The sequence below is a fragment of the Vibrio nitrifigilis genome (assembly GCF_015686695.1).
Taxonomy (GTDB): domain Bacteria; phylum Pseudomonadota; class Gammaproteobacteria; order Enterobacterales; family Vibrionaceae; genus Vibrio; species Vibrio nitrifigilis.
Genome location: NZ_JADPMR010000001.1, coordinates 1,153,432 through 1,384,117 on the forward strand (window position 1 = coordinate 1,153,432; position 230,686 = coordinate 1,384,117).

The 230,686-nt window shown below is 42.4% G+C and carries 197 protein-coding genes, 8 tRNA genes, 1 pseudogene and 1 other annotated feature (2 of these 207 running past the window's edge); of the genes and pseudogenes, 108 read left to right on the forward strand and 98 right to left on the reverse strand.

Going from position 1 to position 230,686, the window contains the following annotated elements:
* The 7 genes from I1A42_RS05190 to pyrF form a co-directional block, all read left to right on the forward strand.
* A protein-coding gene (locus tag I1A42_RS05190) for a ComEA family DNA-binding protein (protein WP_196122837.1) crosses the window boundary here: on the forward strand, positions 1–6 show its 3' end. 291 nt of this gene lie to the left of the window's left edge; 6 of the gene's 297 nt are visible here — the last part of the coding sequence; its start codon lies beyond the left edge, outside the window; the stop codon is at positions 4–6.
* Between the two features lie 179 nt (positions 7–185).
* Positions 186–872, forward strand: a complete 687-nt coding sequence (gene cmk / locus I1A42_RS05195; protein ID WP_161154127.1) for a (d)CMP kinase — start codon at positions 186–188, stop codon at positions 870–872.
* A 106-nt stretch (positions 873–978) separates the two neighbouring features.
* Complete coding sequence (gene rpsA / locus I1A42_RS05200) at positions 979–2,649, forward strand: 30S ribosomal protein S1 (protein ID WP_161154126.1); 1,671 nt, start codon at positions 979–981, stop codon at positions 2,647–2,649.
* A 241-nt stretch (positions 2,650–2,890) separates the two neighbouring features.
* Entirely contained in the window at positions 2,891–3,175 is a 285-nt protein-coding gene (gene ihfB / locus I1A42_RS05205) for an integration host factor subunit beta (RefSeq protein WP_161154125.1), read from the forward strand.
* A gap of 138 nt (positions 3,176–3,313) precedes the next feature.
* Positions 3,314–3,586 carry a LapA family protein gene (locus I1A42_RS05210; protein ID WP_161154124.1) on the forward strand — a complete coding sequence of 91 codons (273 nt, stop codon included), beginning with the start codon at positions 3,314–3,316 and terminating at the stop codon, positions 3,584–3,586.
* 24 nt (positions 3,587–3,610) lie between these two features.
* On the forward strand, positions 3,611–4,780 hold the full coding sequence (gene lapB / locus I1A42_RS05215) for a lipopolysaccharide assembly protein LapB (RefSeq protein ID WP_196122838.1): 1,170 nt from the start codon (positions 3,611–3,613) through the stop codon (positions 4,778–4,780).
* A gap of 80 nt (positions 4,781–4,860) precedes the next feature.
* Positions 4,861–5,556: an orotidine-5'-phosphate decarboxylase gene (gene pyrF, locus I1A42_RS05220; protein ID WP_196122839.1), complete on the forward strand. Its 696-nt coding sequence runs from the start codon at positions 4,861–4,863 to the stop codon at positions 5,554–5,556.
* 84 nt (positions 5,557–5,640) lie between these two features.
* Here the strand turns inward: pyrF and miaE are convergent, their stop codons facing one another.
* Together miaE and I1A42_RS05230 are read right to left on the reverse strand one after the other, a co-directional pair.
* Complete coding sequence (miaE, locus tag I1A42_RS05225) at positions 5,641–6,411, reverse strand: tRNA isopentenyl-2-thiomethyl-A-37 hydroxylase MiaE (RefSeq protein ID WP_161154121.1); 771 nt, start codon at positions 6,409–6,411, stop codon at positions 5,641–5,643.
* A 97-nt stretch (positions 6,412–6,508) separates the two neighbouring features.
* Positions 6,509–7,273, reverse strand: a complete 765-nt coding sequence (locus I1A42_RS05230; protein WP_161154120.1) for a DNA repair protein — start codon at positions 7,271–7,273, stop codon at positions 6,509–6,511.
* Positions 7,274–7,575: 302 nt separating this feature from the next.
* Between I1A42_RS05230 and cysB the strand changes: the two genes are divergently transcribed.
* Complete coding sequence (cysB, locus tag I1A42_RS05235) at positions 7,576–8,550, forward strand: HTH-type transcriptional regulator CysB (protein WP_161154119.1); 975 nt, start codon at positions 7,576–7,578, stop codon at positions 8,548–8,550.
* Positions 8,551–8,624: 74 nt separating this feature from the next.
* Positions 8,625–9,839 (forward strand): methyltransferase, encoded by a 1,215-nt coding sequence (locus I1A42_RS05240; protein ID WP_196122840.1) that lies wholly within the window; start codon positions 8,625–8,627, stop codon positions 9,837–9,839.
* Positions 9,840–9,843: 4 nt separating this feature from the next.
* Here the strand turns inward: I1A42_RS05240 and ald are convergent, their stop codons facing one another.
* Positions 9,844–10,971 carry an alanine dehydrogenase gene (gene ald, locus I1A42_RS05245; RefSeq protein WP_196122841.1) on the reverse strand — a complete coding sequence of 376 codons (1,128 nt, stop codon included), beginning with the start codon at positions 10,969–10,971 and terminating at the stop codon, positions 9,844–9,846.
* Between the two features lie 156 nt (positions 10,972–11,127).
* Between ald and lrp the strand changes: the two genes are divergently transcribed.
* Together lrp and I1A42_RS05255 are read left to right on the forward strand one after the other, a co-directional pair.
* Positions 11,128–11,622 carry a leucine-responsive transcriptional regulator Lrp gene (lrp, locus tag I1A42_RS05250; protein WP_068714134.1) on the forward strand — a complete coding sequence of 165 codons (495 nt, stop codon included), beginning with the start codon at positions 11,128–11,130 and terminating at the stop codon, positions 11,620–11,622.
* A 183-nt stretch (positions 11,623–11,805) separates the two neighbouring features.
* Complete coding sequence (locus tag I1A42_RS05255; protein ID WP_161154116.1) at positions 11,806–14,655, forward strand: DNA translocase FtsK; 2,850 nt, start codon at positions 11,806–11,808, stop codon at positions 14,653–14,655.
* Between the two features lie 94 nt (positions 14,656–14,749).
* Here I1A42_RS05255 and dsbB read toward each other — a convergent pair whose 3' ends face one another.
* Positions 14,750–15,280, reverse strand: a complete 531-nt coding sequence (dsbB, locus tag I1A42_RS05260; RefSeq protein WP_196122842.1) for a disulfide bond formation protein DsbB — start codon at positions 15,278–15,280, stop codon at positions 14,750–14,752.
* Positions 15,281–15,358: 78 nt separating this feature from the next.
* Positions 15,359–16,951 carry a Na(+)/H(+) antiporter NhaB gene (nhaB, locus tag I1A42_RS05265; protein ID WP_196122843.1) on the reverse strand — a complete coding sequence of 531 codons (1,593 nt, stop codon included), beginning with the start codon at positions 16,949–16,951 and terminating at the stop codon, positions 15,359–15,361.
* 801 nt (positions 16,952–17,752) lie between these two features.
* Here nhaB and fadR point away from each other — a divergent pair.
* Complete coding sequence (fadR, locus tag I1A42_RS05270; RefSeq protein WP_161154113.1) at positions 17,753–18,592, forward strand: fatty acid metabolism transcriptional regulator FadR; 840 nt, start codon at positions 17,753–17,755, stop codon at positions 18,590–18,592.
* Positions 18,593–18,672: 80 nt separating this feature from the next.
* Here fadR and I1A42_RS05275 read toward each other — a convergent pair whose 3' ends face one another.
* Positions 18,673–19,833, reverse strand: a complete 1,161-nt coding sequence (locus I1A42_RS05275) for a DUF1887 family protein (protein ID WP_161154112.1) — start codon at positions 19,831–19,833, stop codon at positions 18,673–18,675.
* 378 nt (positions 19,834–20,211) lie between these two features.
* Between I1A42_RS05275 and hinT the strand changes: the two genes are divergently transcribed.
* The 7 genes from hinT (at position 20,212) to I1A42_RS05310 (ending at position 26,320) form a co-directional block, all read left to right on the forward strand.
* Positions 20,212–20,562, forward strand: coding sequence for a purine nucleoside phosphoramidase (gene hinT / locus I1A42_RS05280; RefSeq protein ID WP_161154111.1), 351 nt, complete (start codon positions 20,212–20,214; stop codon positions 20,560–20,562).
* A 58-nt stretch (positions 20,563–20,620) separates the two neighbouring features.
* Complete coding sequence (locus I1A42_RS05285; RefSeq protein ID WP_196122844.1) at positions 20,621–22,012, forward strand: COG3014 family protein; 1,392 nt, start codon at positions 20,621–20,623, stop codon at positions 22,010–22,012.
* Entirely contained in the window at positions 22,012–22,401 is a 390-nt protein-coding gene (locus I1A42_RS05290; protein WP_196123775.1) for a YcfL family protein, read from the forward strand. The genes I1A42_RS05285 and I1A42_RS05290 overlap by 1 nt, the downstream gene beginning before the upstream one ends.
* A 24-nt stretch (positions 22,402–22,425) precedes the next feature.
* Entirely contained in the window at positions 22,426–23,016 is a 591-nt protein-coding gene (gene lpoB, locus I1A42_RS05295; protein ID WP_161154109.1) for a penicillin-binding protein activator LpoB, read from the forward strand.
* A gap of 30 nt (positions 23,017–23,046) precedes the next feature.
* The gene (locus I1A42_RS05300) at positions 23,047–23,901 is read left to right on the forward strand and encodes a phosphotransferase (RefSeq protein ID WP_196122845.1); all 855 of its coding nucleotides are present in this window, start codon (positions 23,047–23,049) and stop codon (positions 23,899–23,901) included.
* Between the two features lie 97 nt (positions 23,902–23,998).
* Positions 23,999–24,541: an alpha/beta hydrolase YcfP gene (gene ycfP, locus I1A42_RS05305; RefSeq protein WP_161154107.1), complete on the forward strand. Its 543-nt coding sequence runs from the start codon at positions 23,999–24,001 to the stop codon at positions 24,539–24,541.
* A gap of 489 nt (positions 24,542–25,030) precedes the next feature.
* Positions 25,031–26,320, forward strand: a complete 1,290-nt coding sequence (locus tag I1A42_RS05310) for an NAD(P)/FAD-dependent oxidoreductase (RefSeq protein ID WP_196122846.1) — start codon at positions 25,031–25,033, stop codon at positions 26,318–26,320.
* Positions 26,321–26,385: 65 nt separating this feature from the next.
* On the opposite strand, the gene I1A42_RS05315 is transcribed toward I1A42_RS05310, so the two are convergent.
* The 4 genes from I1A42_RS05315 to I1A42_RS05330 all read right to left on the reverse strand — a co-directional run bounded on the left by I1A42_RS05315 (position 26,386) and on the right by I1A42_RS05330 (position 31,918).
* The gene (locus I1A42_RS05315; protein ID WP_196122847.1) at positions 26,386–26,925 is read right to left on the reverse strand and encodes a GNAT family N-acetyltransferase; all 540 of its coding nucleotides are present in this window, start codon (positions 26,923–26,925) and stop codon (positions 26,386–26,388) included.
* 66 nt (positions 26,926–26,991) lie between these two features.
* Positions 26,992–27,789 carry a peptidoglycan binding protein CsiV gene (locus I1A42_RS05320; RefSeq protein ID WP_161154104.1) on the reverse strand — a complete coding sequence of 266 codons (798 nt, stop codon included), beginning with the start codon at positions 27,787–27,789 and terminating at the stop codon, positions 26,992–26,994.
* A gap of 84 nt (positions 27,790–27,873) precedes the next feature.
* Positions 27,874–31,338, reverse strand: coding sequence for a transcription-repair coupling factor (mfd, locus tag I1A42_RS05325; protein ID WP_196122848.1), 3,465 nt, complete (start codon positions 31,336–31,338; stop codon positions 27,874–27,876).
* 10 nt (positions 31,339–31,348) lie between these two features.
* Positions 31,349–31,918, reverse strand: a complete 570-nt coding sequence (locus I1A42_RS05330) for a PilZ domain-containing protein (RefSeq protein ID WP_196122849.1) — start codon at positions 31,916–31,918, stop codon at positions 31,349–31,351.
* Between the two features lie 198 nt (positions 31,919–32,116).
* Between I1A42_RS05330 and lolC the strand changes: the two genes are divergently transcribed.
* The 3 genes from lolC to lolE are packed head-to-tail and all read left to right on the forward strand — an operon-like array spanning position 32,117 to position 35,249.
* Complete coding sequence (gene lolC, locus I1A42_RS05335) at positions 32,117–33,325, forward strand: lipoprotein-releasing ABC transporter permease subunit LolC (RefSeq protein ID WP_196122850.1); 1,209 nt, start codon at positions 32,117–32,119, stop codon at positions 33,323–33,325.
* Positions 33,318–34,004, forward strand: coding sequence for a lipoprotein-releasing ABC transporter ATP-binding protein LolD (gene lolD / locus I1A42_RS05340; RefSeq protein ID WP_161154100.1), 687 nt, complete (start codon positions 33,318–33,320; stop codon positions 34,002–34,004). Before lolC ends, lolD begins: the two co-directional genes overlap by 8 nt.
* Positions 34,005–35,249, forward strand: coding sequence for a lipoprotein-releasing ABC transporter permease subunit LolE (gene lolE, locus I1A42_RS05345; RefSeq protein WP_196122851.1), 1,245 nt, complete (start codon positions 34,005–34,007; stop codon positions 35,247–35,249). It abuts the gene before it with no gap.
* Between the two features lie 157 nt (positions 35,250–35,406).
* On the opposite strand, the gene I1A42_RS05350 is transcribed toward lolE, so the two are convergent.
* A complete protein-coding gene (locus tag I1A42_RS05350; protein ID WP_161154098.1) occupies positions 35,407–35,952 on the reverse strand; it encodes a DUF2062 domain-containing protein in 546 nt (181 codons plus the stop codon).
* A gap of 8 nt (positions 35,953–35,960) precedes the next feature.
* On the opposite strand from I1A42_RS05350, the gene I1A42_RS05355 reads away from it, so the two are divergent.
* From I1A42_RS05355 to kdsB, 5 genes are read left to right on the forward strand one after another with little or no spacing between them, the layout of a single operon-like run.
* Complete coding sequence (locus tag I1A42_RS05355; protein ID WP_196122852.1) at positions 35,961–38,201, forward strand: DNA internalization-related competence protein ComEC/Rec2; 2,241 nt, start codon at positions 35,961–35,963, stop codon at positions 38,199–38,201.
* A gap of 30 nt (positions 38,202–38,231) precedes the next feature.
* Positions 38,232–39,986, forward strand: a complete 1,755-nt coding sequence (msbA, locus tag I1A42_RS05360) for a lipid A ABC transporter ATP-binding protein/permease MsbA (protein WP_161154096.1) — start codon at positions 38,232–38,234, stop codon at positions 39,984–39,986.
* Complete coding sequence (gene lpxK, locus I1A42_RS05365) at positions 39,983–40,981, forward strand: tetraacyldisaccharide 4'-kinase (protein ID WP_196122853.1); 999 nt, start codon at positions 39,983–39,985, stop codon at positions 40,979–40,981. The genes msbA and lpxK overlap by 4 nt, the downstream gene beginning before the upstream one ends.
* On the forward strand, positions 40,971–41,150 hold the full coding sequence (locus tag I1A42_RS05370; RefSeq protein WP_161154094.1) for a Trm112 family protein: 180 nt from the start codon (positions 40,971–40,973) through the stop codon (positions 41,148–41,150). The genes lpxK and I1A42_RS05370 overlap by 11 nt, the downstream gene beginning before the upstream one ends.
* Before the next feature lies 1 nt (position 41,151).
* Positions 41,152–41,904, forward strand: coding sequence for a 3-deoxy-manno-octulosonate cytidylyltransferase (gene kdsB / locus I1A42_RS05375; RefSeq protein WP_196122854.1), 753 nt, complete (start codon positions 41,152–41,154; stop codon positions 41,902–41,904).
* Positions 41,905–42,005: 101 nt separating this feature from the next.
* Here kdsB and I1A42_RS05380 read toward each other — a convergent pair whose 3' ends face one another.
* The 3 genes from I1A42_RS05380 to I1A42_RS05390 form a co-directional block, all read right to left on the reverse strand.
* Positions 42,006–43,562 carry a SpoVR family protein gene (locus I1A42_RS05380; protein WP_161154092.1) on the reverse strand — a complete coding sequence of 519 codons (1,557 nt, stop codon included), beginning with the start codon at positions 43,560–43,562 and terminating at the stop codon, positions 42,006–42,008.
* Between the two features lie 12 nt (positions 43,563–43,574).
* The gene (locus I1A42_RS05385; protein WP_161154091.1) at positions 43,575–44,846 is read right to left on the reverse strand and encodes a YeaH/YhbH family protein; all 1,272 of its coding nucleotides are present in this window, start codon (positions 44,844–44,846) and stop codon (positions 43,575–43,577) included.
* A gap of 118 nt (positions 44,847–44,964) precedes the next feature.
* Positions 44,965–46,899 (reverse strand): PrkA family serine protein kinase, encoded by a 1,935-nt coding sequence (locus I1A42_RS05390; protein ID WP_161154090.1) that lies wholly within the window; start codon positions 46,897–46,899, stop codon positions 44,965–44,967.
* A 169-nt stretch (positions 46,900–47,068) separates the two neighbouring features.
* Here I1A42_RS05390 and I1A42_RS24995 point away from each other — a divergent pair, with 169 nt between their 5' ends.
* Both I1A42_RS24995 and I1A42_RS05395 read left to right on the forward strand, forming a co-directional pair.
* Positions 47,069–47,200 (forward strand): hypothetical protein, encoded by a 132-nt coding sequence (locus I1A42_RS24995; RefSeq protein ID WP_268982043.1) that lies wholly within the window; start codon positions 47,069–47,071, stop codon positions 47,198–47,200.
* Positions 47,201–47,211: 11 nt separating this feature from the next.
* Positions 47,212–47,976 (forward strand): MipA/OmpV family protein, encoded by a 765-nt coding sequence (locus tag I1A42_RS05395; protein WP_196122855.1) that lies wholly within the window; start codon positions 47,212–47,214, stop codon positions 47,974–47,976.
* Positions 47,977–48,059: 83 nt separating this feature from the next.
* Here I1A42_RS05395 and I1A42_RS05400 read toward each other — a convergent pair whose 3' ends face one another.
* Positions 48,060–48,560 (reverse strand): YfbU family protein, encoded by a 501-nt coding sequence (locus I1A42_RS05400; RefSeq protein ID WP_161154088.1) that lies wholly within the window; start codon positions 48,558–48,560, stop codon positions 48,060–48,062.
* 296 nt (positions 48,561–48,856) lie between these two features.
* Positions 48,857–49,597: a pyruvate formate lyase 1-activating protein gene (gene pflA / locus I1A42_RS05405; protein ID WP_161154087.1), complete on the reverse strand. Its 741-nt coding sequence runs from the start codon at positions 49,595–49,597 to the stop codon at positions 48,857–48,859.
* A gap of 226 nt (positions 49,598–49,823) precedes the next feature.
* Here pflA and I1A42_RS05410 point away from each other — a divergent pair, with 226 nt between their 5' ends.
* Positions 49,824–51,704, forward strand: coding sequence for a methyl-accepting chemotaxis protein (locus I1A42_RS05410; RefSeq protein WP_196122856.1), 1,881 nt, complete (start codon positions 49,824–49,826; stop codon positions 51,702–51,704).
* 355 nt (positions 51,705–52,059) lie between these two features.
* Here the strand turns inward: I1A42_RS05410 and pflB are convergent, their stop codons facing one another.
* Entirely contained in the window at positions 52,060–54,336 is a 2,277-nt protein-coding gene (pflB, locus tag I1A42_RS05415) for a formate C-acetyltransferase (protein ID WP_161154085.1), read from the reverse strand.
* 805 nt (positions 54,337–55,141) lie between these two features.
* Here pflB and I1A42_RS05420 point away from each other — a divergent pair.
* On the forward strand, positions 55,142–55,918 hold the full coding sequence (locus I1A42_RS05420; protein WP_196122857.1) for an ABC transporter substrate-binding protein: 777 nt from the start codon (positions 55,142–55,144) through the stop codon (positions 55,916–55,918).
* Between the two features lie 164 nt (positions 55,919–56,082).
* Here the strand turns inward: I1A42_RS05420 and xthA are convergent, their stop codons facing one another.
* The 4 genes from xthA to dinG form a co-directional block, all read right to left on the reverse strand.
* Positions 56,083–56,892, reverse strand: coding sequence for an exodeoxyribonuclease III (gene xthA, locus I1A42_RS05425; protein ID WP_161154083.1), 810 nt, complete (start codon positions 56,890–56,892; stop codon positions 56,083–56,085).
* 108 nt (positions 56,893–57,000) lie between these two features.
* Positions 57,001–57,168 carry a pleiotropic regulatory protein RsmS gene (gene rsmS, locus I1A42_RS05430; protein ID WP_161154082.1) on the reverse strand — a complete coding sequence of 56 codons (168 nt, stop codon included), beginning with the start codon at positions 57,166–57,168 and terminating at the stop codon, positions 57,001–57,003.
* A complete protein-coding gene (locus tag I1A42_RS05435; RefSeq protein ID WP_196122858.1) occupies positions 57,168–57,716 on the reverse strand; it encodes a primosomal replication protein in 549 nt (182 codons plus the stop codon). Before I1A42_RS05435 ends, rsmS begins: the two co-directional genes overlap by 1 nt.
* An 18-nt stretch (positions 57,717–57,734) precedes the next feature.
* Positions 57,735–59,810 carry an ATP-dependent DNA helicase DinG gene (gene dinG / locus I1A42_RS05440; RefSeq protein ID WP_196122859.1) on the reverse strand — a complete coding sequence of 692 codons (2,076 nt, stop codon included), beginning with the start codon at positions 59,808–59,810 and terminating at the stop codon, positions 57,735–57,737.
* 514 nt (positions 59,811–60,324) lie between these two features.
* On the opposite strand from dinG, the gene I1A42_RS05445 reads away from it, so the two are divergent.
* Entirely contained in the window at positions 60,325–61,377 is a 1,053-nt protein-coding gene (locus I1A42_RS05445; protein ID WP_196122860.1) for a porin, read from the forward strand.
* Positions 61,378–61,532: 155 nt separating this feature from the next.
* The gene (locus tag I1A42_RS05450; protein ID WP_196122861.1) at positions 61,533–62,204 is read left to right on the forward strand and encodes a DUF2057 family protein; all 672 of its coding nucleotides are present in this window, start codon (positions 61,533–61,535) and stop codon (positions 62,202–62,204) included.
* Positions 62,205–62,272: 68 nt separating this feature from the next.
* Here the strand turns inward: I1A42_RS05450 and I1A42_RS05455 are convergent, their stop codons facing one another.
* The 4 genes from I1A42_RS05455 to I1A42_RS05470 all read right to left on the reverse strand — a co-directional run bounded on the left by I1A42_RS05455 (position 62,273) and on the right by I1A42_RS05470 (position 65,401).
* Positions 62,273–62,743, reverse strand: coding sequence for a YchJ family metal-binding protein (locus I1A42_RS05455; protein WP_196122862.1), 471 nt, complete (start codon positions 62,741–62,743; stop codon positions 62,273–62,275).
* A gap of 59 nt (positions 62,744–62,802) precedes the next feature.
* On the reverse strand, positions 62,803–64,032 hold the full coding sequence (locus I1A42_RS05460) for an EAL and HDOD domain-containing protein (RefSeq protein WP_196123776.1): 1,230 nt from the start codon (positions 64,030–64,032) through the stop codon (positions 62,803–62,805).
* Between the two features lie 109 nt (positions 64,033–64,141).
* The gene (gene lpxH, locus I1A42_RS05465; RefSeq protein ID WP_196122863.1) at positions 64,142–64,867 is read right to left on the reverse strand and encodes a UDP-2,3-diacylglucosamine diphosphatase; all 726 of its coding nucleotides are present in this window, start codon (positions 64,865–64,867) and stop codon (positions 64,142–64,144) included.
* Positions 64,868–64,906: 39 nt separating this feature from the next.
* Positions 64,907–65,401 carry a peptidylprolyl isomerase gene (locus I1A42_RS05470; RefSeq protein WP_161154075.1) on the reverse strand — a complete coding sequence of 165 codons (495 nt, stop codon included), beginning with the start codon at positions 65,399–65,401 and terminating at the stop codon, positions 64,907–64,909.
* 146 nt (positions 65,402–65,547) lie between these two features.
* On the opposite strand from I1A42_RS05470, the gene cysS reads away from it, so the two are divergent.
* The 16 genes from cysS to nadA all read left to right on the forward strand — a co-directional run bounded on the left by cysS (position 65,548) and on the right by nadA (position 79,901).
* A complete protein-coding gene (cysS, locus tag I1A42_RS05475; RefSeq protein ID WP_196122864.1) occupies positions 65,548–66,930 on the forward strand; it encodes a cysteine--tRNA ligase in 1,383 nt (460 codons plus the stop codon).
* A 187-nt stretch (positions 66,931–67,117) separates the two neighbouring features.
* Positions 67,118–67,639 carry a crossover junction endodeoxyribonuclease RuvC gene (ruvC, locus tag I1A42_RS05480; RefSeq protein ID WP_161154073.1) on the forward strand — a complete coding sequence of 174 codons (522 nt, stop codon included), beginning with the start codon at positions 67,118–67,120 and terminating at the stop codon, positions 67,637–67,639.
* 133 nt (positions 67,640–67,772) lie between these two features.
* Positions 67,773–68,387 carry a Holliday junction branch migration protein RuvA gene (gene ruvA / locus I1A42_RS05485; protein WP_161154072.1) on the forward strand — a complete coding sequence of 205 codons (615 nt, stop codon included), beginning with the start codon at positions 67,773–67,775 and terminating at the stop codon, positions 68,385–68,387.
* A gap of 96 nt (positions 68,388–68,483) precedes the next feature.
* Positions 68,484–69,491: a Holliday junction branch migration DNA helicase RuvB gene (ruvB, locus tag I1A42_RS05490; protein ID WP_161154071.1), complete on the forward strand. Its 1,008-nt coding sequence runs from the start codon at positions 68,484–68,486 to the stop codon at positions 69,489–69,491.
* A 513-nt stretch (positions 69,492–70,004) separates the two neighbouring features.
* Positions 70,005–71,591 carry a cytochrome ubiquinol oxidase subunit I gene (locus I1A42_RS05495; protein ID WP_161154070.1) on the forward strand — a complete coding sequence of 529 codons (1,587 nt, stop codon included), beginning with the start codon at positions 70,005–70,007 and terminating at the stop codon, positions 71,589–71,591.
* A gap of 16 nt (positions 71,592–71,607) precedes the next feature.
* On the forward strand, positions 71,608–72,744 hold the full coding sequence (cydB, locus tag I1A42_RS05500) for a cytochrome d ubiquinol oxidase subunit II (RefSeq protein WP_161154069.1): 1,137 nt from the start codon (positions 71,608–71,610) through the stop codon (positions 72,742–72,744).
* A gap of 12 nt (positions 72,745–72,756) precedes the next feature.
* On the forward strand, positions 72,757–72,864 hold the full coding sequence (cydX, locus tag I1A42_RS05505) for a cytochrome bd-I oxidase subunit CydX (RefSeq protein WP_161154068.1): 108 nt from the start codon (positions 72,757–72,759) through the stop codon (positions 72,862–72,864).
* Entirely contained in the window at positions 72,857–73,162 is a 306-nt protein-coding gene (gene ybgE / locus I1A42_RS05510; protein ID WP_196122865.1) for a cyd operon protein YbgE, read from the forward strand. Before cydX ends, ybgE begins: the two co-directional genes overlap by 8 nt.
* A gap of 180 nt (positions 73,163–73,342) precedes the next feature.
* Positions 73,343–73,750 (forward strand): tol-pal system-associated acyl-CoA thioesterase, encoded by a 408-nt coding sequence (gene ybgC, locus I1A42_RS05515; RefSeq protein WP_196122866.1) that lies wholly within the window; start codon positions 73,343–73,345, stop codon positions 73,748–73,750.
* Entirely contained in the window at positions 73,740–74,423 is a 684-nt protein-coding gene (gene tolQ / locus I1A42_RS05520) for a protein TolQ (protein ID WP_196122867.1), read from the forward strand. The genes ybgC and tolQ overlap by 11 nt, the downstream gene beginning before the upstream one ends.
* A gap of 3 nt (positions 74,424–74,426) precedes the next feature.
* The gene (gene tolR / locus I1A42_RS05525; protein WP_161154064.1) at positions 74,427–74,873 is read left to right on the forward strand and encodes a protein TolR; all 447 of its coding nucleotides are present in this window, start codon (positions 74,427–74,429) and stop codon (positions 74,871–74,873) included.
* Positions 74,874–74,887: 14 nt separating this feature from the next.
* Positions 74,888–75,916, forward strand: coding sequence for a cell envelope integrity protein TolA (gene tolA / locus I1A42_RS05530; RefSeq protein ID WP_161154063.1), 1,029 nt, complete (start codon positions 74,888–74,890; stop codon positions 75,914–75,916).
* 13 nt (positions 75,917–75,929) lie between these two features.
* A complete protein-coding gene (gene tolB, locus I1A42_RS05535) occupies positions 75,930–77,282 on the forward strand; it encodes a Tol-Pal system beta propeller repeat protein TolB (RefSeq protein ID WP_161154062.1) in 1,353 nt (450 codons plus the stop codon).
* Positions 77,283–77,314: 32 nt separating this feature from the next.
* Positions 77,315–77,866 carry a peptidoglycan-associated lipoprotein Pal gene (pal, locus tag I1A42_RS05540; protein WP_161154061.1) on the forward strand — a complete coding sequence of 184 codons (552 nt, stop codon included), beginning with the start codon at positions 77,315–77,317 and terminating at the stop codon, positions 77,864–77,866.
* Positions 77,867–77,881: 15 nt separating this feature from the next.
* Positions 77,882–78,664 (forward strand): tol-pal system protein YbgF, encoded by a 783-nt coding sequence (ybgF, locus tag I1A42_RS05545; protein WP_196122868.1) that lies wholly within the window; start codon positions 77,882–77,884, stop codon positions 78,662–78,664.
* A 187-nt stretch (positions 78,665–78,851) separates the two neighbouring features.
* Complete coding sequence (gene nadA, locus I1A42_RS05550; protein WP_161154059.1) at positions 78,852–79,901, forward strand: quinolinate synthase NadA; 1,050 nt, start codon at positions 78,852–78,854, stop codon at positions 79,899–79,901.
* Positions 79,902–79,973: 72 nt separating this feature from the next.
* Here nadA and I1A42_RS25170 read toward each other — a convergent pair whose 3' ends face one another.
* Complete coding sequence (locus tag I1A42_RS25170) at positions 79,974–80,438, reverse strand: Lrp/AsnC family transcriptional regulator (RefSeq protein ID WP_196122869.1); 465 nt, start codon at positions 80,436–80,438, stop codon at positions 79,974–79,976.
* A 187-nt stretch (positions 80,439–80,625) separates the two neighbouring features.
* Between I1A42_RS25170 and I1A42_RS05560 the strand changes: the two genes are divergently transcribed.
* Positions 80,626–81,642 (forward strand): 1-aminocyclopropane-1-carboxylate deaminase, encoded by a 1,017-nt coding sequence (locus I1A42_RS05560; RefSeq protein ID WP_196122870.1) that lies wholly within the window; start codon positions 80,626–80,628, stop codon positions 81,640–81,642.
* Positions 81,643–81,805: 163 nt separating this feature from the next.
* On the opposite strand, the gene I1A42_RS05565 is transcribed toward I1A42_RS05560, so the two are convergent.
* A complete protein-coding gene (locus tag I1A42_RS05565; RefSeq protein WP_196122871.1) occupies positions 81,806–82,372 on the reverse strand; it encodes a UPF0149 family protein in 567 nt (188 codons plus the stop codon).
* Positions 82,373–82,714: 342 nt separating this feature from the next.
* Between I1A42_RS05565 and I1A42_RS05570 the strand changes: the two genes are divergently transcribed.
* The 5 genes from I1A42_RS05570 (at position 82,715) to I1A42_RS05590 (ending at position 87,313) form a co-directional block, all read left to right on the forward strand.
* Positions 82,715–83,161, forward strand: coding sequence for an L-alanine exporter AlaE (locus I1A42_RS05570; protein ID WP_196122872.1), 447 nt, complete (start codon positions 82,715–82,717; stop codon positions 83,159–83,161).
* A gap of 198 nt (positions 83,162–83,359) precedes the next feature.
* Positions 83,360–83,447, forward strand: a tRNA-Ser gene (locus I1A42_RS05575).
* A gap of 103 nt (positions 83,448–83,550) precedes the next feature.
* Positions 83,551–83,724 (forward strand): site-specific integrase, encoded by a 174-nt coding sequence (locus I1A42_RS05580; protein WP_196122873.1) that lies wholly within the window; start codon positions 83,551–83,553, stop codon positions 83,722–83,724.
* A 951-nt stretch (positions 83,725–84,675) separates the two neighbouring features.
* Positions 84,676–85,713: a hypothetical protein gene (locus I1A42_RS05585; protein WP_196122874.1), complete on the forward strand. Its 1,038-nt coding sequence runs from the start codon at positions 84,676–84,678 to the stop codon at positions 85,711–85,713.
* Positions 85,703–87,313 carry a hypothetical protein gene (locus I1A42_RS05590; protein ID WP_196122875.1) on the forward strand — a complete coding sequence of 537 codons (1,611 nt, stop codon included), beginning with the start codon at positions 85,703–85,705 and terminating at the stop codon, positions 87,311–87,313. The genes I1A42_RS05585 and I1A42_RS05590 overlap by 11 nt, the downstream gene beginning before the upstream one ends.
* A 706-nt stretch (positions 87,314–88,019) precedes the next feature.
* Here the strand turns inward: I1A42_RS05590 and I1A42_RS05595 are convergent.
* The 5 genes and pseudogenes from I1A42_RS05595 to I1A42_RS25180 form a co-directional block, all read right to left on the reverse strand.
* Positions 88,020–89,351: an MFS transporter gene (locus I1A42_RS05595; RefSeq protein ID WP_196122876.1), complete on the reverse strand. Its 1,332-nt coding sequence runs from the start codon at positions 89,349–89,351 to the stop codon at positions 88,020–88,022.
* 713 nt (positions 89,352–90,064) lie between these two features.
* Positions 90,065–91,969: pseudogene (locus I1A42_RS25175) on the reverse strand (methyl-accepting chemotaxis protein); the annotation flags it as partial.
* Positions 91,970–92,461: 492 nt separating this feature from the next.
* Positions 92,462–93,970 (reverse strand): diguanylate cyclase domain-containing protein, encoded by a 1,509-nt coding sequence (locus I1A42_RS05605; RefSeq protein WP_196122878.1) that lies wholly within the window; start codon positions 93,968–93,970, stop codon positions 92,462–92,464.
* A 473-nt stretch (positions 93,971–94,443) separates the two neighbouring features.
* Complete coding sequence (gene betA, locus I1A42_RS05610; RefSeq protein WP_196122879.1) at positions 94,444–96,162, reverse strand: choline dehydrogenase; 1,719 nt, start codon at positions 96,160–96,162, stop codon at positions 94,444–94,446.
* A 50-nt stretch (positions 96,163–96,212) separates the two neighbouring features.
* Entirely contained in the window at positions 96,213–96,938 is a 726-nt protein-coding gene (locus tag I1A42_RS25180; protein WP_202436359.1) for a GntR family transcriptional regulator, read from the reverse strand.
* An 814-nt stretch (positions 96,939–97,752) separates the two neighbouring features.
* Here I1A42_RS25180 and I1A42_RS05620 point away from each other — a divergent pair.
* Positions 97,753–99,918 carry a methyl-accepting chemotaxis protein gene (locus I1A42_RS05620; protein WP_196122880.1) on the forward strand — a complete coding sequence of 722 codons (2,166 nt, stop codon included), beginning with the start codon at positions 97,753–97,755 and terminating at the stop codon, positions 99,916–99,918.
* Between the two features lie 68 nt (positions 99,919–99,986).
* On the opposite strand, the gene fucO is transcribed toward I1A42_RS05620, so the two are convergent.
* Positions 99,987–101,135, reverse strand: coding sequence for a lactaldehyde reductase (gene fucO / locus I1A42_RS05625; protein ID WP_196122881.1), 1,149 nt, complete (start codon positions 101,133–101,135; stop codon positions 99,987–99,989).
* 537 nt (positions 101,136–101,672) lie between these two features.
* A complete protein-coding gene (locus I1A42_RS05630) occupies positions 101,673–102,569 on the reverse strand; it encodes a 1-aminocyclopropane-1-carboxylate deaminase/D-cysteine desulfhydrase (protein ID WP_196122882.1) in 897 nt (298 codons plus the stop codon).
* Between the two features lie 705 nt (positions 102,570–103,274).
* On the opposite strand from I1A42_RS05630, the gene I1A42_RS05635 reads away from it, so the two are divergent.
* Complete coding sequence (locus tag I1A42_RS05635) at positions 103,275–105,530, forward strand: acyl-CoA dehydrogenase (RefSeq protein ID WP_196122883.1); 2,256 nt, start codon at positions 103,275–103,277, stop codon at positions 105,528–105,530.
* Between the two features lie 378 nt (positions 105,531–105,908).
* Entirely contained in the window at positions 105,909–107,111 is a 1,203-nt protein-coding gene (fabV, locus tag I1A42_RS05640; protein ID WP_161158278.1) for an enoyl-ACP reductase FabV, read from the forward strand.
* Positions 107,112–107,225: 114 nt separating this feature from the next.
* On the opposite strand, the gene I1A42_RS05645 is transcribed toward fabV, so the two are convergent.
* Positions 107,226–108,908, reverse strand: a complete 1,683-nt coding sequence (locus I1A42_RS05645) for an aspartate:alanine antiporter (RefSeq protein WP_161158279.1) — start codon at positions 108,906–108,908, stop codon at positions 107,226–107,228.
* A 202-nt stretch (positions 108,909–109,110) separates the two neighbouring features.
* Entirely contained in the window at positions 109,111–109,374 is a 264-nt protein-coding gene (locus I1A42_RS05650) for a GrxA family glutaredoxin (protein ID WP_161158280.1), read from the reverse strand.
* A gap of 313 nt (positions 109,375–109,687) precedes the next feature.
* Here I1A42_RS05650 and I1A42_RS05655 point away from each other — a divergent pair, with 313 nt between their 5' ends.
* A complete protein-coding gene (locus tag I1A42_RS05655) occupies positions 109,688–110,935 on the forward strand; it encodes an iron-containing alcohol dehydrogenase (protein ID WP_161158281.1) in 1,248 nt (415 codons plus the stop codon).
* A 61-nt stretch (positions 110,936–110,996) separates the two neighbouring features.
* On the opposite strand, the gene I1A42_RS05660 is transcribed toward I1A42_RS05655, so the two are convergent.
* The 4 genes from I1A42_RS05660 to I1A42_RS05675 form a co-directional block, all read right to left on the reverse strand.
* Positions 110,997–111,854 (reverse strand): MurR/RpiR family transcriptional regulator, encoded by an 858-nt coding sequence (locus I1A42_RS05660; RefSeq protein WP_161158282.1) that lies wholly within the window; start codon positions 111,852–111,854, stop codon positions 110,997–110,999.
* A gap of 317 nt (positions 111,855–112,171) precedes the next feature.
* Positions 112,172–113,830: a pyridoxal-dependent aspartate 1-decarboxylase PanP gene (gene panP / locus I1A42_RS05665; RefSeq protein WP_196123777.1), complete on the reverse strand. Its 1,659-nt coding sequence runs from the start codon at positions 113,828–113,830 to the stop codon at positions 112,172–112,174.
* A gap of 143 nt (positions 113,831–113,973) precedes the next feature.
* Positions 113,974–114,867, reverse strand: coding sequence for a lysine exporter LysO family protein (locus I1A42_RS05670; RefSeq protein ID WP_161158291.1), 894 nt, complete (start codon positions 114,865–114,867; stop codon positions 113,974–113,976).
* Between the two features lie 189 nt (positions 114,868–115,056).
* Positions 115,057–115,977 (reverse strand): HDOD domain-containing protein, encoded by a 921-nt coding sequence (locus I1A42_RS05675; protein ID WP_161158283.1) that lies wholly within the window; start codon positions 115,975–115,977, stop codon positions 115,057–115,059.
* A gap of 320 nt (positions 115,978–116,297) precedes the next feature.
* Between I1A42_RS05675 and I1A42_RS05680 the strand changes: the two genes are divergently transcribed.
* Positions 116,298–116,900: a TfoX/Sxy family DNA transformation protein gene (locus I1A42_RS05680; protein WP_196122884.1), complete on the forward strand. Its 603-nt coding sequence runs from the start codon at positions 116,298–116,300 to the stop codon at positions 116,898–116,900.
* 89 nt (positions 116,901–116,989) lie between these two features.
* Here the strand turns inward: I1A42_RS05680 and I1A42_RS05685 are convergent, their stop codons facing one another.
* Complete coding sequence (locus I1A42_RS05685; RefSeq protein WP_161158285.1) at positions 116,990–117,538, reverse strand: autotransporter outer membrane beta-barrel domain-containing protein; 549 nt, start codon at positions 117,536–117,538, stop codon at positions 116,990–116,992.
* Between the two features lie 610 nt (positions 117,539–118,148).
* Here I1A42_RS05685 and I1A42_RS05690 point away from each other — a divergent pair.
* From I1A42_RS05690 to serC, 3 genes are all read left to right on the forward strand, one after another.
* On the forward strand, positions 118,149–119,477 hold the full coding sequence (locus I1A42_RS05690; protein WP_161158286.1) for a DUF945 family protein: 1,329 nt from the start codon (positions 118,149–118,151) through the stop codon (positions 119,475–119,477).
* A 66-nt stretch (positions 119,478–119,543) separates the two neighbouring features.
* Positions 119,544–120,422, forward strand: a complete 879-nt coding sequence (locus I1A42_RS05695) for a hypothetical protein (RefSeq protein WP_196122885.1) — start codon at positions 119,544–119,546, stop codon at positions 120,420–120,422.
* A gap of 134 nt (positions 120,423–120,556) precedes the next feature.
* A complete protein-coding gene (serC, locus tag I1A42_RS05700; protein WP_161158288.1) occupies positions 120,557–121,651 on the forward strand; it encodes a 3-phosphoserine/phosphohydroxythreonine transaminase in 1,095 nt (364 codons plus the stop codon).
* 57 nt (positions 121,652–121,708) lie between these two features.
* Here serC and I1A42_RS05705 read toward each other — a convergent pair whose 3' ends face one another.
* On the reverse strand, positions 121,709–123,988 hold the full coding sequence (locus tag I1A42_RS05705) for a YgiQ family radical SAM protein (protein WP_196122886.1): 2,280 nt from the start codon (positions 123,986–123,988) through the stop codon (positions 121,709–121,711).
* A gap of 808 nt (positions 123,989–124,796) precedes the next feature.
* A complete protein-coding gene (locus I1A42_RS05710; protein ID WP_196122887.1) occupies positions 124,797–127,550 on the reverse strand; it encodes a M16 family metallopeptidase in 2,754 nt (917 codons plus the stop codon).
* 563 nt (positions 127,551–128,113) lie between these two features.
* Between I1A42_RS05710 and I1A42_RS05715 the strand changes: the two genes are divergently transcribed.
* Both I1A42_RS05715 and I1A42_RS05720 read left to right on the forward strand, forming a co-directional pair.
* Positions 128,114–128,797, forward strand: coding sequence for a hypothetical protein (locus I1A42_RS05715; protein ID WP_161155323.1), 684 nt, complete (start codon positions 128,114–128,116; stop codon positions 128,795–128,797).
* A 174-nt stretch (positions 128,798–128,971) separates the two neighbouring features.
* Positions 128,972–129,160 carry a DUF4250 domain-containing protein gene (locus tag I1A42_RS05720; protein WP_161155325.1) on the forward strand — a complete coding sequence of 63 codons (189 nt, stop codon included), beginning with the start codon at positions 128,972–128,974 and terminating at the stop codon, positions 129,158–129,160.
* Positions 129,161–129,168: 8 nt separating this feature from the next.
* Here I1A42_RS05720 and metR read toward each other — a convergent pair whose 3' ends face one another.
* Positions 129,169–130,080, reverse strand: a complete 912-nt coding sequence (metR, locus tag I1A42_RS05725) for an HTH-type transcriptional regulator MetR (RefSeq protein ID WP_161155327.1) — start codon at positions 130,078–130,080, stop codon at positions 129,169–129,171.
* 275 nt (positions 130,081–130,355) lie between these two features.
* Here metR and metE point away from each other — a divergent pair, with 275 nt between their 5' ends.
* Positions 130,356–132,644, forward strand: a complete 2,289-nt coding sequence (gene metE, locus I1A42_RS05730; protein WP_196122888.1) for a 5-methyltetrahydropteroyltriglutamate--homocysteine S-methyltransferase — start codon at positions 130,356–130,358, stop codon at positions 132,642–132,644.
* A 125-nt stretch (positions 132,645–132,769) separates the two neighbouring features.
* Here the strand turns inward: metE and gspS2 are convergent, their stop codons facing one another.
* From gspS2 to I1A42_RS05790, 12 genes are all read right to left on the reverse strand, one after another.
* Positions 132,770–133,186 (reverse strand): GspS/AspS pilotin family protein, encoded by a 417-nt coding sequence (gspS2, locus tag I1A42_RS05735; RefSeq protein ID WP_161155331.1) that lies wholly within the window; start codon positions 133,184–133,186, stop codon positions 132,770–132,772.
* Between the two features lies 1 nt (position 133,187).
* Positions 133,188–133,484, reverse strand: coding sequence for a YciI family protein (locus tag I1A42_RS05740; protein ID WP_161155333.1), 297 nt, complete (start codon positions 133,482–133,484; stop codon positions 133,188–133,190).
* A gap of 141 nt (positions 133,485–133,625) precedes the next feature.
* Entirely contained in the window at positions 133,626–134,024 is a 399-nt protein-coding gene (gene yciA / locus I1A42_RS05745) for an acyl-CoA thioester hydrolase YciA (RefSeq protein WP_161155335.1), read from the reverse strand.
* Between the two features lie 124 nt (positions 134,025–134,148).
* A complete protein-coding gene (locus tag I1A42_RS05750; RefSeq protein WP_161155337.1) occupies positions 134,149–134,682 on the reverse strand; it encodes a septation protein A in 534 nt (177 codons plus the stop codon).
* 236 nt (positions 134,683–134,918) lie between these two features.
* Complete coding sequence (locus I1A42_RS05755; protein WP_161155449.1) at positions 134,919–136,163, reverse strand: dicarboxylate/amino acid:cation symporter; 1,245 nt, start codon at positions 136,161–136,163, stop codon at positions 134,919–134,921.
* Between the two features lie 747 nt (positions 136,164–136,910).
* A complete protein-coding gene (gene trpA, locus I1A42_RS05760) occupies positions 136,911–137,717 on the reverse strand; it encodes a tryptophan synthase subunit alpha (RefSeq protein ID WP_196122889.1) in 807 nt (268 codons plus the stop codon).
* A complete protein-coding gene (trpB, locus tag I1A42_RS05765) occupies positions 137,717–138,907 on the reverse strand; it encodes a tryptophan synthase subunit beta (RefSeq protein WP_196122890.1) in 1,191 nt (396 codons plus the stop codon). The genes trpA and trpB overlap by 1 nt, the downstream gene beginning before the upstream one ends.
* 137 nt (positions 138,908–139,044) lie before the next feature.
* Positions 139,045–140,454: a bifunctional indole-3-glycerol-phosphate synthase TrpC/phosphoribosylanthranilate isomerase TrpF gene (gene trpCF / locus I1A42_RS05770; protein ID WP_196122891.1), complete on the reverse strand. Its 1,410-nt coding sequence runs from the start codon at positions 140,452–140,454 to the stop codon at positions 139,045–139,047.
* 2 nt (positions 140,455–140,456) lie between these two features.
* On the reverse strand, positions 140,457–141,455 hold the full coding sequence (gene trpD, locus I1A42_RS05775; RefSeq protein WP_196122892.1) for an anthranilate phosphoribosyltransferase: 999 nt from the start codon (positions 141,453–141,455) through the stop codon (positions 140,457–140,459).
* A gap of 41 nt (positions 141,456–141,496) precedes the next feature.
* Positions 141,497–142,075 carry an aminodeoxychorismate/anthranilate synthase component II gene (locus I1A42_RS05780; protein WP_161155347.1) on the reverse strand — a complete coding sequence of 193 codons (579 nt, stop codon included), beginning with the start codon at positions 142,073–142,075 and terminating at the stop codon, positions 141,497–141,499.
* Positions 142,076–142,086: 11 nt separating this feature from the next.
* Positions 142,087–143,652 (reverse strand): anthranilate synthase component 1, encoded by a 1,566-nt coding sequence (locus I1A42_RS05785; RefSeq protein ID WP_196122893.1) that lies wholly within the window; start codon positions 143,650–143,652, stop codon positions 142,087–142,089.
* A 143-nt stretch (positions 143,653–143,795) separates the two neighbouring features.
* Positions 143,796–143,899: a sequence feature (Trp leader region), on the reverse strand.
* On the reverse strand, positions 143,846–143,956 hold the full coding sequence (locus I1A42_RS05790; protein WP_161155351.1) for a Trp operon leader peptide: 111 nt from the start codon (positions 143,954–143,956) through the stop codon (positions 143,846–143,848). (Overlaps the previous feature by 54 nt.)
* 95 nt (positions 143,957–144,051) lie before the next feature.
* Between I1A42_RS05790 and rnm the strand changes: the two genes are divergently transcribed.
* The 4 genes from rnm to I1A42_RS05810 all read left to right on the forward strand — a co-directional run bounded on the left by rnm (position 144,052) and on the right by I1A42_RS05810 (position 147,696).
* Positions 144,052–144,897, forward strand: coding sequence for an RNase RNM (gene rnm / locus I1A42_RS05795; protein ID WP_161155451.1), 846 nt, complete (start codon positions 144,052–144,054; stop codon positions 144,895–144,897).
* A gap of 28 nt (positions 144,898–144,925) precedes the next feature.
* Positions 144,926–145,549 (forward strand): L-threonylcarbamoyladenylate synthase, encoded by a 624-nt coding sequence (locus tag I1A42_RS05800; protein WP_161155353.1) that lies wholly within the window; start codon positions 144,926–144,928, stop codon positions 145,547–145,549.
* Between the two features lie 220 nt (positions 145,550–145,769).
* A complete protein-coding gene (gene rluB / locus I1A42_RS05805) occupies positions 145,770–146,759 on the forward strand; it encodes a 23S rRNA pseudouridine(2605) synthase RluB (RefSeq protein ID WP_196122894.1) in 990 nt (329 codons plus the stop codon).
* Positions 146,760–147,030: 271 nt separating this feature from the next.
* Positions 147,031–147,696 carry a phosphatidate cytidylyltransferase gene (locus I1A42_RS05810; RefSeq protein ID WP_196122895.1) on the forward strand — a complete coding sequence of 222 codons (666 nt, stop codon included), beginning with the start codon at positions 147,031–147,033 and terminating at the stop codon, positions 147,694–147,696.
* Positions 147,697–147,741: 45 nt separating this feature from the next.
* Here the strand turns inward: I1A42_RS05810 and I1A42_RS05815 are convergent, their stop codons facing one another.
* Entirely contained in the window at positions 147,742–149,451 is a 1,710-nt protein-coding gene (locus I1A42_RS05815; RefSeq protein WP_196122896.1) for a bifunctional alpha/beta hydrolase/class I SAM-dependent methyltransferase, read from the reverse strand.
* The gene (locus I1A42_RS05820; RefSeq protein ID WP_196122897.1) at positions 149,361–150,047 is read right to left on the reverse strand and encodes a CDP-alcohol phosphatidyltransferase family protein; all 687 of its coding nucleotides are present in this window, start codon (positions 150,045–150,047) and stop codon (positions 149,361–149,363) included. The genes I1A42_RS05815 and I1A42_RS05820 overlap by 91 nt, the downstream gene beginning before the upstream one ends.
* Before the next feature lie 518 nt (positions 150,048–150,565).
* Between I1A42_RS05820 and I1A42_RS05825 the strand changes: the two genes are divergently transcribed.
* The 9 genes from I1A42_RS05825 (at position 150,566) to I1A42_RS05865 (ending at position 155,384) form a co-directional block, all read left to right on the forward strand.
* Entirely contained in the window at positions 150,566–151,309 is a 744-nt protein-coding gene (locus I1A42_RS05825) for an energy-coupling factor ABC transporter ATP-binding protein (RefSeq protein ID WP_196122898.1), read from the forward strand.
* Entirely contained in the window at positions 151,284–151,892 is a 609-nt protein-coding gene (locus I1A42_RS05830) for an energy-coupling factor transporter transmembrane component T family protein (protein WP_196122899.1), read from the forward strand. The genes I1A42_RS05825 and I1A42_RS05830 overlap by 26 nt, the downstream gene beginning before the upstream one ends.
* Before the next feature lie 14 nt (positions 151,893–151,906).
* Complete coding sequence (locus I1A42_RS05835; RefSeq protein ID WP_161155362.1) at positions 151,907–152,467, forward strand: biotin transporter BioY; 561 nt, start codon at positions 151,907–151,909, stop codon at positions 152,465–152,467.
* Positions 152,468–152,499: 32 nt separating this feature from the next.
* Entirely contained in the window at positions 152,500–153,234 is a 735-nt protein-coding gene (locus tag I1A42_RS05840; RefSeq protein WP_196122900.1) for a BPL-N domain-containing protein, read from the forward strand.
* A 192-nt stretch (positions 153,235–153,426) separates the two neighbouring features.
* Positions 153,427–154,368: a sensor domain-containing diguanylate cyclase gene (locus I1A42_RS05845; RefSeq protein ID WP_196122901.1), complete on the forward strand. Its 942-nt coding sequence runs from the start codon at positions 153,427–153,429 to the stop codon at positions 154,366–154,368.
* Between the two features lie 161 nt (positions 154,369–154,529).
* Positions 154,530–154,605: transfer RNA gene (locus I1A42_RS05850), tRNA-Gly, on the forward strand.
* Between the two features lie 80 nt (positions 154,606–154,685).
* A tRNA-Leu gene (locus I1A42_RS05855) sits at positions 154,686–154,772 on the forward strand.
* Positions 154,773–154,791: 19 nt separating this feature from the next.
* A tRNA-Cys gene (locus tag I1A42_RS05860) sits at positions 154,792–154,865 on the forward strand.
* A gap of 246 nt (positions 154,866–155,111) precedes the next feature.
* Complete coding sequence (locus I1A42_RS05865; protein ID WP_196122902.1) at positions 155,112–155,384, forward strand: hypothetical protein; 273 nt, start codon at positions 155,112–155,114, stop codon at positions 155,382–155,384.
* 113 nt (positions 155,385–155,497) lie between these two features.
* Here I1A42_RS05865 and cydC read toward each other — a convergent pair whose 3' ends face one another.
* From cydC to trxB, 3 genes are all read right to left on the reverse strand, one after another.
* Positions 155,498–157,219: a heme ABC transporter ATP-binding protein/permease CydC gene (gene cydC, locus I1A42_RS05870; protein ID WP_196122903.1), complete on the reverse strand. Its 1,722-nt coding sequence runs from the start codon at positions 157,217–157,219 to the stop codon at positions 155,498–155,500.
* Complete coding sequence (gene cydD, locus I1A42_RS05875) at positions 157,212–158,999, reverse strand: heme ABC transporter permease/ATP-binding protein CydD (RefSeq protein ID WP_161155371.1); 1,788 nt, start codon at positions 158,997–158,999, stop codon at positions 157,212–157,214. Before cydD ends, cydC begins: the two co-directional genes overlap by 8 nt.
* A 138-nt stretch (positions 159,000–159,137) precedes the next feature.
* The gene (trxB, locus tag I1A42_RS05880; RefSeq protein WP_196122904.1) at positions 159,138–160,097 is read right to left on the reverse strand and encodes a thioredoxin-disulfide reductase; all 960 of its coding nucleotides are present in this window, start codon (positions 160,095–160,097) and stop codon (positions 159,138–159,140) included.
* Positions 160,098–160,514: 417 nt separating this feature from the next.
* On the opposite strand from trxB, the gene I1A42_RS05885 reads away from it, so the two are divergent.
* Both I1A42_RS05885 and I1A42_RS05890 read left to right on the forward strand, forming a co-directional pair.
* Positions 160,515–161,153, forward strand: coding sequence for a 2OG-Fe dioxygenase family protein (locus I1A42_RS05885; protein ID WP_161155375.1), 639 nt, complete (start codon positions 160,515–160,517; stop codon positions 161,151–161,153).
* The gene (locus I1A42_RS05890; RefSeq protein ID WP_196122905.1) at positions 161,153–162,385 is read left to right on the forward strand and encodes a cysteine desulfurase-like protein; all 1,233 of its coding nucleotides are present in this window, start codon (positions 161,153–161,155) and stop codon (positions 162,383–162,385) included. Before I1A42_RS05885 ends, I1A42_RS05890 begins: the two co-directional genes overlap by 1 nt.
* 43 nt (positions 162,386–162,428) lie before the next feature.
* On the opposite strand, the gene I1A42_RS05895 is transcribed toward I1A42_RS05890, so the two are convergent.
* The 4 genes from I1A42_RS05895 to I1A42_RS05910 form a co-directional block, all read right to left on the reverse strand.
* Positions 162,429–163,256, reverse strand: a complete 828-nt coding sequence (locus I1A42_RS05895; protein WP_196122906.1) for a DUF2797 domain-containing protein — start codon at positions 163,254–163,256, stop codon at positions 162,429–162,431.
* A 102-nt stretch (positions 163,257–163,358) separates the two neighbouring features.
* Positions 163,359–164,042, reverse strand: a complete 684-nt coding sequence (locus tag I1A42_RS05900) for a SanA/YdcF family protein (RefSeq protein ID WP_408063515.1) — start codon at positions 164,040–164,042, stop codon at positions 163,359–163,361.
* A 62-nt stretch (positions 164,043–164,104) separates the two neighbouring features.
* Positions 164,105–164,434 carry a DUF3392 domain-containing protein gene (locus tag I1A42_RS05905; protein WP_161155383.1) on the reverse strand — a complete coding sequence of 110 codons (330 nt, stop codon included), beginning with the start codon at positions 164,432–164,434 and terminating at the stop codon, positions 164,105–164,107.
* A gap of 46 nt (positions 164,435–164,480) precedes the next feature.
* Positions 164,481–166,169: an NAD-dependent malic enzyme gene (locus I1A42_RS05910; RefSeq protein ID WP_161155385.1), complete on the reverse strand. Its 1,689-nt coding sequence runs from the start codon at positions 166,167–166,169 to the stop codon at positions 164,481–164,483.
* A gap of 412 nt (positions 166,170–166,581) precedes the next feature.
* On the opposite strand from I1A42_RS05910, the gene galE reads away from it, so the two are divergent.
* The 3 genes from galE to galK all read left to right on the forward strand — a co-directional run bounded on the left by galE (position 166,582) and on the right by galK (position 169,945).
* Positions 166,582–167,595, forward strand: coding sequence for a UDP-glucose 4-epimerase GalE (galE, locus tag I1A42_RS05915; protein ID WP_196122908.1), 1,014 nt, complete (start codon positions 166,582–166,584; stop codon positions 167,593–167,595).
* Positions 167,596–167,646: 51 nt separating this feature from the next.
* Positions 167,647–168,699 carry a UDP-glucose--hexose-1-phosphate uridylyltransferase gene (locus I1A42_RS05920; protein WP_196122909.1) on the forward strand — a complete coding sequence of 351 codons (1,053 nt, stop codon included), beginning with the start codon at positions 167,647–167,649 and terminating at the stop codon, positions 168,697–168,699.
* A gap of 91 nt (positions 168,700–168,790) precedes the next feature.
* On the forward strand, positions 168,791–169,945 hold the full coding sequence (galK, locus tag I1A42_RS05925; RefSeq protein WP_196122910.1) for a galactokinase: 1,155 nt from the start codon (positions 168,791–168,793) through the stop codon (positions 169,943–169,945).
* A gap of 67 nt (positions 169,946–170,012) precedes the next feature.
* On the opposite strand, the gene I1A42_RS05930 is transcribed toward galK, so the two are convergent.
* Both I1A42_RS05930 and I1A42_RS05935 read right to left on the reverse strand, forming a co-directional pair.
* Entirely contained in the window at positions 170,013–171,377 is a 1,365-nt protein-coding gene (locus tag I1A42_RS05930; RefSeq protein WP_196122911.1) for a cellulase family glycosylhydrolase, read from the reverse strand.
* A gap of 237 nt (positions 171,378–171,614) precedes the next feature.
* On the reverse strand, positions 171,615–172,256 hold the full coding sequence (locus I1A42_RS05935; protein ID WP_196122912.1) for an epoxyqueuosine reductase QueH: 642 nt from the start codon (positions 172,254–172,256) through the stop codon (positions 171,615–171,617).
* A 191-nt stretch (positions 172,257–172,447) separates the two neighbouring features.
* Between I1A42_RS05935 and I1A42_RS05940 the strand changes: the two genes are divergently transcribed.
* Together I1A42_RS05940 and I1A42_RS05945 are read left to right on the forward strand one after the other, a co-directional pair.
* Positions 172,448–172,828 (forward strand): VOC family protein, encoded by a 381-nt coding sequence (locus tag I1A42_RS05940; RefSeq protein ID WP_196122913.1) that lies wholly within the window; start codon positions 172,448–172,450, stop codon positions 172,826–172,828.
* Between the two features lie 218 nt (positions 172,829–173,046).
* Positions 173,047–174,033: a DMT family transporter gene (locus I1A42_RS05945; RefSeq protein ID WP_196122914.1), complete on the forward strand. Its 987-nt coding sequence runs from the start codon at positions 173,047–173,049 to the stop codon at positions 174,031–174,033.
* On the opposite strand, the gene I1A42_RS05950 is transcribed toward I1A42_RS05945, so the two are convergent.
* Together I1A42_RS05950 and I1A42_RS05955 are read right to left on the reverse strand one after the other, a co-directional pair.
* Positions 174,030–174,416 (reverse strand): hypothetical protein, encoded by a 387-nt coding sequence (locus I1A42_RS05950; RefSeq protein WP_196122915.1) that lies wholly within the window; start codon positions 174,414–174,416, stop codon positions 174,030–174,032. The two genes, I1A42_RS05945 and I1A42_RS05950, sit on opposite strands and share 4 nt — an antisense overlap.
* A gap of 161 nt (positions 174,417–174,577) precedes the next feature.
* On the reverse strand, positions 174,578–175,888 hold the full coding sequence (locus I1A42_RS05955) for an L-cysteine desulfidase family protein (protein ID WP_196122916.1): 1,311 nt from the start codon (positions 175,886–175,888) through the stop codon (positions 174,578–174,580).
* A 393-nt stretch (positions 175,889–176,281) separates the two neighbouring features.
* Between I1A42_RS05955 and I1A42_RS05960 the strand changes: the two genes are divergently transcribed.
* Positions 176,282–176,581 (forward strand): PAAR domain-containing protein, encoded by a 300-nt coding sequence (locus I1A42_RS05960; RefSeq protein WP_161155404.1) that lies wholly within the window; start codon positions 176,282–176,284, stop codon positions 176,579–176,581.
* A 78-nt stretch (positions 176,582–176,659) separates the two neighbouring features.
* Here the strand turns inward: I1A42_RS05960 and I1A42_RS05965 are convergent, their stop codons facing one another.
* The gene (locus tag I1A42_RS05965) at positions 176,660–177,664 is read right to left on the reverse strand and encodes a substrate-binding domain-containing protein (protein WP_196122917.1); all 1,005 of its coding nucleotides are present in this window, start codon (positions 177,662–177,664) and stop codon (positions 176,660–176,662) included.
* 400 nt (positions 177,665–178,064) lie between these two features.
* Here I1A42_RS05965 and I1A42_RS05970 point away from each other — a divergent pair, with 400 nt between their 5' ends.
* Positions 178,065–178,466 carry a transporter gene (locus tag I1A42_RS05970; RefSeq protein WP_161155409.1) on the forward strand — a complete coding sequence of 134 codons (402 nt, stop codon included), beginning with the start codon at positions 178,065–178,067 and terminating at the stop codon, positions 178,464–178,466.
* Positions 178,467–178,624: 158 nt separating this feature from the next.
* On the opposite strand, the gene I1A42_RS05975 is transcribed toward I1A42_RS05970, so the two are convergent.
* The 6 genes from I1A42_RS05975 to I1A42_RS06000 all read right to left on the reverse strand — a co-directional run bounded on the left by I1A42_RS05975 (position 178,625) and on the right by I1A42_RS06000 (position 183,742).
* Positions 178,625–179,731, reverse strand: a complete 1,107-nt coding sequence (locus I1A42_RS05975) for a phosphoribosylaminoimidazolesuccinocarboxamide synthase (protein ID WP_196122918.1) — start codon at positions 179,729–179,731, stop codon at positions 178,625–178,627.
* Between the two features lie 223 nt (positions 179,732–179,954).
* The gene (locus tag I1A42_RS05980; protein WP_196122919.1) at positions 179,955–180,350 is read right to left on the reverse strand and encodes a hypothetical protein; all 396 of its coding nucleotides are present in this window, start codon (positions 180,348–180,350) and stop codon (positions 179,955–179,957) included.
* 305 nt (positions 180,351–180,655) lie between these two features.
* Positions 180,656–180,853: a hypothetical protein gene (locus tag I1A42_RS05985; protein WP_196122920.1), complete on the reverse strand. Its 198-nt coding sequence runs from the start codon at positions 180,851–180,853 to the stop codon at positions 180,656–180,658.
* Positions 180,854–180,954: 101 nt separating this feature from the next.
* Positions 180,955–182,037, reverse strand: a complete 1,083-nt coding sequence (locus I1A42_RS05990) for a J domain-containing protein (protein ID WP_196122921.1) — start codon at positions 182,035–182,037, stop codon at positions 180,955–180,957.
* 205 nt (positions 182,038–182,242) lie between these two features.
* Positions 182,243–182,926 (reverse strand): DUF2786 domain-containing protein, encoded by a 684-nt coding sequence (locus I1A42_RS05995; protein WP_161155419.1) that lies wholly within the window; start codon positions 182,924–182,926, stop codon positions 182,243–182,245.
* Positions 182,927–183,055: 129 nt separating this feature from the next.
* A complete protein-coding gene (locus I1A42_RS06000; RefSeq protein ID WP_196122922.1) occupies positions 183,056–183,742 on the reverse strand; it encodes a DUF3334 family protein in 687 nt (228 codons plus the stop codon).
* A gap of 210 nt (positions 183,743–183,952) precedes the next feature.
* On the opposite strand from I1A42_RS06000, the gene ydiJ reads away from it, so the two are divergent.
* Together ydiJ and I1A42_RS06010 are read left to right on the forward strand one after the other, a co-directional pair.
* Positions 183,953–186,988 carry a D-2-hydroxyglutarate dehydrogenase YdiJ gene (gene ydiJ / locus I1A42_RS06005; RefSeq protein WP_196122923.1) on the forward strand — a complete coding sequence of 1,012 codons (3,036 nt, stop codon included), beginning with the start codon at positions 183,953–183,955 and terminating at the stop codon, positions 186,986–186,988.
* A 233-nt stretch (positions 186,989–187,221) separates the two neighbouring features.
* Positions 187,222–187,689 (forward strand): methyltransferase family protein, encoded by a 468-nt coding sequence (locus tag I1A42_RS06010; protein ID WP_161155426.1) that lies wholly within the window; start codon positions 187,222–187,224, stop codon positions 187,687–187,689.
* A 134-nt stretch (positions 187,690–187,823) separates the two neighbouring features.
* Here the strand turns inward: I1A42_RS06010 and I1A42_RS06015 are convergent, their stop codons facing one another.
* The 3 genes from I1A42_RS06015 to yeiP form a co-directional block, all read right to left on the reverse strand.
* Entirely contained in the window at positions 187,824–188,546 is a 723-nt protein-coding gene (locus I1A42_RS06015; protein ID WP_161155428.1) for a DUF3581 domain-containing protein, read from the reverse strand.
* A 254-nt stretch (positions 188,547–188,800) separates the two neighbouring features.
* Positions 188,801–189,121, reverse strand: a complete 321-nt coding sequence (locus tag I1A42_RS06020) for an HI1450 family dsDNA-mimic protein (protein ID WP_161155430.1) — start codon at positions 189,119–189,121, stop codon at positions 188,801–188,803.
* A 7-nt stretch (positions 189,122–189,128) separates the two neighbouring features.
* The gene (gene yeiP / locus I1A42_RS06025) at positions 189,129–189,695 is read right to left on the reverse strand and encodes an elongation factor P-like protein YeiP (RefSeq protein WP_196122924.1); all 567 of its coding nucleotides are present in this window, start codon (positions 189,693–189,695) and stop codon (positions 189,129–189,131) included.
* Positions 189,696–189,894: 199 nt separating this feature from the next.
* On the opposite strand from yeiP, the gene I1A42_RS06030 reads away from it, so the two are divergent.
* Positions 189,895–190,662: a nucleotidyltransferase domain-containing protein gene (locus I1A42_RS06030; protein WP_196122925.1), complete on the forward strand. Its 768-nt coding sequence runs from the start codon at positions 189,895–189,897 to the stop codon at positions 190,660–190,662.
* 2 nt (positions 190,663–190,664) lie between these two features.
* Here I1A42_RS06030 and I1A42_RS06035 read toward each other — a convergent pair whose 3' ends face one another.
* Positions 190,665–193,028, reverse strand: coding sequence for a DNA polymerase II (locus I1A42_RS06035; RefSeq protein WP_196122926.1), 2,364 nt, complete (start codon positions 193,026–193,028; stop codon positions 190,665–190,667).
* Positions 193,029–193,395: 367 nt separating this feature from the next.
* Between I1A42_RS06035 and uvrY the strand changes: the two genes are divergently transcribed.
* The 7 genes from uvrY (at position 193,396) to I1A42_RS06070 (ending at position 197,204) form a co-directional block, all read left to right on the forward strand.
* On the forward strand, positions 193,396–194,040 hold the full coding sequence (uvrY, locus tag I1A42_RS06040) for a UvrY/SirA/GacA family response regulator transcription factor (protein ID WP_161155437.1): 645 nt from the start codon (positions 193,396–193,398) through the stop codon (positions 194,038–194,040).
* Entirely contained in the window at positions 194,040–195,869 is a 1,830-nt protein-coding gene (gene uvrC, locus I1A42_RS06045) for an excinuclease ABC subunit UvrC (protein ID WP_161155439.1), read from the forward strand. The genes uvrY and uvrC overlap by 1 nt, the downstream gene beginning before the upstream one ends.
* 46 nt (positions 195,870–195,915) lie before the next feature.
* Positions 195,916–196,473, forward strand: a complete 558-nt coding sequence (gene pgsA / locus I1A42_RS06050) for a CDP-diacylglycerol--glycerol-3-phosphate 3-phosphatidyltransferase (RefSeq protein WP_161155441.1) — start codon at positions 195,916–195,918, stop codon at positions 196,471–196,473.
* Positions 196,474–196,777: 304 nt separating this feature from the next.
* Positions 196,778–196,851: transfer RNA gene (locus I1A42_RS06055), tRNA-Cys, on the forward strand.
* Positions 196,852–196,854: 3 nt separating this feature from the next.
* Positions 196,855–196,930: transfer RNA gene (locus tag I1A42_RS06060), tRNA-Gly, on the forward strand.
* A gap of 79 nt (positions 196,931–197,009) precedes the next feature.
* Positions 197,010–197,096 (forward strand) — tRNA-Leu (locus I1A42_RS06065).
* A gap of 32 nt (positions 197,097–197,128) precedes the next feature.
* A tRNA-Gly gene (locus I1A42_RS06070) sits at positions 197,129–197,204 on the forward strand.
* A gap of 127 nt (positions 197,205–197,331) precedes the next feature.
* Here I1A42_RS06070 and I1A42_RS06075 read toward each other — a convergent pair.
* Positions 197,332–197,814: a GNAT family N-acetyltransferase gene (locus tag I1A42_RS06075; RefSeq protein WP_161155443.1), complete on the reverse strand. Its 483-nt coding sequence runs from the start codon at positions 197,812–197,814 to the stop codon at positions 197,332–197,334.
* Positions 197,815–198,154: 340 nt separating this feature from the next.
* Here I1A42_RS06075 and pheS point away from each other — a divergent pair, with 340 nt between their 5' ends.
* From pheS to ihfA, 3 genes are all read left to right on the forward strand, one after another.
* The gene (gene pheS / locus I1A42_RS06080) at positions 198,155–199,138 is read left to right on the forward strand and encodes a phenylalanine--tRNA ligase subunit alpha (protein WP_161155445.1); all 984 of its coding nucleotides are present in this window, start codon (positions 198,155–198,157) and stop codon (positions 199,136–199,138) included.
* A gap of 30 nt (positions 199,139–199,168) precedes the next feature.
* Positions 199,169–201,556 carry a phenylalanine--tRNA ligase subunit beta gene (gene pheT, locus I1A42_RS06085; RefSeq protein ID WP_161155447.1) on the forward strand — a complete coding sequence of 796 codons (2,388 nt, stop codon included), beginning with the start codon at positions 199,169–199,171 and terminating at the stop codon, positions 201,554–201,556.
* Positions 201,557–202,009: 453 nt separating this feature from the next.
* Positions 202,010–202,306: an integration host factor subunit alpha gene (gene ihfA, locus I1A42_RS06090; protein ID WP_161156725.1), complete on the forward strand. Its 297-nt coding sequence runs from the start codon at positions 202,010–202,012 to the stop codon at positions 202,304–202,306.
* Between the two features lie 67 nt (positions 202,307–202,373).
* Here ihfA and I1A42_RS06095 read toward each other — a convergent pair whose 3' ends face one another.
* Positions 202,374–203,147 (reverse strand): RelA/SpoT domain-containing protein, encoded by a 774-nt coding sequence (locus tag I1A42_RS06095; protein WP_161156728.1) that lies wholly within the window; start codon positions 203,145–203,147, stop codon positions 202,374–202,376.
* Between the two features lie 306 nt (positions 203,148–203,453).
* Between I1A42_RS06095 and I1A42_RS06100 the strand changes: the two genes are divergently transcribed.
* A complete protein-coding gene (locus I1A42_RS06100; RefSeq protein WP_161156730.1) occupies positions 203,454–204,104 on the forward strand; it encodes a thiopurine S-methyltransferase in 651 nt (216 codons plus the stop codon).
* Positions 204,105–204,189: 85 nt separating this feature from the next.
* Here the strand turns inward: I1A42_RS06100 and purT are convergent, their stop codons facing one another.
* From purT to I1A42_RS06155, 11 genes are all read right to left on the reverse strand, one after another.
* On the reverse strand, positions 204,190–205,368 hold the full coding sequence (gene purT, locus I1A42_RS06105; protein WP_161156732.1) for a formate-dependent phosphoribosylglycinamide formyltransferase: 1,179 nt from the start codon (positions 205,366–205,368) through the stop codon (positions 204,190–204,192).
* 141 nt (positions 205,369–205,509) lie between these two features.
* Entirely contained in the window at positions 205,510–206,394 is an 885-nt protein-coding gene (locus I1A42_RS06110; RefSeq protein ID WP_161156734.1) for an AEC family transporter, read from the reverse strand.
* Positions 206,395–206,569: 175 nt separating this feature from the next.
* The gene (cdd, locus tag I1A42_RS06115) at positions 206,570–207,460 is read right to left on the reverse strand and encodes a cytidine deaminase (RefSeq protein ID WP_161156735.1); all 891 of its coding nucleotides are present in this window, start codon (positions 207,458–207,460) and stop codon (positions 206,570–206,572) included.
* Positions 207,461–207,702: 242 nt separating this feature from the next.
* Complete coding sequence (locus tag I1A42_RS06120) at positions 207,703–208,392, reverse strand: LrgB family protein (RefSeq protein ID WP_161156737.1); 690 nt, start codon at positions 208,390–208,392, stop codon at positions 207,703–207,705.
* Complete coding sequence (locus tag I1A42_RS06125) at positions 208,392–208,814, reverse strand: CidA/LrgA family protein (RefSeq protein WP_161156739.1); 423 nt, start codon at positions 208,812–208,814, stop codon at positions 208,392–208,394. Before I1A42_RS06125 ends, I1A42_RS06120 begins: the two co-directional genes overlap by 1 nt.
* 31 nt (positions 208,815–208,845) lie before the next feature.
* Complete coding sequence (gene sbcB / locus I1A42_RS06130) at positions 208,846–210,270, reverse strand: exodeoxyribonuclease I (RefSeq protein ID WP_161156741.1); 1,425 nt, start codon at positions 210,268–210,270, stop codon at positions 208,846–208,848.
* A 323-nt stretch (positions 210,271–210,593) separates the two neighbouring features.
* On the reverse strand, positions 210,594–211,514 hold the full coding sequence (locus I1A42_RS06135; RefSeq protein ID WP_161156743.1) for a 3-hydroxyacyl-CoA dehydrogenase NAD-binding domain-containing protein: 921 nt from the start codon (positions 211,512–211,514) through the stop codon (positions 210,594–210,596).
* 147 nt (positions 211,515–211,661) lie between these two features.
* A complete protein-coding gene (locus I1A42_RS06140) occupies positions 211,662–212,582 on the reverse strand; it encodes a ParB/Srx family N-terminal domain-containing protein (protein ID WP_161156745.1) in 921 nt (306 codons plus the stop codon).
* Positions 212,583–212,739: 157 nt separating this feature from the next.
* A complete protein-coding gene (locus I1A42_RS06145; protein WP_161156747.1) occupies positions 212,740–214,242 on the reverse strand; it encodes a sensor histidine kinase in 1,503 nt (500 codons plus the stop codon).
* Positions 214,235–214,960: a response regulator gene (locus I1A42_RS06150; RefSeq protein WP_161156749.1), complete on the reverse strand. Its 726-nt coding sequence runs from the start codon at positions 214,958–214,960 to the stop codon at positions 214,235–214,237. The genes I1A42_RS06145 and I1A42_RS06150 overlap by 8 nt, the downstream gene beginning before the upstream one ends.
* Before the next feature lie 452 nt (positions 214,961–215,412).
* Positions 215,413–216,258: a helix-turn-helix domain-containing protein gene (locus I1A42_RS06155; protein WP_161156750.1), complete on the reverse strand. Its 846-nt coding sequence runs from the start codon at positions 216,256–216,258 to the stop codon at positions 215,413–215,415.
* A 139-nt stretch (positions 216,259–216,397) separates the two neighbouring features.
* On the opposite strand from I1A42_RS06155, the gene I1A42_RS06160 reads away from it, so the two are divergent.
* Positions 216,398–217,591 carry a multidrug effflux MFS transporter gene (locus I1A42_RS06160; protein ID WP_161156752.1) on the forward strand — a complete coding sequence of 398 codons (1,194 nt, stop codon included), beginning with the start codon at positions 216,398–216,400 and terminating at the stop codon, positions 217,589–217,591.
* Positions 217,592–217,824: 233 nt separating this feature from the next.
* On the opposite strand, the gene I1A42_RS24655 is transcribed toward I1A42_RS06160, so the two are convergent.
* The 3 genes from I1A42_RS24655 to I1A42_RS06170 are packed head-to-tail and all read right to left on the reverse strand — an operon-like array spanning position 217,825 to position 220,230.
* Positions 217,825–218,247 (reverse strand): TIM barrel protein, encoded by a 423-nt coding sequence (locus tag I1A42_RS24655; RefSeq protein WP_230389339.1) that lies wholly within the window; start codon positions 218,245–218,247, stop codon positions 217,825–217,827.
* Entirely contained in the window at positions 218,219–218,752 is a 534-nt protein-coding gene (locus I1A42_RS24660) for a sugar phosphate isomerase/epimerase family protein (protein WP_230389340.1), read from the reverse strand. The genes I1A42_RS24655 and I1A42_RS24660 overlap by 29 nt, the downstream gene beginning before the upstream one ends.
* Positions 218,753–218,775: 23 nt before the next feature.
* Complete coding sequence (locus tag I1A42_RS06170; protein WP_161156756.1) at positions 218,776–220,230, reverse strand: sugar porter family MFS transporter; 1,455 nt, start codon at positions 220,228–220,230, stop codon at positions 218,776–218,778.
* Between the two features lie 578 nt (positions 220,231–220,808).
* On the opposite strand from I1A42_RS06170, the gene I1A42_RS06175 reads away from it, so the two are divergent.
* From I1A42_RS06175 to I1A42_RS06195, 5 genes are all read left to right on the forward strand, one after another.
* The gene (locus tag I1A42_RS06175) at positions 220,809–221,633 is read left to right on the forward strand and encodes a sugar phosphate isomerase/epimerase family protein (RefSeq protein ID WP_196122927.1); all 825 of its coding nucleotides are present in this window, start codon (positions 220,809–220,811) and stop codon (positions 221,631–221,633) included.
* Between the two features lie 199 nt (positions 221,634–221,832).
* Positions 221,833–222,177, forward strand: coding sequence for a hypothetical protein (locus I1A42_RS06180; protein WP_196122928.1), 345 nt, complete (start codon positions 221,833–221,835; stop codon positions 222,175–222,177).
* Between the two features lie 252 nt (positions 222,178–222,429).
* On the forward strand, positions 222,430–223,326 hold the full coding sequence (locus tag I1A42_RS06185) for a hypothetical protein (RefSeq protein WP_196122929.1): 897 nt from the start codon (positions 222,430–222,432) through the stop codon (positions 223,324–223,326).
* Positions 223,327–223,660: 334 nt separating this feature from the next.
* On the forward strand, positions 223,661–224,827 hold the full coding sequence (locus tag I1A42_RS06190; RefSeq protein WP_202436471.1) for an ABC transporter substrate-binding protein: 1,167 nt from the start codon (positions 223,661–223,663) through the stop codon (positions 224,825–224,827).
* Between the two features lie 24 nt (positions 224,828–224,851).
* Positions 224,852–226,933 (forward strand): methyl-accepting chemotaxis protein, encoded by a 2,082-nt coding sequence (locus I1A42_RS06195; RefSeq protein ID WP_161156767.1) that lies wholly within the window; start codon positions 224,852–224,854, stop codon positions 226,931–226,933.
* Between the two features lie 105 nt (positions 226,934–227,038).
* Here the strand turns inward: I1A42_RS06195 and I1A42_RS06200 are convergent, their stop codons facing one another.
* Together I1A42_RS06200 and I1A42_RS06205 are read right to left on the reverse strand one after the other, a co-directional pair.
* Positions 227,039–228,973: a methyl-accepting chemotaxis protein gene (locus tag I1A42_RS06200; protein WP_196122930.1), complete on the reverse strand. Its 1,935-nt coding sequence runs from the start codon at positions 228,971–228,973 to the stop codon at positions 227,039–227,041.
* 378 nt (positions 228,974–229,351) lie between these two features.
* Positions 229,352–230,686: the 3' portion of an SEL1-like repeat protein gene (locus tag I1A42_RS06205; RefSeq protein ID WP_196122931.1), read on the reverse strand. Its footprint extends 783 nt past the window's final position; the window shows 1,335 of its 2,118 coding nt (coding positions 784–2,118); its start codon lies beyond the right edge, outside the window; the stop codon is at positions 229,352–229,354.

Here is a 230,686-nt window from a genome sequence, read left to right on the forward strand (position 1 = left end):
CTTTAATAACCAATTACTAAAATAAAAAACTCAGATCCCAGATCTGAGTTTTTTATTTTTAAAATCGTGTTAAATTTATGAGTTAGGCCATTCTAAACTAGCGTGAAATCAAGATTCTTATTATAATTTCTCGCCGGTAAAACGTAGTTAATCATGGCTACGTACAAAACAAAGTGGAGTAAAACATGTCCTCTCAAACACCGGTGGTAACTGTAGATGGGCCAAGCGGAGCAGGCAAAGGTACACTTTGCATGTTACTGGCTAAAAAACTCGGTTTTCACCTTCTCGATTCTGGCGCCATTTATCGTGTGTTGGCTTTGGCCGCTATTCATCATGGTGTTGATACAGAGTCTGAAGAAGCGCTCGTTCCATTAGCAACTCATCTAGACGTTCAGTTTATTGCTGAAGGTGATCTAGTGAAAGTGATTTTGGAAGGGGAAGACGTATCCGGTGAATTACGCAAAGAGCAAACGGGAATGGCAGCGTCAAAAGTTGCGGCATTACCTCGTGTTCGCGAAGCATTACTGCGTCGCCAAAGAGCCTTTGCTGATGGTGCAGGCTTAGTCGCTGATGGTCGTGACATGGGCACAGTTGTATTCCCTGCTGCAGAAGCTAAAATCTTTCTTGATGCAAGTGCTGAAGAACGCGCCCGTCGTCGCTTTAAGCAGTTGCAACTGAAGGGCTTAGATGTTAAATTTGACGCCCTTTTAAGCGAAATCCAAGAGCGTGACGATAGAGATCGTAATCGCCCTGTGGCGCCGTTGCGCCCAGCAGAGGATGCGCTGCTGCTAGATTCAACCACAATGTCTATCGATGAAGTGGTTGAGAAAGCAATAAAATATGTAGAATCTAAGCTGTCACGAACTGAGTAGTATCGGGGCAGATAGAGCGTTGGTCGCACGGATGATGACTGGCGAATTTAATAACCCCACGAGGTAGGATACCCGTGGAAGTTTACTCAAATTGAAGATTATTTAAATGACTGAATCTTTTGCTCAACTCTTTGAAGAGTTTCTAAACGAGACTGAATTCCAACAAGGTACTATCGTTAAAGGTACTGTAGTAGCGATCGAAAACGGCTACGTTCTTGTTGACGCAGGTCTGAAATCTGAATCTGCTATCCCAGCTGAACAGTTCAAAAACGCTGCTGGCGAACTAGAAGTAGAAGTAGGTTCTGAAGTAGATGTTGCTCTAGACGCTGTAGAAGACGGTTTCGGTGAAACTCAACTTTCTCGTGAGAAAGCGAAACGTCACGAAGCTTGGATCGTTCTTGAGAAAGCTTACGAAGAAGCTGAAACTGTTGTTGGTATCATCAACGGTAAAGTTAAAGGCGGTTTCACTGTTGAACTTAACGGTATCCGTGCATTCCTTCCAGGTTCTCTAGTAGACGTTCGTCCAATCCGTGACACTACTCACCTAGAAAACAAAGAGCTAGAGTTCAAAGTTATCAAGCTTGACCAGAAACGTAACAACGTTGTTGTTTCTCGTCGTGCTGTTATCGAATCTGAAAACAGTGTTGAGCGTGACGAACTTCTTGAAACTCTACAAGAAGGTACTGAAGTTAAAGGTATCGTTAAGAACCTTACTGATTACGGTGCATTCGTTGACCTTGGCGGTGTTGATGGTCTACTACACATCACTGACATGGCTTGGAAACGTGTTAAACACCCATCAGAGATCGTTAACGTTGGTGACGAAATCACAGTTAAAGTTCTTAAATTCGACCGTGAACGTACTCGCGTATCACTAGGTCTGAAACAGCTTGGTGAAGATCCATGGGTAGCAATCGCTGCTCGTTACCCAGAAGGTCACAAACTAACTGGTCGTGTAACTAACCTAACTGATTACGGCTGCTTCGTTGAAATCGAAGAAGGCGTTGAAGGTCTAGTACACGTTTCAGAAATGGATTGGACTAACAAGAACATCCACCCATCTAAAGTTGTTAATGTTGGCGACGAAGTTGAGGTTATGGTTCTTGATATCGACGAAGAACGTCGTCGTATCTCTCTAGGTCTTAAACAGTGTAAAACTAACCCTTGGCAAGACTTCGCTGAAGCTCAAGCTAAAGGCGACAAAGTTACTGGTAAGATCAAGTCTATCACTGACTTCGGTATCTTCATCGGTCTTGAAGGCGGCATCGACGGTCTAGTTCACCTATCTGACATCTCTTGGAACGTTCCTGGAGAAGAAGCAGTACGTGAATACAAGAAAGGCGACGAAATCTCTGCAGTTGTTCTAGCTGTAGATGCAGATCGTGAACGCATTTCTCTAGGCGTTAAGCAAATGGAAAATGACCCATTCAACGCTTACGTTGCTGACAACAAGAAAGGTGCACTAGTTAACGGTACTGTTACTGCAGTAGACGCTAAAGGTGCAACTATCGAACTTGAAGAAGGCGTAGAAGGTTACATCCGCGTTTCTGAAATCGCACGTGACCGTGTTGAAGATGCTTCTCTAATTCTTAACGCTGGCGACAAAGTTGAAGCGAAATTTACTGGTGTAGACCGCAAAAACCGCGTAATCAACCTGTCTATCAAAGCGAAAGACGAAGCTGAAGAGCAAGAAGCAATGGCTTCACTGAACAAGCAAGATGAAGGCGCGTTCGGTAATGCTATGGCTGACGCATTCAAAGCAGCTAAAGGCGAGTAATCGACTTTAGTAAAGGAGGAGCCAGTATGACTGGCTCCTTTTTTTTGTGTAGAATTTAGATGTAATTCCTATTCTTACAGTCTTTTTGCGTGTTTTTTTGCACAACAAGTTGTAAATTTTGTGTAAACTGGATCAAAGAACCATCAACTGAGCGCAAAGTTTTTCGACAATAGCTCTCAAGTGTTTGTTGGAATTGGTATTACTTACTATAATGAGTTTGAATAACTCGAAGAGGGAAACTATGACTAAGTCTGAATTGATCGAAAGACTCTGCGCTGAGCAAACCCATTTGTCTGCAAAAGAGATCGAAGATGCGGTGAAAGACATTCTTGAATACATGGCATCTACGTTGGAAGATGGAGAACGCATCGAAATTCGTGGTTTCGGTAGTTTCTCTTTGCATTATCGAGAGCCGCGCGTAGGCCGTAACCCAAAAACTGGTGAAAAAGTTGAATTAGAGGGTAAATATGTACCTCATTTCAAACCAGGCAAGGAATTACGTGAGCGTGTAAACGAAAGTCTCTGATTATCAAGACGCATTTATGAAAGCGGCATACTGTTACAGTGTGCCGCTTTTTTATAATATGAATGCCGATTAGACGTGGTTTGTAACGCCGTTTTCCTGCATAATCAGGGTGGCTAATTCCTGAATAGGTGTCGCGTAATGAAAATTATAAAAATTGTACTCATTTTGGCTCTGTTTCTTATCGCCTTGGCGTTAGGTTCACAAAACCAAGAAGTAGTGACCTTCAACTATTTGTTGGCTCAGGGACAGTTCCATCTTTCAACTTTATTGGGAAGCGTTTTTGTTGTTGGGTTTGTGTTGGCATGGATTCTCTTTGTAGGTGTTCATCTCAAGTCAAAATTTAGAATTCGTAAATTGAACAAGCAATTAAAAAAGCAGACCGCCAAAAACCAAGTCTCTGATGAGAACTGAAATATAGGATAAGGCTGTTTTTTAATGTTAGAAATACTGTTCTTGTTGCTGCCGATTGCCGCTGCCTACGGGTGGTATATGGGTAATCGTAGTGCTCAGCAAGATAAACAGAAACAATCTCACCAAATATCTCGCCAGTATGTGACGGGACTGAACTTGCTTTTGTCTGATCAATCAGATAAAGCGGTTGATCACTTTATTGAACTTTTACAAGTGGATAACGATACGATCGATACTCACCTTGCATTGGGTAATCTATTTCGTTCTCGAGGCGAAGTAGACCGCGCTATTCGTATTCATCAAAATCTAATTTCACGTACAGGTTTGACGATTGACCAGAAAAATTTAGCGCTGCAACAGCTTGCTAAAGATTACATGGTCTCCGGCTTCCTAGATCGAGCTGAGCGTATTTTTGAACAATTGGTCGACGAGCCTGAACATCGCGAATCTGCTCTGCAGCAATTAACCGCTATTTATCAGCAAACACGTGAATGGAATAAAGCGATTGAGTGTGCACAGGCATTAGTCAAAATGGGCAAGATTAAGATGAAGTCTAATATTGCTCATTTCTTGTGTGAGTTAGCCATGCAGGAAAAGTCAGACGGTCGCCATGATAAAGCGGTCCAGTTGTTCAAGCGTGCGTTGCAGATGGATTCTAAATGTGTTCGCGCAACCATTTCTCTTGGCAAACTGTACTTAGAAAACGAAGATTACAAGCGCACTGCTGAATATATGCGCCAAGTTTTGGAGCAGGATATCGATTTTGTTGGTGAAGTTCTGCCTATTGTAGCGGAGTGTTATCACCACCTAGGGCAAGAGCATGAGTTGGTTGTATTCTTACGTGAGTGCATAGCCGATAATGCGGGGGTATCCGCTGAATTGATGTTGGCACATTTAGTTGCCAAACATGAAGGTACGGCGTCAGCCCAAGATTTATTAACAAGACAGTTAGTAAAAAACCCAACCATGAAAGGGTTTTATCGTTTAATTGATTACCATATAGCAGAAGCTGAAGAAGGCCGAGCCAAAGAGAGCTTGATGACACTGCAGAAGCTCGTTGGTGAGCAGATGAAAACTAAACCGCATTACCGTTGTAGTCATTGCGGTTTTTCCACTCACTCTTTGTATTGGCATTGCCCATCTTGTAAAAGTTGGGGAAGCATCAAGCCTATTCGTGGCCTTGATGGTGAGTAAGTAATTTATTATCTCAGTCAGTCTGAGATTTATGCAGCCTCTGTGCTGCATTTTTTAAGTGCATTAAGTTAGGAGTGCAAATGAACGACCCAAAAGTAATCGTAGCCCTAGATTACGAAAATCAGAACGATGCTCTGGCATTTGTCGATAAAATTGATCCGGCAACATGTCGTCTAAAAGTGGGCAAAGAAATGTTCACGCTATTTGGGCCTGAATTTGTAAAAGAGCTTCACCGCCGTGGATTCTCTGTATTCTTGGATCTTAAATTTCATGACATCCCTAACACCTGTTCTAAAGCGGTTCGTGCAGCTGCAGAGCTAGGTGTTTGGATGGTAAATGTGCATGCAAGTGGTGGCGAACGTATGATGTCGGCATCTCGCGAAATACTAGAGCCTTATGGGAAAGATCGTCCGTTACTGATTGGTGTTACGGTATTAACGAGTATGGAGCAGTCAGATCTGCAAGGTATTGGTATTGACGTTGCGCCGCAAGAACAAGTGCTTAAATTAGCGACATTAACTCAAAACTCAGGTTTAGATGGGGTTGTATGTTCAGCTCAAGAAGCCTCTGTACTCAAGTCTAACTTAGGGCAAGAATTTAAATTGGTTACTCCAGGCATTCGACCTGCTGGTGCGGCGAAAGGTGACCAACGCCGAGTTATGACACCGTATGATGCGGTTCAAGCCGGGTCTGATTATCTTGTGATTGGTCGACCAATCACCCAAGCTGAAAATCCAGCTCAAGTGCTAATAGATATTAATGGCACGTTGGTCTAGGTAAATTACCCTTTATAGAAGCAGAAGTTTAAGTAAACAGCCAGTGTTGTCGTACACTGGCTTTTTTATGCGTAAAAAAGGAGGTTAAGCTGGAACACCACTATGGAATTTAAATTCACTATCTGGGGTAGTGATTAAATCTGCTTCAACACGGCCAAAGTAGGCGACCCTGTCGCTAATATCGTCAGGAGAAATCTGCTGAGCTAGGCTAAGATAATCCTGATAGTGGCGGGCTTCAGAGCGTAGTAATGAAACATAGAATTTAGCGATATCGTCGTCAAGGTGAGGGGCTAACTTGGCAAATCGCTCACAGGAGCGAGCTTCAATGTAGGCGCCAACGATGAGTTTATCGATTAAGGTAGCCGGCTCGTAGGTTTTCATGTGTGATAACATGCCCTTAGCGTAACGACTGGCAGGGATAGACTCATAAGCGATATTACGCGTATCCATAATCTCTAGCACTTGATAGAAATGATGTAATTCTTCTTTTATCAGCAGCACCATTTTATCAATCAAATCTTGGCTATACGGCGAGTTTGACTTTGCCATAATTGATTTTGAAATCTGGCTCTTTCCCTTTAATGTTTCTAACGAGCCAATACCGCGATAGGCGAAATCTTCATAGGGCTTAAACCAATCCAATAATGAATGCTGACTCGCTTGATCAACGGCATATTTACGAATTAAGTACATGGCAGATTGGCCGGCTTTTAATTCGCAAAGTAGGTGATCGAGTAGCAAGACTCGTAAGTTTTCTGGTTTTTTGGCTTGTGTAATCCAACTATCTGGCGTTTCACATTGTAAAAAGTGGCTGATAGGGGTTAGGAGCTGTTGGATATTATCTTGAGTAATCATAGTCGCGAATAATAAAAGAGGCCGTTAACGGCCTCTTTCTTGTGGGAATTTAAAATTTAAATCAATTGCTATCAAAGAATTGAGCAGGCGATGAATCCTACCACTTTTTCTTCTCACCAAACAGCGCTTCCATATCGCTGTCATGTTCATTTGCTTCAATCTGATGGAGCTCTTGCTCACTTTTTGATTGGCGACGCTGTTCTAACTCGTCATACATTCCCTGTAGCTTTTCACGTGCTTGGTTAGAATAGCTATCATTTTTTGAACTTAAAACATCAATACCTTTACGTAACAACTGTAAAGCTGTGCCAGGTTGACCGCGAACAATCGAATCATTAGCTCGTTTAATCACGTTTTCAATGTTGATACGAATCTGAATGTTCTCTAAGCGCGCATTTTCAGTCACAAAAGCCTGAGTATCGATACGGCCTTTGTTATGTTCACTGCGAATAGTATCACGTAGCCGCTTCACCAATTTAAGCATCAGTAGAGCTTGTTTATCACTACTTGGTACTTTAAATGAGGTACTTTCAGTTCCAGGGTGATTGTTTTTCAAGTTTTCCACTTGAGAACGCATATTTTCAATGCGACCCATTAAATTCTTATCTTTTGGATCAAGTTCATGCATTGCTTCAAGAGCATCGAGTATTCTCGTGTTTAAGCAAACTAACAAATCTTTGCTAAACGGCATATGATGAGCATTACCGATAAGATCTTCAGTGGCATCAATAATAGCAATATACTTTGCCGCTTCTTGCTTCTTTGTCGACTCTAAGCGAACCTTATACTGCAGCATGATGTTATACCCAAGCACTAAAATAAGTAAAACAGCGACAAGGGCGATAATTAAACCAATATTCATAAATTCCAAGTCTTCATCGTTTGAATGACCAACAACTAGTAAGGATACACTATCCCTGCCAGTCACTACACCCACAAATTTACAATTTTTATTATTACTGTTTTATCATAAGAAAACTGCTCTTGAATGTTGAGTTTGGGCGACACTTGGCAAATTTTCCATAAGAACAGTAAAAAGATTAGCATTTATCGTGACAAATTGTGCTTTACCCTTTGATTTATGCGCTTAACGCGTTATAACTCTTTAATATAAACAATGTGTCATAAGCGTTGTGTCCATTTTAGGGAAAAGCGGGATAGTTCATGAAGTTACAACAGTTAAAATACATTGTTGAAGTGGTCAATCATAACTTAAATGTATCAGCAACTGCTGAAAGTTTATATACCTCTCAACCGGGAATAAGTAAGCAAGTTAGGATGCTGGAAGATGAATTAGGGATTCAAATCTTCGAGCGTAGTGGTAAGCATCTAACGCAGGTCACGCAAGCAGGAGATGAAATCGTCAGAATAGCGACGGAAATATTATCGAGGGTCGATAGTATTAAGTCGGTCGCCGGCGAACATACACACCCTGAAATGGGGTCTCTCCATATCGCAACCACCCACACCCAAGCTCGTTACGCACTTCCTCATTCAATCAAGCAATTTACCTCACAATACCCTAAGGTGTCGTTACACATGCACCAAGGAACACCCAGCCAGATGTCAGATGCGATCTCCAAAGGCGATGCAAACCTAGCTATCGCGACAGAATCGATGCATCTCTATGAAGATGCTGTGATGCTGCCTTGCTATCATTGGAACCGTTCGATAGTGGTTCCTAAAGGCCATCCACTGACTCGAAAAGAGACGGTAAGCATTGCCGATTTGGCGGCTTATCCTTTGGTGACATATGTGTTTGGGTTTGTAGGGCGCTCTGAACTGGATAACGCTTTTCATCGCGAAGGGTTGACGCCAAAAGTGGTGTTTACCGCTACGGATGCGGATGTCATTAAAACCTATGTACGTATGGGCATCGGTGTCGGGGTCATTGCGAGTATGGCCGTGGATAAAACGTTAGACGACGATTTGGTCGCAATAGATGCACGACATATATTCGGCGCGAGTACTACCAGTATTGGTTTTCGGCGTGGAACATTTATGCGCTCTTATATGTACGACTTTATGGAACTGTTCGCTCCCCATTTGACAAGACCTGTTGTAGAACAAGCCATATCTTTGAAGTCCAACTCTGAAATTAATGAAATGTTTAAAGATATCGTATTACCGACACGCTAAATATTGAGCGTAAAATTTGATTGATCTTTTGTAGTAGGATTTTACAATGCCGCACCAACTTCGAAAGGTGCGGTATGAAGCAAAAACTTTCAGCATTAGATCAATTTCTTACCCAACACCAACTTTTTTGGCGTTTTGAGCCATTTTTTTGCCAAGATAAGACCACTTACCCTTGGGCACTAAGTCACCCTGAACTGAATGAATGGTTAGATGCTTTGACTTTTGCTGACCTTGAACAGTATCAGTCTAATTTCGTCAGTTTGCTGCAATCGTTAGAATGTTGGATTCCAGGCATATCAGAACACTACTTTGCTTTAGAAGACAGCATTTCGCATCATGATAATGAATCCCCCTTAGCGATTGATACCAAACCTCTTAGCGTGGGAATTCCAGGGCGTAAGCTAAAGCAAATTACGGCACTAACACAACAAATATCGACCGATGGTATCCGCGGGGTTCCTTGGTTAGAGTGGTGTGCTGGTAAGGGGTATCTAGGACGTTTCCTAGCGAATCAGCACCAAGGTGTGGTGACAAGCGTCGAACTACAGCAGGCTTTGTGTGATGATGGGCAGGATTTCGCTAATCAGCATCATTTAGATATGACCTTTTGCCAAGGTGATGCATTAAAGCCAGAGGCTAAACGTTGGTTTACCCATCATCAGCACGTCGTCGCACTTCATGCTTGCGGCGATTTACATTTGCGCATGCTAGAGCATGCAGTGGTGGCAAAGTCTGAAGGTATCTCATTTTCTCCCTGCTGTTATCATCTAACAAAAGACGAATTTTATCGTCCTTTATCACGTAGTGCTCGCCATTCTCAATTGAATTTTACGAGGCAAGAACTACGTATTCCACTGCAAGAAACGGTTACAGGAGGACAGCGTGTAAAGCGTCATCGTCAACAAGAAATGACATTTCGTTTAGGCCTTGACCTGTGGTTTAAGTCAGTATTGGAAAGTGAGGTTTATTGTTCGGTACCAAGTATTAAAAAGTCGATGTTGAGTGAAGGCTTCCATGCTTTTTGTCAGTGGGCTTGCGAGTTAAAAGGGTGGCCACAACCCAGCGCAGAACAGGCTGTTTTTTACGAGAAGTTAGGAGCCATTCGTTTTGAGCAAATGGAAAAAGCGAGCCTAGTTCAGCACGCTTTTCGCCGGATGATTGAGTGGTGGCTGATCTTCGACCGAGCACTATATCTTGAAGATGCTGGGTATCACGTTGTTATCACAGAATTTTGTTCACGCTTGCTTACTCCTCGTAATTTTCTCATTCAGGCGCGTTTAAAACGATAATGTGTCACTGGTTTGATTGCTGCAGTGCTGTTAAAGCATCAATGTAATCGAGACCGAAATTGTCGGCGACTTCTTTACAGGTTATTTGGCCAAAATACACGTTAAGGCCTTGTCTTAGTCCTTTATTGTCGAGTAACGCTTGGCGATAACCTTTACTGGCGATGTCCAAAATATAGGGCAAGGTTGCGTTATTAAGCGCGAATGTAGAGGTTTTGGCTACTGCCCCTGGCATATTTGCTACGCAATAATGCACGACATCGTTCACGATAAATGTTGGATCATCATGGGTGGTAGGGTATGACGTTGCAAAGCAACCTCCTTGGTCAATTGCCACATCAACCACGGCTGAACCAGGCTTCATTGCTTGAATATGATCCTTTGAAATTAATTTAGGGGCAGCCGCTCCTGGGATTAAAACCGCCCCAATAACTAAGTCCGAACAGAGTATTTGTTGCTCAATTGCCTCTTTTGTGGAATAAAGTAACTGAATTCGCCCCTGAAACTCTTGGTCTAACCTGCGTAATGTGTCAAGATTACGGTCAAGGACTGTAACATGGGCTCGCATACCTACTGCGATTCTCGCTGCGTTTGCTCCGACAACGCCACCGCCAAGTATAAGGATATTGGCAGGCGCTACACCGGGTACTCCTCCGAGTAACAAACCTTGTCCGCCTTGAGACTTTTCGAGTATCTGAGCTCCGGCTTGAATCGACATTCTCCCGGCAACTTCAGACATAGGCGCTAGTAGTGGTAAGTGTCCCATATTATCTGTTACAGTCTCATAGGCTATACAGATGGCTTTGCTTTTAATGAGTGCTTCGGTTTGTGGAAAATCCGGTGCAAGATGCAAATAAGTAAATAATATTTGCCCTTCTCTTAGCATTGTCCGTTCGTTAGTTTGAGGTTCTTTAACCTTTACAATCATCTCTGCTTGCGTGTAAACGTCAGCAGCAGTGGGAAGAATGGATGCACCTACAGCGATGTACTCATCGTCTGAAATGCCAATACCAATACCGGCATTTGTCTCCACAATGACTTGGTGACCTTGAGAGATGAGTTCTCTGACATTTGCAGGAATCATCCCGACTCGGTATTCGTGGTTCTTGATTTCCTTTGGTACGCCAATGATCATTCTGAACCCCCGCAATGGTTTGGTTGTATTAACTATTTATAGGGTGCTAGCGCAAATTTAACACTAGTATAGTTAGTGTATTGTTATATTTGATGCTAAATATTAATAAGTTGTAGCATATATGTTTGCAAGGAAGTTAAAAGGTGGAATAAAAAAATGGTAGACAACTATAAGAAGCCGTCCAAGGATCTAGACCGTATTGATCGCAATATACTTAATGAGTTGCAGAAAGATGGTCGTATATCAAACGTAGAGTTATCTAAACGAGTCGGTCTATCACCGACTCCATGTTTGGAACGTGTACGTCGTTTAGAGCGTCAAGGTTACATTACAGGTTATACAGCGTTACTTAATCCACAATACCTTGATGCTTCATTGTTAGTGTTTGTAGAAATTACTCTGAACCGCGGTGCTCCTGATGTGTTTGAGCAGTTTAACACTGCGGTACAAAAATTAGATGATATTCAAGAATGTCATCTTGTTTCCGGGGATTTTGACTATCTTTTAAAAACCCGCGTATCGGATATGGGTGCATACCGTAAACTATTAGGTGACACACTATTACGTTTACCTGGTGTAAACGACACTCGTACTTACGTTGTAATGGAAGAAGTAAAACAAACTAACCAGCTAGTGATTAAAACTCGTTAATTGAAGTTACACGCAATAGTGTAACTTCTTGCCACATTCTGACTTTGGCTAATTGGGTTTTTGACCTAGGTGTGGTTAAATCTTCTGACAAACCGAGCGGCTCCGGCCGCTCGAACTGTTTTAACGCCACGAATATGAGTATAGTGTTTACCATATTTGGCAAAGTCATGATCAAGTTGGTATATGTTCAGAGAGAACAAGAAAAAAGTACAAACCATTGTAAAAACGGGCGAACAATCGTCGTTTTTCCGTCTTAATGGTATTGAACGATTAAAAGAGTGTGGTCTGATACTAGCGGTTTTAGCATCAGTACTATTAGCCGTATCTTTATTTACTTTCAGTCCGGCAGATCCTTCCTGGTCGCAAACGGCTTGGGGAAGTAATATCCATAACGCTGGAGGGATGCTTGGTTCTTGGCTGGCGGATACGCTATTTTTCATATTTGGCTCTCTAGCGTATTGCATTCCTTTCCTATTCACGATTGGTTCATGGGTTGTTCTTCGTAAAAGAACGCCAGATGAGCCTGTCGACTTGATGCTGTGGGGCACACGCTTACTCGGCGTAGTAATCTTAATGATTACCAGTTGTGCTCTGGCTGATATCAATTTCGATGATCTATGGAATTTCTCATCAGGTGGTGTGATTGGTGATGTTATTACCAGCCTCTCCATACCCACACTCAACGTATTAGGTACAACCTTGGTTATGTTGTTTATGTGGGGAGCCGGTTTTACTTTGCTTACGGGTATTTCTTGGTTACGCATTGTGGAACGTTTGGGTGAAAAGTGTATTTCGGGTTTTCAGTGGGTGCTTAATCGCATGAGAGGGGAAGGAGAGCAAGTGATTACTCCTAACCTGACAGAGCCACAGTTTGACGTAGTACAAGACGACACCGAACTGCCCGAAGCCGTAAGTCAGGAATTGACGACTGCTAGTGAACAAGAACCGGATGAGCATGACGCTCTTTTGTCTCCATCTATGAGTTCTCAAGCGGCTGAGGACAATGATAAGCCAGCCGCTCAGCCTCTTGAGCGTCGTTTTAACATTCATGTCCCAGAACGCCGTAATGAAGCAGTTGCTCAACAAAGTGAGCCTCAATATAGCTATGATGAAGAAGAGGAATACGAGCCTCGCAGTAAGCAGTTAAATGCCACGATTGAACAGCTCGATATGGACGCTCGTGAGCATAATGATTATGCATCAGATGAAGAGCTACCATGGGATACTCATTCACCAAACGATGGGTCATTAGAAGATGCTCAAACATTGGGTAAGTTTGATGACATCGAAGATAATGCACCGCAGATATCGAATTTTGACATTATAGATGATGAGCCTACCTTCTCTGCTTCACCAGAGATTGAACAACAAACCGTTGTCGATGAAACTTTAGCGCCTGCTGCTGACGAAGTGGCTGAGCAACAGACTCAAGATGCGGATGTCACAGCATTCCAAACAATGGTGTCTGATGCCCAAGCGAACATGGCCGCTGAGCAGAATCCATTTTTGATGAAAAAAGAAGAAGTGTTGCCAAAGCCAACCGAGCCGATGCCAACACTAGAACTTCTCTACCATCCAGAAAAGCGTGAAGACTTTATTGATCGTGATGCGTTAGAAGATATTGCCCGTTTAGTCGAAGCGAAATTGGCTGATTTCAAAATTAAAGCAAAAGTGGTTGATATTTTCCCTGGTCCGGTCATTACTCGTTTTGAGCTCGATTTGGCCCCAGGTGTTAAAGTAAGTCGCATCTCTAGTTTATCGATGGATTTAGCTCGCTCATTGTCGGCGATGGCTGTTCGTGTCGTGGAAGTGATCCCAGGTAAGCCTTATGTTGGTTTGGAATTGCCGAATATGACTCGTCAAACGGTGTATTTATCTGATGTGATTAATAGCGAGAAGTTCACCAAATCTAAATCACCAACAACGGTGGTATTAGGGCAAGATATTGCAGGTGAGGCTGTTGTGGCCGATCTGCAAAAAATGCCACACGTATTGGTCGCAGGTACAACAGGTTCTGGTAAATCAGTTGGTGTGAACGTTATGATTTTGAGTATGTTGTATAAATCAACACCAGAAGACGTGCGTTTTATCATGATTGACCCGAAAATGTTGGAGCTTTCGGTTTACGAAGGTATACCGCATCTGTTAGCTGAAGTTGTGACCGATATGAAAGACGCGTCAAACGCATTACGTTGGTGTGTCGGTGAAATGGAACGTCGCTATAAGTTAATGTCGGCGCTTGGTGTGCGTAACGTGAAAGGCTTCAATGAGAAGTTGAAAGCAGCGGCAGCAGCAGGGCATCCGATTCATGACCCTTTATGGCGAGAAGGAGACAGCATGGATCCTGAACCTCCATTATTGGAAAAATTACCTTATATTGTCGTTATCGTTGATGAGTTCGCCGATTTGATGATGGTAGTCGGTAAAAAAGTCGAAGAATTGATTGCTCGCCTGGCCCAAAAAGCTCGTGCCGCGGGAATCCATTTGATTTTGGCAACACAGCGCCCATCAGTTGATGTAATTACTGGTTTGATTAAAGCTAACATACCAGCTCGTATTGCCTTTACAGTATCGACGAAAACAGACTCACGAACCATTCTTGACCAAGGTGGGGCTGAATCACTATTGGGAATGGGGGATATGCTTTATTTGCCTGCTGGGTCTAGCCATACAGAACGTGTCCACGGTGCGTTTGCATCTGATGAAGATGTGCATGCGGTAGTTAATAACTGGAAGGCACGAGGAAAACCGAATTACATCGATGAAATTACGTCGGGTGACCAAGGACCTGAAGCCTTATTACCTGGAGAAAAGATGGATTCTGATGAAGAAGTGGATCCTCTCTTTGATCAGGTTGTCGAGCATGTAGTTGAATCACGACGTGGTTCCGTATCCGGTGTTCAACGTCGTTTTAAAATCGGTTATAACCGAGCTGCTCGGATTATTGAACAGCTTGAAGCTCAAGGTATTGTGAGTGCACCTGGACATAATGGTAATCGCGAGGTGTTAGCCCCGGCTCCAATTCGTGACTAGATGTACATGAGTTAAACACAGATAACAAAAGAGGCGCTAATTCAATTAGCGCCTCTTTTGTATTTAAGAACTACTGCAACGTTTCTGATTGGGATTACCGCAACGTATTCGGCTTACGGCTAAATTGAGCGATAATTACGATGGCCAAAGCAACAAGGTTAGCGGCAAATACGACAACCAGCCATTGAGGCATTGAAAGGCTTAAAAACTGCCACACAATATCACTACAATCCCCGTAGGCTTTAAACATCCATGGCATCCATTTATTCAGGGGCATCCAGTTCGGCAAAGTGACAAAAATGTCACAGGTGTGAAATGGAGAGGGATGCAATTGAAATTCAACATGCTGTAGAGCCAGTGTGAGTCCTTTGATAGCTCCAATTCCCCAACCAGCAAGACCTACCCACCGGAAAAAGCCGTTTTGAGGGGCTATGGCGCCTATAATCGCAGCGATACCAATACTCAGCATGGCAATACGTTCATAGATACACATGACACAAGGTGCTAAGTTCATGACATGTTGGAAGAACAGCGCACAAGACTCGAAGAAAATGATACAAAATAAAAGTAGTATCCAAGCTTTGCGTTGAAGAGAAAAAGTACGTATAGGGTAAAGAGTGTTCACATTCCTATCCTTAAAAAATAAAAGCTCTGATATTTCAGAGCCTTTAATCTTGAATTAGTTTCATTGCTGAGGCAAATATTAATGCCCTGGCACACTACTTCCTATCGCATTGGATGCGTGATGGACAATCCAGCCCATGTCATAGAAGTAATTCGTTATTGGATCAACTAAGAATACAATGCCAAATAAACCCACAACAGCCAGTATAATCGTGTAAGGCAGAGCCATGATGACCATTCGTCCGTACGATAACCGAATGAGAGGAGCTAAAGCCGAAGTCAATAGGAACAAGAAAGCGGCTTGGCCATTAGGGGTAGCAACCGATGGTAAGTTGGTACCGGTATTGATAGCCACTGCGAGTAACGCAAATTGATCAGATGAAATAACACCGTGCATCAGGGCTGTTTTCACTTCATTAATGTATACGGTACCCACAAACACATTATCCGATACCATAGATAGCAAACCATTAGCGACATAAAACAGAGCTAACTGCGTGCCTTTATCTTCGATATGCAAGACCCAATCAATGATAGGGGTGAATAAGTTTTGATCAATGATGACCGCTACTACTGAGAAGAATACAGCCAATAGCGCAGTAAAAGGTAATGCTTCTTCAAAGGCTTTACCTAGTGAATGCTCTTCAACTACCCCTGTAAAGGCAGTTGCCAAGATAATCACAGATAACCCGATCAATCCGACCGCAGCTAAATGCATGGCTAACCCGACGATTAACCATACGGCAATGAGGCCTTGGATGATTAATTTTGCGACATCTTGATTAGTACGGGTTTTTTGTTCTTCGAGATTAAAGTCGACTAAAATTTGACGTACATTAGTTGGTAGCTGTGCTCCGTAGCCAAATAGGTGAAATTTTTCGACCAGAATACAAGTTAAAATACCGCAGACAAAAACAGGAACCGTTACTGGTGCCATACGTAGGATAAACTCACCAAATAGCCACCCAGCTTGATCCGCAATAATTAGGTTCTGTGGTTCACCCACCATCGTCGTCACACCGCCGAGCGCGGTACCAATGCCTGCATGCATTAATAGCGAGCGGAGAAAGCCACGATACTCTTCTAAATCGTCACGGGTGATTTCGGTAATTTGTTCGTCTTTTGTATGATCGTGTCCCGAAGCGTTGTATTGCTGACCGGACGCGACTTTGTGATAAATAGAATAGAACCCAACTGCAACACTGATGATGACAGCTATTACAGTCAATGCATCAAGAAAAGCTGATAAAAACGCAGCTGAGATACAAAAGGCGACAGACAAAGCGATTTTCGAACGTATTCCGAGCAGTATCTTAGTAAAGATAAACAGCAGTAACTGCTTCATAAAATAGATACCAGCAACCATAAAGACCAGTAGCAACAATACTTCAATATTGTTGACCAGCTCGTGTTTAACCTGCTCTGGGCTTGTCATTCCTATGATGATAGCTTCTATGGACAGTAGCCCCCCTGGTTGCAATGGGTAACATTTTAACGCCATTGCTAGGGTGAAAATAAATTCCACAACGAGTAACCAACCGGCTGCAAACGGGTTGATTAAAAAGAACACAATCGGGTTAATGATGAGGAATGCAATAATGGCAACTTTGTACCAATCAGGTGCTTTGCCAAGGAAATTTTTGATAAAAGCGTTTCCTAACGATATTGGCATGATGATTACTCTTATCTCTTGTAGTTATGTTTAGACATTGCGAATGACCAAGCCTTTATATGCTCAACGCATGGATACTGTAAGACTGTCAAACTGCGGCTAAAAGAAACTTGTCTATTCCATTGATCTTTCAATCGACAACATTTATCGCATCGATTTGATTTTGGCTTATGGAGAATTAAACGAAAAGTGAAGGAATGTGTGCAGTAACATTACGATTCGTTCCTTGATGTCCAGTTATTCCTCATTAAGCCACAAGATTCGTTAATAGTGTCATTTTTACAACTAGTAACTCAATCTATCACACTGACGGATCAATGATATCTTTTAAAAAATAGACTAGAACTGTGTTAGCAGCTAGATGTTGTATTAAAAATAAGCCTTATAATAATTAAGCTTATAGGTTACGGTTTGATTTATAACGTGCGCTAAATCTTTACGAGCATATCACAAACTTAGCAAAAGGTTCGAGAAGAACAGAATCTTCTAATTTACTATTTAGGCTTTGATGCATGTCACAAGAAAAATGTTCTTAAAGAGAGGCTTATCGCTTTTATTGTCTCGTTGTAATATTAAAACTGTCAATTGCGTGGTGATTGGTTCGCCGTTTTGTAATAATTTGATACATAAAAGCCTTTGTTTTTAATGGTATAGACTAACAAGTTAATAACAAAACACTCAAAAAAGATCCTTCCCAAGGACATTTTGATAACTTTATCGATGGTTGTTTCCGCTCTCGTTTAGATAGTGGTATGATGAGTAACACTAGACCCATAAATAGAAAAACTGGAAAAGTACTTAATGGTCATTAAGGCAAAAAGCCCAGCAGGTTTTGCTGAAAAATACATTATCGAAAGTATCTGGAACGGACGTTTCCCTCCTGGTTCCATTTTACCCGCCGAGCGTGAATTGTCTGAACTAATAGGCGTGACCAGAACAACGTTACGTGAAGTATTACAACGCCTTGCACGTGATGGTTGGCTGACGATCCAGCATGGTAAACCGACGAAAGTCAATCAGTTTATGGAAACGTCAGGTTTGCATATCCTAGATACTTTAATGACGTTAGATGCCGATAACGCAACCAGCATTGTTGAAGATTTACTCGCAGCGCGTACCAACATTAGCCCGATCTTTATGCGCTATGCTTTTAAGGTCAATCGTGATACTTCAAAGCGCACTATTCAAAACGTGATTGAGTCCTGCGAAGCGCTTCTCGGTGCTCAATCATGGGATGATTTCTTGGCGCAGTCCCCTTATGCGGACAAAATCGTTCAGGAAGTGAAAGTTGATGGTGAGTGTGATGAAGAAAAGCGTCAGGTTGATCTGAAAGCTCGCACGTTTAATTTCTACGACTACATGTTGTTCCAACGACTCGCATTTCATTCTGGCAATCAGATTTATGGTTTGATTTTTAATGGATTGAAAAAATTGTATGACCGTGTGGGGAGTTATTACTTCTCTAACCCGAAAGCGTGTGCATTAGCGCTGCAATTTTACAAAGAGCTCCTTTCTATTTGTGAGAGTGGATCAAGTGAAATGTTGCCTAACGTGATTCGTCAATACGGTATTGATAGTGCACATCTGTGGAATGAGATGAAAAAAACATTACCGTCTAATTTTACGGAAGACGATAGTTAATCGTTTTTGTAGCCGATGACCCAAAAATCCCGCCAAATGGCGGGATTTTTGGTATTAGTGAGGATAGCAAAAGTTAATGACTAAAGTTCTTCATGCCCACCTGCAGCATTAAACCACAGTGTTAAATGATGTTTTAAATCTTTTAATTCATCTGGACCAATCAAAGCAAGCCCCAAGTCCTCTGCACGAGTGATATCGTTATGTCTCAGAGGTCGAAAGCTAACTAACATTGCTCGGGCTTGCAGACCGCCAAGTAAATCGCGCAATGATTCCAATTTATATAAAGTGTCATCGCCGTCGTCACGCATCCCTTTTGTCTTACATTCTATAATATGCAGTTTGTTGTTAACGACTGTTGCTACATCAAGTTCATTACGTACTTCACGGTCGCCAAGTTGGCGATAAACCTGAACGTTAAGTGAACGGTCTTGAATAGTTGGTAAATCATCTTGAATCTGTTTCACGGTACTATGAACGAGAGTCTCTAGCCATTCTCCGTTGGAAAAACGACGCGCGTCTTCATTGGCAAACGTAAGGATACCGTTTTCATACGTAGCAATTTGGGTTTCTACGAGGTCATCTAACAGCATATTGAGTTCTCGATAGCCTTGCTGCTTTTCGGATAGCTCCACATCGAGCTTCTGCTCTTTGCGGCAGGTGGTGGCTAAATAGTTTAATGTTGCTAAACCTGGTCCTAATTCAAGCGCATTACTCGCCCACCGTTCTCCTAACTCATACAGTTTTAAATCCAGTTGGGGGGATACATTGTGTTCAGTAAATTCTCCGCGAGCACCAAAAATAGTTAAATAATCAGCAATAGTGATGTGGTCCTGAACTTGCGTATCTTCATTTTCATCTGGATAAAGCCAACAAAGTTGATCACTGCTCGGCTCAACAACAAAAATTGGCCAATGATAAGACCGGAATACTTCATAAACCGCGAGAAGTCGGTGGCGAAGCCCACAACTCGCATTCAGTTGAATTTCTTCTTTGCGGCTCAATAAATCTTTCGCTAACGTTTGAATGCTGGCTTTAATTTCGCTGATATTACTAACCGAAGGGATGGTGAAGAATTCAGATTGAATGCCTCTACCAGCAAGTACGTTGCTGAGGCGTTCAAACATAATTTGTTGTGAATCATCCCCAATAAAAATGATGTGGCGACACTCAATCCGGCTATCAAAAACCGGAGTAATCAGGCGAATGGGATCCTGATCGATAATGCCAACATGAATGCTCATGAATTCTTATCCTCATGTATGGCTTGCACAGTCTGAATTTATAAAAGGATAGGATGCAAGCACTTAGTAATCATATAACGACCAAGCGAGAAAAAAACAAGGTTCAATGACGAGAAAACCGAGAGATTGAATGATCTTTGACGCGAGCTTAACATGTATGTTCAATACTGGTAACAAACCCAACGAAGCGGGTAACTTCTTTTTCTACGCTAGTTATCGTTTAGACACTCGTATAGGAATTAGTTCATGATTTTATTCATCAAACTATTTGCGCTGCGGTCGATATCAAGAGTCTTTGTTTTTTGATTGAGCTTTAAATCCCCATAGCGCATACTCGTTAGTCATTATGTACCTACTTTATTCTCATGGAGTGAATTCATGGCTGAAGAAACTATTTTTAGCAAAATTATTCGTAAAGAAATCCCATCAGACATTTTGTATCAAGACGAGCTGGTCACTGCGTTTCGAGATATTAATCCACGCGCGCCTAGCCACATATTAATCATTCCTAATAAACTGATTCCAACCGTCAATGATGTGGAAGAAGAGGATGAACTTGCTCTTGGGCGTATGTTTACTGTCGCGCGTAAAATTGCCAAAGAAGAGGGGATTGCTGAAGATGGGTATCGTCTTATCGTGAACACCAATTCTTATGGTGGCCAAGAGGTGTATCACATTCACATGCACCTCTTAGGTGGACGTCCATTAGGACCATTGTTAATGAGTTAATTTTCAAGACGCCTGCCATTCGGCGGGTGTTTTTTCATGTAATGAGTTGGAGTAGTAGGTGGCGACACATAGCAGATATGTCTCGTTGGGGCTGGTCAGTTTACTATTAAGTGGTTGTGCTAACTTTAGTGCGGGTAACTTATTTAGTCATTACAGCGCTCAAAACAAAGATCTATACCAAGCGGTGCAATTAGGTGACTACGCACAAGCTTCTGATGAACTAGATGATGGTATCGCAGGCCCAATACTCGATAACATGGAGCATGGCCGAGTCTATTTTCTAGATCAGCAGTATCCTCAAAGTTTAGCAAGCTTAGATAAAGCAGACCAAGCGGTGAAAGAGCAGCAGGAGCAAGCGGTCATTTCTTTGTCTCAAAGTGCGACTAGTCTTGGTTCTCTGGCCATTAACGATAATTTAAATACTTATACTCCACCTGATTATGAGCTCGGTTTCTTGCATCTTTATCTGGGACTTAACTATCTCAAGCAAGGTCAACTAGAGGATGCTCTGGTCGAAATGCGCCGTGCCAATGCGGTACAAAAAGCGGCGCGGGAACGCAGAGAACAGGAATTACAACGCGCTCAAGATAAGATGAAATCTCAGGGGATCTCTCCTAATATTGGCGTGGTACTTGCTCGTTATCCCGATGCGGGAAACACATTGAAAGCCGTGCAAAATGGCTATCTTTTTCTCTTATCCGCTATTTTGTATGAAGCCGATGGGAGCTTAAATGATGCCTATGTGGATTATCGGCGTGCGCTCGCTGTTGCACCGAATAACCCTGCTGTGATTGATGGAACCTTACGCGTAGCGAAGGAACTTGGCATGCAGCAAGATTTGGTGATGTTGAAGAAGCAATATGGTCAGCCCAAGTCATTAAGCAAGTCTCAGGGGCGAGTCATCATTTTGGATGAACAAGGTGTTGTGGAACCATTATCTGGTTGGAAGTTATCCTTACCACTATTTGACAGAAGCAGTGGTACCTCGTTGTATTCTATTGCTTTACCTTATTACCGCCATCAAACGGATAGAGAGAGTGAATCCATCACATTAAACCAGGTAACGGTATCTAATCGATTGTTGGCAGATGTAAATACTATGGCAAGTCAGGACCTAAGTGAACGCTTACCAACAATTATTGTCAGACAGGTATTACGTGTGGTCGCTAAAGATGTATTACGTCGCAGTACCACCCAAGGCAATGATCTCGGTAACTTGGTGTTTAATGTTTGGAATGCACTGACTGAACAACCCGATACGCGAAGTTGGTTAACGCTGCCTGCAAGAGTTGATGCATCTAGCACTGTTGTTGATGCGGGAGAACAAACTCTGCAGGTTGGGTCGAAAACGTATACATTTAAAGTGACTCCGCAAGGAACAACCTTGGTATGGCTGTCTCGCCAGGGAGCAAATTCAACCCTTTGGTACAAAGAACTGGGACGATTATGATGAAAATGTGGCTTGTGGCGTTAGCCACCGTAATAGGATTAGCGGGATGTGCTAACAACACTGCTGGATTACAGGTTGATGGTGCAAATCAGCGCGTGCTGTTTGGTGATCATGTCCTTGGTAGTCGACTTCGGATAGATGATATCACGACCACGCAAACTAATGGTCACGCGCGAGGCGTGGTGAGGTTAATAAGCGAATACAATGGCGATCAATCTATTCAATACCGTTTCTATTGGTATGATGACGATGGTCTTGAAGTGAATATTAATCCTGCTCCATGGAAACAAGTCGTGATCCACGGCGGTGAAACAGTATCACTATCTGAAGTATCGGTTAAACCGAAGGGAACTCAATTTAGAGTGCAAATTCGACAGTATAATCAATAACCTTATAGAGTTTGAGGATCCAAAATGAAAAAAGGTATTTGGGCAGTCGTTGGCTTAGCCGTTTTATTAGGTGGGTGTGCGAATAAGGTCTCTTACGGAGACGCTCAAGGTGTAGAAACTGTGACTGCAGATTTTGGGTCGACTGACCTGCAAAAAATTGCCTCAGACATGGTTGATAGCATGATGATGTCTGGCTCTGTGGCGGCGATTACTCAAAATCAACGCCCGATCGTATTTGTAGAACGGATTAAAAATAAAACCAGTGAACATATCGATACGGAATCAATTACCGATACCATCAGTACCAAGATGCTTAATTCTGGTAAGTTCCGCTTTGTGGATATGGGACGAGTTGAGTCCGTTCGTAAACAGCTTAAATTCCAAAATAATGATGAGCTAGTCAATCAAAGTTCAGCGATTCAATTTGGTAAGATGGTTGGTGCTCAATATATGCTATACGGTAACCTGTCGAGTATTGTGAAAAACTCAGGCAGTGACAAAGACGTTTATTACAAGATGACAATGCGTCTTATGGACATTCGCACAGGCTTGATAGAGTGGGCGGATGAAACTGAAATCCGTAAAGACGAGAAACGTAGCCTATTTGGCTTATAAGTGCGCGAGCTAATATAAAGGAGACGGTCAATGGCAAGGATTGGCTGGGCAGAAGCATGTCAACTGGATCCCTCACTGCAGTCATTGACTCGTTTCTTTGATGTTGTCCCCGATTATGCACAAACCCTTACAGGAGGCCTAACTAACCGGTGCTGGAAGGTTGTCTGTCCCGTTAAAGGAGCGTTTGTATGGCGTCCTATCACTTCTATCACACAAGCATTTTCTATTTCACGTTTTCAGGAATATCAAATTCTTAAGGCTATTGAGAAGGAAAATATTGCTCCCCAAGCTGCATTTATTAATGACCAAGGTTTACTAGTCGCATGGCGAGATGGTCATTCTCTTGAACAAGAAGCGGATTTTGATACCGTGTTAAAATGTCTCTCTCGCATTCATTTACTCGACAAGCAACGTATTCCAATTGCGCCTTTTAACTATACCGCTCGTATCGATCATTACTGGCTTCAACTGCGTGATGAACTCAAAGATGAAGCGCTGGAGAGCTTGTATCAAACATGGCGTTTGCCTCCGGCAGTCGATTTAAATCGTACCTGCTTATGCCATTTTGATTTGGGAGGTTATAACTTAGTCAAAAATGACGACAGTATCCAAATTATTGACTGGGAATATGCCGGAATTGCAGACCCTTGTTTAGATTTGGCGTTAAGCATTGTTGCCGCTGACGAAAACCTCCCCGCATCTGTGGCCCGTTACTGTCAGTTAATGAATATCATGGAAGTTGATGAGTGGATCGATGGTGTAAAAAGTTGGTTACCGCGTACCGAAGTGATGGGGCTGTTGTGGTACTTGCTCGCTTATCAGTTACGTGGAGAAGAGTATTACTTAGAACAAGCGACACAGTTAAAACAGAGTTTATGTAATTAGGATCACTGTTTCATCATGAAGCTTGGGTAGAGTAAACAGATACTTATCTAGATAAAATGACTTTAACCAGTTTGCCAATGGAGCGGAGCAGGGACCTATGATTCTTTATTTACACGGTTTTGATTCAACTAGTCCGGGTAATCACGAAAAAATAATGCAGTTGCAGTTTATCGACGACGATGTTCGTTTTATTAGTTACAGTACGCTGCATCCCAAGCATGACATGCAACATTTGCTAAATGAAGTGCAAAAATCGATTGAAAGTAGTGATGATCCTAATCCTTTAATCTGTGGGGTAGGGTTAGGTGGCTACTGGTCTGAGCGCGTTGGATTTTTATGCGGAATTAAGCAGGTATTGTTTAATCCCAACTTACACCCTCAAGCGACAATGGAAGGCGTCATTGATCGGCCTGAAGAGTATGATGATATAGCAACAAAGTGTCGTTCAGATTACCGGGACATCAATCGTAATAGCTGTTTAGTCATTTTATCACGTGATGACGGCGTACTTGATAGCCGTAACTCTGCAGCAGAACTATCACCCTATTACTCTCTGATTTGGGATGAAGCACAACCGCATAAGTTCCCTAAGATTTCTCATCATCTTCAAACAATGAAAACATTTAAAAACGCTTTATAATAAAGTGTCGATGAAGTTTTATACCCAAGTGCGCCCATTTAGCCTTGGGTATAGGTTATTTCCCCGCCATTCAATCTAAGCAGTAAGCTCGCTGATTCAGTGACTTTTCCTTCCTACAAAATCAGTGTTATCCGGTTCTATTTATAAATATGAGTTTTGTCATTAACTTTACCTATTTAATTCCACGTTGTTAATGTGGTTTTGCTGGTTTATTCGGCAAAAGAGAGACATTCTTTGGTTGCGTGACAAAATTTGCCCTATATAATGACTCCCATCAAAATAAATTGATAGATATCAAAAAAAACGAAGAGTGAGTATGAAACTCACCTAAACTTTGATGTTAATTAAGTTCTTTTTATTGGCAGTTGTGGCTCAAACAAGATAACACCTCAAATTAGTGGATAATTTCTTTTCTATTACCCAATTTTTCAGTTCGGTTTGTGCCGGGCTGAACCACAATTATTAACGTTTATTTTGAGGATTTTTATAGTGACTCGCATTATCGTAGTAGGTGGTGGCGCTGGTGGCCTAGAATTGGTAACCAAACTTGGACGCACTTTAGGGCGTAAAAATCGCGCAACTATCACCTTGGTAGATCGTAAATCTAGCCACTTGTGGAAACCGCTATTACATGAAGTAGCTACTGGTTCATTAGATGAAGGTGTCGATGCATTGAGCTATCGTGCCCACGCTCGTAATCATAGCTTTGACTTCCAGTTAGGCAGTTTAGAGTCTATCGACCGAGACAAAAAAACCATTACGTTATCTGAATTAAGAGATGATTCCGGTGAGCTATTAATGCCTCAGCGTGAGCTGGAATACGATATTCTTGTGATGGCGATCGGTTCAACGTCCAATGACTTCAACACCGAAGGCGTTCGTGACCACTGTATTTTCCTTGATAGCCCTGAACAAGCTCACCGTTTCCGTAGCGAAATGAATAACGAATTCCTTAAATTGCATGCGCGCCATGGGCAAGGTAGTGTTGATATTGCCATTGTTGGTGGTGGGGCAACTGGGGTCGAACTCTCTGCTGAGCTTCATAACGCAGTCACTGAGTTACGTAACTACGGGTTTGGTGATTTAGATTCTAGTAAGCTCAACGTTAACCTTGTAGAAGCGGGTGAACGTATTCTTCCCGCTTTACCACCACGCATCTCTGCAGCCGCTCATCAAGAACTGACTAAACTGGGTGTCAATGTTCGTACCGCTACTATGGTGACTAAAGCGGAAGCGGATGGGTTAGTGACGAAAGATGGTGAAAAGATCCACGCAAAAATCATGGTATGGGCGGCTGGCATTAAAGCTCCTGATTTCATCAAGGATATTGCTGGATTAGAAACAAACCGTATCAATCAACTGGTGGTTAAAGAAACGCTACAAACGACTCGTGATGACGATATCTTTGTTATTGGTGATTTGGCGCAATGTACTCAACCGGATGGTAAATTTGTTCCGCCACGTGCGCAAGCTGCACATCAGATGTCATCTCTTGCGTTCAAAAACATCATTGCAAAACTGAATGGTCGAGAAATGAAACCTTATATCTATAAAGATCACGGTTCATTAGTCTCTCTTAGCCGTTTCTCTACCGTAGGAAGTCTGATGGGTAACCTAACGAAAGGCTCTATGATGGTTGAAGGGCGTATTGCTCGTATGGTGTACATTTCTCTGTACCGTATGCACCAGATGGCCTTGCACGGCATGATTAAAACAGGCTTGATGATGTTAGTCGGACGCATCAACCGAGTGTTAAGACCTAATTTAAAACTCCATTAAGATTTTTGGTATAAAAAAAGCAGCTTTCGAGCTGCTTTTTATTTATGCTTAATAATCAGTTTGAACTAGTCTGGAATAATAGAGTAAACCGCTCCGTCTTTCGGCTGATCATGGTACATGAAACGATTGCGCGCGATCGTTTCCAATTGAGCCCCACACTGTTTGGCTAACAGCTGGCTGGGCAGATTATCTGGATCACACACAATCTCAAGACGTGTCAGTTTAAGTTGGCTGAAACTAAACTCTACCAAAGCATCCAGTGCTTCCTTACCATACCCTAGCTGTTGATAAGCATCACGAATCCAATACCCTAAACTTGCCATATTAAATGTAGGGTAAAACTCGTTAATAGCGACCATACCAATTAATTCACCGGATTTTCTTAAGTAGACACCAAAGCCATAGGCTTCGGATTTTACCCAGTTTAGGCGTGTGGCTAATATGAATCCTTCTGCTTCATCATGACTGAATTTTGCATGGCACCAATCTACCCATTTGTGCAGTGAGGGCGACGAGCAGATACACTGGCAGAGTTGGTCATTATCCTCTAATACAATCAGTTTGAGCTGTAATCGCTGGGTAATAATGTGAAAGTCTGGAACCATAATAATCTTGCATCTGCTCGTTGAGATCAATAAAAGGCGCCTAGGGCGCCTTTATAAGCTAACTTATTACTGATTATCATCAGATTGTGGGGCTTTACGTACTTGGATGATCATACCCATCAGTGGATGATCGAGGTAGTGGGTTTCGCCACTACGCATACGCCGTTTTTGATCCATCCGATAGCTCTTCAAAAACGTCTCAACTTCTTTGTCTGGTGAGACATTTTCTAAATGACCAAGTTGAACATTTGTATCTTGTTCATCCGGGCTCATTTCAAGCTGTAATTGCTTGTCTTTCAATATGACTTCACGAGTACTTGGTGATTTCAAATCTAAGTCGGTTTTTACATACAGATAGTGTTGAACGTAGACTTGAATCGTACCATCTAATTCATACAAAGGGTTTGCGACGGTTTGTTCTACCACGCCATTAACGCCATTAACAGCTTCTGACGGCGTTTGTTGTTGCTTGCGTTCTGTGCCATCGGGATTAAATTGGCTTGAATAATCATCGCCGGCCTGAATATGAAAAACAGGAGCGCGGGCTTCACCTTCATCTCCTTGACGCCATGCAGTGTGCAGTAATACTTGAAAACCAGCATGCGCCTGTAACGTTTCGGCTTGCGCATCTAATTGATAGTCACTAGGCGGTAAGAGCGTTACCCCTTTTTTTTCTAAGTAACTGGCATCACTAAACGAACCCGCTTTAGAAAGGTTGATAGGTGGTAATACGTTTGGCCAAGATTCACTGACTTTTTCTGCATCCACAGCGCGTTTAAAAAGGATAACTTCTACATCAAATTGTCGTTGTGCCAAGCTTGGCATAGCAACGAGTAAAAGAAGCAAAGGGATCAGTTTTTTCATTATGACTCCGTCATGTTGTGCCAAGCACATGACCACTGAACAATATCTATCAGTGGTTTGGTTATATCATCGTATTATGCGGCGTTATGCCGCAGGTAGTAAATTCTGCTCAAATTCACCAAGCATATTGGTCACAAAAGCAATGCGCTCTCGGCGGTCGACTAAAGGCAAGGTAAATTTAAACTTAGTCGGTCCATCCATTGCAAACTGTTTGGGCTGAGCCTGCAACAGTTTAACCAAAAACATAGGGTCAATGTCAGCATTTGGATAGAACTCAATATAGCCGCCTTTGTCGTGCGCTTCTATCTTACGTATTTTCAGCGTCCCTGCGTCTAGTTTCAAGCGAGCGATGGCCAATAAATTATTGGTTGCGTCTGGCAGTGGACCAAAGCGGTCAATTAATTCAACCTTGAGCTCTGCAAGCGCGTCTTCTGAGTTGACACTTGCGATCTGTTTGTACATCGATAAGCGAGTATTGATATCAGGGATATAATCATCAGGCAATAAAGCAGGGATGCGCATTTCAACTTCAGTCTGCTCTTTTAACAGTTCATCAAGGGATGGTTCTTTCCCTGATTTTAATGCTTCCACCGCTTGTTCAAGCATTTCCATGTAAAGAGTGAAACCAACCGATTGAATTTGACCACTTTGTTCATCACCCAAGAGCTCGCCAGCGCCACGAATCTCTAAATCGTGAGTGGCGAGGGTAAACCCAGCACCTAAATCTTCTAAAGAGGCAATCGCTTCTAATCGCTTAACGGCGTCTTTGGTCATTGCTTTGGGATGCGGTGTCAGTAAGTAAGCGTACGCTTGGTGGTGAGAGCGCCCCACACGACCTCGCAATTGGTGCAATTGAGCAAGGCCTAATGTATCTGCCCGATCCATGATAATGGTATTGGCGGTAGGTACATCGATACCAGTCTCAATAATGGTGGTACAAACCAATAAATTATAACGTTGGTGATAAAAATCATTCATGATGCGTTCGAGCTCTCGTTCACGCATCTGACCATGGGCAACAGTAATGCGTGCCTCGGGAATGAGCTTTTCTAAATCTGCAGCGACTTTATCGATGGTCTCAACTTGGTTATGTAAGAAGTAAACTTGACCTCCACGCATGACCTCACGTAATACCGCTTCACGAATAACACTATCTTCGCCTTGACGTACGAACGTTTTCACTGCGCGTCGACGTGCTGGTGGGGTTGCGATTATCGAGAGATCGCGCATACCACTCATTGCCATATTGAGGGTTCGCGGAATTGGGGTTGCGGTCAACGTTAAAATATCAACATCAGCGCGCATAGCTTTGACTTTTTCTTTTTGTCGAACGCCAAAACGGTGCTCTTCATCGACAATTAATAAGCCCAAATCTTGGAACCGTAGATCACTCGATAGAAGTTTGTGTGTACCTACTAAGATGTCAACTTTACCGTCTTCAACATCTTGCATGATTTGCTTCTGTTCTTTTGCAGATTTGAAGCGCGACAAGACTTCAACGCGAATGGGTAAGTTAGCAAAGCGGTCTCGGAAATTTTCAAAATGCTGCTGAGCAAGCAGGGTTGTCGGAACCAATACTGCGACTTGTTTGCTGTTATCTGTTGCCACAAATGCAGCGCGCATAGCGACTTCTGTTTTACCAAAGCCAACATCACCACATACCAATCTATCCATTGCTTTGGCTTGGCACATGTCAGAGAGAACCGCATTAATCGCCATTGCTTGATCGTCGGTTTCTTCAAATGGGAAGGTCGCTTTAAAGTTGGCATACTGTTCCCGATCCAGAGTAAATTTGTGGCCCGGCTTTAGTTCTCGTTTTGCGTAAACATCCAGTAGTTCAGCCGCAACATCGCGAACTTTCTCAGCGGCTTTTCGGCGTGCTTTAGCCCAAGCTTCTCCGCCGAGTTTATGAATTGGCGCTGAATCCTCTGCGCCACCAGAATAGCGACTAATCAGGTTTAATGATGAGACGGGGACATACAGTTTCGCTTCATTTTGATATTCGAGTGTCACGTACTCGGTGGTCATTCCACCTGCTTCAAGCGTTTGCAGTCCAATATAACGGCCAATACCATGGTCGATATGCACCACAGGTTGGCCTGGTTTGAGTTCCGCCAGATTACGTATAACCGCATCACTGTTGGTGTTGACTTTACGGTCTTTGCGGCGTCGTTGTAATACTCGATCTCCGAGAAGGTCACTTTCGCAAATAAAGGCTATTTGGTCGTCACCGTATATAAATCCATGTTCAGCTGCGCCCATGACCATGGTATAGCGGCTATCATTTTGAATCGCTTCATGGAAACTATTGATTGAAGTTGGGCGCAATTTTAGCGGTTGTAGCAATTCCAATAACGCTTCACGTCGCCCTTGAGATTCTACTGAAAAAATGATTTTACCAGGAAACTGCTCAGTAAATTTACGTAGTGCTGATAATGGTTCTTTTTGCTGATGGTTCGCGGCTAAATTGGGTAGGGCATGAGTCGCGATATTAACGCGACCTGCTTTCTCGGTCAGTGCTTCACGCTCTAATTGTACGACAGGCAGTGTTTTTAGTGTCGCGTACAGTTCATCTTTTTTTAGCCAGAGTTCATGCGGTGGCAATAATGGACGCAGTGGGTCAATTTTACGTTGGTCGTAGCGATATGCGGTATCAGCTAAGAAATGATCAATGGCAGGCTCTAGGTTACCCACGGCGACAATTTGTGAATTCTCAGGCAGATAATCAAATAAGGTTTCAGTGTGATCAAAAAACAGAGGTTGCCAGTATTCTATACCAGCAGGCCATGTTCCTTTGCTGACTTGCATGTAAACCGATTCTGGTTCACGACGAGCATCAAAGCGTTGTCGCCAACGGCTACGAAATTCTTCAATTGCCGCTTCTGTTGTCGGAAATTCATGAGCCGGTAGCAATTGAACGTTATCGATTTCATCAACCGAGCGCTGAGTTTCAGGATCGAAGGTGCGAATAGTATCAATTTCATCGTCAAAGAAATCAAAGCGAAACGGTAGATTGCTGCCCATTGGGAACAGATCCAAAATCGAACCGCGACTGGCATACTCGCCAGGGCCAAAGACTTGATCAACATGGCGATAACCTGAGTTGTCTAGCTGCAAACGTAATTTGTCCAGCGAAAACTCATCCCCTCGTTTTACCATTAAAGTGTGTTGCAACAAATAGTCACGTGGAGATTGGCGTTGTAGCAACGTGCTAATTGGCACAATCGTTATGCCTTGTTTTAGATGTGGCAACTGATAAAGGCGCGAAATACGCTCAGAAATGATTTCCTGATGAGGGGAAAAATTATCGTAAGGTAATGTTTCCCAATCGGGGAATAGGGCAACTTCCGTGTGAGTAAATTGCTCTATCTCGCTTTGTAGGCGTAATGCTGTTTGTGGGTCAGCAACGGCTAATACGGTGTGACTAGGATGTTGGGTAGCCAGCTCAGCGATGGCAAGCGCAAGGCTTGAACCCGTTAAATTACCATTGAATTTTTTGTCTCCAGCACCGCTTGAGGTGGCTAGAGGAAGTAGTGTCTGTTTAGTCATGGGACGTTAATTATTTTTCTCGATCCAGTGAGCGTTGGCGTAGAAGCTTTTGTTGCTGATGCAGAGCGGCTTTGATGAGTAAGTCTTGGTCCGCATCTCGTAATAAATCATATTTTACCGTAATAAGGTGATGTTCATCATCATGTACTTCGCAAGCCACAACGCTACCGTAGCAGTATATGGCAGCAGAAGGGTGCTCAATAAACAATTTGGCACGCACCGGGGTATTAAGTGCAAGAGGTGTATCGGAATGATAGGCAAACTGACTGGCGCCGAACGTCGCAGTTTTGTAGCGGAACGCGGCACTATCTTCTTGAGATAACATGAACGTTAATAAAAGATTGAGTTTGGCGTTCTGGGTATCCAACAGTTGGAAGACATGGCGAAAATCATTGGATTTCATTTCCAACTTAGCTTGTTCGGTAAGCATGTCTAATTGACTGAATTCGCTAGCAACAATAAAAGGGGTCGGGATTTCACTAACAAACTCTTCGGCAGAAGGCAGTGTATAACCGACCTCAAGGGGTTCAACATTAATATTAAGTGCATGATGCACTGAAAAAAACTCTTGGTCAGTCATGGTCGGTTTTCCTTATTACGCCTGAGTTGATTATCGCTATACAGCCGCAGTAATCAAGTTATGTCCATGTTAGAAGCGTGAAATGGGTGGTAATAAACATCAAATAGTGCTTCTCTTACACAGTTTTAGCAAATAAAAGCTACAACCTTGCTCTGATTCCCGTTACAGTAGCGCCATCTTAGTCGTATGGTTTTTATTATGTTTCATCCGATTTCAACCTTTATAGGCCTGCGTTATTTACGTGGGCGTTCCGGTGATAGGTTCAGTCGATTCGTGTCTTACATGTCTACCGCCGGAATCACCATCGGGGTTATGTCCTTAGTAACGGTTTTGTCAGTGATGAATGGCTTCGAATCTGAGCTAAAGCACCGTATTTTAGGTGTGCTTCCTCAGGCAGTTATTTCACAAGATCACGATAAAACGCGCAAAACAGATTCCCCACCCCAATTTATACGTGACATGTCGACATTACGTTCACCTGAGCCAATTGTGCGCAGTGAAGCGGTGATCCAAAGTGCTTCCGAATTGACCGCCGGTCTTATGATTGGGATCGAGCCTGATCAGCATGATCCGATTTCTGATTACTTAATTGGTGGCAGGGTGAGTGATTTAACCGCTGGCAGTTATCGTGTTTTCTTGGGACAAATATTAGCGCGCCAACTTAATGTGAAAGTGGGTGATAAAGTACGCTTAATGGTCACAAGTGCGAGTCAGTATACGCCGTTTGGACGTATTCCTAGTCAACGTAATTTTCAAGTGGCTGGCATTTTTAATACCGGCTCAGACGTGGATGGGCAGTTAATGATCACCCACCTAGACGATGCTGGCCGTCTTTTGCATTACAGTGATAGCACCATCTCAGGTTGGCGTCTGTTTTTTGATGACCCATTTGTTGTTGGTGATCTTTCTCATAAAACCTTACCTAAAGGTTGGCATTGGAGCGATTGGCGCGATCAGCGCGGTGAACTTTTCCAAGCGGTTGGCATGGAGAAGAATATGATGGGGCTTATGCTGGGGCTAATTGTTGGTGTCGCTGCATTTAATATTATCTCTGCACTGATTATGGTCGTGATGGAGAAACAAGCTGAAGTCGCCATCCTTAAAACTCAAGGTATGACGGATCGCCAAATTCTGGCCATCTTCATGGTGCAAGGTGCGAGTAGCGGCGTGATTGGTGCACTGGTTGGTGGTGTGTTAGGTGTGCTGCTCGCTGATAACCTCAATTCTGTATTGAGTATGATGGGCGTTGCTCTATTTTCTTTAGGTAGTTCTTTACCTGTGGTCATTAATCCGATGCAAATAACGGTAGTGGTTATTCTTGCTGTGGCGCTTAGTTTGCTTGCCACATTATTCCCTTCTTATCGTGCATCTTCTGTAAAACCCGCTGAGGCGTTACGTTATGAATAATTTGTTGTCTTGTCAGAATGTATGCAAAACCTATCAGGAAGGCGAGTTTAAAACCCAGGTATTAAAAGGCGTCAGTTTCGATTTAAAAACAGGCGAACTAGTCTCGATTATTGGTTCTTCTGGTTCAGGTAAAAGTACGCTGCTTCATATATTAGGAGCACTAGATGATACCAGTGAAGGTAAGGTCGAATTTTTAGGCCATGATTTAATGGCATTGAGCTCTAATCGTCAGGCAAAAATTCGCAATACTCACCTAGGTTTTGTTTATCAATTCCACCATCTTTTGGCCGATTTTACTGCATTAGAGAATGTGGCTATGCCATTACTGATCGGTGGTAAAAAGGTCTCTATCGCTAAACAAGAAGCTAAGGCGTTACTTGAGCGTGTCGGTTTAGGGCATCGTATCGAACACCGGCCTGCAGAATTGTCTGGCGGTGAACGTCAACGCGTGGCTATCGCTCGAGCGTTAGTTAATAAACCTGATTTAGTACTGGCCGATGAGCCAACAGGAAACCTTGATCATCAAACCGCTCTTTCTATTTACGATCTAATGCGTGAATTAAATCAAGAATCCGGTACGGCTTTTTTAGTTGTGACTCATGATAGCCAACTGGCTGAAAAGATGGACCGTCAAATGTATATGCAAGATGGGCTTCTTATGGAAGCGAAGGGGGCATAAGTGTTTAGAGGTTTATCCTTATTAATCGGTGGCCGTTTTAGTCGTGCTAAGCAGCGTAATAAAATGGTGTCGTTTATTTCGCTCTCTTCTACCATCGGCATTGCCGTTGGGGTTGCAGTCATCATCATCGGTCTTTCTGCCATGAACGGTTTTGAGCGAGAGTTGAAAGAACGGGTGTTATCTGTTGTACCACATGGCGAGTTTGAAGGCGTTCGTGGTCCAATGGGGAATTGGCCGGCCTTAGTGAAAAAAGCAGAAAGTGATCCTAATGTTGTTGCTGCTGCGCCGTATGTCCGTTTTACCGCGTTGGCAGAACGGGGTAAACATCTTAAGGCACTAGAAATCCGGGGTGTGAATCCGCAGCTAGAAAGTCAAGTGTCTTTGATGTCCGAGTTTATTGATAAAACCGCTTGGCAACATTTTAAGCCTAATCAAAAGCAGGTTATTTTAGGCAAAGGGGTGGCGGATAAGCTGAATGTTAAGGTCGGAGACTACATCACGTTGATGATACCAAAGTCGAATAACATGAATCGTGTTGAAGCCCCTAAACGGGTGCGGGTTCAAGTGACGGGCTTATTGGTACTTAATGGTCAGATTGATCATAGCTTAGCCTTGTTACCGATGGCAGATGCGCAAAATTACGCATCCATGGGTGATAAAGTGACGGGCGTTTCAATTAAAGTAAATGATGTATTTATGGCAACTCAGATCGTACGGGAAGTGGGTAGTCAACTTGACCAATACGTTTATTTGCGTAGTTGGAAACAGAAATACGGTTATTTGTATCGAGATATCGAGATGGTGCGCACCATTATGTACTTAGTGATGGTATTGGTGATTGGGGTCGCAAGCTTTAATATTGTCTCGACATTAATGATGGCCGTGAAAGATCGCGCGGCTGAAATTGCCATTTTGCGTACCATGGGAGCCACCGATGGATTAGTCAAACGCATTTTTGTATGGCAAGGCGTGTTTTCTGGCGTATTTGGTAGTATTGCAGGTAGTGTTCTTGGAGTACTTGTGGCGATGAATTTAACTGGAATCGTCAATCAACTCGAGAAACTTACCGGTCACCATTTCCTGTCTGGTGATATCTATTTTGTTGATTTTCTGCCATCACAAGTTGAATCGTTTGATGTGCTGTTAGTCTCAGGTACCGCTATTATTTTGAGCTTACTCGCCACTTGGTATCCTGCTAAGCGAGCAAGTCGCTTAAATCCTGCGACAGTACTTAGTGGTAAATAAGTACTGTACTGGTATGAACAAAAAAGGACCTTCGGGTCCTTTTTTGTTGGAATTTCATTGCAGGTATTACACCAATAATTGCCCTTTGTCTCGCACGCTTATTGTTCTAAGCTCCCACTCTTTGTATTGAGTCCGTAAGCTTAGCGGCAGGCAATGTTTACCCTTGGTGTCCGTTTTTGGGGAGATTCTTCGCGAGTTTTGCTTGGCGTTTTTGCCAACTGCGCACGACAGAATAACGCCATAAGCCCAAGATACCAAAGTACCCAATAATAGAAGCAACGACAGCACAGATACCGCTGCCAACCACTAATGGTAAGCAAATAGTATCAAATTGTTCACGGAGAAATTCCCACGATAGCTCAAAGTGAAAATGTTGGGGTGGCATATTTAATACCACAGTACCTAGCTTATAAGCGAGGTAAAAGATGACAGGCATGGTTATCGGATTCGTGATCCATACTAACGCAATGGATAGAGGCAGGTTTACACCAAATAAAATGGCCAAACCGGCTGCCATAATCATCTGACTAGGCAGAGGTACAAATGCCATAAAAAGGCCGACAGCAAAAGCACCTGCAGCAGAACGTCGGTTAAGACACCATAAATTGGGGTTGTATAGAACATTGCCGAAAATTTTTAATGCCTTCTGACGTTTGATCAGATCGTGGTTAGGCATAAACCGCTTAATGAATTTTCTTGGCATAGGAAACCATGACTCTCTTATTCAATAATTGGGTGTTAATTTCGTTTTCATTAACAGCCATTTCATCAATTTATTGGCCTTTCATTCCCGGATGGGAGCCTCTTCTGGCTGCGATTGGCACTGGTGTGATTTGTGTGGTGATTCTGGGATGTCGAAGTGTCATCGGCATAGCCTTGGCAGTTGTGTTGATACTAACACATAGCCAGTTACTCAGTGCACAAAAACATACGCTTTTTCAATTTGGTTCGAATATTACCATAAATGCCCATGTCGATAGTTTTTTTAAACCGGTTGGCGATGCTTTTCAGGGTGATATCACAGTCACCGAGATTAATCATCAACCGATATTCTATCTATTTCAGCCCAAAATAAGGCTAACTTCGCCCATCATATTAACACCGAATCAAAGTGGAATATTTCATGTTTCGGTCAAGCCTATGTTTGGTCATTTGAATGACGTTGGGTTTGATAAAGAAACTTATGCAATAAGCGAAAAAATTGTGGCTAAAGCCAGTGTTTACAGGGATAGCGCTTGGTCTATTACCACAAAAACGACGTTGCGAAATTGGTGGTATCAAGAGGTGCTACATATAGCGCAAGGAAGTGATAAACAAGGCTTAATTCTCGCGCTTTTATTTGGTGAAAGGAGCCGATTAACACCAGATCAGTGGCAGCAATTACGCAATAGTGGTTTGTCACATTTAGTTGCAATTTCAGGGCTTCATATTGGTATTGCATTTGGTTTGGGATTTCTTATTGGTAGCGTTTTTAGCCGTCTTTCGCCGCTATGGTTGTGGGCTCCTTGGCTATTGGGCGCCGCTGTTGCCATCGGTTATGCATGGCTAGCTGGGTTTACCTTACCCACTCAACGCGCTGTTATCATGTGTATTACCAATGTGGTGTTGTTAATGACATCTGTGCGTGTTGGCACTTTGGGGCGACTCAATATCACGTTAGCCGTGGTGCTATTGGTTTACCCATTCGCAGCATATAGCAGTAGTTTATGGCTGTCATTTTTTGCTGTTAGTGCAGTCATTTATTTGGCTAGCTGGACCCAACATTATGCCCATACTTGGCAAAAATTATTCTTAATACAAATTGGTGTAACGTTGTTTATGGTGCCGATTACCGGCTACTTCTTCCATGGAGTGAGTGTCACCTCGGTCCTATTTAATTTGGTTTTTATCCCTTGGTTCTCTTACGTGATTGTACCGTTAGGTTTTCTGCTTTTACTGGCGTTAGTGTGCGGTGGGTGGGGCGCTAATTATGTATGGCAATGCTTAGATTGGGCTTTTGCTCCTTTGCTTCATGCGTTGCAATGGAGTGAAGGGAGTTGGATTAATTTTAGTCGTGAGTGGACACTGACCGTACTCTTTGTGTTAATCGCTTTCATAAGCACACTATTGATCAGGAAGCGTTGGGCTGCATGTATGACAGTGTTGGTGCTTTCTCATTTATGGTCTAGTCAGCCTCGTTTTGATTGGCGTGTCGAAGTATTAGATGTTGGACATGGTCTAGCTGTACTGATAAGGCAGAACGACAAAGTGCTTGTTTATGATACTGGCAGCGGATGGGATACGGGGAGCATGGCTAATTCAGTCATTAAACCGTTAGTCGCCTATTACGGTGAAACGCTGGACGCAATGATAGTAAGCCATACCGACAACGATCATGCAGGAGGACGATACGATATTGAGCCTATCATCTCTCACCGGCATCAATGGGCAAGTCAGCGTTTGTCGGGGTATCGGCCTTGTATACGCGGTGAAACCTGGTGGTGGGAATCGCTTTCTTTTGAAGTGTTATGGCCACCAAAACAAGTGCATCGCGCATATAATCAGCATTCATGTGTGATCATGGTGCGTGACATCTATCATCGCCATTCTATCTTGCTGACGGGAGACGTTAATGCAGTCGGTGAGTGGTTACTTGCACGAGGGCAAGACAATTTGAACGCGGAAGTGATGTTAGTGCCTCATCATGGCAGTGGTACATCGTCTACCGCACAGCTTATTGATAAAGTTAGCCCGATGTGGGCAATTGCCTCTCTCGCTAAAGGGAACCTTTGGCATTTGCCGTCATCTGCGGTGGTTAAACGCTATACTCAGCATGGGGCTCATTGGTTAGATACGGGTGATTCAGGTCAAATTAGTGTTATTTTTCATGGTAACGACACCCGAATCGAGCGGAAACGCTCGAATGATAACCAGCCATGGTATAGGCAGATGCTACGTAACGGGGTAGAATGAGCGCAATTTTATAACCGATGATGTATCTCTATGTCGATAAATACAGACGAAACCACTTGGCAGACTTTTAAACGCCTTTGGACTTACATTCGTAATTACAAGGCAGGACTCGTTGTTGCCTGTATTGCTTTAATTCTTAATGCCGCTTCAGATACGTATATGATGTCTCTACTCAAACCTTTGCTAGATGAAGGGTTTGGTAGTACGGATACCTCATTTCTGCGTACGTTGCCTTTTATCGTAATGGGGGTGATGTTATTACGCGGTTCGAGTGGGTTTGTGTCTTCTTATTGTTTGAGTTGGGTGTCGGGTAACGTCGTTATGCAAATGCGTCGTTCGATCTTCAAACAATTTATGCATATGCCGGTGAGTTTTTTCGATAAAGAATCCACTGGTAGTTTGTTATCTCGGATCACCTACGACACAGAACAAGTCGCTAATGCGACCAGTAAGGCGTTGGTGAGTATCGTTCGAGAAGGTGCAAGCATTATTGGCTTGTTAGTGCTGATGTTTTGGAACAGCTGGCAGCTCTCTTTAGTTTTGATTGTCGTTGCGCCAATTGTTGCTATTGCGATTAGTATCGTATCTAAACGTTTTAGAAAAATTTCCAAAAATATGCAGACCACAATGGGTCACGTGACCGAATCAGCTGAGCAGATGCTGAAAGGTCATAAGGTGGTGTTAAGTTATGGTGGTCAAAAGGTAGAACAAAAACGTTTTGATAAAGTCAGTAATCGCATGCGCCAACAAAGCATGAAATTAGTGTCTGCCCAGTCCATTGCTAACCCAGTGATTCAGGTTATTGCGTCATTTGCAGTCGTTACTGTTCTGTTTCTTGCGAGTTTCCCAGAAATTCGTGAAAGCTTGACGCCTGGTACATTTTCGGTGGTATTCACCGCTATGTTTGGTTTGATGCGTCCGCTTAAAGCATTGACCGGGGTAACTTCTCAGTTCCAAAAAGGGATGGCGGCGAGTCAAACCTTATTCGCTTTTATGGATATGGAGCGTGAAAAAGATGACGGTAAGTTTGAATCGGATGATATTAAGGGTGAAGTGAAAGTCAATGACATTACCTTTACCTATCAAGGCAGTGAGAAACCTGCGCTGAGAAATGTTAGCTTCGATATTCCAGCGGGTAAAACTGTCGCGTTAGTGGGGCGTTCTGGTTCAGGTAAATCGACCATCGCTAATCTATTTACGCGCTTCTATGATGTGGATTCAGGCTCTATCGAGCTTGATGGTCATGATATTCGTGACTTTAAGTTAAGTAATTTACGCCAGCATTTTGGTCTGGTTTCACAAAATGTTCACCTGTTTAACGATTCAATTGCTAATAACATTGCTTATGCCGCTGAGGGCGATTTCAGTCGCGAACAGATCGAAAATGCCGCTCGACTTGCGCATGCGATGGAATTTATCGATAACATGCCTCAAGGCTTGGATACAGTGATCGGTGAAAACGGAACGAGTTTGTCTGGTGGACAACGTCAGCGTATTGCCATTGCGCGCGCACTGCTGCGTGATGCACCTGTGTTGATTCTTGATGAAGCGACTTCGGCTCTAGATACAGAATCAGAGCGAGCCATTCAATCGGCGTTGGAAGAGTTACAGAAGAATAAAACTGTCCTTGTCATTGCACACCGATTATCGACCATTGAAAATGCAAGTGAGATTCTGGTTGTCGATGAGGGTGAAATCATCGAACGTGGTAGCCATAGTGAATTGCTTGGAAAAGGTGGTTCATACGCGCAACTGCACAGTATCCAGTTTGGTGAGCGGGCGTGATTGAAAAGATTTGGTTTCACAAAAGCGTTTGGTATTTTGTTTTATGGCCACTACTGTGGCCATTAAGCAAATTATTCACCCAAATCAGCATGTCACGACGCCATGCTTATCAGCAAGGTAATAAAGAGAGTTATCGTGCCCCAATTCCAGTGGTTGTCGTGGGTAATATTACCGCTGGTGGTAATGGAAAAACTCCGGTTGTGGTGTGGCTAGTGGAAACCTTACTTGAGCTAGGTTATCGCCCAGGAGTTGTTTCACGAGGTTATGGTGGCAAAGCGCCACAGTATCCCTTGGTGTTGACACCACAAACTCCTGCAGCGCATAGTGGTGATGAGCCTAAGCTGATTCAGCAAAGAACAGGTGTCCCTGTAGCTGTTGCTCCTATTCGTTCAGAGGCTGTCAAAGCTTTGCTTGAGCATGATGTGAATATCATCATTACCGATGATGGCCTGCAGCATTATGCATTACAAAGAGATATTGAGTTTGTTGTCGTCGATGGGGCAAGGCGTTTTGGCAACGAACAGATGATTCCTTTAGGGCCACTGCGAGAGCCTTTATCTCGTTTACCTGAAGTGGATTTTATCATCACTAATGGTGGGCACGCGGGCCAAGGTGAAATTGCGATGACATTGGCACCGCAAATGGCGATAAACTTAATCACTGGCGAACGATGTCCTGCCAACGAACTTCATGGCTTAGTTGCATTTGCCGGGATCGGCCATCCTCCGAGATTTTTTGCCACGCTTGAACAGTTAGGGGCAAAGCTTATACATACCGCAGCGTTTGCGGATCATCAGGATTTTTCTCAGTCAGAACTTTATGCGTTGAGTGAGCGCGGTGAAAACGTCATTATGACCGAAAAAGATGCGGTAAAATGCGCTCATTATGCCCAAGAAAATTGGTGGTATTTGCCGGTAACGGCCGCCATTGAGTCAGTCGAGACACAACGTATATTGGATAAAATAAAAGAGGTAACGGAACATTATGGATCATAGACTACTTGAAATTGTTGCATGTCCAGTATGCAAAGGTAAATTGGTATACGACAAAGAAAAACAAGAGCTTATTTGTAAAGCAGACCGTCTAGCTTATCCAATTAAAGATGGTATTCCTGTTTTGTTAGAATCAGAGGCTCGTACTATGTCTATGGACGAGGGGCGTTAAAATGTCTTTTACTGTGGTCATTCCGTCGCGCTATCAGTCGTCTCGTTTGCCAGGTAAACCTTTAGCTGACATTTGCGGCAAGCCTATGGTTCAGCATGTTTATGAACAAGCATGTCAAGCTGGCGCTGAGCAGGTGATCGTTGCTACTGACGATGAGCGTATTGCTGAAGTGGTGCGTGGATTTGGTGGTGAAGTTTGTATGACCTCTCCCGATCATCAATCAGGTACTGAACGCTTAGCTGAAGTAGTGAAGCTTAAACAGATTCCTGATGAGCAAATAGTAGTCAATGTGCAAGGTGATGAGCCTTTAATTCCGCCTAGTGTGATTCGACAAGTGGCTGATAATTTAGCTGGTTGTGATGCACCTATGGCGACATTAGCGATTGAGGTGACAGACGAAGATGAGGTGTTTAACCCAAATGCTGTCAAAGTGGTGACTGACAAAGATGGGTATGCACTGTACTTCACACGGGCTTCTGTACCTTGGGATCGTGATAACTTTGCCCAATCACCACGTCAGGTAGTAAGACCATTACTACGTCATATTGGTATTTATGCCTATAGAGCCGGGTTCATCAACACTTATGTAAACTGGCAACCAAGCCAACTAGAGCAGATTGAAAGCTTAGAGCAACTCCGTGTGCTTTGGTATGGTGAAAAAATTCATGTTGATGTTGCTAAAGAAGCGCCACCCGCTGGTGTGGATACAGCAGAAGATCTTGAAGTGGTGCGTGCAGTATTAGCGGCAAGATAATGAATTGGTATACCTATCAATATCACTGAATAACAAGGAAGGCTCCGCGAACGGAGCCTTTTTAGTGTTATGAGAATTGTGTACTACTTTAGTTGCCCTAATCAGATCCTTGTGTCGTAATCGTTACGCTTAGGGCAGGTTGTGAGGATTTCACGTCTTCCAGTTTCTTTTACCTCCTCTAATTTCACTTCAAATCCCCATAGCCGATGTAAGTGTTTCATCACTTCATCATAGCTAGGGTCCAACGGAATGCGATCTTGTGGCACATATTGAAGTGTCAACGAACGATCACCACGTATATCCACATTGTAGATTTGGATATTGGGCTCTATGTTGCTCAAATTATATTGGGCAGCGAGCTTTTCACGAATGGCACGGTAACCCATGTCATCATGAATGGCACTGACTTCGATGAAGTTTTTCCGATCATCATCATCGATAGCAAATAATTTGAAATCGCGAATCACCTTAGGTGATAAATATTGGCTTATGAAGCTTTCATCTTTAAAGTTATGCATTGCAAAATGCAGCGCGTCCAACCAATCGGTTCCAGCTAAGTTCGGGAACCATTCATAATCTTCTTCAGTTGGGTGCTCACAGATACGCTTAATATCTTGGAACATAGCAAACCCTAATGCATAAGGGTTTATACCACTGTAGTAAGGACTGTTATAGGGAGGCTGTGCCACCACACTCGTATGGCTATGTAGGAACTCTAGAATGAACTTATCAGAAACAAACCCCTCATCGTATAGATGGTTTAAGATAGTGTAGTGCCAGAACGTTGCCCACCCTTCGTTCATCACTTGAGTTTGCTTTTGTGGGTAAAAGTATTGGCTGACTTTACGCACAATACGTACTACTTCCCGTTGCCATGACTCGAGGAGCGGTGCATGTTTTTCGATGAAATAAAGAATATTTTCTTGTGGTTCACTCGGAAAACGATGCTCTACTTCTTCTTGTTTGTTTTCTTTCGGTACGGTACGCCACAGTGCATTCACTTGTGATTGTAAGTACGCTTCACGCTCTTCTTGACGAGCTTTTTCCTCAGCAATAGAAATCTTTTCCGGGCGTTTATACCGGTCGACCCCATAGTTCATTAATGCATGGCAAGAATCCAATAATTGCTCGACTTCATGCTCACCGTATTTTTCCTCACAGCGACGAATATAATTTTTCGCAAACAGTAAGTAATCAATAATCGATGAGGCGTCCGTCCATGTTTGAAATAAATAATTGCCTTTAAAGAAGGAATTATGGCCATAACAAGCATGCGCCATCACTAACGCTTGCATCGTGACGGTATTTTCTTCCATTAAGTAAGCAATACATGGGTCGGAGTTGATGACGATTTCATAAGCAAGCCCCATCTGTCCGTGCTTGTATCCTTGCTCAGTTTGGATGAATTTTTTACCAAATGACCAGTGGTTATAATTGATCGGCATACCAATACTTGAGTAGGCGTCCATCATCTGTTCAGATGTAATCACTTCTATTTGATTGGTATAAGTATCCAAGCGATAGTGTTCTGCTACACGCCTAATTTCTTTATGATATTTTTCAAGTAAATCAAAGGTCCAATCTGGTCCGTCCGGCAGCATTTTACTGTTCTTCTTTGGAGTCCGTTTAGACTCGGCCGATTTTGTTGTCGTCGCCATAGACACGCCTCCTTATGCTGTCTCTTTGTGGAACAGTTCTCTAAACACCGGATAGATATCATCGACTCCTCGGATGTTTTTAATCGCAAAGTTCCCAAAAGATTCCTGAAGTTTTTCATACTCATGCCACAACGTCTGATGTGAACGACGAGTAATTTCTATGTATGCATAGTAGCGACAGGACATCAGAATATTCTCACTCAACAATTCTTTACAACGTGGTGAGTCATCCGCCCAGTTATCCCCGTCAGATGCTTGTGCTGCATAAATATTCCATTCATTAACTGGATAGCGTTTTTCAATGATTTCTTGCATCAATTTCAAGGCGCTAGATACGATTGTCCCTCCAGTCTCTTGCGAATAGAAAAACTCATGTTCATCGACTTCTTTCGCTTGTGTATGGTGACGAATAAATACAACTTCGACGTTTTCGTATTTACGGGTAAGGAATAAATACAGTAATACATAGAAGCGTTTAGCAATGTCTTTTGTCGCTTGATCCATAGAACCAGACACATCCATCAAACAAAACATCACAGCTTGACTTGATGGGATAGGGCGACGTTCATAGTTTTTGAACCTTAAATCAAAGGTATCAATAAATGGCACACCTTGAATTTTTTTCCTAAGCTCGTCTATTTCCGCTTTTAAGCGTTTTTCTTCAAGGAGTTGCGCAGGTTCTGAATGCTTGATTCTTTCAAGCTCTTCTTCGAGTTCGTTCATCATGCGGCGTTTACCTGCCGTCATTGCTGTACGACGAGCGAGAGATTGTTGCAGCGAACGAACAATCGCAATATTCGATGGAACACCAGCAGTGTTATAGCCTGCGCGATGGGTCTTCCATTCGGTAATTTTGTTAACTTGGTTTTTCTCCAAATTAGGTAACTCTAAATCTTCAAATAGAAGATCTAGGTATTCATCTTTGGAAATTTGGAATACAAAATCATCTTCGCCTTCGCCGTCAGCACTCGCGTCGCCTTCACCGGAACCACCTCCGCCTTGACCGCCTTTAGGCCGTTCGATTTTGTCACCACGGATAAATTGGTCATTACCCGGATGGACGCGTTCGCGTTCACCACCTTTACCTTGATGGAAAACGGGTTCCTTGATATCTCGATTTGGAATAGAGACATCTTCGCCTGATTCTGTATTTGTGATTGAACGGCGGTTAACTGCATCAGCCACCGATTCTTTAATCTGTTCTTTGTAACGGCGTAAAAAGCGTTGTCTATTGACTGCGCTTTTGTTTTTACCGTTTAATCGTCTGTCGATAAATTGCGCCATGTATTCCCCCTTCTAACGTCGCGATACACTCCGTGTGTCGCTTCGGGCAACCTCAGCTTTGTATTTAAGTCGTGACACCTAGAGTGTCACGACCAAGTTGAGGTAAGTCTCTGGAGAGTTATGAGGATTTACGTACACGTAAATACCATTCAGAAAGCAAGCGAACTTGTTTTTCTGTGTATCCTTTCTCCATCATACGAGCGACAAAGTTGTCGTGTTTCTTCTGATCTTCGCTTGAAGTTTTGGTATTGAAAGAGATAACTGGCAGCAACTCTTCGGTGTTCGAGAACATTTTCTTCTCGATGACAGTCCGTAGTTTTTCGTAACTGGTCCAAAGCGGATTTTTGCCATTGTTATTAGCACGTGCACGCAAGACAAAGTTAACGATTTCGTTACGGAAGTCTTTTGGATTACTAATCCCGGCAGTTTTTTCGATTTTTTCCAGTTCGCTGTTTAGTGCTGAGCGGTCAAATAGTTGACCTGTTTCAGGATCACGATACTCTTGATCTTGAATCCAGAAATCAGCGTAAGTGACATACCGATCAAAGATGTTCTGACCATATTCAGAGTAGGACTCTAAGTAAGCGGTCTGAATTTCTTTACCGATAAATTCCACATAACGAGGAACCAAGTAACCTTTAACAAACTCAAGATAACGCTCAGCCGTATCTTGTGGGAACTGCTCACGTTCAATTTGTTGTTCAATAACATAGAACAGGTGAACAGGGTTGGCTGCAACTTCTGAGTAATCGAAGTTAAATACGCGTGACAAAATCTTAAAGGCAAAACGGGTTGATAACCCTGACATACCTTCATCGACGCCGGCGTAATCGCGATACTCTTGATAGCTTTTTGCTTTAGGATCGGTATCTTTCAACGTTTCACCATCATAGACCCGCATTTTCGAGAAAATGGAGGAGTTTTCAGGCGCTTTCAAACGTGAGAGAACACTGAATTGTGATAGCAACTCTAAGGTGCTTGGCGCACATGGTGCATGAGCCAATTCACTGTGATCCAACAGTTTTTGGTAAATTTTAACTTCTTCAGAAACGCGTAAACAGTAAGGCACTTTGACAATGTAAACACGGTCTAAGAACGCTTCGTTGTTCTTGTTGTTTCTAAATGCTTGCCATTCTGATTCGTTTGAGTGGGCCAGAATCATACCGTCGAAAGGCAATGCTGATAGACCTTCGGTCCCGTTGTAGTTACCTTCTTGGGTAGCCGTCAACAATGGGTGCAGCACTTTAATTGGCGCTTTAAACATTTCGACGAATTCCATCAAACCTTGGTTGGCTCGACACAAGGCACCAGAGTAACTATAAGCATCTGGGTCATCTTGTGAAAAGTGTTCAAGTTGGCGGATATCGACTTTACCAACCAATGCTGAAATATCTTGGTTGTTCTCGTCCCCTGGTTCGGTTTTAGCAATTGCAATTTGATCTAGGATTGATGGACGGACTTTGACCACTTTAAATTTGGTTATGTCACCGCCAAATTCGTGTAGTCGTTTCGCTGCCCATGGGGACATGATTGAGCGAAGATAACGTTTTTGAATACCGTATTCTTCGTGTAGAAGTTGGCCATCTTCATTCACATCAAATAGACAGAATGGATGGTCGTTAACTGGACTACGTTGTCCATTTGCTGACAATACGTAGATTGGGCATTGTTGCATCAAGGCTTTCAATTTTTCAGCCAATGATGATTTACCGCCCCCAACTGGGCCAAGTAAATATAAAATCTGTTTACGTTCTTCCAAGCCTTGAGCAGCATGTTTTAGATACGATACGATTTGTTCTATAGCTTCCTCCATACCATAGAATTCTTTGAAGGGTTCGTAACGTGAAATAACTCGGTTCGAAAATATTCGACTTAGACGAGGGTGCTTAGATGTGTCGACTTGCTCTGGTTCCCCAATAGCCAACAATAAACGCTCTGCAGCGTTTACATAAGCACTTTTGTCTTCTTTACATAGAGCTAGAAACTCTTGTATTGATAACTCTTCGTCCTTGGCTGCTTCATAGCGTGCCTGAAAGTGGTCAAAAATACTCATAGTGATTCCCCTCTAAAAATGTCTTATTGACATACAACCGCTTAAAAACACAAATCCCTAACACTTAAAGCCTAGTTCTTAAACCACGATTTTGCTTAACAATTATGCGTTTATTTCAATTCCGTGATGGTTGTATCGTGTTTACATCTTTGACATTATGAACATGAATATGAACGTTGATGATTATGCTTATGCCAAACTTAAGGAAGCGGCTGACCTACAAAACACGATTAACCCTATTTATTACTCGCACAAAGAATGTGAAACAAGTGTGACTCAAGTAGCATTTTTTGTGGAATAAGGATTAAAAAAATGAAAATAAACATTTCCAGTGTCGTGCCATTAGGGATAGTTTTCGCTGGTATTACGACGTTAAACCAAGCAATTGCAGCGCCTAGCCCTTGGTCTATCGGAGTTGGTGGTGGTGTTTCGTCTGAACTGTACAAAGATACTCATTCTGATTCGAATGCCACCTTGCTCGGTGGTTACGATGGAGAGCATATTTATCTTAAAGGTACTGAACTTGGCTACCGTCTCTTTGCCAAAGATGCTAAGCAGAATGTTATGTTACGAGTGTTGTATGACGGACGACATTTTGACCCCAGCGATTCAGATGATCAGCAGATGAAACAACTAGATAAGCGCCACGGTACGGGTCTTATCGGTCCTAAAATGCAAATTAAAACGGCTGCTGGGACGTTTGAAAGTGGCGTTGCGGTTGAGTTTACTGGTGAACATCAAGGTTATTTAGCAACGGTGGGTTGGAGTTATCCGCTCATTATGGGCAATATGGGGATTATTCCCAATTTGGGTTATGAACATAACTCAGAAAAAATGGCGAATTATTTATATGGTGTGTCTGATCATGAGGCGCGCCATAGCGGTATTCAACGTTATCATGTCAGCGGTGCTGGCCAATATTACATGGGCGTTAATGGTTTTTTCAAGCTCACAGAGCATATCCGCTTTGACAGTGGTTTACGTTTTACCCATTACGATTCTGAGATAAAAGATAGTCCGATCGTTGCGCATGGTAACAATGCAGCGCTGTTTGTTGCGGCGTCATATGTATTTTAGTGTTTAACATTCCGCTGCCATCTTGGCAGCGGAAATAAAGCAGTCGTTCATTAACAAACAGTGTGGATACTTGGAGATAGATACTATGCGTTAAGCAGTTGATGGAGCTCTGTTGCAGACAAATGGTATTGACGAGGGCACTGACTCCACACGGCTTGCATTTTACGATATTTGTCTAGCATCGGAACTTGACTGTTAAAGCCATGTTCACCTTTTTCAAATTGTGGGTACATGCCTTCACTGTCAACAAGGAAACGCACATATTGGACGAGTTGATTTTCTGTCACTGCATCAAAACCGAGGAATTGTAGACGACGTTGATCAACGTCAGCTTTAGCATCAGAGCTAAGTTGGTTATACGATTCTTGCATCGCGTGATACATTTCCATGATATTGATAACCTGACGACATTGCTCTTCAGGCAAACAGCCAAACTCTTTGTTTAGCTCACTCATCTGTAGGTCATAACCTCGTTCAACGATGGTTTTGAGACGTTGATACTTAGCACTATTTGATGGGTCTAACTGTGCCATTAATAGGTATTGGTTAGATAAGATAAGACGTTGAGCATTTGTCATTTCCATAGCGGGCCTCACCAGAGTATAAAATTTAAAATTTGTGTTTCTGGGCTCAGATTAAAATAACATGCAGTTAATAAATATGATCTGACCACGTATTTGGTGCATAAATTTACCCACGAATAGCGAAAAATTCGTGCTACGTCTATGTGATGGATTCAGCGAAATAGAAATGGTGAGTTTGGGGAATATTTTCTGAGAATAAAAGCCGATAAGGCAGTTCAATTTCGCGTCATTGGTAACGAAATAAGCCGATATGTCGGCTTATTTCGGTATCTGGGGAGAAATAAGCAGACAGCTATTTAGTACTTAACGTTATCATGGTATTCAGAAAGGATCCCTTTGATGAATTCCATCGTTTCTTTACTCGGAGGCTCAACGCCTTCGAGAGGGTAGACTTCACCCATTGCTTCCCACTTATGTGCGCCTAGCTTGTGGTAAGGTAGCATTTCAATCTTTTCGATATTACTCATATCTTTAATAAACTCACCAAGCAGACGGGCCGACTCTTCATCATCAGTATAACCAGGCACTACGACATACCGCAGCCATGTTGATTTGCCTATTTTTTGTAAGTAACGAGCAAAATCAAGTACACGTTTATTCGATACTCCCACCAAGTTTTGGTGAACATCATCTTTCATCTGTTTAATGTCCAGCATAACCAGATCGGTGACTTCCAGTACTTCATCAATCACTGGGGTGTATTTGCGAATATAACCGTTAGTATCGAGGCAGGTGTGAATGCCTTCTTCATGGGCTGCTTGAAACAGGTCACGAACAAACTCTGGCTGCAGCATTGACTCACCACCAGAACAAGTAATGCCACCACCTGATGCATTCATAAAATGGCGATAAGTTTTCGCTTCATTAATGATTTCTTCAACTGTGGTTTCTTTACCTTCGTGCACATCCCATGTGTCTCGGTTATGACAATACTTACAACGGAAGAGGCACCCTTGGAGAAAGATGATAAAACGAATGCCTGGACCATCGACAGTACCGCAGGTTTCATAGGAGTGTATACGACCAGTAGTAGACATGAGCAGCTCTCTATTTGGAGGTTTCTTTTGTTGCCCATTTTATTACAAATACCTGCGATTAAATAGTTTTTCCTTGGTAATGTTAGGGATAATTTACGGGAAATTAAAAACGCTTAGATATTCAAATTCAATGTGTTATAACAGTGTTATAGTTAGCCATAATAAAAAAGGTTTTTTTATAATATTATTAATAAAAATAAATTAACAAATTAACAGGGATAAATACATGGATGTAATGAAGTTGTCTCAAAAGCAGAAAATCACTGCTTTCATTGTTGTACTGTGTTTAGGATTTGTGGCTCTTGGCATTTTTGCTGGGCATAGCCTCAAGAGCATGAGCACACAATATCAAAATAGTAATGCCATTACCGAAGGGGTAGTGGGTATACACGCAACCCAAGCAAAATTACTCTCACTCGCCGCCGGGCGGGACGACCTTTCCTCAAAACAAATACCCGTGGTAAAAAAAGAGCTTGATGAACTTCTTAATGAAGTAAAACAAGATGTCGTTTTTTTAAAGGGTATTGGTTTATCTGCGCAAGCAAACGACTTATTAGCGGCAACCCAGTCTTTCGACAACTCTTTTCGCCCTTGGTTGAATATTAAATCTGAGCTTGGTTTTAGTGTCGATGAAGGTAAATTAGGTGAGCTTAAATCATTGGAAACGACAATTGAAAAGAAAATTAATGAAACGGGGATGGTAACCGTAATGTCAGATTTTCAAGCGATGATTAAAGCGCAGCAAAATTATTTACTTAAACAGAGTGAGAACAATCTGAAATTATTCAATCGTGCAATGTTTGGCTTCGTCAATACGTCAAACAGTTATGCGATGCTGAATTTGTACCAAAAAGAAGTAGAACAATTTAAAGCAACATTTAAGCGTGTTGCAGAGCTTAGCCAACAGGAAACCATTAAAGAGCAAAATCTGTTGGCTGGAGAAGCCAAAGCGAGTGACATTATTCATGCTATTTCTGGTGATATTGAAAAATTGAGTGCGAAGTATCAAGCTGAGGCAGCTCAATCTGGTGATGTTACTTTGTGGTCTGTTCTTATTGCTTGTGCGGTTTTAGCCTTGGTAACCATTTCAATTTTTGTGATGCAAAGTGTGTCACTAACGCGTTCTCTAAGTCAAACAAAGCGAGTGTTAGATAAATTATCGCAAGGGGATCTGACGCAGAAAATGCAGGTGTCGAATAACCCTAATGATGAGTTTAATCAGCTTGCCGTTGCGATTAACCAAAGCTGTGAACACCTAGCTGGTTTGGTGAGAAAAGTTCAGGAAAACAGCCAAGCCTTATCGGGAGATGCTGCTGCTTTGCATTCTGGTGTTGATAAACTCACACAAAGCCAAACTGACGTAATGAGTCAAAGCCAGCTACTTGCTTCAGCAACTGAGGAAGTGAGTGTCACAACGAAAGAAGTGTCAAATTCGTTAGAATTCGTGGCAGAAATGAGTAAAGCCTCAAACCAAGCGGCAACAGAAGGTTCGACGGTCATTTCGGCTGCTATTGAGTCACTACAAGATATTGGTGAGATATTAAACTCAGCAGCGAGTCATATTCAGCAGTTAGAACAAGCCTCATTAAAAATTGATTCAGTGATGGATATCATTAATGGTATTGCCGAACAAACCAATTTGCTGGCCTTGAACGCAGCGATAGAGGCTGCGCGTGCCGGTGAACAAGGGCGTGGCTTTGCCGTGGTCGCTGATGAAGTTCGTAGTTTAGCAGTGCGTACAGTTGATGCTGTGGCTGATATCTCCTCTACTATTCAAACCATGAAAACTGAAAGCGATGAAGTGATTCAGTATATTAACCAATCGCAACAGTCGATGGAGATTGGTCAACAGCGTGGCCATGAGGCGATGAATGCAATGGGAATGATCACCACTAAAGCCGATGAAGCTGCCAGCCAAACTGAAGTGATTTTCGCTTCGATGAAAGAATTGGCGACAACGAGTCAATCGATGGCCGATAGTATGGTGCAAATATCAGCAGCAATGAGCTCTTTAGAAGAGAATAATACCCGATTGAGTGAGACGAGTCAGGGTGTGGATAAACGCTCCACTAATTTGCATAACGATTGCCAAAGGTTTGTGGTTTAGTTGTTTAACATTATGATTTAATTGTCTTTTATCTATTTTATTTGGCCGGGCTGTTGTCCGGCTTTCTTATATCTATCCATGTTTTCCCTCAACTCTTTCTACCACAGTTTATTATGAGAGTTTTACTCCAGATAGAATCGTCGCCAGAAGGTTAAATAACGGGGTTGTATGCGTTTGAGATGATATCACCATGCCCTAGCAAGATAGCAAGATAGCAAGATAGCAAGATAGCAAGATAGCAAGTAACAGTAAAATACGAGAACAAGAGGAATTGATAGGGTGTGTTTGGATAGATGAGTGAGGCAATAAAAATCCCGCCGAAGCGGGATTTATTAACTTAACTTTTCAGTCTGAATTACATTGATTCAGTGAAAGTACGTGAGATTACGTCTTGTTGTTGCTCTGCAGTTAGAGAGTTAAAACGAACTGCGTAACCAGATACACGAATTGTTAATTGAGGGTATTTCTCTGGGTGTTCAACCGCGTCTAGAAGAGTATCACGGTTTAGAACGTTAACGTTCAAGTGTTGACCACCTTCTACACTTTCTTCGTGGTGGAAGTAACCGTCCATCAAACCTGCTAGGTTGGCGCGGCGAGAACCTTCTTCTTTACCTAAAGCATTAGGTACGATAGAGAATGTGTAAGAGATACCGTCTTGTGCGTCAGCAAATGGTAGTTTACCTACTGAAGTCAAAGATGCTACAGCACCTTTTTGGTCACGACCGTGCATTGGGTTTGCACCAGGACCAAATGGAGCGCCAGCACGACGACCGTCAGGAGTGTTACCAGTTTTCTTACCGTACACAACGTTAGAAGTGATAGTAAGGATAGACTGAGTAGGGATAGCATCACGGTATGTTTTAAGTTCACGAATTTTGTTCATGAATACGCGAACAAGTTCACATGCGATGTCATCTACACGAGGGTCGTTGTTACCAAATTTAGGGTAATCACCTTCGATATCAAAGTCGATTGCTAGACCATCTTCGTCACGAACTGGTTTAACTTTTGCGTATTTGATTGCTGATAGAGAGTCAGCTGCAACAGAAAGACCAGCAATACCACATGCCATTGTACGTTTAACATGTAGATCGTGAAGAGCCATTAGAGACGCTTCGTAGCTGTATTTGTCGTGCATGAAGTGGATAGCATTCAATGCAGTCACGTATTGTTTTGCCAACCAGTCCATGAAGTGGTCCATTTTATCCCAAAGTTCGTCGTAGTTAAGAACTTCAGAAGTGATTTTAGGCATTTCTGGGCCAACTTGAATTTTCAGTTTTTCGTCTACACCACCGTTAATAGTGTAAAGCATGGTTTTCGCAAGGTTAGCACGAGCACCGAAGAACTGCATTTGTTTACCAACAACCATTGGTGATACACAACATGCGATTGCGTAGTCATCAGAGTTGAAGTCTGGACGCATTAGGTCGTCGTTTTCATACTGGATAGATGAAGTATCGATTGACACTTTTGCACAGAATTTTTTGAAGCCTTCAGGAAGTTTTTCAGACCAAAGAACAGTAGTGTTTGGCTCTGGAGAAGGACCCATAGTGTATAGGCTGTTTAAGAAACGGAAGTTAGTTTTAGAAACTAGAGTACGTCCGTCAAGACCCATACCACCTACTGACTCAGTTGCCCAGATTGGGTCGCCTGAGAATAGTTCATCGTATTCAGGAGTACGTAGGAAACGAACCATACGTAGTTTCATTACGAAGTGGTCAACAAGTTCTTGAGCTTGAGCTTCAGTCAGTTTACCTGCAGCGATATCACGTTCGATGAAGATATCTAGGAAAGTAGAAGTACGACCTAGAGACATTGCCGCGCCGTTTTGAGATTTAACAGCAGCTAGGTAACCGAAGTAAGTCCATTGAATTGCTTCTTGAGCAGTTTCAGCTGGACGAGAAATATCACAACCGTATTTAGCAGCCATTTCTTTGATTTGGCCAAGAGCACGGTGTTGTTCTGCTACTTCTTCACGTAGTTGGATAGTTTCACGAAGATCAACGCCATTTTCTAAATCGCTTTGTAGCGAAGTGAATTGTGCGTATTTGTCTTTCATTAGGTAGTCAATACCGTAAAGAGCGATACGACGGTAGTCACCAATGATACGACCACGACCGTAAGCATCTGGAAGACCAGTTAAGATACCAGCTTTACGACATTTAAGAATTGAAGGAGTATATACGTCAAACACACCTTGGTTGTGAGTTTTACGATATTCAGTGTAGATTTTTTTAACTTCAGGGTCTAACTCGCGGTCGTATGCTTTGCAAGAACCTTCAACCATGCGGATACCACCGTTAGGGATAATCGCACGTTTTAGAGGAGCTTCAGTTTGAAGACCTACGATTTTTTCTAGGTCTTTGTTAATGTATCCAGCATCATGTGAAGTGATGGTAGAGATAACAGAAGTATCGAAATCAACAGGTGCGTGAGTCGCGTTTTCCTGTTTGATACCTTCCATTACTTTAGCCCAAAGCGTTTTAGTGGCTTCAGTACCTTCAGAAACTAGGAAAGATTCGTCACCTTCATAAGGTGTGTAGTTCTTTTGAATAAAATCACGAACGTTTACTTCATTTTGCCACTCACCGTCAGCAAAACCTTCCCAAGCTTTAGCAAATTGCTCTGCCATGACATACCTACCTTTATTAGTAGAAAAAACACGTACTGTCTTAGCCGTTGAGCCAGCTATCCTTGATGGAGCAGTACACTCATAAAAATAACAATAGTTATACCCACTCAATACAACTGTATGAATATAGATACTGTCATTTGTCTCGTTGGGAAACAATTTAAGCTAAAAAAAAGTAGCAAACCTTAAACTAAATCAATAAATCTTCAAAAATTGAAATAAAGTAAATGGTAATGCTTCATTTCCTACTTATTGAGCGATTGAATTCTTGATTGGCCTTATTGCACGGCACTTCCAGCCACTTTTTTATCACGAAAATGATTCCCGCTTATTTTGTGTTCAACTTTATTGCTCATGTATTGTGACATGACTCACTTAAAGTTTAGTGACATAGGTGGAATTTTAACGATGTTATGTCGATATAAACCAGTACAAGCGTGTGAGTTGCTGTGGTAACGCGATATTCTATAGTGGTGATTCAGTTACTAAACTCATCATGAACTAGGTGGTGATGAGCGATACCTGAACGCTATCAAGGTGTAATATCAGAAGGTCATCAACGATCACAGGTTAACCTCAATTAGGGCAGAAATGGTTATTTCCTCATTTATTGCATATACAAAAGGCTGGTGATAGCTTTAATGCGTCGGGCTAATCCACTCGCTTAAAAGACTTTCTCTTATATTTATTAATGGTTGCAGTGATCGCTCAAAAATTAAATAACGCTATACCTGAATGACCTTTAGATACTGGGTTCAGAGCGTTATCCGAGCACGGGTCAAATAGCGATTAAGGGAGTATGAACATGAAAACATGGATAATTACGGCTGCTGTTCTGGCGACTGTTCTTGCTGGTAATACTCAAGCGAAAGAATGGACCACTGTTCGTTTCGGTATTGAAGGTGCTTATCCTCCCTTTAGTTGGACTGAGCCTGATGGATCACTGAAAGGATTTGATGTCGATATGGCCCATGCTCTGTGTAAACAGATGCAGGTCAAATGCAAAATTATCCGCCAAGATTGGGAGGGTATTATTCCCTCTTTATTAGCGCGAAAATACGATGCCATTATTGCTGCCATGTCGATTACTGATTATCGCCGTAAGCAAGTCGATTTTACTCATAAATATGCGCTCATTCCTAATAAGTTTATTGCGAAAAAAGGAACTCATATCGATTTCACTAAGGAAGGGTTGAAAGGGGTCAAAATTGGTGTGCAACGTGCCACAACACACGAGAAATACCTTTCCGACAATTATGGTGATTCTGTGGATATTGTGCGTTACGGATCATTTGACGAAGCGTACTTAGATCTTGCTAATGGGAGAATTGCTGCAGTATTAGGGGATGCTTCTGCTCTTGAAGAAGGTATGCTCAAAAAGCCTGGTGGCGATCAGTATCATTTTGTAGGTCCGACATTGACTGATCCTAAATGGTTTGGTGAGGGATTTGGTATTGCAGTACGTAAACAGGATAAAGATCTGACTCAACAACTTAACGTAGCCATCGATCAGGTCAGAGCGAGTGGCGTATATAAACAGATTGAAGCGAAATATTTTACTTATGATGTGTTTGGGAATTAGACGTTTTTATCCGTTGTGCTTTTATTAGTATTGTCGGGGCGGGTCTCAAACTCTCGAACATAGTTGCTAGGGAGGCTGAAAGCGCGTCACTGGTTTGGAGGATAAAAAGCCCGTTAGCATGGATAACAATTAAACGGGCTAGATTGACTAGGCGATAGCCATGTCTACTGTTGGAATACGGACCAGATAGGTGCGTGATCGGACGGTTTTTCTATACCGCGCAGCTCGTAATCGATGCCTGACTCTTGACAGATTGCTGCCAGTTTAGGTGTCGCCAAAATGACATCGATTCGTAACCCTCGGTTATCATCAAAACCTCGTGAACGATAGTCAAACCACGAATATTGATCGTTAACATCAGGATGAACTTGACGGAAGGTATCAACAAAACCCCAATCGATTAACGTTTGCAGCCACTCTCTTTCTTCAGGTTGGAATGAACATTTGCCTGTTTTCAACCAACGCTTGCGGTTCGGCTCACCAATGCCAATATCGGCATCGATAGGGCTGATATTGATATCACCCATAACGATGAGATTATCGTCACTTGTGTGATAATCATTTAGGTACTGCATCAAATCTTTGTAGAATTGACGTTTGTATGGGTATTTCGTCTCATGGTTAATGTTATCCCCTTGAGGGAAATAGCCGTTTAATACGGTTGTTTTTTCACCTTGTTCGTTTTCAAAGGTGGCCATGATCATACGTTTTTGGTGCTCTTCACTATCGGTAGGAAAACCGTAACGAACATCAACCGGTTCTTGTTTACATAACATGGCGACACCATAATGTGCCTTTTGACCATGGAAGTAGACTTTGTAACCCATAGCTTCAACGTCAGCAACAGGGAAGGCATCATTGTGTACTTTGATTTCTTGTAAGCCAATAACGTCGGGTTGATGTTTGTCGATAAGGGCTTGCAGTTGGTGAAGGCGAGCGCGTAAGCCATTGATATTAAAGCTAACAACTTTCATTATCTGTCCTTTGCTGGTTAACCTATCTTGTGAGATAGTCTTCTGTGACCCATATTACCATGTAGGCTGGATGCCTCAACCTTGTTTATCTACGGGTTATTAGCCAACTTATGTTGGGTTTGGCTCAGATTTCTTTTCTAGATCTTGCCTTACTATCTCTAGCGCAGCTAAAGCAACCTTTGGATCGACGTTATTGGTTTCTAGTAGATAAATTAGATCAACGGCTAATTTAATTTCGTCTGGCGCTTGCTCAAGTGATGGGGTTGATTGACTCATTACTGATTTCTCTCGCGATAAGTGATTTGATTTTCCAGTTTAGTTTTAGCGGTTTGACAGCGTTTTAACCGTTGCTCTACCGCTAGTAGCGCACTTTGAGCCATCTGTTTTTCATTAAAAGGCGCATTGTCCAGGGCATATTGTTTATCTTGAACCATGTCAGCAAGACGTCTTTCCCATTCTTGATGTTGTGCTAATTCTTGATAAAGCGTGCTAATCGGTTTGCGATAATAAGACGCGTGTTTGGGTTCATGGCTGCGCACGTTGGTGGTTGAAATTTCGCGCTGAATTGCGCTGATCTGTGCTAATAATCTTTCCGTTAAATATTCCGCTCGGCTTTGCGTGAGTCGCTTTGAGTCTTGTTCGCGAATTAAGCTTTCTAGTGTACTTTTCGTTTCTTGTACGCAGGGGGTGAGCAATTTTGCGTGACAATGAAAGAGTATATCATCGAATAATGGCAAGTGATGTTCGCCGCGTTGCCGATCTAAATTAGCAGCTTGAACGCTCAGAGTTTCTAACAATTGTCTAATGTGGCTAAAATCTTTCATAACTGGTTTCCCGAGTCATTAATATTCAATGTTGCGCTTAAACGGTGGAAGTGAATCAAGTAATTGTTTCCCATAACGTTTAGAGACAATACGTCGATCGAGTATCACTACACGTCCTGAATCGCGTTCTTTACGTAATAACCGCCCAACTGACTGTATCAGTTTTTTACTGGCTTCAGGAACGGTAATCTGCATAAACGGGTTGCCACCGCGATTTTGAATATATTCAGCATGTGCTTGTTCTACTGGTGATGTCGGAACTGCAAACGGAATTTTTGTGATCACCAAGTTTTCCAATAACTCACCAGGTAAGTCTAATCCCTCAGAAAAGCTTCCTGTGCCAAATAAAACACTAGTTTTTTGCTTTTTGATTAGATTTTTATGTTTTTTTAGAATTTCATTACGTGACTTTGTTCCTTGAAGTTGTAGCGTCCACCCCTTGCTTTTACAAATGGGTGTGATGTATTCAGCGACTTCTTTCATTTGCCAATAAGATGAAAAGAGCACCAGGTTGGCTTTATTGGGCTCGATAAAGTGTTCTAAGCGTTGCGACAAATACTGAGTAAATTGCGGTGCTGCTGGCTCATAATCCATTTTAGGAATCAGTAACTCTGCCTGCTGTTTATAGTCAAACGGTGAGGCAAGCGCTAAAAATTGAACACCGTCTTCTTCTTTTTCACTGATCCCAGCTTGGCGACAGAAATAATGAAAAGAGTTAAGTGCTCGCATCGTGGCTGATACCAAAACGGCGCCAATGCATCGGCTCCACAGTTGTTGGTCTAACTGCCAACCTATTTCAAGGGGAGCGACATTAACAATGAAGTCACGATCACGCTCCGGACTTACCTCTAACCAACGTGCTAAAGGTGCGGCTTTATCAGGTACTACCTCTGCCATTAAGGCCCAAACTTGCTGCAAGTTTTCCAAGCGTTGAATATAAAATCCGAGCTCTGTTAAAGCGGGTTCCGCGAGACGAGACGATAATTCCCCCTCTTTTACTCTTTCTGCGATTAAATCGGCAATTTTCGATACTGCTTGATTGGCTTTTTGACTGTCGCGTTTTAGTTCTTTCGCTTGTTCTTCTAACCAATCGGGGAGTTCACCGTTTTCAAAGCGAAACACGCCTTCTTCAAATCCCTCGATATTAAAGCGATTTGGTAATTGCGAGAGTGTTGGTATCAATTGCTGGAAGCTTTCTTGAGCTTGATTGCGAAAGCGAGATACACGTTTTTCGTCAGCCAAATTAGAAAATTTAGCCAATGACTGGTTAAGCTTCTCTAGCCAACTTGCCGCTCCCTTTAATGTTGCTGATGCAGAAGAGTGATCGCGAGCAACATGAGGTAAATGATGCGCTTCATCAAATACATAAATGGTGTTCTCTGGTTCTGGTAAAATGACACCGCCACCGAGGTTAGCATCAGACATGACTAGGCTATGGTTGGCAATAATGACATCATTTTTATCTAATTCCGCACGAGCTTTCTGAAAGGGGCAGTGACGGTGAGCTGCAAAACTATGATTACACGTGTGCTTATCACTAACGATCAATTGCCAGATAGCATCATCTATCGGGTCTGGCCAAGAGTCTCTATCGCCGTCCCAACGCTGCTGAGCTAATTCGTGATAGAGCTTTTGCAGTAACTCGATATCGGCTTGTTTGGGTTTGATTTCAAACATGGCCATTTGGCCACCATCAACTCCGGCAGCAGAGGCAAGCTTTTCTGCGCAGCAGTAACGTTGTCGTCCTTTGGCCACGATAAAAGAGAAATTTAAATCGGTAATGCGGCGAAAGAGTGGGAGATCTTTATTAAGAAGCTGTTCTTGAAGCGCAACCGTAGCTGTAGAAATGACCACTTTGCGATTATTAGCGATCGCAACTGGAATCGCCCCCATGAGGTAAGACAACGATTTACCAATCCCTGTACCCGCTTCAGCCACTAACATACGATTCGTTTTGTGGTAGCTACCACTCAAACTTTTGGCAATTTCAGCCACCAAATAGTTTTGTGCTCGGCGAGGTACAAAATTATCGAGTTGTGCTTGCAGGTTTTGATAGCTATTTCGTATGGATTTTTGAACGTTTGGGCTAAGCATAATGGCTCTCATCATCAAGACGGGCGGAGTCTACCACAGATCGTTACTTAACAAGTAGTTCGCTAAAACAACACTGTTTTAAATCAAATGTAGATCTCGTTCACAAAAAAAGATTGAACCTTCATGTAGTTAAAGGATTATTTACGATTCAAAAATATAAATCTCCATACGTGGTTAATTGGCTTTATAAAATTCTAAATATTGATACATTTTACCCTTATAAAGAGATAATTATCCGGTAATGCTAACCAATTGATAGTGATGAAAATTGATGTTTTTGTATGATTTTTAAGCGTTTTTTACATCGGTTTTTAATTAAGATTATGAAAAATAAGGATTTTTATGTTTTTTTAACTTGGCTTTTAGAGTATTTGACACTTAGAATTTTCTTTTGCAATCTTAGTTCCGAATTTAGTGGCGATGGTGAATAACCGTAGAGTTGTCAGCCATCATCAATAACAAAAAGGGAACCGGGCAAAGGATCTCCCGATTTAAGAAAAGGCAGTGGATTATTATGAAAAAGACTCTTTTAGCACTAGCAGTGCTTGCATCAGTAGCTGGGACTGCTAATGCAGCTGAGATTTTAAAAACAGATTCTGCATCAGTAGACTTCTACGGTCAATTGCGTGAAGAACTTAAACAAATCGACTACGATGATGGCGCAAAAAGTACTGACACTTCAACCACGTTGAAATCAGGTTCTTCTCGTGCTGGTGTTACAGCAGCATACGCGCTTACTGATGATCTTAAAGCTCTAGCATCAGTAGAGTTCGGTATCGGCCAATCTAACAGTGGCGACAACCGTAAACACTGGATCGGTATTTCTTCTGATAAATACGGTACTCTAACTCTAGGTAAACAAAGCATCATCACTGATGACGTTTGGGGTGTTGAAAACGACTGGATAGGTTACGGTTACAGTGTACTTCCAGAAGCATCTGGTTACGACATGAACTGGACTCAAAACGCTGAACTTCGCTACGACGTTGAAGGCGACGCTGGCTGGTTAAAAGTTGCTTACGGTTATGACAACGGTAACGAAGACCCAACTACTGCTGAATTGTACCTAGGTACTACAGTAGGTAGCTTCGACATCTACGGTGGTGTTGGTTACCAAGAAGACAAAACGTCTTCAACTTCTACTGCAAACAAAACGTTCACTGGCACAGATAACGCTACTTACACTGTTGCTACAACAACAACATCAGTTAGTGACACTGAACTTAAACACGGTATGTTGACTGTTAACTACAATGGCGACGGCTGGAACTTAGGTACTACTTACTGGCACGCAGAAGTTAAAGACAACGATGCTAACACTAAGTTGACTTCAGACTCTTACGTTGTTGCTGGTGCTTACAGCATCACTAAGAAAACTTCTTTATACGGTGGTTACGAATACATCAACGACTTCCAATCAGAAGGCAACACATACAATAACGTATACGGCGGTGTTTTATACCAATACGCAAGCTGGACTAAACTATACGCAGAAACTGGTTACACAGATTCAGACGTTACAAACAGCGACAGCTACTACGGTGTAGGTGTACGTGTATACTGGTAATCACTAGTATCATATTTAAAAGCTCGGCTATTGCCGGGCTTTTTTCTTTTTAAAAAATAGTTATCTTAACCAATAAGAATTTACTGTTTTTTCAAAAGAAATTGGTAGAATTAGAGTTGATCAAGTATTTAGTAACAACTTATAAAGGAATAAAAATGAGTAAGACGGCGTCATTGCTATTAGCATTATCTATTGGAATCCCATTCACGGCGATGGCCGATGTTACCCTGCAAATTCCAGAGGATGTTGATGTTTTAGCTATTAACTCTCATCAACCTGAAAAGTCTTCAGGCCTTTTTGGTTCTGATGAAGAAACGCTTAAAGATGGACTCAATCAAATTGTCTTCAAATATTCCCCGTCTTTTATGGTTGGTACAGATTTAAAACAGGCATACAGTGATGTGTATGTTGCAAAGCTAGATGCTAAAGATACTAAACTAAGCTTTAAACTACCTGATTATAAATCTATTAATGACGCTCGTGAACATATTGACAATATGCAATGGTCGTTAGTTGATAGCCAGGGTAATAATGTTGTTATTGCTCAGGACAAATTGAAAAAGAATGGTATTCAACTCGGTCGGGACTATGTGGCTGAAGTCAAAGAGTATAATTTGAATGGTGGCGTTGCAGCCATGAGCACGGTATTAGTGATTGCTAGCCAAACCCAACCTGTTACAAAAGCGTCATCTACATCAACAAAAGTGACTCAAGCTCCAGAAAGTAATATGAGTGTATCTAATCTCAATCAATTAAAAGCTTGGTACAAAAAGTCTTCACAGCAAGAACGAAAAGCTTTCCGCAAATGGATTATCGATCAAGAGTAATTGATGTCATTGTCATTCTCAGATAGTTAAAAAAACCAGCTTATAAGCTGGTTTTTTATTTCAAAGAGCTACTTACCACAACACTTTTTATATTTCTTGCCACTACCACAAGGGCAGGGATCGTTGCGTCCAATCTTTGTGCTTGGTTGGTGTTGAGGAAATTCACCATCTATGTAATACCAGAGCCCATGTTCTCGTACAAAGCGGGATTTTTCTTCTAAGCAATAAGTTTGGTTATGATCGGCAAAATGCGCTTTAAAATGGACAAAGCCTTCATCTTGGTTTGGGCTATTTTCGACTGACAGCACTTCTAGCTGGCGCCAATCACTATTGATTGATTCAGCAATGCTCTCACGTTGCTGTTCAGCGTCACATGATGAGTGGTAGGTATTAACAACGAAGTCGACTAAACCGAGTACGTGAGCACTATAGCGAGCGCGCATTAACTGTTCCGGTTTTTCGGCCTTAGCATGGTCGTTATGAATAGGTTCGCAGCACTGAGCGTAGGTTAGGCCAGAGCAACAATAGCATAGGGTCATAGTTGGAAGGTACTGTTTGGAAACAAAGAAACAAGTGTATTCATCAGGCTCTTAAAAGTCTATAGCTGCATATCCATCATGACATCAGCCCATTCAATCGCATCATCGTAACTTTTGATCACGTCTTTTTCTGATAGTTGAAGTACCTTAGATTGGCGAGCCACTACATCCCAATCAGCGAGTTCGTAGGACTGTACTAACGTTAGAATACTGCCCAATATGCCGGTTTTTTTTAGTAGTGCTTGTTTTAATGCTTCATCAATCGGTATTTGTTCGACGATGTTATCTAAGGGTTGATCGAGTAAGCTATCCAACAAAGAGAACATACCGGTTAGAAAGGCCGCTCCATCTTCTAAATCGAAGTTGTTAGACTTTACTCTAGCTCGTTGCCAAAGTAGCTCACAAAAGCGGGCTCGTTGTATGGATAAAGTGTACAGCGCGTTAGGTTTGTCGTCTTGAGTGGATGCAATAGCAACAATAGAGACAAAGCGGCGTAACTTTTGTTCGCCTAGATAGACTAACGCTTGTTTAAAATTTTGAATTTTGGAACTCACCGAAGCCGATGCATTCACGAACGACAACAGTTTAAATGAGACAGATAAGTCTTTCGTAATAATCTCTTCTAGTTTTTTGTAGTCAAGGTTCTCTTTAGAAATCTCTTTACATAATTGAACTAAAGTGAGGAAAGTAGGGTTTAAAGATTTACGTTGTAAGACTTCGGGCTGACTAAAAAAATAGCCTTGGAATAAGGTAAAGCCTGCCGCTTTTGCTTGCTGAAATTCGTCATAGGTTTCTACTTTTTCCGCCAAAAACTCAATATCATACCCTTTAACTCGATCCATAAAGATTTTTGCTTTGGCGATAGATATTGCGCGTAAATCAAACTTGATAACGGAAATATACGGGATAAAAGGCTTCCAAGCCTGATTAGGAATAAAGTCATCCAGTGCGATTTTATAGCCTTGCTTACGCATATGCTTGATTGCACTCAATAACTCATCCGAAGGTTCACAGGTTTCCAGTACTTCTATAACTAAACTATGTGAAGGAAAGAGTGTTGGAATCAGATTGATTAAACTTTGGTAAGGAAAGTTAACGAAACCAAAATTTTCGCCTAACGTTTGGTAATGATTCGATAAGAAGTGGTCAGATAAGAGCCTGCTCGTCGCTGTCTCTGGGTCAATATCAGGGAAGCTATTATTAGGCCCATCACGAAACAATAGCTCGTAACCGACAGTGCATTTATTTTGGTCGAGTATCGGCTGACGAGCAATATAAGAATATTTGATTATCTTTTGGCTATCGCCCATAGAATTCTGTCTAGCTCCGCGCACACAAATTTACAGTATTGTATAAGCGTATTCTATTTCCAGTGAGTGTGGACGAAAAAAGTGGTGTTTAGTGAAAAAACTCACGTTGTTCCAATTGAAAGTCATTGTGTTTAACGATTAAAACAGAGCCCTGTTCAAACCAATCTCCCAACACAATACGCGTTTGACTCGAATCTGTATTTTGATGAATATTAGGGCGATGGGTATGACCGTGAATCATTAAATCTACCTGATGTCGATGCATAACATTCACCACTTCTGAGGGCGTGACGTCCATAATATCCATGGATTTGTGTTGTTTGTCTTGGCGGATATCAGATTGAATACGAGCAACCAGCTTTCGTCTAACAAACATAGGTAAACATTTAAACAATCGCTGTAACCATGGTTGATGAACTTTGGCGCGAAATTCGAGATAACGTTCATCTTGTGTGCACAATGTATCACCATGGAGAACCACGGCTCTACGGCCATAGAGATCAACGACATGTTCGTCTGGTAATAACGTAATTCCCGTTTGTTTGGCAAACCGTTTACCAATGAGAAAATCCCTATTTCCACAGGTAAAATAGCAAGGAATGCCTTGATCCGTTAGGTGTTTAAATGCCTGTTTAATCTGTCTGGCAAATGGGCTATCGTCGTCGTCACCAATCCAAAAGTCGAATAAATCACCCAATACATATAATGCATCACACTCTACTGCCTCATTCTGCATAAAGCGCATGAAACAATCAGTAATATCTGGTCGGGTCGGGGTAAGGTGAAGATCGGAAATAAAAAGTGTCTTTTGCATAAATAAAGGAGCTGAGCACTAAAGTGCTCAGCTTTTTGATTACTCTTCGATGGTAGTACCAGTAATAACCACATCTTCTAGTGGTACGTCTTGGTGCATACCGTATGAACCCGTGCTAACCCCTTTAATCTGGTTAACAACGTCCATACCTTCTACTACTTCACCAAATACGCAGTAACCCCAACCGTCTAGGCTTTCTGAACGGAAGTCTAGGAAAGTGTTGTCGTTCACGTTGATGAAGAACTGTGAGCTTGCTGAATGTGGTTCCATTGTACGAGCCATTGCTAGCGTACCCACTTTATTGCTCAGACCATTATTAGCTTCGTTACGGATTGGTGCACGACTGGTTTTTTCTTTTAAACCAGAAGTCATGCCGCCACCTTGAACCATGAAGCCATCGATAACACGGTGGAAAAGAGTGTTGTCGTAGAAACCATCGCGGCAGTATTGTAGGAAGTTGGCACTTGTTTCTGGTGCTTTTTCTTCATTAAGTTGGATTTTGATGTCACCAAAATTAGTATGAAGGGTGATCATGAGCATTACCTTTGCTTTGTTTTGTATGAAATAGCAATTCTAGCCTAACTTTTTGTTCATTCAAAACATCAAATGGATGACCTAAGCATAATAGAGTTGTTATACTGTTACACCATTTCGTTTTATAGACAAATTAGATAGAGATCATGTTGAAGATATATAACACACTGACAAGACAGAAAGAGGAATTTAAACCCATCGTTGCTGGCAAAGTTGGCATGTATGTCTGTGGAGTCACCATCTATGATCTCTGTCACATCGGACATGGGCGAACTTTTGTTTCATTTGATGTTGTGTCGCGCTACCTGCGCTACTCAGGCTACGATTTAACATTTGTACGCAACATTACCGATATCGATGATAAGATCATTAAACGTGCAGCAGAAAATGGCGAGTCATGCGAATCATTGACTGAACGTTTGGTGCAAGAAATGTACAACGATTTCGATGCATTGAATATTCGTCGTCCAGACGTTGAGCCACGTGCAACGAAATTTATCCCGCAAATCATCGAACTCGTTCAAACATTGATCAATAAAGGCTACGCTTACGTTGCTGATAATGGCGATGTGATGTTTGAAGTATCAAAGTTTGATGAGTACGGACGTCTTTCCCGTCAAGATCTAGACCAACTACAAGCAGGTGCTCGTGTTGATATTGAATCGGCAAAACGCAGCCCACTGGATTTTGTGGTTTGGAAAATGTCGAAGCCAGGTGAGCCTGAATGGGATTCGCCATGGGGTAAAGGTCGACCAGGTTGGCATATTGAATGTTCAGCGATGAACTCTTCCATTTTGGGTGATCATTTTGATATTCATGGTGGCGGGTCTGATTTGCAATTCCCACACCATGAAAACGAAATTGCTCAATCTTGCTGTGCTCACGATAGCCAATACGTGAATACTTGGATGCACAGCGGTATGGTCATGGTTGATCGCGAGAAAATGTCAAAATCTCTCGGTAACTTCTTTACTATCCGTGATGTTCTAGAGCATTACGATGCTGAAACTGTCCGCTATTTCTTAATGTCAGGCCACTATCGTAGCCAACTTAATTACAGTGAAGAAAACCTAAAGCAGGCTCGTGCATCACTTGAACGCTTATACACGGCTTTACGTGGGCTAGATTTAACAGTAGCACCTGCTGATAATCATGATTACAAAGCGCGTTTCAATACAGCAATGGATGATGATTTCAATACGCCAGAGGCTTACTCAGTATTGTTCGATATGGCACGTGATATCAACCGTTTGAAAGGTGAAGATCAGGAGCAAGCTAATTCGTTAGGTGCATTGATGCGTGAACTAGCTGACGTGATTGGTATTCTTTACCAAGATCCTGAACAATTTTTACAGGGTGAATTAGGTGATGACGACGAAGCCGCGGAAATTGAAGCACTCATCAAATTACGTAATGATTCGCGTGCTGCTAAAGATTGGGCAAATGCTGACATGGCGCGTGACAAACTCAATGAAATGGGGGTTATTTTAGAAGATGGCCCTGAAGGCACGACTTGGCGTCGTAAATAACGGTTTTTAATGTATAGCCAAAAAAATATCAATGAGTTGAAACATCATAAGAAAGTGGACTTCGGTCCACTTTCTTTGCTTTATATGTTGCTCTATGAACATAATGCTTCGTTTAGTGATCTAAGATCCTATAGAAGAGGACAGTCTACAAAATTGGTTGAAACAATAAAGTAAGGTATCTATCTCAATGGCCATTATCCTAGGAATCGACCCTGGTTCGCGTATTACAGGTTACGGTGTAATCCGTCAACAAGGTCGTCATTTGCAGTACTTAGGCAGTGGTTGCATCCGTACATCGGAGAAAGAATTACCGCCTCGTTTAAAACAAATCTACGCGGGGGTTTCGGAAATTATCACTCAATTTCAGCCCGATGTGTTTGCCATCGAGCAGGTATTTATGGCTAAAAATGCTGATTCAGCTTTAAAGCTAGGTCAGGCTCGTGGCAGTGCTATCGTCGCTGCAGTCAACGCAGATTTACCCGTGTTTGAATACGCAGCTCGTTTAATTAAACAGGCTGTAGTAGGAACCGGTGGTGCAGATAAAGCGCAAGTACAGCATATGGTTCAACAAATGCTTAAGTTACCTGCCCGCCCGCAGGCCGATGCGGCTGATGCTTTAGGTGTTGCTATTTGCCATGCCAATACCAATAAAACGTTAATTGCTATGGCAGGTAAGGCGACGAGTGCGCGTCGTGGACGATATCGTTAAACCTTTATCCTCTAGGTAATCTCTTTAAAGTGACGGTTTGGCTCACACCTTCAGCGATTTATCTTTTACTGGCTATCCATCCAGTTATTGATTATCATCTTTTTCATGTTTCATGATCAAAAAGGTATCGCCCGTGATTGGACGTTTACGCGGCACATTAATTGAAAAACAACCACCACAAGTATTAGTTGATATTGGTGGCATTGGCTACGAAGTACAAATGCCGATGAGTTGCTTCTATGAACTACCCAATGTCGGTGAAGAAGCCATCATTTATACTCACTTCGTTGTACGTGAAGATGCACAGTTGTTATACGGGTTCAATACCGTTGGTGAACGTGCTTTATTCCGCGAAGTGATTAAAGCCAATGGCGTCGGTCCTAAGATGGGATTAGGCATTTTATCGGGTATGACAGCTAACCAGTTTGTGTCATGTGTAGAACGTGAAGATATTTCAACACTAGTTAAGCTACCAGGCGTTGGTAAGAAGACTGCTGAACGCTTGGTCGTTGAAATGAAAGATCGCCTTAAAGGGTGGGGGACAGGTGATCTGCTCACTCCAGCAACCGATGCGGCACCGGTAGATACAGTAACAGGTGTTGATCAAAGTGCTGAAGAAGAGGCTGTGAGCGCATTACTGGCTTTAGGCTATAAACCGACTCAAGCGTCTAAAGTGGTATCACAAATCGCCAAGCCAGGTATGAGTAGCGAGCAACTGATCAGAGATGCTCTAAAATCTATGGTGTAGCCCCTAATCAATGACAATCTTTGTTATTGGATAGGGTAATTCATTATTTTCCCGATAAGAAAATGGTCGGGAGTTAGTCAATTAGGAATGTCTTCAATGATTGAAGCTGATCGTCTTATTGCCGCCGAAAGTCCGTCATTTAGAGAAGAAGAGCTGATTGATCGCGCTATTCGTCCTAAAAAGCTTGAAGATTATCGTGGTCAAGATCACGTGCGCGATCAAATGGAAATCTTTATTCAAGCGGCGCAAAAGCGCAGTGAAGCACTTGATCACTTACTTATTTTTGGGCCACCAGGGCTCGGTAAAACGACATTAGCGAATATTGTCGCCAATGAAATGGAAGTGAATATTCGAACTACTTCGGGGCCGGTGTTGGAAAAAGCTGGCGATTTGGCTGCGCTGCTCACTAACCTAGAAGAAAATGATGTTCTTTTTATTGATGAAATTCACCGCCTCAGCCCAGTAGTAGAGGAAGTGCTTTATCCTGCAATGGAAGACTACCAACTTGATATCATGATTGGAGAGGGCCCTGCTGCTCGATCCATAAAAATCGACCTCCCACCTTTTACATTAATTGGTGCGACTACCCGAGCGGGTTCATTAACATCCCCGCTACGAGATCGATTTGGAATTGTGCAACGACTTGAGTATTATAATGTGCCTGATTTACAGCATATTGTGCAAAGAAGTGCAGAATGCTTAGGGTTATCAATGGCAGAGGACGGTGCATTAGAAGTGGCTCGTCGAGCTCGAGGTACACCTCGTATTGCCAACCGCTTGTTAAGACGTGTTCGAGATTATGCGGAAGTAAAAAGTGATGGTCATATCAGTGCTGATATCGCAGATAAAGCTCTCAACATGTTAGATGTTGACCACCAAGGATTTGATTACATGGATCGCAAGCTACTGCTCGCCATCATGGAAAAATTTGGTGGTGGACCGGTTGGGCTTGATAACTTAGCCGCTGCAATAGGGGAAGAAAAAGACACGATTGAAGATGTGTTAGAGCCTTTCCTTATTCAACAAGGTTTTTTGCAACGAACTCCTAGAGGACGAATAGCAACCGATCGTTCGTACCTTCACTTTGGTATTGATAAAGCCTAACAGTGCCATTTATATGAAATATTGACTCATTTATACTATGTGTGAATGAGTCAACTCAGTAACAAAAATTAGCATCTGTTTATATTTGTTCATTTAGTGTGACTTGTATCACGTTTTTTACAATCTGTTTTTATATCTCTAGTTAACGATATTTTTCACTATGTTAACTGTTTGTGTATCACATCGCTATTAATTCCCCATATTTCACTAAACTGTAACATTGAAAAGTTGATTTCATTGATTTGAATCATTTTGTTCGTTTCTTACCTATCGCTGCCTGAATACTATTGATTTAAATCAATACGGAAAGATTCTATAAACCTTTTGAAACAATCTTCGTTTGGCAGTACTATTAGCCGCAGCTATATTAGCTAGCGCTTAACAATTAACTAACCACAACGGCACATGTTTACAACAAAAATCACTTTTTTATAACATTTATTAGGGTGTTGTAACAAAGTGAGTGGAGTAAGTGTGCTCAACGTGTCTTTCAGCCGACACAAAGGAGTTACTATGATTGACGTAGTTGATCTGTCGCGATTGCAGTTTGCATTAACAGCGATGTATCACTTCTTATTCGTACCTCTGACTCTAGGCATGACGTTCCTGCTTGCCATCATGGAGTCTTTGTACGTAATGACCGATAAACCTATCTATAAGGACATGGTAAAGTTCTGGGGTAAATTATTCGGTATTAACTTTGCCCTAGGTGTTTCTACCGGTTTAACCATGGAATTTGAATTTGGTACTAACTGGTCTTACTACTCTCACTATGTAGGTGATATCTTCGGTGCCCCGCTTGCGGTAGAAGCTTTAGTGGCCTTCTTCCTTGAGTCTACCTTTGTAGGTCTATTCTTCTTCGGGTGGGATCGACTATCTAAACGTCAACACTTAGTGGCGACTTGGTTAACCGCAATCGGTTCTAACTTCTCGGCACTTTGGATTCTTGTTGCAAACGGCTGGATGCAAAACCCAGTTGGCGCAGAATTCAACTATGAAAGTATGCGTATGGAAATGGTGAGCTTTGCCGAAGTGGTACTAAACCCAGTTGCTCAGGTGAAATTTGTTCACACTGTAGCAGCAGGTTACTGTACTGGTTCGATGTTCATTCTTGGTATCAGTGCATACTACCTATTGAAAGGCCGTGACATTGCATTCGCGCGTCGTTCATTTGCCGTTGCTGCTTCATTCGGTATTTGTGCAGTCGTTTCTGTAATGATGCTGGGTGATGAATCCGGTTACGAAATGGGTGCGGTACAGAAAACCAAACTTGCTGCGATCGAAGGTGAATGGGAAACCCAACCAGCACCAGCCGCGTGGACTCTGTTAGGTTTACCAAGTAATGAAGATGAAGAAACGCACTATGCCGTGCAAATTCCTTGGGCGCTAGGTATCATCGCAACTCGTTCTATTGATGAACAAGTTCCTGGCCTTCGTGATCTTCGCGCTCAACACGTTGATCGCATCCGTAATGGTATGTACGCCTACGAACTTCTAGAAAAACTACGTTCTGGTACAAGTACTCCAGAAGATAAAGTAGATTTCGAAAAAGTGAAAGGTGACTTGGGCTATGGTCTGCTTCTTAAACGTTACACAAACAACGTAACAGATGCGACTGAAGCACAGATCCAAAAAGCAGCGGATGATTCAATTCCTGAAGTTTGGCCGCTATTCTACTCATTCCGTATCATGGTTGCATGTGGTGTGGCAATGTTCTTAATCTTTGGCTTGTCATTTATTCAAACTTGCCGTAACAAGATTCAACAACACCCACTACTACTTAAAGCTGCACTTATTGGTATTCCACTACCATGGATTGCAGTTGAAACAGGTTGGTTCGTTGCAGAATATGGTCGTCAACCATGGGCTGTAGGTGAAATCTTACCGACTAACGTAGCTGCTTCAGCATTGAGTATGGGTAATCTAATTACATCGTTAATCATTATCTTAGCGTTGTACACCATCTTCCTAGTGGTAGAGGTTTATCTAATGGTTAAATTTGGTCGTAAAGGTCCAAGTAGCCTACATACTGGTCGCTACCATTTCGAACAAAACGGTAACTCTGTTGAAGACAAAGTTAGCCGCCAAGTAGAAGCTTAAGCGAGGAGACACGATAATGTTTGATTACGAAGTCCTACGATTTATCTGGTGGGTACTGATCGGCGTACTATTTGTTGGTTACGCGGTCGCAGAAGGTTTCGACATGGGTGTTGGTGCGTTAGTTCCATTTATTGGTAAAACGAACACTGAACGCCGTATGATGATTAACACCATTGCTCCTCACTGGGATGGTAACCAAGTTTGGCTTATCACTGCTGGTGGTGCGCTGTTTGCTGCATGGCCAATGGTCTATGCATCATCATTCTCTGGTTTCTACATCGGTATGATTTTGGTGCTAGCTTCTTTATGGCTACGTCCACTATGTCTTGAATACCGTATCAAAATTGATGATCCAAGATGGCGTAACGCAATGGACATCGGTTTGGCAATTAACGGTATCGTTATTCCACTGATTATCGGTGTTGCATTTGGTAACCTTCTACAAGGTGTACCTCTAAGCGTAAACGAATTCTTACAAGTTCGTTACGAAGGTGGTTTCTTTGGGCTACTTAACCCATTTGGTATCGTGTCTGGCCTAGTTTGTGTCATCATGGTTCAAATGCAAGGTTCTGCATGGCTACAAATGAAAGCATCAGAAGAAGTCTATGACCGTGCGCGTTCTGTAACGCAAATCACTGGTGTTATCGTTGCTGTACTGATGGTAATTGCAGGTATCTGGGTTCAAAACATTGACGGATTTGTTGTAAAAAGTGTTATTGATGGCCACGCTTCATCTAACCCACTGAACAAAGAAGTGGTTCGTGAAACGGGTGCTTGGATGTACAACTTCGGCAAATACCCAGCAATGTGGATTGCTCCAGTACTTGCTGTTGTAATGCCGCTTCTTGCTGCACTGTTCTCTCGTGCGAAAAAAGGTGGTTTTGCATTCGTATCTTCTAGCTTAGGTTTGGCTGGTATCGTTCTTACTGCAGGCTTTGCTATGTTCCCATTCATCATGCCTTCAAGCGTAAATCCAAACGTTAGCTTGACCATGTGGGACGCAACTTCAAGCCAATTGACTCTGACTGTAATGACATGTGTTGCGGCTGTGTTCGTGCCGATTATTCTGTGCTACACAGCATTTTGTTACTACAAAATGTACGGTCGTCTTACTAAAGAACATGTTGAAAATCCAAACAACGCAGGCTACTAAGGAGCATTTACTATGTGGTATTTCGTATGGGTTCTAGGCCTACTACTTGCTTGTTCATTCGGTATTATCAACGCGCTTTGGTTAGAGCACCGCGATCAAATGGACAAAGACAGTGAATAATTGGTCTGATACCGTTGCTAAATTGCATCAGCCACTCGATAAGGCTCTATTTAGAGCCTTATCACTGGTCCTTGCTTTTTATCACTTGGCTATGGTCATGTGGGATTCAAAAGCATATTCAGAGAGTATCGGTGGTTTTAACCCCGTCATAGCCCCTCTGATGATTTGGTCATTATGTGCCAGTATGGTTTTCGGTATTGGTTTTAAACCAAAGCATTGGATTTGGCAGGTGGTATTCAGTCCATATTTTTCACTGATTATTCTTTTATATCTAACGTTTGTTAGGTTAGCTGGATAACTGTCATCTTTCTGAAATAGAGTGATGATGAAATAACCAAGATAGCGCTGTCTCTTTGAGGCAGCGCTAATTTTTTATCAGGAGAAAGTGAAAAGTACCTTCTTCCCTTGTACTACAGGGCAGTAGATGCGTTATAGTAATCAGTCAGTTGTAATAATTTAGGGTTGGTATGCCAAAACTATGAAGACTTTTGAATGGCCTGTTACGGTCTATTACGAAGATACCGACGCCGGTGGTGTGGTCTATCACTCCAATTATCTGAAATTTTTCGAACGTGCACGTACTGAAATGTTGCGCCAGATAGGCATCAATCAACAATCACTTTTGAAACAACATATAGGATTTGTTGTCCGACATGTGGATATTGATTTTTTGAAGGGCGCTCGTCTTGACGAGCAATTGACAGTAAAGAGTTGTGTTTCGCAACTTAAAAAAGCTTCGCTAACATTCTGTCAAGAGCTGGTCAATCCTAAAGGCGACCTATTGTGTAAAGCAATAGTTAAGGTAGCATGTATTAACAATCAGAACATGAGGCCGATTGCTATGCCTCAATCAATGAGTATGGAGTTTACCTCTAGTGAGTGCTGATATTTCAATTCTAGATCTATTCTTACAAGCCAGTTTCCTCGTTAAATTGGTCATGTTGTTGTTATTAGGCATGTCAATTTTGTCATGGACGATGATATTTCAACGCAGTAAAACACTAACCAAAGCACAAAAAAGTGCAGAAGCATTCGAAGACAAGTTTTGGTCAGGTAAAGACCTGTCGGTCCTGTACCAAGACAGTAAAAAACGCAAAGATGAACTTTTCGGCACCGAAGAGATCTTTTACTGCGGATTTACTGAGTTTGCACGTTTACATAAATCTAATGCTGCTTCGCCAGATTTCATTATGGAAGGTACCAGCCGGGCAATGCGTGTAGCGGTGGGCCGTGAAGTAGAAGAGTTAGAAACAAGTCTGCCATTTTTAGCGACCGTTGGTTCGATTAGTCCATATATCGGTCTGTTCGGTACCGTGTGGGGTATTATGCATGCCTTTATCGCACTTGGCCAAGTCAAACAAGCAACACTGGCGATGGTCGCTCCCGGTATCGCAGAGGCGTTAGTTGCCACTGCTATGGGCTTATTTGCCGCTATACCTGCTGTTATCGCGTTTAACCGTTTAACTAACCGTGTCAGTAAACTAGAACATGGTTACGCAACATTTTCCGAAGAGTTTCATAGCATCTTACATCGTCAAGCAATGGCTGGTAGGGAATAATTTATGGCAGGTTATCAACCGAAAAAACGGAAGATGACAGCTGAAATCAACGTCGTTCCTTATATCGATGTCATGTTGGTTTTGTTGATTATCTTCATGGTGACATCACCTTTCGTGACTCAAGGGGTAGATGTTGACTTACCGAAAACCACCACCGCAAAACCTGCTTCTGAATTAGCTGGCGATAGCTCGAGTTTTATTATTGTTGAAATCAATAAAGAAGGTGGGTTGGGTATTAGCGTCAATAACGAAGAAATGCAACGTGGAGTTTCGTTGCAAGACATCGTGGTTCGCATTAAAGCTGAACGCCAAATTAATCCCAATACCCCCGTCGCCGTCGGTGGAGATAAAGCGACACCTTATGCCAACATTGTGATGGTTTTGGACCAGTTAAGTAAAGCTGGTATTCCTAAGGTGGGATTATTAACTGATATCAAAGACAACGAATAGGCTTGTGACTGTTCATGAAAGCGAAGAAACCGAACAAGAGCAATTTTAAAAAGCCTTTGGTGATATCTGTTGTTCTACATGTCATTTTGATTGCAGCCTTAATTTGGGGTTCTGATTTTAATATGGAAAAGCCGAAACCGTCTGGAAAAATGGTTGAAGCTGTGGTCATAGACCCCAATGTAATCAAACAACAAGCTCAGAAAATACGTAATGAACGTCAAGCTGCAGCTAAAAAAGAACAACAACGTTTGGATAAGCTGCGTCGCGAAAGCGAGCAGCTAGAGAAAAACCGCCAGGCTGAAGAAGAAAGGATACGTAAGCTCAAGGAACAGCAAGTGAAAGAGGCGAAGGCCGCTCGCGAAGCTGAAAAAGCGCGTCAACAGAAGGAGCAAGAACAAAAAGCCGCCGCAGAAAAAGCGCGTCAAGAGCAAGAGCGTGCTGCTAAAGCCGAAGCGCAACGAAAAGCGCAAGAAGCAGCAGCGAAAAAGGCAGAGCAGCAGCGTATAGAACGCCAAAAAGCTGCAAAAGAGGCCGCAGCTCAAGCCCAACGTGAAAAAGAAGCTGCGGAAAAAGCGAAAGCAGAACGACTCGCTCGGGAAAAGGCAGCAAAAGAAGCAGCGGCGAAAGCAGCTGCTGAAAAAGAACGTTTACGTAAGTTGAAAGAGCAAAGCCAACAGCAACAGAAAGCGCTGGATGATATTTTTAAAGGCTTAGAATCAGAATCAACAGAAAACAATTCAGCAAAGGCAAAGCACGTAGCCAGTGAATCAGAACGATGGGGGGCTATCTATACACAGCTGATCCAACAAAACTTAATCTTGGATGATAGTTTTAGAGGAAAGGAGTGTAAGGTGAACCTCAAATTGATACCGACGGGCACTGGCGCGATTGTTGGAAGTTTAAGCGTCGCGGGTGGGGATTCGCGTTTATGTCGAGCTACGAAAGCAGCAGTGGCAAAAATCGGGACATTCCCTTTACCTAAAAATGACGCAGCCGTCGTAGAAAAATTGAAAAATATCAACCTAACCGTTGCACCTGAGTAAAAAGGAAATGCTTGTGTTAAAGCGATTACTTCTAGGATGCTTACTCGTTATTGTAAGTAGTGTACAAATGGCCAATGCGGCTCTGGATCTTGTTATTACCGATGGTATTAACGCCGCTCGTCCAATCGCCATTATCCCTTTTAAATGGGAAGGTAAAACACCTTTACCTCAAGATGTCTCATCAGTCGTGGCATCTGATTTAATGCGAAGTGGTAAGTTTAGTCCGATTGCGACGGATAAAATGCCACAAACGCCATATAAAGATGAGGACATCAATTATCAAGCATGGACAAAGCTCGGTGTCGATTCGTTATTAACGGGAACGATCAAACAAGATTCTAACGGCCATTATGTCATTCATTATAAGTTGATTGATGTTGTGCGCGGCCAGTTAACTCATGGTCAAAGCAAAGCGTTAAGTAAAGATGGTCAATTAATCGTTTCAAAAGACCATATTTTACTTAATAAAATTGCGACAGTACCTGCGCAACGTTTACGTGAATATGCACACCGTATTTCTGACTTAGTCTATGAAAAATTAACGGGTGAAAAAGGCGCGTTTCTAACACGTATTGCTTACGTGGTTGTTAATAATAAAGAAGCTTACCCATATCAGTTACGCGTAGCTGACTATGACGGTTACAACGAACGATTAGTATTACGTTCTAAACAGCCATTGATGTCACCATCTTGGTCTCCTGATGGCAAAACATTAGCTTATGTCAGCTTCCAAAATGGCCGTGCTGAAATATATATGATGAATATTTACACGGGTAAACGTGAAAAAGTGACCTCTTACCCTCGTCATAATGGTGCGCCTGAATTCTCACCAGATGGTAAAAAGTTAGCTTTAGTGTTATCTAAAACAGGCACGCTACAGGTTTACACATTAGACTTACAAAGTCGTAAATTGACACAGGTAACGCATGATCGAGCTAACAATACCGAACCATTTTGGCTGCCTGATGGAAAATCGCTCATATTTACTTCTGATCGGGGTGGTAAACCACAGATTTATCAAGTAAATTTAAGTGATGGTTCGACCAAACGCCTCACATGGCAAGGTAGTCAAAACTTGGGTGGTCAGATTACGCCTGATGGACGTTACCTTGTAATGGTTAATCACAATAACCGAGGCTATCACTTGGCGAAGCAAGATTTGGAAACGGGAGCGGTGCAAATTCTGACGAAGACTTTGCTTGATGAGTCTCCAAGTATTGCGCCTAATGGTGCTATGGTTATTTACAGTTCTATCTACCAAGGTAAAAACGTTTTATCGATGGTTTCGATAGACGGTAGATTTAAAGCGAGACTGCCAGCAACTAATGGGCGCGTAAGAGCTCCAGCTTGGTCACCGTTTTTATAAGCACAAACTTTTCAATAGTAAGGAAAAATAAGATGCAACTGAATAAGGTTCTTAAAGGGCTACTTATCGCGCTACCAGTACTAGCAATGACAGCATGTAGTTCAAGTGACGATGCTGCAAACGCTTCTGGCTCTACTGAAACTAATCAGCAACAGCAAGCGACAACAACAACGGATACAACAGACAACACTGTTGCTACTCCAATGGACGAAGGTAATGCATCAGTTTCTGAACAAGAAGCTAAAGAACAAGCTCTTCGTGAAAACCAAACTGTTTACTTTGCGTTTGATAATGCAACCATCTCTAGTGATTACGAAGATATGTTAGCGGCTCATGCTTCTTACCTAAGCAAAAACCCTAACTTGAAAGTGACTATCGAAGGTTACACTGACGAACGCGGTACTCCAGAGTACAACATCGCGCTTGGCGAACGTCGTGCTAAAGCAGTAGAAAAATACCTTGAAGCGCTAGGCGTAGAAGCTAGCCAAGTTTCTATTGTTAGCTACGGTGAAGAAAAACCTCTAGTATTTGGTCAAACTGAACAAGCGTACGCGAAAAACCGTCGTGCAGTTCTCGTTTACTAATAGAGGATGAACCTCATGTTCAGTAACTTAAAGCGCGTTGTTACGCTTACGTTACTGGCGAGTGCAGCGAGCCAAGTGTTCGCTGCACCAGCTCCAGTATCAGATATTGGCAATAATAGCTCCAGCGCAAACACAGTCAGTGCTAGCTCGAGTCAAGCTCCCGAAGGGGATGTACAGCGTCTTGAACGCTTGCTACAGGCCCGCAGTCGCATGCAACTGCAGATGCAACAGCAGTTGGATGAAATGTCTCAAGAAATTCGTAACTTACGTGGTCAGATTGAAAAAAATAGTTATGACATGCAGCAGATGGTAAAACGTCAGCGTGAACTATTTGTGGAACTTGACCATGTTCGTAGCACTATGAAATCAGCAGAGCCTTCAACGGATTCGTCCGCATCTGCCGATGACGACCAAGGCACCTATTCAAGTAATGCTGATGAACAAACAGCGTACCAAAACGCGGTCGATTTGATTCTTAAAAAGCGTGATTATTCAGGGGCGATTGCAGCGTTTGAAAAGTTTGAGAAAGATTTTCCTAAATCAGTCTACACGCCAAATAGCCACTATTGGTTAGGCCAGCTTTTCTTTGCTAAGAAACAAGATGTCGATGCTGCAAAAAATTTCGCTGCTGTGCTCGCGTTTGATAAATCGAATAAACGTGCCGATGCAATGGTAAAACTGGGTGATATTGCTGCTCGTAATAACAATGCTGCTCAGGCGAAAAAATATTATCAACAAGTTGTCGATGAGTATCCAAATAGCTCTTCTGCTGAAGTCGCTAAAGCGCATTTGAAATAAAATACACCTTGTTGGTCTCTGTTTAAAAGAGTAGCTATTCGCTGCTCTTTTTTGTTTTTGTAAGCGTGAACCTATGGCTTGAACTGACGAACCTATCATTTATCGTATTTATTTTTAAGCAAACTTTGATTCACTTAGCAACTGTCATACACTACCCGAACGTTTGGATATTGCGTGAGCAAGAGCAATGAGCCATATACTGGATAAAATAGAGACTGTATACCCATTTCCACCTAAGCCTGCGGCATTGAGCGATCAAGAAAAACAACAATACATCGCGTCAATCAAGCATAAGCTTCATGAAAAAGACGCGGTACTCATCGCGCATTATTACACTGATCCTGAGATACAAGCTTTAGCAGAGGAAACTGGCGGATTTGTCGGTGACTCCCTTGAAATGGCTAAGTTTGGTAATCGTCACCCCGCGTCAACGTTAGTCATCGCTGGCGTTCGTTTTATGGGAGAATCAGCGAAAATCCTGACTCCCGAAAAACGCATTCTTATGCCGACGCTAGAAGCCGAGTGCTCGTTAGATCTTGGTTGTCCTGAGGCTGAGTTCACGGCATTTTGTGATGCTCATCCTGATCACACAGTGGTTGTCTATGCGAATACATCGGCGGCAGTCAAAGCCCGCGCCGACTGGGTAGTAACATCAAGTATCGCTCTAGAAATTGTTGAGCATCTTGATAGTGAAGGCGCGAAAATAATATGGGGGCCTGATCGCCATCTAGGTTCTTACATCGCCAAACAAACGGGAGCCGATATGCTGCTGTGGAATGGTGAATGTATTGTGCATGATGAATTTTCAGCCGATGCATTACGTAAGATGAAAGCGCTTTACCCAGCCGCAGCTATCCTAGTTCACCCAGAATCGCCAGCTAGCGTTGTTGAATTGGCTGATGCTGTCGGCTCAACCAGCCAACTAATTAAAGCAGCTAAGTCGTTACCCAACCAGCAAATGATTGTCGCAACAGATAAGGGCATCTTTTACAAGATGCAGCAGTTAGTTCCAGAAAAGGAACTTATTGAAGCGCCAACGGCAGGGGCAGGGGCAACATGCCGCAGTTGTGCTCATTGTCCGTGGATGGCGATGAATGGATTGCAAGCGATTGAAAGTGCCTTGTGCGAAGATGTTCAGCATCATGAAATCTTCGTCGATGAAGCAGTACGAGTGAAATCTCTCATTCCATTGAACAGAATGTTAAATTTCGCCGAGCAACTAGCAAATCAAAAATAAGCGTTATTCTTGCATAGCATAAAGAAGTCAGCGGTAGGCTGACTTCTTCCCTCTGAATGGTCTATATGCACGTTAGAATGCGAGCGTGCCATTGTCTACCACCTCTTTCATCACGAAGAAGGTGCGTATTTGTCTTACCCCAGGTAAAGAGATCAACTGGCTGGCATGAAGCTGGTTAAAATCAGCCATATCTTTGACGCGGATACGCAGGAAATAATCAAATTCTCCGGCTACCAATTGGCAATCAATAATCACAGGCATAGTAACAATGGCTTGCTCAAACTCTGCAAAGCTCTCTGGTGTAGAGCGATCAAGCACCACCCCCACAATGACCAAACTGGCTAAATCCACTTTATTGGGTGCAACGATAGCTCTTACTGACGTTATGGCGTCTGATTTGAATAACCGATCTAATCGGCGGTGACAGGTTGCAGGGCTAATATTCACTTTGTCAGCGAGCTCAGCATTCGACATGCGCCCATCTTGCTGGAGTAACCGTAGTAGCTTGTAGTCGATTTTATCTAGTGTATCTTCCATGAAATTTTCTTTTATTTATTTATGAATTTTTGATTTATTATTTAATTTAACTCTAAATAGTAAAATTAATATATAGAAATAAGTTTAAATTAGAAAGCACATTTCACTCACAATTAAGTAACCTTTGTGTATCGAAATCGCAATAGTGCCACTCGCTAAAACTGAGCTGAGTATAAGGAGATACACAATGAATCTAGATAAATTTGAACGTTACCCTTTAACGTTTGGACCAACGCCGATAGAGAAGCTAAGCAACCTTTCTGAATTCTTGGGCGGGGATGTCGACATCTATGCGAAACGCGAAGACTGTAACTGTGGTCTAGCATTTGGTGGTAACAAAATTCGCAAACTGGAATACATTGTGCCAGATGCAATTGCCAGTGGTGCTGATACGCTCGTATCTATCGGTGGTGTGCAATCAAACCACACCCGTATGGTAGCGGCTGTCGCGGCAAAAATTGGCATGAAATGCCGCTTAGTTCAAGAAAGCTGGGTACCATTCCAAGATGCGGTTTATGACCGTGTAGGTAACATTTTGATGAGCCGTGTTATGGGCGCTAAAGTTGAACTCATTGATGAAGGCTTTGATATCGGCATTCGTGAAAGCTGGGAAAACGCACTAAAAGATGTAGAAGAGAAAGGTGGCAAGCCATATCCAATTCCAGCTGGCGCTTCTGAACACAAATTTGGCGCTGTTGGTTATGTTAACTTCGCAGAAGAAGTAAGACAGCAAGAAGAAGAGTTGGGTTTCAAATTTGATTACATTGTTGTGTGTACAGTAACGGGATCAACCATGGCTGGCATGGTCGTTGGTTTTGCAGCTGATGGTCGCGCACGTAACGTGATTGGTATCGATGCCTCTGCAACGCCAGAACAAAACCATGCGCAAGTATTACGTATCGCGCAAAATACGGCTGACCTTGTCGAACTAAATCAAGAGATCACCAAAGAAGACGTTGTCATCATCGATGATTACGCTTACCCAGCGTATGGTGTGCCATCGGATGAAACAGTAGAAGCGATCAGAATCTCTGCTCGTACTGAAGCCATGATGACAGATCCTGTTTACGAAGGTAAATCGATGCAAGGTTTGATTGATTTAACGAAGAAAGGCTATTTCCCGAAAGGCTCTAAAGTTCTTTATGTTCACTTAGGTGGTGTACCTGCTATTAACGCCTACAGCTACATTTTCCGCAACGGTTAAGTCCTGAGTGATAACAAACCCTGTTAGCTCCCACTAGTGGGAGCTTTTGGCTTGGTAACGTATCTAGCGTATACGTTACCAAGTCTCCACCCCATTTTAGGTGGAAGGCATTTCTCAGTATGTATCCCAGAGAGTGCCTTTCTTTTCGTTAAGAATATGCGACTTATTCTTGAACTAACGCCGCGCCGCGTAACGTTAAACCACACAGCATCAATGGCATGGCATTGAATATTTCTTCAAACTGTTCGAGTCCTTCAATACCTTGCTCACTCAATGTTGCCACTGACGTTTCTGGGTCATATAACATGCTTAGAGAAAGTAAAACGCCACCCAATAACGCATTATCTTCACTTTCTGGCGGCATAATGGTTTCCCAATCATCGCGAGTCAGTTGCCAACCTTGCAGTACGCCTTCACAAAAATCACGCGCTTGTTCATTAACGATTTCTTGATCGTCTAACGCATAACCATCTGGCCAAGCCCACTGATTATCTAATAAAGCAGGGCGGAAATGATTCCACATCGCAATAATCTGTTCTAGATAGTTTTCTAATTGCTCACCATCACTAAATGGCGCGACTTCCTCACCGCCCCATAAATAAGGCAACCATTCTTCTGGTGGTAACACATTAGGTGAGCAGGCCATAGCAGTCACAAAGCCAGTAGTTTTTGCTTCATTGAGCAATTTGTTTTCTAACTCAGGTTGAGCAAGCAATTCTTGAAGGGTCAAAATACCATCCCATTTATTCTAGTTACGGTCGGGGTCTAGTTTACCGTTAAAGCTCTCTGTTTGGCGAATATTTCTCAGACGACATGATAGATATGACGATTAAGTGTCCATTTCATACCCCAAATATCGTGCTTTTATCCTTACTTTTTAAAGTAGTTTGAGCTGCTATTTTTTCAGTAAAAAATGGTGGAATATCGACACTTTATATCTAAATTTGAAATAAAAAACTACAAAAGCTATGTTCTAATAGCGCCAATAACTAGTATTAAGTTATAAACCTAGTGTTCTGTTTTGCAATAAGCACTTAATTGTAGTGATTCATGTTATTTGGTGAGGAAGTTAATGAAAACTCGTGGCCCTTTTTGTATCCGCAACGCTGCCGCTGATACATTCGCAATGGTCGTGTTTTGCTTTATTTCAGGAATGATTGTCGAAATTTTTATTTCGGGTATGACATTTGAACAGTCATTAGCTTCACGAACGCTCTCTATCCCGGTGAACATTGCCATTGCTTGGCCTTATGGTGTGTTCCGAGATTTTGTGCTGCGTCAGAGTAAACGTGTGTCAGATACGCGCTGGATGAAAAATGTCGCCGACCTTGCTGCTTACGTGTTATTCCAATCGCCAGTGTATGCCGGTATTCTATGGACTGTTGGTGCATCTTGGGATCAAATCGTCGCTGCAGTAACAAGTAATGCGATTATCTCGTGTGGAATGGGGGTGTTATATGGCCACTTCCTCGATTTATGTCGCCGTTGGTTCCGTGTGCCTGGCTATTACCATGCTTAATTGATTCTGGTTCTACTTGTGTGAGGCACTCATAATATTGATAGGATTTTGGGAGCCTTGCATTGAAAATGGTCGAATTAGCTATTTTGTAAGCAAACAAACGTCTCGTTGCCAGTTTTTTGGTAATAGTACTTGACCAATGTGAATGGAATCATTAAATTAGCGCCTCGTTGACGCGGTTAACGCAAACAACGATTCGGTGAGTTGTCCGAGTGGCTGAAGGAGCACGCCTGGAAAGTGTGTATACGGCAACGTATCGAGAGTTCGAATCTCTCACTCACCGCCACATTCAAAACCCCAGCAGAAATGCTGGGGTTTTCTCGTTTTATCCTCCAAAAAACCAGCAGAGCGTTTGGATTTCTTAGTTATGACGGTATAGCAAAGTGCCGATGCATAATGATCTGATTGAGCTTGGTTTCATCCGTTATCATCAAACTCTATCCACCAGCAGTAGCCTGTTCCCTAAACTACAGCCCCACCCAGTGAACGGCTATGGTCACGCTATCGGTAAGGCTTGGGTGAAATACTTGAAGCTAGAGGTGAAACTGAAGAGTCATTTGTAGAAGATTTTTATGATGAGTTGAGTTCTTTCAGTAGTGACGCTGACGAACTGTTGGGGCTCTTAATCCCCGAAACCCACTGAGTTAGTCCGTTCTTCTATTGGGGGACGCTTATTTTTTCGTCCTGTCGGTATCTTTGAGTTGGTCGCTTAGTCAACCTTCCGAATACCAACCTGCCACTCTTGAACGCCCCACAACACCACAAACATAAAGAACACTTGAAGAACTTTTAGTAAGACGACTCTTGCAGTGTACTAGAGCTGTTTGCATATCCTTTCTTCATCACCACTCCAGATACCAACTAAAGTTGCTCTTACTGTGCATCTCAATGACTCATTCAAATACACAAACGAACGAGAACTGAGAGCCGTGCTTAGAGATATCGACATAATCTTATCCGTAATTTCCACGGAGAAGATAATTTAAGCGAAAGCTCAAAGGCAGTTGTCAATTTTAGTAGATCACTTCTGGCTAGATGACTCCACCTAACATTCAAATACACAAATGACCGTGAACGGAGAGTCGTGCTTAGAGATATCGATATGTTGTCAGAAATCGATTAGGGCTGTGTGTACAGGTTTCAGTGGTCGCTACGGCTGGTGGAAATGGTGGGAAAATCCCACGTTTAAAGTGTAGTGTTCTTTCAAGAGTAGACAAAAAGAGATCTATCGACATGCACTTCTCCGCGTTTTCCGCGCATAAGATAATTTAAGCGAAAGCTCAAAGACAGTTGTCAATTTTAGTAGAGCACTTCTGGCTAGCTAGCAGTCAACCTACTGTCATCAACTTATCATTTAGATAAGATATTGATGTGTATCATACAAACGAAAGGCGTATTAGTTATGTTGTTGATTACAAATATTAATAGTTGGTAAAGTTGATTGTTTCATATGGATTGGTCTCATATACAGTTCTAGTTAGTCCAAGTTTTGGTTAATCAATGGAGTCTCAACTGTGTACACGTTTAAGAACACAGAAATTACAAATAAAAAATCATCTGATTACGAGACAAAGTCGATGCTCTATCTAATGGGAATGCACCCGGATAGTAAGAAAGTTGATATTGTTGTTGTCGATTGTTTTAATGATGTGACAGGAGTTGATGATAACTTTACATTGATGCTTGATGTGCAAAGTAAAAACTACTCGACTTTTAACCCTTCACTGATTGGTCAAAGTTTATACACCTTGTTTGATAATTACGTGTCAGAATTTAAATTTCACGACTATATACTATTCAGTCAGCCATTAAATCCGAGTTATTTATATAATTCTGATTTGCGTTCATTTGATTATTCTAATATTAAGGATAAAACTAAGTTTAGAATAGAGAAAAAACTTCGTGAAATTATTATTAAAAACCATGGTGGTGTTGATGAAGTTAAACTATCTCAGTTTTTAGATAAAGTAACTTTTTTCAATGATGATCGTTCTTGTAGTCACTACATAAAAAAATTGTCTGGTTTTAAATCAAAATCTTATATAAATGATATTACATATGAAAATATATTTAAAGAAATAAGAGATAAACAGTCATCTTTAAAAAACTCTGAGATAGAAAATGAAACCATTTCAACCCCTAAAGAGGTTTTAAGATTAGATAGATATATAACTAAGTCACAAATAAACTCTCTTATCATTAGCCGAATTATAGGTGTTACTGATATTTTTAAAGGTAATGGTATCCCCTTCGCTTTTCTGAGTGTTATAAATGAAAAGGGATTGTCAAAAGATAAAGATTTATTGAAAGATACTATTCAAGAGTGTAACTCAAATCTTAGTCGTACTCTGTTTGATAAAGGTACATCTAAGAAATTTTGGCAACTGTCAGAAGCAATCATTAAAATGGTTAGGACATCTAAGTCAGACTGTGTATATGAATTATATGATGAACTTTTAGTTAAGGTTAAAAAAATGCCTCCGCATATGGATAAAATAACAACACAATATCTAATCTCATTGGTTCTTCAAGGAATGGAATATGATTATTAAGTCTTTTGGTGTTGGTAATAAGGTTGAATCTTTTTTTGAAGATAGGTTAACTCAAGGCGTTAATGTAATTTATAGCGATGAGAATAACCGTGGTAAAACTCTTGTAATTCAAGGTATGCTTTATTCCATAGGAAATAACTCAATTTTTCCTGATGGATTTAACGAAAAAGAATACACATTTTATTCCTTGGTTAACATAGGAGGTGTTGACTATCAGTTTGTACGTAAAGGTTCAACTTTTGTGATAAAAAGTAAAGGACTTTTAAAAATATTCGATACTGATTCCGAACTTAGATCATTTATAGCATCCTTAATAGGTACTTTTCCTAAAGTTCAAAAAAAGGGAATGGATGTTACGGTTGATTTAACTACGTTTTATGAAATGTTCTTTATCGGACAAGATAAAAGAAATCCATCTTCTCTTATTGGTAATGGCTACTTTAAAAAAGATGATTTCAAGTCGATGCTATGTCAGCTAGGTGGGATCAATAGATCTACATTTGATAGTGATGATGAATTCGAAACAAAAAAGATGATTAAAGAGTTAAAAGTTAAGCATAAGTCTTTAGTGAAAAAACTATCATTACTAGCTAAAACGCCATCCTTAGCATTGTTGACCTCAAAAACAGCAGATCATGATGATGCACGACTTGTTCGGAATAAAGCAAAAACACTATCAGAGGAAATTAATGAAAAACGTAAGCAACGTAATAGAGAGACCGTAAGAATTGAGAAGCTTACAACACTTGTAAATGAATTAACTTCCCTCAATAGAAATATGGATCTGGGTGAGATAGTTTGTTCTGATTGTGGGTCAGATAACATAGTTTTTAAAAATAAAAATATTGAGTTTGATGTAAGTAATAAGGAAGTTAGATCAGAGATTATGAAATCTATATCTGACAATATTGCAGAAAAAAATGAAGCAATTTTAACATTAACTCATGAAATAAATACATTACAAACTAGGTTACGTGATTTAGAAAAGACGACCCCTCCTGATTTGTTTCAATTAGCGATGTTTAGTGAAGATATACGAACAGAGGAACAATATGATTCGGATGCTCATAATACTTTGTTGGAAATACAAGAGTTAGAGCGTCGACAGCTAAATGTTAAAAAAGGATTTAATGATACTAAAGCCCAGTGCTCTGATTTTATAGATAAAATTGTTGATTTAATGAATGATTATCTTTTAAAAATAGAGCCTAATGCTCGCTTACATTTTAATGACTTATTTTCGAAATCTAATAACGTATTTTCAGGAAGCGATGAACAAGAGTATTATTATTGTAGGACAATGGCAATTAATGAGATATTAGATCATGAATTTCCTATCATTATTGATGCTTTTAGAGATGGGGAACTATCAAGTAATAAAGAAGAAATAATGCTTGATCAATATGTTAGTCTTTCTAAACAGGTAATATTAACTTCAACCTTGAAAAAAGAAGAGTATAACAGTGGTAAATATCATGACAAAAATATAAATAGTATTGATTATAGTAAACACCCTAATGGGAAATTATTATCGCCTAATTATAATGATAAGTTTAGGGCTTGTATTGAAACCTTTGGTGGTTTGATTGTACTATCTTGATTTATTATATTTTAATTTATCTGATATATAATAAATATTTATAAGTGACCAAATTCTTATATTAAAATAAATTATCATCGACTACCCAGAACGTGGGTAGTTAGATGGACTTTTACTCCTGATATTACTATCTATATAATTTGGTGAATTATACTCTGTTGCAACAGTTGATGAACTGAACTTTCAGCGAAATGTTAATAGAAGAATCCCATCAGCAATCGTATTGCCCTGTGTAAAATCAATACTCTCAGCGTTTCACCAAGTTGCCGAGTCTATAGAATTCTTATAGAAATATACAGTTCAGCTAGAAAAGTAATCAAGATGTCTAAATCCGTAGATTTTACGGATTAAAAATTTTAGCCTAGATCTTGATTGATACAGCAAAGCGGTACAGAATTACAACGTTAACAAATTACTACTTGTTATAAAAATCAATAAATTATAGGTTGTTTGGTGCAATTTTAGTCGTATCGAGAGTTCGAATCTCTCACTCACCGCCACATTCAAAACCCCAGCAGAAATGTTGGGGTTTTCTCGTTTTAGCTACCTAAGCCGATCTGTTACTCATCAATGGTAATTCATTGAGTATGCTAATTGTCGAGCTAGTAGATTGTCCATCCACCAGTGAATCTCATAATCCATAGGTTCATGAATAAAGAAAAAGGCAGCCGAGGCTGCCTTATCAAGTCATTTTATTGGTTACTGGTTAAACATTGCCCGTCGCCAAATCCAATCGTGGTTTGAAGCGAATCACGGCAGCGCTGGCAATAATACCTACGCCACATACACACGCTACATAATACACAGGTGACATGACGTTTTCTGCGATCATGGCACTGACCAGCATTGGTGTTGTACCACCAAAGATGGCATACGCGACATTGTATGAGAATGATAAACCAGAGAAACGAATCGCGGCTGGGAAGCTTTTTACTGCAATGGCAGGGACAACGCCAACAATACCCACGAAGAAGCCAACGATGGCATACATTGGGAATAGGTAGGTGGTGTCATGCAACATTGTGCCGTAGAACGCCCAGAAACTTGCCCCTAAACCGATACTGAAAATAGCCATAATTGGGCCATTACCAAAACGGTCTGCCAGTGAACCGGAAACTAAACAACCAATCAAAATAAACACAATAGCAACACTGTTTGCTTCTAATGAGGTTGTTGGGTCTAGATGAACAATTTTTTGTAGTAGTGATGGTGTCATCAAGATAGTTACCACGATAGCAGCGGTTAATACCCAAGTAACAGCCATAGACACTAATACAGATGGCAAGTGTTCTTTAAGAACTGTTTTAATCGGTAATTCTTCTGCCAGTTGTTTGTGTTCCTGCATCGCTTTGAAAATAGGAGTTTCATGTAACCAGCGGCGTAGGTACATGGTAACGAAACCAAATACACCACCTAACAAGAATGGAATACGCCAGCCGTAGCTGTGAATGTCTTCTGCACTGTATGCTGAGTGAATACCTGTTGCGACAAGTGAGCCAATCAAAATACCTGCTACAAGCCCTGCTGATAACGTACCACACGCTAAACCGATGTGACGTTTTGAAACGTGCTCTGTTACAAATACCCAAGCGCCCGGTGCTTCACCACCAATCGCTGCACCTTGAAGAACACGACATAGTAATAGTAGTAACGGTGCTGCCAGGCCAATGCTTTCGTATGTTGGCATTAGGCCAATTGCCATTGTTGGAACAGCCATTAAAAAGATACTAAGCATAAACATGCGTTTGCGGCCCAGTAGGTCACCGAAGTGAGCCATAATGATGCCACCTAAAGGACGAGCTAAGTATCCAGCTGCGAAAATGCCATAAGTCTGAACTTGACGCATCCATTCAGGCATGTCGGCAGGGAAGAACAGGCTACCTACAACGTTCGCGAAGTAGACAAAAATAACAAAGTCGTAAAACTCAAGAGCACCGCCCAGCGCAGATAGGCTCAGTGTTTTAACGTCTTCTAACGTTATCTTTCTTTTGGGGGGAGTATCCTGTTGTGTTTCTGAATAATTCTGTTCTGTGTTCATTGTAATCCTGTGATTAACCTTTGTTCTTTTTAGAGGAATACTGCTATTGATACGCTGGCACTTTTTACATTTAACGGCAGATGCAAAAAGAGAATGGGGTAGTATTTTGTAGCAGGGAAACTAGGATAGTACGCACAGAATATGGGATTGAAAAGAGGCGGTGTTAATAAAATGGAATATTATGTTGTAAATTTACTGGTTGAAATGTTTGTATAAAAACATTTTCTATAACACTTTCCTTATTAAGTAGAAAACTACGTCGGCAAACTTCTTTTTATCGATATATAATTTTGCTAAATACGATTTTTACGATATTGATAAAAATCACATATTTTTTGAAAAAAATTTTTATCAATCTTGGGATATTGAGAGATTAAGACAAATTGCACCAATTGCTATCCTTGCTCCCGATTTATGCAAGTATGTATTGCGAATGCGTCAATTATGCGGGTGATTTAAATAAAATTATTATTTATCAATAGCTTAATTGTAAGTTTTGGATTGATGGAAGTGAAGGCTCTATTACAGCGATTTAGATACTATCGCTGTAATAGAATGTATTAACTAAACTATTAATGAGAGGGTTTTTCTTGAGTAAGTGTCAGTAATTTATCTGCGACTGATTGCGTGCGATTAGAATTTTCTGCTGTTAGTGAGCTTACTTCACGTAACGATCCTAACACGGACGTCAATTCGGAAACGGATGTTGATTGACTCTCAATCTCTTCTGCTACAGCGCGAATTTCCTCAGCTAATTTCACTACATCACCACTGATTTCATTCGCACTATTCCCTGATTTCTCCGCCAAATGTCGGACTTCATCAGCGACGACGGCAAATCCTCTACCTAACTCCCCAGCTCGAGCGGCTTCAATGGCTGCGTTAAGTGCCAGTAAATTAGTTTGTTCGGCGATTTGCTGAATCACTTGAACAATATCTTGAATACGATTACTCGATTCAGCGAGTTGGCGAGCATTAGTCGCGACACTTTGCGCTTGGGTTGCCATTCCTGCAACAGTGGTTTCAGATTCTTCAATTGCGGCGGCTTGGGTTTGAACATGACCGGATAGGTCGTCAACGGACTGATCGAGCTCGTTAGCGCAAGCAGCCAATTCACATGCCATTTGTGCACGTTGCTGTTCAGCATCGTTAAGCCGCTGGCCAAGATCCGTTAGCCCAGAAAAAATAGGGCGCACTTTGGCATCAAGTCGAGACGAGTCGACCAGAGCGTCATAATCACTCTCTTTGAATTGATCAATTTGCTTTACAATCACTAGGTTTAATCCGGAAAGCTTACTGATGTCTCGATGTAAGAACATCGAGCGAAATTCACAATAGCGATGAACAAAACTGTCTAAGTAGTCGTCATGGAACTCACGATTGGGTTGGGTTGAAAGATCAAACCAAAAGATGGCGGTTAATGTTTGGTTGAGGTTCAAACCGAGAATTTCACCAAAGGTTGAGCTACCTACGACAGGAATATCGCCGAATACCCCATTCATGTTATTCAGAGATTGACTGTTTTTGAGCCTTCGCAAAATACAGTCATTGAGTAATCCTGCTATTGGCTCGCATGGTTTATTACGCATAAATTCAGCAAAGTCCTTTTTGGTTGCTTGAGCAAAAGGAATGCGCTTGACCAAAAAGAGTTCTTCACCAGCAGAAATATCACAATAGAAATGGATGCGTTTATTATCTGTATCGATGGATTGTATTGAGCGAACAAACAGTTCACCACCCACTTTCACAGCAAATGAGTATTCATTTAATGCCGTCTCTAAGGTGTTCGGCTGACAGGCGAATTTTTTACATAGCACATCGACCATCGAGTTGATATTGCCCGCTTGATCGATGACTTCATCAATAAAACGATCTTCTACAGACGATGTCAGCACATTAAATGAGAAATTAGTCGGTTCAAAGTTCTGGGATTTGAACACGCCAAAACGGATATGTGGCTGAGTTTTGATAAATGTAATGATGGCATGGTTTTGTAACCTTTGTTGACCATCATGCAAAAAGGTATGTTTGAAATCTAGATGCCCACCTGCAGATCCACCAACGAACAAGCACGGGAATTTGCCTGATTGGTACATCGCCTCCATAAAGAAGGTTTCTGAACGTGATAAGCCATCGAAAGTCACATAAGCAATAGTGTTCTGGTAGTCGATATCCATTGCAACGGATTGGCGTTCTATTGCCGCGCGAATATCACTGACTCGCTGTTCGAGCGGTTTTCGGCGTTGGGATTGAGATAAATCTTCACTGCCTAGTGGAACTTTGATGGTTTCTACTTGTTCGATGAGATGTTCACCGAAGCATTGCAGAACGATGTCTGACCACTGGTTGTTAGTGTGATGATACAAAGAGTCATTATTGATGTTAGCCAATGTACCTGCTGCCGTACTAAGCACCACCTGACAGCTAGGAATATGCTGTTTGATCTGCTTGGCGACCGAATCAATATCATTATTAGGTGAGACAAAACCAATAATAAGCGTTGGTTTAAACGGTAGTTCGCTTAAATCATGGCTTATTTTTTGGCTTTGCGTATGAATGTTATAGACGGAGTTTTTATTAGTATTTAACTTACTTTTGAAAAATGTAGACAGCCCCATAATGGCTCCTAACTTACTGAGTTAGCGAGATATTAAACTAAATTAAATCTTGCTAATTGATTTGAAATAATTTTAGTTTTTGTTGGTAAAGGAAACTAATTAGGTAGACTTATCAATAACAAATTGGTAATTATTCTCATTAATATAATGCGATCATTAAATAACCAATGGTTAGTGTTAAATAAATACTTGTTTATCAATCTTATATAACGGATTTAGTTGAACATAAATGCGCAGAAGGGGTTATATCAGTTTATTCTTATGAATGTAAAGGGCAAAAGGCGAGAGCTGTGTTTAATATAAGAAGAAAATCAGCCGACACCATCTTTTATACCCAAATGACCTAAAGAGGCAGGATTAACAGCAGTACCAACGAGCCTAGGTTAAGCTCAATCACGGTAGGAATGGTTATTCCCTTTCAATGTGATAGGGCGCAGAAATAGGCTTATTGATGATCTCAAAAAGGGCGAATGGTATTCGCTCCAGAATGTATTACTGCTTTTCATTATGATATTGCGGATGGCGAGCTTGAATTGCCTTGGAAAACTCGATGACTTGTGAACCTTTACCACGGTTCATTAATTCGTGAGCCATTGTAATGAGTTCTTCCGGATCCGCTTCATCATCGGGACAAATAGCGACTCCGATACTAGGCGAAACTTCAAAGCTAATATTATTGGTTAAGGTAAAAGGATCTTGCATTGCCTTATTAATTTTATGAGTAATTTGACTTAAGGCTGCATCATTATCTGCCAGATCAACAACCAATACGAATTCATCGCCGCCATAACGATAAATAAAATCACTATCGCGAGTTGTTTTACATAGGCGGTAGGTAAATTCTTTTAATAACTCATCACCAATATCTTTGCCATATTCTTTATTCACTTGGCTAAAGTTATTCAAGCTAATCGCAAAACAGGCAAAACGAGAGCCCCAAAACTTGGTTTGCTGGGCTTTATGATACAGTGCAATCGTTAAAGCGTTGCGGTTAAACATGCCAGTTAAGGTGTCACGATTGGCTAACTGAAATAGAGATTGATTTTTAGCCAGCTGGTGGCGCGTTTCAATAATTGTTGCAATGGTGACCGTTTCTCCATTACGAATAAGAGAGCGTTCATGCAGTTCAATAGGCACTCTTTTACCACTACGAGTTAACGCTATCCATTGTTCTCCCTCGTGGTCGAAAAGTTGGCGTTTGTTTAATGTGCCCACTTCTTCTTCGTTATAGCCAAACATTCTTCTGGCACTTTCATTAGCCATAACGACCTTGCCCGCTTCATCGTAGATGAGCAGTGCGGCTTTGGCTGATTGAATTAAATCATTAAGTACATTAATAGTCTGCTCTGAATGCCGTTGACCACGGCGAAATTGGGTAATAATGAAGGCAAAATTAAGTAGTGCTAAAGCAAAGGTAACAAGCTGAATTGATCTGAGATCTTGCGTTTGTTGGCGTGAGCTTTTTTCCACCATTACCGTGAGCTGGTTCATCTGATTTAATAACTGTTCGTTATTATCACCGAGCAAAGTTTTTATTTGCTGGAAGAGTTCTGGTGTGAGGCCCGTTTTCATAATGTTGAGATTCAATGCATGTAATGGCTCTAATAGCTTGGCCGCTCGAGTAATGATTGTTCGCGCTTCTGGATGGTTGATGGCCTTAACCATGACGAGCTTTTTCTCGGCATCAATGACATAGCCACTATTATTAAAGGCTTCTAGAGTGTCATTAAACATTTCATAGGCTTGCATGTATTGCAAAATATGAGTCTGTGTCTGTTTGCTTTTTAGCTGCTCAGGACTGATTTGGAAGATGGATTTCGTCATTTTTTGTGACAACATTCGCTGGCGTCCCGCGAGGTTAATTATCACGGCATCTTCTGAAACTGCATGAGTAATTCTGAAATTAAGAGCGAGCATGGCGCTGTCTAAGGTTAAAAACAGTAAAACAGAGCAGGCCAAAAAGAGATGTGCTTTTTTAGAATGTTGGAATGTTAATGCCATAAGTTAAAAAAACCACTACTAATACGTCTTTAAACAGTAGGTTATAGGTGTCTATATTACTAATCAGATAGTAGTAATTTTTCGGTTTAGCAAACTAAAAATCTGCATCGTGTAAGAGAATGTTCAATTGTGAGACACAAACTCATGGCTATTTGAATCCATTGAACGATTAACATCAATATCGAAAGTTATCATCAAGATCTTCAGGTTACACTCGCGTAAAAAACGTGCACCTGAACCCTTCGATAATGATCACCCCACCTAATATCTTGTTTTTTATAGGATAAACGGATAGAAATGTCGAAACTATACCTCTTTTGGTTAGCTTAGGAGTAATTCTGATATTGAGCTAATTATTAGAATAATTTGAATAAATAAAGCCCTTCAATGATTTGAAGGGCTTGTCTACCTAAACGGTCTTATGATTGAGGGGGCTTAAGAGTAGAGACGTGGTTTTTCACCATTAACAGAGCTTAGACGGTTTCTGCTGCTTTATTGACGGTTTCTTCAGTTGTCGATACCACTTCAGATGTTGCCATGGTCTCATTGTGTTCTTCATAACGATAGAAGTCGGCATCAGAAGCTGGCTCAATGTAGTTACCCAAAATAATATCGGCTGCTTTTTCTGCCACCATAATTGTAGGTGCGTAAAGATTACCGTTCGTGATAGCTGGAAATACTGAAGCATCTACGACTCGTAGATTGTTGATGCCGTGTACTTTTAATTCAGCGTCAACCACAGCTAAATCGTCGTACCCCATCTTACAAGTACAGCTTGGGTGGTAGGCACTTTCACCTTCACGAGCAACAAAATCTAATATTTCTTCATCAGTTTGTGCAGCAATACCCGGAGATAATTCTTCACCGCGTAACTCATCAAATGCAGGTTGATTGATGATGTTGCGCGATACTCTAATCGCTTCTACCCACTCTTTACGCTCTTGTTCAGTCGATAGGTAATTGAAAAAGAGTTTTGGTGGCTGATTTGGATCTTTAGATTGAATTTTCACATAACCGCGCACATCAGTATTCATTGGGCCAACGTGCAGCTGAAAACCGTGGCCTTGTTGTGGTGCACTGCCATCATAACGAATGGCAATCGGCAAGAAATGGAACTGTAGGTTAGGGTATTTCACCTCATCATTTCCGCGAACAAAACCGCCAGCTTCAAAGTGGTTTGTGGCCGCCTTACCTTTACGACGGAAGAGCCAATCAAAGCCAATTTTTGGCTGGTTATACCATTTGAGTGCTGGGTATAGGCTAACGGGTTTCTTACATGTGTACTGCACGTAAAGTTCTAAGTGATCTTGAAGGTTTTCACCAACACCAGGTAGGTGATGCACTGGCGTGATTCCCAACGCTTTCAATTCGTCACTATTACCAATACCAGATAACTGTAACAATTTGGGTGAGTTAATGGCTCCCCCACAAGAAATAATCTCTTTTCCGTAAACAGAATGGGATTTTTTATTTCGAACGTACTCTACGCCAATGGCGGTTTTACCATCGAGAATAACGCGATTTGTGGTTGCCCCAGTTAAAACGGTGAGATTTTCTCTGTTCATTACAGGGTGTAGGTAGGCACGAGCAGCACTATAGCGACGACCGCGGTAGATGTTTTGATCAAATGCGCCGAAGCCTTCCTGTTGGTAGCCGTTCACATCATCCGTTAACGGATAGCCCGCCTCTTGCACTGATTGGAAAAATGCATCAAACAGAGGGTTATCACACGCTGCCGTTGTGGTATTTAATGGGCCATTATCGCCATGATAATCATCCCCACCGACTAAACGTGTTTCACATTTACGAAAGTAGGGTAGACAGTGTTTGTAGCTCCAATTTTCTAACCCATCGAAACGAGACCATTTTTCATAGTCCATCGCATTACCACGGATATAAATCATACCGTTGATACAGCTACTGCCGCCTAAAACTTTTCCCCGAGGCTGAGCAATTTTTCGATTGTGCATAAACGGCTCGGGCTCGGATTCGTATAGCCAGTTATAGGTGCTATCTGTCAGTAGATAAGTCAGTGCTGCTGGCATGTGGATACGAAAATCCCAACGATAATCTGGTTTTCCGGCTTCTAACACCAAAACTTTATGTTTTGGATTGGCACTCAAGCGGTTGGCTAGGACGCATCCGGCAGAGCCACCACCGATAATAATATAATCGTACTGTTGCTCGGTCATTGATTTACCTCCATGGACTCGAAGAGAGAATGATTAGATGTCAAAATAAATTATGCTTGGCTTTTATCTAAGCAAGCTTGTAAAAGCTCATAATGTCGACTGATAGAGGCTTGCAGTTTTATGGGGTGCTGCTCTATCAAATGGATACTTGTTGTTCGCCAGTTTCTGACGGTTTTATCGCGAAATTCTGGGTCGTGATATAAGTTGTTATCTCGAGAGCTAAAACCTTGTTGCAACGCTCTCATTACCCAGAGAAAGATAGGGTTGTGACTCATTTCTGCGAGTAATATGTTCAGCTCTCTGTCGAGCTCTGCGAGTTGCGCTGTATCGGGTTTTAGCTCTTTGGCTACCATTTCTAAGCGAGTTACCGTGTCGGTTAAGTGCTGTTGCTGTTCTGGCGTTGCTCTTACCATGGCTAGTTGGCCCATGGTTTGGTCGATGGTTTCACGAAACTCTGCGACATCGAAGATGCTCATTCCTTTCTGCTGCAGAAATAGAGCGAGAGAATCACTAATATTCGCCACATCAATTTGTTTGATGTAGGCACCACCTTTTTGGCCTTTTTTAACCTCAATTAATCCCTTCTGTTTTAGGGCGGTGATGGCTTCTCTAATGACTCCTCGGCCAGTACCAAATTGATTTTGTAAATCGCGTTCACTAGGTAAGCAGTCGCCAGGGACAAGCTGCTTATTCATAATTGCTGCTTCTATTTGCAACGCGATATCTTCACTTGCTCGGCCAACTTGAGCCTTCTTGAACACAATGTTCGCACTCACGATTTATTCCCACATTGAAATGTTAGTGATTAACAATGGTCGTACCATTGAGGTAAATATAGAGCTTTTTTAGCCATATTACGAATGTGGTTATTGTTTTTGGTCGTACCAATAGGTGGTTGTTTCTTATTTGTGTGATATAAAATGCTATAAATTAACAATTTTTAAATAAATACCAGAGTTATATGCTTTATCTGTATTTATTGTGTGGTTATTTATGGTTAATTTTATTTAAAGAACAAATATTTTGAAGTCTAAGTATTTTTTGAGGAAGGATGAGGTGTTTTAGGCGTTTTTAGAGGAGTGAAATAATATACCCAAATGACCTCAAGATGCAGGATTCAGAGCTTCATCAACGAGCCTAGGTCAAGCTCAATCTCGGTAGGAATGGTCATTCCCTTTCAACGTGATTGAGCGCAGAAATAGGTTTGTTGATGAGCTCCCGAAGGGCGAGTTTTATTCGCTCCTAGGCGGTGTTACTGATTTTCTACGTAGAATGACTATGTCTTCAAATCAGTACCTTGCCTAAAAGCGAATACATTCTCGCTGAAACAGCATCTTGAGGTTACTTGGGTATAGAACTGGTTGAAGTGATAATTCTGCATAAGTCGATGGTTATTGAGCATGATTGTTGTATCTAACTCATTGGTATTAGTTGCCTAGCTTTGACTTCGTCAATTTAGCGACCAACCCGACAAATTTATCATTAAAGCTTTTTTAATTGTGGTGAAAAGTGGCATCTCTCTACAATTACGCTTTATTTAAGCTTGGATCACGACATACATAGTCTAGCAATATTAGTTAGGACCGACATATGAAGTTAAAGTCTATTCAAGCAAAAATCACATTAACGGCTGGCTTATGCCTGCTAATAACTGCAGGCATACTTGTCGGTTATAGTGTTTATTCTGCCGCGAATACTCAAAATTTAGTCAATGCCAAAGTTTCTAAACTCGCGACAGACACCACATTGAAGCAAGTCCAAGCAACTGCTGAACGTTATTCAGTGTCGATCAGTCGCCGCCTTGAAGAAGCCTTAAGTGCGGCGAGAGCATTATCTGATGCCATGTCTGCGGCGAAGCAGGACGAAGTCAACAAAAGCACGAGTTTTATTGAACGTACGGTCTTTAACGATATGCTGCAAGAAGTGTTGAGATCGAATCCTGATCTTAACGGTACATACAGTGCGTGGGCTCCTAATGCTTTCGATGGTAAAGATGCGGCCAATCGCGTGAACCGAGATGGTAATAACCCTGATACCGGGAGGTTCACTCCTTACTGGATTCGTGATGCAGCAGGTAATATTAATGTTCAGCCTCTGGTTGAATACGATTCCGATCATAAACATCCTAACGGTGTGGCAAAAGGCGCTTGGTATCAGGTGCCTGAGAAGACCCTAAATGAAACGGTTACTGCCCCGTTGCCATACATTGTGCAAGGTAAAAACGTATGGTTGGCGACACTGTCTGCTCCGATTATTGTTAATGGCAAGTTTCAAGGTGTAGTAGGGGCCGACTACAATTTAGATTTTGTGCAAAAGCTGAGTGTGCAGGTTGCATCAAAGCTCTATGATGGAAATTCTCGAGTATCGATTGTTACCCAAGATGGGTTAGTGATTGCTGATAGCCAAGATCCCAGTTTGGTCGGTAAATCGATTGAACCTTTATTTGGAGAGGATACCAATAAAGTTATTGAGCTGATTGGAGAACAAAAATCCACAATTCGTGTCGACCAAGCTGCGAATGCGGTTAAAGCGCTTGCTTCTTTTACGTTGGGATACAGTAACGTAACTTGGGCGATGACGATTCGCTTAGATTTAGACAAAGTATTAGCAGAGGCCAATGCACTGTCTGATGAACTGAAATCAAATAGCCAAGCTGATACTACTTGGCAGATTGGTTTAGGCCTAGTGATTACCGTCGTCGCTATTTTCTTCTTGCTTGTTATGGCTCGCAATATCTCTCGCCCAATTTTAGGTGCGGTCAATATGGCGAAAACCATTTCGTTAGGCCAATTCGATAATAGGCTTAATTACGACAGTATTGATGAGGTTGGTCAACTTTCTGCTGCGCTCGATAACATGGCAGAAAGTTTACAAGCTCAAGTTGCGATTGCGGAGAAAATCTCGCAAGGTGACTTGGCGGTTAATGTCACGCTTGCTTCAGATAAAGACCAACTAGGTCGTGCATTGTCACAGATGGTTGATGATTTAAATCAATTGGTTGGCGATATTAAAGCCCGCTCTGATGTGATTGCTCGAAATGCCGATTTAGTTAATGGTCTCAGTCAAAGTTTATCGTTGGGTGCGACAGATTCGGCATCGGCTGTCACCGAAATCAGTGCGACGATTAACGAGATTGCTGAGCAAATTCGCCAAAGTTCTACCAATGCCGATGAGGCCACGCGTTTATCCGGTTTATCAGAAAAAACAGCCAATGAAGGTAACCATCTGATGACTGAGTTACAAACCGCGATGGAGGATATCGAGGCTTCTGGTAATGACATCAACAACATCATTCGTACGATTGAGTCGATTGCTGAGCAAACCAACTTACTTGCCTTGAACGCAGCTATTGAAGCGGCTCGGGCGGGGGAACATGGTCGTGGCTTCGCAGTGGTTGCTGATGAAGTTCGCCAACTTGCCGGTCGCAGTGCACAAGCGGTGCAGCAAACGTCAGAACTTATCTCGAAATCGGCAGAGAAAACTAACCGTGGTATTGAACTGTCGAAACAAACGGTGCAATCTCTACAAGAGATTGTAACGGGAGCTGGGCAGGTCTCTTCCTTGGTCGGAGAAATTGCTCAGGCTGCAAGTGAGCAGTCGGCTGGTGCTGATCAAGTGAGTTTAGGCATTGGTCAGATTGATGAAGTCACACAGCAAAATAGTACTAACTCGGATAGTTGTGCTGAAGCCGCGAAAGAGTTAACCGAGCAGGCTATGCAATTGGACGACCTCATTAAACAGTTCCGTTTGAAATAATATATGCAATATTAACAAACTTTAACAAAAGGTCCCGAAAGGGACCTTTTGCGTTAAGTGATGAGGATTTATAACGCTTCACTATACAAATGGTAAACTTCATCTGCGGTCGGTTGGTGAGGGTTGCAGCCTAAACAAGGGTCGGCCAAAGCTTTATCAATCCATTGTGGAATATCTTGCTCTTTAATACCGAGTTCACTAAAGCCATGAGGAATACCAACTTGACTTGATAGTGATCGAATCATGTTGATGCACTGCTGTGCTCCTTCGGCAGCACTTAAGTTCGTGACATTACCACCCAACGCCGCCGCAACGTTACAAAAGCGTTCTGGTACGTATTGGGCGTTATATTCACTGACAATAGGCAACAAAATAGCGTTGCATACACCATGGGCTAAGTTATGTGTCGCGCCTGGTTGGTGAGCCATCGCGTGAACTAACCCTAGGCCTGCACTATTGAATGCCATACCCGCCAAGTATTCTGCGCAGGCAAGTTTATCGCGAGCTTCTAAATTTTTGCCGTCTTTCACCGCAATCGGTAGCCATTGATGAATAAGACGGATTGCTTCTAAAGCCGTTGGGTCTGTTAAGGTGTGCTGCCCTGCAGAGACATACGCTTCTATCGCATGAGTTAATGCATCCATGCCTGTTGACGCTGTGACGCTGGCAGGAAGACCTAGCATCAGTGTCGGATCATTGACGGCGATATCTGGGATCTGTTTGTCATCAATGATCACCATTTTCTTCTGAGCATTTTCATCGGTGATGACCGAATTAGATGTCATTTCGGCAGCGGTGCCTGCGGTGGTATTAACAGCAACAAAATACGCCCCCGTATTTTTGACTTGATTAACCCCTTCGTAATCAGTGATTGAGCCCGGGTTGGTGCTCATAATACGAATGGCTTTGGCACAATCAATTGGGCTACCACCACCGACGGCGACAAACCCTTTACATTGCTCTTGCTGATACTGTTCTAGCCCTTGATTAACGAGAGTGACCGTGGGATTCGGGGTCACTTGATCAAATAACGAATAGTTAATCTTGTTATTTTTTAGCGCATTAATCACTGGGTCTACAATACCTAATTCAGTCAGGGTGTGATCGGTCACTAGCAATACTTTCTCTATTCCTTGCTGGCTTAACTCGTTCACTGCATCTTCAATCGCGCCGACACCCATTAAGCAGAGCTTAGGCATTTTTAGTGCAAATGACATAATAAAACTCCTTAATAAATCAACAATCTATACCCAAATATCCTTATCCAATGGTATTTGGGTATAGAAATGAAAAGCACTATGGCTTTATGTTGCTGAGGAATAATATCGACATCCAAGCAAGTATAACCTTTATTAAAGTGTGGTTATTTGCCTAATTTGGCGAAATTTTGAAGATTTAGATGAGTGAGTTCACACATAATGGCTTATGTGTGAATCGGTGATGAGGTTTAAGTGGGGGGTTATACCCAAGTAACCTCAAGATGCTGTTTCAGCGAGAATGTATTCGCTCTTAGGCAAGGCACTGATTTGAAGACATAGTCATTCTACGTAGAAAATCAGTAACACAGCCTAGGAGCGAATAAAACTCGCCCTTCGGGAGCTCATCAACAAACCTATTTCTGCGCCCAATCACGTTAAAAGGGAATGACCATTCCTGCCGTGATTGAGCTTGACCTAGGCTCGTTGATGAAGCTCTGAATCCTGCATCTTGAGGTCATTTGGGTATAGATATTAACCGCGCTAGGTCGCTTTGAATCAACACGACCGATACTTGCGTTGGTAACGAGGAAGCATACTTTCGTTACCCAGAATTCCACCTTGGTGAATATAAAGCAGTTGTTTGTTGTTTTGCGTTGGCCACCACGCTTCTAAGCAACGCCACATGAAAGGGTCATAAAGTAAATCAAATTCAACCTCAGTTTGCGCTTGAAGTTTTTGCCACATTAGGTAATCCGCTTCATACAGTTTGCCGAAGTGATGTTTATTCCCAAGGTTAAGTATGGAAGGGAAGTCATCAGCTCCCAGCTCTTGCCATTGTTGAATAAGATACTCATCCCCACCGACACATGAGCAAGTCACCACCTCTATATGATGTTCTTTCAGCGTTTGGTGAAGATACAGTGATGTCGTGCCGGTACCCGATGGCAGTGCAACGACCCAGTGACTGGCAGGTTGTTGGCTGATCCATTCTAAAATTTCTGTTGCTAACTGTGTCACTCCTTGTTTGGCTATAGGGCTGCGGCCTCCTTCCGGAACCAGTAACTCATTATCTTTGACCTTATAATCATTGAGGTAGTGTTCTGGGGCGCAATTAAACGTTGGACGTGTTTCAATTAGCTCGGCTCCGAGTTCTAATGCTGCACGGTAATTACCATTCGGGTGCTGTTTTAACCAGCTGGGAATATGGTCTACGTAGAAACGGAGTTGCCACTGTTTGAGATCTGCCAACGCTGCCATGGAGTAGAGCGAGTTCGCTTGTGGTGAGCCATACCCAATCAGTGTATCGATATGGGGCAGGGTATCATCAAGCAGCGCCATAAATTTACGCGCTTTATTGCCGGAAAATTGCGGATGAAGCCAATCGTCTCGTTTGAGATAAAATTCGATATTACTACAACAGTGTCGGGTAACAGGTGTGTGCTTAAGTTTCATGTGAGCAAGTGAGAAAAACGTAACAAGGTTGGAGTATATACTTAACGCGCTGCAATATACACGATTCTAAAATGTGCCTCTCACTCTACCCTCAAGATACTGTATCAGCGACAGGGGAATTCGTGTTTGGGTAGGTTGTCGTTTGAAACCAGAGCCAGTTTAGGTGGGATATTAACATTACTAATTGGCTTCATCTCGCCAAGTTGATCGTTAGTAACGCGATGATCAACAGACAAAAAAATACCCAGAACAACACGAACTGGGCATATACAAACGTAGGAGTTAATAGGAAAAACAGCAAACTGACAGTTTTTCACGATGAAAAAAACACTTAAGCAGAATAGGTAAGCCAAGCACTTTGCATGAGCTTGCGTATGTCGCTCTCGGTTTGTTAATCACATAAATTAGGACTGCCCAACGATAAAAGAGTTCCGGCTGAGTAAAAAAATTTTATTTTAAGTGTCATTTTCTCAGAGCAGATAGCGGGATACATCAGGGTTTATGGTCCATTGATAATTAATAAGTTATTTAAAATCAGATAATTAAAAATTATAAGCGGGAATGAGTGTTAAATAATTGTTAATGGTCGGATGAGTTCTATACTAACAATATCTGGGAACGAGGAGACATGTCCCCCTAGAGAGCAAGCGCACTTATAGCATTACGATATACGACCTGACTTTAACGCAATGAGAGGAGCAAGTTATGAGCTCTTTACGTCAAAAGTGGATCAGTGAACCGGTATTTAAGTGGTTTAAGCAAGTTCTACCTCCTTTATCTGCGACAGAAAAAGAAGCGATGGAAGCGGGCAGTGTTTGGTGGGAAGGAGAACTGTTTTCTGGTAAGCCTAACTTTGAGTACCTGCTGCAATTTCCCATTCCAACCCTGACAGAAGATGAACAGTCTTTCATTAATCATGAACTAGAAACCTTGCTGGGTATGATTGATGACTTTCAAATCATGGAACAGCAACGTTTACCCGATGAAATCTGGGATTATTTACGTAAAGAACGCTTTTTTTCTCTCATCATCGCCAAAAAATATGGCGGGCGTGAATTCTCAGCCTTAGCCAATTCCACGATCGTGACTAAAATTGCAACCCGCAGTATCAGTGTTGCTGTGACTGTTATGGTGCCGAATTCTTTAGGGCCCGGAGAGTTACTCAGTCATTATGGCACCAAGGAGCAATGTGACTATTGGCTACCTCGATTAGCGGATGGTCGGGAAATTCCATGCTTTGCATTGACGGGGCCTGAAGCCGGATCTGATGCGGGCAGTATTCCAGATAAGGGGATTGTCTGTTGGGGAGAATTCGAAGGTGAAAAAGTATTAGGCATCAGACTCACGTGGGATAAACGCTACATTACACTCGCGCCAGTTGCCACAGTGTTAGGGCTCGCTTTCAAATTGCACGATCCGGATCATTTACTTGGTGACATAGAGCAACTTGGGATCACTTGTGCGTTGATCCCAACCGATCATCCAGGAGTTGATACTGGGGATCGCCATGATCCTATGGGGCTCGCTTTTATGAACGGTCCGACTCGAGGTAAGGATGTGTTCATTCCCATGGATTGGCTGATTGGCGGGCAACAATACGCAGGTAAAGGCTGGCGTATGCTGGTGGAATGTTTGTCAGCAGGCAGAGGAATATCACTACCTGCTTTAGGCGCCGCTATTGGTCATTTAACCAGCCGTACAACGGGCGCATATGCTTATGTGCGTAAGCAATTTGGCGTGTCGATTGGTAAATTTGAGGGTGTAGCTCAGGCATTAGGGAGAATTGGCGGATTAAGTTATTTACTTGAAGCAACACGAACGCTAACCACGACGGCACTCGATCTCGGGGAAAAGCCAAGTGTGGTCACGGCAATTGCTAAGTATCATATGACTGAAATGGGCAGAACGATTTTAGCGGATGCAATGGATATACATGCCGGTCGAGCCATTCAGGGCGGACCGATGAATTACTTTCGCTCACATTATTTAGGGATTCCTATCGCAATTACGGTAGAAGGGGCCAATATCCTTACTCGTAATTTAATGATTTTTGGTCAAGGTGCGACGCGTTGTCACCCTTACGTACTTAAAGAAATGGCGGCAGCTGCCAATGATGACCCTAAGCAAGGTTTGCATGATTTTGATCATTGGCTTTTTAAACACATGGCTCATTCGGGTGTGATGACCTTGAAAGCATTAACCTCAGCACTCACCAGCTCTTACTTCCTCTCTGTGCCAAACTCCATCACACACTATCGCCGTGAATATCAGCACTTATCGCGGCTAAGCAGTGGCCTAGCGATTGCTACCGATGCTGCAATGCTAACGCTTGGTGGGGCACTAAAGCGTAAGGAACTTATCTCTGCTCGTCTCGGTGATGCGCTGGCTTATCTCTATATGGCGAGCGCTGCTCTAAAACGCTTTTACAGTGAAGGCCAGCAACAGCAAGACAAACCTTATGTTGATTATGCTTTAGAACATTGCTTTTACCATGCGGCCGATAGCTTGGAAGAAGCGTTAAATAACTTCCCTAACCAGTGGGTAGGCAAATTGATTCGCTCGTTAATCTTTCCTTTAGGGCAGCGTTTCACACCTCCTAAAGATGAACAAGCATTACAGATTGCCCGTTTATTGATGACGCCAGGCGTAGATCGAGATCGGATGACCTTTCTTTGTCATCGCCAAGATCAAGAGCATGACAATATTGGCTTGATAGATAAGGCTTTTGTCGCCATGTATCAAGTAAGACCGATCGAACGTCGAGTATTGCAAGCGGGAGCGGCAGGACAAATTAATCTTAAACAGCCATTGGCAGATAGATTACAAGAAGCTTTGGCGGCAGGGGTTATCATGCCAAGTGAACTGGAGGCGGTGTTAAAAGCAGAGGCGTTAAGGGTTAAAGCGATTCAAGTGGATCACTTTAATCATGACAAATCAGAGGTTTTGACCAATATCATTTGAACCTCTACAATTTAACCCGCTATGAATGACGATGAGAAGGTCGCATTGTCACTTTTAAACGGATACTAAGTAGAAAAGGCTTCTAATGCCTCAATGACCTCAAGGTGCAGGATTTAGAGTGTCATCAACGAACACCGTTCAAGCTTAATGACGGAGGGGGGATTCCTTTTTTAACGTAATTAGGCGTTGGAATGGCTTGCTGGTTGAAATGCATCTTGAAGTGACTTGGGTATAAATAGGAGCCTTTTGTCATTTATTGTACGAATTTTGGACAAGAGTGCTCCAACCACTTAGGATTTAGGCCTATTTTTACAGAAATAGGATGCGAACAGGCGGCGAACCTTTTATCCTATCGAAGATTTTTGAAGGAAGTTGAATATGATCATCAAACCTAAAATTCGCGGATTTATCTGTACAACAACGCACCCAGTGGGTTGTGAAGCGAACGTAAAAGAACAAATTGAATTCACTAAAGCTCAAGGCCCAATCAAAAACGCACCAAAACGCGTACTTGTTATTGGTTCTTCAAGCGGTTACGGCCTGTCATCTCGCATAGCAGCAGCATTTGGCGGCGGCGCAGCGACTATTGGTGTATTCTTCGAAAAACCAGGTACTGAGAAAAAACCAGGTACTGCAGGTTACTACAACTCAGCAGCGTTCGATAAGTTCGCTAAAGCTGAAGGACTTTACTCTAAAAGCCTAAATGGCGATGCTTTCTCTAACGAAGCAAAAGAAAAAACCATCGAATTGATCAAAGAAGACTTAGGTCAAATTGACATGGTGGTTTACTCGCTAGCATCTCCTGTACGTAAATTGCCAGAAACAGGTGAACTGGTTCGTTCATCTCTAAAACCAATCGGACAAACTTACACGTCTACAGCAGTAGACACTAACCGTGACGTGATCATCGAAGCAAGCGTTGAGCCTGCAACTGAACAAGAAATCGAAGACACTATCACTGTTATGGGTGGTCAAGATTGGGAACTTTGGATCAATGCTCTAGAAGAAGCTGGCGTATTGGCTGAAGGTTGCAAAACCGTTGCTTACAGCTACATCGGTACTGAGCTAACTTGGCCGATCTACTGGGACGGTGCTCTAGGCCGTGCGAAGATGGACCTAGACCGCGCAGCAGCTGAGCTAAACGCAAAACTGTCTGCTAAAGGCGGCAGTGCAAACGTTGCTGTGCTGAAATCTGTTGTGACTCAAGCAAGTTCTGCAATTCCTGTGATGCCTCTGTACATCGCAATGGTATTTAAGAAAATGCGTGAAGAAGGCGTACACGAAGGTTGTATGGAACAAATTTTCCGTATGTTCAGCCAACGTCTATACAAAGAAGATGGTTCTGCTCCAGAAGTGGATGACAAAAACCGTTTACGCCTAGACGATCTAGAACTGCGTGAAGATATCCAAAAACACTGTCAGGAGCTTTGGCCTCAAATTACCACTGAGAACCTAAAAGAACTGACTGATTACGTTGAATATAAAGAAGAGTTCTTGAAACTGTTTGGTTTCGGCATTGAAGGTGTTGATTACGAAGCAGACGTTGATACTCAAGTTGAGTTTGACTTAATTAACTTCTAATTCTGAGTTAATTGGCCAATTTCATACAAAGGCGCTCATTGAGCGCCTTTTCTTTTGGTGTTTTTCAGCGATAAAAAAGCCCCGCAATGGCGGGGCTCATCAGATTGAAACATGTTAATTAAGCAAGATTAAAATGGTGCCGGCTAAGGTCATCAAAATATTGGCAATGGCGTAGGTACCTGCATATCCCAAAGCGGGGATGGTTGATTTTGCGTAATCGTTGACGATATCCATGGCTGGTGCACAGGTTCTCGCACCGATAATCGCCCCGAATAATAGTGCACGGTTCATTTTTAGTACGTAAGCGCCAACGATGTAGGCTAACACAACAGGCACGACACTGACTAAGAACGATAAGGCGATCACTTTCAAACCGAAGTCAGAAAGGTGTTCAAACATCTGTCCACCCGCACTTAAACCGATACCAACCATAAAGAACATTAGCCCTAGATCTTTAACCATGTTTAATGCCCCCTGCGGTACATAACCGAAAGTAGGATGGTTAGCACGTAGAAAACCTAGTGTGATCCCGGATAATAATAAGCCCACTGCGTTGCCCAAGCTAAAGGATACTTGGCCAAAGGTCATTGTGATCAAACCGAACAAAATACCCAAAATAAAAAAGCTACAAAACGCCACGAGGTCTGCCATTTGGCTATGGATCGAGATAAACCCGATTTTGTCAGCCAGTCCTTGAACACGCGTTTTCTCACCACTGACTTGAAGTACGTCGCCTTTTGCTAAGACAATGTCAGAGTCCATTGGCATCTCGATTTGCGCCCGAACCACACGGTTTAGGAAACAACCGTATTCTGAAAGGTTTAATTCAGATAAACGTTTCCCAGCAATCGAATCACTTTTTACTACGATCTCTTCATCAGAAATACGCAGGTCAAGTAGGTTTCGGTCGAACACTTCTTTACCATTACGGAAACTCGGGTCCAACCGTGCATGACTGTCTGGATAGCCTACCAAGGCAATTTCGTCGCCTTCTTGTAAGATCGCGTCACCATCTGGGTGGGCGAGGATACCATTTCGGCGCACACGTTCAATATAACAGCCTGTTTGACGGTAAATACCTAATTCACGCAAGTTACGGCCATCAACCCAGTTTGTCAGTTCAGGACCAACACGATAAGCGCGGATAATCGGTAAATAGACTTTACGTTGGCTATTACCACCAAGTCCACGTTCACGCGCAATTTGTTGTGCGGAATCAGATAGGTTCTGCTTTTGGATTTTTGGGAGCAGTTTTGCAAACATAATCATGCTAATGAGACCAATCAGATATGCCATTGCATAACCGACTGAGACACTATCGAGCACTAAGCCTAAATCTTTATTATGAGGGATTTGGGCTAACCCAGAGTTGATGGCATCTTGAGCCCCTACTAAAACCGGAGTTGAAGTCAGTGCCCCGGCCATCATACCAGCAGAAACGCCGTAATCGAGGCCAAAATAATAGCTACCAAAATAGGTAATCCACATCGCGGTGACCAACACGACTAAGCTGAGAATTAAGTAATGTTTACCGTCGCGGAAAAAAATACCAAAAAAATTGGGTCCCGCTTCGATACCTACACAGTAGATGAAAAGCATAAACCCAATGGTTAAAGATTCGGAACTGATTGAGAAACCGAGATGTCCCATCACCAGTGCGGTGACAAGTACACCTATAGAGTTGCCTAATTGAAGGCCGCCGATCCTTATTTTACCGATCCCCAGCCCTATGGCTAAAACGACAAAAATAAGAAGAATAGGGTTTTGTTTTAACAGAAGTACGACGTCTATATTCACTGTTGAGGCTCAAATACTATTTGGCATAGGGTGGTGGATTAACTGGATGGATTGTATCTGATAATGAGAAAAAAATAAGTGAATTTTTCGTGTTTTACATAGAATTTATCGTGCTATGAAAAAACCCGCTTTTGAGAGCGGGTTTTACGAATTATGAAGTGTCAAAATACGGATTAAACGTAATTATTTTGACGGGACGCGATTAGTCAAATAGACCTAAGTTTTCTTTCGCGTACGCTTCAAATTCAGAGCAACCACCAATCGGTTGTTGATCAATAAAGATTTGTGGCACAGTTTCTACTGGTTTACCTACGCTTTTAGATAGATCTTCTTTTGAAATACCTTCCGCTTGGATGTCAACGTAGCGGTAGTTAAAGTCTTCAAGCTTTTCTTTTAGAGTTTCTGCGTGCTCTTTTGCGCGTACACAGAATGGACAGCCAGGGCGACCAAAAATTACTACAAACATAACTCTCTCCTTAATTATCTTTGATGCCAATATGCCTGATGCATTACAGGAAATAAAGTAGCAATTACCATTCAATTCAATAGGCAAAAACTATTGTTCGTAATTTCAGCATTTTTTGGCGTATCTGTAACCATTGACTCAGTATATCAAGTATAGCTTATGAAACTAGATGAGCTTAATAGGAGGATAGCGTGATATCACGCATAGTCTGACGTAAAGCGTGAATTTTAAGCGATGTATTTGTCGTAAATCACTCTAAAAAATTTGGTAATTGCGTATAGATACGTTATCGGGCGGTTTTAGAGGAAAGGTTATGTTTCAATTTATGTCACCGACAAGAATCATATTTGGTGAAGGTTGTTTTGTGCAGTCTTTACCGTTAATTCGGCAATATGGTTATAACATTTTGTTGGTGTCAGGGCATGACTTAACACGATGTGCGCCTTTGGTTGACGATTTTAAACAGCAGAAAAAGCGTTATCAGCATGTTTCTGTCTCTTCTGAACCGAATATTACTATGATTGAAGAAACCGCGGCCTTGGGAAGAAAGTTTCATCCTGATGTTGTTGTTGCTATTGGTGGTGGGAGTGTGATGGATACCGGTAAAGCCCTAGCCGCTATTATCCCTAACCAAGGTAGCGTATACGATTATGTTGAAGTGATTGGACGTAACGTACCGCTCAAAGCAAAGCCACTTCCATTTATCGCTATTCCAACAACGGCGAGTTCCGGTGCCGAAGTGACAAAAAAGGCGGTATTACGTTCGGGTCAGGACCGAATAAAAGTCAGTCTGCGTAGTAATGACATGATTGCCAGTCTTGCTATTGTTGATCCTGCATTAACCTATGGAACAGAGCGCTGCCTTTCAGGCCGTGGTGTCATGGAAGCCTTTGCTAATTTGATGGAAGTCTTTGTTTGTAGCGCACCCAATTTATTGACGGATATGGTGTGCAAAGAAGGCTTGGAAAAAATTGCTATTTCAGGATTAAAAGCCTGCTTGCATGATAATAAAGGTGCACGATCTGATGTGTCATTTGCAGCAATGCTGGGGGGCGTAGCGCTTAATAATGGTCAGTTAGGGGCGGCGCATGGACTCGCAGCTGCATTAGGTGGAAAACTAGAAGCCCCACATAGTGTGATTACCTCGCGCTTAGCGCCGTTTGTTATGCATGAAAATATCGTGATGGCAGCACGTCAGAGACGCCATGATATTTTGGCACGCTATAAGGCTTTAGCTGAGATATTAACCGGTAGGCGTCATGTGAATGTGGAAGATGGTGTATTGTGGGTTAATATGATGTTAGATCAATTGGATATTCCACCGTTGGATAGTTTTGGCATTTGCCAGACATCTTTTGAGAAGGTTACGCAAGATGCATTGCGTTCGCATTCGATTAAGGGAAATCCAATGCCATTAACCAGCGAGCGGTTGATGTATGTATTGAATCAAGTGTGTCGCTGTGGCGGTTCAGAGGTGAAACAAACGTTACAGACAGAAGTAAACAGTGTTGAAGTGGTTGAGCAAACCAACGTTTCAACGCCAAACTCTTATTCTTCTTAATGCTTGAAAAATGATATAAAAAAGCGAAGCTCGAGGGCTTCGCTTTTTTATATCATGTCAATTACGATAAATTTGAATACTTATCGTACCGAGAGTCTTTCAGTGCTTCTTTCACACGTTTTAAGTTTTCTCTAAAGCCAGAACCACGGCGTAGAGTAAAACCCGTCGCCAATACGTCAATGACCGTCATTTGAACAACGCGGCTCGCCATTGGCATATAGACGTCAGTATCTTCTGGCACGTCGAGGCAAATAGACAGTGAACTCACTTGATCAAGAGGTGAGTCTTTTGCGGTAATCGCAATCACTGTCGCACCATTCTCTTTCGCTAGATGGGCGATTTCTACTTGGCTTTTGGTTCGTCCTGTATGAGAGATTAAAACAATCACATCGTTGTCGGTGCAGTTAATACAGCTCATACGCTGCATAACAATATCTTCAAAACAAGTGATAGGAATATTGAAGCGAATAAACTTGTTTTGTGCATCGCGAGCAACAGCAGAGGACGCACCTAAACCAAAAAACGAAATACGTTTTGCTTGGGTGAGTAGATCGACAGCTCGATTGACCTGCACAGCATCGATGCTATTTTTAGCCACATCTAAGCAAGCCATCGTCGATTCGAAAATTTTGTGCGTATAGGCGTCAGGGCCGTCATCTTCTTCAACATTACGGTTTACGTAAGGAGTGCCGTTAGCCAAACTTTGAGCTAAATGCAACTTGAAGTCTGGGAAGCCTTTGGTATCTAAGCGGCGACAAAAGCGATTGACGGTAGGCTCACTCACGTCTGCCATTTTGGCAAGCGTAGCGATACTTGAATGAATAGCTGTCTGCGGGGAGGCCATAATGACTTCCGCAACCTTACGCTCAGACTTGCTAAAGTTTTCCAGATTTTTTTGGATTTTTTCTAATGTATTCATAGTATTCACGCAGGCATAAGGAATAAATCGTTGGTATGCCACAAAGAGTGTTAAAGACGGAAACAAGTCATATTTCCAAAGGCATATAGACCCAACGCCAGTGAGACGAGTATAAACCCTAGCAAAGCTAATTCATAAATGAAACGATGTATCAAATGATGATTCTATGACAAGCCTCAAACTAAATTTCATAAAAACTACAGTTTCCCTCATTTCTAAACGCAATAACTTATTGTTTCAAGAGAAAACTGTCGGCTTAATTACGAGATTACGAAATAAATTTTCAGTCAGATGTAATTTTGCTCTATTACTCGACATCATGGCATGGGCGTAGAATTCTCGATAGAGTACGCGATTCTACTTATGTTTGCCATGAGTTGGGGGGCTAATCTAGCAATTTCGCGCTGTTGTTGCAAAATTGCTTGCAATATTTCCCGACTGGTCAGTGGATTGGCTAAGACGACACGAAATACAACGGTGGGATGGTGATACCAGCGTGCAGGATTCAGTTGGGTTCTTGATACGAACGACCGACCCGTTTCACGCTGTGTTTTTTGAATAAATTGAGTCAGCTCATTAAGCGCGTTATTTAAGGTTAAGCACTGCTCTTTTGTCGCTTTATGCATCGTAGCAGCAATATTTTCTGGTACATAACGATAAGTGAGTAAGCAGAGTTCTGGTTCTGATACTAATTCAAAATCTGTTGATTCTTGAATGAGTTCGGCAAAGTAACGTGCCTTCTCAATGCCTTGATCGATGAGCATGCCATAACCAGGACGGCTAATGATATGCATGCTGGAATATAGTAACATCGCGATTCCGGAGCGGGAACCTTCTAGTGTATGGCTACCTAAATCTTTTGAACCATGGCGCAATATATATTGTGCATGGTGCTCAACTGCTTTCATTGCGTTTGGGTCTTTAAAAAGCACCATTCCTGCACCCATAGGGATATAGAGCTGTTTATGGGCATCAATGGTCACTGAATCAGCAAGCTCTATACCGCTCAGTAAATGGCGGTATTTATCGGAAAGCAGAGTGGCCCCGCCCCAAGCTGCATCAACATGGAAATGACATTGTTCATGATGACAAATATCAGCAATATCACCGAGAGGGTCTATATTGCCGGTTTCTGTAGTTCCCGCAACACCAACCACCGCAAAGGGTTTTATGCCTTGCTGTTTTAACTCGGCTATTTTTTGTTGTAGGTCATCAATTACAATACGGTTATGTTCGTCTGTGGCAATAGACACTAATCCTTGTTGACCGATACCAAGGACATCTGCGGCTTTTTTTAGCGAGTAGTGTCCGCGTTCAGATACAAGAATCGCTAAGCCTTTATAGCCATAGTAAGCCAGTGCTTGTCCGATCCCCGCTTGTTCAATGCCGGGAAAATCTGACGTCGCTTTTAGGGTATTATTGCGAGCAACCCATAGTGCGGTGATATTCGCAATGGTTCCTCCCGAGCAGAAGGCCCCCAGAGAGTGGGAAGCACTATGCATCCATTGCTGATAAAACCCATCATGTTGGCGATAAATGAGACGATGCAGCATACCGAGTACTTGCCGCTCTAATGGCGTAAACGCTTTAGACGTTTCTATTTTCACCAAATTTTGATTAAGCGCTATCATGATTTTTGACAGTGGCATCAAAAAGTAAGGGAGAGCGGATGTCATATGACCGATGAAGCTGGGCGCGGAGGTATGAACGGAATGAGCCACTAACGTATTCATTAAGTGGTCGGTGTGCTCTGACACAAATTGTGGTTGCTCAGGAATCGCCGGATCAGAAAAATCACGTTCGATTTCTGTGAGCGGCTTTTCTTCAGCAACGATATGTTCACGCAGAAACTGATTCAAATTATGCGACAGCTCGGCTTCAATTTGAGTGAGTGTTGAGTCTGGACCTTCAGGAATAGTGAAAATCTTCAACAAACTCTCAAAGCTGACATCAGCGGACTTTTGATTATGTGTCATCATGGCCACTTAGGGTTACTCTATTTAGGTAGCAACATATAGCAATTTACCGTCAAAGTCTCGACTTTCTATATGATGCACCGTATTTACGTTAACTATTTGACACTTATACCAAGTCATCTCAAAGGCTATTGTTCTAATGTTTATAATGGTAATGAAACGAAAAAGAGCATCAACAAAGGCACCAATAAACTAAGGATGAAGCCGCTTACAATCGCAACCGGAACACATTTAACTCCCCCCGTCGTTTGAATGACTGGCAAGGTAAAATCCATTGCCGTAGCGCCAGCATAGCCAATCGAAGTACATGGTGAGCGGCTAATAAACATTGGAATTAGCATTAAAGACAGCAATTCTCGTAGCAACTCAATAAGGAATGAGCTACCGCCAAAAACAGGGCCATAGGCATCGCCCATTAAAATTCCAGAAAGGCTGTACCAACCAAACCCCGAGGACATCGCTAAAGATTGAGCCACAGGCAAATCGAGCGTGAATCCGGCTGCTAATCCGCCCAACCAGCAACTCCCCATGACGACCAAAGAGATGATCATTCCGTGCTTATTCAACACGATCTGCTTTAATGTCAATCCGCTATTGCGCAGCTGAATACCGATAAAGAAGAGCAATAAAAATAGGATAGCTTCACTGGTCGATTCAACCCAAGTTAATGGATAAGGTTGCAGTCGCCCGATAACGAGGCCTCCTCCCACAACCAGGATTAATTTAATCGAGTCTAATGCCATATGGGATAGGGGGAGTTTGGTTTTTTTAGATTCGATATCAATGGGATATAGACGGTCTAGAATGGGTAAAGTGGCAAAGTTGCACAGTGCCATAAAAATAAAAAAGACCAAGGTATATTGCCCAATGGTTTGCATATTTCCACTCAAGTTATCGAGGCTTGAGAGGTTTAATCCCATCAGAAATAGAATGATATAAACAAGGTTAGTTGTCGCTTTATTAAGTGTATTTAACCACTCTTTATTAGTAATAGAAATGAAATACCCCACGACCAGTGGTGCAAAGATAAGTAGCATCCCAGACAAGGTTTAGTCCTTTAATTAGTGAGAGTTGTTCTAAAGAAATTAGAAGGTGGAAATGGACAATGAAAGTCTACCAAACGTTCAATAAAGTTAGGCATAGAGGCCGAGCTATTGAATTGAGGCTAATACATATTGGCATTGCACTTGGCTTACTGAATGTATTAGCTTCAGTCTTCGGACGTTTTAAAATCCGCTGCGAATAATGACAGATTTAAGTTGGTCAGTAAATTCCATATCAGATAGGTTACTTAGATCATATAAAACTTCAGCACCTGTCGCGTTAAGTTCTACTTCATGATCGTCTATTGCATCATCTTGCTTACGGAACATCAGTAAATGACTGGCGATACGGGCGATATCAAGATAGCGGACTTCATGCTCGTGAGTGCGCATTTCTTGGTTACATGCCACTTCCTGAAAGTCATTATCAAATCCCCAATGTTTCAATACCAGTTCACTGGTATTTGAACAGCGGGATTGGAAAATCTGCATTGCGATGTCTTCGTCTAAGTAGTTCCCGTTTTCTAGATACAGGTGGTATTCATTAACCAGGCAGAAGAGACCAATATCAGCCAACAACCCGACCAAAAGTGCCTTCTCTTCTTCGAGATAAGCGTATTCTTTCTCTTCAATATTTTTGAATGCTTCTGTTACCAGAACCATGGTCGCGCCAAGCTCACGAGAGTTATGCGCACTGTTAGCAAGAATGCGGTTACACTCTGGGCTCAAATTGATGGCATGTTTTAATTGTTCAATTGCCTGTGCGGTCACAATATCCCGAACACGCAATATACCAAGGCGAGATACGGCAGTGATTAAATCGTTACAGGTAATATTACGGCGGTTAAAGACCACAGAATTCGCGATTCGAATCACGATGGCCGCTAAGCTAGGATCATCAGTAAGGCAATCTGCTATATCTGATATTCCTGTTGCTTCTTGCATACACAATTGTTGGATGCGTAATACAACATTGGGGATAGGAGGGAGCGAAATTTTTCCAGTACTAATGGAAAGCTCAACCATTTGAGCAAACTCACTCTCTAAGCCGTTTATTAATTTATGTTTATTTTCTGGCAGCCAGTAAAAGGATAAATGATTCATAAGACCGTACACTCAGCGATAACACGCGCCATTCTAGCGAGGTAGGTTGGGGTTCTGCAACAAATTATAGCTGGTGATGACCAGTTATCTAGTTTTCTCCGAGCAAGACAGCAAAATTTAGTCTCATTATTGACCTATAAAACTTTATAGGTATTTGCTGTGATGTAAGTCTCAAAAACCTCTGTTGCATAAATAAGGTTTTGCTAATTTTTGGTCATAATTTGGTCACGAATTACGCAGTTGCGCACAGAAGGTAGTCGTGCAGTAGCTTACACAATAATGGATGCCAAACATATGGCGTCATGGCTAGGAATATAATTATGATTCGTAAACATTTTTACAAATTGGCTACTCAGTATGGATCGCTTCAAACTCGTTCAATGTTTGGTGGTACGGGTATATTTCATGACAACGTTATGTACGCACTGGTTCGTGATGGTGCCGTCTACTTGCGTAGTTTTGATAATCTTGAACCGCGCTTTATCGAACTGGGTTGTTGTAAGTTTCAGCATGTTAAAAAAACGACGGTAGCAACTGTTAACTATTATAACGTGACTGAGTTCATTATGGCACCAAGCCCGATCACTCATGAACTGATTGAAGCTTCTATTGCGGGTGCTTTAGCAGATGATAAACGTCGCCGTTGTCAATCTAATCGCCGTTTGCGTGATTTACCTAATCTGCAGTTAACGATTGAACGTATGGTGAAAAAGGCAGGCATATCTGATGTCACAACATTGATGGAAGTCGGTGCTGCGAATGCCTTTTCAAAGGTGTGCAATATTTATGGTCGAGATGTTGATGTAAAACTGCTTTGGAAATTAGCAGGGGCTGTTGATGGAGTACACTGGGAGTTAATTCAAGAGCCGAAAAGGCAGCAGCTTCTCGATGAATGCCGTTCGTTCGGTTATGTCGCTATCTAAATACCATGTAGGCTATCGCTACAATGATTTAAGTTTACATATATAAGTTAAGCCGAGGTAATACATCACTACCTCGGCTTTTTATTGCTTTAGTATTTAAAGCGTGCGGTAAACATTAGTTGATCATCATAGAAGTCGTTGAAACGCATTTCAGCTCCCAGAGAAAATAGCTCTGTTGAATGGAAGCGAGCGTATACAGACCCTGTCCAATCATCTTTATCGTCGATAGATACGTAGCCCGCGTTACCACCTACTTCAAGTTGTGGACCAAGCCATTGGCGTATACCAAGGTTAAGCTCCATACCTGCGTCGGCGCTATTTTGGTGTTTTTTATCTTGGACACGTAACAACATTGCACCAGTTAAATCAGACCAGTTGTTGATTGGTGCATGAAAACCGAGACCTGTCGCACTATCGAAGTCCCCATCAAATTTTGAATCAATACGACCGACAAAATGGGCATTGGGGTGGATAGACATACTAAAGCCTGCACCATAGGTCACAGGGCTGACACCAATTCTTGCTTCGATATAGTCGTAGCTGAAGTTGCTCATTGAAGCTGAGCTATCAGGATCTGTTTCGGCCATTGAATAGCTTGAAACCAAAAGCAGCATCGCTGCAATCATTGTTTTACGCATAGTCACGATAAACCTATTTTGTCGTTAATTCCATTCATTCACTCGTTGCTCTCGATCGACATGGATATGAATCCCTGTTAATTGATAAGCCTTGAGCGAAATACAAAGCGTTTTCAAATGCTCCACTGACTAGTGCAGCGCTTTTCCAAATCTTGGAGACACATCAAAAAAATGGCACTCCATGAGAATAATCTAACTCAAGCAAATACAATGCCATAATATCACGTTAAAGAGATAAAAATCGGAGCCTAACAGCGAAAACATAATTAAATATACCCAAGTAACCTCAAGATGCTGAAAAGCGAATTTTTAGGCATTGTGATATCGATCGGTCTTGAGGAGGCTTCTTCATGAACTTAACGGTAGGGTAATGACTCTTATTTATTTCGCATTTTGGCTTTTTCTTAATACAGACCGTCGGTTATCAGGCTACACTAGGCCTATTTATACCCAAATAACCCTAAGATGTAGTATTCAGGGGGTCTTAGGAAAGCGACGAGTATTTTTTACTTGAAGTGATATAAGATGCGATAAATTTATCGGCTTAAGTTAGCATTAATTGAAATTTCAATAATTCAGACGTTATGGCACAAATAGGAATAGTAACAATATGAATAGCTTAAAGAAGTATGGCGCAATTGGTGGTGCAGTAGTGATAGTGGCGTGTTGGCCACTCGCTGTCGGCCAAATTGGCCAATACGTTATCAAAGATGGATTAAAACACCTTAGTAACGATAAAGTTGCTGTGACGCTGTTGGATTACCAACGAGGATATTTGTCGTCTGATGTAAAAACGAAGGTAACGATATTAGATTCTAAGACGAAAAAGATGTTAGCAGACGATAAGTTACCGACAGAATTCGTGCTTACCAGCCATGTTCGTCATGGTGTGATTAGCTTATCTTCATCAACCACGTTGCCTGATTATCCTCAGTTGCCGTTGAATTTGGATACGACCACACAATTAAATGGTAATACTGATTTCAATTTAACCTTACAGCAATGGCATTATCAAAGCGAAGGTGAGGACAAATTCACTGTTACTGTGCCTTCTTTTTATATGAAAGGCCTAGTGACAAAACTTGGCGAGATCAATTTTGAATCCAAAACACCATCGGTGGCGATTGATTTCTCCAATGATGCGCAGATTACCGTAACCGATATTGCGATGAAGGGAGAAGGTAAACAGACATCTGGTTTTTGGGTTGGTAATCAAGAGGTTTCCGTTGGTGAAGTTGTGACTAAAGGTGATAAAGTTGCGGCGAAATCTCAAGAAGAAAAAGACAAATGGAAAAAAGCAGCACCAGAAATCCATGAGTTTACCGCGCAACTGTCTGGTTTTAACTATCGTTTTGAGTCTTACTTTAACGATGATTCAAGCCGAGTCACATTGCACCATCAGGCGTCATTAGCAGCGTTTAAATCTGATGATTGGCAGGCGAAGAATATTGATTTAGATGTGACTTTTGATGGCTTGGATCGCGCATCCTTTAAACAGTTGTCGGATTTTTATCAAAATCATCCGCAAGTTTCTCAGCAAGATATCGGCAAGATGTTGCCGTACGTGGATAAATTGGCAAGTCGTGGGTTAACGATAAACATTGCCAAGTTAGATGCAGGTATCGGTAAAGGTAGATTCACGACACAAATTAATCTTTCTCTACCTGATTCCAAACAGGATAACGTGTTGAATAATCCAATGGCATTGTTATCAACACTTGATGGACGTATTGGCTCTACGGTGACCAAAACCCTTGCTAGCGAATATCCAATGATTGGTAAAACTGCGGATCATTTAGTATCAAGTAAACTAGCGACCGAGAATGATAAAGGGTATGCGATGAAAGCCGTCATTAAAGACGGTAATATCGAGTTTGATAATGGAGAAAAGGTGCCTCTTGTTAGCTTATTCATGCTTGGGCTTGGAGGGCTGCAGTAATATTTATCTGAGCAGGGGTCATTGCCCCTGCTTGTTTTTTCCAGCGCACAGCATTGGAGTCAAATAATGAATCAAGCTATTTGGCAATCGGCAAATGCTCGACGATTTTTTCTTTCTGTGTTGATCGTTTTTATTGCTGTTCTCGGTTGTTGGCAAAAAGCGGATCAACAAGCCCACGAATTGGTTAATCAAGCGCTTGTTAGTGCGGCTGCTAGCTATACTGTTGCTCGAACTTTAGATGCGGCCATTTCCACCTTACAAAGCTCAGAAGTTTCTGCTGGGGTCGTCTCGGTGGATATTGGTCAGATGCTCAATCCTATCAGCGATCTCATTAATAAGTTTAGCGACATTATGGTGATGGCGTTTACTTCACTTAGCTTACAGAAAGTATTGTTGATGATACTGTCATCCACGGGCATTAATGTCGTATTCACTATTTTTAGCCTCGGGATGTTAGCGATTATCTGGATCAAACCGTTAGGTCGATATCGTAAACGGGGATGGGCAATCTTTCAGTTTGTTGTGATAGGTCGATTTATTGTGGTACTCAGCGTTTTGAGTACGTCGTTGGTTGATCACTTATTTCTTGAGCAGCAAATTGAAGCGAACCAAAATAAAGTCGTCATGGTATCTGATGAGCCAGGAGTACAATCCACAATGGAAGTGACCCCAGAGCAAACTAAGAGTGACCATAGCTTTTTAGGGTTTATTCAACAGCTACAAGATCAATGGAGCCAATGGACAGATAATCTGCAACAGCAAAAGGCACATCTAACCGAATTATCTGACCGGATTGAAAATTCGGTAGTCGATATCCTGACTCTTATGGCACTATACCTATTAAAGACCTTGATTTTACCAATAATTTTTCTACTGCTATGCCGATATTGGATTGCTCGGTTATTCTCGATTCCGATGGGATCCCATTCATTAGGCAGAGAATGATACCGACGGTTTTTCTCAACACATGAGAAAATAACGAAATTGCATGGAAAAGAACTTTTTGTCACTTTTTATTCATAAAAAAAAGTGGTATTAATCACATTTATTTTCTTTAAGTAAGCAGGAGCGAGGAACACATGGAGCCTAATCAGGACACCGTTTATAACTTTAGTGCAGGACCAGCTATTTTACCGAAACCGGTAATGGAGAAAGCACAGTCTGAATTTCTTAATTGGCATGATTTGGGTTCGTCGGTAATGGAAATCAGTCACCGCAGCAAGCAGTTTGTGCAGGTGGCTAAAGAAGCAGAACAAGATCTTCGTGACCTGCTTAATATCCCAGACAACTACAAAGTTCTATTTTGCCAAGGTGGTGCTCGTGCTCAATTTGCTGCTGTTCCGCTAAACCTGCTAGGCGACTCCAAAAAAGCCACCTATATTGATGGCGGTTATTGGGCAATGAGTGCAGTAAAAGAAGCACAAAAATATTGTGAGATTGATCTGTTCGATGCCAAAGTAGAAAAAGACGGTAAAACCGCAATTCTGCCTGCTAGCGAATGGAAAATTGCTGCTGATGCTGCTTATGTTCATTACTGCCCAAATGAAACTATTGGTGGCGTCGAAATTAACGATATTCCTGTAACCGATAAGCCTATCGTTGCGGATATGTCCTCTAACATCCTTTCAAAAGAAATTGATGTTAGCAAATTTGGTGTGATTTACGCCGGTGCGCAAAAAAATATTGGTCCAGCTGGTATTTGTATCGCGATTGTTCGTGATGATTTACTTGAATTGGCTAATGAAGTACTACCAAGTGTATTAAATTACAAAGTATTAGCTGAAGGCGAGTCAATGTTTAACACGCCACCAACCTTTGCTTGGTATCTATCTGGCCAAGTGTTTAAATGGCTAAAAAGTCAGGGTGGTGTAAAAGCGATTGAAGCAGCAAACCGTGCCAAAGCGGATTTACTTTACAGTGCGATCGATAACTCGCCGTTCTACATCAATAACATTCATGCGGATAACCGTTCTCGTATGAATATTCCTTTCCAATTAGTAAAACCTGAACTCGATGCTACATTCCTTGAATTAGCAGAAGCGAAAGGTTTGACTTCATTGAAAGGACACCGTGTTGTTGGTGGTATGCGTGCTTCTATCTACAACGCAATGGGAATTGATGGTGTACAAGCTCTCGTTGATTTCATGAAAGAGTTTGAGGCGAAATACGCTTAATCATTGACCATGTAAAAAGCGCAGCCATGGCTGCGCTTTTTTGTATCTAATTCTCGACTAGGCTCGAGAGCGAGATCGATTTGATGCTTTTCCTTTACTTGCTGGTGGACGTTGGCCATTACTGTTCTGATTACGAGAACGAGACTTTTGACCGCCGCTGTTTTTACCACCGTTGCTGTTGCGAGTTTCACCATTACGTTTGGATTCACCTCGCAAAGGTTCATACCCCGGTTGGCTTTTAGTATGTTTGGTCGCAAAGCGGTTTGCACCATGACGGCCTGAACGGCGACGTTGTGCTGGCGTGGTTTTATCGTTATCTTCAGCGGGTACCAAACATCCCGGCTTATCACCGATAAGATGCTTTTTGCCCATCTCGATTAATGCTTCGCGAATAATTGGCCAGTTCACCGGATCGTGATAGCGCAGCAAAGCCTTATGTAAGCGACGCTGACGAGTGCCTTTAGGTACTGCAATATCTTCGCGTTTCTTATATTTCACACGGCGTAATGGGTTCACTTCTGAATGGTACATAGCTGTCGCATTACACATCGGAGATGGGTAGAAGTTCTGTACTTGGTCACATTCAAAGTTGTTTTGTTTTAACCATAAAGCCAGATTAAGCATGTCTTCATCTTCAGTACCCGGGTGAGCTGAAATGAAGTAAGGGATCAAATATTGCTTTTTGCCCGCTTCTTTACTGTATTTCTCAAATAGCTCTTTAAAGCGATCGTAAGTGCCCATACCCGGTTTCATCATCAGATCCAAAGGACCTTTTTCGGTATGTTCTGGTGCAATTTTTAGGTAACCGCCCACATGGTGTGTGACAAGCTCTTTGACGTACTCTGGTGATTCTATCGCTAAGTCATAACGGACACCGGAAGCGATCAAAATTTTCTTAATTCCGTCCACATTACGTGCAGCTCGATACAGATCGATAGTGTGTTTATGGTCAGTATTTAGTTTGTGACAAATACCTGGGAAGACACATGATGGTCGGCGACAGTTCGCTTCTGCTTTAGGATCAGAACAACCAAGGCGATACATGTTTGCTGTCGGTCCGCCAAGATCGGAAATTGTCCCTGTGAACCCCGGCACTTTATCGCGAATCTCTTCAAGTTCATGCAAGATTGATTCTTGTGAACGGTTCTGAATAATACGACCTTCATGCTCGGTAATTGAACAGAATGAGCACCCACCAAAGCAACCACGCATAATGTTGACTGAGGTTTTGATCATATCGTATGCAGGGATTTTAGCCTTACCGTATCTCGGATGAGGGACGCGCGCATAGTAAAGATCAAACACATAATCCATTTCTTCGGTACTCAATGGAATAGGGGCTTGATTGACCCACAATTCTCTGTTTGCGTGACTTTGAATTAATGCTCGGCCTGAATATGGGTTTGTTTCTAAATGCAATACGCGGCTAGCGTGTGCATACAAAATACGGTCATTGACCAACTTTTCATAGGATGGCAAACGAATTGCGGTAGTTTCCGCGTCATGGCGAGAAGGGCGAATGGTAATCGGTTTTGCCGCTTCTTCCTCTTGCTTATTTTTGCTGTTGGTTTCACATTGTTCTTCAACCGCGTAAGGGTTTTGTGGCACAAAAGGTTTGCCAGGTTTATCGATACGAGACGAATCGATCACCGTAAATCCTTCTGGTACTTCAGACAGGTTAACAGCGGTACCACGGATGTTGGTCATTTCCGCCATGCTTTCACCCGCAGCAATACGGTGAGCGACTTCAACTAATGCGCGTTCTGCATTACCAAACAGAAGAATATCGGCTTTGGCGTCCATTAAAATGGAACGACGCACTTTATCTGACCAGTAATCATAGTGGGCCACGCGACGCAAACTTGCTTCAATACCACCAAGCACGATAGGTACGTCTTTATATGCTTCCCGGCAACGTTGCGAGTACACCAGTGTTGCGCGGTCTGGTCTTTTCCCACCTTCATTATTGGGGGTGTACGCATCGTCATGACGGAGTTTTTTATCGGAGGTATAGCGGTTAATCATGGAATCCATATTGCCCGCAGTGATACCAAAAAACAGATTGGGTTTACCTAATGACATGAAGTCATCTTTGTTTTGCCACTCTGGTTGGCTGATAATACCAACGCGAAATCCTTGAGCCTCAAGTAAGCGGCCAATAATAGCCATGCCAAAACTAGGGTGATCGACATAAGCGTCACCCGTAACAATAATAACGTCACAACTATCCCAACCTAGCTCATCCATTTCTTGGCGCGTAGTGGGTAAGAAGGGCGCAATACCGTAGCATTCGGCCCAGTATTTGTTGTACTCAAAGATTTTTTTTATTGCTTTCATATAATTTAAATGACATCTGCTCACTCGTCGTCTCTTGCTGGGAGCTTATTATTATTTTTCCTCAGCGAGGATGCGACGCGGTTGTTATCTGGCTTCTAGTGTAGTTTATGACACATTGAGCGTTCATGACATTAATCATCGATACCATTGAGGTTTGGCAGATACTGATTGATAGAGCCGAACCTGTTACTTAACAGTGGTTCAGAGAATATAACCCTAGATGGTATCTAGCCAATAATGTCAAAATTGCTGAAATAGCGCGCGAGTTTAACATAATTTGGCTTAAATACCTCATGATCTTAATCAGACGAAATGGCCGGAAAAAATTGGCTTTTAAATCATGGAATTAATTGTGATATGCAATGGCATCAAAGGATATGGAGAACAAATTAAACCACATTAAATTAGTGGGTAATAGTGAAATAATGATATCTAATATGCATCGAATCTAATTATTAGAAGTGTTGTTATAATGTAACAAAAAAAGGGCCTTAAATTAAGACCCATACTGATGAACAATTGAATGTAATAATAGTTATTAGTGTAAAAACACTAAATATATCCTATTCAATAATAAGTTAATTACAAGCATTTTTTATTATTTTATTAGCATATAATTCAATTTGCTAAATATTTGGTCACTTATTAAGTAGAGTGAATTAAATCAAGAAAAAAGTTAAAAAAATTGTATATGCCAAAGCTATATTTGATTTGGTTAACTATTTTTATAAAATATTTTATTCATTGATTTTTATTCTAAACTTAGTGCATGTCATACACTAAGTTTAGATTTAGTTTTCTTGGGAAATTAATGACTAGAATAAAATTGATATTGGTTAGATTGTTTTTTATAGCGTAAAGAAGCGAGTTGAATTAGGTCATCTTTCGAAATTGAGTCAATTATTGAGTTGATATCTTTGAGTCGTTCGATTGATTGTCGATTGACTAATGTATCGGCAATGTAACCACAATAGACTGAATTTTCATCATTCTTTTTAATGATGGACTCATTTCTAGTTTGAGCACGAGCTGTTTCTAGCTCTTCATCAGTAATGTTATTTAAACTAACAATCACATCTTGCATGGCTGTTTTAATAGCTTGGGTGTTTTCTGCTTCAATTGTCGCACTATACATACTGACTAGATAAGGCGCTCCAGGATAATGTGCTTCATCCAAATATGGAGAATAATCTAACCCAAGCTCTTCGCGAATATGATTGTTCATTCGGTCGACAATAATATCATGCAGCATGGAATCAATAATTTGGTCTTTTATGGTCCAACTCAATTGGGGAGCAATGTTGACATGAAGCGATTGAGTCGATTTTTGATGAGCGATGTGCCAGATGTTTATATGTGGCGCATTAGGTTTGATGTGCATTTTATAATCCCCTTGCGGTGAATGATTCAAAGGAATATTGGCTAGGTATTTCTCTAATAAAGGTTTTAATGATGCACTTGGCTGGTTCGCTACGATGACAAGATTGTTGGCTTTATTCGTCCCATAAAGCTGATTGAACACAGTTTTAACCAGATTCTTATTGGGTGCGACATTCTCTTGCATTGGGAATATCAGAAAGCTTTTGGTTGAGTCTGTGATGAGTTTTCTCGAATTAACGATTAATTGAATACCTGGGTTTTGGAGAAATGATCGTTGCCATATCAGCATACTGTCCATTTGAGCTTGTATTTCTGCAGAAGAGAATTGCAAATTACTCATCATTTCTCTTAATGCCACAAAACTTGGTCTCAGGTGTTTGCGAGTCGCTGTTATATTCAGTGATTGCGATGTTTCTAATACGTGAAAACTAAATGTGACATCATTTTTGTCTAGATAATCATAAAATGCTTTACGTGATGCGCCTTTTGGGTGTGCATTGGCGAATATCGCAGGATACGTTGGGGCATATTTTTTTTGTTCTGAGGTGAGCGATGCATTTCCGCCTAAGCCAATCAACTTTAAGTGAATCGATTGATCATCTGGGTTATGACTTTGGTAATAGTAAACATTGAGGCCATTGCTCAATATCCAATGCTGGATAGGTAAAGAGCTATCGGCATTGATTGTGTGACTCTCGACAATTTGCCCAGCTGTTTCTGGTGTCTTGGGCATGAATTTCTGTTGAGAAAAGTGAGATTCTGTACCGTGTTGGTTTAGTATTTGATGATAATTAATGAGCCTTGTTTGTTCTGTTTTTAGGTCTACGGTGGGGGCAACAAGGTCCAGTATTTGAGGTGTTATCGCTAATCTTTGATATAGCGCTTGATTGACTTTAGCTAAGGTTAATTGGCTGATGAATTGTTTTTTCAGGGTCAGAAATTGATCTGGGTCGGTAAACGTGTCCGCATACATCAGTGTGTCGACTGCATTCTCAGCAATATCGACATTTGTGTCTTTTTTCTTCTCAGATTTATAGTTTTCAATGTCTTTTTGCCAGAATGCTAGTTCATCTGCCAACTCTACTTGTGTTACTCCCTTATCACGCAATGAGGCAATATTTTGTAAGAAATCTGTCCTTAATTGGATGCCTCGCTCAGAGCTATCAGTATTAATTTCTAGAAGCTTAATGGTTCGAGTCATAAAACTTACTGTGTCTTGTGATAGTTTCCGATTGAGTTCCTCCGATTGACCTGCCAAAGTGTCGAAACGGTCGCTAATGAGGTTATTGAGCAGCATCTGCATAAAGTACTCGTTACGAATCTCGACCGAGGTTATTCCTTTATCCAAATAAGAATATTGCAAATAGAGGCCTTCGTCGTCTTCACGCTGAGATTGCAATATTGCGTCATTTAGAGTGAGTTGAGGGGTGGGCGGAATGTTAGGGGTTGGATGTGATTGCCAAGAAGAAAACGTGGATTGAACACGTTGTGCTAAATCTTTTGGAGTAATATCCCCAACCACTATTAACTCAGCTTTCTGTGGTTGATACCAAGTTGAATAGAAAGCAGAGAGCCGTTGGTGATTCATGGATGAAATATTGGCGTTATAGCCAAGAATCGGGTGAGTGTCTCTCTCATTAGTGGCTAACGTATGATACCAGTGATTAATAATGGTTGAATTGGCTTCTTGTGTACGCCTTTCCCCCAAAATGACACCTTTTTCTTTGTTTATCTCAGTTTGGTTTAACGTTAATCCATCGCCAATATCACGCATCCAATACAATGCTTGTTGGAGTGATTTTTTATTGGGCAAGTCGAGCTGGTATACGGTGCGGTCATAATTGGTATAGGCGTTGAGGTCATTACCAAATTGCCCCCCTATATTACTAATAAATTGATAGATTTCATTGGGCGAAAAGTGTTTACTGCCATTAAATGACATGTGTTCGATAAAGTGAGCTGTACCCCATTGGGCGACGGTTTCATTTCTTGCCCCCACATGCATTAATAAGCGAAGTGACACTTTTGGCTGTTTTGTCGTGCGATAGAAATGATATTTCATTCCGTTATCAAGTTGTCCATGCACCCAATGGGCATCTTGTTTTAGGGGAGTAGATTGTGCCGAAATAGAATAAAGTAGGCCAAGGGTGATAATCCAGAAGAGAGCAAATTGACGTTGCATAATATTTCCTTATTTTTAATGCGGATATAATATAAAAAAATAATATGAAATCAAGGTAATATATTCATTTCGCTCTAACATTTGCCATATCAATTAATTATTAGCAAATGACTATATTTCTAGCAGTAATAACCATTGAGTTAATGAGTAGGAAATTATACCCAAATGACCTCGAGATGCAGGATTCAGAGCTTCATCAACGAGCCTAGGTCAAGCTCAATCACGGCAGGAATGGTCATTCCCTTTTAACGTGATTGAGCGCAGAAATAGGTTTGTTGATGAGCTCCCAAAGGGCGAGTTTTATTCGCTCCTAGGCTGTGTTACTGATTTTCAACGTAGAATGACTATGTCTTCAAATCAGTGCCTTGCCTAAGAGCGAATATATTCTCGCTGAAACAGCATCTTGAGGTTACTTGGGTATAGAATAACTTAAAGAGAAAGTTAGGAGATAATGCATGGTTGGTTGGAGAATAAAATGAACCGATAGAATTTGTTTCTGCGCAAGAATTTAACCTGATATTTTGTTATTCTTACGCCTTTCAATCATCTTATATTAGATATCCATGATTCACACTTTGCTTTCTGTATTACCGCCAATGTTACTTGGCGCTCAGCTTATTTTGACTCTTATTATGGTGAAAGGGGAGATTTGCCCCGGACAGCGTGGGCGTGTGCATAAAGTCCTTCCCGCTGTTGCCGTACTTTGGCTAGCGGTTGCTTCTATTCATTTAGACGCTTTACTGATCGCTGGCGCCATCATTTATTTTTGTTCAAAAGTACAGACCAAGAAAACGCGTGATGAAGGGCCATTAACAGTGATGTATGGTGCGGATATTTTGGCTTTTGTGAGTGTCTTGTGGCAATCATTCCAATATGGGCATTGGTCTGCGGGGATCGCTCACTTTGTGAGTTTACTCGTGCTGGGTGGTATTTTTGCTCACTTGATGATGACGATTGCTCGTTCACGTTTGCAAGCATTTAATCGGTTGTTGCCAGTGGGTGGCATATTAGGTGCCATGTTAGTGGCTTTATGCATCGTTCCATTTGCTTATCATTTGGAGCCGATTGAATTAAGCCAGTTAACTCATCAAGTACTGACGTACTTTGCGTTAATGGTTATCGGCATCATTATTTGGTGTTGGCACATTGTGGCTAGCAAACCTGTCGGTAAATTGCAGCTTGTGGTAGCACAAATTGTTTTGTTGATATCCATGTTCGGATTTGAGCGTCTATATCAAGTGGTATAACAGCACGATTGTGGAAAACTCACTGAATATTGCGCAGTGAGTTTTTTATTGCCCAATGATCCGCGTCACAATTTCATTGTGTGCCATGTTTTTTATAGAGGATAACTTTGCATTCTTTTGTCTATGCTTACTTTAATCACTAATTACACAATAAGAGTGTAAAGGAGAGGTAAGATGGAACTGAGCAATGTAAACCAATTTGATCCCCACATTTTGCTAGGTATTATCAACGAAAAGCTGCGGCTTGAATGCCACAGCTTGGATGATTTGGTGATTACCTATGAAATAGAGCCTACTCATTTAGTCGAAAAGCTAGAAGACTCAGGGTATCGTTATGACCCGCTTACCAATCAGTTTCGCTAGTCTATGGTTTAAGCGATCTTGATCCCTTCAAGGTGGCTCTTACATTGTTGACGAGCGGTAGAGAAGAACGCTTGAAGGTAGCGTTTATCTTTTTCGCTATTGCGTGTGGCGGCAAACAAGCGTCGCCACAACCCTTTACCGAGAGGTTTACTTGTAATTAAACCTTGGCGTGAAAATTCACTGATAGCCCAGTTTGGTAGGGCAGCAACGCCTAATCCAGCTGACACCATTTGCACCAGCATTAATGTGTTATCTGCTTGTTTCCAACGAGCGGGTTCGATACCTGCCGGTTGCAAAAAGTGTTTCACAACATCTAAGCGCTGCTTTTGGACCGGGTAAGTCAACATCGTTTGGCTGGCTAAATCCTCTGGAGTGATAAACTCTTTCTCCGCTAAAGGATGGGTAGTTGCAGTCACCAAGCGCATTTCAAAATCAAACAATGGTTCATAATGAACCTCTGAGCGAGGCAAAATATCTGAAGTAATTAATAAATCAAGCTCACCGGCAAGAAGTGCCGGAAGTGGTTCAAATCCAAAACCTGAAGAAAAATCGAGGGTAACAGAAGGCCATGCCACTTGATATTCTCTCAGCGCAGGCATGAGCCATTGGAAGCAAGAGTGACACTCAATAGCCATGTGCAAGCGCCCATTAATATCTTCTTTTAGACCCGCTAATTCATTCTCTGCTTTTGCCAACTTGGGTAAAACTTCATCGGCTAGATGCAACAGAATCTCACCTTCTGAAGTAAATTTAACTGGCCGAGTTTTACGCAAAAACAATTGGCCACCTATCCGCGACTCCAAATCTTTAATTTGATGTGATAGGGCTGATTGAGTGAGATGCAATGCAGTAGCGGTGGAAGTCAATGACCCCGTATCGCGCAACGAAACTAGAGTGCGTAAATGTTTGAGCTCTATCATGACATTCCTTTCTTCTTATTCGCTTTTTGTTATGTAACCAAGCAGAACCAACTTAGCGTTATAAACTAAACTTATTTTTCAGACTTGTAAACGTCTGGACGTCTATAGAATGAAATAATTATAATATCAAATACAATTACATGAATTATTTTAATAAACAAGTTGAATATTTGCCGTTTGCTCAAACAACGTCACAGAGAGATATTTTAGCCATCTAGACATCTTCAAGTAATAGTGAATGGGGATGCATTGCAGACAATGTAAAGGACAGACAGATGGCAACAACAACTCATATACTCGGTTACCCCCGTATTGGCGAAAAACGTGAACTCAAATTTGCATTAGAGCGTTATTGGCGTGGTGACATTGAACAATCTCAATTGCAGCAACTGGGCAGCGATATTCGCGCTCAGAACTGGTCACTGGAGCAAGATGCTGGGCTTGATTTTGCGACTGTAGGAGATTTTGCTTGGTATGACCATGTATTAACGACCTCCTTACTGCTTGGACACGTTCCCGCACGTCATCGTGATGGAAATAATAACTTAGATACCCTATTTAAGATTGCCCGCGGTCAATCACAGCATAACGCTTGCTGCCAAGGGCATGCGGCCTCTGATATGACTAAGTGGTTCAATACCAATTATCACTACATTGTTCCGGAATTCAGTGCTCAAGATGAATTTTCTGTAACGTGGGCACAGTTATTTGATGAAGTTCAAGAGGCGCAAAAGTTAGGACATAGCGTTAAACCCGTGTTACTCGGGCCATTAAGTTATCTCTATTTGGGTAAAGAAGTGGAGCAAGGTTTTGATCGTTTGACGTTGTTACCCAAATTACTGAAAGCTTATCAAGAGATTCTAAATAAGCTGGTCACACTAGGTGTGACGTGGGTACAAATTGATGAACCCATCTTGGCATTGGATCTCGACTCACGCTGGCTTACCAGTTTTCAACCCGCATACCAAGCATTGCAGTGCGATTTAAAACTGCTTTTAACCACGTATTTCGATAGTGTAACTGACGTCTTGGATAGCATTGTTGAACTGCCCGTGGCTGGATTACATATTGATGTTCAAGCCGCATCACAGCAATTAGAGCAAGTGGCGCAGGCAATACCTGAACATTGGGTGCTTTCTGTTGGGGCAATTAATGGCCGAAATGTATGGCGTGCCAATGTCTCTGAATGGTTAGAGCGCTTGCAACCATTAAAGCGTCAGTTTGGTCAACGACTATGGGTGGCATCTTCTTGCTCATTATTACATAGTCCGGTGAATCTTGAGCATGAAGCAAAATTGTCTCAGGAAGTTCGGAGTTGGTTTGCGTTTGCCAAACAAAAGGTGGCAGAAGTGGTGCTTTTGGGCCGTGCTTTAGATGGTGATGAACATGCGATCTCTCAGTGTAAAACTTATAGTCAACCAATTGAAAAGCGTAAATCTGCAGATTACGTGAATAAACCAGCGGTACAGCAGCGCTTGAACTCTATATCTGCAAACCTTGCTCAGCGCAGTGCCGCTTATCCAAAACGAGCCCACCATCAACAGGAAGCCATTGGATTACCATTGTTGCCGACTACGACCATTGGTTCGTTCCCCCAAACAGGAGAAATACGGAGTTTACGTAGTGATTTTCGAACTGGAAAACTAGCACAAGATGACTATATTACTGCCATTAAAGGTCATATTGAAGATGCGGTTAAACGACAAGAGGCATTAGGTTTAGATGTTTTGGTTCACGGTGAGCCGGAGCGTAATGATATGGTGGAATATTTCGCTGAATTACTCTCTGGGTTCCAAACGACTCAGTTCGGGTGGGTACAAAGTTATGGCTCGCGTTGTGTAAAACCTGCAATTGTGGTGGCTGATATTGAACGAGAACAACCCATGACCGTTGGTTGGTCTACCTATGCACAATCACTGACTGATAAACCAATGAAAGGTATGTTGACAGGTCCGGTGACGATTTTGTGTTGGACTTTCCCACGTGAAGATATTTCACGTAAAACCATTGCACAGCAGTTAGCGTTGGCATTGAGAGACGAAGTAAACGATTTACAGCAGGCCGGGATCGACATTATTCAAATTGATGAGCCTGCATTTCGTGAAGGCTTGCCTCTTAAACAGCGTGAGCATCAAGCGTATTTGGACTGGGCTGTAGAGGCGTTTCGTATCAGTGCTAGTGTGGCCAAGGCTGAAACACAAATTCATACCCACATGTGTTATAGCGAATTTAACGAGATTATTGAATCAGTAGCGGCAATGGATGCTGACGTTATTACTATTGAAACTTCTCGCTCCAATATGGAATTACTTAAAGCGTTCGAAGAGTTTAATTATCCAAATGGGATTGGTCCTGGCGTTTACGACATTCATTCACCTAATATACCGACTTCTGAATGGATAGAAGCTTTGCTGCGCAAAGCGGCAGAGAAAATACCAGTAGAGCGTTTGTGGGTGAATCCTGACTGTGGGCTCAAAACCCGTAATTGGTCAGAAGTAGATGCGTCATTAGCGAATATGATTACAGCAGCAAAAGTACTGCGAAAAGAGTGGCAATCTGAATAAACACCACGAATGAGTATGGCGATGACAGGTGGGGTGAGTTGATTTGCAAATTAAAATAGTGCCTGAAGAAGGTCATGTGGCATGATCTCGGGCACTATTTTCTAAGTAACAAATGTTAACAGATTCTAATCTGACTTGGCTCGTAGTAGCGCATCACAGGTATTTGTATTGATGACCTGATCAACCATTAACTTACCACGACTATTACGCATTTTGATGCGGTATGTGATGCCAGCAGTTAAGTTTTCAATAATTGTTTTGTCATGGCAAAACGCCATTTCACTACTACTTAGAACTTGTCTGATTGGTTTCGCACCTTCCGCATCCGTGTTGTATACCATCATCATTTCGATCATGGAGCCTTTCGAGTTCGCGCGTAAAATATGTAAAGGACCATATTCCAAAGGAAGCTCAGAGGAAAGCAAAGCGGCACGGTTTGTCGCTGCTATTTCTAGATTTTTCTGTTTTTCACTGTCGGCAGAGCTACACCCGGCTAACAGTGCAATACTGAGTGCTGCGACACCCAAGGTGCGTTTTTTCATATTAAAATACTTTTTTAAATGGTTTTACAATAGAACTAGCATAGACACCAGCTTCAACATAAGGATCGGCGTCAGCCCACGCTTTCGCTTCTTCTAAAGAAGCAAACTCAGCAATAACGGTGGAACCAGTAAAGCCTGCTTCACCCGGGTTCTCTGCATCAATCGCAGGCATTGGGCCAGCGGTTACCAAACGACCTTCATCTTGCAGGACTTGAAGACGGGCAAGGTGAGCAGGACGAACGCTCATGCGTTTCTCCAATGAGTTTTCAATATCTTGAGAAAAGATAACGTATAACATATTGATTTCCTTATATTGGTGCATTCCTTACTCGAGCATTCACACGGTAACAAATACGAGTCAGTGTCTTTAACTGTCTTAAGGCAGTTCAATGTACTGAAAGTTCTATCAATTTAAACCATTTGGATTAAATATCTGTGATCAGCTGCCGGCGTTTATTGGTCGAGGGCGGCCATTATCATCAATTGCGACATAGTGGAACGTTGCTTCACAAACTTGAAAGCGGTCACTAATGCCATCTTTTACGGGTTTGATCCACAGTTCAAGATTAATTGTCATCGATGTTCGGCCGATTTTAACACAATCGCCATAACAGCAGACAACATCTCCAACACTTACTGGCTTTTGAAACGTGATACTGGAGACAGAGACTGTCACAGTTCGGCCATTAGAGATTTCTTTTGCCAGAATTCCCCCCGCTAAATCGAGTTGAGACATAATCCAACCACCGAAAATATCACCATTTGCATTAGTGTCGGCTGGCATAGCAAGGGTACGAAGTAGTAATTGGCCTTTCGGGGAATTCACTTCTTGAGTCATTGTTTGATCCGCTATAAAAATAACAGCGACCATAATGGTCGCTGACAAGAGATTGGATTATAACAAAAAAAATCCGTTTGGTTCATCACCTAAACAAGGCTAATTAGGCGGCAATTGATGAGATTTATTTTGATTCTTTAGGCATATGTTTATAGATATAAAGTCCAGTAAACAAAGTGTAAACAAAGGTCGCTATTAACAGGCCAAACACTTTAAAATTGACCCAGACATCAAGCGGAAGTCGATAGGCAACATAGATATTGATGACCGCGCACACGCTGAAAAATACCACCCAAGCCCAGTTAATTTTGGCCCACACATGTTCTGGCAGAGTAAGCTCCTTGCCTAACATGCTTTTAATCGCTGACTTACCCATTAAATGGCTAATGGTCAATCCAGCAGCAAATACAACGTATAAGATGGTCACTTTCCATTTGATAAAATCGGCATCATGCAAAGCAATGGTCATACCGCCAAACACAGCGACTAAGGCAAAAGTAATTAATTGAATCTTTTCAATTTTTTTGTATATCAGATAGGTGACGGCTATTTGTACTGCGGTGGCGGCGATTAAGGCACCAGTGGCGACATAGATGTCGTAAAATTTAAACAGAGCAAAAAATATGATCAGTGGGATAAAGTCAATCAGTTGTTTCATCTATGTATACATCCAGTCATTACACTTTTGACAGTCTACCCAATTCGTTGGTTGAACTAAACAGTTATTTAGTTATTAACCTAGGGCCGTCCCTATTTTGAGAAGCTGCAATCGGGAAGAAGACGATATTGGATAATGAATATTGATAGTAGCTTAGTGAGGGAAAGATCAATGTCATCTCAATGAAAAAAGCCATCCGAAGATGGCTTTTTAGGATGCATGGCACCGCAGGCCGATTATGCTTGTTGCGTATCGTACTGTTTATCTGTGTTTTGTTCTGTTTCTTCGTCTTTAATTAGAGAATCAACAATAAGAGCACATGCCGCATCACCAGTAATGTTCAGTGCTGTACGAATCATGTCAAAGATACGGTCTAACGCAAACAATAGTGGCAAGCCTTCGATTGGAATACCTGCTGCAAGCAATACCGCAACGACTAAGAATGAAGGTCCAGGAACACCTGCTTGACCGACAGCACCTAATGTAGACGTTAGGATGATCGCGACATAAGCCCCCATGGATAAATCGATATTAAACAGTTGCGCAAAGAAAATAGCGACTAAACCGTAGTAGATCGCATTACCTGACATGTTGATCGTTGCGCCAAGAGGTAATACGAAAGAAGCCGTAGAATTTCTTACACCAAGTTCGTTTTCACAAGTATCCATATTGACTGGTAGTGTTGCCATAGACGATGCTGTCGACAGCGCCACCGCTTGTGGTTTTTTCATTGCTGTGATGAATTTTTTCGCGGATGTTTTGGTAAACAATTGAATCATCAATGGGTAAGCAACAAAGCCGAAAATAAGAATCGCGGCAACGTATACCAAGAATAGTTTGATAACGACGGTAAGTGCACCGAAACCAAAAGTACCTACCGCTTCTGCCATTAGACCAAACACACCAAGTGGCGCAATGATCATGACTTTGTTAATCATCCATACAAAACAGTCAACGACTGTGTTCACGCCGTTAGTAATTGGCTCGCGACGTTCTTTGGGTTGTTGTGCAAGTGCTACACCGAAGAACAGGCAGAACACCAAAATTTGTAGAATGTTCGCATTATTCAATGATTGGAAAACGTTCGTTGGGATCATGCCCGTAATGGTTTGCCAAAAGGTAGGTAAATCGCCTTTGGCTGCATATTCGTTAGAGAACATGCCTTGAACACCTGAAATATCAATACCTAAGCCAGGTTTGAAAATGGCGCCCATCACAAGAGCAAGTGCAACGGCCGCTGCCGATGTTAAAGCGAAATAGAGCAAAGTGGTGACACCAACTTTACCGGCACTTGAGCTGTTACCTAGTCCTGCGGCGCCAGAAATTAGGGCCACTGCGACCAAAGGAATGACGAGCATTTTGATCAGGTTAATAAAAATAGTACCAAGTGGCGAAAAGATTGCCGCTTGTTCTCCCATTAGTCCACCAATTGCTGTACCGACAATCATGGCAATAACAACTTGGAAACCAATATTGGTCATGAGTGATTTGGCTTTAGACACGTCCCTATACCTCAGTAGTTTTGGATGCAAATAAAACAGCACATCAACAATAACCGCTCTGTTAGACGGAATGATTGAGTGTTGTGTATTCTTAACGAATTCTGCTTAAGTGTTAACTAATGCCATAAGTGCTTATTCAAACGACAAGCAAAGGGGAGCGGGAAGCTATTGGGGGGTATTAGCAAGGGGCCAGCCTTTGTAATAAGCAGACTTTGTCTCGTGAGAGCCAAAGTTCGCTAGCCTAATAAGCAATTCCGTTTCCTTAACACTTTTATACCCAAGTAACCTCAACAAGCTCATTTCACTGCTTAATAACAACGAAAGGGGATGACCATTCATTCTGTTATTGAGCTTGAGCTGTGCTCGTTAATGACGCTCTGAATCCTGAGGTCATTTGGGTAAAGCATGGCTAATAATCTACATTTATTAGCGTTTACTAGTGTACTCCACTTATTTATTTCCTATCTGTGGAGCTTTGTATTGACATAGTTTTTACACATAAAAAATGCATCAGGCAACATTAAATCACTAAATACCTGCTTTAAATCATAAAATATGCCATTCTGTGCTAAATTTTTAATCAAAAATGCCATATTTTGATAGTTTTCTTCGAATGATTTGTGGTTGTTGGTTAGTGTAATCTTCTGCATAGGTGTGCTCAGAAAAAAGAAAGGCTCACTACGAAGTAGCAAGCCTGAGAATTAGTGAGGTAGGGAAGTTGGTTATTTATTGTTGAGTCGCAGCCTTCATGCTACTGATAAACTGTCCTAGTTGTTCAAGTAGCGCTTTTTCGTCATCAGCATTTGCTTCTACGATTTTAACTACCGCAGAGCCTGATATTGCTCCCGCAGCGCCAGCATCTATTGCCTCTTTAACTTGTTTCGGTTCAGAAATACCAAAGCCAAGTAGCGCTGGTGGCGCATCATATTGCTGCAGACGTTCCAGTAACTGATGAACAGGCATATGTGCTTTTGTCTCCGCACCTGTAACACCGGAGCGAGACAACAAGTAAGTGTATCCTTCCCCTAGATCAGATACAGCTTTAAGGGTTTTATCATCTGCCGCGGGTGGGGCGATGAAAATGGGTTTGATACCAAACTTTTCTGCCGCAGCAACAAAAGGTTGGCTTTCACCAGTAGGAACATCAGCAACCAGCACCGAATCCACGCCAGCTTCTTGACAGCGTTGATAGAAATTTTCAATACCGCGTGAGTACACTAAGTTGGCGTACATCAATAGGCCAATGGGTGTCTCTGGGTTATTGGTGCGGATTTGCTTAATCAAATCGAAACAGATATCTGGATTAGTGCCTGAATCTAAAGCGCGAATGTTTGCCGCTTGAATAGTCGGGCCGTCAGCTAAAGGATCAGAGAAAGGAATACCTAACTCTAAGGCATCCGCACCGGAATCGATCAACGTTTGCATGATTTTAAGTGAGAGTTCAGGTTTGGGATCACCAATGGTGACGAAAGGAACGAAAGCACCTTGTTTTTTATCCGCCAGTTTAGTGAACAGGGATTGATAACGGTCCATTATAGCGCTCCTTTTTCTTCTAAAATTTTATTCACAGTAAAGATGTCTTTATCGCCTCGGCCTGATAAGTTCACGACGAGAAGTTGCTCTTTATCTGGTTCGGCAAATGCCATTTTCAATGCGTGAGCAAGAGCGTGTGAAGATTCTAGGGCAGGAATAATCCCTTCATGTTTTGCTAATTGTTGGAATGCGTCTAGTGCTTCATCATCGGTAATGTTGACGTAATCTGCGCGACCTGTGGCATTTAAGTAGGCATGCTGTGGTCCCACTGATGGGAAATCAAGACCGGCAGAGACTGAATAAGATTCTTCAATCTGACCGTATTGGTCTTGCATCATTGGCGATTTCATGCCGAAGTAAATACCTGGCTTGCCATGTTTTAATGGTGCGCCATGCTGATGGGTTTCAATCCCTTTACCACCAGGTTCAACCCCGATTAAACCAACAGACTCTTCTTCGATAAAATCGGCAAACATACCAATGGCGTTAGAACCGCCACCCACACACGCAATAACTGCATCAGGTAGGCGACCTTCGCGGGCCAAAATTTGATTTTTAGTTTCTTCGCCAATAATGTGCTGGAATTCTCGTACAATCGTTGGGAATGGGTGTGGGCCAGCAGCAGTGCCGAGCAAGTAGTGTGTGGTTTCGTAACTGCCAGACCAATCGCGTAGCGCTTCATTACAGGCGTCTTTTAACGTGCTCGCACCAGAATGAACGGGAATAACTTCTGCTCCCATCAAGCGCATACGGAACACGTTAGGGCTTTGACGTTCTACGTCTTTGGCACCCATATAAACACGACATTTTAAGTTCAGTAGTGCACAGGCAATGGCAGTGGCAACGCCATGCTGACCAGCTCCTGTTTCAGCAATGATCTCTGTTTTACCCATGCGTTTAGCGAGTAACGCTTGACCAAGAACTTGGTTGGTTTTGTGAGCGCCACCATGCAGCAAATCTTCACGTTTTAGATACAGTTTGGTTTTTGTACCTTTGGTGATGTTTTGCGTTAAAGTGAGTGCGGTTGGGCGTCCTGCAAATTCTTGAAGCAATGACATAAATTCCGAGCGAAATTCAGGGTCCTGCTGTGCGTCGATAAACGCTTGTTCTAGTTGATCCAGTGCTGGAATCAAGATTTGTGGTACAAACTGACCACCAAATTCGCCAAAATAGGCATCTAACTTCGCCATTCTTCTATTCCTTTTCTGTCGAGATTCGTCTCGCTGTGCGTCATCTTTCTATGGCGCCAATGTTAGCCAAACGATCGAATTAAATTGAGTTATTACCCGCGCTCATATACATATATAACATATTGTATTGGCTGGCATTAGTAAGTTCGTAAGGCAGTGAATACTTGATTTAATTTACTGCCATCTTTGATTCCGGGAGCAGACTCAACGCCAGAATTAAAATCCAAGCCGATGCAACCTAATTGGTGGGCTTGCTTGACATTTTCTGGGTTCAATCCACCGGCTAACATTACGTTGCTTGGGTCTGTAATTAATGCCCAATCAAAACTTGCTCCAGTCCCGCCTGATTGTTGACCTATTTGACTGTCGAGTAAGTGTCGGTCAACATCTTTTTCTATGAGTTGCGGTGTTTGTGTAGACACGCCATAGGCTTTCCAAATATGTATGGTGCTTGGCAACTGTGCTCGCAACTCACTGATGTATGTTTGATCTTCTTGTCCATGCAGTTGCACTGCAATAAGCGAAAGCTCTTGTGCAAGTGTTGCTACTACCTCGGTCGATTCATTCTGAAACACACCCACATAATTAAGTGGGGCGGCTGCTATGACAGTTTGAGCTTGCTCTTTTGTCACATAACGCTTTGACTGTGGAACAAAGATTAACCCTCCAAATACCGCACCAGCTTGATAGGCTTTGACGGCATCGTCTGCACGAGTTAATCCACACACTTTATTTTCACCCAGTAGTACTCGGCGTACCGCCAGCTCTAAATTTTCTTCACTCATTAGAGAGCTACCGATCAAAAAGCCGCTTGCGTATTCTGCTAATTCAAGAACTTGTTGATGAGTATAAATACCTGATTCAGATATTAATACCGTGCCTTCAGGGACTAATGGCGCCAGCTTTTTAGTGCGATTTAAATCGGTAGTCAGGTCGCGTAGGTTACGGTTATTGATACCCACAACTTTCGCTTTTAACGCTAACGCTCGCTCTAACTCTTCTTCGTTACTCGCTTCGGTAAGAACGCCAAGCCCTAATTCGTCTGCAATGGCAGAGAAGGTGCTATATTGCTCATCATCGAGAACAGAAAGCATCAGCAAAATGGCATCTGCACCATAATGACGGGCCAAATAGATTTGGTAGCTATCAACAATAAAGTCTTTACATAAGACTGGTTGGGTTACTTGGCGACGTACTTGCGGTAAAAACTCCAAATTACCTTGAAAGTATTTTTCGTCTGTGAGTACGGAAATCGCACTGGCGTAACGGTTATACACAGAAGCAATGTAATCAAGGTCAAATTCATCACGGATCAGACCTTTTGATGGTGATGCTTTTTTGCATTCCAAAATAAATGCGGTCTCTGAAGTACTTAGCGCATCATAGAAACTGCGATCTGATGGTGTTAATAAAGCCTGAAAACTTTCTAGAGGTTGAGCTGCTTTACGCTCTTCCACCCAAATGTATTTATCACCAACAATTTTGGCGAGAACTTCAGCCATCTGGGTGTGTTTTACATTGATGTGTTCAGACAGTTGCTCAGACATGATTATCCTCTTTCTGCTAATTGCTGTACTAACTGGAAGGCTTTACCTGATGCCATTACTTCTAGGGCCTGCTTGGCATTTTGTTTAAGGTCTTCTCGGCCAAATAGGCGAAGCAGTAGCGCAACATTTACTGCCACAGCAGCGTTGTGCGCTGGGGCTCCCTTACCCGTTAATACTTGGGTAGCGATATCACGGTTTTCTTCCGGCTCGCCACCTTTAATTTCTTCCAATGAATATGAATCAAGACCAAAATCTTGGGGAGTGAGTACGTACTCTTCAATGAGACCATCTTTAATTTCAGCGACGTAGGTTTTGTCGTGAATGGCAACTTCATCTAACCCTGAGCCGTAAACAACGGCGGCACGTTTCATTCCCATTTGTAACATGGTTTCCGCAATAGGGCGAATGAGTTCTTTACTATACACACCCATTAATTCGATATTCGGACGAGCTGGATTGATGAGCGGGCCTAAGATATTGAAAATTGTACGCGTTTTAAGCATTTGACGAACAGGCATGGCATGGCGAACGCCACCATGGTATTGCGGTGCAAACAAAAAGGCGACACCAAGATCGTTGAGTGCTTGACGAGTATTATCCGCACTCATCGCGAGATTAATGCCAAATGCATCGAGTAAATCTGAAGAGCCTGATTTACTCGATACGCCGCGATTGCCATGTTTCGCAACTTTTACACCACACGCAGCAGCAACAAATGCCGACGTGGTTGAAATGTTAATTGTGTTTGCACCATCACCACCGGTGCCAACGATATCTGCAAAGTCATAATCAGGACGAGGAAATGGGTTTGCATTAGCCAGTAGGGCTTTCACTGCGCCAGTGATTTCATCTGGGGTTTCGCCTTTGATCTTAAGTGCGGTTAGTGCCGCGCCCATCAAAATGGGATCAACTTCGCCGCGAATAATGTGATCAAATAGTTCCTGACTTTCGGTTTGGCTTAAATCCGTTTGGGCATAAAGTTTATCGATAATCGCTTGCATAATTCTTTCTCCTTGAATTTGGGTTGGCTTCGTTGAACGTATTACGCCAACGCCCATTCGATCGCATTGGTAAGTAGTGCGGCACCTTGGGTAGTCATGATGGATTCTGGGTGAAATTGGAATCCGCATACTTTGTCGTGTTCGTGGCAGACAGACATCACCAGTTCATCGACTTCAGCTGTAACCGTCAGCTGTTCTGGAATAACACTCGCAACCAATGAGTGGTAGCGAGCAATCGCTAAAGGTGAAGACAGCCCTTTGTAAATTGGATGATTTTGGTGCTCCATCATCGACACCTTGCCATGTACGATATTGCCTGCGTTGGTCACTGTACCGCCATACGCTTCTACGATGGCTTGATGGCCGAGACAGACACCTATAATAGGCACTTCACCTTTAAATCGAGTGATGATTTCTGGCATATTTCCCGCTTGAGATGGTGTGCCTGGGCCAGGAGAAAGTACGATTAAAGGGCGCTCTAATTCCTCTACTTGTTGCTCTATAGTGGTGACTGACACAGAGTTACGGTAAATTTTTACATCGTGGCCAAGTGCGCGAAATTGATCCACTAAGTTGTATGTAAATGAGTCGAAATTATCGATGAATAAAATATTAGCCATGGTCTCGCTCCTTATGCCTGATGTGCTTGTTGAATGGCAGTAATCACTGCTTGCGCTTTAGTGCGCGTTTCATCGGCTTCGGATTGTGGGTCTGAGTCATAAACCACACCGGCACCGGCTTGCACTTGAGCAATACCGTTTTGTACATAAGCAGAGCGAATTACGATACAAGTATCTAAATCGCCATGACCAGTCAGGTATCCCACAGCACCGCCATAGCTACCACGACGTTCTTGTTCCACTTCACGAATCAACTGCATGGCGCGGATTTTAGGTGCCCCAGTTAGGGTGCCCATATTCATGCTTGCTTGGTAAGCATGGAGAGAATCTAAATCGTCACGTAGTTGACCAACAACGCGAGAGACTAAATGCATCACATGACTATAACGGTCGACTTTTAATAGGTCTGCAACGTGGCGAGTGCCAGCTTGAGAAATACGTGCAACATCATTACGTGCCAAGTCAACCAGCATCATGTGCTCGGCGTTCTCTTTTTTATCGCAACGTAATTCCAATTCAATACGGCTATCTAAGTCGAGATCGATTGAACCATCTGCTCGTTTACCACGGCGACGCGTCCCTGCAATCGGGTAAATTTGTACTTCATTCGTTGGTTTACTGTATTTCAACGCGCTTTCTGGTGACGCACCAAACAACGTAAAGTTTTCATCTTGAAGGTAAAACATGTAAGGGCTTGGATTGTTCACCTTTAATTGCTCATAAGCCGCAAGTGGTGATGGACATGGCAGGTGGAAGCGACGCGATGGAACCACTTGGAAAATATCACCATTTACGATGTATTCTTTTAATGAGCTTACGATGTGGCAAAAATCGTTATCATTGATGTTGGTGCTTAGTGGTACGTCACACAAAATCTCTGCTTGTTGGTGGGTCAGTTCACCTTGTGCTTGCTGTTTGATCTCTTCTAGGCGTTGCTCCATCACACTGTGATATTGAGCCTGTGAACCAAACAACGTGCCTTGTAAGTATGAGGTTTCAGCTTGGTGGTCGATAATCATCATTGTTTCAGCAACATAAAATACGTAATCAGGGCAACCCGTATTGTCTGCTACTTCACCTAAAGGTTCGAAGTTTGCCACCATGTCATAGGCGAACAAGCCACCGAGGAAAACGGCGTATTGGTCGTGTTGAGTTAAATCAAAACTGTGTTGAATTAGACGCAGAGCATCAAAGGTTGATGCCTGACGTAAACGGCTATCTTCGTCTAAGCTCTCATCAGCTTCTGGGAAGGTGAGAGTAAGAGTGTTGTTATCACGAGTCATATCGACCAGATCAGTGATGTGGCGACTGACGATACTAATCAATTCGCGACCGTTTTCAGTTAACGCCTGAAAAGTGACGGTTCGGCCATTACAAGTGATACGTAATGCAGAGTCGATGAGTAATAGACTTTTCAGATCTTCTTTTGAATCGATTTCAGCAGATTCAAGCAGCAAGCAATCGCTTTTATCTTTGCATAAAGTATGAAAGAGAGCTGTCGGGTTACGCGTGTAAGTCAGCGTTTGGGTCACGACATCTAAAGCAACTTGTTCTTCAATATTAATGGCCTTTTTCACAAGACCTCCTTATCAATACGTATTTCCGTTCTTGGGAAGAATTTAGCAAAGCTTGGTTGAACTGTTTGAAATTACTCAACTTGTTCTCGATTCTTAATATATTCCCAATAGCGCGTTTAAAATGTGTTGTTTGAACGTTGGGTACAAAAAAGCCCGCTAAGAGAGCGGGCTTAAACAATGTGATGAAGTTTCTTCAGAGACACACATCAGCCCACCAAGTCATTGACCAAGTGCGCCACCAAGCAAGTTCTTTACGAACTGACTCATTTAGGGGTTTATGATTTAGGTTAAATTCTTGTAACATGATAAGCCTTTAACGTGTTCTCTGTATTTGCGTACTAGTTAACTAGTGCAGGGGCTAAATGTCAAGCAGAAAATGAGCAAAAAAACATAAATATGATGAAAATAGATCTCCATAGCCATACAACATCGTCAGATGGGCGGTTTTCTCCAATTGAATTGATTGACAGAGCACGTGAATTTGAGATTGATGTACTGGCGATTACGGATCACGATACCATTGATGGGCTGAAACCAGCTCGTGATTATATTGCCCAGCAAAATCACCCGATAACTTTAATTAATGGGATTGAAATTTCGACCGTCTGGGAAAATAAAGATATCCATATTGTTGGTTTGAATATCGATCCTGAACATTCAGTGTTAACCGCACTGATTGATGAACAAAAAAAGAGACGTGAAGCTCGTGCGGAATTAATTGCTCATCGTTTAGCGAAAGTGACACGCCCCGGCATTTTGGAAGAAGTGCAAGCCATCGCAGGAGAGGCAGCGATAACCCGTGCTCATTTTGCTAAGTGGTTGGTTGAAAATGGTTATGCACCCACGATGCAAAAAGTATTTAAGAAATTCATGACGCGTAATAATCCAGGTTATGTACCGCCGAATTGGTGCTCCATCAAAGAAGCGGTGGATGCGATCCATGCAGCAGGAGGCCAAGCCGTTGTTGCACATCCTGCACGTTACAACCTTACTGCTAAGTGGCTGCGCCGCTTATTAGTCGATTTTGCTGAAGCGGGTGGCGATGCCATGGAAGTGTCACAACCACAACAAGGGCAGCAAGAAAAGCGCAACTTGCGCGATTATGCGATACAATACAATCTATTAGCTTCTCAAGGTAGTGACTTCCATTATCCTTCTCCGTGGATGGAGTTAGGACGCAATCTATGGTTACCAGCGGGAGTGACACCTATTTGGGAAACGTGGGAACATCTCCCTGAGCAATAGGTCTTAAGACTTTAAACGAGGAAACAGCATGAGTCAGTATTTTTATGTGCACCCTGAAAACCCACAAACTCGGTTAATAAACCAAGCGGTGGCCATTATTCGTAATGGTGGTGTTGTGGTTTATCCGACCGATTCGGGTTATGCACTTGGGTGTCAGCTAGAAAACAAACATGCTTTAGAGCGTATCTGTCAGATTCGTCGTTTGGACGACAAACACAACTTCACTCTTTTGTGTCGCGATTTATCCGAGCTGTCAATTTATGCGCGTGTGGATAATACCGCGTTTCGCTTGCTGAAAAGCAATACGCCTGGACCGTACACCTTTATTTTTAAAGGAACAAAAGAGGTTCCTCGTCGTTTAATGAATGCGAAGCGTAAAACGATAGGCATACGTGTTCCTGACAATAAAATCGCTTTAGATTTGCTAGAAGCGTTGGGGGAGCCAATGATGTCAACCTCATTGATTCTGCCAGGTAAAGAAACCACAGAAGCCGATCCTGAAGACATTCGTATGCATTTAGAGCACGCGGTTGATGTTATTCTCGACGGTGGTTTTTTGGGTGAACAGCCTACCACTGTGATTGATTTTAGTGATGATAATGGTGTTAAAGTGGAACGCTTGGGATCGGGTGATCCGACGCCATTCCAGTAAATAGATGGTTGCATTACTTAGCGTTTGGCCGTGACAAACATTGCATAATGAAGGGAATTGATTACCCTTTAGGTAAGCGTATATCCCTCTAATCAGTGGAGTGGATAACGCATAAAAACAGATGCTTTTTTACTTAAGATTTGCGATACTACGCGGCCGCGATCTTATGGAATCGCATATTGTTATTCGACGTCTGAGAAGACGACACATAGGTAGATAGATGAGCGAAAAGTTACAAAAGGTTTTAGCACGTGCTGGGCACGGATCTCGTCGGGAGCTTGAAGCCCTGATTCGAGCGGGTCGTGTCAGTGTTAATGGCAAGGTAGCTGAACTAGGCGAGCGCCTAGAAGATGAAAACGCCACTGTGCGTATTGATGGACACAACGTGTCTGTGAAAGCACAGGAAGAAGTTATTTGTCGTGTTTTGGCTTATTACAAGCCGGAAGGCGAATTATGTACACGTCACGATCCTGAGGGTCGTCGTACGGTATTTGATCGTCTACCAAAAATCCGCGGATCGCGCTGGATCTCCGTGGGACGTTTGGACGCTAACACCTCTGGTCTGTTGTTGTTTACAACCGATGGTGAGCTCGCAAACCGTTTGATGCACCCAAGCCGACAAGTAGAACGTGAGTATCTCGTTCGCGTGTTTGGTGACGTGACAGAACATAAAATCCGCAACCTAGTGAATGGCGTAGAATTGGACGATGGTTTAGCTCGTTTTGAAGACGTTGTTTACGCTGGCGGTGAAGGTATGAACCATACTTTCTACGTTGTGATTAACGAAGGTCGTAACCGTGAGGTTCGTCGTTTATGGGAATCACAAGAAACCACAGTAAGCCGCTTGAAGCGTGTTCGTTACGGCGATATTTTCCTAGATAAAAAGCTACCTCGCGGTGGTTGGATGGAAATGAGCCTGAAAGACGTAAACTACTTGCGTGAACTGGTGGATCTTGCACCCGAAAAAACCACAATGCTGGATCAAAACAAAGACAACACCTCACGTAAACGTGAGCGTTCTCGTAGTCAGAAGATCCGCCGTGCTGTTCGTCGTCATGAGGAGCGTATTAATACGCCTAAACCTCGTGGTGGGAAAAGTGCTAATCGTAACCGCAACGCGAGCGTTGAAAATAATTCGACCTCTCGCCGTGGTAGCAATCAAGGTGGTAAAAAAACGGGCGGCGGTCGTTCCGGCGCACGCACTCGTTAATGATTGAACAATAGTTTAATAAAAGAAATCCCAGACTTAGGTCTGGGATTTTTTTATTTTCACCAAGTTAAAACGGGAGATTGTGATAATACTCGTAGATATCCACTGACTAAGGTTACCTTTTTTCCGCATTCGCTATTATGCCAACCTATTTGTTTTAATCTCTTATTCGCGAAAGGTAAGCAGAATGCAACCAAGTGTGTACTTTATTACCTCGTTATTTATCTCGCTATCTACTCTCCTAATAACGATTTATCCGATACGAGAAAAAATGAGCGAAAACTTCTATTTACGTATTCAGTCTTGGTGGTGGATGGTTATGGTGTTGACCATCTTTGTTTATCTTGGACCAAACTTTATGCCGCTTTTGATAGGCTTTATTGGCTTACATAGTGTGAAAGAGGTTTGGAAAGCCAAAATGAACAATTCGGCGGTAACCAGAACATCTTCATGGTTAACATTGGGGCTAATTGCTCTGATAACCACACTGATATTAAGTCTAACATTTCTCACTTTTTATCTGCCAAATTCAGTGTCATTGGGATATGTCGTTTACTTAATTTTTGCTACCCAAAGTAGTGATGTTTTACAGTATTTTTGCGGTAAAAAATGGGGTAAGCGTTCATTGTTGCCACAGATTAGCCCCAATAAAACCTGTGAGGGAGCGATCGGTGGGGTATTGATTAGCTCAGTATTATCCAGTTGCGTTGGGCTTTATTTAACAGAAATGGTTTGGTGGCAGAGTTGGTGCGTGAGTATCGTATTAGCTACGTTAGGGATTATTGGGGATTTATATGTTTCTTGGTTCAAACGCCGTGTTCAAATCAAAGATATGGGAGGATTGATTCCTGGGCATGGCGGAATGTTAGATCGAGTCGATAGTTTACTCTTTGATGCTCCCTGTTTTTGTTTACTCGGCGTTTTGGGAATACGTTAGTAAAGGCAAGAACGGTAGTTCCTGCCTTTAGTGAAAATGTAAGCTTTATTGTTTGAGCGGTTTTCGTGCAATAGAGACAGAAAACATACCACTTGGCTCAATCAGCATGTGTTGCTTTTCTAACCCGGATTGAGCAACCAGCGCGTCCATTTCAGCTTGTGTCCGGCAACGCATTATCCAAGGTTGGTTACGATGACTGCCTAATGTTTTCGCTATAAACTCTTGTTGGCTGTGCCAAGGCTGGTTGGTATAAATCAGATAACCGCCTGGTTTTAACTGTTTTGCCATGCCTGCGAGTGCAATCTTAACTGGGTTATTGTCTGGAAAGAGCTCAAATAATCCAGAACAGATGGCAAGATCAAATGAGTGTTCCTCAAGATAAGATGACGCGTCGAAGGCGTCGGCGTGAATGGCTGTTGCTCTTTCACTTGCTGCTAATTGATTAATTCGTTCTCCAATAATGGTGACGTTATCTTGTGAAAAGTCGCGCATTTCGACATGCAAGTTGGGATAGCGATTCAGTTGGTCTAATAGATAACTGCCATTGCCTGAGGCGATATCTAAGATGTGAAAAGAATCAGCAGGGTTTATCGATTGATGTAATAGCGTTTCAAGCAATAATTTACGTGCTCTTACACCATTCCAACCTGGGCTATTGAGGTAAATTCTATCGATAGTTTTGCCGATGATTGCTTTGCCATTAGCCTGATTTTTATACACATAGTCGAGAGATGAACCCGAATCAAAACCATGCTTCAATCCTAAGGCAATACCATCACTTAATTGACCTATTGTGGATAGCGTCCAGCGGGTAATAGGGTAAACCGGATTATAGTTTGGGAGCGATAATTGATCATATTTATCACGCGAGACCCCGCACTTATCTGCATTCGTGAAGTCTTCATCAATATAAGGCGTGGCAAACCTCTGTTCAATAAAAGTGAAACATCGCTCAAATACAGGGTCTGTATCATCTTCATGAAATAGGGCGTGATAAAAATTCGGGAAATAGGCCCACTCTTTATGAAGTGAACCGAGACGCGTATAAAATCGGCGTTGAGCTCGTCGACTGACTACCCAATCTTGCCCAGCACAGAGAACGAGTGTAGGCGTGGTAATTGCACTCGCGTCATCAATGAGGCGTTGTCCGGTCTTGTAAGTATCAATGAGCAAGTCTGTAGAGATGGAACTCGAGATCAAAGGATCTTGATTGTAAATAGCTTGCTGTTTGCGATCGTGGGTTAAGACTTTTGACTTTACATAGCTTGAGACTCTGGGCATTAACGACCATTTACGGGCTAATGAAAGCAGTGGGATCGCAAATGGAACATATAGTCGAATAGAAAACGCGGGGGTTGCGATAATTAACCCCCGAATTTTTGGGGCGTAATCATGAACCCAACTGGTCGCGATAACGGCTCCCATGCTACTCGCAATAATCACCATTTCTTTGGTACTTTGGCCTGTTTCTTCCTGAATGAGTTGGATGAAGCATTGTAAGTCTTGCGCAAACACAGAGAAACTTTCAGCTGAATCCCGTTCTCCTTCAGACCGACCGTTTCCTCGCGCATCCCATGCATAAACGGTATAACCTCGGTGACTAAAATAGTGTGCCATGGTTTCCATACGGCCTAAATGCTCATGACCTCTGTGGAGTAGAACAATTATTCCTTGTGAATCAGTTTCTGGAGTCCATGAGCGGTACACGATTTTGGTACCATCGGGGGCGATAAAATCGCGTAAGCTGTTGTCCATTGAAGTCCTATTAAATAGTGCGTAACCGATTGTAGATCGGTATAGATTACGGCCAGATAAGCGATAAGCATTATCCAAATACCTAATACACTTAAGTCGATATGTAGGCCGACTAAAAGTCCAAGTAAACCAAAGATAAAAGCACGATCGCTTTTACCCAGTGGGCCATGATTGGCGCGTTCGTCTTTGATATGGAAAACCAAAATAGCGACCACTTCACTGAGCCAAGATAGTAAAACAAAGCCGAACATGACATAGATATTGAAGCCAGGAATTGCGATAAAACTCAAATATATGGCGGCATCTGACACAATGTCGCAGACCTCATTTAACACATAGCCATAATCAGATTTCATGCTATGTTCCCTTGCCAACATACCGTCAATGGCGTTGAGTGCCATGCGCACAAATAGCAATATAGGCATGGCAATCCAAATCGCTCCAGGGCCGATAAGAGCGAGAATGCCAGAGCAGATTATGGTTAAAGTTAAAGTAAACAGAGTCACTTGATTAGCTGTAATATTATGTTTAGCTAACTGATTTGAAATAGGGCGTAGAGTGGCTTGAAATGCAGGTTTTAAACGATAAATACTCACGATGTATCAGTACCTTAATCAGTTTACATATGACTATCCCAACCGAATAGAACACGTTATATGTCAATCATGGATATTGGGAAATGGATTACTTGATGGCGATGGATGATTACTTTGAGTAACAGTGATTTGGTATATCTCTATCACAGCCATACCAATAGGTTAAAGAGAGGTTATCAGCTTTACATAAAAGTAACTAGAAGCGGTGAGGTCGATATGGAAAGCGACTAAAGAATCTATGTTCTCTCTCTGATTTCTGCCGAGTAACACTGATAAAACTGTTACCTTAATTGAGGTCATAAATAAGGGTAAGTTATTGAACTCACGTAACTCTAATCGACTTGAATAATAACTTTACCCGTTCTGTAGGAATTGATAGTATGTAAACCATATTTTTATTATTAGGTTTACATGTCGGTTCGTTCCTATCGGGTTATGCGCTAAGTAAGGCATATTATGAGTTATCCAATAAGACTGGCATGTGGCTTAACCTTTGTATATTGGCGCCTTAAAACTAAATGAATCCTCAACAATCTAGCAGTGGTAGTACCATCTGCTTACGTGATGTTTGCTTTGATATTGAAGGTAAACAAATACTGAAAAACCTCTCGTTTTCCACTCAAGTTAAACGCCTTGGCATCATTGGTCGTAATGGTTCGGGTAAATCGACATTATCACGAGTGTTATCGGGTTTAGTCGCTATACATTCTGGAACACTTGAAATAGCAGGAATTAACCCCTTTAAAGATCGCAAAGGTGCTTTAAGAGAGATCGGTTTACTTTTTCAAAATCCGGATCATCAAATTATCTTCCCGACGGTGTTTGAGGAAGTGGTATTTGGTTTACGTCAATTAGGACAGAAGAAAAAACAGGCGGAAGAAAACGCGTTAGCTACGCTAGACACTTTTGGTAAAAGCCATTGGAAAGATGTCCATACATCGGCTCTCTCTCAAGGACAAAAGCATCTGGTTTGTTTGATGTCTATTGTTGCAATGCAGCCTAACTTGATATTGCTTGATGAACCTTTTGCTGGATTAGATATTCCAACCAAGCGCCAACTACAACGTTATCTGGATAAATTTCCTGGTAGCTTAATTCATATCAGTCATGACCCCGATGATCTTGCCAATTACGATCAACTGCTCTGGTTGGAAAATGGTCAGGTAGAAGCGTTGGGCAAACCAGAAGACGTGCTTCCCGTCTATTTGCAAGAAATGCACCGATTAGGAGATAGTGATGATATCTCTAACCTCACCAGTTGAAACGCGCGCACACCACTGTCGTGCAGGAATTAAGTTAGGCGCTCTTTGTGCTTCCACATTAATTTTATTTTTTATTCAGAATTGGCTGTTTCAAAGTGCTTTTCTCGCCTTGGTGATTGTGTTGTATCTTTTACCGGGATGGCGATTTTTCACGCATGGCTTGAAGCCGATTAAAATGCTTTGGCCATTTATTGTTCTCGTCGGAGCTTGGCATTGGTGGAGTAATGAACTTCAGCAAGGCGCCATTATCATTTTGCGATTGTTGTCTATGGTTGCTTTAGCCAATTTAGTCACGATGACGACTCGGTTATCAGACATGATTGAAGTCGTGCGGTTTTTGACTCGTCCCTTTGCCAAAATGGGCTTTAATACTCGCGCTTTAGAAATAGCAATGGCATTAGTGATTCGTATGACACCGGTGCTAATAGGTAAAGGACAAAAACTAACTTGGGCTTGGAAAGCACGTTCTCATCGACGTTCCGGTTGGAGAATTCTGCTGCCCTTTACTGTTCTCGCTTTAGACGATGCTGACCATGTTGCCGAAGCTCTTCGTGCTCGTGGTGGATTAACCAATAACGATTAATTAGGTCTCTATTCATGGAAAAAAATGTTGCTTATACCGCGTTGTTTGCTGCTTTAATCGCTGCGCTAGGTTTGGTACCCAAAATCAGTTTAAGCTTTGGTGTACCGATCAGTGCTCAATCATTGGGTATCATGCTTTGTGGCACTATATTAGGTGCGAGACGTGGTGGTCAGGCGGTACTGTTGTTTTTATTGCTGGTGGCTTTGGGGATGCCGTTGCTGTCGGGTGGTAATGGCGGCTTGGGGTCGTTTATGTCTGCTTCTGGTGGTTTTTTAATTGGTTGGCCATTTGCTGCCTTTGTTACTGGTTTTATTGTTGAGAAGTGGCGTAAAGGCTCACTCACTTTAGTTGCAAGTGTCGCTTCTATTATTGGTGGCATTGGTGTGTTGTATGCTTTTGGTATTGTGGGTATGTCTATCGTGCTTAAGAAATCGCTGTTGGAATCAGCGGCATTAGTGTTAGTTTTCATCCCAGGCGATATTATCAAAGCCGTGATTGCTGGTTTCTTAACGGCGTCGGTCGCAAAGGCCAGACCTGCGAGTGTGTTATCTCGTAGTAGTAAGAATATGGCGTAACGACATCCTAAATTGAATAGGAGCCTTATCTGATGAAGGTGTTGATCTATACCGATAACGTTTCAAATAATCACTTACTTTATTACGCGCTGGGTCGAGTGTTGGGTAAGGATAGCGTCTTTTTCGTCAATTCTGTTGAGTTGCTGCAAGGTGCGCTCACTGCCGATGTCGATCTATTTGTGATGCCCGGAGGAGCGAGTCGGTATAAATCGGCTAAATTAGATGGTGAAGGTAGCCAAATCATCAAACACTATGTGGAAAATGGTGGACGATATCTAGGGATTTGCGCCGGTGCTTACATGGGATGTGAGCAAACCCACTGGGCTCCAGGGGAACAACATGAGATTGTTACTGCTAATGAATTGGCATTTTTCCCCGGCAGAGCGGTTGGCCCAGTGAGCCAATTCGGCCGCGGTGATAACTATAACGCAACGCAAGCGCGCGTGGTTAAGTTGAATTATCAAGGTAAATGCGTTGATTCCCTATACATGGGGGGATGTACATTTGTACCTGAATCTCACGAAGGTTATGAAGTGGTGGCCACTTTTACTGATGTGCCAGAGCAGCCAGCTGCGATAGTGCGTGGCGAATTCGGTAATGGTAGGTGGTTACTTTGTTCCACACACCCTGAATTCGATAATGAAGCAATCTCTATGCTTGATTTTGATGTGGTGGGGAATCAATACTCCGAATTTTCGGCAATTCGGCCACAGGCTAATCTTAGCCTGTCACTATTTGAAGAGTTACTTCAACAGCTTATTTACTAAGATAGAGTTCACTGTTAAATAACAAACGCCAGTCACGTTAATGACTGGCGTTTTTTTGTTAATGGCCCCTATCAGAGGATGACCACTGAGTGACTTGAAGCAATTTATCGCAATTAACCCCTTAAAATTTGTGGATTTTGATGATGTAGGTGCAATACTTAAGGCAAGTAATAATTCGCGTTTAGGTGATTGATGAATAGGTCGGTTGAATTTCTGTCTTTGGTTTTAGATTCAATCACAGATCATATTTCTGTTATTGATCGCTCTGGCTGTATTTGTTACGTCAATCGCCGCTGGAAAACATTTGGCGCTGATAATACCTGTACCATTAATTCTAATAGTTGGGTGGGGTTAAACTACATTGACGAATGTCGAAAAGCCGCTGATATGGGGGATGATTTTGGCTTAAAGGCGGTCAAGGGTATTGAATCGGTTATTGCTGGAGCTCGCTCTGAATTTGGTCTTGAATACCCTTGCCATAGCATTGATGATAAGCGTTGGTTTATGATGCGGGTGACGCATTTTTGTTTAAATGATGAAGATTATTTTGTTATTTCTCATCAGGATATCACCAAGCGTAAGTTGGCCGAGTTGCAGGTAAAAGAGCTAGCAAGTCTTGATGGGCTGACTAACATCCCCAACCGACGCACTTTTGACGACTTCTTGCACAGAGAATGGCAGCGTTGTATGCGGTTACAAAAGCCTATTTGTCTTGCCATCTTTGACCTCGATTATTTTAAACTACTTAATGATACCTATGGGCATCAGGCTGGCGATGACTGTTTGGTTAAATTTGCTCAGTTATTGAAAACATTTGCTCGTCGACCTGGCGATTTATGTGCTCGTTATGGTGGGGAAGAATTTGCGTTGGTGTTTAGTGGTTGTTCTATAGAGGAATCTAAGCAGCGCGTCGATGAATTCAAACATCAATTGGCAAAGCTTAAAATTCACCATAGCCGTAATAAAGCCGATAGGTATGTTACGGCGAGTATTGGGTTAGCTGAATGTGTTCCGCAACGGGGAGAAACGGACGATCGTATTATCGAATTAGCTGATAACCTTCTGTATCAAGCGAAAAAATCCGGGCGTAATCAGATTTCTTTTGCCAGTTGTACGCACTTTAATTTGTTTTGATGGTTTTTGGCTGGTGGTACTTTAAACGAATTGTTCGCGTCTTGTACCGTAAAGCTCGCTTTTTCAGCATTCAAATCAAAAAGATAAATTTTTTGTTGACCATATTTTTGAATCCGTTAAAGTACACCTCGTTCTCACGGCACAGGCCGATAAGAATCTTTGCGACACTAGCTCAGTTGGTAGAGCGCAACCTTGCCAAGGTTGAGGTCACGAGTTCGAACCTCGTGTGTCGCTCCAAATTTTGCGATAGGGTTTCAAACCATATCGATGATGGTGTCAAACTGTTCAGTTAACAGCATCGCAATCCCAAATTGCGTGCCCTGGTGGTGGAATTGGTAGACACAAGGGATTTAAAATCCCTCGGCGTTCGCGCTGTGCCGGTTCAAGTCCGGCCCGGGGCACCATCTCTTTAAAAAATAATACGGCGCGTTGGCAGAGTGGCTATGCAGCGGATTGCAAATCCGTGGACCTCGGTTCGACTCCGGGACGCGCCTCCATTATTTATCTCCTTCTAGTTCTAAAATATTCCCTTTTTTATCATAAAAATATGCTATTTATCGCTACGTCTTTATCTGATATGAGCTATAGATACTTATACCTAAATGACCTCAAGATGCAGGATCCAGAGTGACATTAACGAGCATATTTATCTGCGTTGGGTGTGATAATAACGATGATGGATAGAAGACCCGTGCTCCACTTCCCGCTACTTAGGTTTATTGATTAGCTTAAGGAGAAAGTGTATGACTACTCAACAAATGGGGCGTTGGAGCCAATTTGCAGAGCTGAATGAAGAAGATCTGCGGGTGTTCAAATTGGGTATTCAGGGAATTATCGGCGTTCACTATACTCCGCTTGAGGTTTCTCATCGTTCAATTTCTGGCGAGCATTTTGCGTTTTTCTGCAATGCGACAACGACGAGCTTTCCCGAAAACACCTTCCCGGCAATGGTCACTATGTTTCGAGCGGTAGGCGGCAAAATAACGCGTAGTGAAATACGTCGGATAGAATATTAACTATTTCACACTAGCCACATTATAACCAAAGGGTGAGTGTGTTTTGCCGGTATTCTGAGTGGAACGAAAAAACGCCCTGTATTAAACAGGGCGTTGTCATTTGGAGCGCTAGATTACAGCGTTTGGTTTAGCTGGTAGTAACGTCCTTGCTGGGCGAGAAGCTCATCATGACTTCCGTGCTCAACCACTTGGCCTTGCTCTACTAAGCAGATGCTATCCATCGTGTCTAGTTCGACTAAGCGGTGAGTAATAAATACCACGGTTTTATTCGTGAAATGTTGTTGGAATAACGTCATAATTTGTTTTTCTGTTTGCTTGTCCAAACCTTCTGTCGGTTCATCTAGCAGTAGGATAGGACCATCATGCAGTAATGCTCGCGCAATACCGATACGACGTTTTTCTCCTCCCGATAGTTGGCGACCACCGTCACCTAACCAAGCATCAAGGCCCGTTTGTTCAAGTAGCCTATCTAGGCCGACCTGACGCAACATGGTCGCAAGCTCTTCATCTGTTGCTGTTGGTTTAGCAAGGATAAGGTTATCTCGCAAAGAACCATTTAAAATGTCGACGCGCTGGCTGACTACGCTAATTGCAGCGCGAAGTTCACTTTCCTTCCACTGTTTTAGTGGTGTTCCTGCAATACGTATTTCACCTTGTTGAACATCCCAGTAACGAGAGAGAAGCTGCATTAAGGTGGATTTACCCGATCCCGTTTGCCCCACAATCGCCACTCGATTTCCTGCTGGAATATTGAGAGATACCTGATTAACGGCTTTACGTTCGTCATTGTTATAGCTAAAGCTAACTTCATCAAACTCAATACTAAATTGACCATTATGCTGAGTTTGCGCTTCAGGAAATTGGACTTCAGGTTCTGAAAGAATGATTTCATTTAGCCGACGCGCTGAAGTTAGGGTTTGGCCAAGGAATTGGAATGCACCAGCAATAGGCATGAGCAATTCTACACAAGCCATCGTCGCAAAGACCACAACGGCGATGAGTGGGTCTGGACCATGAGGGCCTACACCATCAGCGGCGAGCCATAGCATTAAAATTAGTGTCCAACCATTGGCTAACATAAGTAATGCCGAAGCTAAGCCCGAAATGTGGGCATTGACCAGCTGGTTTTTTAGCAGGCGTTCTTGGGCTTTATCCATCGCTTGGTGGTAGCGAGATTCTGCGCCGAAGATCGTCAGCTCGCTAAAACCCTGCAACCAATCCAAAGTCGTAATGCGGAAATCTGCTTTATTCTGTGTTAATTCAGCTCCGTTACCTTTACCCAATTTGTAAAAAATCACTGGCCAAGCAAGAAGAATAACAAGCAGGATAGCGCCTAAAATTAGGCCTAATCGTTCATCGAAATAGCAGATGAGAGCTGATATCGCTGCGATGCCCACTACTCCGATGGTGACTGGGCTGATTAAGCGTAGATACACATGATCCATCGCATCGATATCAGCAACGACTCTATTGAGTAAGTCGGCATCTCGCAGGTTGGATACTTTCCCCGGAATCAGCGGCGTTAACTTCTGAAAGAAGAAAATACGTAAGTCAGTCAATAACTTAAAAGTAGCGTTATGACTAACAACACGTTCACCCCAGCGGCCTGCTGTACGGCCAATAGCAAAACCACGTACAAATGCACTTGGTAGCATAAAGTTGAAATCTTTTTTGGCTGCACTCAGTCCGGCCACTGCGGCTGCAGAAAGGAACCAGCCAGAAATCGTAAGCAAACCAATCGATGCCGCTAGTGTTAGAAAAGCTAAAATCATTCCCAGACTTAAGCCGAACCAATGTTTCTTATATAGTTTTAGATATGGTAATAAATCACGCATCTAAATTCCCCTTATCCGCATCTTGGTGGGCTTGGTTTGAAGCGAGCATAGCCGCAAACAACCCATCTTGTTGACTGAGTGAGCTGTAATCGCCACGTTCGACGATAGAGCCATTCTGCATAACCAAAATTTGGTCGACAGATTTGAGCGGAGAAAGTTGGTGGGTAACCAGCAGGGCAGTCTTACCATGAATTTGGCTATCTAACCCGTTCATAACAAGCTGTTCACTACGTGCATCTAAGCTTGCTGTCGGTTCATCCAGTAACCAAAATGCGCCGTTTTGTAGCATAGCGCGAGCCAGTGCAAGTCGTTGGGCTTGACCAACTGACAAACCACCGCTTCGGTCACTAATGTGGTAATCCAGACCATGTTCGTTGACAAACTCAGCAGCGAATGAACGGTCAAGAACATCATTTAGCGTGGCGTCATCAAAGGTTTTACCCATAGTGACATTGTCACGAATGCTGCCGTTGAGCAGTAATGGGTTTTGTCCAACCCAGCTAATGTGGCTGCGCCATTGGTCATGGTTAAGCTCACTCATTTCAATGCCATTAATTGTTAAGCTACCTTCATAAGGCATAAAACCAAGAATGGCGTTGATTAAGCTAGTTTTACCTGCACCACTAGGGCCAACTAAGGCTGTTGTTTTGTCTTTGTTGATGGTGAAGGAAATGGGTCCAACCAAATGGTCACCTTCTGGGCTAAGTACAACGAGGTCAGTTGCAACGATCTCAACATGTTCATGATCGACCATCGGGTGCGTGCCTGATTTTACTTTGCTTACATCGACTTCTAAAAATTCCACAATGCTTTCTGCAGCACCAACTGCGAGCTGTTTTGCATGATAGAAAGTGCCTAAATCTCGTAGAGGTTGATAAAATTCCGGAGCAAGAATCAGGATAAACATCCCGGCAAATAAGGTAACACCTGCACCGTAGTAATAACCAAAGTTGAATTTATCAATATAACTAAAACCGAAGTATACCGCGGTGAGTGCGATAGAAATCGAGGTAAAGAATTCCAGTACTGCCGAAGACAAAAATGCGATGCGCAATACGTCCATGGTGCGAGAGCGGAAAACTTCCGATGCACCGCGCATCAATTCAGTTTCAGATTCTGCTCGATCAAACAAACGAATTGTCGTCATCGATTGCAAGCGATCGTAGAAATGGCCGGATAAACGTTGCAGTGCTTTAAAGTTTTTACGTCCTGCATCCGCTGCTTTGATCCCCACAAAGGCCATGAATATCGGCACAAGAGGTGCTGTGATAAGGAAGATTAATCCTGCCGCCCAGTTAACAGGGAATACCACAACTAAGATGACAAATGGAATGGCGACCGACAGCGCCATTTGGGGCAAATAACGAGCAAAGAAGTCGTGCATGTTCTCGACTTGCTCAAGCATGAGCGCAGCCCATGTTCCGGCAGGCTTTCCTTTGATATAGGCAGGGCCAAGTTCACGCAGCTTTTCGATTATTTGTGCACGAATATAAACGCGAATTTGTTCACCGCAGCGGAACCCGGCGATTTCACGTCCCCATGAGCAGGCAGCACGTACTGCAATTAATACGACTAACCCAATGAAATGGGGGACTAAAGTTGATTTATCGACATGCTCGATAATGAGCTGATCTAGTACAGAAGCAAGTAATGCTGCTTGTGCGACGAGGAATAGGCTTGATAAAACTCCGAGCCCGACAGCGATCATTAACCAGCGCTTCGCTAGCTTGCTTTGCTGTTTGAGCCACAGATTCAAGCTACGTTGTTTTTTCTTATCCATTGTAAAGGCTTTTATTGAGAATATTATATTGAGCGAGCACGTAGTATACAAAAGAAAGCCCAACGGAGATACCGTTGGGCAATTGTAACAAAGTGTAAAAATGAAAAATAAACTTACTTTTTACCGAAAGTATTTAGCTTACTTATCATTTAGCGCATCAAGATAACGTTCAGCATCTAATGCGGCCATACAACCTGTTCCTGCAGAGGTAATCGCTTGACGATAATTATGGTCCATTACGTCACCAGCCGCGAAGATACCTTCGATACTTGTTTGAGTCGCATTTCCGTCTAAACCAGATTGAACGACAACATAACCGTTTTTCATTTCTAACTGGCCTTCGAAGATGGCAGTATTAGGCTGATGACCTATAGCAATGAACGTTCCCATAACGGCCAACCCTTCAGTTGTACCCGATTCAGTGTCTTTAAGGCGAACACCGGTTACGCCCATATCGTCACCTAATACTTCGTCTAAAGTACGATTGGTATGTAAGACAATTTTACCGGCAGCTACTTTTTCGTTCATACGATCAATTAGGATTTTTTCTGCGCGGAACGTGTCACGACGGTGAATCAAATGAACTTCTGATGCAATGTTAGAGAGGTAAAGCGCTTCTTCAACCGCTGTGTTACCGCCACCTACAACCGCCACTTTTTGATTGCGGTAGAAGAATCCATCACAAGTTGCGCAAGCTGAAACACCACGGCCTTTAAACGCTTCTTCCGATTCAAGACCGATGTATTTTGCTGATGCTCCCGTTGAAATAATCAGTGCGTCACAGGTGTATTCAGTGCTATCACCTTTGAGACGAAATGGGCGTTGAGAAAAATCGACTTCATTGATGTGATCGAAAACCATTTCGGTATTGAATTTCTCAGCATGTTCTTTCATGCGATCCATTAGACCCGGTCCAGTTAAACCTTCAGGGTCTCCAGGCCAGTTTTCAACTTCAGTCGTTGTGGTTAACTGACCGCCTTGCTGCATACCAGTGACCAATACGGGATTCAGATTCGCGCGCGCAGCGTAAACCGCGGCAGTGTAGCCAGCAGGGCCCGAACCAAGAATTAATAGTTTTGCGTGTTTTACTTCACTCATGAGTGCTCCCATCTATGCGGTGCATTACTTTTGTTTCTGATTGTAGGGAATATATAGGGTGAATGAAAGAGGTGAGAAGGGAATAGTCGATAAAAAGTAGAACGACCAGTCCAGAATAGCCTAGAAAGCCATCAGAAAAGCTAACTAATTATGAAAGTATAATTTTAACCTTATGATTATTAAGTTTATTATGATTTCTTATAGCAAATTCGTTTGCTGATAAAGATTAATTAAATGCCAATATAGAATATTTATCTAAAATAAACACATTTAATAGGTAAAGGAAATGTTTTTTGTTTATTTATTAACATTTGATTTTAATAAATTTGTATTTGTTAGATGTCTATATAGACTTGTATTGTTAATTAATTGTTAATTCTGGGCGGCGATTTTTACATTGCGGCTAAGGAGAAGACGATGCTACAGAAACATGAACATACCTTAGACCTCTGCCAATTAAGTGTTGGTGCAGTACACCAACTTGCCCCTTCTTTTCGCCATTTACCGACGACTGAACATGCCGATGGGAAATACCGGTTGCGTCGTTATTCGGTAATTCGTTTTTACCATGGTGATGTAGTAGAAATGGACAAGCATGATTTTATGCAAACTGGTGAAATAAACCATTTTCAGGGCGATGTGAAACGTCACTTTGAACCTCTATTAGAGAGTACCTTGCACAGTGAAGGGTTAAGAGAGTTATGTGATCTTTTCGTCACACATAATAATTTGCCCGATGGTCAGGAGATTGAAATTCATCAAATGCGCGTTTCGGCTATTTACAACGAGACGTTGGTGTCTCCGGAAGGCGTTCACCAAGATGGATTTGATTACATCGCTATCGTGGGGATTAACCGACACAACATAGTCGGGGGAGACGTGATGTTATATCAAGATTCTCAGCAAGCGCCATTCTTTCGTAAGGTTCTGGATGATGGTGATATTGTAATGTTGGCCGATCAGAAGTTATGGCATAACGCATGTCCCATTCGCGCCATTAAACTGCAAGAAGAAGGACATATGGACCTGTTAGTTTTAACGGCTAAGGGGGCTTAATGACATTGGATACAAATCAAATCAGGGCAAAGTTTGGGGCATTAAACCAAGCCGAACATGGTCAAACCATCCTGTTTCTTGATGGGCCTGGTGGAACACAAATTCCAGATGCCGTAGCACATAGAATGACAGATTACTGGCAACGAGGTAATAGCAATCTTGGTGGTGCATTTGCAACAAGTCGACATACCACTGAAGTAATGTTGGAAGCTAGAACCTATTGCCAAGCTCTTGTGAATGCGCCTGCCGCCGAAAATATCGTCTTTGGTGCTAATATGACATCGCTGACTTTTCAATTAAGTCGTGCCATTAGTCGTGAATGGCAAGCAGGGGATGAAGTGATAGTGACGGCATTAGACCACTATGCAAACGTATCAACATGGCAGCAAGCGGCTAATGATCGAGGGGCGGTTGTGAAAATGGCGAACCTCTGTCACGACAATGCCACGCTGGATGTCGAACATTTACTGCGCTTAATTACGGCTAAAACACGCTTGGTCGCGGTGACATGTGCTTCTAATGTGACCGGATCGATTGTTGATGTAAAACCTATTATTGATGCGGCTCATGCAGTAGGGGCCAAAGTGTATCTTGATGCTGTCCATTATGCGCCGCACCATTTAATTGATGTCCAAGCATGGCAGTGTGATTTCTTAGTGTGTTCGGCCTATAAGTTTTTTGGTCCCCACATAGGTATTGCCTATATCGCGCAGCCGTGGCTTGAACAGCTTCAACCTTATAAGGTCGCGCCTGCTCCTGATATTGGTCCAGGGCGGTTCGAAACAGGAACGCAACCTTTTGCAAGTCTCGCTGGTTTGTCGACGGCTGTTGGTTATTTGGCGAGCTTTGGCCATTCAAAGGTTGGGTTAAGATCTCAGCTGTTACGTAGCTATAGTTTGATTCAGCAGCATGAAATGGCGTTAAGTGAGCTTTTTTTACAACGTTTAAAAGCAGTAAAGGGCGTTGAGTTATTGGGTATTGATGATGCGGATATAGGACAACGCACTCCAACTTTTGCTCTGCGATTTGAGCGACATCGCCCATATGATATTGCTCATGCTTTGGGCATGGAGCAAGTGTGTGTCTGGAGTGGGCACTTTTATGCACTTGGTGTGATGGAGCAACTAAAGATAGATCCAGATCTTGGTGTGCTTCGAGTCGGAGCAGTGCATTATAATACGAAAGATGAGATCGAACGTTTCTTTAGGTTATTAACGCAAATCATCCAATAGCAAAATGGGGATAGAGCCTATCCCCAGCGAGAGAGTATCGAGGTTAGTCGACGTAACATTCCACTTCGTATGAGGTAAATTTACGAATATTAATCACCCCAGTATCTAAAATGAGGTATTGGCCTTTAATGCCTTGTAACACTCCGGACACTTCCGGATTTTTATCAAAGTTATGTGAAACGATCTTGGTTGGATATTCTGTTACCGGATAGTGAATCTCAATGCCTTCGGCGGTAAGTTCTTGAACAGAGTCTTCGCCAAACTCGGCGCGGATCTCGGCAATTTTATCGGTTAATAAAGGGCGCAGTTCTGCAAAACGTTGTTCGAGAGGCATCATATCGGAATCCCCTTTAAGCAAAGTGCGCCAATTGGTTTTATCAGCAATGTGTTTGGCTAATTCAACCTCAATTAAACCAGAGATTTGGCGAGTTTTGACTTTATAGATCGGCAGTCCTTGCATAGCACCTTGGTCAATCCAGCGAGTGGGGATCTGAGTGTGACGAGTGATACCCACTTTCAAACCAGACGTATTGGAAAGATAAACGTAGTGGTCAACCATACAATTCTCTTGCGCCCACTCCGGTTCACGACATGTCCCTTGAGCGTAGTGGCACGTTTCCGGCTTCATGATACACATGTCACAACTGGCAAGTTTTTTCATACACACGAAACAGTGGCCTTGAGAATAGCTTTTCTTGGTTTTTTTTCCGCATGAACAGCAGTAGATATTCCCTGTGTGTTTTAGCTCAATAGTGCGACCAATAAGTGGGTTGAGATCGACCAATTCGTCTCCAACAGGTAAACGATATTCGGTCGTGTTGCTTAGCGATGCGCGCATTTTACTTAATACGCCTGAAGCGATTAATGACATGACATTACTCTTTTATTTTAGATTTATGGTAGGGAGTATAACGAAAGTTAGGGCATTGGTGCAGCAAAAGGAGGGAAAGTCATACTTTCCCTTAATCGCAAGTTATTGAGAAGTCGTAGAGTCTTCTGCTAGTTGAGTGCTTTCATCACTGTTACTGGGATCTTCATCGGGTTGAATCGGATGTTTTGGACCGAGAAATTTAGGTTGAGTATCCAATACATAAAGATCAAAAAAGGCTTTAGTCCGCGCTAACACTTCTCTAAGTCTCACGGTATAGCCAGAATAGTGAGTCGGGCCAGCCACCGCTAGACAATGTGCGTTAATATCATGAAAACGTGCAATATACAGGGCGCGTTCACAATGGAAACCTTGCGTGATAATGAGGAAGTTATTACTGTCAAAAATACGCTTGGCGCGCACGATTGAATCAAGAGTTCGAAATCCAGCGTAATCTAAATAGATTGAGCTCTCGGGGACACCTGCTTTGAGCAAATCACGCTTCATTGTCCATGGCTCATTGTAAGAGCGATGGGCGTTATCTCCACTGAGCAGAAAATCAGCCACTTTCCCTTGTTTGAACAGTTTGATTGCCGCGTTAATCCGATGGATATAGTAATCGTTTAGGGTGTGCCCCAAGTATTTACTGGTTCCTAGCACGACAGCAACTTGATAGTGTTCGACTTTATCGATGTCGTAAATAATGTTTTTTTGAGTTTGCCAAGAGATCCAACGATCGATGGCGATCAGACAGATCACACCAGCCATGATGGCTAAAATGCCATACATAACGGTGCGACGTATCCAAATTAGGAGACGCTTCCAGCGCGAGGTTGAGCGAGTTGAATGTGTTATATCTGACGATTTTTTTGTGCCCATAGGCCAATAATAATAAAGCTAATTACGACGATGACAAACATCATGCCTCGATCTAATTGGGCAAGTGTCCGAGCTAAGTAAGGGCTTGCTTTTACGATGATTAATCCATAACCAAACGCATTGATCAATACAAACACCAGTGTACGCACAATAAAATGCTGATTACGCATTGTTCGGCGAACAAACGCATTGATGTCACCACCAAGCATCACTAAGAAGCAGGCAACAAATGCCACGGCTATATCAGAAAGATATGGGGCGATAAAACGTCCCCCTGGTGCAAAAAAGTGTAGTAGTTCCATAAGTCCTAAAATAAAAAAGCCCCTAACATAGGGGCTTAAGTATGGCTTAAAACGCGGTACGTTTGTAGCGGCGATATTCTGGTTGCCAGAAATGTTGCTCGATGGCTTCCAAAATTGCGTCGTCAGAACGTTCAGGAGCAACGCCTTGTTCGATCGCTTTTTTCGCAACAGCAAAGGCAATCTTCTTCGATACAGAGTGAATGCTTTCAAGTGGTGGAAGTAGTGCACCGTGACCGTTAATCGCTAGTGGCGATGTTTCGGCTAAAGAGCGGCTAGATACCATCAGCATTTCATCCGTTACACGTTTAGCACCCACGGCTAAAACGCCTAGGCCAATGCCTGGGAAAATGTAGCTGTTGTTACATTGGGCGATTGGATAAGTTTTACCTTCAAGTACCACAGGTTCAAACGGACTACCGGTTGCAACCAATGCTTCGCCGTTGGTCCAACGAAGAATATCATTTGGAGTTGCTTCTACGCGGCTAGTCGGGTTAGACAGTGGGAAAATAATAGGACGTTCACAGCTTGCGTGCATCGTCTTGATGACTTCTTCACTGAATAGGCCAGGAGCGCCTGATACACCGATTAGCACGGTTGGCTTAGCTTGGCGAACAACGTCAAGCAGTGAGAAACCATTACCTTCAGATGTCCACTCTTTCGTGTTCGATTTTTTCTGCATCAAACGCTGTTGGAAATCAAGCAGGTTATGCATGCCTTCTTCTAGCAGACCCCAACGGTCAACCATATAAACTTGTGAGCGAGCTTGTGCATCGCTAATGCCTTCAGAAACCATCTGGGCAATGATCGCTTCTGCGATACCACAACCTGCAGAACCTGCGCCTAAGAAGGTAATGCGTTGGTCAGATAGCTTACTGCCTGCTGCTTTACATGCCGCAAGTAGAGAGCCAACAGCAATGGCAGCGGTGCCTTGAATATCATCGTTAAAGCAACAAACGCGATCTTTGTAGCGTTGCAAAAGTGGCATCGCGTTTTTTTGTGCAAAGTCTTCAAATTGAATTAACGCTTCAGGCCAACGACGTTTCACGGCTTCAATAAATTCTTCTACGAACGCGTCGTATTCTGCACCTTCAATACGAGTATGACGCCAACCCATATACATAGGATCTGCAAGGCGTTGAGGGTTGTTCGTACCGACATCAAGTACCACAGGTAAAGTGTAAGCCGGGCTGATACCACCACATGCGGTATACAGTGAAAGTTTACCAATAGGAATGCCCATGCCGCCGATACCTTGGTCACCAAGGCCAAGAATACGTTCACCGTCAGTCACAACGATAACTTTAACGTTTTGGTTTGCTGCATTGTTTAGCAGGTCATCGATACGATCACGGTTTTCGTAAGAAACAAAGAGACCACGTCCACGTCGGTAAATGTTTGAGAAGTTTTCACACGCCGCGCCAACAGTTGGTGTGTAGATGACAGGCATCATTTCAGAGATATGGTTTTGGACGAGGCGGTAAAAAAGAGTTTCGTTGGTGTCTTGAATATTGCGCAGATAGATATGTTTATCCATATCACTTTCGAAGCTGCAATATTGTTGATACGCACGAACAACTTGCTCTTGAATAGTTTCAGTTGCTTCAGGAAGCAAACCTTCAAGGTTAAAAGAAACACGTTCTTCTGCGCTAAATGCGCTGCCTTTATTCAATAGGGGGGTGCTCATTAATGCTGCACCAGCATATGGTAAATATAGTGGACGTTTATCGTTGTTCATTGTTGGCCTTTTTAGCGATGAAAGAAGACGCAAAAATGATACGGTTTGGAGAGGTTATTGTAAATAGAATGACTTAACGAATAAGACATTATTCGCTTCGATTTGCTTAACATTTAGGCAAATAACCCTACATTAAGCATGTGTTTGCGTAGTGCCTAATTTATGACTCACTCATTCTTATAATTTGGCTATAGAAATCGTTCATTTTACTCAAAATAACAGTGTAAACGTTTTATATTTTATTAAATTTATATAAAACAGATGGTTATATAAAATATTTGGCAATGCTTGTGATTTAATATGCAAATTTAGTGGTAACGTTTACACAATGTGTCAGGCTTCACAGAAAGTAGCCCAAGGTAGTTGATAAACTTGGCTCAATTCAACGCACAAGTAATTTAAGAGGTGCAGCGTGAAAGTATTAGTGACTGGAGGTATGGGCTATATTGGCAGCCATACTTGCGTACAAATGATTGAAGCCGGCATCACCCCTGTGATTATCGACAATCTATGCAATGCCAAACGAGAAGTGCTAAATCGCATCAAAAATTTAACTCAGACAACGCCCGTGTTTTATGAGGGAGATGTACGCGATGAAACGCTATTAGATCGTGTTTTTTCTGAGCAAAAAATTGATTCGGTTGTTCATTTTGCAGGGTTAAAAGCTGTTGGGGAATCTGTCGCTAAACCTCTTGAATATTATGACAATAATGTAAATGGTTCGTTAGTGCTGGCTCGTGCTATGCGCAAAGCGGGTGTCAAAAGTTTGGTATTCAGTTCTTCCGCGACTGTTTATGGTGATCCCGCCAGTGTGCCCATTACAGAATCGTTTCCAACCGGAGCGACGACGAATCCATATGGACGCAGTAAGTACATGGTAGAAGAGTGTCTGCGAGATCTGTTCCATGCTGAGCCTGACTGGAGTATCACTTTATTGCGCTATTTTAACCCTGTGGGCGCTCATCCATCAGGTTCGATGGGAGAAGATCCTCAGGGCATACCGAATAACCTTATGCCTTTTATTGCTCAAGTTGCGGTCGGTCGACGTGACCACCTATCTGTGTTTGGTGATGATTATGCAACGCCTGATGGTACCGGCGTACGTGATTATATTCATGTTATGGATTTAGCGGATGGCCATATTGCGGCTATTCGTGGTGTGGGAAACAAAGCCGGGTTACACATCTACAATTTGGGCACAGGGCAAGGGTCGAGTGTTCTTGATATGGTGAATGCTTTTACCGCCGCTTGTGGCCATGACGTGCCTTATCAAATTTGTCCGCGACGTCCTGGCGATATTGCTGAGTGCTGGGCAAGTACTGCAAAGGTGGAAGCCGATTTAGGTTGGAAGGCGACTCGCACAGTAGAGCAGATGACAGCAGATACATGGAATTGGCAGTCAAAAAATCCTAACGGTTATGAATAACCCTTCGGCTGAAACAATTCCTAAGTTATTTTAATTTTACGAGCAAACGTTATGTCAGATATTACTTTTAATCCGGTTGATCATCCCCATCGTCGTTATAACCCATTAACCGGCCAATGGATTTTAGTCTCTCCTCATCGTGCAAAACGCCCTTGGAGTGGTCAAGACGAGAAAGCACCGACTGAGACATTACCTTCATACGATGAGCATTGTTTTTTGTGTCCCACTAACGAACGAGTCTCAGGGGATACCAACCCTGATTATCAAGGGACTTACGTCTTTGGTAATGATTTTGCCGCGCTCAAAGAAGATACGCCCGAAGCGCCAGAATCAGACAATCCTCTGTTTCGTTGCCAAAGTGCGAGAGGCTTAAGCCGTGTGATTTGTTTCTCTCCAGACCACAGCAAAACCTTGCCAGAATTACCCGTACCAGCCATTCGCCGCGTGATTGATACTTGGAATGAGCAGATTGAAGAGTTAGGTAAAAAATATCTTTGGGTACAGGTATTCGAAAATAAAGGCGCCATGATGGGTTGTTCTCAACCACACCCGCATGGACAAGTTTGGGCAAACAGTTTTTTACCTAATGAAATTGCGCGTAAAGAAGACAATTTAAAAGCCTATTACCAACAATATGGTTCGAACCTGTTGGTGGACTATGTCAATGCTGAACTGAAAGATGGCAGTCGCACTGTGGTTGAAACTGAACACTGGTTAGCCGTAGTGCCGTATTGGGCTGCATGGCCATTTGAAACCATGTTGTTACCGAAAGTTCATGTGCGTCGTATGAGTGAATTGACGGAAGCGCAACGTGATGATTTGGCACTCGCAATGAAAAAACTGACCAGTCGTTACGATAACTTATTTGAATGTTCGTTCCCTTACTCAATGGGGTGGCATTACGCACCATTTTTCGAAGAAGGAACCGATATAGAACACTGGCAACTGCATGCGCTGTTCTACCCGCCATTATTGCGCAGCGCCACCGTGCGTAAATTTATGGTGGGGTATGAAATGCTTGCTGAATCACAGCGTGACCTCACTGCTGAGCAAGCCGCTGAGCGACTTCGCGCCTTAAGTGATGTGCATTTTAAAGAGCAATAAACACTACTTGGACCGCGCTAGAGCAGTGAGGTCCTTATCCTGATTTTTCGGTTTGGGTTAGCCAAGCTGTGATTGAATAAGAGATACGATTATGTCTGATCCTATGCAAAACGTAAGTGCATCTTTCCCACGTGTATTTGGTTATGAGCCCACTCATCACATTCAAGCACCTGGTCGTGTTAATCTGATTGGTGAACACACGGATTACAATGATGGTTTTGTACTACCATGCGCGATTAATTATCAAACTGTGGTAGCGGCTAAACGGCGTGATGACCGATTTGTTCGTGTTGTCGCTTGTGATTACCAAGATGCACAAGATGAATTCTCACTTGATGGGCCAATTGAATTTGTTGCTGACAAAATGTGGGCCAATTACATCCGTGGTGTTGTGAAATGTTTGCTGCAACGGGGTTTCGAGTTTGGTGGCGTTGATATTGCTGTTTCTGGCAATGTGCCTCAAGGTGCAGGTTTAAGTTCGTCTGCTGCATTGGAGGTGGTGATAGGTCAAACGTTTAAAACACTATACAACTTAGAAATATCGCAAGCCGAAATTGCGTTGAATGGACAGCAAGCTGAAAACGAATTTGTTGGCTGTAATTGTGGGATTATGGATCAATTGATTTCAGCACAAGGCCAAGATAATCATGCTTTGTTGATCGATTGCCGCAGTTTAGAGTGTCAGCCGGTCTCAATGCCTGAAGATATGGCGGTTGTGATCATTAACTCCAACAAACAACGCGGTTTGGTCGATAGTGAATATAATACTCGTCGTCAGCAGTGCGAAGAAGCGGCTCAGATCTTTGGAGTTAAAGCATTACGTGATGTGACCATTGAACAATTTGTAGCAAAACAAAATGAGTTGTCTCCTGATGTGGCTAAGCGTGCTCGCCATGTGATTACCGAAAATACGCGTACTGTTGAAGCGGCAAAAGCGTTGGAAGAGGGGAACATCACCCTATTAGCACAGCTTATGGAACAATCTCATAACTCAATGCGTGATGATTTTGAAATCACGGTTAAAGAGATCGATACCCTCGTTGATATCGTGAAAGACGTTGTCGGTGAACAGGGTGGTGTACGTATGACTGGCGGCGGCTTTGGTGGCTGTGTGGTATCGCTGGTTCCACCACAGTTAGTTGATGCAGTAAAACAAGCCATTGCTGAACAATATGAAGCCAAAACGGGATTAAAAGAAACCATTTACGTTTGTCATGCCACTGACGGCGCAAGCGTTGTCGCTTGATAGGTGAATTAACTAAAAAAGCTGGCGCGAGCCAGCTTTTTTAGTTTAGGCGAGTGATAACCGATAGTTAGTCACAAACATCTCCGGTAACATTTGATGCGCTGCCTTCACCGTTGCCGATAAATCCAACTTCTACGGTAGCATTGGGTTCAATAGTGGCATTCCAACTCAGGTTTGTCGCACTGTATGAGCCGGTTAGGGTGGCGCCCCAGCTTTGAGTGATGGTAGTGCCGTCAGAATAAGACCAGTTGACATTCCAACCGTCTATCGCGGTATCACTGTTATTCGTTATACGGATAGCGCCTTGGAATCCGCCTTGCCACGAAGAGGTAATCATATGCTCGCAAGTAACGGATCCTGTCGATGTTGAACTGGAGTCACTACTGCTGTCAGAAGTTGATGTGTCTGTGCTTGTTGAGTCGTCAGATGATGTAGATGAATCTGACTCACTGCTATCATCGCTTGTGGCAACACTCGTACCCCAATTGGAAATGATATTTTTAACATAGGTACCCGAAGCGGTGAGATCGCTTGCTGACCAATTCCCAGTTGCACTTGCCCCTGAGTTGATAATGGATGCGCCTTCATCCTTATCGCTCACCGCCCAGTTAACATTGGTGATGTTATTGGTTTGCAGAAAATCCATCCAACTGTCGACACTGTCTTCTGCCACATCGCCATTACCATCTGAATTGACAGCTCCCCATTCCGTGACCATTAAAGGAATGCCATTGTTCAGTGCTGTCGATGCCTTATCTCTCAATGACTGACCGTGAGTTCCTGCATAAAAGTGGAGAGAATAAGCAATATTGGTTCCATCGATAGGGTCTTGTGATGCGACGTCTACATCTTGAGACCAGTTTGGGGTTCCGACGACAATTAAATTGTCTGAATCGATAGCGCGAATTGCAGCAATCACGTCTTCTGCATAGGGTTTGATAACGTTTGACCAGCTAACTGCCAAAGGCTCGTTATATATTTCATAAATAACGTTAGTTTTGTCGCCATATAATGTCGCCATTTTTTGGAAAAAAGCGATAGCTGAGGCTTCTTTATCTTCACCGTGGTGCGTATGGAAATCGATAATAACGTACATATCATTGGCGATAGCAGCATCGATAACGGTTTCCGCTCTGGTTAAGTTACCTGATGGGTCGTCAATATAAGAGCCACTGTTATCTGCACCCACAGCAACGCGCACGATGGTTGAACCCCAGTCGTCTTTTAGCCATTTAACAACACTGGCGTTGTACATTTTCTCCTGACCCCATCCCGTATTACTCCAGAAGAAACTATTGCCTGCAAAACTTGTGGCCTCGCCGCCACTAAGGATTTGATTTCCGTTCACTGTAAGCGCGGGAACACTTGCTAGCGCAGTGCTGCTGGCAAGTGCTAAAGCTAATGTTATTGTTTTTAGTTTGATTCGTTTCATCTCAATACCCGTGTATATGTAAAAGTTTGTCAATATGCATATAGTAAGGTATGAGATGAGGTTGAATTATTGATTGATTTTATGAATGGAATCTACTGCCCAGATTGGGTGATAAGTGATGAATAGCTTGGAAGTAAAGATTCACTTTAACCAGAAATGACATATTTCTGGTTGAAGAATGAAAAATGCTCAGCGCTGGTGGTTGGGTTTATGGTGAAAAGCGACTTGAAGTCACCATTACTCATAATATTGGATGCCAATTTCAATCGGCTCTCGACCATTTTGTTGGCGCCATGTATTCGTATCACGCAGAGAATAGGCGCAGCCACAATACTCTTGCTGATAAAAGCGCTCTCGTTTTGCTATCTCTACCATGCGACTTGCCCCTCCTTTTTTACGCCAGTTAAAGGTCCAGTAATTAAGGTTAGGGTAGGGAGCTGCTGCGCGAAGGCCACAATCATTGATTTGATCCATATTTTTCCATCGAGAGATACCTAAACAGCTCGTAAAGGTATCAAAACCATGTTCATGTGCATAAAGCGCTGTGCGTTCAAAACGCATGTCAAAGCACTCAGTGCAGCGTTCTCCTCGCTCAGGCTCCCATTCTAGTCCTTTTACTCGATCAAACCAGTTGCGTACATCGTAGTCCGCATCAATAAATGGGACGCCAAGTTTTTCAGCAAATCGAATATTTTCCTCTTTGCGGATTAAATACTCTTTTTTTGGATGTATGTTGGGGTTGTAGAAGAAAATCGTAAACTCAATGCCAGCGTTCGCCATGCGCTCCATCACATCTCCTGAGCACGGAGCGCAGCATGAATGTAACAATACATGGTTCGATGATGTTGGAGTTTCAAGAACTATTGCTTCTTTAGCCATGGGGCCTCTTAAGATTATCTGGATAGGTGTAGCACGTAAAATATACCATTAGTTTATTATGAAACTGATTTGTTAAAAACTTGTTTTTCACTATATATGCGCACGTTGAAATAAAAATGGTGAATTGTTAATGACACCTGTTGATCTTTTCTTTACATTAATTATTCAATTAATTGAATAGGATGGTGAGTGTGTTTAGTCATGTAATGGTGGGGTCAGATGATCTTGCACAATCAAAAATATTTTATGATGCGATAATGCAAGTCATTGGTTATAACGCGGGCGTTTACGATCCGAAAGGTCGTTGCATGTACATAAGTGAAAACGGCGTTTTAGGTGTTACGAAACCAATCAACGGTGAGCCAACCAGTGTCGGTAATGGTATGACTGTTGGTTTTAAAGTGGCAAGTCCAGAGCTGGTCGATCAATGGCATGCCGCAGGTGTCGCTAATGGTGGCATGGCAATAGAAAACCCTCCAGGTATTAGAGGGGAAGGGAATAACCAAAAATACGTGGCTTATTTAAGAGACCCTTTTGGTAATAAATTATGTGCGGTTTATTTTGTCAAATAAGTGTGGTGAGTAACACCATGCGTAAATGACCTGGAAAATAAAAATCCATATATTGATCAATAATATAGGGTTAAATAAGCTATTGCCGTATTCAGTATTTTATGCTGTGAAACAAGTGGTAATATCTATTCAATGGTATCGCATGCGATAACCACCGATTCTTCACTTATTTTGGTTTACATTATTATCTAATCTAACACTTTGTGTAGGCATTTAGCATGGAAAGTTCTAAACAGCAGTTTTGGCTGGGGTTGGCATTAAGCTGTACGACGGCTTTATTTTGGGGAATGATTCCCATTGCTTTGAAATTATCGAGTGGTTTCGCTGATCCCGTTACGCTGACTTGGTCTCGTTTCACTTTTGCCGCTATTGTTGTGTTTGTATGGCAATGGCAACATGGTCGGCTGCATGAATTCCGCCAGTTAAATCGAAAAGAGTGGCTGCGCCTGTTTGCTGCTGGATGCTTTTTGATCATCAATTACACGACATTTGCTTGGGGAGTGACTTTTTTACGCCCTGAAGTCGCCCAACTGGGAATGCAAATATCACCGGTATTCATGGCCTTAGGTGGACTGCTATTTTTGAAAGAGCAGGTCTCATGGCAACAATGGGCTTGTTTTGGTCTATTAATTTTGGGGCTTTTGGTATTTTTTCATCCAGTATTGACTGGTGATTATCATGGTGATGTTCATAACTTAGTCACCGGTTTAATCATCATATTTATCTCTGCGTTTTCGTGGTGTATTTATGCATTGACGCAAAAAACACTGTTTAAAAAACTAAGTTCATCCAATATCTTATTAATGATTTATATTCTTGCAACCGTTGTTATGGCACCGTTCAGCTCACCGATGTTGTTAACAACAATGAGTTCGAACGACACTTGGGTGATGCTATTTTGTTGTATCAATACCGTGGTGGCATATGGCGCCTTTACCCAAGCAATGCGCTATTGGGAAACGGTACAAGTCAGCGCAGTTATTGCTGTTGTTCCCGTCGTAGTATTTGTTTTAACTGAACTTTGTGTTGTGTTTGGTTTGTGGAGTTCGATTATTAGCGAATCTCATGTTGATTGGTTAAGTATGGCTGGAATGTTTATGGTTGTTGGTTCGGCAATCTCTGTGCAGGTCGTGAGTGCTCGAGCAAACCGAAAGCGGCGACAAAAATTGGAGCAGCAACACTCTGCCCAACTTCATGCTGCTTAAGGTGTTGCATGTAGCGCGACTGAAATAGGTATTAACCCAGATGCGTTATTAATCCACACTACGTTGGTGAACTTAAAAATGTTTCCTTTAACGGTCACGTTAAAAGAAGTCGGGCTACTCCGTTGTATTTGAACATTAGGGGTTGAGGTAATGAGAAACGGAGATGTGAGCTCTTGGTCTTTATCTACCACATAAAAATCATAACGAAAGCCTGATGTTGCGTTAGCGCTATTTTCGCGATAGCCCACCAAATAGATTTGGTTTGAGAGGGGAATATCTAACACTTTCTTATCCAGATTGACTGAGGGCTCAAAGATAAAAATGAGCCCTTGATACAGAGTCATACCAATAAGAATTAAGATAACAGCTTTAGCAGCGTTCATGTCCCTTCTTCAATCTAAAGTATAAAATGGAAGATTGATGTGTCTTGATTCATATTGTTAATTTGACCAATTTCATTAGAAAAATCAACAAGAAATATCCCACCCTAAGATTATAAGTCCAGTTTAGGGGGAGGAGCGAATAGAGTGACGAAAAGGTCAAATTACGCGCTTTTCTTCACCATGATATCGAGTATCTGAACATCGGTTTGAGTCATTGATCCATTGGCTAGTGCAGAAAGGTTGCGAATGGAGTGATCGACATCGTTAGCCACTATACCTTCATTTCCGGTTACGCGAATACCGTCAAGCGCCATCAGCGCTGCTTTTACTGCTGCACTGGCAGAGGACGAAACCTTCATAGAACAACTGGTTTTGGCACCATCACAGATAATGCCTGCAATGTCGCCAATCATGCTGTTAATTGTATGGCTGATTTGCTCTAAAGTACCGCCCAATAAATAGGTAATACCAGCCGCAGCCCCCATTGCAGCTGTGGTCGCGCCACACAATGCAGACAGTTTATTTTGATGGCTCTTTATGTAAATAGCCATCAGGTGGGCGAGAATTAACGCACGTATACTTTGTTCGCGACTGGCTTTTACAAATTCGGCTGTGACAACGACGGGCATGGTGGCGGCAATACCTTGGTTCCCCGACCCTGAATTACTCATTGCAGGTTTCATTGCACCATCCATTCGAGCATCAGAAGCGGCAGAGGTTCGTGCCAAAATATCAGTGAGTAATCCTCCCGATAATAGCCCACGAGATACGTTTCTCTGAAAGGTCGCACCAATTTGTAATCCATAAGGCTTTGCTAGCCCCTCTTGTGATAAAGCATCATTTAACTGCTGAGCTTGTTCGATAAATTCAATATCATCGAGTGGCGCGTTGAGTGCAAAATCATAGATATCTTTAGTGGTGAGCGAATGCAAGATAGAAGTAGATAAGGTAGCCTGGCCCAACTCCGTTGGGGAGTGGAGTTGAACCGGGCTAAATTGGTAGGTAGTTAAACCATTTTCGACAATCGACATCACTTGCGTATGGCTGTCAGCGATCGTGACTGTTACACAATCCTGGCCGTCACTCACTTGAACTTTGGCGTAAATAATATTGGTCACTTTTGCAACATCGATTGTTACTGCTTTAGCATCGAGTAGTTGTTTAGCTTGAGTGACATCTTGAGGGGTGACATCGGCCAGTACTTCTAATCCTGCTTTGGGATTACCAGCGAGGGCGCCGATTGCTGCTGCAATAGGTAAACCAACCATTCCTGTGCCTGGAATACCGACGCCCATACCATTTTTCATTAGGTTAGGTGAAACTGACACACTGATATGTGTTGGTTGATGTGTTAGCTTTTCACGGGCAATCGCGGCAGCCAAAGCAACCGATACGGGCTCAGTGCAACCCAGAGCGGGCACGACTTCCTGTTTAATCAGTGCAATTAATGTTGAGTAATTATCGGGTTGCATAGTATTTCCTTATTAATGTCTTTGTCTGCATTACTAACTATGCTGGTTACTATATAGAGGTTTGCTGAGAAAAATTTCACCTTATTTTTACTAAAATCCATATGAGTAGAAAATATTTCTCCTAAACTATATTTAAAGGAAAAAATCACCTAACTGTGTCGTTGTTTCGACTCATCTTTCGTATTTACCGTGTGCGCGCAATAAATCGAGTGCAATAAGTTGCCTTTGGGGCAGATTATTGCTCGATGGGCAAATTCTTGCTTAGGAATTTGCTACGAAGTCTCGCCATAATAAGGGATTCTAAACGGTGTGAATCTTGCATTTATAATTGGCGTTTCAACAATAATTATGAATAGAACGCGATTTACCACAGACAATAACAAAGGAGTCAGTATGCCTAGTGCAGCACGAGTTGGAGATATTGATACTGGTCACGGCTGTTTTCCACCAACGGCAGTTACTGCAGGCAGCGGTGATGTGTTCATTAACGGTATCGCTTCGGTGAGAGTTGGTGATCCTCTACAGATGCATGCTTGTCCCTGTCCAACGATGCCGCATGGTGCTCATGGCCGCAGTATGGCTGCCGGGTCGTCTACCGTTAAGATTAACGGCTTAGCAGCGGTTCGTGTCGGGGATGCCGTTGACTGTGGTGGAACTATCGCCGTGGGTTCTGGAAACGTTAATATCGGTTAACCCTATTCAGTTTATCGACTCATTTTCTAGCCAGTGCCACTTCATGAGGTACTGGCTTTTCTTTGAGGTAAACCAATCTTAAACGATGGTTTTTACAGATTCACGTTTGACCATAGTCGGTGAATAGCGAGTAGATATGTCGGGATCGATGGCTTCACTGCGGGAGAGTTGCAACGCTAATAAAGCGGCTTTTTCAGCCATCATAGCGATAGGATAACGGACCGTCGTTAAACGTGGTTTTACATAGCGAGCGATCAAACCATCGTCGAAACCCACAATAGAGATTTCATCGGGGGCGGGAATGCCATTTTCATCCAGAGTGGATAATGCTCCGGCTGCCATATAATCGTTATAGCCAACTACGCCGGTAATCGGAATCGATTTAGTCAGCAAGTTCGTCATTGCCTGTTCACCACCTTCTAGGCTCGGTGCGCCATAATCAACATAATCTTCAGATAAACTAATATTGTTATCGGTGAGAGCACATTTATAGCCATCAATCCGTTGTTTCACATCTTCAATTGGATGATTAGATGCAATGCAGGCAATGTTTTTGTGCCCGTTACGAATCAAAAATTCTGTCGCTAAGTAGGCACCTTTAAAATTGTCGAGAGAAATACACCGCTGCGCGATTTCTGGAATGTGACGATTGATCAGTACCATGCCTTTAGCTTCGTTAGCAAATTCAATCAGTTCTTGGTCTGACAGCGCTTTGGAGTGGATGACCAGAGCATCGCAGCGATTGTTAATCAACAGCTCTATTGCTTGTCTTTCGCCTTCCTCTGAGTGGTAGCCATTGCCGATAAGTACGTGTTTGCCGTTATCATGGGCGACGGTATCCACTGCTTTGACTAAGGTACCGAAAAAAGGGTCTGATACATCAGACACAAGAACACCGATTGTTTGTGTGCTCTGACTGACGAGGGCTCTTGCTGCAGCGTTGGGACGATAGCCCAGTTCATTCATCGCCTTGGTCACTGCGTCGATAGAGGAAGTACTGGCCTTGGGAGATTTGTTGATTACACGTGATACAGTCGCAACTGACACGCCTGCCGCCTTTGCGACATCTTTAATAGTTGCCATGGCACCTAACTTACACTGTCCTTTAATGAATTAGAATTAAACACTTTTCAACGAATTAAGGCAAATTTGATGCGTCAAATCTGGTCATGTATCAAACTGAAATTACACCATTTTTGTTTTTGAATTTACTTCAACGATCGCTGTTTTAATCTCATACCTTCCACAGCGCTAAGAATGTTCTCCAAGTCTCCGACATGATCATTAATGTTTGTCATAATCTTTAATGGATTAGCAATCTCTTATCAATGGGTTGTGCAATCTATGTTATCAAAATGTGTTGCATATAGCCTGTTCAAAGGTTGAGTGGTTATGGAAGATTGTTTTCTTATATCACATTGCTATAAGTATTTTATTGCTCAATATTTTACCTATGTCGAACGTCACTAGAGTCGGAGACAGCATGGATAAGCAAAGTAAAATACGTGCCACTTTTGATTACACAAGTTTCTTAGGGGCTTCATGTACGAAGAAACTGACCTTCGCAGAAGTTCTTGGATCTTTTTCTCCTATGGCCGGAGAAGCTCTAAAAGGAGCGATAGGTAAAGAGAAAAGTGCAGAAGAGCGCCTATGGGATATTGCAATGGATCGTTTATCTAGCCGTCGTAGTGATGAATCTAACCTAATCAATTTGATTCGGTTTGCTCATAAAGAAGGAATCGATGAGATACGTCTAATCATGCCTTATGCACTAGAAGAAGGGCAGATCAAAGTCATTGAGCAAAAAGCCCAAGCCCTTTTCCATGGGAATGGGTCTGAAGAGTTTATTATTGAATTACTCCCTCATTGCGCAGAAGCGCACTGATCAGGGAGAGGAAACACCGTTCAGGGGTTAAGTTTTAAACCCGCTAGTTGCCTAAGGGCAAATACATTTTCTTGAATCCAGAAATATACCGGTAAATTGATATAAAACTGAAAACGGAGCATTTAAGCTCCGTTTATTGTTACTGTATGCAAGAAAGGTTACTTGGCAATTAAACCGTATTCTTTATCCAGCACATCAATAATTTCTTGTTTAGGATTGTCGCTCAGTTTTACAGGGTGACCGATGATCTTCTCTGCTATACCAAGGTAAGTTCTACTGATATCCATTAGTGAATCTAACGGTAATGCGTTGTCGCGAGCTAATGCTTCACGTTCTGGCATACGTTCTTTGTTAAGTAGAATATCTGGATCTGGGAAGTAGTTTAATAGGAACTGTCGGAAACCTTCTTTTGAGTTTTCCACAATATTTCCAGATTTATACTCGGCTTCATCCCAAATACGCGATGAATCGGGTGTCCCAACTTCATCCATATAAATCAGTTTTTCTTGACCTTTAGCGTCTGTGACATAGCCAAACTCAAACTTAGTATCAACGAAAATTTGGCCGATGGCGGCAAGGGCGTCACTAATAACACCGAAACCCTGCTTGAGTAGTTTTTCGTAGAGATCAATGTCGTTAGCATTACTGAAGTTAAAGTCTGCGAAGTTATCTTCCAAATTTTGTCGAGTAATATTAACGTCATCCGCTTCTGGAACGCCTGGAATGCCACGCAGAATCCCTTTTGTTGATGGGGTAATTAGGGTTTCTGGTAGACGAGAGTCTTTCTGTAATCCTTCCGGTAATTGGATACCACAGAACTCGCGTTCGCCTTTAGCATAAGCGCGCCACATTGAGCCTGTGATATATTGGCGGCAAATTGCTTCCACTTTGACTGGTTTTGCTTTTTGCACAATCCAAACAAACGGATGTGGAATATCAAGGATATGGCTATCAGCCAAACCATTTTCTTTAAATAAATTGAACCAGTGATTTGAGATTGCGTTAAGTGCAGCACCTTTACCTGGTACACCGTTTAAACCACCTTCAGCATGCCATACACAATCAAATGCGGAAATACGGTCACTGATCACCATGATTGCTAACGGAGCATCGGCAGCAACATCATAACCTTTTTCTTCAATTAGGCGGCGGCTGTCTTCTTCTGTAAGCCAGTAAACTGACCTAACTTTGCCAGAGTGAACAGGTTGATTAGTACGAATTGGGAGGTCGTCGTTGACGGCAAGGACTTGATCTGCAAGGCTCATTTAGACATTCCTATCTTATTTCAAACGTCGTTGAGAAGAGAGATATCAAACGGTGAGATATCGATTACTCGGAGCATAATACCAGAACTTTTTTATGTCGCCAGAGAAAAAGCAAACGTTTGCTTTAAATGTGGTTATTTTGCGCCAATTAGCAGAAATTTAGCAAAAGAAGTGCGACCAACTGGCAGAAAATTGGTCGCACCGTCAATGCAAGAAAGAGAATTTAGTGGACTGCATTGATAGTTGAACACTCAAAAAAGACCGCGCAGTGATGTTGCTGCCCTAATTTAATCAATAATTTTTGATTCGTTGGACTAATGTTATTTGAAGCGACAACTGCACTTGCATTACCGCTTTGAATCGCCTGAATTGCAATGTCGAGTTCACTACGGTATTGAGATGGTTTCATATGAATAATTCGGTCACATTGAATGTGATAAGCGGCCAACTCTTGATATTTAGGTCGCTGGCATTCTGCTGTGTAAAGAATCCATTGCTGTTGATTAGATAGATTTGCTAGACGTAACATCATGTCCGTAGATTCATTTGCCTGTATAAAACTTGAATGAGGAAAACGGTGTTGAGCAAATGAGTTAAATCGGTTGTTTGAGTAAAGCATTATACTGTCCTTTCATACATGCTGTATGTGTATACAGTATATCTGTACAGTGGTTTAATCAAGTACTGATTGTGGTTTTTTTGGTCATTTTTTGCTTGTTAATGTATCGTTTATCGCTAAATTTTTGAAAATTATAAGGTTTTTTTAATCGAAGGAGCTTCGGTTTTTGTGACGGAGTTTCCTCAGTGCCCGTTGATGAAGCGCTGAATCCTTTATTTGTGTTCATTGGGGTATATTAAGTCGCACTGGCTGGAGAGAGCACGCTAATTGATATAAAAACAGCGCCCAAGTGGCGCTGTATAAACTTATGAGGCGGGCGGAGGTGTCGCTTGCGCTAGTTTTTGCCGATAGGCCATTTCTTCTAAATTGTATTGACGAATATCCATGCGTGCATGTTCATCACATGAATGACAAGCATAATAGGCTTTTCCATCGAAATATTCGTGTTTTGTTAATAAACCTGAACGTTTACACCAATCACAAACCCCATGTTTCGATGTCATTTTGGTTCCGCCTTATGAGTGAGATGTTGCGCTACTAGACACACAGCCTAGAGTGGCACAATTATATGACAACGCGGTAAAAAAACGCTTCCTCTTAAGAGTTATTTTTTCTGAGAGGCAACCACTATCTTCATTGCATTATTTAAACGCTTCATTTCCTCTTCGCTACCCTTCATATCTGGATGATATATTTTCGATAATTGTTTGTAGCGTATCTTGAGCGCTTTTTCATTAGGGATTTGATTTGGAGAAAAGCCAAGTACCGCGCAGGCCAACGCTAGTTTCTGGTTGGAAGGCGCTGGTGGAGGGGGCGGGGCTGATTTAGGCGTTTGCGCCAATTGGGTTTGCAGCTTTTGATTTTCGCCTTGAAGCCGTTTCACTTCGCGAAAAATCGTTTCCAACTGTTTTTTCTGTCTTTTAAGCAACAGTTGTTGATCATTTACCTTTTTATTCTGTGATTGTTTTTCAGTGTGCTCAGCTTGTAACTGTAATGCACGCTGTTGTTTTTTACGTCGTAACCAAACAATGACACCGACCATGATGCAGATAAAGACACCAAGCAAAATATAATCTTTGGCCGCATGACCATTATCTTGATTCGCAGAATGTGCCGTAGGTTCATTATCGACCGTTTGGCTTGGCTCGTTTGATGGCTCCGCATCAGAAACCGCTTGCTCTAATTGGTTAATGGAAGCCACTTGCCTCGCGCGCTGCGCGTTAAATTTATCTTCCAGTAATTGATCATATTGGGCCTGCGCTTTGGGGTCATTCGCACTGGCGATATGTAACCATAACTGGGCTAGGCTTTGCGCATTGACTGAGCGGTTGTTCAGAGCCTGATAATATTGGCCGAGAGCAGTCTGTGCTTGAGGGGAGCCTGTAAGCGCAAGTTTTGTAAGCCAGTACAATCCTTGTTGAGGGTCTTTATTCGTACCGAGTCCATTTAGGTATGCGTCGGCTACTTGACCCATCGCTTTACTATTTCCCGCTTGTGCCGCTTTTTCAAACCAGTATAAGGCTTCAGCAAGATCGCGAGTTGTGGTTTTACCTTGTTGATATTCTAGCGCTAATGCATATTGCGCTTGGACGTTATTGGCCTGTGCTTGGGTGATGAGGGTATTAATGTTGTCAGCATGAGTAACAAAACTTGCTAATACACTTAGCAGAATAAAAAATCGCAACACAGTGTAACCGTTCCCTGCCAGAGTTGAGAGTGTAGTATGTGCTCGTTAACCCGCCCGTTGAGAAATCTGAGAGTGTCTTTATGCAATAAGTTTTGCATTATTTGGTCAGCACGAAGTGAAAGAATAGTGGCAAATGGTGTAGATTACCACACCACTTTTCGCTATTTGGGTATAAGAGTAGGAGTGAAAGTAAAGTTTTATGCTCTTATTTCAATAGTTTTGGCGCTTGAGCTCCGTCAATCGGGCGGCTAACGGAAACTCGGCGTCCTTTTTTTAACCCTACTTCATAATCGTCGGTCAGGTTTTTAATCGCTTCTTGCATTTGCTTCTTGAACGTTTCACGATCGAGATTCTCAAACTCTTTATCAATATAGTTATTAATTTTATTTGCCGATTCCTCATCAGGGGTGATTTCTGGCAGCTTCTCAAGTGCACCTTCAATCCAACCGGAAACAAAAGAGTTCACTCGGCGAGTCACTTCGTTGCTCGACGTGCCTGAACCTGCGAAACTGTTGCGGAATTGGCCCGTTTGTTCGTTAAGTTCGCGATAGATGATATCGAATGCGAATGCAGCAAAAATAGCTCTGTCGGCCTCACCAATAAACTCAACACGTTTTAAACCTTTGTGATTGAGTAAAACCGCTTCAACACCAAATTTAGTGTTTATTCCGCGAATAATACGCAGAATGCTTGAGCCAATATTTGCTGGAAGCAAATGAGTGGATTGGGTTTTCCCCATCTTGATAAATTCGATATCGTCCTTATCAAGACCGTACTTAATCATCAAGCGGTGTGCCATTTTAATAGCATTCGCCGCTTCATTGACGTTGGCTGAGTTTCCTAACTCAAGACACTTCGCAATTTTCTTGAGAGCTTTTTGTTTATCCATGGGCATGCAGAAAAACGTTTTATGGCATTTGGAAAAGTCGGCTATTCTAGCGTTTTTTGACAAAAATAGAAAGAGAGAAGGCCGTCCTTAATGGTGTGACGGCCGGATTTATTGCATAAGAATAGAATATTAGATACCAAGCTCATCAAGAAGGTCTGAATTAGAATCTTGATCGTTGTCTTGATTTGCATCTGATTTGTCAGCTGACATTTTTTGGCGTGCTTCTTCTAAAATGGCATCTGGACTTTCATCTTCTTGAACTTCAAATTCTTCTAATTGAATAAACTCGGTTTTGTCCATCGCGAGTTCGAGGTAGAATATGTTGTTATTCTGAGTTGAGAAGGTGACACGACGCGCTTGAGGACGGTCAAGGTTGGTATCGACCGACAGGTTCACTTGCTTGTTCAAGGCCAGCATTTTCGGTTGGTTTTGAGTAATGTTGGTTTGGAGTTCTTTACGGACTTTATTGGTAAAATCACCAACTAGCTGGTTCATGAGCTCCCCAAGCACATCACCAACTTCGTCAGACGTATGAAGAACGGCCAATTCTTCTTCAGGAATACCCATGTTGATCATGTAACTTGAGTACAGTTCCATCGCCGCTTTAGCGGTGAAGTTAATCACTACTAGGCCGGAAAAACCACCATCAAACAGAACAAAGCAGCCAAAGTCTGGTTTAAGGGAGGTTTTACTGATTTTCTGTACCATTGCTGAATAGGTGACATTTTCATTGGTCGCTGAACTCAGTACAGTTGAAACGGATTGGCAAAGTTTCAATAAAATATCTTCGGTAGTAATGGTCTTGTTTTTTCTCATTATTTTAATCCGTCAATAGAGATTGTGATTAGAAGCGAAAAATAGACAACATGTTTGCACATAAATTTTCGATTCAATGCATTCTGTCATTCAGATACTGTTTTGAACACCTTTTTAAATGTTGTAAAGTGACCAAACTCAAAGATTAATTCTAAAAATTAACCCAAATCCCATGGCTGATTGGATCAGCGCAGTAGGGGCAGGAAGCACATGTTACCAAGACTTCACCACCAATCTGATATAGACCCAGTCGTACTTAGTTATTTGCACGAACTGGAAGCTGCCGGCTTTACTGGCGATATTGAAACTCAATATTCCAGTCGTTTTGCTGTTGCAACAGACAATAGCGTTTATCAACAACTACCACAGGCCGTCGTTCATCCTCGAACTACCGAAGATGTTTCTCTCATAGGAAAGATTAGTTCAAAACCGCAATTTGAGAGAGTGACTTTTTCACCACGTGGCGGTGGTACGGGCACCAATGGCCAGTCGCTGACCAAGGGTATCGTAGTTGATTTATCGCGCCATATGAACAAAGTTCTTGAAATAAATGAAAAAGAAGGCTGGGTTCGTGTGCAATCAGGGGTCATTAAAGACCAATTAAATGACGCTGTACGTCCTTACGGATATTTTTTCTCTCCTGATCTTTCTACCAGTAACCGCGCAACGCTTGGCGGCATGGTCAATACCGATGCGTCAGGGCAAGGCTCGTTAAAATATGGCAAAACATCAAACCATGTATTGTCTTTGCAAGCCGTATTTGCTGATGGTTCATTGCTAGAAAGCGATTTGTCTGCGGGGCAGCCTGAGGTTGGCTCATATGCTGAAAAAGCACTGCAAGTAACAGAACAAGTTTGCCGTGATAAGCGCCAACAAATTCTCGATAAATTTCCACCGTTAAACCGTTTCTTGACCGGTTACGATTTAAAAAATGCGATTACTGATGACGATGAATTCGACATTACGCGAGTACTTTGTGGTGCGGAAGGGTCATTAGCGTTCATTACTGAAGCCAAATTAAATTTAACCCCGATCCCTAAAGCTCGCACATTGGTCAACATCAAATACGACAGTTTCGATTCTGCCTTAAGAAACGCGCCGTTAATGGTTGAAGCTCAAGCACTTTCGGTTGAAACAGTCGATTCAAAAGTACTCAATTTAGCGAAACAAGATATCGTTTGGCATAGTGTGCGAGATTTAATTACTGATGTCCCTGGGAAAGAGATGCAGGGGATTAACATCGTTGAATTTGCTGACCAAGACCAAGCAACGGTTGATGGCTTAGTTGCTTCACTCGTGGAACGCCTTGATGAGACCCTGAGTAAGGGTGAAGCGGGCATTATCGGTTTTCAAGTGTGTACTGACTTGGCAAGCATTAACCGTATTTACGGCATGCGCAAAAAAGCGGTGGGTTTATTAGGTGCAGCGAAGGGCCGAGCTAAACCTATTCCATTTACTGAAGATACTTGTGTTCCTCCAGAGAACCTTGCTGACTATATTGCCGAATTCCGCGCTCTATTAGATTCTAAAGGGTTGGCTTACGGTATGTTCGGTCACGTGGATGCGGGGGTTCTGCACGTACGTCCTGCACTGGATATGTGCGATCCCGAGCAAGAACGTATGATGCTTGAAGTGTCAGATGAAGTCGTTAAGTTAGTCGCCAAATATGGCGGTTTAATGTGGGGTGAGCACGGTAAAGGTTACCGCTCAGAATATAGCCCAGCTTTCTTTGGTGAAGAATTGTTTGCTGAGCTGCGTCGAGTTAAAGCCGCATTTGACCCGCATAATAAAATGAATCCGGGCAAAATTTGTACGCCACTTGAGTCTAATGATGAATTGGTAAAAGTTGCCAGTGTGACGCGTGGTTATTACGACAGACAAATTGATGTACAAGTTCGCGATAGTTTTAAACAAGCGATGGAATGTAACGGTAATGGGCTGTGCTTTAACTACGACACCGCATCGCCAATGTGTCCATCGATGAAGATTTTAGCTGACCGTCGTCATTCACCAAAGGGTCGCGCAGGGCTTGTGAGAGAATGGTTGCGTCAGTTAACCGAGCAAGGCGTTGATATTATGAGCCTTGAGCAGGAAACCTATCAAAGTAAAGCGTCGCTTAAAGGGTTAATTGATCGAGTTCGCAATCGTATCAATCAGCGCCATGAGTATGACTTCTCTCATGAAGTTTATGAAGCTATGAACAGTTGTTTGGCATGTAAAGCCTGCGCAAGCCAATGCCCAATCAAAGTGGATGTACCTAGTTTCCGTTCGCGTTTCTTAAATATCTATCACAGTCGCTATCAACGCCCAATGAAAGACTATTTGGTCGCGAACATCGAAACCATGTTGCCATTAATGGCCAAGGTGCCAAAAGTGGTGAACACGATGTTGGCACAAGGCTGGGTTAAAAACATGACGGCTTCAACGGTAGGATATGTAGACGCGCCGTTGCTATCAGTACCAACACTGGCTAAACGAATCCGTCGTCATCCGATTGAACCATTTGATATGCAGCGTTTATTCTCGTTACCAGAGGAAGAGCGTGCGCAATACACCATTATTGTTCAAGACCCTTTCACTAGCTATTACGAAGCGGACGTGGTTGAAGATTTTATTTCGTTACTGATTAAGCTCGGTAAAAAACCGGTACTTTTACCATTTAAACCTAATGGTAAAGCGCAACATATTAAAGGGTTCTTAAAACAGTTTAAATCGACGGCTGAAACCGCAGCTGATTTCTTAAATCAGGTTGCGAAGTTAGGTATTCCAATGGTTGGCGTTGACCCTGCGTTGGTGCTTTGTTACCGAGATGAATATGTTGAATTGCTTGGTGATAATCTGGGAGATTTTAACGTATTATTGGTACATGAATGGTTACTACCGCGCTTGTCTGAATTTGAACAGAAAACGGCAACAGACGATTCGCCGTGGTACTTATTTGGTCACTGTACCGAGAAGACGAAATTGCCTAATACCGAAAAAGAGTGGGGGGCTATATTTACCCACTTTGGCGCAACATTGCAGTCAGTCCCTGTTGGGTGTTGCGGTATGGCGGGCACATTTGGTCATGAAGTCGATAAGCTGCAGATGTCGAAAGATATCTATGCATTAAGTTGGAAGCCAAATCTTGATAAGTTACCAATGGATCGCTGTTTAATCTCAGGGTACAGCTGCCGAAGCCAAGTTAAACGCTTTGAGCATGTTAAGCCTAAGCACCCATTACAGGCGCTATTGACTTTACTGTAGTGTCAGTAGTCGAACATTAGGTTCGTTTATCGATTCTAGCGCTGAGCCCTCTTTTATGAGGGCTTTTTTACGCACAATAGTTGTGCTGGCTATACCCAAATGATCTCAAAATGTAGGATTCAGAGCTTCATCAACGAGCCTAGGTCAAGCTCAATCACGACAGGAATGGTCATTCCCTTTTCACGTTATATACTTATCCTTATGTGGCTATCAGTGAAATAAGGGAAGTGGGGATGCAACCTCGCCATTTAGAACTCAAAATTCCACCTGTGGTGTTGTTTATGATTGCTTTAGTGGCAATGTATGCTTGTATCACGCTATTGCCACAGATGGTGATTCGTTGGCCATTTCCCCGAATAGGGTTTGCTCTATGTTTTATACTATCGGGATTTTTCGGTTTAGCCGGCGTTGCGGGGTTTCGTCGAGCAAAAACCACAGTGAATCCGGCAAAACCAGATCAGTCATCCTGCATTGTGGCGAGCGGTGTATTTCGTCTTTCTCGAAACCCTATGTATTTAGGGTTAACGTTTTTGCTGATAGGGACTGGATACTACCTACAAAATATTATGGCTTTCGTAGTGGTGTGGGCATTCATCGTTTATCTCAATCATTTCCAGATAAAACCAGAAGAGCGCATTTTAGAGGGTAGGTTTGGAGATGAGTATCGCCGCTATAAGCAAGAGGTTAGGCGTTGGCTGTGAGGCTTTCCTATTATCAAATCATTCTTGCTGGTAAAAACTTCCCGTAACGGCGTTAGAGTAGGGCTGAGTTACGCAGCAAAAACAAAAAAGCTCGGAATACCGAGCTTTTTATAACAAGGTTATCGCTTAATACACTAAGCCGCACAATGCTCAGCTAAGAAGGCATCTTTACGCTCATTGAAGCGGGTAACTAAATCATCGATATCTTCTTGGCTGTATGGTTTTAAACCACTTGCTACCATGCGTTTTACGCCGGTACCAACCACAATGCCGTCTTCTTTAAAGGCAAAGTTCAACGTTACTACGCCACGTTTACCTTGGACATCGAATGTCGCACCTTTGAATTCAACTTCTGGATGAGTAAGGTCGAGACGCTCAAATTCAACTTCCATGCTTTCATAAATCACTAAAGGACGTTGGCAGTTGATCATCATCTGCTTTTCTTCCATTAGCGGCACCATAATGTGCGGGAAGTTCATGCCTGAGAACTGCACGTAATTTGTGACTACATGCTCAATGAAATCTGCGTTGTGGCTCGTTTCACCAGAGCGATTAAGATGAAGGTATTCTTTACCAGCATCATCAACGACAGCACTTTCGCCTTCTGCACGGTTATCGATGTGTAGCAATACTCCATCGCTGACCATACCAGCAAAATCAAAACGCATTTTTTGGCTGATCCCTTCCTGCGAAAGCAATACGGCAAAAAGAAGATCGCCAGGCACGCAGAAGCGTTTGCTATCTTCGTCATGGATAGGGTTGTAATCGCCTGCCACTTTTTTAGCAAAGTGACTCGCTTGCTGGCGAGTGAATTGAATTTGTGAATCTTTGGATGAAAAATATGGAGTTAAAAACATAATTTACGCTACGTCACCAAAACTGTGACGCATTATAAACGACTCTTGGATAAAATTGGTCTATCCAGTGAAAAAAAACACCATATTCTTCAGGTGATTTCCCATGTTTGTTACCAAATGTGTCATTTATTGTAATGAAATTACATTAATTGATAGATAATTTTTTATGGTTGCTGAGAATTAATAGTTTTTGGTTATTGCTTTTGGTCGGCTGAGTCAATAAAAAAGCCAACCGGGTGGTTGGCTTTTATCAATCAATCACGCTTCCAGAGCATATGACAAGACTTTTGATCTGGGTCGCGGCTTAAGAGCATTCGGGCAAAAATATCATCAAGGACATCATTGCTCTCGTTCACTAAGCCGATACATACCTCAGCATAAATTTCTTTGTCGACTTCAAATCCAACTTGTTCCTCCCAGTCATCACCGACTTCAACCACTTCCGCTGCACCGCGGTCGTCGAATTGAGCCGTAAACAGCAATACATCTGCTGGTTCTAAGTTATCTGGCGCCATTTCAAGAAAAATGTCGTAAGCGGTTTCGATAATATCGTCGTAAGAAATTAAATCAGTCATTTGTCTATTATGCTCGGCTCATGAATTTACGTTCAGCAGTGTTGATAGAAACACGTTCGCCTGTTGCGATGTATTCTGGTACTTGTACGACTAGGCCTGTTGCGAAATGTGCAGGTTTAGTACGAGCAGACGCAGATGCGCCTTTAATTGATGGGTCTGTTTCTTCAATCACAAGTTCAACAGAAGCAGGTAATTCAAGTGCCACTGATTTACCGTCAACCAGTACCACTGATAAGCCTTGAATTTCTTCAGTAATGAAAAGAAGTTCATCAGCAATGTCAACCGATTTGAAGTTGAATTGAGTGTAGTCTTCATTGTCCATGAAGATATGCTCGTCACCATCAACGTAAGAGAAAGAAACCTGGCGTTTGTTCATATCCACTGTATCTAAGAAATCGTCGGATTTGTAGCGTTCATCGACGCGTGCACCTGTTTCTAGATCAGTACAACGAAGTTTGTAAATTTTTGAACCGCCACGGCCACCAGGAGTGGTGACTTCGATATCTTTGATAAGTAGTGTTTTGCCATTAGAGATGATTGCAAAACCTTTTTTTAGTTCACTTGCCTTAGGCATGGAAATCTTCCTTCATTCTTAAAGTCGTTGCATTATAACTAAGGTTGAGGCGGAAAAAAATCCACTGAACGATGATTTATCTCTTTATGCTGTTGCAAACTTAGTCAATTAGAGGTCGTCCATAAGAGAAATATTGATTCAGTTGCAGCAATCAACGACTATATAACGGTATTAAGTGACCATAGGAGCAACTTCGTTTATGCCATTGAGTGTTTTAACTGCTGATCAACCGTTTCAAACTCAATATGCAGCGCCTATCGGGGAAATGATTAAGTTCTTTCGGGCGAGTATTGGTGACAATCTCCATAGCCTGTATTTGTATGGCAGTGTTGCTCGTTGTCATGCTAAGCCAGGTTACTCGAATCTGGATGTGATTATCGTAACCAAACAGCCGTTCGAGGATAACCGAGTCACATTGGTGAATACTCTTCGTTATCGCTACCAGCGCCGTTACCCATTTATTACCGATATCAATATAAAAACAGGTTTAGCAAAAGATATCGCTTCGTTAGACAGCCTATTTTCTTGGGGCTTTTTGCTCCGACACTGCGCTGTCTGTGTGTATGGTGATGATCTGGGGGAATGTTTTGGGGATTACGAACCTAGTTGGGAAATTGCCAAATATTGGAATATGGATGTGGGCTATAAGGTTGCTTACTACCGAGCCAAAATAGCCAAAGCTCAACGTGGGGATGAACAGATTCGCGCTCAAATGGAAGTGGGTAAAAAACTATTACGAGCCAGCTATTCTCTAGTGATGTACCGTGATAAACAGTGGTTTGATGATCCTGTTGAGTGTGGCAAACAGTTCCTGCGCTATTTTCCAGAAAAGGAAAAAGAAATTGAGCGATTAGGTATCTTATTAAAAGGCAAAATTATCCCCAAACGCTCGGTGGTAGGTTTGCTAGACAGCTTTGGCCCTTGGTTGGCTAAGCAGTATGAAAAAACCGAATTTAGAATCGGTTAACATTAAAACAACCCCAGCTGTGGCGCATTAAGATCGTTAAATTGCATACCAATAAACGGTAATATTGCGTCGGCCACGGGTTTTAATTGTTTGTCGATGTAATGGTCGTAATCAATTGGGCTTTGGCGGTACTCTTTAGGCTCCGGCCCATTAACCGTAATCAGGTATTCAATCACGCCACGGTTTTGATACTGCAATGGGCGTCCTAATTTTTCATTCATGGCATCGGCCATTCGCGCCGCTCTTACTTGTGGCGGTACATTTTTTTGATATTCATGCAGTTTTCGGCGTAGCCGTTTTTGGTACACCAATTCCTCATCTAATTCGCCACTCAATGTTTGTTCGACAATATTCCGTACATATTCATCAGGGCGCTCACCATGAAATACCATGCGATAGAGCTCTTTTTGAAAACGTTGGGATAGGGCAGTCCAATCAGTACGAACACTCTCTAGGCCTTTGAAAACCATCGATTCATGTTCACCTGTACCAATTAAACCTGCGTAACGTTTTTTGGATCCTGTTTCTGCGCCGCGGATGGTTGGCATCAAGAACTTCCGATAGTGAGTTTCATACTCAATTTCTAACATGGAATTAAGACGAAATGCTTGTTGTAAATGCTGTTTCCACCAGTCATTAATTAGGGTGACTAACGATTTCCCCACTTCGTCAGCTTGTTGTTGTGAGTACTCACCACCCAAAGAAACGAAGGTAGAATCGGTATCACCGTAAATGACTTGATACCCTTGGCCTTCAATCAACTTTTTAGTTTGCTTCATGATCTCATGACCACGCATGGTGATACTTGACGCTAAACGTGTATCAAAAAAACGGCAACCTGATGATCCTAGTACGCCATAAAACGAGTTCATGATGATTTTTATCGCCTGAGAAAACGCTTTTTCGTTATCTCGCTTAGCCTGATCACGTGCAGCCCATAACTGTTCGATCATTTGGGGCAAAAAGTGCTTGGTGCGATGAAACTGTCCACCACGAAACCCCGGAACCGCCTGATTATTTTCATTGCCGATTTCTTGTTTTAAGCCTTCAATGAGACCTAATGGATCGATCAGAAAAGAGCGGATAATTGAAGGATACAGGCTCTTAAAATCAAGTACTAATACGGAATTATACAGTCCTGGGATTGAATCCATTACGTAGCCACCTGGGCTCGCAAACCAGTTCTCTGAATGTAGATTAGGCGCAACGTAACCAGCGCGATGTAACTGAGGTAGATAAAGGTTAGTAAATGCCGCCACTGAACCACCAACACGGTCTAATTCCAAGCCGGTTAAACGCGAACGTTGAATAGCAAATTCCAATAGATGAGTCTGTTTAAAAATACGATTAACCAAAACACAATCTTGCAAATTATATTTCGCTAGAGACGGTTTATCATGCGCGTACATCTGGTTAATTTCATCCATGCGGTCATGGACATTATGAATGGCTTTGCCTTCGCCAAGTAATTCTTGAGAAACAGATTCAAGAGACCAAGAACGGAAGTGATAAGTGGCGGTTTTCAGAGTATCAATACCATCAAGTACCACACGACCTGGTATGGTGATGAATCCTTGCTGAGTCTGATTAGCACTACGAAAGTAGCTACTTTGTCCGCCGCGGCCCAGCATCAGTTTTAAGTTATGCCATTGGGCTCGTTTATGTAGCAGGCGAAAATCAAAATCAATGACGTTCCATCCAATGACGACATCGGGATCAAAGGCTTGAAACCAATTAATCAGGGAAAGCAACAGAGCTCGCTCGTCGTTGACCCATTCGATATTTGTCTCTGAGGGCTCAGGTGTACCAATCATTATCACGCGACTATCCATTGGGCTATCAAGACCAATCGAATACAAAATACCTTTTTCCGAGCACTCTAAATCGAGAGACACAATATTGAGATTAGGAACGTAATCGCCTTTACGAATTCTAGCCTGTTCTACTTTTCGATAATCTGGGTAAACGTGAGAGTGTCCGGTAAATTCAACGCTACCTTGAATAAAGCGTTCCATCAAAAATCGATCAGCTAACTTGATATCGGTTTCCAGTACCAATATCGATCGTTCAACAAATGCCTTTTGTAATCCAAACGACGCTTGAATGGTTGAAGTATAAATGGCGACTAAGGCTTGGTTTTCAAAAGTATGCAATGGTAATGAGCGACATTCTGCCAAGATATTCAATTGATTTACAATGCCTTGCGCTTGTTCTAAGTCGTCTTGCAGAATAAAAAATACTGGTTTTTCACCACGAATAATGAGCTGAGTCGGACCTTGTTCTGTCGCGAGCCAAAGGTCAATTTGAGTTTGCCCTCGTACATCACGAGCTTGGCGAGTCAGTAAGAATCCAGATTGCAGAGTCAAATTAATATCCGTGGTGTGGTAAATCAGCCCATTTTAGGCGATAAAGTTCATTTTTACCCTTAATCATAACAAATATGGTTTTTTGGTACTGGTTAAATTTCATGAACGGTTATTTCGCATTGCGCCTGCTATTGGTGGGACGCTGCTTCATTAATATTAGGTATCACTATTATGTGATTTACTGATAAATGAGATTTTTAGTTAAAAGCGCTAATTCGTGATAATAAGTGCTTGCGAAACTTTGCGTTTAAGCACATATTCGTACGAAGCAAAATGAATTTATTTAAGTTACAATAGGCGAACATCCTGCCATTCACTTTCTTGCTGAGTGAATGCAGAGCCGATAGATAAGTGTGGAGATACAAGTTTGATAAGTGTTTTCCTTGTAGATGATCACGAACTGGTTCGCACAGGGATACGACGTATTATTGAAGACGTCCGTGGAATAAATGTAGCAGGGGAAGCTGATAGTGGCGAAGACGCTGTAAAATGGTGTCGTAATAATCATGCTGACGTGGTGCTCATGGATATGAATATGCCTGGCATCGGTGGTATGGAAGCAACCAAGAAAATCTTGCGCCTAAATCCAGACGTTAAAATCATCGTTTTAACCGTACATACTGAAAACCCGTTCCCAACGAAAGTTATGCAAGCTGGGGCTGCTGGGTATTTAACCAAAGGGGCTGCACCCGATGAGATGGTCAATGCCATTCGAGTCGTCAATAGCGGCCAGAGATACATCTCACCTGAAATTGCGCAGCAAATGGCACTAAGCCAATTTTCACCGGCTTCAGAAAATCCATTTGCAGATTTGTCCGAGCGTGAGCTTCAGATCATGATGATGATCACCAAAGGTCAGAAAGTAACGGACATTTCAGAACAGTTAAATTTGAGCCCTAAAACAGTCAACAGTTATCGCTACCGTCTTTTTTCTAAATTAGATATTAGTGGTGATGTGGAACTGACTCACCTAGCGATTCGTCATGGAATGCTGGACACAGAGAAGTTGTAGTGCCGAGTTTTGATTCCGTATCCTTTTTAAAAACAGTAACTAATCAGCCTGGCGTTTATCGTATGTATAACGTTGAGGCTGAAGTTATTTATGTTGGTAAAGCAAAAGACCTCAAAAAGAGGTTGTCGAGTTATTTTCGTAAGACGATCGATAGCGAGAAAACTCGCGCACTGGTTACTCACATCGACAAGATAGATGTGACGGTGACTCATACCGAAACCGAAGCCCTCATCCTTGAGCATAATTATATTAAAAAGTACTTACCTAAGTACAATGTATTATTGCGTGATGATAAATCTTATCCCTATATTTTTATTAGCGGTCATAAACATCCGCGCATCTCGATACATCGTGGTGCTAAAAAGCGCAAAGGTGAATATTTCGGCCCCTACCCAGATTCTGGGGCGGTACGAGAAACGCTGCATTTACTCCAAAAGATATTTCCTGTTCGTCAGTGTGAAGATTCGGTTTACAGTAACCGAACTCGCCCATGCCTGATGTATCAGATTGGACGCTGTGCAGGACCTTGTGTCAGTTCAGTGATTTCCGATGAACAATACTCTGAACTTGTTAATTTGGTGCGCCTCTTCTTACAAGGTAAAGATCAGCAAGTGCTGGAAACCTTAGTCAGTAAGATGGAGCGGGCGAGTGCGGCATTAAAGTTTGAAGATGCCGCAAAGTTTCGCGATCAAATCCACGCAATTCGTCGAGTACAAGAACAGCAATACGTGTCTGACGACAGCATGGAAGATATGGATGTGCTCGGCTTTGCTCAAGAAAATGGTATTGCCTGCGTTTATATTTTAATGATACGCCAAGGCAAAGTGCTCGGTAGCCGCAGTCATTTCCCTAAAGTGCCACACAATACGACACAAGAAGAAGTGTTCGATAGCTTTTTGACTCAATACTATTTGAGTCACAATGAGGCTCGCACCATTCCAACTCGTATCATTGTTAATTCAGGTTTGTTTGAAGATGTGTCGGCATTACAAAATGCACTGACAGAGGTCGCTGGGCGAAAAATTCATTTCCATGTCAATCCAACCGGAATTCGTGGGCGTTATCTCAAACTTTCCAATACCAACGCACTAACCGCGATTACGACCAAGATCAACCATAAAATGACGATCAGCCAGCGCTTTAAAGCGTTGCAAGAAGAACTGGACATGGAATCTATCCAACGAATGGAATGTTTTGATATTTCCCATACGATGGGGGAGAGCACGATTGCATCATGCGTGGTGTTTAATCAAGAAGGACCGGTGCGTCAGGAATATCGTCGCTACAACATTACGGGAATCACCGGTGGCGATGATTATGCGGCGATGGGACAAGTCCTCGAACGTCGCTACTCTAAACAGTTAGAAGTGGATAAAATCCCTGATATTATCTTTATCGATGGTGGTAAAGGGCAGTTAAATCGAGCTTATGAGATTTTGCAGCAGTGTTGGGAAGATTGGCCCAAGAGGCCGCGTTTAATCGGTATTGCGAAAGGGGTAACCCGTAAGCCAGGGTTAGAAACCTTGATTACCACCGATGGTCATGAATCACATTTACCTAGTGATGCGCCAGCATTACATTTGATTCAACACATCCGGGATGAAAGCCACAACCACGCTATAGCGGGACACCGTGCGAAACGTGGTAAAACACGCCGAACCAGTACGTTGGAAGGCATTGAAGGTGTTGGACCAAAACGTCGCCAGGCGTTGTTAAAATATATGGGGGGATTACAAGAACTTAAACGAGCAAGTGTTGAAGAAATAGCCAAAGTACCAGGGATTAGCCATTCTTTGGCAGAAAACATTTATCAGGCATTGAAACCATGATGAAAATGCCGCAACATAAACGCGCTACCGATAAGAGCTTACAATTATGCGTTTGAACATTCCGAATATTCTTTCATTAATACGACTTTTTCTCATACCAGTTTTTGTCGTAACCTTCTATCTTCCCTTTAGTTGGGGACCATTTGCTGCTGCCATGGTGTTTTGGGTGGCCGGATTTACCGATTGGTTAGATGGGATGTTAGCGAGAAAACTGGGCCAGACTTCTCGTTTTGGCGCGTTTATCGATCCCGTCGCCGATAAGGTGTTGGTCGCGACGGCGTTAATTGTTATCACAGAACATTACCACACTATTTGGATTACTATCCCTGCAGTGACTATGATTGCTCGTGAGATTATCATTTCAGCATTGCGTGAATGGATGGCCGAAATAGGCAAACGCTCGAGCGTGGCCGTATCTTGGATTGGTAAAGTAAAAACACTGACCCAAATGTTTTCACTTTGGGTGCTGATTTGGCATTACGACAATTGGATGGTTTGGGTAGGTTATATTGCCATTTACGTGGCAACAGTGCTGACCTACTGGTCAATGGTCCAGTACCTGATGGCTGCTAAAGATGATCTCTTGAGTGAAGACAGTATGTAAATCGGTTTAATACACCTATTTTATAAAAAGACGGACAAGGTTCCGTCTTTTTTCGTTTAAGTGGTTCATACAAGGCTGATCTTTTCACGCTACGGTTCAGTTATTTTGATTTAGTGTGACTTATCTCTTGGAAAATTCGGTTATTTTTGCTCTGAATTTAACCGAAAACAGCCTCTTTGGCTGTAAAGTAGCCAAACGACATAAAATTGAAAAAAATTCTGTTGACTCGCTGCATCGAATCCGTAGAATGCATTCCCGTACTCAGGAGCAAGGCGATAAACGCCAAGCTTACTGAAGTTACGAAGGCGCGTTGGCAGAGGGGCTATGCAGCGGATTGCAAATCCGTGGACCTCGGTTCGACTCCGGGACGCGCCTCCATTTGCGACACTAGCTCAGTTGGTAGAGCGCAACCTTGCCAAGGTTGAGGTCACGAGTTCGAACCTCGTGTGTCGCTCCAAATAAAAAGATATGGAACATAAGTTCGGTATCAGATGGTGTTTTACTTTTTCAGTAAAGGCATCGCAACAGAATTGCGTGCCCTGGTGGTGGAATTGGTAGACACAAGGGATTTAAAATCCCTCGGCGTTCGCGCTGTGCCGGTTCAAGTCCGGCCCGGGGCACCATCTATACAAGGTAACGATAACATCGTTACTATGCGACACTAGCTCAGTTGGTAGAGCGCAACCTTGCCAAGGTTGAGGTCACGAGTTCGAACCTCGTGTGTCGCTCCAAACATTGAAGCCCTGACTTTTCGGTCAGGGCTTTTTCGTATATGAAATAAAGTAAGTAACGACGTTCTGAGCGTCATTACAGGGCAGGTTGAGGTCACAAAGCGTTTTCATATCTTGGTGAATAAAACTAAAGCTGTTTCTCCATCCACACGTCACATCCGTTATGTTCAGTGCCCGCTTTAGGAGATACTAGGCGATTAAACCCCAGTGACTCATATAATTTGATCGCGCTTGTCATGGTTTTGAGCGTATCGAGATAACAGGACTGATAACCTTGCTCTTTAGCAAAGTCCAAACAGGTTGATGCGAGCTTACGGCCTAGACCGGACCCACGAGTTTCAGCGAGAAGAAATAACTTTCGTAATTCACAACAGTCTGGCTCACTGCCAAATTGGGCAATACCGCCGCCGCCGACCACTTTTCCATCGATTAATGCAATAAAATACTGGCTACCTTGATCGGGGTGGTAATGTTCACTCATCGCCAACACTTCATCATCTGAGGGGCCAAATCCATCCCCAATTGCACCGAATTCAGCACCAACTTGCTGAATTATCTTACAAATCGCAAGGTTGTGACTTGAATCAATGGGAATTATTTCTAGTTGCATATGATCTCCGTATCCAGAAAACAGAAAATGGGGTGGACGTTTAATTTCGACTCTTCATTACGTGAGTCAAAAAGAGTATCGACAAAGGTTAGCAGTTACGTGATTTAACAATCTACTCTTTTTTGTCTCGATAGTGGTTAATGAGTGGCCGAAATTAGGCTTTGGCGCGCATTTCATTTGGCTTTAACTGCCGCTTTCGGTACTATGTACAGCTATTTGAAATACCCCAAGAATCCCTTACGGTCAACCTATCGGGTACCCGTCTGGACACTCTGTCGGGACCCTTGGAACTCGCTCTTGAGTTCCTAAAGGAAACTGCTCATTAGCAGACGAGGAAACAATGCAACATCTACAAGAGATTATTGCTAACGCGACCGCTGCCATCGAGGCTGCTGAGTCGTTAGTCGCACTCGATGAAGTGCGTGTTCAGTATTTGGGCAAAAAAGGTGAGCTAACTGCTCAACTGCAAAGCCTAGGTAAATTGCCACCTGAAGAGCGCCGCACTGCTGGTCAGGAAATCAACAAAGCTAAAGGCGCGGTTCAACAAGCGATCGTAGCGCGTAAAGACGCTCTGCAACGTGCTGAACTAGAAGCGAAATTGGCAGCAGAAACGATCGATGTGACTTTGCCTGGTCGTCGTATCGAAAATGGTGGTTTACACCCTGTCACTCGTACAATCGAACGTATTGAAAGCTTCTTTGGTGAGCTAGGCTTTACCGTTCAGTCTGGCCCAGAAATTGAAGATGATTTCCATAACTTCGATGCTCTGAACATTGCACAAGATCACCCAGCACGTACTGATCACGATACCTTCTTCTTTAATCCTAAGTTGATGCTTCGTACTCACACTTCAGGTGTACAGATTCGTACGATGGAAAACAATCAGCCACCATTGCGTTTTATCGCACCTGGCCGTGTTTACCGTAACGATTACGACCAAACTCATACTCCAATGTTCCACCAAGTAGAAGGTATGTTGGTTGACGAGAAAGTAAACTTCGCTCAGCTAAAAGGTATCTTGAACGACTTCCTATGTAACTTCTTTGAAGAAGATTTAGAAGTTCGATTCCGTCCTTCTTACTTCCCATTCACAGAGCCTTCTGCAGAAGTGGACGTGAAAGGGAAAAACGGTAAATGGTTAGAGGTTCTAGGTTGCGGTATGGTTCACCCGAACGTACTTCGCAGTGTAGGTATCGACCCTGAAAAATACTCTGGTTTCGCATTTGGTATGGGCGTTGAACGTCTTACTATGTTGCGTTACGGCGTAAACGACCTTCGTGCATTCTTCGAAAACGATCTTCGTTTCCTCAAACAGTTCAAGTAATCAGGGGCCCCAAAGAGGGATAGAAACACTATGAAATTCAGCGAATCATGGCTTCGTGAGTGGGTTAACCCTGCGGTGACAACTGACGAGCTTACTCATCAAATTACAATGGCTGGCTTGGAAGTCGATGACGTACTTCCTGTAGCGGGCGACTTCACAGGTGTGAAAGTGGGTAAAGTTGTGGAATGTGCACAACACCCAGACGCAGACAAATTGCGCGTAACTAAAATCGATATCGGTGCTGAAGAGCTGCTGGATATTGTGTGTGGCGCGCCAAACTGTCGTCAAGGTATCAAAGTTGCTGTTGCAACGGTTGGTGCCGTTCTTCCTGGTGATTTTAAAATTAAAAAAGCAAAACTTCGCGGACAACCTTCGCACGGTATGCTGTGTTCATTTTCAGAGCTAGGAATCGATGTTGAATCTGATGGCATCATGGAATTGGCGGAAGATGCAGTACTAGGGACTGATTTCCGTGAATTCTTAGGTCTTAACGATGTAACTATCGATGTTGACTTAACGGCTAACCGCGCAGACTGTTTCAGTATTCGTGGTCTAGCTCGTGAAGTGGGCGTATTAAACCGTGCAGACGTGAACGCTCCAGAAACATCACCAGTACCAAGCACTATCGACGATACTGTTTCAGTTGACGTTCAAGCGCCAGCTGCATGTCCTCGTTACCTAAGCCGCGTAGTTAAAAACGTAAACGTGAAAGCGTCTACGCCAATGTGGATGCAAGAGAAATTGCGCCGTTGTGGTATTCGTTCTATCGATCCTATCGTTGACGTGACTAACTACGTGATGCTTGAACAAGGTCAGCCAATGCACGCATTCGATCTTGCGAAGATTGAAGGTGGCATCGTCGTTCGTTTAGCCGAGCAAGGTGAAAAACTGACGCTACTCGACGGTACTGAAGCTGAACTCCAAGAAGGTACACTTGTTGTTGCTGATAAAGCGAAAGCACTGGCTCTTGCAGGTATCTTTGGCGGTGAACACTCAGGTGTAAGCAGTGACACTCAAGACGTATTACTTGAATGTGCATTCTTTGCGCCAGCAGCGATTCGTGGTCGTGCACGTGAATACGGGTTGCACACTGATTCTTCACTTCGTTTTGAACGTGGTGTGGATTTTGATCTGCAATACGCGGCAATGGAACGTGCAACTCAGCTATTGATTGATATCTGTGGTGGTGACGTTGCTCCTGTTAATGCAACAGAAGCAAGCGCAGAATTGCCAACAGCAAACACAGTGTCACTGCGTCGCACTAAACTGAATGACCTTTTAGGCCATCATGTTGAAGATGCTGACGTCGTAGAGATTCTAGAGCGCTTAGGTCTTTCTGTAGAAAGCACTGATGCAGGTTGGACTGCAACCGCACCAAGCTGGCGTTTTGATATCGCGATTGAACAAGATCTTGTAGAAGAAGTTGGCCGTATTTACGGTTACGACAATATTCCAAACCAAGCGCCTGTTGCTGGCTTGAGCATGAACTTGCACAAAGAAGCAAACTTGCCGCTTAAACGCGTACGTGATCTACTTGTTGACCGTGGTTACCATGAAGCAATTACTTACAGCTTCGTTGAACCAGAACAACAAAAATTGATCGTGCCTGATGTTGAACCTTTAGTATTGCCTAACCCAATTTCTGCAGACATGTCTGCAATGCGTTTAGGTCTGATCCAAGGTCTGCTCAACACGGTTGTACGTAACCAAAAACGTCAGCAACCACGTGTTCGTTTATTTGAATACGGTTTACGCTTTACTCCAGATGAAGCGGCTGAGAACGGTATGCGTCAAGAACCAATTCTTGCGGGTGTGATTTCTGGTACGTTGAATGACGAACACTGGAATATTAATACCGCGACCGTTGATTTCTTTGATCTTAAAGGTGACCTAGAAGCGATTCTCGATCTTACCGCGAATGATAAAGCTTACAGCTTTACCGCAGTAAAACACCCAGCTCTTCATCCGGGTCAAGCGGCAGCTATCCTTGTTGACGGTAAGCAAGTGGGCGTTATCGGTACGGTTCACCCTGAACTTGAACGCAAATTTGGTCTAAACGGCCGCACTGTTGTGTTTGAAATCGAGTGGAATGCGATTGCGACTCGCGTGATTCCTGAAGCAGTTTCATTATCTAAATTCCCATCGAACCGTCGTGATATCGCAGTAGTGGTTGATGATACGGTTGCTTCTGACGCGATTGTTCAAGCGTGTGTGGCTGCTGGTGGTGAATTGCTAAAAGATGCGAAACTGTTTGACGTTTACGTGGGTCAAGGTGTTGAGGATGGTAAGAAGAGTCTTGCTATTGCTCTGACACTACAATCAACAGAACGTACTCTAGAAGAAGCAGATATTTCTACTGCCGTTGATGCTATTGTTGCTCACGTCGGTGAGAAATTTGGTGCATCTTTGCGCGATTAATTGTTATCTATACCGCAAATTTGAAAAACAGGCTCTTATCAAGAGCCTGTTTTTTTATGTCACAAGCGCAGAAAAAGTGTCGCAACTGTTAGAATTATGTCAAGTAACCCCATGATTTATTAGAGAAATTAAAAATTTTGATCGCATCGAAAAATTGACATTTCGTTTTTTAATAATATTTTATTCTAATAAATAACACTTATGTAGGGTAATTATCTGAATTATATTCGGTAAATTATCAAAAATGATGTCAAATGTTGGTTTTCATCAAATTATATGCGCCTAGTTTTGTTAAAAAGTGCAGTTTAGGTTGCGAAAAAAAGTTGGCGAAAATCATAAGCTTGGCATACACTTTTCAGGTATTGCTGATATGTTGTTGATTCAGCAAGGCAAATTATTGCCACGGCGCTGTCATCAAGACAGCAAGATTAACTAAGCTTTGAGGGAAGTTTTATGGCGCTCACAAAAGCCGATTTGGCAGAAAGCCTGTTTGAGAAATTGGGTTTTAGCAAACGTGATGCCAAGGAAACGGTTGAGGTGTTTTTCGAAGAGGTTCGTAAAGCACTCGAAAGTGGTGAACAGGTAAAACTCTCTGGTTTCGGCAATTTCGATCTACGTGATAAAAATGAACGTCCTGGTCGTAACCCGAAAACTGGGGAAGACATTCCAATTTCCGCTAGACGTGTCGTAACGTTCCGCCCAGGGCAAAAATTAAAAGCCCGCGTCGAGAACATTGAAGTCACTAAATAAGGACCGAGCATAAAGACCTTGTGATTAGGCAAGGTCTGTATGCCCTCGTGACGTTACTTACACGGATTTAAGCAGCCTGGAGTTGTGTAGTGATATATGGCTGCCAGGCTTGTTGATATAAGTCCTGTGAGCGACTGCGTATTCGATCTATTTTGGTTAACTCTAATTCCGTCAATTCACGGTTTTCCAGTAGAGCCGTGCGTTCAATTTTCTGTACCTGTTCATAAATCGTATGTTCAGGGCCGCTCTTTACTTGTGCAATATTTGCCAAGTGTAACTGAACCTCTGCCACAATATTTGTTTTTGGCAAACGAACCAACAAATTCAAGTCGCGATAACCGGAAGGGGCTGGTTTTTTAAAGCGGTTTTTCACCTTTACCACTGTCGCTTCACGATTCAAAATTTCATACGCTTTTACTAAACTCGGTACATCATCGGCTACGATGGTTGCACGGGCTAAGTCTGTAATACGAGTATTGTCTCCAGCAAATTCCGCTCGTATTTTCTCTTGGGCACGCTCTTTTGATTTTACCCCTGCAAAATGGGGCTGAGTACCAGTGAGCATTGCTGTCGATTTACAAAGATTCTCTAATTCCATTTGTGCTTGATGAGCTTTGGTATACAGAATATCGAAATCATCATAGGGCTGTTTGATTGCCGCGTTGGTCGTTTGAATGCCGTAAAGACCACTTAAACTATGACGAAACAGTTTGCTGCTGACTTCATTTTGAGATTCTGCTCGGTTTTCTGGTGCAGAAGTATCTGCAGGCATTGCTGCAAATGCTGGACCACGGCTGAAGATTAATAGCATGAGTGCCGTGGTACGTAATAAAAGGCTCATTGACTCTCCTTAGCTTACACAGTTGGGTCAGAGTTTGGAGTTAAAGTTTTTCGACACCAAGTAAAGCTGATAGATAGTGAGTACTTATCACGTATATCTATATATAAGGATATTGAGAGCAAACACAATCCCTTTGACGCAATGCTGACATAAACTTTGCAGTTCAGTTGGATAGTTTAATGGCGACTGTTTCCAGGATTAAGATTATCTATCAGTAGGTTAAGTTAAGATTGAGGGCGGTGCTAGGATTCGGTTAGAGAATACGATAATCTTACGCTCATTCCCTTTAAAAGACAGAGAACACTAATGAGAGATCCGGAATTTTGGCACAGTAAATGGGCGTCAAATAAGATTGGGTTTCATCTCGATGATGTTAACCCGTTGCTGGAGACGTTTTGGTCACAGTTAAATCCGCAACGCGAGCAATCCGTGCTAGTGCCACTGTGTGGTAAGTCAGAAGATTTGGTTTGGCTGGCAGAAAGGCATAATGACGTTACAGGTGTTGAGCTCAGTCCAATAGCTGTGAGGGCCTTCTTTGCTGAACACTTTTATACACCACTGGTGACTCAAATTAATCATGCTCATGAATTGTATCAGTTTGATGAACTCTCTATCTTTACGGGTGACTTCTTTACTGCGCCATTGGATAGTGTCGATCTTGTCTATGATCGGGCCGCTATGGTCGCTCTGCCTGAAGATATGCGAGTAGAGTACGTCGAGCATATTAAACGTTTACTAAAACCAGGTGGTAAGGTGCTGCTCGTCACGTTAGATTACCCACAGCAAGAGTTAAGTGGTCCTCCTTTTAGTATTCCGGAGCAAGAGGTGCGTCGCCTATTTGCGGACTGGAATATTACTATATTACAAGAAGATATCGCAGATGAGGATCATCCAAAAATTGCGCAGAAGGGACTATCGCGTTTTTCTGAAGTGGTTTGGATGATTGAAAAAGCCTAGTGGGTCGTTTTACGTCCTAGACGAAAATAAAAATAGCATGCCAAGGCATGCTATTTTTGTATCTGTGCAACGTGTGAAAGCGAACTTAGTTGTAATGAACTTGAATTGCTTTCATTGCATCAATGGCTTTATCAACTGCGCTTTGGGTATCTTTATCGCGGACTAAAGCGACACCTAAGCGACGACGACCAGCGATTTCAGGTTTGCCAAATAGACGAACTTGAGTTTGAGGTAGCGCTAGCGCGTCCTCTAAGCCACTGAATTGAATGTTTTGTGATGTACCATTACCTAGTAGCGCCGCGGAAGCCGCAGGACCGTATTGCGTGATTGAGCCAATCGGTAGACCTGTGAAAGCGCGAACATGCAAGGCAAACTCGGAGACATCTTGTGAGATCAATGTTACGAGGCCAGTATCATGTGGGCGAGGTGACACTTCATTGAAAATGACTTTGTCACCTTTTACAAATAGCTCAACACCAAATAAACCATAACCGCCTAAGGCATTAACCACTTCTTCAGCAACAAATTCAGCAGCTTTACGGGCATTTTCTGACATCACTTGTGGCTGCCAAGATTCACGGTAGTCACCATCTTCTTGGCGGTGACCGATCGGTGCACAGAAGTGCACGCCGTCTACTGCACGAACAGTTAATAGCGTGATTTCATAATCGAAATCGATAAAACCTTCAACAATCACGCGACCAGCACCGCTACGGCCACCTTCTTGAGCGTATGTCCAAGATTTTTCGACATCTTCAGGCGTTTTAATGACACTTTGGCCTTTACCTGACGAGCTCATCACTGGCTTACACACACACGGTGTACCGACGAATTCAACCGCTGCTAAAAATTCTTCGTAGCTATCAGAAAAACGGTAAGGTGAAGTTGGCAGAGAAAGTTCTTCTGCGGCTAAGCGACGAATCCCTTCTCGGTTCATAGTTAGGCGAGTGGCGTTCGCAGTAGGAACAACATTGAGCCCTTGCGCTTCCAGCTCCACCAGTTTTGGTGTAGCAATCGCTTCGACTTCTGGTACGACATAATCGGGTTTCTCTTCCGCGATGACTTTTGCTAGCGCGTCGCCGTCGAGCATGTCAAAAACATGACTACGATGAGCCACTTGCATTGCAGGTGCATCAGCGTAGCGATCACATGCGATCACTTCTAATCCAAGACGTTGACATTCGATCGCTACCTCTTTACCAAGTTCGCCTGAACCTAGAAGTAGTACACGGGTAGCGTTAGCGCGGGTAGCAGTCCCCAACATAGAGAATCCTTTTAAAAATTAATCGGCTTAGTCAAGATAGCCGCAATCATACTGAAAAAAACGAAAAAAGCAAACGTTTGCGTGAGCGTTTCTTTGCGGCAAGAGCTGGTCAATTTAAGCCGTTTTTATGACGGTTTGATGTCAGCTATTAGGCAATGAAAACGCAAACACCAGTAGTGCAGGCAAGGTAACGATAGCGAAGAAATTGCCAAACAAGACCATAGAGGCGACCTTGGTGGGCTCCACTTGGCATTGTTCCGCAAAGAGATAGTTCATCACTGCAGGCGGTAACATCGTGAACAGCACCATCATTTGCATTTGCATTGCTGGTAAAGGGATTAACCAATAGATCAAAGCAAAAGCGACGAAACCTGTGGCAAGAGATTGTAAGGTTGAGATGATGCCAATTTTTAACCCTGACAATTGCATATTGGTCATTTGCGACCCGAGCGACAATAGCATAATTGGGATACAAGCTTGGCCCAATAAATCTGAGGCTTGATAAAGTGGTTCCCATACAGTGACACCACTTAAGTTAATCGCGATTGCGAGCACGGCGGATAAAAAGAGTGGGGACACGAACACTTGTGCCACAGAGGCAGATTTTTTCAAAATACTTTGGCCGACACTCACTTGTAAGCAGGTTGACACTACCATTAGCATCACAGCAGCAGGCATCGCTTGTGGGCCAAATGTATAAGTAAAAATGGGAATGGCTAAATTGCCACTATTACGAAACATATGCAGTGGTGCCCAAGTTTTGTATTGCCAGTTACCCCAGTGGCAAATTGGAATCATCAGTAAGCCGGGGAGTAGAACCGCGATAAGCGACGCACCGATTAAGGGAAGCTGACTCATATCAAGCTTCATATGCAGTAATGATGAAAATACCAATGCAGGCGTGAACGCCACCAAATTCATCTTATTGAGAGGGCGAAAGTCGGGTTTAAACCAAACCGCTAACAAATAACCGACCACCGCAAGTGCCATGACGGGAAACAAAATCGCAATAACTTGGGAAAACATACCATTCCTTGGATAACGTTTAGCAACGTATTTGTATAACTGATTGACTGAGATGAGATTGAGAACTGCGCTTATCTTAACGTGTCTCGAGCGACGTGCCTACATCAAATTCGCTCGATTTATTGGTTAGCAATGAAAGAGGCATAGGACTGCCTCTTTCTAAAAGGGAGGGAGTTTAATCTAAGGCAAGGTACGCAAGGTCGATGTCTGGATTGATGGCTTCTAACGTTGATTGAGTACAAGCAAGGTGACTAATCGTGCCTTGCGCCATTTCAACCAAAGCGGCATGTTCGATAGCGGTAAATTCTTCGCCTCCCATGCGCACTAAGACAAGAGCAACTTGCAGTGGTGGCAGGCTGGGATTAAACGCTGCATTTTCGGCGTAAGCACCGGTGTAATAACGTCCTGATCGCGTTTGTAACGCCACTCCACTCAGGTTATGTGTGTAAGGTGCATGGCTGCGATTAAGCGCGGAAAGTGCGTGTTGAACAATGGCTTCGTCAACATCACAGTGCTGCCCATTGTCGATTTTGGCCATCAATGCAGATTCGATACCTAAATCCTTTGGTCCGAATGACTCTGGCAAATAGTGTTGAAGCGATTGGCTATCACGTGCTGGCAGTTGGATTTGCAGGGAATCAGCTGTGGTTAACTCATTCATAAATTGGCGACAGTGACCACATGGCGTGTGGTTGACTGTGAGATCTTTAATCCCTTCTTCTCCTTTGGTCCAAGCATGGCTAATTCCGGCTTGTTCAGCGTGAATGGTTTGTCCAAGCTGGGCTCCTGAAAATTCCATATTGGCACCAAAATAAATACGACCACTTAACCCGCGTACAATAGCGCCAACATAAAAGTTTGAAATAGGTACATAGGCAAAAGCGGCGGCCAATGGCAGCAGAGCGATACGCAGTTCAGCATCGCTATAACCGGACAACGTTAATAGTTGGGTAAAATGCTCGGCAGATAGTGTTGCATCAAAATCGTCGGCAAGCACGATAGGGGAAAGATAATCGGAAATGGCTTCAGGTAACGTTTTTAGTGCTTCTTCAATACGGCCTTTCATAAGCTGTCCTTGTTTATTTATGGAGAATTAGTGTAGGAAAATGAGGATTTTTATAAGTGATTTAAATCACAATTTTATTGAAATTGAATTTATTTGTTACATAAATAGAGTGCGATCACACATGTTATCGATTACAGGTGTGCAACTTGTGAACTATATCTATATTCATTCGCTCGCATACGAAAAAGCCGAGAACGGTGGTTTCTCGGCTTTAGATAAGTGCAATACAGTATGTTGATGGGTCAATTCACTATGAAGTGGTGTAACCAAACGATAATGCCAAAAAAGATGGGGGCAAGAATAGAGGTAATTACGCCACACATGACCAACGCTAATGAACTAAATGCGGCATCTTTAGGTTCACGTTCTGCACACGTTGCAGTACCTAGTGCGTGGGAAACTGATCCCATGGTAAGCCCTTTAGCAATAGGGTGAGTAATATTTAACATTTTAAATATTGGATAACCCATAATGGCGCCGAATAAGCCTACGAGCACAACGACAATGGCAGCAATAGAAGGTTCGCCGCCAAGATTTTTTGATACTTCCATCGCGATAGGAGTCGTAATGGATTTCGCCATTAAAGATGCAATCAGCGTAATATTGGTTCCCATTAATACAGCGATAATACCCGCTGTCATCATCGACATAATGCTGCCAACGGTACATGCCAACATGATAATTCGCCAGTTTGCCCTAATTTGCGGTAACTGTTCATACAATGGGAAAGCCAGAGCAACCACTGCAGGAGCTAAAAGATCACTGATATAAATGTTATCTGCGTAGTAGGTATCAAAAGGAACACCGAGTAGCATCAAAATAGCAATTAAAATGACAATACTCATTAGCAGTGGATTGGCTAACGGTGAATGGATTTTAGTTGCAATCCAGCGGCATAAGAAAAAAACCACAAGCGTAAGAATGAGCCACATTATGCTTTCTCCTTAATGCTTTGAGCGCCGACGCGCTGGAGCTTTTTTTCTTTTTTAGGCTTCTTATCGGTATTGAGGTAACGGTCTAAAATGAGACTTAACGTCACCATGACGATAGCACTGCCGCCAATAGCACTGGCGAGAATAGACCAAGCGTTATCCAGTAGCATGTCAAAATGGTTCATCAGCCCTACGCTGATAGGAACAAATAACAGCATCATATAACGGATGAAAATGTGACAGCCGGGACGAACCCAATCGACAGGCGCCAAACCACTTGCCAGTAAGGCAAACAGAATGAGCATACCAAAAATACTCCCTGGAACGGCCACGCCGAGCATTTTTTGAATCCAGTTTCCTATCGCTAAGCTGATGAAAATCAGTGCGAATGAAACGATATATTTAAATAGTGTGTTTAACATATATACTTCGCATACAAGAATTTAATACCCATTAAGAGGCGAGTTGTTCTACGTATTGATATACCGATTTTAAGAGTGCGATTTTCTTTGTATCGCTTTCATGTTCATGAACCAAGTTTTCTAAATTGAGCATATAAGATTCAAGATTTTGCTCGAAATAATCTCGGCAATGATGTGTCCATTGGCGCTGTTCGGTATCATTGAGCGTCCATGGGTAATTACGAGCTCGATAACGGAATAAAAGAGGCGCAATACGCGGGTCATTAAACTGAATATCAAGGGAACCTAAGGCTTCGGGATCACTTTCACGAATAATTTCCATTGCAGCTTTATCAGCTGGAGAGAAAAATCCGTCATACAGCTGAGTATCGACGTCACTGCTTTTTTCAAACTCACGCTCAACACCAAATAGCGCGATAAGTTTTTCGCGAATCTCTGGGTGACTTTTGATCGTAGCTAAGTGAGCCAAACATTGTTCACGATTAATACCAATCGCGTGTGCGTTATCTGCAGTTAGTGTTTTCGCTGGCGCTAATATCGGACACTTATTTAGTTGCACCAATTTAACGGGAACAGGGAGCTCATCAGGCGCTAAATCATCATGGCGAGTGTATAAACGCTCACGCAATGCATCTGCATCTAAATCGAGCAGTGGCTGCGGATCTTTAGCTAAATCAACCACAATCACGGCATTTTGATTCGTTGGGTGCCATGCAACGGGCACGACCCAGCTAGTGTATTGGCATTCTCTACCTAACATGCCTGACACATGCATTAACGGTGTCAGGTTTACGATATCGATCAGATCATTAAGTTTACGTTTATTACGCATGCTGTAGAAATAATCAAACAGCTTTGGTTGAGCGGCTTTGACTTTTTTCGCCATCTCAATTGTTGCAATAACATCGGCGAGCGCATCGTGCGCATTTTCATGTTCTATACCGTTAGCTTTCGATAGATGTTCGAGTTTAAAGCTAGTAAATCCATCTTCGTTTTCCGGCCACTCGATTCCTTCAGGACGCAATGCATGACATGCGCGCATCACATCTAATAGATCCCATCGAGAATTTCCGTTTTTCCAGCTCCACTCATACGGATCTAAGAAATTACGGTAGCAGGTATAACGTGTCACTTCGTCATCAAATCGAATGCTGTTATAACCAAGGCTGGTTGTATTTGGTGTCGCGAGCTCATCATAGATACGACGAATAAACTCTGGCTCTGGTAATCCTTCGGCCATTGCTTTTTGTGGTGAGATTCCAGTAATAAGTGCGGCTTCAGGCCCCGGTAGATAATCGGCAGGTAGGCGACAATAAATCACCACAGGTTCGCCGATGATGTTAAAGTCTTTATCCGTTCTTACTCCAGCGAACTGACTTGGTCTGTCTTTGGCTGGGCTGGTACCCCAAGTTTCGTAGTCAAAGAAAAAGAAAGTCGGCTGGTGTTCCTGTTGCATGTCTTATTACCTAGTGATCAATGATTCAAGGCTATTAGACCATTGCAACGATTACATAGCAATCGCCGCTCTTAGGATAAATGCACTGAGAATCATAAAAAGTGTTTAACCGAAAACGTTCGGTTAAAACAACGGCAAAACAATATTCCATCTATTACATAAAGACAAGGCGGTAGATCAATAAGTTGCTGGTTAGTTGATGCCAATTAAGCTCGGTTATTTTTGGGGTAGGAGTGAGGTTACTTGGGTATGGGCACTTATCGAGTATAGAAATAATGAGAGGGAATATTTTGTACCATTCCCTCGTTTTTATTATCAACAGCTTAGTGGCTGTTCTGATCATTGATAATTACTTGCTGGCGGCGATCCCTTTCATCACAATAATGCTGTAAATCACGTTTAGGATAAGCGTTGTTCGCTTGTTTACCGATAGCAGAGATTAAGTCATTGGTTAGCATATCAGGCTGACCAATTGCGTTAGCTAGACCCACACCAATATGTTCCAGTAAGTGGGTTAAACCACCTGCGCCGCCACCTAAATGAAAAGCGAGTAGCGGCCCAACACTTGCCCAGCGGATACCAAGGGAATGAGTCACGATATCATCCAGCTCTTTGATACCGACCACGCCTTCGTTAACCAGTTTAATCGCTTCGAGTACTAGCGCCATTTGGAGTCTATTGGCGACAAACCCTGATTTTTCATGATTCAGTGCGACAGGGAATTTGCCAAGAGATTGATAAAACTCAGTTGCTTGTTGAATCAGTTGCGGTGACGTTGTTTTAGCGGCGCAAATTTCTACTAAGGGTAGAATATGAGGAGGATTAAACGGGTGACCAATCACAATACGATGACTGTTATTCATTTTCGCCCCTTGCGTGCTGGCAACGATACCCGAGCTTGAGGACAATAATAAACAATCGGCGCTGACATATTGCTCAATCTCTGCCCAAAGCGCTTGCTTAAATGTCACAGATTCAGGACCAGATTCTTGAATGTATTTAGCATCCATTGTCGCTTTCTTGAGGTCGTGACAAGCATGAACGCGCGACAATATCGAGTTAACATCTTGTGGGAGGTCTGGAATCTGTTTTAGGTAGAGTGGGAGAGTATGGGTCAGTTGATCATCGAGATCGTCACGAGGATCGTATACTTGCACTTCGTACCCTTTGGCAGCAAATAACGCCGCCCAGCATAAACCGATGACACCAGCCCCTATGACTGCAACATGAGTTGAGTTATTCATAAGCATTTCCTTACGCAATCCAATTGAGATGTGCTGGGCAATGCTAAAACTGATATTTGTCGTTATGCACCGCCTAGCGATTAGCATACGGTTTACGCTAACGCTACATGGCGGTGGGTACTAGAAGAAAAGGTCACAAAATAGGCATTACTTACTGAGTTGCTGTTTGTATTCGATCATATAACTCAGTTTACTGAAGCGTTTTTGTAAATGCTTAAGCCCTTTTTTACTGACTTTTGGATATTGACCAAGATCGACGGCGTTTTTACCCGATCCGCCAAGGTTTGGGCTACGCAAGCGAATAATGGCATCGCCACCTTCGGCTAAGGCTTTCAAGTAACCTTGTTGAGTGTTGAGATCATACTGATTCAAATCAAACACAGTACGCACTGCTGTAGCCCAGTAAAACTCAATATACGGCATGGCTGGGTTAGGTTTATCCCAACTGATGCCTCGTGAAAAATACATAAATGACCGATAACGGTCATCATCAAATTTGCTTAACTCAAGATCGGTAGGTAATTGATGCCATGAAATTGGATTGTGGTAACGGTTGAATAGCCAAGCGTTATTATCCATGATCATGTTTTGCCAAAAATCAGTGGTACTTTCGCTGCGGTAATCTTTAGTGATAATGACATGCACTTTAAGGTCTTTCCCCGCTTCAGGCAGTTGCCATAAACTTACAAAAGTGTGGTGACCATCGGTAAGGTATAGTTTTGCATCAGGACCAATCACTGCGGTTTTCATATCATCGCGCTCAGTACCAACAGGCTCTTTACATTTATAGCTAGAAGCATCGGTTGGTTTGGAGTGCTCGTAAAAATGGGCAATCCCTTTCTCGCCGTTTATCTCACATAGCGTGTCATAAAGTTTTTTAGGCTCATGGGAAAACCGGCCCAATTTATAGTAGATTTCGTCGTAACCAACAGAAGGCTGAGTAGGATGTAGTTGTGACAGTGTCACTGATATGATTTGATTCGGTTTTACGTTATCAAGATTCTCAGCCAAAGCAGTATGAGATCCTGCGAGAAAAATGAAGGCTGACAGTATATGGCCTAGTTTCATTAACATCGTCCTTTTATAAGCAAATTAAGCCGTCACAGTGTAGAGAAGTGGTACGGTATGGCAGGTATCACACTTATTATCGAAGCGGCTTTTATCTCTATGATAATCCGCTAGGGATAAGATTGGGTTAAGATTTTGTTTAGATACCTAACAGCGGCTACTCATTGCGTGGAATAGAGAGAGTAATCGTCGCTTTAAGACCATGCGGGGAGTTGGCTGCAAGCATTAAACGACCACCAAAACTGGATGCAAGTGAGTGGGTGATGGATAGTCCAAGTCCGACATTCGATGAGCCGGTGTCTCGCGCTTCATTAAGGCGTGTAAAAGGTTTGAGAACTTCGGCTAATTGGTGTTCGGGAATGCCCACCCCAGTATCGGCTACGCAAATCTGTAATTGTTGTCCAGTTCGTCGCACCGACAAATCAATATCGGCTTCGTCACCGGCATATTGGATCGCATTATTAATTAAATTTTCGATCATGCGCTGCACACTTAGTGTTGGAATCGACGCTGTTAAACTCGATGTTGCTTGATAGTGTATTTCGACGCCTTTCTCATCGTATTCATCCACAATGGTTTGCAACAGGCTATTGATGTCTGTCATTTGACGTGGTTCGCGCTGCACATCGTTGCGGGCAAATTGCATGGTGGCAGTGAGCATTTTTTCCATGGTGTTGAGTGTCGATAACATTTGCTGTTTATCATCACTGTCTTCGATAAATTCTAATCTCAGTCTTAAGCTGGTTAATGGTGTTCGCAAGTCATGGGAGATTGCTGCGAGAAGTTTAGTCCGCTCGGTAATATAGTCAGTTACTTGGTGTTGCATATCGTTAAAGGCATCAATCGTTGGAGTGAGGTCTCTAGGCGTGTTAGTCGAGTTCACGGGGTAGACTTGTTTGTTTCGCGCAAATGCCTGTGCCGCATTACCAAGTTCAGTCACTGGCGCTAAAGCGCGGCGTACCACCCACAGTACGAGCAAGATGGTGAGCACCATGACTGTCGCTAAACCAATTAAAACGCTGGTTGACCAGTGGGTGATGTTACTTTCAATGCCTGATGAGAAATTAAGCCATTGGCCGGAAGAGAGTTCAATCGAACCATTGACCGTTGCGGTATAACTTAACATCGCATTGGCTTGGCGATAATAAGCCATATTATGCCGGTGACTGGCTGATGAGTTAGCCATCATTCCATTTCCCATCATGGCACGATTATCCATCATAGATTCACCGCGGAGATTATCGGCTCGATGATTTTGTTGTGGCTGGGATAATGCCATTAATGGTCGTTGGTTTTGGGTGACGAGCTCAATGTGAGCGTTTTTAACCCCAATTTGCTCTAAGCGTCTGAGAATCGTTTGTTCCATCTCATTGGGTGAAGAATTTTGAGGGATGGTGGGCGTGTCGGTTAAAGAGAGTTGCAAATCAGAACTGCGACTAGCCGTGATGATCGAAGCGTGCACATTATCCGGCGTTTGCTCTAACGTATCTGCTACTGAAAGAACGCGTTGGAGTGAGCCTGATACCGATAACTGATTAAGCCGTTGAGATTTATCGTAACTTAGCAGGTAGAGTGACAGCACAAAACTCAGTATAAAACCGACCAGCACCACCAAGCCAATTTGATGAATCAGTTTCAGTTTTGAATACCAGCTAAACATGGGTTACCTCGCAGCTAAATTGATAGCCGCCTCCCCAAATGGTCTTGATCAGTCGAGGTTTTTTAGGATCAGTTTCGATCTTCTTCCTTAAGCGGCTGATCAGTGTATCGATCGCTCGGTCATAGACATCAGCGCCACGCCCTTGAACTAATTTAAGGAGATCTTCACGGCTAAGCACCACATTAGGATGCGATAAAAAGGCCAATAACATGGTGAATTCGGTTGAGGTGAGCGGTACCAACACTTGCGTTGGATTTTTTAGTTCACGGCTGGTGGTATTGAGCTGCCAATCGGCAAAAAGGTATTGAGTTGGGTTAGACGCAAGCTGCTCTTCCACATTTGGAATCGCAAAATGACGCCTTAATACGGATTTTATACGAGCCAGCAATTCTCTTGGATTAAAGGGCTTAGGAACGTAATCATCAGCACCGACTTCTAATCCGATAATACGATCAACATCTTCCCCTAGTGCCGTGAGCATAATGATCGGGATATTACTGTCACCGCGAATTTCTCGGCATAAAGTGATCCCATCTTTACCGGGAAGCATTAAATCGAGGATTAACAGATCAAACTTTTGTGCAGCAAGATGTTGATACATTTCAACCCCGTCCGCAGCTGTTGTGACAAGCAAGCCATGCTGTTGCAGAAACCTCTGCAACAAATCACGAATATCTTTGTGATCATCAACGACCAAAATTCGATACGCTCTTTCCATTTCAACCTCTTACTTCTCTGCTCCCTTACTACTATAAACAGATTTTTTGAGAATATGTGACAAAGTTTGTCAAAGAGCGCTTTTGCCATATTTTATTAGAAAGAGGGCGTTTCCACGTTGATATGCAGTCGAACGGAAAGAAAGCATCGTTCTGATAGGAGCCGTGTTTTCTTAGTTAATTGGGACCGAATAGGGGCGATGGTGGCAAACTCATTTCTGTCCTAAAACTGTTTATCTCAAGATTCCTGACCTACATATTCTAATAACAGGTGATGAGCCTAGTTGAGCTCTTATAATTATACAGATGCTTTCTACAATTTATGAGTGGAAGAAAAAATAAAGAACTATAGAACAGCATGTTAATTCTAGGTGTCTGTATTTTCTGAAGATCTTATCAAGACAGTGATTTGGACCAAATGTTAGTAATGCTTTGAAGTTGATGGTTCCGTCATTCAGGCATCAAACAGTTCTGCTAGATGCTGTTCATCAATACTTTCACTAGGGGAATAAATATTTAGACGGCTATTCGAGTTTCCGTCAATGTTCCACCATATCTGTTTATCTAACGTTATATGCCCAATAGAAGCATGATTGTAAGTGTATGAGGTTTCCTCTGGCTGTAGCACGCTGTTGTTCTGCCAAGCAGACACAAATATTGGAGATTGAGAGATAAATGATTCAATTTTCAGTTTTAATTTTTCGTCGTTAGGATTCGCTGCCAGCGCATTTCTCAGAAATCCTGCTATTCGATATATCTGTCTTTCAAGCTTAGATTTGCTATCGATATTGAGAAATTTGTTCCAGTCAGTATTTGAGATGGTAAGGTACAAGTAATTTCTATTTTCAGGTTCGATTTCCATTACAGAAAACCCAACCATGAGATCAAATGCTTTATTAGAGCCAATAATATCGAGATATTCATTTTGCAATAATGCGGGCAGTGGGTTTAGTTGAAACAGGAGTTGGCTGGTTTTTGATGTTAATGTCGCAGATTGAACAACAGGTAGTCCGTTGGGTACTGAATTAACTAGGTTACAAATATATTTGTACTCAGAAGGGGATAACAGCAATGTATCTGATATTGCTTTTAAAACTTGCATCGAGATACCCAATGCTTGCCCACGTTCTATTTGGCTATACCAAACGGTACTGATACCAGCTTTGTATGCCACATCCTCTCTTCTCAATCCTTTAGCTCTAGAGCGAATAGGTCTTGATAGTCCAATCGATTCAGGTTGAACCTGCTCTCTCTTTATGCGTAAAAAATCACCTAAAAGCTTCAGATGTTCGTTTTGCACGACTACTTACCCTATACAATTTATATACATATAAACACTTACTTGTGCGAATTCTTGCCCATTTCATAATGACCACCTTCGTCTTAGTCGTATGACTTAAGACAAATTTACATCGGTTGAGTTGAGGGTAAGAGAAGTAATGAATGATAAGTTAACCAGACCACATTTTCTAGCAATCCTATGCATACTGATGGCGTTTGCCTCTTTATCTATTGATTTGTATCTACCCGCTATGCCATTGATGGAGAAAGAACTGCATGGGGACATTGAATTAACCGTTACCGCGTTTCTCATAGGATTTTCTATCGCTCAATTAATATGGGGACCTATTAGTGATTCTTTTGGGCGTCGTTTGCCTCTTTTCATCGGTATGTTTATGTTTATCGTAGGCTCTGCTGGATGTGCGTTCTCTATCAATATTGAGCAGATAGTGCTTTGGCGAATTGTTCAAGCATTTGGTGCTTGTACCGGTCCCATGCTTGCGAGGGCAATGATCCGAGATTCTTTTAGCCGTATTAAGGCGGCACAGATGTTTTCAACACTATTTTTCTTTATGGCTGTTGCGCCAATTGTCGGTCCTTTAATTGGAGGGCAGATAATTCGTTTTAGTCGTTGGCAAGTCATTTTCGGAATGTTAATCGTTCTCGGTGTGTTCATGTTTATCTCATTGTTTGCATTACCTGAAACGTTACCTGAAGAGAAGAGAGTCACGTTGTCTTTTGTAAACGCATTTCATAACTATCTAGTACTTCTGAAGAATCGAACCTTCATGAAATATACGCTTTGTCTGACATTCTTCTATGTTGCTGCATACGCTTATATGACTGGCTCGCCATTTGTTTACATCAGCTATTTTGGAATAGCGCCACAATACTTTGGTTTACTCTTTGGACTTAATCTTTTAGGAGTTATGGCAATGAGTATGATAAATCGGCGCCTTGTTTTACGATACCCATTAAAATACTTACTAAAAGCGGCAGCTTTCGTTTCTTTACTAGCAGCAGCTGTATTGGCTTTAGTGGTTAAGTTACAAATCGGAGGGGTTATTGCTGTTGTACTATCAATCTTTTTATTTTTTTCAATGAATGGGATCATCGCCGCTAATACTACAACAGCTGCATTAGATTCCGCCCCATTTTTAGCAGGCTCTGCTTCAGCCGTTATTGGCGCTCTGCAATATGGAAGTGGTATTGTATCGACTCTTTTATTGGCATTTTTTCATGATGGAACACCCTGGACGATGGCTTGGATTATGTTGGTGTTTACATTTGCTAGTGTTGTAACACTGTTACTACCAAATACCACAGTAAAAGAAAGTGTAGTGGTTGAGTAAAATAGACCACCGGTTTAGACGTTGACGTTTCTCATATATTTCATCTGAAATGAGCTAGTTACTATCCAATTCCTAGCTCATTTCTGTCCAAAAATGTGTTTCAATCTTTGTTAGTATCAATGGAAACAAGCTTAAAAATAGAAAATTTTCCAACTGTAATGTGCTCTGACGCGATATAGAAGGGGAAAGCCGCGAATTAGCGCTATTCCGCGTGGCTTTCCCTTGTTGTAGTGTTATCGGCTAAAACCGACAGACTTGAGGTAGTTCAGGCTTTCGGTGACGTCGGCTAAACTCCCGTCAACATTGAGGGGATCACGTTCTTGTTCAATCGTAATCCAACCTTGGTAGTCAACGTCTACTAAATATTTGTGGATTGCGGGATAGTCTATTGCCCCTTTACCTATCGGGCACATTACCCCTTCGGCACAAGCTGAGAAAAAGTCTAACTCTCGATTAATCACTGTTTTGTGAATTGCTGCATTGACGTCTTTAAAATGGATATAGTCGATGCGATCAAGGTATTTAGTTAACCACACAATAGGATCCATACCTGAGTAGTAAAGATGTCCTGTATCAAAACATAGCCCTGCAATGTCATAGGGAATCGCTTGCACTAACTGTTCAATTTCATCTGCAAATTCTATATCCACCTGCATGCGGATGGATCACAGGTCTTACGCCATATTCTTGCCATGCGAGCTGGCTAATCTCCTTAATATGTTGCACCATTTTATTCCAATCATAGCTGTTCATTCGTGGTGCCTTATTTGAATTGCCCGCATAACGTGCGCGTTCACTATGACCAAAATCGATGATGACCAAATAGGGGGCGGGATAGTTGGACCCGAGCAGCCGTTCTGATGTGGGGATTTGAGACAAATTGCGGCAAATATTATGAGTCAACTCCAGAATGTTGGCGAAATTATCTTCGCTGACTAAATCATCAAAAATCGTGCCTGCGACGATAGAGAGGTCGCGCTGATTTAATTCGTCACTGAGCACTTTAGTATTAGTCGGTAAATAACTCCACGGCCCTAATTCAATACTTTTGTATCCCGCTTGGTGAGCTTCATTTAACACTTTATCCCACGGCGGAAGATGAGGGTTGTTGGGATCGTCCACCCCCCAACTGCAGGGGGCATTAGCAATATGAATCGTCATGATAATTGAGTCCTATTTAACATTTAGTTTGTTGCTTCTTTAGTGGCGTGACTTTTTATTGGCACATAGTTGTGATCAACACGTGCCGTCAGTAAGTCTTCAACTTCTTCTAGTGGGATCCCTTTAGTTTCAGGAATATAACGTTTCACGAACCATAATGAGAGCAGGCACGTCATGGAGAATAATAGTAATGGAAAACCACCATTAAATTTTTGGTGTAGCCAAGCATTGTTATTAATGACCGGAAATAACTGACTAATAATGAAATTCGATCCCCACATAGCGGCATAGGCAATCCCCATACCGATACCGCGGATGCGGTTAGGTAATATTTCACCAACGACAGTCCAAGCAATTTGCGACCATGTCATCCCGAAAATGAACATGAACCCTAGTAGGCCAATAATTGAAACATATCCTTTAATGCCTAGGTAAAAAATGACGAATGTTAAGGCGAGACAAAAGAAGGTGCCGAAAGAGCCAATCAGCAACAATACTTTGCGGCCGACTTTATCGACGAGTGCCATACCAGTGAGCACGCCAAGAAATTGCAAACCTGCGAGCCAAGTAACCAAAAACATCGCTTGTTCCATACTGTCGGTGACGTTTCGCAGTAAAGTTGGACCAAAATATTGAATGATGTTGATGCCGGTAAATTGGTTAAAGGCAGCGACTAAAGATGCGATTAAAATAAAGATTTTTGCGTTACGGCCAAGTGGTGTTTTCTGGGTAAGTTTTTTATTCATCCGATCCAATTTATCGATTTCGAATGATTTTTTAATTTCTTCTAAGACATGTGCCGCATGCTCTTTAGTCGAAATTCGCGCCAGTGTTTTCAGCGCTTCATCGTTACGCCCTTGCATCACATTCCAGCGAGGAGATTCAGGAATAAATCCCACAAAGATAAGGAAAGCGGCACAAGGAACAAGACCAAAACCAAGCATATAACGCCAACCTGTGGCGGTAAGCCAACTGTGATCCGCTCCTTTGACGATTAAGTAATTCACCGCTAGAACAAGTACTTGTCCACCCACAAAACAAATCATATTCATGGTGACAACACGACCCCGATAAGCCGCAGGAGCGATTTCGGTCATATAAATAGGTGAGACGACGGATGATAATCCGATACCAAATCCACCTACAATACGAAAGATAATAAAGGTAGTGAAGTTGGTCGCAAGTGCCATTCCTACGATTGAAATAAGCATAAAGAATACCGTTATCGTAAGAGCCATTCTGCGACCATAACGATCGGCAAGTTTGCCTGCTAGATAAGCCCCCAAAACGCATCCGATAACAATACTGGACACTGCCCAACCTGTTTGTGATGAGGTTAATGCAAAATGTGTTGTTAGTGGCTCAATAACCCCGGAAATAACCGATGTATCATAACCTTGTAATAAACCTCCTAATGCAGCAACCGTGCATATAGCAATAACATAAAGTAAGTTATGCTGCTTTGTTCCGCTGTTCATGATTATATCCTTTTGTAGAACATAATATTATTTAAGCGTGTAGGGTATTGCTTATATAACATATGTATAAGTTATTGGAATTAATATTTTTGTTCTTATTTTTAAACTAATATCTATATTTTTTGTGTGGGTATAAATGTGATCTGAGTTAATAGATGAATATTTACCTTTTCCTTTTGTTATGGAATAAAATGTTCGTTTATAAATAAAGAGGAATTTTTATTCTATTTCTTTGATGAAGATCTAAGTTGTTTTACTTCGATGTTCGAATTAAAACAAAACATTTATTCAACATATTAAATATAATGTTGTTTTTATATAGTACTGAAAATTAATAATTTAATAGTAATTTTGTTTTAAATTTGAAGGTGTAGTGATCTGAGTAACAAAACGAAAACAATTTAATGAGCGGTTAGATAATAATCATTTTTTGGTTTTTGTGCTTATAATGTGACTGTCTTAACGGTGATTATTTTTCATTATGTATATTTTTGATCTAAATATTTCAATCAATATAATTAATAGGTAAGTGTATTTAAATAGCCGTTTGTCTAATTTAAATATATCGAGGATTTATTATGAAAAAAGCGCTTCATGGGGTGTCAGTTTGGTATAGCAATGCAGCTACTCAATTACGAATTGCTAGAGATTGTGGTTTTGATGCACTAGAAATTCTGCCGGAACATTTATTTAGGTATTTAGATAATGGTGGAACTTTTGATAAATTCATTCAATTAATGGATGAATATAATATTGAGATCAGTTGTATTAATGCGTTGAAGCGTATTGGTCGATATAAAAATGGTGAACGTGATCAAATGCTACGCGAAGCAGAACGAATCTGCCAAGCCGCTAAGCGGTTAAAATGTCCAGTTGTGCAAATAATGGCTCTTAACGAACTTGATGATTTAACTGAAGGTGAGCGCACCTCCATTTTGGTCAGAAATATTCGCGATATAGCCGATATTGGCAAAAAATACGGGGTTAAATTTCAAATTGAAGTCGTTGCTTTCACTAAGTTGAATAGCTTAAGCCAAGGGTTAGAGATCATTCGCCGGGTTGATCGTGACAATGTTGGTCTTGTCATCGATTTTTGGCACTTACACTCTGGGGGCGCGACGACTCCAGATGAAGTTGCGAATATGGACGTAAACCTAATTTATGGTGTTCATTTTTGCGATGGCAGAGTAGTGAAACAAAATGAAAAATGGGATGAGTGGGTGCAGCGAGATTATCAACCGGGAGAGGGGGAAGTCGATGTACCTGCATGGATCAAGGCCGTTAAAGCCACTGGATATGATGGTGTTTGGAGCCCTGAACAATTGAGCCCAACTCACTGGGAAGATGATTTATGGAAAATTGGCAAAGATAACTACAACAGTCTTGTCAAATATTGTGCTTGAGATTTGTAGGATTCGTGGTTGGCGGCTAAGTAAAGCCTCTTAGCGCCATCCATTGAAGCAGCGCTAAAACGGTCACTTTGTGACAAAGTTTGTCAAAGTACAGTGTTGTCATACTTTGTCAGAAAATAAGGGATTTACGACACACATTATTCTCTTCGGAGTGCTGTAATAACCACAGTTACCGAGCAGGAGAATGAACATGAAAACATTAACTAAAGTGGCGTTAATTATTGGTGCTTTAACATTATCTGTTGGAGCGTATGCGCATTGGGGGAATATGGGAAATGGTTATTCGATGATGAGCAGTAACAATCCCAATTATCAAACCATGCAGTCATTAAAACAGAACCCGCAAGCCATGGCACAATGGCACCAAAATATGCAAAATAACCCCGAATTGCGCCAACAGTGGATGCAACAAATGCGCTCAAACGGCGGCATGGCAATGAATGGCTCACAAATGGGAATGAAAGGACATAGCCATCGTGGGCAAGGAAGTTGCCCAATGGCACTTACTTCGTTTGATTCAACACCAACAAAATAAGATCGTAGGCAGGGGATTCTCACTGGGTTCGATGCCTACATACAGTAACAGCAGAGTGAGCAATCATTCTGCTGTTTTTTTTGCGCAGACAAATCACAGGCCATTTTATCTAGGATGTTCTCATTCAAGACACATTGATAAAGGTCGATACTTTCGGCACTGACTTTGCTTGAGTTTTGTTGTATAAAGACTTAATACCATAGATAAAAATCAATGGCTTAACGTTTTTGGCACTTGAATAGAGACATGAATATGCTCGACTATATGCTTAAACAGTTTTCCGACCTACCATGGCCAACTACCGTTTTACAAGAAAACTTGCAATCTTATATTAATCAGCAAGTCAGTTATTGCTCTGATCCTGAGTTCGCTTCTCGCTTTCCCTATCACCAATTAGAATTGCCTAAATCATTTTTTCATCAAGTTATCATGGATATTGATGGAATTAGCTATCTCACCGGGCCGCGATTTAAAGATGATGATATTACTCAACCGTATGTTGATATTGTTGCGAGTAATGGTCCTCTCACGCAAAATGCAGTGAATGAAATATTACGTTATTGGGCGCCGCTAAAAGCGAAAAAATTGCGAATATTGCGCCAACCCGACCCTCAAGGGGTTGGTGAAATTCAACGATGGTTTTATGCAGCCGGTATTGATCAAGTCATGAATGAAGGGAACGAAGACGCCGTAGCCTCTTTAGTTCAAGCCAGCGCTAGCGATTTAACTTGGTGTTTATGGGCGGTATCAGAATCTCATAGCCAAGCTTTACGCGATATTCCCCGTTTAAGAGGAACGCTACAACGAACGGATGAAGAGGTGTTATCCGATTATATTAGTCACGGATATGTCTGGATCATCATGTCAAACGGTGAAAAAGCCGGGTTAATCTGTTGTGTGCCCGGAACGACGTTATTTTTGCCTGGCTGGTGGATAGAAGAGGAAGTGGTGGTGCCTCGTTATAGAGGACATTATTTAGCCGCTGAAGTACAAAAGTTACTGCTCAAGCAAATTACAGACAATGACCCGCAATCCTTGCTGCTCGGTACTATTGCAGCAGAAAATCTCCCTTCTTTAAAAACAGCAGAACGTTCGGGCCGACAAGTGATACTTGAATATGCATTTGTTACTGAACAGGATTTCTCTTAGTTTGCCAGTTAACATCAAATTAAGCTGCCCCCAATAACGGGGGCGGTTTGTCTATGTTCTAAATAATGACTTTGCTTGATAAAGTCCAACCTGATGCTTACTTACCAGTTAAGTGAAGTTTTATGATATTTATGTTGTTAACAATCTGTTTTGTATTGAGTTTATTATAACAATAATTTGTGTTTACATATTTGTTACATTCATTCGTGTGTTTATTCAAATAAATGATAAAAGATAAGTTGTAACTTCTTAATACTTACTCTTACTGCTATTTCACTTCCTATAATTATCGCTGTCATTTCCACAACTATCTAATCGACAAAGGAATTTCTATATGGTTCGTGTAAAACACGTAATTTCAGGGCTTATTGCCTCTGTCGTACTCGGTACTTCAGCTCAGGTACTTGCCGCAGAAATTAAAGTTGGGATGTCTGCTGCGCTAACGGGTCCAGCTTCAGCCTTGGGTATCGCAGTGAAAGACGGCATTGAAACCTACTTTGATGAAGTGAATGCCCAAGGTGGTGTAAAAGGGAATAAGATTACGTTTGTTCCGTTAGATGATGGCTATGAGCCTGCTAAAGCCGCGCCTAATATGGAAACCTTGATAAAAAAAGATAATGTATTAGCCGTGCTGGGTAATGTGGGCACACCAACAGCGATTGTGACCGTGCCGATTGCTAACAAAGACAAAACGCTGCTGTTTGGTGCTTATACCGGGGCAGGGGTATTACGTCAAACACCACCAGACCGATACGTTATTAACTACCGAGCTAGCTACGCTGAAGAGACAGCCGCTATGGTGAAGAACTTACTTGCCAATGGTATTAAACCAGAAGAAATCGCCTTTTTTACGCAAAATGATGGTTATGGCGACGCAGGCTATAACGGTGCAGTAAAAGCGTTAAAAGCCGAAGGATTTAATGATGTCGACAAACTCGCGCATGGTCGTTATACCCGCAATACCACCAACGTTGAACAAGCGTTAGGGACCATTTTGGATGCCGAAGTTGAACCGAAAGCGATCATCATGGTTGGAGCCTATGCGCCTTGTGCGGAATTTATTCGTCAGGCTAAGCAGGATTTTGATGACATGATTTTCCTTAACGTCTCTTTCGTTGGCAGTATTCCTTTGATGAAGGCTCTGGGTGATGATGCTGAAGGCGTGATTGTGACCCAAGTTGTTCCTCACTTTGATTCCGATCTTCCGGGGGTCGCTGAATATCGTAAAGCACTGGCGAAATACAAACCGAATTCTTCTCCTGATTTTGTGTCACTTGAAGGGTATCTGCTAGCGAAAATTTTTGTCGCTGGTTTAAACGATGCACCATCAATGACCAGAGAAGGTGTGATTGATGGGTTGGAAAAACTGAAAAATTTGGACATTGGTATCAATGTACCTATCAGTTTCAGTGCCTCTCAGCATCAAGCAAGTCACAAAGTTTGGCCAACCATCATCCGCGGTGGCAAATATGAACCTTTGGATTGGGCAACGTTGCGTTAATTCTTGACCTCTTGAGGTAATTTTATGCTTAGACTTTCTGTTCGCCAGCTACTTGTTACATTATCCGCTGGAGCAATTGTATCGGTACTTGTGGTATCTGGAATGATGTATTGGCTTGGAGATGTTGCCAATACTTTAAGCGGGGTAATGAGTAGTAACGTTAAGCAGTCTGAGCAGGTGAATAACGTTAGCCAAGCGGCGTCGACGCTCTTGGCTAACACCTTAAAGATCTCTTCAGCTAATTCAAAAGAAGAGCTTGGTGGTATGGATAATTACAATGTCACGATTCCTCGTGCCCAGAACACTGAGCTAAATACGCTTATCGAACAGTTTTTCTCTGCTAGCCAAAAGTTATACAACACAAAACTAGCGGTGTTGAACAATCAGCAACAGATCGAGCAGTTATCCGAGCAAACATCGACTCTTGTGGATGAAATTCGCAAGGATGCTGGAGCACTGTTAGGGAAAACGTCATTACAACAAAAGCGATTAACACGAAGAGTCGAACGGACATTTCGTAAATTAAATGAAAACTCCTCCATCTCTGATTGGCAAAATGGATCGAAAAAGGTGATGGATGTTTTAGAAGGAGACAGCGATAAGGTTATTTCTGCAGCCACCGACTTAAGTCAGGCTATTACGCGGTTAGAAACAATCAGTTTTGCGATCCAAAACGCAACAGATCAGTCACGCTTGATCAGTTTGGAAAAAAATAGCGCAGCTCCAATTATTGCTTTGATTAACGACAAGACACTCCAACTCAGTGAGCTGTTAAATAAAGATAAAGGTTTAAAGCCGCTGATTGACGAAATGAGTGGTGAAAAAGATAAGCTTAAAGATTTATTGTTTAGCGGGGCAAATTCAGTATTAGCTGTGCGAAAACAATATATTGAATTACAAGAGCAATTAACTTCACAGAGCAGTGAACTGGCGACTTTTGCTGAAAAAGTTCGTATTGAAGTGAGTAAAGAAATCGATGCTAGCCAAAAGCAAAGTCTCATGGTTACAGCTGAAGCTGATACCAGCATTTCAAAATTGATGAGCAGCAGTATTACTGTATCGCTTGTTATTTTGGTGGCTCTGATCGTCTCATCGACCTTAATTACCCGTTATATTACTCGTCCAATCGCGATGATATCGAAAGGATTAGAGGACATCGCTGATGGGGAGGGGGACTTAACTCGCCGCATTGAGGTAACAGGAATTAAAGAGGCGGTGGATTTATCTGAGACGTTTAACCGTTTTATTGGCCAGCTACAAAGCACGGTTTCTTCTGTCGCAGATGTAGAGCAAGAGTTAAGTCAGGCGGTAAAAGGCACGGTGAGTGTTGCGCATCAAAGCCGAAGTAATATGACGATTCAGGAGAAGGAGACTATCCAAGTTTCCTCAGCAGTTGAGCAACTTAGTCAAAGTTTCGCTCAGGCTTCTGGCCTAGCTTCGCAAGCTCTCGATGCAACGAATGAAGCCTACACAAGTGCAGAAAACGGCCAAAAAACGGTGCATGATTCTGCGCAAGCCATATCTAAATTGGCCAGTAGCATAGAGAGTGGTGTGACATCAATGGAGAAACTCACTGAGACCAGCCGTCACGTGATGTCAGTACTCAGTGTTATTAGTGAAATCACAGAACAGACTAATTTATTGGCGCTCAATGCTGCCATCGAAGCCGCTCGTGCAGGCGAGCATGGTCGGGGATTTGCGGTCGTTGCCGACGAAGTGCGCTCTTTGGCAGGGCGAACACAGTCTTCAGCCACGGAAATCGGTGAAATATTAGAGGTGTTTAACCAAGATGCGCAAACGGCGCTCAAAACAATGACCGAAGGTAGAAAGCACGTTCAGACAAGTGTTGAAAAGTCCGATTTAGTGTCTGGCGCTTTTGGTGATATTAATCATAGTATTGCCGCTATTCGAGGGATTAATGAACAAATTGCACAATCTGCGACCCATCAAAATGAGGCGGCACAGTCTGCATCGGGTAGTGTTCAACAAATCAATACCTTGAGTCAGCAAACCACTGAATCGATGCAACAGATTCAAGATTCGTCAGAGCAACTGGGCTTATTATCGGGCCGATTACATACTGCCATTAACCGTTTTAGATTCTAATGTTGCACTGATATAAATACAAAAAGGTGCTGAGACTGTTCAGCACCTTTTTTATCATCTCAACGATTAATCGAGATCTCGTTTGTGACCAACTGACGGTAAACGTTATACCCCTTTAAACAGTGTCACTTGCTGTTTAAGGTTTTCCATTTCCGTACTGATGGAATGAGTAGCTTGTTTACTGAGATCAAAGAGGCGAGATGTTTGATCGCTTTGCGCGCCTAACTCCTCTAGCTGCTGATTAATTTCAGAAACCGCAACATTTTGTAGCTCTGCTTGTTGAGAGACTTGTTGGTTCAAACTAAAGAGTTGGCCCATAAATTGATTCAGTTGTTCAACAGTTGTGACTACCGTGTTTTGGCTTTCAAGCGTTGTTTCACTCGTTTCACAGGCAGTAACAATGCAATGTGTTACTTCTTTTGCAGAGCTGCGTAATTGACTAATAATAGTCTGGATTTCACCAGTAGAATCATGAGTGCGTTGTGACAACATGCGTACTTCATCGGCTACCACCGCAAATCCTCTGCCATGTTCTCCCGCTCGAGCGGCTTCAATAGCAGCGTTAAGGGCAAGTAAATTGGTTTGGTCAGAAATCGACGTGATAACACTTAATACCGATAGTATTTGTTCAATATGCCCATTCAGTTCATCAAGGCGCTGTTTACTGCTTTGCATTTCACTGCCGAGATCACGAAGGTACACCAAGCTATGTTGAATTTCGCTGTCCGCACGTTGTAAATCATGCTTGCCTTGCTCAGATAAGTTTCCAGCTTGATCAGCCAATTGCGTCATTTGCAAACTTTGCTGGGTAATATCTTGTGTGGCAGTGAATATATGTTTTACCGACTGTTCTTCAGCGGCCGCGGCTTGGAACAGTTCTCGCGATTGCTGATTGAGTAAGGTAACTGAAGAGTCGGTGGCATTGACTGCATGATTAACCGTCTGAATGGAGCTTTTTAATGTATTCAATAATGAATTAATTGCATCGGCAAGCCGTCCAATTTCTGCTTTATCTTTCGTTTGAATAGTCCGATTAAGGTCAAGATCTTCAGCCGTTTGATGCACTTCTTCTAGTATGGATTGCAGCGGCTTAGTTAATGAGCCTACAGCAAAATGGAGAGCTATCAGAGATAAAATAACAAATACAACAACAAATAAGATAATACTCAAGAGCTGCTGATAGACGGGGCCGGTAATTTGTTGATAAGGCACTTCAACCACTAAATAACGACCAAGGGTCGGAACCCATAAAGAGCCTAAATAATAACTTTTTCCGTCAATTTCTTTGGTGATGATATTCACCGCATTCTTATTACCAAGTAAAGATTGGATGTTGTTACTGTTAAAAGCGGAGAGTATCTGCTCATCAGGTTTGGCTTGAATTTCTCCGTTTTCCGTAACGATCATTCCTCGACCATGTTCGCCAATCTTAAGCTTAGTGACCATATTAATTAAGCGGTCGACTTTTAATCCCAATCCAGCAACGACATAAGGTTTATTGGTATTGGGGTTAATTTTTTGGCTACGGTAATTAATAAATAGAACAAATCCTGTTTTAAAATGTTCCATGTTTAATTCATATTCTTTATTAGTCGCTAAGAAATTACTGTAGAAATCTTTAAATGGATATTTTGCTAAGGGGATCCGAGTGTATTCATCGGCATATTGAATATACTGAGTGCCATTCGAGCCATCTAATGCCAAAAATGTGTTGTCACTTCCTACTTTCTCTTTTATCGAGCGAAGGGTTTTTTGCACCGTTTGTTCGTCGTCAGCGGATAATTTTTCATCGACCCAGCGTTCGATAAACGGGCTGTTCGCCATCATCTCTGAAGCCGTAATATATGGATTTATTTCAGCACTTATTTGCGCCGATAGATCATGTAAATAAGTGGGGAGTGTCTCATCTCGAAGCTGGTCGAGTTCGTGGGAGATCGTCGTTGTTGTTTGTTTAACAGTAAATATTGAGCTGAAGATAATTAACAATAACCCTGTTACAACAAACATGCGGCTGCGAATAGACAGTTGGCGCCAATTCATTGGTCTTCCTTTTGATAGAGCTTTACTTTAGGTATACCTAAATAACAAGTTGCAATAGCAGGTGATAAGTGCTTCTTGAAATGTTGGTGTACCGTTAATTTTAATAAGCGTTGTTATTTGACGATTTTAGTGATTATTTTTATAGAATGTATGCGTATATATAACGTTACTTTTCGTGTTATGGATAGCGTTTTTATCTATACAATGAATATGATCACAAAAATCTTAACTGAAGAATGAAACAGAATTATTTCAGTGAGATAGGAGATGTTAAATGTATTTTACTAATTAATATTAAGCTTAATTAGTGTTTGTTTGTGTTGAAATAAAAAAGGCAAGCTTGTGCTTGCCTTTTAGGTACTTAATATCAATATCGAATTATTCTAACCCACTAATGAGTCTTTGAGCGAGTTTAGGTAATTTTTTATCTAGCATGACGAAATATTTTTTCGCCTCTGGTTTGGACGCTTCAACGCCAATACCATATTGATACATCAACCCTGTCAGAATCAGCGCGCGCTCATTGCCAAGATTGGCTGCTTTACTCAGCATTTGCAGTGCTTTGGCTGGATCGGGTTTAACATAGCCCTCTTGCTCCCAATCACGGAAGATGGATTCAGCAAAATCTTTTGGTAAATAATCAAACCCAACTTCGACAAGGTAGTCAGGCATGCCACGTTTCGCTGCGTGTTCTTTTAATGTCCAAGCCTTTTTATAATCAATGATGGGTTTATAACGAGTCGCATAACCATCGTAAGCGCGGATCAGTGCATTTAACGCTTCATCATTGTGATTATCTGCCGATTTTTGATACCAAGTTAACATGTCATCAATAGCATTGCAGTGATCATAAAACTCGCCAAGCGCATATTGTGCATTCGCATCATTGTTGTTGGCGGCTTTTTTCTGTTTATCGGTAACGGCATATGAGCCACATTGCTCTAACACGACTTTATTATTTTTATATTCGATCACAGGAGCATGGCCATCTACGAATGTATTGAGTGCGTAGCCACGCTCATTTAAGTATTCGATTTTAATTAAATCCGCTGTTTTTGGATCAAAGTACTTACGTGGTGCCGTTGGTTTGCCTTTTTCATAGCGAGATTCAAAGATAAGTTGGCCCGTTGCTGGATCCCATTTACGATGGCGGCCATCTTTTTTACCTTTGAAGTAAGATTGCTCTTCAACCAGTTGACCGTTTTTATTCCAGTTTTGGATCAGGCGTTCGTCACCGTGCACAAAATGGGTTTTCTTCTTGAGCTTACCATTTGGATACCAATACGTTTCTTCGCCATCACGGCGTACTTTCTCATCATAGGTGACACTCATTTTATGGGTGCCATCATCATACCAATAGTCTCTTGCTGCTTGGTAAGCTCGCTGAGGCTGATGAATGATTACGTCGCGCTTAATTTGTTTGCCTCTTTGGTTGTAATTCGTTTGAATCTCTTTGTTACCATCAAAGCGTAACGTAAATTTAAGCGTGCCTGTTGGATAGTATTCCGACTTACTGACCTGGTGGCCATCTTTATAAATTGAATGTGTTTCTTCTTTACCTGATGGGTAATAGTCGATGTAGTCCCCTTCATAGAAACCATTTTTGTAAGTATGAACCCGAGAGAGTTTACCGTGCTCATCGTAGTGTTTACATAGGCCATCATCGTGTTTGCCATTGTGGTAGTGTTCCTGACTTTCAATGACGCCATTGGC

Coding starts and splice junctions, on each gene's coding strand:
- ihfB (WP_161154125.1), top strand. CDS start 2,891: ATGACTAAGTCTGAATTGATCGAAAGACTCTGCGCTGAGCAAACCCAT.
- fabV (WP_161158278.1), top strand. CDS start 105,909: ATGATCATCAAACCTAAAATTCGCGGATTTATCTGTACAACAACGCAC.
- I1A42_RS05240 (WP_196122840.1), top strand. CDS start 8,625: ATGAAGCAAAAACTTTCAGCATTAGATCAATTTCTTACCCAACACCAA.
- I1A42_RS05995 (WP_161155419.1), bottom strand. CDS start 182,926: ATGGATAAACAAAAAGCTCTCAAGAAAATTGCGAAGTGTCTTGAGTTA.
- I1A42_RS05830 (WP_196122899.1), top strand. CDS start 151,284: ATGATATCTCTAACCTCACCAGTTGAAACGCGCGCACACCACTGTCGT.
- I1A42_RS05390 (WP_161154090.1), bottom strand. CDS start 46,899: ATGAGTATTTTTGACCACTTTCAGGCACGCTATGAAGCAGCCAAGGAC.
- nhaB (WP_196122843.1), bottom strand. CDS start 16,951: ATGCCAATATCGTTAGGAAACGCTTTTATCAAAAATTTCCTTGGCAAA.
- nadA (WP_161154059.1), top strand. CDS start 78,852: ATGAGCCATATACTGGATAAAATAGAGACTGTATACCCATTTCCACCT.
- I1A42_RS05330 (WP_196122849.1), bottom strand. CDS start 31,918: ATGACTGACCAAGAGTTTTTTTCAGTGCATCATGCACTTAATATTAAT.
- I1A42_RS05570 (WP_196122872.1), top strand. CDS start 82,715: ATGAAAACTCGTGGCCCTTTTTGTATCCGCAACGCTGCCGCTGATACA.
- I1A42_RS05635 (WP_196122883.1), top strand. CDS start 103,275: ATGAGCTCTTTACGTCAAAAGTGGATCAGTGAACCGGTATTTAAGTGG.
- galK (WP_196122910.1), top strand. CDS start 168,791: ATGTCTGATCCTATGCAAAACGTAAGTGCATCTTTCCCACGTGTATTT.
- I1A42_RS05630 (WP_196122882.1), bottom strand. CDS start 102,569: ATGAAACTTAAGCACACACCTGTTACCCGACACTGTTGTAGTAATATC.
- I1A42_RS05660 (WP_161158282.1), bottom strand. CDS start 111,854: ATGAATACATTAGAAAAAATCCAAAAAAATCTGGAAAACTTTAGCAAG.
- I1A42_RS05350 (WP_161154098.1), bottom strand. CDS start 35,952: ATGCCAAGAAAATTCATTAAGCGGTTTATGCCTAACCACGATCTGATC.
- pflB (WP_161154085.1), bottom strand. CDS start 54,336: ATGGCAGAGCAATTTGCTAAAGCTTGGGAAGGTTTTGCTGACGGTGAG.
- I1A42_RS06010 (WP_161155426.1), top strand. CDS start 187,222: ATGCAACCTCGCCATTTAGAACTCAAAATTCCACCTGTGGTGTTGTTT.
- I1A42_RS05980 (WP_196122919.1), bottom strand. CDS start 180,350: ATGCTTTACTCAAACAACCGATTTAACTCATTTGCTCAACACCGTTTT.
- I1A42_RS06020 (WP_161155430.1), bottom strand. CDS start 189,121: ATGACTGATTTAATTTCTTACGACGATATTATCGAAACCGCTTACGAC.
- I1A42_RS06100 (WP_161156730.1), top strand. CDS start 203,454: ATGAGAGATCCGGAATTTTGGCACAGTAAATGGGCGTCAAATAAGATT.
- I1A42_RS05865 (WP_196122902.1), top strand. CDS start 155,112: ATGACTACTCAACAAATGGGGCGTTGGAGCCAATTTGCAGAGCTGAAT.
- I1A42_RS05755 (WP_161155449.1), bottom strand. CDS start 136,163: ATGACCAATATTGGTTTCCAAGTTGTTATTGCCATGATTGTCGGTACA.
- I1A42_RS05975 (WP_196122918.1), bottom strand. CDS start 179,731: ATGAGCCTTGCAGATCAAGTCCTTGCCGTCAACGACGACCTCCCAATT.
- I1A42_RS05675 (WP_161158283.1), bottom strand. CDS start 115,977: ATGAATCATTTATCCTTTTACTGGCTGCCAGAAAATAAACATAAATTA.
- I1A42_RS05950 (WP_196122915.1), bottom strand. CDS start 174,416: ATGAACGCTGCTAAAGCTGTTATCTTAATTCTTATTGGTATGACTCTG.
- I1A42_RS05960 (WP_161155404.1), top strand. CDS start 176,282: ATGCCTAGTGCAGCACGAGTTGGAGATATTGATACTGGTCACGGCTGT.
- I1A42_RS05355 (WP_196122852.1), top strand. CDS start 35,961: ATGACTCTCTTATTCAATAATTGGGTGTTAATTTCGTTTTCATTAACA.
- I1A42_RS05380 (WP_161154092.1), bottom strand. CDS start 43,562: ATGGCGACGACAACAAAATCGGCCGAGTCTAAACGGACTCCAAAGAAG.
- I1A42_RS05780 (WP_161155347.1), bottom strand. CDS start 142,075: ATGGCTAATATTTTATTCATCGATAATTTCGACTCATTTACATACAAC.
- I1A42_RS05450 (WP_196122861.1), top strand. CDS start 61,533: ATGAGTAAGACGGCGTCATTGCTATTAGCATTATCTATTGGAATCCCA.
- fadR (WP_161154113.1), top strand. CDS start 17,753: ATGGTCATTAAGGCAAAAAGCCCAGCAGGTTTTGCTGAAAAATACATT.
- ihfA (WP_161156725.1), top strand. CDS start 202,010: ATGGCGCTCACAAAAGCCGATTTGGCAGAAAGCCTGTTTGAGAAATTG.
- ruvB (WP_161154071.1), top strand. CDS start 68,484: ATGATTGAAGCTGATCGTCTTATTGCCGCCGAAAGTCCGTCATTTAGA.
- hinT (WP_161154111.1), top strand. CDS start 20,212: ATGGCTGAAGAAACTATTTTTAGCAAAATTATTCGTAAAGAAATCCCA.
- serC (WP_161158288.1), top strand. CDS start 120,557: ATGGAGCCTAATCAGGACACCGTTTATAACTTTAGTGCAGGACCAGCT.
- ald (WP_196122841.1), bottom strand. CDS start 10,971: ATGATCATTGGCGTACCAAAGGAAATCAAGAACCACGAATACCGAGTC.
- yeiP (WP_196122924.1), bottom strand. CDS start 189,695: ATGCCTAAGGCAAGTGAACTAAAAAAAGGTTTTGCAATCATCTCTAAT.
- I1A42_RS05715 (WP_161155323.1), top strand. CDS start 128,114: ATGATTCACACTTTGCTTTCTGTATTACCGCCAATGTTACTTGGCGCT.
- I1A42_RS05945 (WP_196122914.1), top strand. CDS start 173,047: ATGGAAAGTTCTAAACAGCAGTTTTGGCTGGGGTTGGCATTAAGCTGT.
- I1A42_RS05370 (WP_161154094.1), top strand. CDS start 40,971: ATGGATCATAGACTACTTGAAATTGTTGCATGTCCAGTATGCAAAGGT.
- I1A42_RS05970 (WP_161155409.1), top strand. CDS start 178,065: ATGGATAAGCAAAGTAAAATACGTGCCACTTTTGATTACACAAGTTTC.
- I1A42_RS06000 (WP_196122922.1), bottom strand. CDS start 183,742: ATGAGAAAAAACAAGACCATTACTACCGAAGATATTTTATTGAAACTT.
- I1A42_RS06095 (WP_161156728.1), bottom strand. CDS start 203,147: ATGAGCCTTTTATTACGTACCACGGCACTCATGCTATTAATCTTCAGC.
- ybgC (WP_196122866.1), top strand. CDS start 73,343: ATGAAGACTTTTGAATGGCCTGTTACGGTCTATTACGAAGATACCGAC.
- I1A42_RS05905 (WP_161155383.1), bottom strand. CDS start 164,434: ATGGAACTACTACACTTTTTTGCACCAGGGGGACGTTTTATCGCCCCA.
- cydC (WP_196122903.1), bottom strand. CDS start 157,219: ATGCGTGATTTATTACCATATCTAAAACTATATAAGAAACATTGGTTC.
- sbcB (WP_161156741.1), bottom strand. CDS start 210,270: ATGCAACAGGAACACCAGCCGACTTTCTTTTTCTTTGACTACGAAACT.
- I1A42_RS05420 (WP_196122857.1), top strand. CDS start 55,142: ATGAAAACATGGATAATTACGGCTGCTGTTCTGGCGACTGTTCTTGCT.
- I1A42_RS05580 (WP_196122873.1), top strand. CDS start 83,551: ATGCATAATGATCTGATTGAGCTTGGTTTCATCCGTTATCATCAAACT.
- trpB (WP_196122890.1), bottom strand. CDS start 138,907: ATGGCGAAGTTAGATGCCTATTTTGGCGAATTTGGTGGTCAGTTTGTA.
- I1A42_RS05385 (WP_161154091.1), bottom strand. CDS start 44,846: ATGGCGCAATTTATCGACAGACGATTAAACGGTAAAAACAAAAGCGCA.
- I1A42_RS05885 (WP_161155375.1), top strand. CDS start 160,515: ATGCTACAGAAACATGAACATACCTTAGACCTCTGCCAATTAAGTGTT.
- rnm (WP_161155451.1), top strand. CDS start 144,052: ATGAAAATAGATCTCCATAGCCATACAACATCGTCAGATGGGCGGTTT.
- I1A42_RS05315 (WP_196122847.1), bottom strand. CDS start 26,925: ATGGTTCCAGACTTTCACATTATTACCCAGCGATTACAGCTCAAACTG.
- I1A42_RS24995 (WP_268982043.1), top strand. CDS start 47,069: ATGAACGTTGATGATTATGCTTATGCCAAACTTAAGGAAGCGGCTGAC.
- panP (WP_196123777.1), bottom strand. CDS start 113,830: ATGACACATAATCAAAAGTCCGCTGATGTCAGCTTTGAGAGTTTGTTG.
- msbA (WP_161154096.1), top strand. CDS start 38,232: ATGTCGATAAATACAGACGAAACCACTTGGCAGACTTTTAAACGCCTT.
- I1A42_RS25170 (WP_196122869.1), bottom strand. CDS start 80,438: ATGGAAGATACACTAGATAAAATCGACTACAAGCTACTACGGTTACTC.
- lolC (WP_196122850.1), top strand. CDS start 32,117: ATGTTTCATCCGATTTCAACCTTTATAGGCCTGCGTTATTTACGTGGG.
- I1A42_RS05720 (WP_161155325.1), top strand. CDS start 128,972: ATGGAACTGAGCAATGTAAACCAATTTGATCCCCACATTTTGCTAGGT.
- I1A42_RS05395 (WP_196122855.1), top strand. CDS start 47,212: ATGAAAATAAACATTTCCAGTGTCGTGCCATTAGGGATAGTTTTCGCT.
- I1A42_RS05400 (WP_161154088.1), bottom strand. CDS start 48,560: ATGGAAATGACAAATGCTCAACGTCTTATCTTATCTAACCAATACCTA.
- I1A42_RS06180 (WP_196122928.1), top strand. CDS start 221,833: ATGAAAACATTAACTAAAGTGGCGTTAATTATTGGTGCTTTAACATTA.
- I1A42_RS05790 (WP_161155351.1), bottom strand. CDS start 143,956: ATGTTACAAGAATTTAACCTAAATCATAAACCCCTAAATGAGTCAGTT.
- rsmS (WP_161154082.1), bottom strand. CDS start 57,168: ATGAGTCAATCAACCCCATCACTTGAGCAAGCGCCAGACGAAATTAAA.
- tolA (WP_161154063.1), top strand. CDS start 74,888: ATGAAAGCGAAGAAACCGAACAAGAGCAATTTTAAAAAGCCTTTGGTG.
- I1A42_RS05705 (WP_196122886.1), bottom strand. CDS start 123,988: ATGAAAGCAATAAAAAAAATCTTTGAGTACAACAAATACTGGGCCGAA.
- I1A42_RS05255 (WP_161154116.1), top strand. CDS start 11,806: ATGTTCAGAGAGAACAAGAAAAAAGTACAAACCATTGTAAAAACGGGC.
- gspS2 (WP_161155331.1), bottom strand. CDS start 133,186: ATGAAAAAACGCACCTTGGGTGTCGCAGCACTCAGTATTGCACTGTTA.
- I1A42_RS05815 (WP_196122896.1), bottom strand. CDS start 149,451: ATGGACAACAGCTTACGCGATTTTATCGCCCCCGATGGTACCAAAATC.
- I1A42_RS06160 (WP_161156752.1), top strand. CDS start 216,398: ATGAATGATAAGTTAACCAGACCACATTTTCTAGCAATCCTATGCATA.
- I1A42_RS06190 (WP_202436471.1), top strand. CDS start 223,661: ATGGTTCGTGTAAAACACGTAATTTCAGGGCTTATTGCCTCTGTCGTA.
- I1A42_RS05320 (WP_161154104.1), bottom strand. CDS start 27,789: ATGAAAAAACTGATCCCTTTGCTTCTTTTACTCGTTGCTATGCCAAGC.
- I1A42_RS05230 (WP_161154120.1), bottom strand. CDS start 7,273: ATGAATATTGGTTTAATTATCGCCCTTGTCGCTGTTTTACTTATTTTA.
- I1A42_RS06075 (WP_161155443.1), bottom strand. CDS start 197,814: ATGCAACTAGAAATAATTCCCATTGATTCAAGTCACAACCTTGCGATT.
- I1A42_RS05655 (WP_161158281.1), top strand. CDS start 109,688: ATGTTTCAATTTATGTCACCGACAAGAATCATATTTGGTGAAGGTTGT.
- lrp (WP_068714134.1), top strand. CDS start 11,128: ATGGTAGACAACTATAAGAAGCCGTCCAAGGATCTAGACCGTATTGAT.
- pheS (WP_161155445.1), top strand. CDS start 198,155: ATGCAACATCTACAAGAGATTATTGCTAACGCGACCGCTGCCATCGAG.
- dinG (WP_196122859.1), bottom strand. CDS start 59,810: ATGCTTAGCCCAAACGTTCAAAAATCCATACGAAATAGCTATCAAAAC.
- I1A42_RS06150 (WP_161156749.1), bottom strand. CDS start 214,960: ATGGAAAGAGCGTATCGAATTTTGGTCGTTGATGATCACAAAGATATT.
- miaE (WP_161154121.1), bottom strand. CDS start 6,411: ATGATTACTCAAGATAATATCCAACAGCTCCTAACCCCTATCAGCCAC.
- I1A42_RS06120 (WP_161156737.1), bottom strand. CDS start 208,392: ATGTGGCTCATTCTTACGCTTGTGGTTTTTTTCTTATGCCGCTGGATT.
- I1A42_RS05300 (WP_196122845.1), top strand. CDS start 23,047: ATGGCAAGGATTGGCTGGGCAGAAGCATGTCAACTGGATCCCTCACTG.
- rpsA (WP_161154126.1), top strand. CDS start 979: ATGACTGAATCTTTTGCTCAACTCTTTGAAGAGTTTCTAAACGAGACT.
- I1A42_RS06015 (WP_161155428.1), bottom strand. CDS start 188,546: ATGTTTTTAACTCCATATTTTTCATCCAAAGATTCACAAATTCAATTC.
- I1A42_RS05740 (WP_161155333.1), bottom strand. CDS start 133,484: ATGTTATACGTTATCTTTTCTCAAGATATTGAAAACTCATTGGAGAAA.
- I1A42_RS05410 (WP_196122856.1), top strand. CDS start 49,824: ATGGATGTAATGAAGTTGTCTCAAAAGCAGAAAATCACTGCTTTCATT.
- I1A42_RS05445 (WP_196122860.1), top strand. CDS start 60,325: ATGAAAAAGACTCTTTTAGCACTAGCAGTGCTTGCATCAGTAGCTGGG.
- ycfP (WP_161154107.1), top strand. CDS start 23,999: ATGATTCTTTATTTACACGGTTTTGATTCAACTAGTCCGGGTAATCAC.
- I1A42_RS05955 (WP_196122916.1), bottom strand. CDS start 175,888: ATGCAACCCGATAATTACTCAACATTAATTGCACTGATTAAACAGGAA.
- I1A42_RS06030 (WP_196122925.1), top strand. CDS start 189,895: ATGCCATTGAGTGTTTTAACTGCTGATCAACCGTTTCAAACTCAATAT.
- cysS (WP_196122864.1), top strand. CDS start 65,548: ATGTTGAAGATATATAACACACTGACAAGACAGAAAGAGGAATTTAAA.
- cmk (WP_161154127.1), top strand. CDS start 186: ATGTCCTCTCAAACACCGGTGGTAACTGTAGATGGGCCAAGCGGAGCA.
- I1A42_RS05495 (WP_161154070.1), top strand. CDS start 70,005: ATGATTGACGTAGTTGATCTGTCGCGATTGCAGTTTGCATTAACAGCG.
- I1A42_RS05650 (WP_161158280.1), bottom strand. CDS start 109,374: ATGTTTGTAGTAATTTTTGGTCGCCCTGGCTGTCCATTCTGTGTACGC.
- ybgF (WP_196122868.1), top strand. CDS start 77,882: ATGTTCAGTAACTTAAAGCGCGTTGTTACGCTTACGTTACTGGCGAGT.
- I1A42_RS24660 (WP_230389340.1), bottom strand. CDS start 218,752: ATGACGATTCATATTGCTAATGCCCCCTGCAGTTGGGGGGTGGACGAT.
- cdd (WP_161156735.1), bottom strand. CDS start 207,460: ATGAAAGGCCGTATTGAAGAAGCACTAAAAACGTTACCTGAAGCCATT.
- trxB (WP_196122904.1), bottom strand. CDS start 160,097: ATGAGTGAAGTAAAACACGCAAAACTATTAATTCTTGGTTCGGGCCCT.
- cydX (WP_161154068.1), top strand. CDS start 72,757: ATGTGGTATTTCGTATGGGTTCTAGGCCTACTACTTGCTTGTTCATTC.
- I1A42_RS05750 (WP_161155337.1), bottom strand. CDS start 134,682: ATGAAACAACTGATTGACTTTATCCCACTGATCATATTTTTTGCTCTG.
- kdsB (WP_196122854.1), top strand. CDS start 41,152: ATGTCTTTTACTGTGGTCATTCCGTCGCGCTATCAGTCGTCTCGTTTG.
- cydD (WP_161155371.1), bottom strand. CDS start 158,999: ATGGATAAGAAAAAACAACGTAGCTTGAATCTGTGGCTCAAACAGCAA.
- I1A42_RS05800 (WP_161155353.1), top strand. CDS start 144,926: ATGAGTCAGTATTTTTATGTGCACCCTGAAAACCCACAAACTCGGTTA.
- trpA (WP_196122889.1), bottom strand. CDS start 137,717: ATGGACCGTTATCAATCCCTGTTCACTAAACTGGCGGATAAAAAACAA.
- I1A42_RS06110 (WP_161156734.1), bottom strand. CDS start 206,394: ATGTTTTCCCAAGTTATTGCGATTTTGTTTCCCGTCATGGCACTTGCG.
- I1A42_RS06195 (WP_161156767.1), top strand. CDS start 224,852: ATGCTTAGACTTTCTGTTCGCCAGCTACTTGTTACATTATCCGCTGGA.
- I1A42_RS05710 (WP_196122887.1), bottom strand. CDS start 127,550: ATGCAACGTCAATTTGCTCTCTTCTGGATTATCACCCTTGGCCTACTT.
- lolD (WP_161154100.1), top strand. CDS start 33,318: ATGAATAATTTGTTGTCTTGTCAGAATGTATGCAAAACCTATCAGGAA.
- I1A42_RS05685 (WP_161158285.1), bottom strand. CDS start 117,538: ATGCGTAAAACAATGATTGCAGCGATGCTGCTTTTGGTTTCAAGCTAT.
- I1A42_RS05840 (WP_196122900.1), top strand. CDS start 152,500: ATGAAGGTGTTGATCTATACCGATAACGTTTCAAATAATCACTTACTT.
- I1A42_RS24655 (WP_230389339.1), bottom strand. CDS start 218,247: ATGCAGGTGGATATAGAATTTGCAGATGAAATTGAACAGTTAGTGCAA.
- I1A42_RS05690 (WP_161158286.1), top strand. CDS start 118,149: ATGAATAGCTTAAAGAAGTATGGCGCAATTGGTGGTGCAGTAGTGATA.
- I1A42_RS05930 (WP_196122911.1), bottom strand. CDS start 171,377: ATGAAACGAATCAAACTAAAAACAATAACATTAGCTTTAGCACTTGCC.
- xthA (WP_161154083.1), bottom strand. CDS start 56,892: ATGAAAGTTGTTAGCTTTAATATCAATGGCTTACGCGCTCGCCTTCAC.
- I1A42_RS05890 (WP_196122905.1), top strand. CDS start 161,153: ATGACATTGGATACAAATCAAATCAGGGCAAAGTTTGGGGCATTAAAC.
- ydiJ (WP_196122923.1), top strand. CDS start 183,953: ATGTTACCAAGACTTCACCACCAATCTGATATAGACCCAGTCGTACTT.
- I1A42_RS05605 (WP_196122878.1), bottom strand. CDS start 93,970: ATGGCATTAACATTCCAACATTCTAAAAAAGCACATCTCTTTTTGGCC.
- cysB (WP_161154119.1), top strand. CDS start 7,576: ATGAAGTTACAACAGTTAAAATACATTGTTGAAGTGGTCAATCATAAC.
- purT (WP_161156732.1), bottom strand. CDS start 205,368: ATGTTGGGGACTGCTACCCGCGCTAACGCTACCCGTGTACTACTTCTA.
- I1A42_RS05845 (WP_196122901.1), top strand. CDS start 153,427: ATGAATAGGTCGGTTGAATTTCTGTCTTTGGTTTTAGATTCAATCACA.
- I1A42_RS05210 (WP_161154124.1), top strand. CDS start 3,314: ATGAAAATTATAAAAATTGTACTCATTTTGGCTCTGTTTCTTATCGCC.
- ruvC (WP_161154073.1), top strand. CDS start 67,118: ATGGCCATTATCCTAGGAATCGACCCTGGTTCGCGTATTACAGGTTAC.
- lpoB (WP_161154109.1), top strand. CDS start 22,426: ATGAAAAAAGGTATTTGGGCAGTCGTTGGCTTAGCCGTTTTATTAGGT.
- I1A42_RS05985 (WP_196122920.1), bottom strand. CDS start 180,853: ATGACATCGAAACATGGGGTTTGTGATTGGTGTAAACGTTCAGGTTTA.
- I1A42_RS05470 (WP_161154075.1), bottom strand. CDS start 65,401: ATGATCACCCTTCATACTAATTTTGGTGACATCAAAATCCAACTTAAT.
- tolR (WP_161154064.1), top strand. CDS start 74,427: ATGGCAGGTTATCAACCGAAAAAACGGAAGATGACAGCTGAAATCAAC.
- I1A42_RS06185 (WP_196122929.1), top strand. CDS start 222,430: ATGCTCGACTATATGCTTAAACAGTTTTCCGACCTACCATGGCCAACT.
- yciA (WP_161155335.1), bottom strand. CDS start 134,024: ATGACTCAAGAAGTGAATTCCCCGAAAGGCCAATTACTACTTCGTACC.
- I1A42_RS05835 (WP_161155362.1), top strand. CDS start 151,907: ATGGAAAAAAATGTTGCTTATACCGCGTTGTTTGCTGCTTTAATCGCT.
- I1A42_RS05825 (WP_196122898.1), top strand. CDS start 150,566: ATGAATCCTCAACAATCTAGCAGTGGTAGTACCATCTGCTTACGTGAT.
- I1A42_RS06145 (WP_161156747.1), bottom strand. CDS start 214,242: ATGTTTAGCTGGTATTCAAAACTGAAACTGATTCATCAAATTGGCTTG.
- lapB (WP_196122838.1), top strand. CDS start 3,611: ATGTTAGAAATACTGTTCTTGTTGCTGCCGATTGCCGCTGCCTACGGG.
- trpD (WP_196122892.1), bottom strand. CDS start 141,455: ATGCAAGCGATTATCGATAAACTTTATGCCCAAACGGATTTAAGCCAA.
- pyrF (WP_196122839.1), top strand. CDS start 4,861: ATGAACGACCCAAAAGTAATCGTAGCCCTAGATTACGAAAATCAGAAC.
- rluB (WP_196122894.1), top strand. CDS start 145,770: ATGAGCGAAAAGTTACAAAAGGTTTTAGCACGTGCTGGGCACGGATCT.
- pflA (WP_161154087.1), bottom strand. CDS start 49,597: ATGTCTACTACTGGTCGTATACACTCCTATGAAACCTGCGGTACTGTC.
- mfd (WP_196122848.1), bottom strand. CDS start 31,338: ATGACTAAACAGACACTACTTCCTCTAGCCACCTCAAGCGGTGCTGGA.
- cydB (WP_161154069.1), top strand. CDS start 71,608: ATGTTTGATTACGAAGTCCTACGATTTATCTGGTGGGTACTGATCGGC.
- I1A42_RS05670 (WP_161158291.1), bottom strand. CDS start 114,867: ATGCTACTTATCTTTGCACCACTGGTCGTGGGGTATTTCATTTCTATT.
- I1A42_RS06170 (WP_161156756.1), bottom strand. CDS start 220,230: ATGAACAGCGGAACAAAGCAGCATAACTTACTTTATGTTATTGCTATA.
- I1A42_RS06200 (WP_196122930.1), bottom strand. CDS start 228,973: ATGAATTGGCGCCAACTGTCTATTCGCAGCCGCATGTTTGTTGTAACA.
- I1A42_RS05910 (WP_161155385.1), bottom strand. CDS start 166,169: ATGAACAACGATAAACGTCCACTATATTTACCATATGCTGGTGCAGCA.
- trpCF (WP_196122891.1), bottom strand. CDS start 140,454: ATGTCTGAGCAACTGTCTGAACACATCAATGTAAAACACACCCAGATG.
- I1A42_RS05810 (WP_196122895.1), top strand. CDS start 147,031: ATGAGCGAAAACTTCTATTTACGTATTCAGTCTTGGTGGTGGATGGTT.
- fucO (WP_196122881.1), bottom strand. CDS start 101,135: ATGTCATTTGCACTAAAAATGCCTAAGCTCTGCTTAATGGGTGTCGGC.
- pgsA (WP_161155441.1), top strand. CDS start 195,916: ATGCGTTTGAACATTCCGAATATTCTTTCATTAATACGACTTTTTCTC.
- I1A42_RS06135 (WP_161156743.1), bottom strand. CDS start 211,514: ATGAATAACTCAACTCATGTTGCAGTCATAGGGGCTGGTGTCATCGGT.
- I1A42_RS05920 (WP_196122909.1), top strand. CDS start 167,647: ATGTCAGATATTACTTTTAATCCGGTTGATCATCCCCATCGTCGTTAT.
- I1A42_RS05965 (WP_196122917.1), bottom strand. CDS start 177,664: ATGGCAACTATTAAAGATGTCGCAAAGGCGGCAGGCGTGTCAGTTGCG.
- I1A42_RS06175 (WP_196122927.1), top strand. CDS start 220,809: ATGAAAAAAGCGCTTCATGGGGTGTCAGTTTGGTATAGCAATGCAGCT.
- metE (WP_196122888.1), top strand. CDS start 130,356: ATGGCAACAACAACTCATATACTCGGTTACCCCCGTATTGGCGAAAAA.
- I1A42_RS06125 (WP_161156739.1), bottom strand. CDS start 208,814: ATGTTAAACACACTATTTAAATATATCGTTTCATTCGCACTGATTTTC.
- I1A42_RS05595 (WP_196122876.1), bottom strand. CDS start 89,351: ATGAACACAGAACAGAATTATTCAGAAACACAACAGGATACTCCCCCC.
- I1A42_RS05695 (WP_196122885.1), top strand. CDS start 119,544: ATGAATCAAGCTATTTGGCAATCGGCAAATGCTCGACGATTTTTTCTT.
- I1A42_RS05435 (WP_196122858.1), bottom strand. CDS start 57,716: ATGAAAGATTTTAGCCACATTAGACAATTGTTAGAAACTCTGAGCGTT.
- betA (WP_196122879.1), bottom strand. CDS start 96,162: ATGACCGAGCAACAGTACGATTATATTATTATCGGTGGTGGCTCTGCC.
- I1A42_RS05935 (WP_196122912.1), bottom strand. CDS start 172,256: ATGGCTAAAGAAGCAATAGTTCTTGAAACTCCAACATCATCGAACCAT.
- I1A42_RS05290 (WP_196123775.1), top strand. CDS start 22,012: ATGAAAATGTGGCTTGTGGCGTTAGCCACCGTAATAGGATTAGCGGGA.
- metR (WP_161155327.1), bottom strand. CDS start 130,080: ATGATAGAGCTCAAACATTTACGCACTCTAGTTTCGTTGCGCGATACG.
- I1A42_RS05900 (WP_408063515.1), bottom strand. CDS start 164,042: ATGTATGGCATTTTAGCCATCATGGCTGGTGTGATCTGTCTGATCGCC.
- I1A42_RS05590 (WP_196122875.1), top strand. CDS start 85,703: ATGATTATTAAGTCTTTTGGTGTTGGTAATAAGGTTGAATCTTTTTTT.
- pheT (WP_161155447.1), top strand. CDS start 199,169: ATGAAATTCAGCGAATCATGGCTTCGTGAGTGGGTTAACCCTGCGGTG.
- I1A42_RS05275 (WP_161154112.1), bottom strand. CDS start 19,833: ATGAGCATTCATGTTGGCATTATCGATCAGGATCCCATTCGCCTGATT.
- I1A42_RS05680 (WP_196122884.1), top strand. CDS start 116,298: ATGATTCGTAAACATTTTTACAAATTGGCTACTCAGTATGGATCGCTT.
- I1A42_RS05455 (WP_196122862.1), bottom strand. CDS start 62,743: ATGACCCTATGCTATTGTTGCTCTGGCCTAACCTACGCTCAGTGCTGC.
- I1A42_RS05560 (WP_196122870.1), top strand. CDS start 80,626: ATGAATCTAGATAAATTTGAACGTTACCCTTTAACGTTTGGACCAACG.
- lpxH (WP_196122863.1), bottom strand. CDS start 64,867: ATGCAAAAGACACTTTTTATTTCCGATCTTCACCTTACCCCGACCCGA.
- pal (WP_161154061.1), top strand. CDS start 77,315: ATGCAACTGAATAAGGTTCTTAAAGGGCTACTTATCGCGCTACCAGTA.
- I1A42_RS06140 (WP_161156745.1), bottom strand. CDS start 212,582: ATGAAACTAGGCCATATACTGTCAGCCTTCATTTTTCTCGCAGGATCT.
- I1A42_RS05895 (WP_196122906.1), bottom strand. CDS start 163,256: ATGTCATTAATCGCTTCAGGCGTATTAAGTAAAATGCGCGCATCGCTA.
- I1A42_RS05620 (WP_196122880.1), top strand. CDS start 97,753: ATGAAGTTAAAGTCTATTCAAGCAAAAATCACATTAACGGCTGGCTTA.